Genomic DNA, 230,686 nt, shown 5'->3' on the forward strand with positions numbered 1-230,686 from the left:
CGGCGATTAAGCCCAAAATAATCCAAGAAATAATACCCATGAAAACTCCTTAATGCCTTCTTGATCAATTGAGTAATGGAAACTTGTTTAAGGATAGAACAGTAAAGCGAAAGTAGTTGAATATCTCTACTGTTATGTGTGAATGATTCGAGATCTTCTCAAAACTTGAACTTTTGCGTCGAGAGGGGTATAAATCGCCCCCTAAATTCCCTTGGTGAGACCTGAAGTATGAGCACTCCATTTTGGCAAAGTAAATCGTTAGAGCAGATGACAGAAGAGGAATGGGAATCTCTCTGTGATGGTTGTGGTAAATGTTGCCTGCATAAGCTAATGGACGAAGATACCGATGAAATCTATTACACCAATGTGGCCTGTAGCTGGCTAAATAGCAAAACGTGTTCTTGTAAGGATTACCCAAATCGTTTTACTTCGGGTGAAGAGTGCACCAAGCTGACGCGCGAAGACATCGACGATTTTACTTGGCTGCCGCATACGTGCGCTTACCGCCTGTTGGCTGAAAAGCAGCCTTTACCAGAATGGCATCCGTTGATTACGGGCTCGAAATCTGCGATGCACGCGGCGGGCGAAAGTGTCCGCAATAAAGTGGTATACGAGATTGATGTGGTGGATTGGGAAGACCATATTCTGAATCACCCCAATCGCCCGTAGTTAAATTTACACAAGCCTTTCATCTAATAATGAAAGGCTTGTTTGTTATTGGGTTTCTCAACTTTGACGCCCAACTAACGAAATGCTGCTCAGTTTATTATTTAGTGTTGTAAACTTAGGTATATAATTTCAAGGCTTTACACTTCTATTCTTGGTCGTTTTGATCAGAACTGTTCCCTAAGAGGTAAACATGACGTTTCATTTCCCCCAGAAAATACGCCTGACATCTTGGGTGGCATTATTCACGCTCATCCTCGGTATGATGGCGCCGATGGTCATCAATGCGAAAGATATTCAGGATACGCCAGAGCCCTCTGCTGCCGAAACTTCTATTGATAACTTGAATCGAGAAATTGTGGATTTATCCCAAGGTCTCTCGCAAGCGAGTGGTGATGAGCGCGACGCGCTTCAACTACAGCTGTTCCAAAAAAATGAAGAGTTAAGAAGTCAGTTAGCATCAGCGATTGAACGTGAAACTATCCCTCACGACAAATTGATCTCCTTGGTTAAAAAGCAGGAAAAATACTCTGAGGACGCCACGAACTATCTGTCGGAAAAAATAAAGAAAGTCGTTGAAGATTTAAATAAAGCCAAGGATGAAGAGAAACTTGCTCTTGTTAATGATTACCGAGAGTTACAGCATTACCTCGATGTCAGCTTCGATTCAAGTTGGCAAAACCTTGCTTGGCTGAAAGAGTTAGGGGCTCAAAATGAGCGCGCAGAAGCGGAACTAAAGGATAAAGTTGATAAACGTATGCGTTTGCTGTCTGCCTCAATTGAGTACTTGAGCCAGCAAAGTGAAATCATCGGCTCTCAACTTTCGTCAAGCCCTGAATCGGAAAAAGCGTCACTGCAGCTAAGTCAGCTTATTACTAAACAAAGACTGAATATTGCGACGGAAAGCCTACGCAATTTAATTTCGATTGGCGATAAAGTCGGTTTAGAAACGTCCGAATACAAACGCCAAATTTTCGAAGTGACAGGGAATATCACCCATGACTTGCTGAATACCAAAGTAGTGTGGTCAATACTGAGCCATTGGTCCAACTCTGCGCTAGACTGGTTTGCCGAAAATGCGCCGCAGCACATTTTCCAGTTGTTTGTATTTGCGCTGATTTTATTGATCGCTCGTGGGCTCGCGAAGTTAACGCGCAAAGTGGTCAGCAAGGCGGTTTCATCGAAAAACTTAAAGCTCTCACACTTGATGCAGGACTTCTTTATCTCAATGTCCGGCAAATTCGTGTGGGTGATTGGTATCATGGTGGGCCTATCTCAGCTTGGATTGAACCTAGCACCGATCCTAACTGGTTTTGGTATTGCTGGTGTGATTATCGGCTTCGCTTTGCAAGACACCTTGTCCAACTTCGCGGCGGGTATGATGTTGCTTATTTACCGCCCATTTGATGTTGGTGACTTTGTGTATGCTGGTGGCGTGGATGGTAAGGTAAGCCATATGAGTTTGGTGAACACCACAATCCGTACGTTTGATAACCAAATTATTATTGTACCTAACAGTAAAATTTGGGGAGATGTCATTAAGAACGTCACACACGAGCGCATTCGCCGTGTGGATATGGTGTTTGGCATTGGCTATGCGGATGACTTGCTGAAAGCCGAGTCAGTGCTGTCTGATATCATTACTTCTCACCCTGCAGTACTTCGTACACCAGAGCCGATGATCAAAGTGCATACGTTAAACACATCATCTGTAGACTTTATTGTTCGTCCTTGGGTAAAAACTGATGATTATTGGGACGTGTATTGGGATGTGACAAAAGAAGTGAAACTGCGCTTTGACCGAGAAGGCATTTCGATTCCTTTCCCACAACAAGATGTGCATTTGCACATGGTAGAGAAGCAAGACGCGTAATCACAGCCACAACAGTACGAAAAGGCACTCTAGTAAAGAGTGCCTTTTTATTTGCATTAAGCGGTGTTTTTACAGTTCGTTAAAGAACGCCAATTTCGGTTCGCATTCTAACAAGTTGTCGATTTGGCTAATCAAAAGAGAAAAGTGTTCTGTTTTACCATGAAGATCGAACGCTTGTTGGTCTTTAAATTGCTCTTGAAAAACGAAGTGGCACGCATTGTCTTTATCTTGGAATAACTGATAACGAACACAACCTTCCTCATTGCGAGTGGGTTCAAGTGCTCGGGTGAGCACTGCTTTCAGTTCCTGTTCTTTTCCCGGTTGTGCGTGAAAGGTAGCAGTCACGTGAATCATGATGTTTACTCTTTTTGTTATAGGTAACGCCCTTGGCGTTGTAAGAACTCAATTTTGTAACCATCAGGATCAGTCACAAAAAAGAACGTTGCCAAATGCTTTTGTTGGTGATCAAAGGCTTTGATGTCACCCGCTTCAATACCGAGAGATTTAATGCGTTTGTGAGTTTGTTCGATATCCTCTACGCTGACAGCAAGGTGACCGTAGCCTGAGCCGTGAGTGTAAGGCTCAGTTTGATCGTGATTGTGTGTCAACTCTAATTCAAAGCCAGTTTCTTCGTTGGCTAGATAGGTCAGAGAAAAACCATCAAAGATGTATTGGTCTTTGATTTCTAGCTCTAGTACGTCGCGGTAAAATTGTAGAGAACGGTCCAGATCGCTGACTCGGATCATGGTGTGAATCATTTTTGTCATGGGTACTCCTTGATAGTCCGCATAGGTTAGCGAGTTCAAAAGGAGTCTGGGTAGTACTCTAGTACGACAAATTAGAACATGCTCAATGGCTTACAACTCTGTTGCATAGCCTATGAGGGTTATTGGTAGGTTGGTCAGTGGTTGGTTGTTATTAAGTGTTTAGTTGTGTCAGTGCTTGACGAATCGTCTCTTTAGGCTGGCGAGCGTAAGTGAGACAGGCGCAGCGGAGTAGGGAGGCAAAGTTGTTTACTTCACCATTGTATTCGAGCGCTTCTTGATAGACCGTACTAATAAACTTAGGAACAGTCATGTTTTGAGCGTTAGCAATTTCCTCAAGAATCGACCAAAAGCTCGCTTCAAGTTTTACACTTGTTGCGTGACCATCAATACGGATAGAGCGGGTGATGAACTGATAGTTGTCTTGGGGCTGCTTAGCAAATATTTCGCACATTTTCTTCATTCATATAATCAAAGACCTATAATTATTGAGGTTTATTGTTTAAAACGTCAACTATTTTCATGTATAAAAAAACGCTCCCTTACGAGAGCGTTTGAACATCACGAGTCGTGAAGTAAGTGCAAGCCGATTATTTGATTTGTTGCTTTAAGTACTCACCTAACTGAGAGTGGTGCATGATTTTTGATACCGGAAGGATAGTTTCTGCAGGTCCCCAAGCAAATACGTTGACTGGGGTATGCGTATGAGTACCCGTTCCCCATACTGTGTTTTGCTTTGTTGCATGTTCACGCGCTAGCAAGTTGCCACGGTCGTTGTAAGGAAAGAACGCATCAAAGTCATTGATTGTAGGAACGTTCTCTTCGCTTAAGTATTTGTGTCCAGCGAGTCGGTATGGATTTGGTTTACTTGCTAATACGCGTTCTGCTTGCTCAGGCGTAATCGAAAAATCGCTATTTGCGTTCACGATTTCCGCAAACTTCTCTGGTGTTTGAGCTTTCTTATCAAGCGCTTGGAATTCGCTGATCATGCCGTAGTAACTTTTCTTTTGGTTGTATAAACCATCAAGGATCTCGAACTGACCAAAGTTGAAGTTTGGCGCGTAATCTTGATTTTTGAATGCTTCGCCGTCGCGTTTTTGCGGTTTAGGCAAGTTTGCTGATGAGTAACTAAAGCCGAAAGAACCGGTCTCGTGGTCAGCGGTAACAATGATCAGTGTGTCATCACGGCCTTTTGCCCACTCATAAACCGAGTCTACCGCTTCGTCGAATTTGATCATTTCATGCAGCATCGTACCCGCATCGTTACTGTGGCCAGCCCAGTCAATTTGACCGCCTTCAACCATTAAGAAAAAGCCGTCTTTGTCTTTTGAAAGGATGTCGATCGCTTTGGTGGTCATTTCTTTCAGTGATGGCTGCGTACGTTTTGGATCGTTTTTGCTTTGACTGTAGGCAATACCATCGTTCATGCCCGAGTAAGCAAAAAGTCCAAGTAATTTGTCACCTTTAGCTTGTGTGAGCATATCGCGGCTGAAAGCCAGGTTGTAACCTTGGTCTTGCGCCTCAGTAAGCAAGTTGCGCTCATCTTTACGTTTCGACTTTAGGTAGACATTACCTTCAGTGAGCTTTTCAAGTTGCTCGTATGTCTCTCCCTTGTCGTTTGTCGACTTTGGAATCCAATGACGAAGTCCGCCAGACATCATCACGTCAACGCCAGTTTCTAGCATGTCCGCCGCAATACTGTTTTCTAGAGAACGGTGTGGTTGATGAGCGGCAAATGCGGCTGGCGTTGCATGAGTCATACGTGTATCAGAGACGAGACCCGTAGCCTTACCTTTGCTTTTGGCTTTTTCCAAAATGGTTTCAACGTGGTTGCCTTGGCTATCAATGCCAATGACTTCAGAAGCGGTAGGTATTCCTGTTGCTAGCATCGTTGCGGAGCACGCAGAGTCGACGACAATCGCGTCTTCTGGATTGGTCAGCGATGATCCAATCACACCTTCTTGAGCGAGTTTATACAAAGCGGTAGTTTCGTCTTTGTAAATCGAGTTAGGTGCGTGTTTGGCGTAGGTCTCTAGTAGACCAACTTGTTGAGGCCCCATGCCATCGCCGATCATCAAAATAACGTTTTTGATTTCGGCCGAGAGTGCATTAAAAGAGAGGGTTGATGCTGCGACTGCGGTAACGATTGGAGATACTAAGCGCTTCATTATATTTTCCTTGTTTATTGAAAGCGCTGGCATTAAAACAATGATTTATGACGATTTTGTGTCGGTAATAAAAGTTTAACTAAATTGTCGTCTTTGCTTGGGTTTGTAGAAAAAGTGAATCAACCTCTAACGTTTGTGAATTTAGAAAGAAGAAAGCCCACAAACGTGGGCTTGGATTACGCTTAGGAGTTGAAAGCATGGACTAAAGTTATCCATTCAGTGCCTTCACAAGAAACCTAGTTTAGGGAGCAATAAACGAGTATGCGTTTTAAGGTCATAAGAGCGGTCGAATTGAGGAGTATATAACCTACGTTTACGACATATCGTTCTTTGACGTATCAAATTATGGGCTGCAGTTAGTGATTTATTCAAATAGGATTTATTGTCGTAACGATTATTAGACCAACGCTAATATGATGCCACCGACAGTGAGGGCTGCAGAAAGGTATTGACCCGCAGAGTATGAGCCGTCTTCTTCTTCCTCGATTTTGTCAGGGTGAACCATGCCAAGTGCGCCATGTGTAAAGGACTCCACTTTTTCACCAACAGATTTATCTTCTGCTTCTACTTTCTTACTGTCGTGCTCGATTTGCTGCAGAGCGGCAAGGAGCGCTTTGCCCTCCGTAGACAGTGTCACCTTATTGTGTTCGACTTTTAGCGGTGAAGCGTTGCCTTCCTCTTGTGCAATACTTGTTTGCTTAGAGGCGACAGATTGTTTGGCATAGCTATTAACAGAAGTGCTTCCTACTGGATTCATCGAATACTCCTTGGAACATCGACACTCGGTCACTGAGTGCGGGTAAAAAGCAGTTATATTACTATCGGCGGCAAAGTCTATTTCTGAAGCTATTGGGATAAAAACAGGTCTGCTTTTGCCGCTTCTGGTTTATATTCGTGATCATTAGCAAAAAATAGACCAGCAGGAAGCAGACCGTTGTCATTCTATGAACTCGGAGCAGTGTGATGCTACGCGCAACTAAAAGGCAGTAACTTAAATTGAAGACCAGCTACTTACATTGAAGGTCGCTATTGCGCTTAGTGAGGTGTTGATATGCCGCCATGCGGTGAGCATCTTGTACATACCGTACTGGTGGTGCAAGAACCTCTAACTGATAATCAGTATTATCAGCAAGCACATTATCTGTTGGGCTAATTACAACCACTTTTAAGCTCGGATTGCGGCTTAAGATGGATGCAGCCGTACCTAATCCTTGCTCGGTATGAAACTTGCCCGCGACATGAACAACCTGAGCTCCTGGTGTGGCGGTTAGGTAGTTAACGATAGACTCTGCCATGGTTTCATCCCAAGTTACTTGAGCTGCAAACTGTTTCTCGGTTTGTTCTGGTTTCCCATGATGCATGGATGCCATAAACTTCTCTTTGTATGGACTACTGGCCGTGTTGATGGATTCTGCAATAAACGTTCGCTGCTCATCATCGAGCTTGTTAACGTAGTCTATCCCCTGACGACCAATACATCGGACAATGCCCTTTGGTGCATTCGCAGCAATCACCGGGAGATTTTTCTGCTTAGCAAACTCAACGAGAGGGCGATAGTCGCTCTCATAATTGGGCCAAGCATTGGCTTGTTTCATCAAGTACTGTTCACCGATTTCCCCACGCAGGTAAGCGTCAACAACAGGTTGTTTGTCGCGGGTAAATTGTTCCATTGATAACGCGAGTGGGCGGTCATAGGATGAAAGTTGTTTGAGCATATCGGTTTGAAAGCGATGAACGCCGGCATGTGTGTGCCATTCACCAATAAGAATGACATCTGCTTGTTGCAACTCTTTTGGTAGTTCGCTTAGAGCGATGTGCTCGCCAGAAGGGGTGTAAAGTTGGTAGTCGTAAAAAGTAGTGACTTCCGCAGAGGTAGGGTGAGAGTTGGTTGATGGAACAGAAGAACAACCAGTAAGTAAGCCAGCAAAGAGCAAGCTTAAAATAGAAAAGCGCATTGAAAAGCCTCCAAAAATGTCCGGATGATATTAATGGAGGCTGAGCAATGAATCAATATAAATGATAACTATTTGCGTTTGTTGTCTGCCACTATTATTACTGAGTGGACTTTTTGCGATATACGCGTAGCATAAAATCAGCCTCACATTGATAGAGTGTAGCGGACTTCAACTCTTCACGAAGTGCATCGGTTGCTTTCCATGCGAATGGCGTCATTTGCAATAAATCGAATGCGGCCCCGTCCTTCAAATTCATAACATCGTTAAGATGTTGTTGATGCTCTAATTCATATCCTTCAATATGTTCTGGCTCTTCACTGTGAAGACGAACATCTTGATAAATGCGTTCACGTAGTTGGTATAAGTGACGGCTTGCAGGTGTCACCGTGATGACTACACCGTTCTCTTTTACAACGCGCTGAAGCTCTTCTGCCTTGCAAGGGGCATAAATGCGCAAAATAGCATCTAAGGATTCATTCGCGAAAGGAAGCCGATGGCTAGAAGCGACGCTAAAGTGACACTGTGTGTAGCGCTTCGCCGCATAACGAATCGCAACTTTTGAAATGTCCAATCCATATATCGTCGCATCGTCCGTTTGCGTTTGTATCGTTTTCTGCACTTGATCCGTGTAGTAACCCTCGCCGCAACCAATATCTAATAATTGATGATCGGTTCCCTCTGTGTATTTCGCACACAGCTGCGCAACCTCTTGGCGCATTGGGTTGTAGTAATTCCCCTCAAGGAATCGACGACGAGCTTGCATCATCTCTTTATTGTCACCAGGATCTTTAGAACGTTTGTGGTGCGCTGGCATCAAGTTAACGTAGCCTTCTTTTGCTAAGTCAAACTGATGATTGTTTTCGCACTTAAACGTTTTTTCATTTAACGCTAGAGCTTGGTGGCATAAAGGGCATTGATAGTTCATGACGATCTCGAACAGAAAGTAGGGCGGCAAATTCTATCAAAAAGCGTGGTCTCAAGTGAAACAAAAAGAGCCGATGGAATCGGCTCATATTCAGTATTAGTGGAAGAAGTCGACTTGCTCTTTCAAGTTCCGAGCTTGTTGTTGCAGTTCAATGGCACTTTGCGAGGTTTTCGCGCTGGTGTCGCGGCTTTCTCGGTTTAGCTCACTGATAGAATGGGCATTTGCAGCAATTTCTTGGGATACTTGCGCTTGCTCTTCTGAGGTCGCAGCAATGGCGTCGGCTTGAGACGCTATCGACTGGACTTGTACTGCGATAGCTTCTAATGCTGTACCCGCGTCTTGTGCTTTGTCTAAGACCTGATTGGCACTGCGTTGGCTGTCAGTCATCATATTAACTGCATTATGAGTAGAGCCTTTTAGCTTCTCAATAATTTCAACAACATCCTGAACTGAGCTTTGTGTACGGTGCGCAAGTGTACGCACTTCATCTGCTACAACTGCGAAGCCACGACCTTGCTCACCTGCTCGTGCGGCTTCAATGGCTGCATTCAACGCAAGTAGGTTGGTTTGCTCTGCAATCTCATCAATCATCTTCGTGACGGTTTGAATACTCTCACTATCGCGATTGACTTGCTCGATAGCCGCTGCTGATTGATCCAATTGATCGTTAAGTTGAGCAACGTCGATACATACGCCTTCAACAATCGCGAGACCAGACTGGCTATCGGTATTTGCTGAGCGTACGTTTTCCGCAATGCTTTCGACTTGTTGTGCGACAGATTGAGCGGAAGAGGCCATTTCTTCAATCGCTGTCACAACTTGCTCGACTTCTTCTTGTTGGCGGTCAGCTTGGGTCAAATTGCTATGGGCATCGTTGGCAACGCTGGTGGAGTTGCTCTCCACTAAGTCGCTTGTTGAACGGATCTTGCCAACAAGTTCATTGAGCTGACCTGCCATACTGGCAACACCCGAACTCAAGTTCGTAATTTCATTCTTTGATGCTTTACGAGACGCTGGGATGCTCAAGCTGACTTCGCCGCCAGCTAAGCGAGTCATGTATGAGTTTAGAGTCGTGAGAGGCTGTAGGCTACGGTTCAAGAAAAGCGTCAATACAACAAAAGTAATGATCGCCGCAACCGAAGAAATGATAGCAATGAGTGTGAGAAGCGTGTCGCTACCTTTTGTTACTTCTTTGATAAACGTACCACCTAGTAGTTTCCAGTTCCAGCCTGGTACTTCGGTAAACACTAAGTACTTTTCGCCGACTGTTGAGCCGAATTGGTAAGGGTAGAGAATTAATCCGCTCTTTTGTTCAAAAATTTTATGGAAAGGCTTATTACCCTCGTAGTCACGAACTTCTGTGATTGAAGGGTCGGTTGCACTTTTGGTCGGATGGAGTAGGTACTTACCAAGATTGTTGTCGTCGTTGTCGACAATGATGGTATAGCCAGTATCGCCCCATTTAATCTCTTCTAGCGCATCGAATAGCGTTTGTGTTGCTTGATCTACGGGTAAACCAATAAACGATAACCCTGCAACTTTTCCTGTTGCATCTTTAATTGGAGAGTAATAGGTAATGTAGCGTTCGCCGTACAACTTTATTTGAGCGTAATATGGCTGACCAGCTTTTAGTTGCTGATAACCTGGGTGGTCGAGACCTAGTGTGGTTCCCACTGCTCGTTGACCTTGAGGATCTTTTAGTGAGGTAGATACTCGAATAAAGTCATCTCCCAAAGGCGCGAATAAAGTCGCGATAGCACCGGTATCACGTGTGAAGCTATCGACCAGCTTTGTGTCGTTAATTAAGCTTTCACTGTATTGAGTGATGTTTGGTATTTCATGCCCCATGAAATCAACGGTATAGTTTTCGACATAAACACCGGCAAGGTAACCATTACGAAAAGTGGACTCGAGCACTTTAGCGGTATGCAGATAAGCATCGAATTGGCCAGCAATGGTTTTAGCCATCGACTCTACTTTAGATTGGTGCTCTTTAAGGGTGCTTTCCAATAGAACATCGGAAGCGTTACGGTAAACAAGCGCAGCAATACTGCTGAAAGCAATGAATAGACACAAAGTGATAACCAGCTTTAACTGGAATCCGACACTTTGATTTCGGTATCTCTCTAACATAGATCAGTTCCTGATATTTTTATTATTTATGAGTTTTGTATCGGCATGCTATCGGTTTATATGATCGAATTTTTTGATATTTGTTAATGAAATAGTCAAAAGTGACTGATAACCAATAAGTTAGTTGAGAGAGGACCATCTAGGTGGGGCTTTTATTACAAAAAAGGTCGGGTATTCCCGACCTTTGATCTGGTTATAACTACTGCACTGAAATTACAGTGACAAGTTCATGAGTCTCACCTGGCTGGAGCGTTTTACCTTGCTCGATACTTGGAGCGTGAACAGTAGATTCAACACACAGCATGGTTTGGTAACCATCGTCAGCCATATCAGCCATACCTTGTGCACCTTCTGCCCAAGGGTTCCAAAGTACCGCGGAGTTATGACCATGGTTTTCCACGCTTAATGTACGATTCAGTTCCGGATCTTTTACCAAAATTTTCGCTTCTGGTTGCGTGTAAACGCGATCAATGGTGTCTGTGAGTTGCAGAACATCACCACCTTGGCATACCGAATCAGCTTTCAAGCTATCAATGTACTCGGCACCCATGCCTGTCGTTTGTGCTTGCTTAATGTCTCCAACGTTTAGGTAAGTATGTAACGCGCCAGAGAAGGTCCAAGCTTCGTCATCGATGTTCATGACTTTGAGTGTCACTTTTAGCTCATCGCCAACTTCAACCACCAAACGAACGTCAAACATATGTGGCCAAATATCGTGGATTTCTTCTGTCGGGAACAGAGCAAGTTCAACAATCACGCCGTTATCGTTCTCGCGATGTTCAACCAGCTCCCATTCAGCAGTACGTGCGAAACCATGAGCCGGTGCTGCAATACGGCCAAACCATGGCCAGCAAACGGGAATGCCGCCTCGCAGGGCTTTTTTCCCGTCGAAAATCGCCTTCTCGCTCATCCAAATCAAATCTTCATGACCAGCAGGAGTGAACGAAACAACGTGACCACCATGTAAGGAGATGCCTGCTGTCGCTTTCTCATGAATAACACGTACTACTTTGACCTGATCAATTTCAACGACAGTAACGTTATCAGATAACACGGTTAGAGCTGGGAGAGTTTTTAAATCCATGTGCTGTTTCCTATCATTGGGGAAAGTAGGGTTTCGACATCCGTCGCAAATACAATGCAACAGCGCCGAGGTATTCTCTCAAATTCCAGATACAAAAAAGGCGACTCTAGAGCCGCCTTTTCTTTAACGAAGTTATTCGCTAATTGCTAACTATCTAATTACTTAGAGATGTGAGCGATTAGGTCTAGAACTTTGTTTGAGTAACCGATTTCGTTGTCGTACCAAGATACAACTTTAACGAAGTTATCAGTTAGAGCGATACCAGCTTTAGCATCGAATACAGAAGTTTGAACTTCACCGATGAAGTCTTGAGATACTACTGCATCTTCAGTGTAACCTAGAACACCTTTTAGCTCGCCTTCAGAAGCTTCTTTCATTGCTGCACAGATAGCTTCGTAAGATGCGCCTTCTTTTAGGTTAACTGTTAGGTCAACTACAGAAACGTTAGCTGTTGGTACGCGGAAAGCCATACCAGTTAGTTTGCCGTTTAGTTCTGGAAGAACAACGCCTACAGCTTTAGCAGCACCAGTTGAAGATGGGATGATGTTTTGAGAAGCACCACGACCACCGCGCCAGTCTTTAGCAGAAGGACCGTCTACAGTTTTTTGAGTTGCTGTAGTAGCGTGAACTGTAGTCATAAGACCAGATTCGATACCGAACTTGTCGTTAAGAACTTTAGCGATAGGTGCTAGACAGTTAGTAGTACAAGAAGCGTTAGAAACGATGTCTTGACCAGCGTAAGTAGCGTGGTTAACGCCCATTACGAACATTGGAGTAGCGTCTTTTGAAGGACCAGTTAGAACAACTTTCTTCGCGCCAGCTTCGATGTGCTTACGTGCAGTCTCGTCTGTTAGGAAAAGACCAGTTGCTTCTGCAACAACGTCAACACCGATTTCGTCCCACTTAAGGTCCGCTGGGTTGCGCTCTGCAGTAACACGTACAGTTTTACCGTTAACGATTAGGTTACCGCCTTCAACTTCAACAGTACCGTTGAAACGGCCGTGAGTTGAGTCGTACTTAAGCATGTATGCCATGTAATCTACGTCGATAAGGTCGTTGATACCTACAACTTCGATGTCAGCACGCTCTTGCGCTGCACGGAATACGAAACGACCGATACGGCCAAAACCGTTAATACCTACTTTGATAGTCATTATAGTTGCTCCACAACTTAATTTCTGATTAAAGATAACTGGTAGTAAAATTACAGAATCCAGTAAACATCTGCAAGTGATAATCGGACTTAACTTGTTTAAAGTCAAAAAAAAGCGACGCTTTTTTTAACAATTCTTCGCAAATGTTCGTTTTTTAAACTTTTAACTGATTCTTCTGTAGTCCAGTTGGCGTAATATAACTGGTGAGATAAGTGCTCTTATCAAATTAATTACGCATGGTGTCCTGGTGAGAAAGTATGTGCTACAACTGTTAAGAGAAGCAAGTTTTTTGCTAAAAAAGTCAATACCAAAAACAGTAAAGAAGGAGCAGAAAGTCGTGGAACAAAACGGGAAAAAAGTGGCGAAGTCAGATGAGCAGTGGCGTGAGCAACTTTCTGAAGAAGAGTTTCGTGTCTGCCGAGAGCAAGGTACAGAACCGCCTTTCAGCGGTAAACTACTGCATAATAAAGAGACGGGTGTTTATGCTTGTACCTGTTGCAATGCCCCTCTCTTTGTCTCTGATAACAAGTATGACTCTGGCTGTGGTTGGCCAAGTTTTGATGCGCCCATCAATGATCAAGCGGTGCGCTATTTAGAAGATCTGAGTCACGGAATGGTACGTACAGAGATTCGTTGTGCCACATGTGATAGCCATCTAGGGCACGTTTTTGAAGATGGCCCACAGACCACGGGTGAGCGTTTTTGTGTTAATTCAGTGTCGTTAATTTTCAACAAATCAGAACAATAACGACAAAATTGTGCTCGATAGTGTTTTATCCTTTCAACACGATTTGTTGTAAGTAGAAAACAGAGTGTAGTTTGACCCAACGAAAAACTCCCGCCAATTGCGGGAGTTTTTTCGTTTATATCTCTTTGGGTATCATTGCTGGAGAGTAGTTCCCTCTCTCTATGGCTTTTGCCACCGATTCAGCTAATTCATCTAGCTGCTGATATTGCTCTGCATGACTAAAATTAAACATACGCTTGAGCTGCTTTTCATCAGCAAGCGGAACGTCGAATCTTTTCGCAACCATTGCCCACAGATACGCGCGCTTTTTTTCTCCAAGCCCTTGATGAATGCTTGCCATTGATTTGAGAATGATCGGATTAAGGTTGTCTTCATCCGATAAAGACAACGCTTTATTCAGCAGTATCAACGTTTTCTTGGCATCTCGATTAGTATAGAAAGTAGCTAATGCATATTGCATCTCAGCAGTATTTAACTTGGGTGAGCCTTCCATTTGTAAAAATGCGCGACGAGCTTGGATGTCACCCGTTTGAGACCACAAAAAATACAAAGTAGCGGGGTCTTCTGAGCCTTTTAACTCGTTTACGATGCGTTCTAGCTCATCAATACTGTGTACCAAAGCGTTAAAACGCTGTCTCTTGAGAGCACTTTGATCAATAGGTGTGATCTGAGAGGCGAGTTCTAAGCATTTCCTATATTCAGCGACCAGACCGTATTCGATAATTTGACTGGCTTCTGATGGATGTTTCAGTTGCTCAAACCGATGCCATACTAAGTTTGTTCTGGGAACTCGACATTGCCCGTCATCCATATTGAGCTGTTTGCAGCGCAGCTCTGGTGTTTTTTGGCACAACTCTTCGGTTGTCACGTTACCTTCGAAACAGCCCGTTAGTGCGAGACTTGTGAGGCTGAGAAGTAACCAGTGTGTTCTTTTCATGGTTTTGCTTGTGATCCGTTACACCAATTCATTTTCGTATTCTTGACTCAGTTTCTTAACCCGTTATGTTCTGTAAATAGAATGTAATAAGAAGGTACATTATGGACGCAGAACAACTATTACAAGCGATGACTCCAGAAGTTTATGATCGCTTAGTCTATGCAGTAGAAACGGGAAGATGGCCTGAGGGTACAACACTTTCTAAAGAGCAGCGAGATTCGTGTATGCAAGCTGTGATGTTGTATCAATCAAAACATAATACTGATGCGCAGCACATGACGGTTGCAGCTGGCGGTGAAATCAGCTTTAAATCGAAGCAAGAACTTAAAAAACAATTTAGCGGAGAAGAGAGCGACATTGTTCGTGTCAATCCGAACATTGATTAAGTGTAACCTTTGATTTTACAGAGTGTCGTTTACCACTTTGACTTTAAAAGAAAAAAGCCCAATAGAGATTGGGCTTTTTAGATCGTAGTAAGCTTGAATTTACAGGCTCATCTCACCACGCAGTACTTGCTGCATTCTCTCTTTCACTTCTTCGTAAGAAAGGTTTTGGCTTAGAAGGTAATGCAGTTTTGCTAGTGCCGCTTCTGGCGTCATGTCAAAGCCGCTGATAACTCCAGAGTCTGCCAGTGCACAACCCGTGGCGTAGCCGCCCATATTCACTTTGCCTGCCAAACATTGAGTTAGGTTCACGACAATAACGCCGCGCTCAGAGGCTTCTTTTAGGTGGCCCAGTAGCTCAGGGTTTTGAGGCGCGTTGCCGACACCAAAAGTCAGAAGAATCATCGCATTTACAGGCTGACGAAGCGTATTACGAATAACTTCATGTGATATACCAGGATACATGGTGATCACACCGATTGGTTGTGGCGTGATGTTGTGAACCTTAAACTCACCTTCTGGTTGTGCACCAACGGTTACGCTGTTGCTTACTTGAATATTGATCCCAGCTTCCAGTAGTGGAGGAAGATTTGGTGAAGTAAAGGCATTAAAACCGTCCGCATGAGATTTTGTGCTGCGGTTACCACGCATCAACTGATTATTGAAGAACAAAGTAACTTCGTTGATCGGGTAGTTTGCGGCAATATGCAGAGCATTCAATAGGTTTGCTTGACCGTCAGAACGCAGCTCCGCAAGAGGGATTTGTGAACCCGTAACAATCACTGGCTTGCCAAGGTTTTCAAGCATGAAAGACAATGCAGATGCTGTGTATGCCATGGTGTCAGTACCATGTAGGATGACGAAACCATCGTATTTGTCATAGTTGTCACGAATATCATCCGCAATCTGCTGCCAGTCGGCAGGCGTCATATCTGATGAGTCAATCAGAGGATCGTATTCGTGGATAGTGTAATCCGGCATTTCAGGACGGTGAAACTCTGGCATGCTTGCTAGTTGCTTTTCCATAAAGCCAGCAACAGGCACATAGCCGTGATCCGATTTTTGCATTCCGATGGTGCCACCGGTGTAAGCGATGTAGATGTGTTTTCTAGTCATCGTTTTTTTCTTTCATGTAGGGGAACAGAGGCGGGGATTATATACCTAAATAACCTTGAGATGCGAGGCTATGCGCACAGCATCAGAAAGTCATCTGAGGAGATGTTGAGCGTAATAAAAAGGGCACCTCAAGTAGAGGTACCCTTTGTAATATTAATGAAAAAGCTACTGCACTTGGCAGTTCAAACAAAATGCGTATTGACCTTTAGGATCGTTAAAGCTTTGTAGCAAGCTTGCGTCTTGTTCAAACTGTTGAGCTACGGGTTGAAGACTTTTTGGTAGCAAGCTGGTTGCATCAATACCTAGAGAGACTTTCACCTGTTTCATGAACTCTTGTAAAAATAGTTCAGTGGGAGAAAGCGGTTCTTCTACCCAGTAAATGCCGTAATCGGTCACATTCGCCAGTTTCGCCGCTAGTTCTACGGCATCATCAAAGTCACCCATTTGGTCAACAAGACCAAAGGATAGGGCGTCTTGTCCTGTCCAAACTCGACCTTGAGCGACGTTGTCGACTTCCTCTAGAGACATATCGCGATTCTCGCCAACCAAAGAAATAAAGCGCTTATAACCGTGCTCGATACCTAATTGGAATACTTGAGACGCGCCGTCAGAAAGGCCAGTGGTAATACCGTCACCAGAGAACGGCGATGTGCCAACGCCATCAGTATTAATGCCTAACTTGCTAAAGCCTTTTTCAAACGTGGTGATGACACTAAAAATACCAATGGAACCCGTCAGTGTTGTTGGCTGAGCAACGATCTTGTCTGCGCTCATTGAAATCCAATAACCACCAGAAGCGGCTAAACTCGACATGGATACAACAACTGGCTTGCCTGCTTGTTTCAGTGCTTCTACTTCGTTGCGAATCACTTCAGAGGCAAAGGCACTACCCCCAGGGCTATCTACTCGCAACACGACCGCTTTCACCTTTTCATCATTGCGTGCTTGACGCAACAAGCTTGCGACGGTGTCACCTCCGACAGTACCACGAGGTTGTTGACCATCCATAATCGCGCCACTGGCTAGAACAACGGCGATATCGTGCTGAGGTAGTGTGTAATCAGGGCGAATCGTTGCAAGGTAGTCGTAGTAACCAATCGCGTTGTAGCTGTCTTTGCCGTCACTACCAAACTGTTTGGCAAATAGAGTGCGAATGTCTTGGCGTGTCGCGAGTTCATCGACCAAGCTCATTTTAACCGCGAGCTGAGCAAGATCACCATCCACTGACTTCATTTCGTCAATCAGCTCATCCATGGTTGGGTTAAGCACTTTCGCATCAATATTTCTGTTTGTGGTTACGTCATCAACAAAAGCACTCCACAACTGAGTAACCCAGCGTGTTGCAGACTCTTTCGCGGCATCGGACATGTCATCACGAATAAAAGGTTCGATAGCGGATTTATAAGTACCTACGCGAAAAACATGAGTAGAAACATCAAGCTTTTCCAATAACGTTTTGTAGTACATTGAATAGGCACTGTAACCTTTAATCAATACGCCGCCATCAGGTGCCAGGTAAACTTTATCAGCGTAACTTGCCAAGTAATATTGGCTTTGGTTGTAGAAATCACCTACAGCGTAAACTGGTTTACCTGACGCTTTAAATTCGTTCAACGCTTTCGCGATGTAACGTAATTTCGTGAGATTTGTTTCTGGCATGTCTCGCAGTGCTAGCACTAATCCAGACACTTTAGGATCGTCTTTCGCGTAGCGAATAGTATCAACGATATCGAAAAGGACGTTTTCTTTCGGTAACTCATTGCCCAAAAGGGAACCAGCAAAAGAGTCCATTGGATTTACATAGCGTCTTTGTTCGACAATCGGACCTGAAAGATTCATCACCAATGCCGACTCTTTTTCGACGACGGGTTGACCGTCTCCGGTATAAGTAAAAGCAAAGTAGAAAACGGCAATCATCAGCAAGAAGATCAGGTTTGCCAGTGCGAGTCTGATAAAGGTGATGCTCTTCCATATCCCTTTAAATATCAAACCAATAAATTTGAAGAGTTTTTTCATCTTGTCTCCATAACGAGATAGTTACGCCGAGTCTAACAAAGTATGGGTTCTTATCTCTAAGATCTCAAAAGATAACATTTTTTTAGCTTATCACGACCACTCAACAATTGGCATATTTTCACGCGAGATTGATCGGTGTTACAAAAATGTAAACGCTTGTTTGATTTTTTGGTTGAGCGGGCTTAGTCTGGTCAGACCATGATAATAACAATGGATGTTAAGTGATGTCTGCCATGTACCCAAACCTATTAAAGCCACTGGATCTCGGTTTTACACAATTACGAAACCGAGTCCTGATGGGATCAATGCACACGGGCTTAGAAGAGCACAAAGAAGGATTACAGAAGCTCGCGGCTTTCTATGAAGAACGCGTGAAAGGCGGTGTTGGACTGATTGTAACCGGAGGTTTTTCTCCGAACTTACGCGGTCGTTTGCACCCATTGAGTGCTGAGTTCAGCAAGCCAAAGCATGCCAAGGCCCACAAAGTTGTGACAGAAGCGGTGCACAAGCACGGTGGCAAAATTGCCCTACAAATTCTTCATGCTGGGCGTTATGCCATGCATCCATTCTCGCAAAGTGCGTCTGGCATTAAAGCGCCAATTGCAAAGTTTGCTCCGAGTGAAATGAGCGACCGCCAGATTAAGAAAACCATTGATGCCTTTGCGAACAGCGCTGAGTTAGCCCAGCTTGCTGGTTATGATGGCGTCGAGTTAATGGGCTCGGAAGGTTACCTGATAAACCAATTCTTATGTAAGCGCACGAACATGCGTTACGACGAATGGGGTGGCAGTTACAAAAAACGTATGCGTTTTCCGCTAGAAATTGTCAAAGCGGTTCGTAAGGCGGTGGGCGACAAGTTCATCATCATTTTCCGTCTCTCTATGCTGGATCTTGTCGAGCAGGGCAGCACATTTGAAGACGTTATCGAATTGGCGAAAGCGCTTGAAGAGGCTGGCGTCACGATTATTAACACTGGCATTGGTTGGCACGAGGCTCGAATTCCGACCATTGCGACTCAAGTACCACGCGGTGCGTTTACGTGGGTTACGGAAAAAGTTAAACCTCACGTTTCGGTTCCTATCATCACTTGTAACCGAATAAATACGCCAGACGAAGCAGAACGTATTCTATCTTCTGGGCATGCCGATATGGTTTCGATGGCGCGCCCATTCTTGGCTGATCCTTACTTTGTTGCTAAAGCCGAACAGGAAAAAGCGCAGCTTATCAATACGTGTATTGGTTGTAATCAGGCGTGTCTAGATAACGTGTTTAAAGGTAAGCGCGCCAGTTGCTTAGTGAATCCACTTGCGTGCTATGAAACCGAAATTGTTGTTGAACCAGCCTTTAAGAAGAAAAACATTGCCGTTGTCGGAGCAGGTCCGGCGGGCTTGGCTTGTGCGACTACACTGGCTGAACGTGGCCATAAGGTTGATTTGTTCGAAAAGAACGACCGCATCGGCGGTCAGTTCCGTCTTGCTATGCAGATCCCTGGTAAGGAAGAGTTTCGAGAGACGATACGATATTTCGCTAATCGTATTGATGAAACAGGCGTGAATCTGCACTTATCGACGGAAGCGAACTATGACCTACTAACAGAATACGATGAGATCGTGATGGCGTCGGGTGTCGAGCCACGTAAAGTCAATATTGATGGAATTGAGAACCCAGAAAAAGTCGTCGACTATCAAACTCTCATTCGAGACAAAACGCCAGTCGGTGAGAAAGTGGCTATCGTTGGTGCAGGTGGTATTGGCGTAGATGTCGCGACCATGCTCACAGAGCCAGTTGGACAAACGTTGGATGACTGGTTGCATGAATGGGGAATCGACAAAGAGATGTCTCAACCGGGTGGTTTATACCCTTACCCTGATGCGGTCAGCGATAAAGAAGTCTGGGTGCTTCAGCGTCGTAAAGGTCGCGTAGGTAAAGGTCCGGGTAAAACGACAGGTTGGATCCATAAACGTACCCTTGAAAAAAGGGGCGTACATTTAGTCGGTGGCGTGTCTTACGATAAAATTGATGATCAAGGTTTGCACATTCATGTAGATGGAAAAGAACAATTATTGAACGCGGACAAAGTAGTCATTTGTGCGGGGCAAGAGTCTGTTCGTCCATTTGAAGATAAATGGTCTGAACTCGGAGAGAAGATTCATATCATTGGCGGAGCTGACCATGCGGGTGAACTTGATGCTGTGCGTGCGATTCGTCAAGGTGTTAAATTGGCGGTAAAACTCTAGCTTTTTAATGTGTGTTTACCATGAAAGCTGCGCTTTGAGCGCAGCTTTTTTTGTATAGAACTAGTCACTGATATCTGGCAGTTGTTTGGCCATTACTACGCCAGCAAGAGTAATAAAAGAGAACACTAACACCACTGCTGAAAGGCTCAAAAAGTTCGACATAACACCAAGAGAACTCATTAGAAGCAGCATTATTCCAACCACCGTGTTACTCACGGCTACATAGCTTGTCCGCTTGTCACCTTCTGCGATATCAACTAAGTAGGTTTTTCGTCCGACTCGTATTCCGTCGTGGGCAATACACACACAAAAGTAGAGCAGAGGAATCACGAATAGGAAGCTTTGGCTAGCGGTGACCCACGTATCGTAAACAAATAAAACAACGCCAAGTAGCGCGCTCATCGTTGCGCCGATGACCATCACACTGCGGCTAGATCGATCGGACATTCTTCCCCAGAAAGGACCTGACACAAAGGAGGCTAAGCCACTCGCAAACATAAAGAGAGCTAGCACCCAGAGCTGTCCACCGAGAGATTGCTGTGCCAGCACAACGTAGTACGGTGCACTCAGCGCAGAACATAAAAATAGTGTCCGCGTGATAACGAATCGACGAAAGGTCACGTCTGTCTTAAGTAACGCGAGTTGTTTAAATGCTTCGAGGACGCCATTTCGACCACCGTCTACCTCACCGGCATACTCATTAATTCGCGCATAGACTAATGCCGCGATGAGCCATATGACGCCCGCTAAGCCTAAACTCAGACCGTAAAAGCGCTCTGTCGGCTCTACGTCCCATAACCAGGCTAGTGCCAGAAGGCTAGCGAAAAGCAGCGTAACCAGGCCAGCAGCGCTTGAAGACCAGCCGTTGACTTGACCTCGTTGGTTTTTAGGGATGGTTTTGCCCAATACATCTTTTGATGCGACGGAATTTAAACCGCGTGAGAGGCTGAAGATCACAAGGCATGCAATCACACCATAACCCGCAGCTGCTCCTGTTAGAGTTAATGCGACCAATCCGATTGCAAATATGGAAAGAGCCTGCAAGATGCTGCCAATTACCCAGACCCATTTTCTTACTGGAATGCGCCGGATGTAGTGCGCGATGCTAAGTTGTGGGATAAGGGAACCTGATTCACGAATAGGAACGAGCCAACCAATTAAGTAAACCGGTGCCCCGAGACTTTGTAGTATCCACGGCAACGTGACTTTGGGGTTGATTAACGCATCGCCGACCTTCGTTAAAAACTGAGCAAGAATGATTTTAAGAAAGTTGCCGGGAACTTGATGACAAGCTGATTCAGGAATCGCCTTACAGGCACGGGCATCTTCGTCATTAACGATCTTTTCGTAAATGCTGTTTTGTTTATCCTTGTTCATCAACCTGCCTATGTTCAACTTATTCATTTCGCGAATAAATTAACATTAAATCCAGCTTGATGTTAAGTGAAGCACGTTATCAAGCCCACAGAAAACCGGTTGTTATTCGCAGGAGCAGATTGTGCTAAAGTAGCGTAAACAAAATAACAACGATATTCGATAAGGACTCTTTCATGGACGCTCTCGATCTTTTGCTCAATCGCCGATCTATCGCGAAGTTATCTGCGCCTGCACCAGAAGGTAAAGCTCTTGAGAACATCATTCGTGCAGGCCTTCGTGCGCCTGACCATGCGGGATTAACCCCTTGGCGTTTCGTTATCGCACAGGGCGATGGTTTGAAAAAACTGTCAGATATCTTGGTAAAAGCGGCAGAAGCTGAAAATAGTGATGAAGCGGTGGTCGAAAAGGTAAAGAATGCACCATTTCGCGCACCAATGGTGATCACGGTGATTGCTAAAGTAACGGAACATGAGAAAGTGCCAGCACTAGAGCAACACTTATCTGCGGGATGCGCTGTACAAGCGATGCAAATGGCAGCCGTAGCACAAGGCTTTCAAGGTTTTTGGCGCTCAGGTAAGTGGATGTTCCATCCAGAAGTTCATCAAGCGTTTGGTTTAGAAGGCGACGATGAGATTGTTGGTTTCTTGTACCTAGGTACGCCTGGTTGTACACCGATGAAAGTTCCTGAGCGTGACCTCTCTCAGTTTGTTGAATTTCTATAACTGAAAACTTAAACAAACTTGACTGTTTATTTATACAGTTTTTCTTGATTTATTAGGGCTACATTCGTTAATGTGGCCCTAATTATATTTATTTCCAAAACGTTATGTCTCGTCTGTTTATTGCTGAAAAACCAAGCTTAGGCCGTGCGATTGCCGCTGCACTGCCAAACCCTCAAAAGAAAGATCAAGGATTCATCCGCTGTGGGAACGGGGATATCGTTACTTGGTGTATCGGCCATTTGCTCGAACAAGTCGAACCTGACGCTTATGATGAGCGTTATAAAAAGTGGAATATGGCAGATTTACCAATTGTTCCGCAGCAATGGCAGCTCAGACCGAGGAAAAGCGCAAGTAAGCAATTAACAGTGATTCGTAAATTGCTCAAAGAAGCTAACGAAGTCATTCATGCAGGAGACCCAGACCGAGAGGGTCAGCTGTTAGTTGATGAAGTTCTCGACTATTGCAAGTTATCTAAAACCAAGAAGGAATCCACACAGCGTTTGCTGATTTCCGACTTGAACTTACCTGCGGTTAAACGCGCACTTAGTTCTATGCGCAGTAATCGCGAGTTTATCCCACTTTCAGTTTCTGCATTGGCCCGCTCTCGGGCTGATTGGTTGTATGGCATGAACATGTCTCGTGCTTATACCTTGCTTGGTCAAAAGGCAGGGTATCAAGGTGTTCTCTCAGTAGGGCGAGTGCAAACGCCAGTTCTTGGCTTAGTGGTGCGTCGTGATGAGGAAATCGAAAACTTTGTCCCGAAGGACTATTTTACCCTACATGCTCTTATCCCATATCAAGATGCCAATGGTACTTTTGATATTCGTGCTCGTTGGAAGCCAAGTGAGGCATGCAAGCCTTGGCAGGATGAAGAAGGGCGAGTTTTAAACCGTAAGTTAGTGGAAAACGTTGCAAACCGTATTGCAAATCAACCCGCTAAAGTGACGGAGTCGGAACAAAAGCAAACCAAGCAATCAGCACCATTACCTTATTCATTATCTGCTTTACAGATCGATGCAGCGAAGCGCTATGGTATGAGTGCGCAACAAGTACTAGATACTTGTCAGGCATTGTATGAAAAGCACAAGCTGATCACTTATCCACGTTCAGATTGTCGCTATTTACCGATGGAACACTACTCACAAGCAGAGATGGTGACAACAGCTATTGCGAATAACGCAAAAGAGCTGCAAGGTGCCGTTCAGGGAGCAGACTTAACATTAAAGTCCAAAGCTTGGAATGATAAAAAAGTGGATGCGCACCATGCGATTATCCCTACACCAAAACAAGCTAATGTGAATGCGCTTTCGGGTAATGAGATGAAAGTGTATCAATTGATTGCGCGCCAGTATCTCATGCAGTTTTATCCGGCGGCGGTTTACGCTGAAGCGAAATTGGTTTTCGATATCGCTGGTGGTATGTTTATCGCGAAAGGTCGCCAGTTAGTTTCGCCGGGTTGGAAAGCGCTAATGGGCAAAACTGACAAGGAAGATGAAGGTATTGATGCCGTTCCACCGTTACCAGAAGGCACCGTGTTAACTTGTCGTGAAGGGGAAATAAAAGACCGAAAAACCGAGCCACCAAAGCACTTTACCGAAGCATCGCTGTTGCAAGCGATGACCGGGATCGCCCGTTACGTTGCGGATAAAGAACTGAAAAAAATCCTTCGTGATACTGATGGGCTAGGTACGGAAGCGACTCGCGCTGGTATTTTGGACACGCTGTTCAAACGCCAACTGCTCACGCGTCAAGGTAAATCAATTCTCAGCTCTCCTGCGGGAAGAGGTCTCATTCATGCCTTGCCACAGGATTCAACGTACCCAGATATGACGGCTCATTGGGAGCACCAGTTACAAGGTATGGCAGAGAGAAATCAGGCATATCAGCCGTTTATGCAAGCACTAGAGCAACGCATTGATGGCTTGATGGCACAAGTAAAAGCAGGGCCGATCCCTGATTCATTGCGTCATCTACCCAAAGTGGAACGTCCTGCGTTTAAACGTAAAAAGCGTAGTTATTCAAAGAGTGGTGGCGCAACTAAATCCCGTGCAACCAAAGGTAAGCGGGCATAGGGCAAGCGCGGCGTAATTAAACACCGCGCATGCTTGAAAATAGATTACTCGAATAGGTCACCGTGGTTTTGGATCGCGCCTCTTACTTCACCTTGAGTTAACACGCGTTTGTCCAGAACCTCTTTCACCTGGTTGCCCAAGTCAACTAATGTATCTCGATTCGCTTGAGTTTGGCGTTTACCAGCACTTCTCAAGCAGTAGTTTAGCTCATGCTCTTCGCTAAAATTAACCAAATCCCTATCTGCTGCCATCGTGCCTTCTCCTTAATTGTTCTACTTTTTCATAAGTCTGGATTGGATATAGATAAATTCAAGTTAGATTGCGCGAATTATGCTGGTAGATCGCCGATGAACATTATGTTTGCCAACCAAGTCACGATTATGAAGCCTAGCTTAGGTGTTATTTGGTTTATTGATGGTTGTTTCTTAACGCCGCTACCAAGGTAGCTCAGTACCATCGTAGTTAATAAATCGACCTGAAAGTTGCGGTGTACTCAGCTCTATCACGTTCGCTAAGCCCTGCGCGGAGGTTTGCGTATCGATCAATGCATTTGGCCCGCCCATTGCCGTTTTTACCCAACCAGGATGAAGCGCTAAAACGGTAAATCCTTCAGGTGTTAAATCATTACTCAAGCTTTTAACAACCGAGTTTAGCGCCGCTTTCGATGAACGATAAATATAACCGCCACCGGACGTATTTTCGGTCATGCTCCCCACTTTTGATGAGATACAAGCAATCTTTTTTATCTTGCCTTGTTGTAAGCGAGGGTAACAGTGCTCAACCAGTTTTAACGGTGCAATGGTGTTCACTTCGAGGACTTTACGCCATTCTTCTACGTCAGTATTTCCAAAGCCGTATCCCTTGGAGCCGTAATATCCCGCATTGTTAATGAGTAAGTCGATGGCGGGGAGCTTATCTGCAAGCAGAGCGACTTGTTCGTAGTGAGTAACATCCAGTTCGTGCAAAACTAGATTGCTGTAATGTGAGGCTAGAGTTTGTAGTTCAGAACTGTTCTCTAAGGAACGACTGGTAGCATGTACTTGGTGGCCTTGCTTCAGGTACAGCTCAGTTAAGCTAAGGCCAATGCCGCGATTTGCTCCGGTAATAAAGACGGTTTGACTCATACAAACACCTATATTTTTTGATTTCAGTTGAAAGTCATTGTGTTAGCTAAGCGCAATAAAATCAACCAACCACCACGCACCAACAACGAGAGATGAAAATAGGGACAGAGCACAAAGAGAGCCAAACAGTGCACCGAGAATAGCAAAGAAAGTAGAATCCATATGTATATTAAATTTAATTGATATTGAAAATCATTATCAATTAAATTGCTTTTTATTCAACCCTTGAAGTTGATACTATTTCGCTACGATTGTTATTAAGAATTTCTCATGCTGCCATTTATCTACCACCCGATTTATTCTCAACTTGAGTTGCCAGAGGGGCATCGTTACCCAATTATGAAATACCAGTACCTCTATGAATCGGTATTGGTGCATATGGAGAAAGATAACTGGAAAGAACACGTGCAGTTTTTCCAGCCAGAAGCATTAACTGTTGAGGAAGTAAAACGTGTTCATGACCAGGAATACGTCGACTTGCTAGTGAATGGAAACATGCCAGCTGCGAAAATGCGCAGAATAGGTTTTCCTTGGAGTGAGTCTCTCATTACCAGAACGCTAACTTCAGCAGCGGGCACGGCTTTGACCGCAAATAAAGCACTTGAGTATGGTGTTGCCATTCATTTGAGTGGCGGGTATCACCACGCACACAAAGAGTTTGGCAGTGGTTTTTGTTTATTTAATGACTTAGTGATCGCGGCCAGGCAAGCGCTCGAAGTCGAGCATGTCGATAAAGTATTGATCATTGATAGTGATGTTCATCATGGGGATGGAACAGCAACTTTGTGTCACGATGAGCCAGATATCATCACGCTTTCTTTTCACTGTGACAAAAACTTCCCGGCTAGAAAGCCTCAGTCTGATCTAGATGTGCCTTTGGTACGAGGGACCGGTGATGAGGATTTTTTAATGGCGTTTAAGGAAGTGGTTGAAATGGCACTTAATCTTCATCGTCCTGATTTGGTTATCTACGATGCTGGTGTCGATATACATCAAGACGATGAGCTTGGATATTTTGATGTGTCGACGCAAGGGATTTTAGAGCGTGATAGATTTTTAATGCAAACAATGAAATCGCGAGGTATCCCTGTCGCAGCTGTCGTCGGAGGTGGATATCGAACGAATCATGCAGACCTCGTCCCAATCCATTTGCAGCTCATTAATGCCGCTAAAGAAGTTTTTGTTGGTAAGTAAATACAACTAGACGTGAGTATCAACCTGATTCAGAACGGGACACTGAAACGAAAAGGGCGCTAATTTTCTAGTGGGTTCTTTCTGAATGTGGCGATTGCTTGGCTTGTATTCAAGGAGGGATTTGTACAAATCTTTTCAAATCTGGATATACGAAAAAGCCCGCTAATTTCTTAGCGGGCTTTTTCTAAATGTGGCGGAGAGATAGGGATTTGAACCCTAGATACGCTATTAACGTATGCCGGTTTTCAAGACCGGTGCTTTCAACCACTCAGCCATCTCTCCGTTGTTGAGGCGCATAATATAAGGCTTTGAAAATGTTGTAAACCCCTAGTTGAACTGATTGGATGTTTACTGCGCAAATTTGTGGTTTGTGTTGTTTAAATAAACAAAAACTCCCCAAAAAGGGGAGTTTGAATAGTATATGGATTGCTAGGTATTAATCGTTTTTAGAATAAAAACGCTGTAACTCAGTTAAACCTTGCATCAAAACTGGCAACTTCGGTGCATCATCTCGAAGTCGTTTGTAATTTTTGTCATACAACTTGTAGTTGCCAAACTTATCGATCACTGTGGTTTGTGAGCTAGTAATTAAGGCAAGCTCACGAGTGTCACCCGCTAGGATCCAACGGCGACGACTTTCGTCAAATAGGTTACGACCACTACTGTAATCATATGGGTTGGAAGATACACCGAGCATATCCTGCAACAACGTGACCGAAAGGTCCAAGTGGCTTGTGCTGTGATTAAATTCACCAGCCAACATTCCTGGCCATTGGATTACCATAGGAACTTGTAACTGATAACGGCTGTAGTTGCTGTTTGCACCCCAGCTATTCGTGTTTGTTTCATTAAACTCACTACCGTGATTAGAAGTGATAATCACGATGGTGTTTGTTAATAGTCCATTTTTTTCAAGCTCAGCAATAATGCTAGCGACGGTTTTATCCGCTGATTTCACCGCATATTCATAAGCTTTTTTGAAGCGATCACTTGCGGACATTTCTTCGTCATTATTTGAAGGGATCGATTCAAAATTATCAACGGTGGTGACTTCGATGTAGCTAAACCATGGTTGACTCGCTTTCTCTGTTAACCATGTATTCCAGTTCGCGATAGATTGCTTATCGGTATGAGCTTGTGTGCCATCGAGGTCTTCCGCTAGTTTTAAGTCGCGGAAAATAATCTCTGAGTAGAGATCATCTTCAAACCCGCTGCCACTGAATAAACCAAAGTTGTAGCCCTGATCTTTCAGTACATCGAGTAACACTGGCGAAGCACCTTGCGCCTTGATGCTTGAGGCGTAACTGGTTGGTAAGCCGTAGAACAAACCAAAAGCCCCGTAAGTATCATTACTTGAACTGTAATGATTACGGAAGTTCTGATTGTTTTCGGCAAACTCATAGAGGTTAGGCATCTCTTCTGGATTCAGCGCGTCTGCACGCAGGTTATTTACGCTGATCATCAACACGTTGAGCTTATTGACTCGACGGTTAAACTCTAGCTTTTCTAGAGGGTAATTGACTAACTCTACGTTGCCTTCATTTTCCGCTAAGCGTTTTAGGTATTCCTCACGGTCAAGTAGACCATGTTTTTCCATAAAACTCTTTGCCGTCATCGGGTAAGACAATGGGAAGTTTGAACGCTGACTGGTAATTGGATTGTAGAAGTATGCATCAGCCCAAATATAAACCAAATGGCTGGTCATAAAGCTGAGGAAAAATACAGCTGCTAGAGGACGTCCTACGTGCTTATGAGATAGTTTGCGCTGTTTTCGCCATACCCATTCGGATAGAGCGAGCTGAATAAGGAAGATCAGCGGCATTACAACAAATAGATGTTGTAGATCAGTGCTGAGTGCACTTTTATCTTCGCTGAATAGTAACTCCCAAACGACAGGAGTTAAGTGCAAATTGATAGACTGATACGCTTGGGTATCAATCAATAATATGGTTTGCCCAACGGTCGCGAAAATCACTGCCACCAAACGGAACAATTTCCGCGATGGCAGGATAAACGTTAACGGGAATAGAACGAGCAAGTAAAGCGCGAAAACTAGAAAGCCAAAGTGACCAACCCAAGAAACCGCCAGATAAAACTGACCAAGTAACGTCTCGGGCCAAGGAGACTGAACAATGTAGCGTGTGCCTATCAACATCGATGCGACGATATTGAAGAATGCAAACCAGTGACCCCAACCAACCAGTCGAGATACACGTTCGCCGTATGAGTTTCCGCTGTCTACCATGTATGTGTTCTATTGTCCGTTATTAGTGTGTTTTTGGTGTTTCTAAAGAAGACATCAGCGCCTGAGCAAATTTTTCAGCAATCGCTTTGCGTTGTGAAGCAGCAACACGTTGATTTAAGACATTGGTTGCGATATTTCCGGCAATCATTAGCGTCAACTCAGGAGAAGCAGCGTGTTTTTCAAGAACTGTTGCTACTTCAGCAAGAATTTTCTCTACTTGCTCGTCAGTATATTTAGATGTAATCGGCATAAAGACTCTAATAATGATAGTAAAAGCGGCTTATGATAACCTACAATGCCCATCAACTAAAACCTTGTAGCAAGATAAAATCACTATGAGCCTTCATCTTTCAAACGTTATTCTGCATCAACTGTGCAAAAACGATCAGGACGAGCTAGTTGTAAACTTTCGTCCAGCATCATTAGAGAACGATGCATCTACTGAAAACTTAGTCGCTGAGCTTCACCGAGTATTCCATTCTAAAGCTGGTAAAGGTTTTGGCTCTTTCCAGTCAGACAGCGAATTTCAATTTTGGCTTCAAGAAATGCGCAAAGGAGAGCGAGATTTTTACGACTTCTCACAAATTAGTGCAAATCGCTTGAAAGAAGAGTTGATTAAGTACCCATTTGCGGATGAAGGTATTTTGGTTTTCGCTGAGTATCAGAGTTTAGCAACGGACTACTTGTTCATCGGTATCTTACCAATGAACCAAAGTTTAAAAGTGACCGAAGGTTTGGACATCAGTGCGACGGATTACCTAGATATCACCAAAATGGATATTGCGGCACGCATTGACTTGTCGAGCTACGACACTGACAAGGAATCTAATCGTTACTTGCAATACATCAAGGGACGCGTCGGCCGTAAAGTGGCGGATTTCTTCCTAGATTTCCTGCAAGCGGACATCGGCTTAGATACTAAACAACAAAACTTAGTGTTAATGCAGGCGGTGGATGATTTTTGTGCTGATTCGAAGCTAGAAAAGCAAGAAGTTAACGAGTATAAAAAGCAAGTTTACGACTACTGCAATGAGCAAATTAAATCCGGTGATGAGGTTCAAATCTCAGAGCTTTCTGGAGAGCTTCCTCCAAGCCAAGATGGCACAAGCTTTATGGATTTCACCAAAGAGCAAGGGTACGAGCTTGAAGAATCTTTCCCTGGTGACCGTGCGACGGTTCGCAAGCTGACTAAATTTGTTGGTGCTGGCGGTGGCTTGAATATTAGCTTTGATAGCCTATTGCTTGGCGAGCGTATTTTTTATGACCCAGAGACGGATACCTTAACGATTAAAGGTACGCCACCAAATCTAAAAGATCAGTTGAGTCGCAACTAAAACCATATCGTCAAATTAAGAGAGCCAATGGCTCTCTTTTTTTATGTGAATAAGAAACATCCATAGTATATGCTTGTAATTAATGGAGATATGCGAGGGGCGAGTGTTGCTGAAGCTAAAAGAAGGAATGAGGCGGTTTGTTTGGTTCTGGTTCGTTTTATGGTGTGTTTTAGCGCTAGGGATTTGGTTGCAAGCCAAACAAACGATTCAAACCATTTCAACAGTGAATGAGCTAGGAAGCAAAGTCGAAGAAGTCAGACACTTTTTTAACTTCGATCTGCCTTATCGTGTTAAGCACGTCGACCAAGTTTCACTAAAACTTCAGTTAGCCTATGCAGTTCGCTTACAGCTTGAAAGTGAGTTTTCTGAAGGAAAAATCACACCAGATATTACTCAATTGCTTTATGCGACCGATCGCTTTTTAGAAAGTGCTCGAGCCTTTGTAGGAAGTGACAGTGAGCTTGTATCATTGGCTGAACAGTTGCGAAGAAGCCGCGCCCGAGCTGAAAACTCTGAGCAAATTCAATCAATGTACTATCGCTTAGGCGCACTTGTTTTGGAGTCTATTTTTAGTGACTCAGCAACGAATAGCGATACTTATCGTGATTTAGACCGACTTTTTATCGAGTCGGACACGCTTTCTCCTCAAGAGCGAAGTGCTTTTCAGCGTCAACTTGCCCAGACTTCAAGCGCGCTATCTGCCAAGGCGCAAGGCAGCTATCTAGTTAATCAACTGCTTAATCCTGATTTCCCGAACCAGTTAACTTCGATAAATGACCAGTTGGAACAAAAGTTGATGACCTTTGTTACTTGGTTGTCAGTAATCAGTGGTTTATTTCTTTCTCTTATTTCATGGGGGCTTTTCTCCCAAAGAACCGTTCAGCCGCTAATACCATCAAGAGCAGAGGATAAAGAGTCTGAGCAAGTTGGTGGGTCTTATGTTGTTTTTTCTGCTCAGTCCCAAAGCTCTCAAAATAGCCAAGTTAACGAACAGAGTCATAATGAGCCGAACTCATCACAAGTGGAAGTCGTGGAACGTGAGCCGTATATAGATATTAATAAGATGCTGGACTCGCTATCGGGAGATGAAAGCGCGGTGCGAATGTTACTTGAAGTCTTTATTCAGGATCACTCTAGCGATGGTTCAAAAATGCATCGGCTATTAGAAGAAGATAAAGAGCAAGCGCAAAGAGCGGCTCATAGTCTTAAAGGGGTCTCGGGAAGTTTAGGGGCAATGCCATTGCACTGCATTTCGGGTGATATTGAGCTGTTGATTAAACAAGGGCAAAAAGTGCCGGAAGAGAAACTGACACGTTTAGATGATGTCCTAAAGCAAACCATACTTTTCGCTAACCACGTTCTCAATAGTGAAAAGATACAAGAAGCGCTAACAGATTGATATTGCTCTGACTTACAATCATCAGAGTTGGGGTATTAAAGGCCCGAACTATATGGCTTAGTTCGCTTTATTCCTGTTCCATACAATTTGTTAAAGGTACTTTCATGTCCGTTCGTCGATTGTCTTCAATGATGTTGATAGGGTTGGTTATGATGCTTTCAGGGTGCTCCCTGTTAGAAGTGAAAATCGAGAGTCAAACCGTCCCTCTTACCAAACAAGAGCTTAATATGCGTCTCCTGACTCGTGAGTATGCGCAACAGTTTTTTGCTCAGGTAGAGCAAGCAGCTGATGCATTGCACGATCAATATGAGCCGCATGATAAAGTCCATCAATCTTATATTTTGCTTTGGAAGATAAATGCTGAAGAAGGTCTTCAAGCCGCAGCATACCAAGTCTCGCCAATGGCAGCACTGATTGATACTTGGACTTTTACGCTACAGATGGATCAATTCTTTACGACTGGCCCTGGTAATGAACTATTTGCGACAGATGAGGCAAAGTTAGTTTCTGCTCACTTAGCGAAAGAGGTGGATAAACTGGCTCAATCTCTGTTGAAACAAGAAGCGTACATCAAGACACAAGCGTTTGTTGCAGAGTTCGTTAAGCAACATCCATTCGCGGACTTAAGTATGATCAGGACGCCAGCTTACCGTGGGTGGTTAGATGCGAATCAAATTAGCGAGGAAGAGGCAGTGACTACGCTAGGTACAATGCCAGAAGCATTAGGGGATGTCTCGGATCGTCTAAGCCTTGTATCAGAACAGACCCCCAAAATTATGACTTGGAAGGCGCAGTTATTAGCATTAAATAGCTCTGCCAGCATCGAAAAAGTTAATGCTGCGCTAAATAGCCTACAAGTTACGGCTGATTCGATGAAGGACTTTATTGATAACAATCCAGAGTACATGCGCTATTTGGCAGAGCAAATGGCGATAGAGTTACAACCTTTGGTTGACGATATTGACCAAAAAACGCAAGCGCGTTTATCTCAATTGGGTGAGGAGCGCCAAGCTTTAGAGCTGATGGTAGCCAGAGAGCGCCAAGAAATCGCGCAGATCATTACCCATGAGCGTGAGAAGTTTGCTCAAGATATGGACCGAGTCTCGCAGGAAGTGGTCAGTTTAGCGATGACCAAGCTGATTGAGCTCGTTAAAAGTACCATTATCTACTTCATCTTGTTCATTGCCGTTATATTCTTTGCACCACTTGGCTTGGGCTATTGGTTTGGTAAGCGTGCAGCAGTGAAAACGCAAGCCAAACAAAGTTAACGTTTGGTTGAGATATAAAAAAGAGCGCTCATGCGCTCTTTTTCTTTGTCTCTCACTAGGAAGAGAGATTCTTCCTATCTATGCGAACTTAAGCGGTTTGCTGCTTCAGTTCGCCTTCTGCTTGTTCAATTGCTTCCGCTGTTGGTTCGCATTTATCAACAAACCAACCCATGTAGGAGCTGATGATAGTCACAATGATACATACAAAGCTTAGCCACATGAACGGTGCATAAGATAGTGTCGCAACACCCAGAATACTTGCCATGTAGATACCGTTGTCACTCCAAGGGACCATACCTGAGGTTAATGTGCCGCCGAACTCTGCGTTACGAGACAAGTTCTTACGTTTGTAGCCTAGGCGATCGTAGTTCTTCGCACAGATTTTTGGTGTCAGGATAAGTGAAACGTACATCGCTGAACCAAATACGTTCCCCATAAAGGCTGTACCGATTGTACTTGTTGCCAGTGAACCTGAACTTTGAACGCGTTTTTCAAACAGCTTAGCGATAGTTTCTAACACACCCACTTTATCTAGTAGACCGCCAAAACCAAGGCCGAATACGATGACAGCAACCGAGCCAAGCATTGAAGACATGCCGCCACGGTTAAGAATTGAGTCAATGAAATCTACGCCTGAAGAAATCGCAAACGGAGCCCAAGCGGTGTTGAACGCGGTTAGGAAGTCCACATCTTGAATCATTACTGCCCAAATAATACCGAGCAGAGAACCAAAACTGATCACTGGGAATGAAGGCATACGCATTGCTAGAAGTGACAATACGATGATCACAGGAACAAATGAGTAAGGGGTGATGTAGAATTGCTGCTCCATCGCTTTAATTACAGAGTCTACCTGGCTCATGTCAACTTGACCTGCGTAGTGGAAACCAAATGCAGTAAACATAATGCCTGTAATAATGTAGCTAATGAGTGCGATCGGCAGCATGCCTTTAATATGTTCCATTACTTCAACGTTAGACATAGATGAAGCAAGGATGACGGAGTCCGATAGAGGCGACATTTTGTCACCAAAGTAACAACCTGAAAGCACCGCACCAGCTGTAATTGGTGCAGGAACGCCAAGGCCTTGGCCAATACCCATCATCGCAATACCAGCAGTACCAGCAGCGCCCCAAGAGGTGCCAGTCGCTAGCGCAGTCAATGAACAGATGATCATGGTTGCGAGCAAAAAGATAGAAGGGTGAATTGCTTTAAGGCCATAGTAAATAATGGTTGGAACAATACCACCAGAGATCCACGTACCAACAAGCGCGCCAACGGCAAGAAGAATTAAGACGGCTCCAAGTCCATTGGAAATGCCATTTAGTGCAGCTTTTTCCAGATCTTTGTACTGATGACCAAGCTTAATGCCTAATATCATGATAATGAACCAACCGATGTACAGCGCTAGCTGGATCGGTAGGTCTAGCTTGGCAGTGAACGAAAATGCCAGCAGTAGAAATAAACCGAGCGAGATAAATACCTGTATCAAGCTTGGTAGGCGTGGTGTAACTTGCTTCATATGTGCCTCTGTCAATCTTGGAGCAATAGAGGAAGGCGCTCCTTGTTGTAATCGCGCATAACATACATTAACAAAAATTATATTTCGAATATTTGGTGTTTTATCTTGATGTTCGTCGGCAAAAACGTTTGCTTGTGAAATTAACTGTTAGTTTGTTTTAACTTTTTTGGTTTTAAATGTTGTGTAATGTGAAATTATTGTGCCTCATGTGTTATTTTATCACTGAGTGGTAAGACCAATTTGGAGTAACAGGGCTTTCCCTACTTGAAAAATGGCCGAAATCGCAAACCAAACACTAAAAAATCTCGTTTAACACGAATTTTCATAGGAAAAGGTTAAAAAATAGGCTTATTTACAAAATAGGGGTTGAGATTTTGATGCGAAAAATTAACTATGGGGTAGGTTTTTTAATACATGGAGAGTTAATACGATGAGAGTTGGTTTAGTTGGTTGGCGCGGTATGGTTGGTTCAGTCCTTATGCAGCGTATGGTTGAAGAGAAAGACTTCGACCTAATCGAACCAGTATTCTACAGTACTTCTCAAGTTGGTATTCCTGCTCCTAACTTAGGAAAAGACGCAGGCTTACTGCAAGACGCGTATGATATTGAAAGCTTAAAACAGCTTGATGCGGTAATTACATGTCAAGGTGGTAGCTACACAGAAAAAGTTTACCCAGCACTTCGACAAGCCGGTTGGAAAGGCTACTGGATTGACGCAGCATCTACGTTGCGTATGGCGGAAGATTCCATCATCACGCTTGATCCTGTGAACTTAAAGCAAATCCAACAAGGCATCCACGGTGGCACGAACACATTTGTTGGTGGTAACTGTACGGTTAGTTTAATGCTAATGGGTCTAGGTGGCTTATTCGAGAAAGGCCTTGTTGAGTGGACAAGCGCAATGACGTACCAAGCCGCTTCTGGTGCTGGCGCGCAAAACATGCGTGAACTGATCTCGCAAATGGGCGTTATCAATGACTCTGTAAGTTCCGAACTTGCAAACCCATCAAGCTCTATCCTAGATATTGATAAAAAAGTTGCAGACACAATGCGCAGCGGTTCTTTCCCTACCGATAAATTCGGTGTACCACTAGCTGGCTCGCTTATTCCGTGGATCGATGTGAAACGTGATAACGGTCAGAGTAAAGAAGAGTGGAAAGCGGGCGCAGAGGCAAACAAAATTTTGGGCTCACAAAGCTCGCCTGTACCAATTGATGGTACTTGTGTCCGTATTGGTGCGATGCGTTGTCACTCTCAAGCACTCACTATCAAGCTTAAGCAAAATGTCCCAATGGACGAAATCGAAGAAATCATCGCCACTCATAACGACTGGGTTAAAGTGATTCCTAACGATCGTGACATTACTGCGCAAGAACTTACACCTGCAAAAGTAACAGGCACTATGTCCGTACCAGTAGGTCGTCTACGTAAGATGGCAATGGGTGATGACTTCCTAAATGCTTTCACTGTTGGTGACCAACTACTTTGGGGCGCAGCAGAACCATTGCGTCGTACGTTACGCATTATTCTTTCTGAGAAAGCATAATCACATCAACCTTTGTTTGGTGACAAAATAAAAGAGCTCCCTAGGGAGCTCTTTTTTATGCTTCGTCTTCTCCACGAACAACGCGTTTGTCAGGATCGGCCAGTTCACTACCACAGTGTTTACAGTAAGTCGCATCAGAGTCGTGCCCGGCGTGAGAACAGTTCGGACACTTCACTAATACTTTGTGCGATTGCATTTCTTGGTGAAGCTCTGCTGTGAAAATACCAGTAGGGACCGCCAAAATTGAATAACCCAACAACATGGTGAGTGAGGCAAGCCCTTTTCCGAGATCTGTTTGAGGTACCAAGTCGCCATATCCAACCGTTGTGATGGTCACAATAGCCCAATAAATACTTTTCGGAATGCTAGTAAATCCGTTGTCAGGCCCCTCAATGACAAAAATCAGTGACCCAAAGATCGTGACCATAATGGCGACAGAGCTAAAGAAGATAAAAATCTTTCTGCGCGCCATCAGTAGAGAACGTAAGAGGATGTTGGACTCTTGAAGATAGCGGACCAACTTGAGTATGCGGAATATTCGCATGACTCGCAGTGCTCTTATTACGCCCATAAAGGAGGCAGAAGGGAAAAACAGTGCTAAGTAAGTAGGTAAAATCGCGAGTAAATCAACGATGCCATAAAAGCTTTTCGCATAGGCGGCTGGTTTTGGAGAGCAATAAAACCGGAGAAAATACTCAATAGTGAATAAACCGGTAAAAGTGTACTCCAAGTATTTTAGCTCTTTTGCCCATTCGGCGCGCACGGATGGTATTGAGTCTAAGACCAGTACGATTAGAGAACTGATAATCGCGATAATGAGTGCAATATCGAAGGTTCGACCAGCTTTGGTATGAGTACCAAAAATGGTGACATAAAGAGTATGTTTGAGAGAGTCAGTCGTCATGACAAAGCGATCCATTGTTGAATCGCTCTATCATACAATTTTATAGAAACTCAGGCTAATCCTGGAAATAAGTTACGTAAACCATTGGCGATAAACTCAATACCCAATGCGCCTAATATCAAACCCATGATACGGGTAATGACGTTGATACCAGTTTGGCCCAAAAATCGCACGATCAGTGGGGCAGAGCGGAACAACAGCCACGAGCATAGACAGAACAAGCCAATTGTAATGCTGATGCCTACCGTATCAAACATGCTTGGGTAGCGTGCACCGTAAACAATAGTCGAACTGATTGCGCCTGGTCCTGCCATCAGCGGCATCGCAAGAGGAACAACACCGATCTGCTCGCGACTCACGTATTCTGATTTTTCCTGTTTGTTTTGTTTATCTTCCCCCAGTTTACCGCTCATCATCGAGAACGCGATGCTAAGCAGCAGTAGCCCACCTGCAACACGAAACGAATCCAGAGAAATGCTGAACATATCTAATAGTAACTGGCCAGCAAAGAGCGAGATGATCAGAATGATAGCAACAGCCACGTTCGCTGTGGTTGCCGTATTGCGCTTTTCGTCTGGTGTCATATGTCCGGTTAGTGACACAAACACAGGCATGATACCAACAGGGTTTACTGCGGCGACCAAACCAAGAAAAAACTGCAAGAAGATAGCAAGTTCAAAAGTTTGCATGTTGCGTACTCATTAAAGTTCACATTAGTGAAAAGGCGAAGGGGTAATTTGGGCGTAATGTAAGGCAAAAGTTGGGTTGGAAGAAATGAAAAAAACTAACGCATTTCCTACTGTTTTAGTGAGAAAAACTAATTCTTTAATAAACTGTATCTAATCTGGAAAAGAATTGTTGCGTATAAAGTTGCTGTCAAAGCGTGCTGTTTTACATAAACGTTAACATTCGCACACTTTTGATAAAAACTAAGGTGGTTTGTAGAGAGATGTATTCGGTTCGATATACTCTCAGTAGCACAAGGAATTGGGCCTACATGTAATTTTGTTGGCTAAAAATGAAACTTTTTTACAGGTTGTTGTAGTTTCTTTTATTTATTTGTCTATTTGCTTCTTTTTTGTTCAATAAAAATTGAAGGTTAATTTATTTGTTTATCAGTGAGTTATATCGTTTTAGTGTGATGGGGCACCACTTTGGTGGTATTTAGGTCGTGAGAACTGATCCAAGTCAATTTTTTTTACACTCTGAAATATTATACTCAGTCCTGAAAGCAATTTACTAAGACGTTTGTTTTCTAAGTGACTGATAAACAGTAAAAACGATAAGTAATAGCCTTAGTAAAAAGTTTTTAATATTTGTTAATTTTAGGAGATTCCCTATGCCTGTAACTAATATGGCTGAACTAGATGCAATGGTCGCTCGCGTTAAGAAAGCGCAAGAAGAGTTCGCTACTTACTCTCAAGAGCAAGTAGACAAAATCTTCCGTGCAGCGTCTCTTGCAGCTAACCAAGCTCGTATCCCTCTAGCGCAACAAGCGGTAGAAGAATCTGGTATGGGTATTGTTGAAGATAAAGTAATCAAGAACCACTTCGCTTCTGAGTTTATCTACAACAAATACAAAGACGAACAAACGTGTGGCATCCTAGAAGAGGATGACAACCTAGGTACTATGACTATCGCTGAGCCTGTAGGTATCATCTGCGGTATCGTACCAACAACTAACCCAACATCTACAGCGATCTTCAAATCTCTAATCTCTCTGAAGACTCGTAACGGTATCATCTTCTCACCACACCCACGTGCGAAAAACTCGACTAACGACGCAGCTAAACTGGTTCTAGATGCAGCGGTAGCAGCGGGTGCACCAAAAGACATCATCGGTTGGATCGACCAACCTTCTGTTGAGCTTTCTAACGCTCTTATGAAACACGATGACATTGCTCTTATCCTTGCAACTGGTGGCCCAGGCATGGTTAAAGCAGCTTACTCTTCTGGTAAACCAGCAATCGGTGTAGGTGCAGGTAACGTTCCTGTTGTTATCGACGAAACTGCTGACATCAAACGTGCAGTGGCTTCTATCCTGATGTCTAAGACTTTCGACAACGGCGTAGTATGTGCTTCTGAGCAGGCTGCAATTGTAGTTGACGAAGTTTACGACGAAGTGAAAGAGCGTTTTGCTTCTCACAAAGCTTACGTACTAAGCAAAGCAGAAGCGGAAAAAGTTCGTAAAGTACTGCTTATCGATGGCGCGCTAAACGCGAAAATCGTAGGCCAACCAGCAGCAGCAATCGCTGAAATGGCAGGCGTTAAAGTTCCAGCAGACACGAAAGTTCTTGTTGGTGAAGGTCTGGGTAAAGTTTCTTACGATGACGCATTCGCTCACGAGAAACTATCTCCAACTCTAGGTCTATTCCGTGCTGACAACTTCGAAGACGCGGTTGCTCAAGCGGTAACTATGGTTGAGATTGGTGGTATCGGCCACACATCTGGTCTTTACACTAACCAAGATACTAACGCTGACCGTATCCGTTACTTCGGTGACAAGATGAAGACAGCTCGTATCCTAATCAACATCCCGACAACTCACGGTGGTATCGGTGACTTGTACAACTTCAACGTTGCGCCTTCTCTAACTCTAGGTTGTGGTTCATGGGGTGGTAACTCTATCTCTGAGAACGTAGGTCCTAAACACCTAATCAACAAGAAAACTGTAGCGAAGCGAGCTGAAAACATGTTGTGGCATAAACTACCTAAGTCAATCTACTTCCGTCGTGGTAGCCTTCCAATCGCGCTTGGCGACCTAGAAGGTAAGAAACGTGCATTCTTAGTCACTGACCGTTTCCTATTCAACAACGGTTACGCAGATGACGTAGTAAGCCTACTTAAAGCTCAAGGCATGGAAGTTCAAACATTCTTCGATGTTGAAGCTGACCCAACGCTTTCTGTAGTAGAGAAAGGTGCGGCTCAAATGGCTAGCTACCAACCAGACGTTATCCTAGCGCTAGGTGGTGGTTCACCAATGGATGCTGCGAAGATCATGTGGGTAATGTACGAGCACCCAGAAACTCACTTCGAAGAACTAGCAATGCGCTTTATGGACATCCGTAAACGTATTTACAAGTTCCCTAAAATGGGTCAAAAAGCTGAGCTTGTATGTATCACTACAACTTCAGGTACTGGTTCAGAAGTTACACCATTTGCGGTTGTTACTGACGACAAAACTGGCGCTAAATACCCACTAGCTGACTACGAAATCACGCCAAACATGGCTATCGTTGATGCTAACCTAGTGATGAACATGCCTAAGTCTCTAACAGCATTTGGTGGTTACGATGCAGTAACTCACGCTCTAGAAGCTTACGTATCTGTTCTTGCGAACGAATACTCAGATGGTCAGGCTCTACAAGCACTTAAGATGCTAAAAGAATACCTACCTTCAAGCTACGCGAACGGCGCTAACGACCCAATCGCTCGTGAGAAAGTACACAACGCAGCAACTATCGCTGGTGTGGCATTTGCTAACGCATTCCTAGGTGTTTGTCACTCAATGGCGCACAAACTAGGTGCTGAGTTCCACATTCCACATGGCCTAGCAAACGCATTACTTATCTCTAACGTTGTACGTTACAACGCGAACGATAACCCAACTAAACAAACAGCGTTCTCTCAATACGACCGCCCACAAGCACGTCGTCGTTACGCTGAAGTTGCTGACCACTTAGGTCTAAGCCAAGCTGGTGACCGTACTGCTCAGAAAATTGAACGTCTACTAGCATGGTTGGATGAGCTAAAAGTGAACCTAGACATCCCAATGTCTATCCAAGCGGCAGGCGTAGCTGAAGCAGACTTTATCGCGAAACTTGATGAGCTAGCAGTTGAAGCGTTCGATGACCAATGTACTGGTGCGAACCCTCGCTACCCACTAATTAGCGAACTTAAAGATGTGTTAATGGCTTCTTACTACGGTAAAGCATTCGTTGAAGGTGAAACTTTCGAAGGTACAACAGTTATCAAGAAGAAAGCAGACCAAGAAGCAGCGAAAGCGGCGCCTAAAGCAAAGAAAGAAAAAGCTGACGCGTAATTAAGAGTCGTGTGAGTAAGGTTTTCGCTAGCACGAAACCTTAACCGGGAAAAAGTAAAAGCCCCAGTCATTTGACTGGGGCTTTTTTGTTGAGAAAGTCGAGTAATAGCGATCCGTTTACGCAACAAACACGTTGTCCATTCATACTTCTGTAGCAACCACTCTGCCACTAAAATACTCATTTGATACGATATATGCGGTATTGCGAACCAATTCATCTTGGATCTCGGCCCAGTGTCTTTCGTTAAGTTCTTCTCTTGTATGGTTTACCGAAGGAATGACGCCACCCACCCGAATATTAAATGGAGTGAGCTCTTTTGCCCAACTGTGAGTAAAACCTGACACCAAAGCAGCCATGCTTTCTACTCCCGTTAAATCTTCATGGCTGTCATGGGAAATGACGTTAACAATTACCCCTTTCTTATTTCTAGCGCGAAATCGTTCGGCTCCCACTTGGCCATAGGTGTAGAGGAAACGCGCTGCAGAAGACAAGTGATCAATGTAAGTACTCATAGGTTCGGGAGCCATCAAGCCTGGCATGGGAGAGCTCGTCCAGCAATTGACTATCACGTCTGGTGTCGCACGCAGCTGCGATTCTATTTGATCAAACAGTAAGTTAATGGACGTTGTGTTATCACTGCACACATTCATCGCATAGACTTTATCTGTGAAGGCACTAATCTGCTCATAGCTCGCTTTTAGAGCGTTAGAGTTTTGGTCACAAAGAATCAACGTCGCTCCAAGGTGAGCAAAGTGACTAGCACAAGTCCTTCCTATAACAGAACCTGCAGACGTGACGAGAATAATTGATTCTTTAATATCCATAACACCTTCACTGTATCCATGTGTGAAAAACAATACACCAGTGGTTTGTGCTATCAGCATGGTTGAAATTCGTTGAGCTCAGTGTGAAAGGCTTCAAACTAACGCTTTCGAGTAAGGGCTATTGTGCGGTAATTTGTAAGGCGTCACATTTCTGACGTGTTGATACTGCAAGCTGTTGGATGAAAAGCTGATCTCTATGCTTGAGCTTGGATCTGATACTGACGTTGAGCCGTCACTAGCTGATTGTAGAGGCCCGCATCAGGGATAAGGCTCTTGTTGCGCTCACCTAAAGTGCGGCGCTCGTGGCCTGACAAATTATGATAAACGTCTTCAGGAAGATCGAACGTATCTTCTGGCAAGTAGGTTAGGGCGTCTGGTTTTAGGTAGTGGCTTAACTTTGCAGATGGCAGACCCGCATTATGGAATTGTTTCGCTTGTAATGCGGCGAGCTCGTAGCTGCTGCTATCGGAGCGCAAAGCTTGAGGCTGAGAGAGCCCAAACTGTTGACGAAGAATCTCGTCGCTTGTGGCCGTTTCTTTAATTTCTTCAACCGGTACGACATCTCGAACATCGTTGGAGAACATAGACAAAATCAGCGAAAAATCGGCACGACGACCTTCGTGAACAGCATGGTTGATACCGTTGCCGAACTGAATTTCGTTGATAATTGCTGCTTTGTCTAACGTATGAATTTGCATGATGTTCCTCTTGAGATGCTTTTATAACGGCGCATCAAAGAAGAACTTTAGGAAAAAGAAGAGATTAAATGGGTATTTTTAAGCGAGAAAAGAAAAAGCTCGCTGATTCAGCGAGCTTTTAAAATAAGACTAAATTGAACTAGGGGGAAGTCAATTACTTCGCTAAGTTCTCAGCTACGAAGTCCCAGTTTACAAGAGCCCAGAAGCCGTTCATGTAATCAGGACGTACGTTGCGGTAATCGATGTAGTACGCGTGTTCCCATAGGTCAACAGTTAGAAGTGGAGTAGTACCTTCTTCTGTTAGTGGCGTTGCTGCGTTAGAAGTGTTAACGATTTCTAGAGAACCGTCAGCTTTCTTAACTAGCCAAGTCCATGAAGAACCGAAGTTGTTGATTGCTGCGTCAGTGAACTTCGCTTTGAATTCTTCGAAAGAACCGAATGCTGCGTTGATTGCGTCTGCAACTGCGCCAGTTGGTTCGCCGCCCGCGTTTGGAGCAAGACAGTGCCAGTAGAACGTGTGGTTCCAGATTTGCGCTGCGTTGTTGAATACGCCACCAGTAGAAGTCTTGATGATCTCTTCTAGAGTTTTGCCTTCGAACTCAGTACCAGGGATAAGACCGTTAAGCTTAACAACGTAAGTGTTGTGGTGCTTACCGTGGTGGTAGTCTAGAGTCTCTGCTGAGATGTGTGGTTCTAGTGCGTCTTTCGCGTAAGGAAGAGCTGGTAGTTCAAATGCCATTACTCGATTCTCCATTGATATGAAAGGTTAACCTTTCGATTGCTTCCAGTGTTTTTTTATAGCTATGTAGCCTTTATACGGCTGACTTGCTAGATATTTTAGCAAGTTTTTACTTTATTAAAACCCCGATATGAAAATATTTTGAGATGCTAAGTGTTGTTCATGCTCCTCCACTTACCAACGAAGTGGTAGTAAGCGGTCAAACTTTTTGCTTTTAAATCATCTCAGTATAAACCGTATCAATTATATGGTTTTTATTCTGTCGTTATTGAGTAGAATGTGGCAAATAAACAAGTTCACATCCATGAATGAGGAAGCGATGGAAACTATCGACAAAATCAAACAGCAGATCTCTGAAAACTCAATCCTGCTGTACATGAAAGGCTCACCGAAACTGCCAAGCTGTGGTTTCTCTTCTCAAGCATCACAAGCGCTAATGGCATGTGGCGAGAAGTTCGCTTACGTAGACATTCTACAAAACCCAGACATCCGTGCTGAGCTACCAAAATACGCACAATGGCCAACGTTCCCACAACTATGGGTTGAAGGTGAGCTAATTGGTGGTTGTGACATCATTCTGGAAATGTTCCAGAAGGGTGAACTTCAGCCTCTAATCAAAGAAGCTGCAGCACGCGCTGAAGGTCAAGCTGAGTAATTCGTAAATACTCACATTTAGCGATAGAATACGAAGGAGCCGTACTGGCTCCTTTTTCTTTTTAGGTTAGTGGAATGAACATAAAGCTTTATTATGTCCGATAATGTCTCTAACCCTCGTGAAGCCTTGTAAACCCTTGTCCTAATTAGTGTATTCAAAATGTCTTGTCCGAATTTTAACGTAGAATAACGCTTAATTACGATGTGTGTCGCCATTTTGTCGCCACTTATGGCGGCTAGATATCTAGTGCTGTTAGAGGATTAAACCTCACCGCATCACTCAAGTGATTTGGGGAAAAGTGCGCATAAATCATCGTGTGATCGATGTGCTGATGGCCGAGGATTTCCTTCAATACAAGAATGTTGCCGCCATTCGTCATAAAGTGGCTTGCGAAGGTATGGCGTAGAACATGAGTGGCTTGGCCTTCTGGTAAATGGGGAAGGGCGATCGTTAGCCACTTATACACCACGTTGTAACTACAGGTGAACAGGCGATCATTGGTCGGCTTATATATCTGATGATACAACTCTTCAGAAATAGGTACCGTCCGGTTGCGTTTGCCTTTGGTATTGCTGTAAGTGATCCGGCACTTCGTTAAGTTAGAACCTTTTAAAAATATTGCTTCCCGCACGCGTGCACCTGTTGCCAAACAAACCTTATACACCTTAATCAGCTCGTCACCAATTGGGCTTCTCCTTGCCACTTCGAACAAGTGGTGAATTTCTTGCTCGGTTAGGAAGGCCAGTTCGGATTGAGGCTTTTTGATTGCCTCGATACCATCAGCCGGATTCGGCAATTTCCATTCGCCTAGTTTAATCAGCTTGTTGAACATTGCTTTGAGCAAACCGAAATCCACATTGTTAGAAGCGATAGACAAGTCTCTGTGCTGTTTACCTCGCCCTTTGTTCGAGCGACTAGCTCTGTACAATGCGAGTTGCTGCGCATTGAGATGTGAAGCAACAGGGTTGTTTAAATCTGAAACCATGCTTTCTAAACGAAGGCGAGTATGGTCACCGGATTTTAGATTCTTGCCATGCAACTTAAACCACAATGCAACCAGCTCGGATAAACGGCGATGATCAGGTTTAACACCTAGCCAGGGTTTATCGTCTACTTCTCGCATGGTGAATCGTTCGAAAGCAGCTGCTTCACCTTTAGTAGCGAACCTCTTACGAATCCGTTTACCTACTCGTCCCTTTGGATAGCATTCACATAGCCAAGGTTTCTTTGAACCGTCTTTTAAATTGCGGATTGACATAGTAAGATGGAATTGTGCTGTATATAAAAACAGTATAATTCGTGCTCATACGTTAAACAATGTTTTCTGTTGCATACATTAAACAATGTCATTGAGCCGAAAGAATTACAAACTCCAGTGACACTGTGTTATCGCATGAGGTAATATAGTCGGTCGTTTATTGATACCATTAACATTTAGGGCGTTAAGTTGTCTGCTAATCAACCAATAATTTTTTCTTTTTTCTCTGGTAGTGGTTTCTTAGATTTAGGCTTTGAAAAGTCTGGATTTGATGTTCGCTTTGTTAATGAGTTTCACCGTTCTTTTCTGGATGCTTATAAGTACTCTCGTGAACAAATGGAGCTACCAGCTCCTAAATACGGCTACCATCTTGGAAGTATTGAAGACTTTGTGACGGGTAATCACAAGAATGAGTTGTCGAAGCATGTTGAGCATGCCAAAAAAGAAGCAATGGTCGGATTTATTGGAGGCCCTCCATGTCCTGACTTTTCAGTCGCTGGTAAACAGAAAGGTGCAGATGGTGACAATGGTAAATTAACTAAAGTCTTCGTCGAAACTATTATTGAAAACCTGCCGGACTTCTTCTTATTTGAAAATGTGAAAGGTCTTTGGAAAACGGTTAAGCACCGAGCATTTTATGAAGAAATGAAAGTCCTATTGGAAGATGCTGGCTACGTTCTAACAGAGCGATTGACCAACTGTATTGAGTTTGGAGTACCGCAAGACCGCGATAGAATTTTGATGTTTGGTGTCTTGCGCAAACATGTAGGTGATTTATCAAAGGAACAGTTAGAGAAAGATTTTAACTGGAAACAAGAAATAAAGTTTGATAGAGAAACTGTGCTTAATAAAGCATTGTGGCCGACTACAAGTGAATTTAAAGAGTCAGCCAGCTCACGCCGTAAACTGCCAAAATCGTTAGAAAAATATAAAGAACTTACTGTGCAACATTGGTTTGAAAAAAATGACGTGTACAAGCACCCCAATGCTAAGCATCATTTTAAGCCGTATTCTCAACGATTCCGAACGGTAGAAGAGGGTGATGATGGTAAGAAATCGTTTAAGCGTTTGCACCGTTTTAGATTTTCGCCAACAGCTGCATACGGTAACAATGAAGTGCACTTACATCCATACCGTTCGCGTAGGTTGAGTGCGGCGGAAGCATTAGCGATTCAATCGTTACCAAAAGAGTTTCAACTTCCGTCAACGATGACTCTATCAGATATGTTCAAAACCATTGGCAACGGCGTTCCGTATTTAGCTGCGGAAGGGTTAGCTAAAACCATTCGAACCTACCTCAAAACACTTTAAAGGAAAGGAGCTTAACGGCTCCTTTTTTATACGTTTCACAACGTCTATTTACGTTACTCTACATTTGCTGTCAACCCATGCTAATATAGCCTACATAATCAATACTTTGATAGTTGGCGAGTTTGTATGAAGTTTGAAGACGTTTTAGATTATCTGGAACAGATGATTGGTTTGAATCTGCAACCAATAAATGAATCGAATGAAACATTAGTTATCCTTGAAGTCGATCGTGATAATAGTCGTTACACTGTCGACAAAACTACGAGTACACGAAAGCGTACTCGTCCTTTCTCTGAATTAAAAAAAATTCTAAGTGTATTAAATCAAAAAAGTTATGCTAGCGTGGAGCAAGCACTAAATGGAGCTGGTTCTAGTCGTCATCAACCTGAAACAATTTTTGCCAACTTTCCATGTGTTGAGCACTTTAAATACGATAAAAGAAAGCATCTCTATTTAAGGGATTCTAATACTCATAGTATTGGAACTTTAAAAGAATTATCAAACCCTGAAGCGAGAGAGTTAAAAAGAAGAATTGATAGGTATAGAGATTTTGATATATCTCAATTCTACTTTTTACATAATAAACAGATTAGCCTATTAGAGGACAAATTATCTAACATCTTCACTAAATATCCTGGTGAGGGTGATGTGGAAACCATTTCCGATGTGTTAAAGGAATTACAAAATCTTGAGGTTAAGTTATCTGAATCAATTGTGACATTAGACTTGTCAAATATCTCAGAAAATAAATTTTCCGATAACCAAAATGGCGATGATAATGAGCGCAGTGGTAATGACTACCAGCAAAGTGATAATTCTGATGATGGAGATGATAATTCTGATGATGAAGATAGTAGTATTGATGATTACTCAATTATTACTCATTTTGAAATGTCCAGGATCAATCAAGTTAGCCCAACAGTCTCTCTATTGTTTGACCGTGTGAAGTATAATGAAATCGATTTACAACCTGAGTTCCAGAGGGGAGATAGGGTCTGGCCTGTTCCAGATAAATCGCGATTAATTGAATCGGTACTTTTGGGACTACCAATTCCTGTACTTTATTTTGCTGAAAAAGAAAATACTGATCCAGATGTAGATGCGGATTATATATGGGTCGTTATAGATGGTTTACAGCGTACAACGGCACTGATTGGTTACATGAGAGGGGACTACGAATTAAAAGGATTAAAGCGTCTAAAAGATTATAACGACCTGACGTTTAATGAATTGCCTAGAAAAGAACAACGAAAAATTCGAGAGTATCAATTATTTGGGCACTTAATTCCAATGTCTAATGATAGTGACGCAATGATAAGAGAAATATTCCATAGGATAAATACGTATGGGAAGACATTGAGTCCACAAGAGATTAGGTCAGCACTTTACCAAGGTCCTACGAATCGATTTTTGAAATATGTTGCGGATTCAGATGAATTCCTCAGTGCAATTCCAGCGAGTATTAGTTCTAATAGGATGCTTGATCTTGAGTATGTATTGAGGGCTGTGGCGTTTCTTATTTTTGGATACGAAAATTATACTTATAATACAAATGATGACTTTTTAAGTCATGCAATGAAAGTTTTAAATAAGTATAAATATCCTATGAATTCAAGAATTGAAAATGCAGATCCTATTTATTCTGATTTGATGGTTAGATTAACTTCATCTCTAGAATCGTTAACGTTAATTTTTGGCGATGATGCGTATAAAAAAGAACCAGGCGGTAGAGTTAATAAGGTTTTATTCGAAACACTAGTTTCTCTTTTTGCAATGATGACAGATGAAGAAAGAGAAAAAATGGTTAATTTAGATAACGCTAACTATTTTAAGAAACGATTATTTGAAGCAATAGAGAATAACGAAAGAATCTCTCGATGGGAATCAACCAGTGATAACTGGGATAATCGAGGGTTTGAATATGCAATAACCAATTCCACAAGTAAAAGAATTACTGTGTTGTATAGGTTTAGAAGTATCGTTGAAATGATAAATGAAGTTCCTGGTATGCAATTTAATCCAGAACCTATGTTAGAAAATTTTAATAAAAAACAAATTGGTAAATAATATGTTCGAACATATCAACTTAACGAATTTTAAATGCTATAAAAATACACCATTCGATATGAAAGATTTGGTTGTTTTTTGTGGGAATAACTCAGTCGGAAAAAGTACTGTTATACAGTCAATATTATTGCTGATACAAAATGAATTTTCTGGCTCGTTGAGACTTGACGGTGATTTTATAAAGCTAGGTAGTTATAAAGAAGTGCATAATATGGATGCAAATACAGACTCTTTACTACTTGAGGCTGTTATAGATGGTCACAGGTTATCTTGGGGCTATGAGCGAGATCCACTATCAGAGGATGAGAAAGATTCAAACCTACTACCGTTTTCTGAATCTATGGACTTAGGCTTGGCTGGTTCAATTGCAAATGAAGTTAGAGAAAAATATAAGAACAACTTTAACTTTTTATGCGCTGAACGTTGGGGGCCTCGCGATAACTACCCATATTCAAACCAACGTCGTTCAAGAAGCTGGCTGGGTATTCATGGTGAATACACAGCTCAAGTCTTAACTAACTTGTTGGAGTCATCAAAATCTTTGGGCGAAGGTGACCCGAGAATACATGATAAAATCACATCGAGATTAGTTATTGATAACTTTACAAAATGGATGGGAGAGATATCTCCAGACACTTTTGTTAAATCCGATTCAATAACACATGCTAATATATCAACGAATCAATTTGTATTTGATGGTCATACCTATAGAGCAACAAATGTAGGATTTGGTTTGAGTTATGCTCTGCCTGTAGTTCTTTCTTTAGTTATGGCTAGATCTGGCGGTCTAGTGATTATAGAAAACCCAGAAGCACACCTCCATCCTAAAGGACAGAGTTATTTAGGACGACTGATACAGAAAACGGCCGAAGCTGGTGTTCAGGTTATTATCGAAACTCACAGTGACCATTTACTTAATGGTATTCGAGTTGCGGCACGTTTAAGCGAAAACTATATAGCTGGGTCGTCTAGAGTTTTCTTTGTTTCTCCAGGAGAAGATCAAAGCAACGTAGAGCCGATTGATATTGGCGACAAAGGTGAACTTTCTAATTGGCCAAGCGGCTTTTTTGATCAACAAGCTGAAGATATTCGAACTTTAATGAAAGGTGTGGATCGCTAATGAAAGGTTCGAAGTCTTACGCAAGTGCATATTCATTTAAACATGTTGATGTTGTCAATACGCCAGATTTTGACAGTCTCGCTGCGTATGTCTCCTATATCGAGAAAGCTATCGATTCGTTTGCTGTTTCAAGTAACCATACGTTACTGTTCTCAACAGACTATTCTGATTTCAAAGTTAATGGTTCAGATTTAGAGACTCGATTACTTGAAATAACAGGGGATCCATCAGCTGCAATTCATTTCCTTGGTGAATTTGAAAAAGCAATAGGTATAAATAAGGCGTATCTTGACACAACGCAAATTGTAAATGCTATTCAAGCGAACCCACAAGAAGCTTTACCTTTTGAGTATGCCTACAAAATTGGGTTTATTTGGCCTGGGATTTCTGATGAAAAGCAAATCTCTTCTTATACTGATTTGTGCAACCAAAACTCATTTAATTTTAAAAATGGCGTAACGACCAGGAAAGGTTTTACAGATAAAGCTAAGATCGTGTATGAACACATTCAATTTCACCCTCAGTTTGAAGATAAACTTCAAACCATTAAGCGTGGAACGTTTATGGATTATCTTAGTGAGTTTAGCCACTGTTTAAATACGTTGAACCAAGCCTCTTTTGAAATATCTAAAGAAGAAAATCAGAACCTGGCTGACTTGCAAGTTATTTCTGATAAATCAGCAGAACCTGAGTTAAAAGGGCGTATGTTAGCATGTACAAGACAAGGTGCTAATAAGCCATATTTTGACTTCGAGAATCTAAATCGTGGAGAAGTTAAGGTAGATAGTTATGGTAAAGAAAAGGTTGTATATCCTCTAGAGAATATCAACTCTGAATACCACTTAAAACTAAACTTCAATGATAAAGGTATTAAAATTCAGTCTGATGATGATTACAATCGAGCTTATTTCGCAATGAAATATTGTGACGTGACTGACAAAAAATACATAAAACTTGCTTATATAGGTGAGCACTGGCCACCTAAGAAAGGTGGAAAGAAGAGAAAATAAAAAGCGGCTACTAGCCGCTTTCTTTTTCAAGAGCTATCTCTTTAAGCTTTTCAGTTAAAGCTCTTTGCTCAGAACTATAATGCAATTCCCGATGGCAGTTAGGACAGACAGCAACACAGTTCACTGGTGTATCAGGACCATCATCGATGAGCCTAATCAAATGATGGACTTCTAGATATGGCTTACCTGAAGCTGTTATAAATGGTGCGGGCTTGTTGCAGCATTCACATATTCCGTTAGCTCTAAGTAGCACCCAGGCTTTTACTGCTGGATCTCTGATGAAATTTGAACTTGAGGAATTCGTTGTAGAAGGTCTCTGGTTCCCTTCAGGCTTAACCATTGCTTTCTTACTGAGTTCTTCATTAACGCTTGCTTCAAAGTAAGTTAAGTCTTCGAAAGGGCGATTTTCACTTTCAGCAATGTAAGACTCGATTAGTTTCGCGTGCTTAGGGGAAATATTTCGTTTAGGTTTTAGACCAGTAACCCAGTTACGATTTAAAAGCTCATACACGTAAGAGATGTTTTGCATCCTGAATTCAAAAGACTTAGGACTTCTATTAAACTTCTCAGCAAGTGATCTGTAGATATGTGCTTTTACAAATTTTTCGCCTTTAAATTCCATCTTATGCATTTTTACATATTCATTTACGGCACCTTTTAGCTCTTCATCGCTCCAGTATTCTTGGTCTTCTTTCATGCCTTCTCCATCACCAACGCAACTCTACCTACAACCCTTACTTCATCTTCCTCTACTGTCAGAGTTGAACCATTAAAGCTGATCGCCAGCTTCTTACCTGGTAGGCGTTGAATTTCGTTCAAGGAGAATAGACCATCCATATCTACTAGATATGTGCCACTTACTGCTTGATGAACTTCTTTATCGATAATGAATGTTGAGCCATCTTGCTCGATACCCATCGCATTTAGTAAGCCAAGCTTATCTAAGTATGCTTTGTCGAAAGGTAGAGTCTCGTTACCTTGCAGTTTACCGTTCACTAAATTGAATACATCGATATCGAATAAGACTCTTGATTCGTTTTTCTTAGTTACGTGATCTTGAGAGTTTTGCTCTGGAAACGGTTCACCTTCATCTAAAAGTAACCACTTTAAAGAAACTCCTTCACTCAAATGAATGCGTACTGCTAATTCAAATGGCGTCATGTTTCGAGTGTGCCAAGTCGAAATTGTGCCTTTATTTACACCTAGAACGTCAGTTAGCTGGTTATAACGCTCTAGGCCCATTACTTTGACGACTTTTGATGTAAAGTCGCGACCACCAATGTATTCATATGGTTCTATTTTTTTCTTGACAGTCATTCAAATGATCACCTAATATTCAAATCAATGACTAGCGAGCTGCAACTCACTAGACCGTTACACAACATTCAATAACCTACAAGGATAGCATTATGCTTTCATATCAAGTAGTCCTAAATACACCTTTCATGACGTACGACCAATATTCCCAGTTCTCTGGTATGCCTAAGCGTACCATCATGGATTGGGTGGCAGATGGTCGCTTACCTATTAAAACTAAAGCAAAAGGTAAAGAAACACCGCTTATCAACATGGTGGCGTTACTTGAAATTGCTACACGAGAAGCAATGGAAAACTTGGGGTAGGTGATCATGCGCTTATCTTCCTTAATTCCAACCAAAGAGCATTGCCCTTGGTGGCTACACATCCTTGGTTGGGGTTTTGTTTTCGTACCGTATTTCTTCAATTGAGTATTCGCTATGAACGAAATTGACTCAATGTGCGAATTCCGTGGCTCTAAACAAAAGGCATTTAACGAAGCGTGTTGTGCATTTGCGAACTCGGAGAACATGACCAAGTTAGCAAAAGCCGTAGGAATGAATGCCACCATGCTGCGCAATAAGCTCAACCCTGAGCAGCCGCACGTTCTAACCAACGTAGAACTTGTGCTGATAACCAAAGCGAGTGGTAACTACACCATTCTTAATAGCCTTTTGCTTGGCCTTGGTGTGGTGATGGCGCATATCCCAAGTGATGCGAGTGAAGAAACCTTTATCAAGCGGGCGCTCGAAAACGCGGTGCACTCTGGCGACCTATCTCGCATGGCGCTGGAACACGGCGGAAGCAGCCGCATTAGCCGTTCACACAAGCAAACCATCATCGACAAGGCGCATTGCAGTATCAGCAATCTGGTCGCGCTTATCTCTGATCTTGAAAGTCGCACAACGGGCATCACGCCATTACTAAGTATGAGCGTGGATTTCATCGCCAGTGGTGCACCGATTCCTGGACTGAGTTAACTCCAGAGAATAGTAAGGATATTTCCAAATGATAACGATTGAACTAAACACCCTAGAAGAAGCTTTACACATACAGAACCTTGCTGCGCTGAACATCAGCAAGTACCAGCAGAACCAAGTCGAAGGGCAAGAGTGCCAGCAAAACTCAAATATTCGTCTTTGGCAAGATATTAGGCGACAAGCGGGTTTAGAAATGAAAGCCATCTCCGAGAGAGGAGAGCGTGCCTAATGCAATACGTAGCTATTCGACTTTTTGGTGATGGCGCGATGAAGCGCCACAAACACACTCAAGAGCCAGAAACAACGGTGCTTGGAGATTTCGATTCGTTAGACGATGCCGTTAATCAAGCCTGTGAACAGCTGAACTGTAATCCTGTCCGCCGTGGTGTATTAAGCGAAGGGGAAGGATTAGGTGGGTTTATCGTCGTAGATGCACAGGAGTTTACCGAGATATGAGCATTCAAACTATTACTGAACCCTGTCATTTACCTTGTCCGGATCTGCCGCATTACTCTTTGACAAAGGAAGACAAAGAACGTGGCCTTGTTTGGTTAGAGAAGGTACGAGCTGAGCTTGAAGCAAAACGAGCAACAACAGAAACAGAGCGTGAGCGACGCAAAAGAGTTTGGCTCACGAAACAAAAGCAAAAGTCTTTGCGTTTACCTAATCGTGTGGTGGCACGTTCTTAACTTTCATGAAGAAGAACAACATTAACCTAAACAATCCACTAAATCGACTCCCAAGCAATCTGCATCGGGAGTTGATTTCTTATCTGGATAATCAAAAAGGTACTTCCCAACTTTCTTTCGTGAATGGCGTATGGGTTCATGATGGTGAACTTACACCGCGAGAAAGAGTATTTGAGTTTGCGTCTATGACTGCTAACAAGCTCAAGCTACCTTTCGATATCCGCAACTATATTGATAAAGCGGCCTCGAGCCGATTAAAAAAGTATGGCTTTAAGCGTGCAATTGAGTTTATTGAAAAGCGCAGTAGCGCTGTTGCATCTGCGTTTTCCGTGTTACCTGAAGCTTGGTGGAAAGTTGATAATGAAATCAAAAGAGCGAAATTGGCTGTTGAAATGGCCGGGCGCTGCGGAAATCGAGTCAGGCTCGCGTCAGAGCATGGGCTCTCACCAATTGAGACAATCTCATTTATCAATGAATTTACAGGCGCTTCTCTGTGGCTACCTCATTTCGCACATGTTGAGGATACCAACCAAGCATATTCAATGATTGTTAGGCTAATGGATGAAGCGTTTTGGCGCAGGGCTATTGGCCGTATTGTTGTTGCGGTATTTGAGAATGCTCGTCGTGCTGCTGGTATGGTTTCGCCACATAGCTCACCTTATGCTTCTAACTCTGCTTGTGAATGGTTAACTATTCGCCAAGACCGTCAACGAGAGTGGATTGAGTTGATGGCGATAGAGTCCGAAAGCGGGGATGTCGTTGACCTAAAAACAGTCATTGATTCGTCTCAAAGCAATCCTGCAAATCGTAGACATGAGCTAATGACGCGCATTGCTGGTTGCCAGGAATATGCAGAGAGCAATGATCATGTCGCAATCTTTGTCACCATGACCTCACCGAGCCGATTTCACAGGCTCAAACAACACGGTAAATACTGGATAGAAAACCCCAAGTTTGACGGAGCTAACCCTAAAGACGCACATGCTTGGCTAAGCCATGGCTGGAATTTGTTTAGAGCCTGGGCCGATTACCGTGAGTTAGTGTATTACGGTATGAGAGTAGTCGAGCCTCACCAAGACGGCACACCTCACTGGCATGGCGTATTTTTCATGCCGTTAGAGCACGTAAAGGCGTTCATCGCAGGGCTTGAAGCGTATCAGTTTAGAGAGCCCAAAGACCTATATTTTGAAGATGGCACACCAAGAACCAAAGCGATGAAAGCGCGCTTTGATGCAAAGTTGATCGATAAATCTGCCGGAGGTGCCGTTGCTTATCTTGCTAAGTATATTTCGAAAAACGTTGATGGTTTTGCCCTTGAAGGCGAAGTCGACCGAGACAATAAAAGAGCCAAGCTTCAAGAAACCGTAAAGAACGTCACCGCTTGGTCACGTACATTCTGCTTTCGTCAGTTCCAATTCCAGAAAACTCCGCCAGTGACCATTTGGCGAGAGCTTCGTCGTATCGATGAAGAGCAAGAATACTGCTTGTTTGAAAAGGCCAGAAGAGCGGCCGACTGTGGTTTCTTTTCTGCTTACATGGATTATATGGGCGGGCATCGGCTTAGATCGTCTGAGCGTCCAATCCGCTTAGTTACAAAAGAACGCGAAAACAAATACGGAGAAATTGTTACTGTCACTGGTGGGGTGGAAGGTTCAGGTTTACTTGTTTATACGCGAGAAACGGAATGGAAACTCATTAAGAAAGACTCCGACTTGTCGGAGGCTTCTGAAGGGAGCGGGAGCGACCGCCCTTGGTCCAGTGGCAATAACTGTAGAATTCCACCTAAAAGCCAAAAAATACTCGATAAGTACTTCCTAGAAATGGAGTTAGACAGGTCTGATCCTGCTTGGGAAAGCTTCATGAAAGAAGAAGGGATACCAACTTAGATAAAAGGTTCGGACGATGAGCTTCTCTATATCAACTTTCGATACAGTGACATCGGCTGCAAAGAATTGGTAGAAAACTGTATATATATACAGTATATTGGCAGTGTCGTTGTTAAGGGTATTGATATGTCTAATAAAAACCAGTTATTCCAGAAAGCACTGGAGCTCATCATCGATGGAGTAGCGTTAAGCACTGAAACTGAAAGCCGTGCGCAGGTCGGTGCGTATTTGATGGGATTAGTGGTCGCAGACAATCAAGGTAAACTCGATAACGACAAAGTAGAAGCCATTCAGATGATCATCCAAATGGCTGATGAAGTGGATAGTCCAGAGTTCAAGTTATAGCATTGAAAGTTGCTGCTTCAGCTCTTTTCTCTGATCTGGTGCTAGAGCTTTAACCAAGTTAAATGCCATCTGTGAAGTTGTCTTAGCAGAAGGGCTTAGCGTGTGGCTGTAAGACAAGTTCATCACAAATGTGTGCCCACACTCTGCATCACTACAAGCACAATATAAGTCGGCATAACCCGAAGATATACGGTTAGATTTTTGGATGCGGCTTTTCTCGCCGCATTCTGGACACAACACTCTCATATAAAACACCTGGCTTATTGACTGACTTAATAATCATACGTCAAAAGGCTGTGTTTTTATACAGTTTTGGGGGCGGGTTTAGGCCGTATCTCCATGTATTAAATTGAAGTTAAGGCGCAAGTGCTTAGGTACCTCGGGGTCTGAATTCACCTCATCCATAATCAGCTCACACACAGGGATGATCTCATCCTTGGCATACTCACTACCTATCTTCGTTGGGTCGCCTAAACTGGTCGTGCCCTGCGGAATAATGCCAGCCTTACCAACAGGGAAACGGTGGCCGACAAGAATGTCCTGCGCGGTAATATTCTTAATGCGTTCGAATTCATCTTTAGTCGCGATATCACCGACCGGAATCAATTGAATTCCTTTCTCTTTGCCGTTCGGAATATTCACAAACATACTTCGGAAGTTACCCACGCCTTTAGAACTGGCGATCTTCTGCTTCAACATTTCTTCATCTTCTTCACTAAGGTTTGGGTCGGTGGCGTAGAAGATAAAGCCCATGTGTGCGCCGTTCTTATAGTAGCGACGGCGGAACAAAGTCGCATCTTTATTCAGCAAGCTGCTCTGAATGCTGCCAAGGTAATCCGCTAAACCGTAGATTTGCTGCTGCGGGTCATATTGGGGCAAGAAAATAACATCTTCCTTTTTATATTCGCGTTGCTGGTTGTCGCGCTCCAGAATGACGAAATTACCGTTTTTGCGTCTGCGAAGGTACATGCCAGGTAATGGATGCAAACGAACCACACGTTTGAAACCATCGCGGATTTTAAGAAAGGCAGCATCGCCAAAGGTGAAGTAATCACGGCAAAAGGCTTGGATGTGTCGGCGGCGGGTCGCACCTCCATTTAGGAAGCGTCCGGCTACGTAGTTTGCCCGAGCAATCAATAATGAACCATGATAGGCGTTGGCCCGAGCGATATCGGCTAAGCCACTGCGTGAAATAGGAGGCTCCCAATAGTCGTCACCATCGTTGTAAAACAAATCTGAATAGGTGGTCATCCAACTGTTTGAGTCGATGGACTCTGGTGAGGAGTCGATGTGATAGACCGACTCTGGCGCGTGTTCTTTTTGTTTGACTAAAGTGTTCATTTGCTCGGTCATGCTGCAGTGGCCCAGGTTGATTTAGTTGGTGTTAAGTGATCTAACGGCTCGTTGATGATGGCGTGAGAGATTGCCCAGAATGCATCGGCGTGTCCGGTCGTTTCACTGCGTTCTGCTTTAAAGGTCATGGCGTTACCGCTGGCCGTTGGCACGCGCTTTATCGCCATAAACGCCATGGCAATGTCTTTGTGCTGCGCATCGAACTGCAGGCGTTTGGCTTCTACGACGTCAATCATCTTCATTACTAAGCGGTTCTTATTTTCGTTGCTGTAGTGGATGGCGTGAGCTTCACGTGGATATTTCTTCGAAATTAAGTCCCAAACACCGCCGCCAATACCCGTGGTGTCGACGCCGATGTACGTTACTTTGTAGCGCTGAAAGACTTTGTCTATTTCCGCAACGTGATATTGGAAGTTCAGGCCTTTCCAATAGTGCTTTTCTAATACACGGAAACGTTCACCCGCTACGACAGGCGGAGCGATAACCACCAAACAGGCATTGTCTCGGGTGCGGCTTGGGTCATAACCCAACCAAACTTCTCGAGTGGCAAAAGGGAGTTTGCTATTTGGTTTGAAGTCTTGCCAGTGAGCGGCATCCACCATTCCTTTTTCAAGGTCAGAGAATTTAAAGACAGACAATGAACCATCGACAAATACGCACATGAATAGGTTTTTGAAGTCATCATCGCTGTATTCTTCGCGTAGTTCGTCAATGTCGAATAGGTCACAACCACCATTCGCGGCATCTTCAATGGTGACTACATAACGCCACTGTTTGTCTGGGCAAAGTCGGCCATCGTCTCGGAATTCATCAAAAGTCGGGAATTCGATATGGGCGCGTGAGTCTTTGCCTCTGCGCCACTGGTCACCAGTCCAGAACGGGTAAGCCTGGTGCATTTTAGAAGATGGTGTTGAGAAGTAAGTTTTTCGCCACTTCTTATGTGTTGCCATTGCCGAAGCCAGTTTGTTCAGCTCGTCGAACTTAGGTATCCAGAAGTATTCATCAACATAAACGTGGCCGTGATAACTCTGCGCGGTTTTGCTGTTCGTGGACAAAAAGCGCAGTTCGGCACCATTGGAAAGAATAATAGGGTTGCCGGTTAACTCGATGTCTAAGAACTCTTTACCAATCGCAATGATGTAGCTGCGGAAAACTTCAGCCTGTGCGCGTGATGCAGAGAGAAAAATTTGGTTGTCACCAGTCAGAATCGCATCTTCTAAGGCTTCACCACTGAAATAGTAAGTAGCACCAATTTGGCGAGACTTGAGAATATTACGAATACGCTGTTTGATGTTGTTACGCATCGTGTGCTGGTATTCGAACAGGGATTCGTGCCAGCCTTTAAAGTCATCTTCTGTTAGGTGCTCAATGCTGTTCTTCTTGCGGCTCCTTTTACGGTTGCCGTTACTGCTGCTTTGCTTTGATGAGTCACCATCACTCTTTGGTGAGCTGCCTTGCGAAAGGTGTCGCTCTGCTTTGGCTTTTGCATCAGCGTGAGCTTTTAACAGCTTAACGTGGTGATCGATTAGCTTGTCCATTTCCTTGAGCTGCTGATCGGTTTTCTCATCCTTATCTATCAGCACCGCTAAACGGCGGTTAATCATCTGCTCTACAGACAATTCATCCAACAACAACGCCCAGCCGAATTTCTCCGCCCAGGTATAAAGGATGCGCTCACTATTGAGGTTCAGTTGCGCTGCAATTTCTTTCGGAGGAACACCGCGTAAATAGAGCTTTTTCGCGGCTTCTCTTATTTCATCTGAATATGCCATAGCTGCATCATACGCGCCGAAAACTTACAGATGACCTAGATAAGTTCCTGAAAATTCTAGTTTTGGCAAAATCCGAATTGGTAGGAATTGAAGTGGCTGAAAGCCGTTATTCAAAGGCGTATTGTTTGCTCACACCGATATGTGAATGACAAGTTTGAGTACCAAAATGCCAAAGATTAGTGACTGGAAAATCATTGCTACTGAGGGGCCAACCGTAGACGGGCGCAAAATTACCCGTGATTGGATTGAGCAAATGGCGGCAAGCTATGACCCAAAAGAGTACACCGCGCTAATCTGGCCAGAGCACCGTCGATTTTATGGTTACGGTGATAACTGGGGCAAAGTTATTGAGCTCAAAGCGGAGGAAGAAAGCGGCAAAATGCGTCTGTTCGCGAAGTTAGAGCCGAACGACTTCATGCTCGAAGCCAACCGAAAAAAGCAAAAGCTATTCACATCCATCGAACCAAATCCTGATTACAAGGGCGAAGGACGTTGCTATTTAATGGGCCTAGCTGCGACTGACTCCCCAGCCTCCACGGGTACTTCGCTCCTTCAATTTTCTCGTCAATCTGGCGAAACCACCGAGATGAAAGCAAGCCATTTAGAAGAGGTGGACTTCTCCGATTGCTTTACACGCAAAGACCGATTTTTTGCGGCATTCAATGAATTTTTCTCTTCTGGCGATGAAGTGCCAGAAACTCCATCACAAGTAGAGGACACCGACGTGACCGAAGCGCAACTTAAAGCAGCACTGCAAGAGCAGTTTTCTACATTCAAAGGCGAGTTCAAGCAAGAACTGAAAGAAGAGTTCAACTTGCAAGACGAAACAGAAACGCCAGAGCCAGAAGAGAAGGGAACAAGCGTTGATCTGTTCTCTGCCACTCTGGACGAAAAACTAAAACCGTTAATCGAGAAAGTGAATAGTCTCGAAAACCAATTCGCTGAACTTTCAAAAGAAGTTCCGGGTCAAGAACCAGATGGTTCTGGTGCTGACGATAAATTCTCAGCTAAGGAGATGTTTTAATGCTGAACGCAATTTCAACTCAATACCTGCAAGAGTTCTCTTCAACAATGTTGACAAGTGCAGGCGCGTCAGCAGGTCAAACCATGTTTAACCTTACGCCGCCAATGGAAACTAAGCTGCGTCAGGCAATTATGCAGTCAGATGCCTTCTTGGGCATGATCGCGATGCTGCCTGTACAGCAAATCAAAGGTCAGGTTGTTGATGTTGGTAACGATGGTCTATCAACAGGCCGCGGCAACAATGAGCGCTTTAGCGTAGAAGTAGGCCAAAGTGGTAACACCTACGAGTTGGTTAAAACTGATTCTGGTGCGCACATTCTTTGGGAAACCATGACGCAATGGGCGAACTCAGGCTCTAAAAATGAGTGGTTGAAGATGATGCAAAATGCCATCTCGCGCCGTTTTGCTCTCGATATTCTACGTGTTGGTTTCAACGGAACATCGGCTGCAACGGTAACAGACCCAGCCGCAAATCCACTTGGTCAGGATGTCAACAAAGGTTGGCTGACTATCGCGAAAGAGAAGAAAGCGAGCCAAGTCCTTGCTTCTGCCCAACTCGACTCATCAGGTGCAACCGCGGATTCTTACAAAAACCTAGATTCGTTGGTTCAAGACCTGATCAATACCACGATTGCGCCAGAGCATCGTCAAGACCCTGATCTTGTGGTTCTCGTCGGTTCAAACCTGGTCGCAGCAGAGCAGCACCGTTTACTGGAAGCGGCAAACACGCCTACCGAGCACAAAGCTGCTCAACAACTGGCAAAAACCATTGCAGGTAAGAAAGCCTATCAAGCGCCGTTCTTCCCAGCCGATCAGGTTTGGGTAACCAGTACCAAAAACCTGCAAGTACTCACGCAGGAAGGCACGCAGTGGCGCAAGCAAAAGAACGATGAAGACACGCTTCGCTTCAAGCAAAACCACATCCGTATGGAAGGTTATGCAATCGGCAACCTGAACAAGTTCGCTGCTATCGAGTCTGTCACCGTTGTTGAGCCTTTAGCTTAAGGAGTAATGCATGGTTAGCCCATTAGCAAAACAGCGCCGAAAGCTCATTGAACAGCAAACTAACCAGTTTGTACCGGAAGTCATTTCCGGTGCAGATACCGACAGCCTGCACATCAAGCTGATTGAGTTTGAAGAAGACCGCAAGTATTTGCGCTCATTTAACGCCATCGCTGATCGAATTAAGCACAAGCGTGAAGTGCTGGTACCGAAATACAAGCCGTATGTTCAGGCTTATTTAGAAAGTGGCGAAGCGTTCGAAAACCCAATTTTTACCAACATGGTGGTTTGGCTATTCGACATTAAAGAGCTGGATGCCGCGATTGAGTGGTGCATGAAAGCCATTGAGCTAGATTTGCCTACGCCAGAAAACTTCCGCCGTGACTGGCCGACGTTCTGTGCTGACGAAGTGTTGGCATGGGCGGAGAAAGAATCTGAACGTGGTCATTCCATTGAGCCTTACTTCTCCCAGGTGTTCGATAAGGTCGAGAAAGAGTGGCGCTTGCACGAGAAGGTTCACGCTAAGTGGTACAAGTTCGCGGGTTTATACCTGATCCGAAATGAAGAAGGCCAGCCGCAAGCCACAGCTGTTGGCAACGTAGAAACATTAGAAAAAGCATTGGCTCTGCTTCAACACGCGCACGATAAGAACAGCAAAGTGGGGGTGGGTACCCAAATCAAGAAGATTGAAGCCCGTATTCGCGCCATTAACGAAGGCAAGAATCTGTAAAGACTCCTACGCCACCGCGCCTCGGCTGGTGAGGTAAGAGAAGCTAACCGGCTAACTCGATACCGTCGACCCAGTGGCTAGAGGCGCCCTAATTTAACTAATCAAGGGACCGTTATGAGCTTTGGCGGAAATGTTAACAGTGCAGTCGATATCGCCATACCCGGTGAAGGATGGCCGGATTTATCTACGGCTGAATTTCGCAGTTTACGCCGTGTTCCCCATACGTTTGATAACGACTCTTTGAACTACGCGGTGGCCATCGCCGCGCTGAATATTCAAGAACGATTAGAAAGCCTGATCGTAGATGGCGAAAAACCAGTGCTGAGCAGCCCGAAAATCATGCTCTACAAGCGTGCGGTTTATGGTCGGGCTCACGCCGAACTGATGAAAGAGTTTGCGACTCAAGACCGCCGCAAAGAAGGTGAAAGCGTGGCAACGGATGAACCGGAACAAGAGGCACGTTTTCTCGCCCAGAGTAACAAAGATGTGCGTGCGCTCCTTGGCCGCAGTGCGAATGGGATTGACTCGATATGAGCGAAACCACTTACAACAAAACCAAGCTGGAACACCTGACGGATTATATCGTCAGTCACCTGAATTCCAATGTGCTCGATAACAAAATTGATGCCTGGCAGGAAAACGGCTCCATTGTGCCAAACGGTGAAGATCGAGGGAACGGCGGTTATATCGCCTGTCACTGGAAGTACAACGCAGTGATCAGTATTGAAGAGTTTCCACACCGACTTCTGGACCCTCGCTGCTTACTTGCTCTGGTTGCCTGTTGGCTCAGCGATTACGACACCACGCGTAATGAAGATGAGTTAGGCGACCCAGACCTTTCGGTTGATGTGATCAGCAGTGAGGTAGCCGACGTTTTTATTGAATTGGAAATGATGGAGCCGATTGAGCTGATCCCTGACCCAGCGGGAATGATTACTTGGCGAGGGGAAACCTACCGAGTGCAGGCCGTTGAAATCTACACCGCAGAAGAAGCGGAGTTGGTGAATGAAGCCGCAAATTAAGGTCAATGAGCGCGATGTGCTCAACATGCAGGAAAAGCTGGCCATGCTGGCTCTGCCACCTAAAAAGCGAGTCTGGATACTGAAAACCCTTGGCCGCTGGGAAACGACCAATACCAGAAAGCGCATTCGCTCCCAAAAAGACGTTAACGGACGCGCTCTGCAACCAAAGAAAGGAAAGAGGAAAGGCAAGGTTTTAAAGCGGATGGCAAAGGGCTTAACTCCTTATGTGAGAAACGCCAACCAGCTTGATTTGACTTGGAGTAACAAGTTAACCGCAAAAATCGCAGCAAGGCACCACCTTGGTCAAAAGCAAAAAATGACCAAGCGCCAAATGCAAAAGCGATGGGGCAAACCGGATTACTCAGCACCTTGTACCAAGGGGCAAGCGAGAAAGCTAAGAGAACTGGGTTACACGGTACCGAGAAAAAGCGGCAAAGGACGAAAGAAAGCCAGCTTACGTGAGTTGATGGTAACCATCACCCACGGACAAGCAGGACAGCTCATTCGAGAACTCTCTAATCAGCCAAATATCACCAGTTGGGATATTCCATTAGCAGAGCGTCAGATTCTCGGTAGTAAAGAACGTGAAGTGAACCGCCAGCTCATCAAGATATTTGAGCAGGCAAAACAGAGGAAATAACCAATGGCAACCGGAAAGGTAGAGGTTAACAATCTCAATTTGGCACAAGGCGGTATCCCTGAGATAGAACGTCACGTGCTTTTCATCGGGCGTACTGACAAGGCCGAACTGCAAGGCAAAGTGACCCGTATTAATAACATGACCAACCTTGACGAAGTTGTTGCCGATGATGCGCTTGGCCTGAACGTGAAAGCCGCCCAGCTTAACGGCAAACAAAACTGGACGGGTGCGATTGTTGGCTTAGATGCAGACGATACCTGGCAAGACGCTGTTGATCTGGCGAACCGGACTGACTCATTCGAAGGCATTGCTATTTGTGACCCAGTCACGGTCAACACTCAGTTTGATGATATGCAGTCGAAAGCAACCGAGCTGACTAGCAAACTTGGTCGTTGGGTGTTCTTCCTCGCCGCTTGTGCGGGCATTGACTCAACCCCAGATACAGGCCAAACGTGGGCAGAGTACGAAACCGCCATGCTCGACCTGGTGAAAGATGTTTCTGCAAACCTCGTGACGCCCGTTCCTCAGCTTAACGGCAATAACGTAGGTGTACTCGCTGGTCGTTTATGTGATCGAAACGTCACGGTAGCAGACAGCCCGATGCGTGTCGCAACAGGTTCAGTCTTGAGTTTGGGAGACATGCCAACGGACAGCGCAGGGAAAGCATTAGAGATGAGTACCATCGCAACGCTAGCTGATGCACGTTACTCATTGCCGCAATGGTATGCCGATTTAGAAGGGGTGTACTGGTCGGATGCGACCACATTGGAAGCCAAAGGCGGCGATTATCAGTACCTCGAATACGTTCGCCCGGTGCACAAGCTTAATCGTCGTGTGCGTATCAAAGCGATCCGCCGTATTGCAGACCGCATTCTTAACTCAACGCCTGCAAGCATTGAGCTGAACCGCACTTATTTTCGCAAAGATATGCGTGATATGTCGAAAACGACAGAAGTCGGCGGTATTACCTTCCCTGGTGAAATCATGCCGCCAGAAGATGGGGACGTCACCATTCAGTGGGTAACCAAAACCAAAGTGTCTATCGGTTTGATGGCTCGCCCTCATAACTGCCCGAAACACATCGTGGTCAACATCGCGCTTGATCTTACTAACCCTACAGATTTGGAGGCGTAATCCATGAGAATTTCTGGCAAGAACATGCATTTCTCCTTAGGTGACTACAAGCTCAAAGCACAAAAAGTCACGTTATCGATTACCGATAATTCCGCCATCAATAAAACCTCGGGTGTGCCAGATGGTTACGTCGACGGCGATGTTGAGGCTAGTGGTGAAATGGAGCTGACCACGCAGCAATTTAACCTGCTAGGCAAAGCTGCGAAACAAGCCGGCTCTTGGCGAGGAATGCCTGATTTTGACGCGCTGTTCTACGGCAAGATTGATAAAGATGAGCTCAAAATTGAAGCCTTCGGATGTCGTATCAAAATCTCTGACCTACTTGATGCCGATTCGAATGGCGGTAGTGCATTAGTTCACAAGTTGCCGTTCGAGGTGACAAGCCCAGACTTTGTCAGCATCAACGGTGTGCCGTACCTACGTCCGGATGAAACCGAAGATTTGGTTCAATAACAAGGAGGTATGATGGCAGATGTTATCGACCATGCCTGCGGTATTGAAACCCAATTCACAGAAGTGGCGCTTGCCAACCAACTGGCAAGGGCTAAGCGAATTGAAAAACGGGAAAGCGCACATGAATGCGGCGAATGTGGCGACCCAATCCCAGAAAAACGCCGGCAAAAAGTACCAGGTTGCATCTACTGCACCCAGTGTCAAAGCGAATTGGAGCGAATGAACCGATGAATTTAGCAAAGCTCTTTGTTGAGAAAATCATGAAGCCAGCCCTTGACCACTTAGACATGGCATCCGGTGGTAAAGGCACAATGAACACTCAAGCGGCCATTAATCTGATCCTGATGATTATTGCCCATGAGTCTGGAAAGTTTACTTACTCAAAACAAGTGCGTGGTCCTGCATTGGGCTTTACCCAAATGGAGCCAGCCACCTTCAACTGGCTTGTTGAGTGGTTAGGTAAGAGTCGCCCTCACTTGTTGGATGCATTGTCGATGTTTTGCCCCGTTGAGCACTTAGACCCTCGTTACATGGTGATTTCACCCGAGTTCGCAGTGGCAACCGCACGACTCAATTTAATTCGGTTTCCGGAAGCCTTGCCTGAAGCCGATGACCTAGAAGGCTTGGCTCGGTACGCGAAGAAGTACTGGAACACGAGCGCAGGGAAAGCAACCGCAGAAGATTACCTGCAAGCATATCAATCGCTAATCGGAGAAGCAGCATGAGTTTCATAACTGGAATCGTTGGCAAAACATTGTTGGAAGTACTGAAAGGTCTGTTCTTTCAAATCAGTTGGTCAATCATCCTTGAACGCTTCGCCACACGTCTTGTGGTATGGGGCTTGGAAACCTTGAAAGGCCTTAGCACAAACGATGTTCTGCAAGAAACCGTGGACGACATCATCAATGCATTACAAGGCAAACGCTTAAAAGAAGTGCCACAGAAGGAATAGCGATGGATTCATCATGGATATCGGCGATTGTGGCAACGATAGCGCTGCTTATTGCCATCATCAATGTGGTTTTCGGCAGAACGGATAAAGGGCAGAACACCGCCCGAGATCATGATCGTCGTATCCATGCCAATGAGCTAGCCACTGAGCGACTGCGTGGTGATGTCGCTGAGAAGTACGCCACCAAGCACGAACTACGGGAAGCCGTAGATGATTTGAAAGATTCAATTAACGGACGGTTCGACCGTTTGGAAACCAAGCTAGATAAAGAGAGAGATGTAGCATGAGCAAGCAAATTGTACTAACGGTCGGTGATGCAGATATCACGTTCGTCCCAACAGAAGCGGATTACAACGACTACATGAACGCGTTGGCACAGGGGGAAATCGTGAACTCTGCGCATAACTTTCTGATGAACACCGTTATAGAAGAAAGCAAAGAAGTATTCCGTGAGCTGACGAACGATAACCCAGGTGCGGCAATTCAGGTTGTGGGTGAAGTTCTCAAGGAATACACGCCGAAGCTACAGATCAAAGTAAAAAAATAGATGCCCTTGTTCGGGCTATGGACTCCAACGAGCTCGAACAAATGCTCACCTGGCGACGTAAGTGGTTGCCGGGTGAGACAGACAGCGAAGAGAACCTTGCAAGGGCAATTTGGTTAGAGCGTCAGTATTGGGAAAACATGCAAGCTGCCACCGCCAACGGGGTTGCCAGGGCGTTTAGCTGATAAGGAACATGATGTTACCAGAAGCACTCAGATTTCAAGTTGGATTGATTGACCAGATTTCTAAACCTCTGGGCAATATTCAACGCAATTTGAATGATGTCACCAATACCTACCGTCAGGGTACTCATACCATGATGGCTGGCGCGGCAGGCATGGTGGGTGCTGGCTTTGCATTGCAACAAGCCTTGATGCCAGCAATTGAGATGGACAGGGCATTAGGTGAAGTGAAATCACTTGGTGTTGCCGATGACCAACTAAAAACCCTTACCCAAACCGCAATGAAGTTTTCGGTTGAATATGGTAAGTCGGCCACTGAATTTGTGGCGGCTTCGTATGATATCAAATCTGCTATGGGAGATATGACAGGTGATGAACTGGCGGGTGTCACAAGAAGCTCGGCTATTTTAGCCGCTGCGACTAAAGCAGATACAGCCACCATTACCAACTATATGGGCACCATGTATTCGGTTTTTAAAGACCAAGCCGATCGGATTGGTAAAGACAACTGGGCTGAACAAGTTGCAGGTATGACCGCAAAATCTGTCGAGAGGTTCAAAACCACGGGTCAAGGCATGTCGGATGCGTTTAAAGGTGTTGGCGCATTAGGTAAAACTCACGGCGTAGCCATTCAAGAGCAAATGGCCGTGCTTGGCCTACTACAAGGCTCTATGACTGGTAGTGAAGCGGGGACTCGTTACAAAGCTTTTATGAACGGTGTTGTCAAAGCACAAGACAAGCTTGGTATGTCGTTTACCGACAGTAACGGAAAAATGCTGCCCATGTTCGACATTATGTCGAAACTACGCAACCAATTCGGTGATTTAGATTCACTGGAAATTGATCAGATTAAGCAAGCTTTCGGCTCGGATGAAGCCGTGCTGCTTATCACTGACTTGATAGGCAAAACGAATGAGCTGCAATCCAGCGTCAAAGACCTAAATGATGCCAGTAACTTAAATACGGCAATTAACATGGCCGGAGCGATGACCGACCAATGGGAACGACTCGAACAAGGCGTGTTTGCAGTTCGCACTGCTTTTGGTGCCGCGTTGTTGCCTTCTCTCTTGCCTGTGATTTCAAGCTTGGCTGATGGTGCGATAGAAATCATCGAATGGACAGAGATGTTCCCGAACCTGACCAAGTACATTGGTTTTGCTGCCATGGCGATTTTAGGTGCAGCAGCAGCAGGTGGTGCTTTTACCTTAATGATGGGTGTCGGTAAACAAGTCATGGCGACTTATATGCTCACCATGAAGATGTTTACAGGGGTGAACTTTTTACTAACTAAAGGAATGGCAGCGCTTCGCGTTGCAATGCTAGCGGTAAACATCGCAATGATGGCGAACCCAATAGGATTCATTGCTGGTGCTGTCGTTGCCGCAATCGCCGCAGTGGGTGCGCTGATCTTCTACTGGGATGACCTGAAAGCCTCACTTGGTGACACAACCTGGTTCCAAGTACTAGAAGGGGCAATCACTTTAATCACACTTCCATTCAGAGCCATGTTTGAGTTCATCAAGGCAGGTTGGCAATGGGTCATGAGTGGCTTTACCGACACTAGTGGATTTGCCTTTATCGGTGATATGGCCAACTCAATTAAGGACGTTTTTTCCGGAGTGTTCAATTGGATTTCTCAGAGCCTAGCGGGAATTTGGGACTCAGTGAAAGGACTCATTGATTGGATACCAGGTTTGGGCGGTGATGATGAAGCGACTCAAGTGAAATCGAAGTCCGTTCAAAGCGCTACGCCTCGTGCACAAATTCAACCTGGAGGCGCAGCCAAGAATATTGCCAGTTATCAAACCAGTTCGACGAACTACGGTGGTGTGGCGATTTATCCAACCTACATGAACAGCCCGCAAGACATGGCGAGTGAAATAGAAATGGCGGCAGGTTAATGGCGGATTACAAATACCAGGACATTTTGATTGAGAACGGGGATGTGGTGCTCGATGCAGGCCGCAACCCAATCTTGATTCAAGACCGTGCGGTGATCGCCCAAGACATCAAACACGCCATCATCGAGAGCAATTTAGCAGTGGATTTAATTGCTGAGCGAAGCCCATCAAAGAAAGCCGATATCCGCACCAGGCTGGAACTGCTTGTTGAAGAAGACGTTCGATTAGTACCAGGTACCGTGCGTTTGGATGAACCTACCGGGGGCACGATTTACGTATTTGCCGACACCATGGACTTTGGCGAGTTGCAATTAGAGATAGTGAATAACGGAGAGCGTTAATGACTGATATTCCAAAACCAGACTATTCCGAACTGGTGAAGCAATCGGGTATCCCAACCGATGAAGCAGGGTGGAAGAAAGTACTCAAAGAGGAAATGGACAAAGAAGGTTCCATCATCTCAAACGACTCTCCGTTCTCTCCATTTTGGCGCCTTATTGAAGCCACGGTCGTGAAAGTCACGATGTGGCTTATCAATACTTTATTGGTTGGCTATGTCTTGCCGAATATGTTTGTTGCGACCGCCGTTGATCAATGGCTCGACCTGTTGGCGTGGCAATGCAAACTCACCCGCAAAGGGGCAACCAAAGCCAAAGGGATGATCGCTTTTCAACGTTCTGCGGCTAAAGGACCTGCGTTGGTTATTCCCAAAGATACATGGGTACAGACCGAACCGATTAATGGCACGATTTACCGAGTAAAGGTGCTTGCGGATACCACGATGCCAGAAAACGAAACCATGGTGATGGCAGAAGTCGAGGCAGAGAACGAGGGCGCGGCTTACAACCTAGGTGAAGGGTATTACCACATTTTACCAACAGCCATTCCGGGTATTGGCGCAGTGACGAACCCTGACGAATGGTTGAATGAAGCAGGGGCAGACAAAGAGAGTAATGACGAACTCCGTCTACGTATACGTAACCAATGGAGCGCAGTAGCAAGATGGCACATTGATGCGGCCTACCGCTCGCTGCTCACCAGTCGCGCAGGTATCAACGACGACAATGTTTATTTTGAGCATAACGCCCCGCGTGGACCAGGTACCGCAAACGCGTTCATTCTTTTAGATACGGGGGAACCATCGGCAGAAATGTTAGCGGATTTGAATGAGTACATCCGTGTCGAAGGTCAGCACGGACATGGTGATGATCTGCAAGTCCTCGCCATGCCAGAAACGACTCACGATATTGTCTGCCGGGTTTGGCCACTTAGTTCATTAACGATGGAAGACCGAGACGCGTTAAAAATTAAAGTGGAGCAGTTTATTAGTGCGGCTTTCCGTGAGAACACCGATTACTCGCCAACAGTTACTAGTCCGGTTCTTCGATTCAGTTTCTCAAGATTAGGGCAAGAGCTGCATGAGCAGTTTTCAGAGATTGAATCGCTCGAATTCGATAACGCCGACATCATCAATAACTTGACGGTACCGCGCATTAATTCTCTGGGGGTGACCGTTGAAAATTCCTGAGATTAATCTGCGTTACTGGATGGGGCGTGGCGAACTGGCTAAGTTCGCACGAGCCATGCGTAACTACTGGGAACATGTGAGAGCGGCATTCGAAATGCCACTGCAGCAGCATGATCCGTTAACCGCGCCAATGGCACTGGTCAATATTCTTGCCTGGCAACGTGAAGTCGAACGCTTAGGCCAAGAGCCGGAAGCTCTGTTTCGTATTCGTGTGGCTCATGCATACGGATTTGCTCGCGATGCGGGTTCGATTGCTGGCTGGGAAGAGATGTTCACGAAGTTGGGCTATCCGCATATCACTCAAGATGAACGACTAGACAATGTCGACTGGGATGTCATTAGCTTAAAAATCAAAGATGGCGATCTAACCAACGTTCCAAAGCTGATAGATACAGTGATCAGACAGTACGGAAGAACATGTCGAAGATATCAATATACAACCTATTCAGATGCACACGTGGGTGTGAATAGTTTAAGCGCTAACGCGAGTTACTCAACATCGAAAGTGTCTGCGAATTTACATGTCAACATGATGCCTCAAGCACTCAGTATCAGCAGCGAATATTACCTAGCCAATGTGAGAGGGTGAAAACCTATGGTCAATAGTACACAAAAGTCAATTTTAACAAATGCTGGTAAAGCTCTATTGGCGAGGCTGAACGCAGATGAGCAAGCGCTAGTCATCGATAAAATGGTGTTTGCCAACATACCAAACCGCCAAGAGTTTCCGCAGCCGGAGGATGGTTTACCTTCAGAATATATTGTTTATCAAGAGCCTATTGAACAGCGCGGGCGTCTTTCTGAGCATGCCGTTATTTACAGCTCTACGTTACGCAGCAGTGTTGGCCCTTTTGAGTTTAACTGGACAGGCGCATACTGCTCGGAGCACGAAACACTTGTCACGATTGATCATCATACTCTTACTCCTAAGACGGTTGATGAGGCCGGAGTAGCGGGAAATACGCTAGTTCGTTCTTTAGTTTTAGAATACAAAGACGCGGCAGCCATTACCAATATTACGGTTGAGCCTGAGAGTTGGCAGTACAATGCTAGCAAACGGCTTGTAAAGATGGACCTTGATGTGGCCCAAAGTTTAATGGATCAAAACGGCACGAGTTGGTTTATTGAAGAAGGTTTTTTGGTCACGAATGTTGATACTGGCAAGTTTAAGGTTGGCAGCGGTGTTGGTTATGTCAATGGGTTTCGCGTAAGCCTTGATTACGATAGAAGCCTTACGACGAGCCTTACTGCTGCTAATGTCTATATAGATTGTGTTCGTGATGGCCGTGCTACCGGTGAGCAATTCACCGAGTATAGTTTTGTCATTACGGAAGGCCTGTTGCAAGACTATGTCGATGACCAAAAACGTCAACACTATGTGTGTAAGCTCGCGGAAATTAAAAGCTCTACTCATACGGTTGATTTACGTCCAAAATCTAAATTGGAAGTGGGTACAGGTGAGTTTTATGCCATTGACGGAGTGCATGTTGAAAAAGCTCAAGGCGTATCCTTTGATTTGTCGGTCGACAACAGAGATACGATTTATTCCCTCAAGCAAAGACTGTATGTACCACTAGGTGTGAAGATTCGCTGTAACTTTTTGCCTGATGATGATGTAAGGCAGATCTATGGTGAAGGAGAAATTCTGACCCGAGATATATGGGGGAATGAGCATAAGTTTGATTTGTACAGAGCCACCCATGGCCCTCGTTTTACGCCAAGCAATCGGCTTAATATGGGCATGCGCCTTGGAACAAATATTACGGTTGGCGTAATAGGAGATTCTATCACTGATGGTGCAGATGCATCTGGTTGGAGTGCGAATCCAATTGATGGTAGCGGCAACTTGCGCTCATCAAATTACGACCACAACAAAAATGGTGGAGTGGGTTCATGGTTTCGAATTTTCATCGATAACTTAAATACGATTAGTGCCCAAAATGCAGTGCTTGGGTTTAACGCATCGTCATCGGGTAAAAAACTGATGGATGGTTGGTCTTATCGAAACTTTGACTATGGCTTTTTCCAGAATCACGCCTATCAGAACCGCGCGCCAGACGTACTTTTTGTAGCAATGGGTGTGAATGACAACGGCATGATTGCTGATAACGATGACTTTGATACGTACTGGGAACAGTTCGATAAGTTAATCCGTAAAGCGTGGGGCTACGGCACAACCGTTGGCTTTGTGAGTGTCACCAACACCATAAAATCATGGAGCTACTTGGAAGGCGCTATCAAAAGAAGTCTTGACCAGCAATATCGCACCGTCGAAGTTTTCGATTTAGCGAAGTACTTAGAAAAGTTTAGAACGAGTGGTTTTGAAACTTCATTCGACCTTTGGTACGACGTCAGTAATGTCTACGACATAACCCATCCTAATGATGTAGGTCATCGATTCCTTGGTGGTGCCATGACTAAAGAAGTTCTCGGTAGCCAAATTGCCAGTGTCCAGGACGGTGTGAACATTATCCCTCAAACCAACAACGATACGCTGGTTCGAGGATATCCTTCGGGTAATGACTATGATCCCGTCCTGGAGAATGTCAGCGGTGGTTATCTAGATGAATTCAAAGGTCTGTCGTATGTAGCTCCCAATGAAAATGTGTCTTGTTGGTATTTTCTATGGTGTGAAGACGATGATCTGTCGTTAGTGTGTATGGAGCCAAAAGCGAACACCTACAATGGGAGTGGTAGGGCTCACTCTTTGAAAGTGATGCTAAATGATTTTCAAAGTGATGAAACCACTTATACCGTGGCGTCCACAGGGTTAAATAGTATTTCAAGCTACATGACAACTAAAATATCGAAGCTTGGTTACGGGCTAAACCTTGTCCGAGTGATTTATGACGGACAACCTTCGAAAGTTTACCTTCCAATTATGATGATACGCAAAAATGAGTCTTTGGCCGTGATACCAACTGTTCGTCGTCGTTTCTCTAGTACATTGAAACCGATTTCTTTATTTGGTAGTCAGCGTGATTTTTTAAATCGTCGGTTCCAACCTACAGATGCTAGAGATGAGCTGCCAGATGCTGTTGATGGAAAAACATATCCAGTAGCAGGATATGTGAAAGTTCAAACTCCGAATAAGTGTGGTGTTGCGGTGTTTGCAAAAGAGCAAACAAACGAGGGCCTAAAAGTCATTCGAAAAGACTCAGCAACGATTTCTCTTAAACGTCTTAACGATACATTAATAGAAGATATTGCGCTGAATGTGAGTAATGACTGGGCAGTTCAGTGGACAGCACAACCAAACAAACAAGGTCAAATAACCGTTGTTGGCACGGATGGAACAAGTATTACGCGAACGATTGATGACTTGTCTGGAGGGGCATGCTTGTTCGTAAACGAATCCACGACACAAGAGACTTGCATTGTATTTGGCGGCGCACTGCAAATTGACTAAGGTGTAGATGTTTATGTTATCTCTTAACGGCATCCCAATCTCACTTAAGAATCTGCGTATTAGTGTACGCCAACAGCTAGCCGGACAAGATATGTCCGGCCAGTCCTCGTCGACTGACCAAGCCGAAACGGGTAACAAAGGCAAAGTGTTGTCCGTAAGTGGCGTGATCCCATTTAGTAAGAGTGAAATCCTAAGCAACCTTTTCACTATGGCAGGCGGACAAGATAGCAATGCTCGCCAGATTTATCGCATCAGCAATAACACGGCCGCTGCGCTAAAGATTCGCCAGGTGAAGTTCCAAGGTACTATTCGAGCCGATGAACAAGAGAGCAACCGGCAATGGAACGTCGCTTTCGAGTTGGTCGAGCATCTGTCCGTTCCTGAGCGTGTTGAACAGCGACAGGAAGATAAGCCAGCAACTCAACAGCAGGTGCAAGGGGTAACCACTCCGGTTGAGGTGGGGCAAAGTGAAGACGTTCCGCCAGATACCAGCGTCGAGCTCACTGGCATCATGAAGTTTCTCAAATCACTAGACGAAATATTGTCTTAGGGAGGAGTGATGGAACCAAATCATAAGTTCGTTTGCCGAGCCTATCTTGGCAGTCAGAAGGTTAAAGCGAAAAAACACCGTATTCTCTTTGATGTGAACACGCCAGGTCGCTGCTCAATTTCCGTAGAAGGTGCCCCGAAGGTTAATACCATTATTGCGGTTGATATCGGGTGGGGTGACAGCATATCGCGGGTATTTCTTGGTTATATCGAACGGGTTCAAGCATCAGAAAAAGGGTGGTCAGAACTGTTTTGTCGTGAGTTGGCGGCATTATTGTTTAAGCCGCTTGATATCACGCTTCGTCATCCGACCTTGATGCAATTACTGAGCGATGTCACCAACAAAACTGGACTGCAGTTTGTCGTGCCGGAAGCGGCTTACAGTAAAACTTCCATCCCTTGCTTTTACAGTGATGGCAATGGTTACCGTGTAATAGACGAGCTGTCTCAAGCGTTCGGTATAGAAGACCTGTTTTGGCAACAGCAAGGTAATGGCCAAATCTATGTGGGCTCTTGGAAAGACTCTTACTGGGCAGATAAGCCGGTGACTATTCCTGATAGCTTAATGACGGGACACGCTACAGCGAAGTCCGTGAGAATACCTGCGAGCCCTAAGTTAAGACCGGGGGCAGTCGTCAATGGCTTGCGTTTGGTGGGTGTTGATTTCCAAGGAACAGAGGTGAAGCTGACATGGACGTAAATGCAATAAAGCGGATCATCTTCCGACTGTTTCCAGAACTGACCGGACGCTGGCACTTGCCACGATGGGGTAAGGTGGTTGCGTTACCTGAGCTGCCGGAAGAGGGCGACATGTCTGATCGCTTTTATCCGCATTACGCAGTGGACGTTCAGCTGCTCGATGAAAAGGGCGTGGAGTTCAAAGACAAATCACCACTTCAGGCGGTACCACTACCAATACCAGGGGGGGGTGAATATGCCGGAAGACTTGAGCCACCGGCAATCGGCAGCATTGTAGAAATAGGCTTTATGTTCGGCCAACCGGATAAGCCTTTTATTCGTTGTGTGTTGCCATTGGGATTCAAGTTGCCAGCGATTAAGCAAGGCGAAAGCCGTTACCAACAACGCCAAGGTGTTTACCAGTTGGTCGACGAAGAAGGTAACTTTGAAAGCAAGACCGACAAAGACAACATCACCGAATGTTTAAACCAACGCATCAAAGTGTTGGAAGACAAAATAGAAGAAATCACAAACAACAAAACCACGACTGCCAAGAAAATCATAGAAGTCGCTGACCTCATCACCATGAATGGCGGTAAAGGGATTGTGCAAGGTGATTGTATCTGCGCGTTCACAGGCAAGCCTCACTCTGATTTGTCATCGACAGTTAAGGCAGGTAAATAAACATGGCAATGAGTAAAGCTTCACTTAAACAGAAGTTGGAAACCGAACTACAAGCACAAGGGTTCGTTCTTGCAGGCGAATTTGCCATGGTAGGGAAGATGGCAGAAGCGATCGCCAACGCTGTCTATGATGAAATAACACAAAACGCCAAGGCAAACATATCTAGTGGTAGCTCAGCAGGTGAACATCCAATTGTTTAGCTACCCAATAAAAAGGAGCTTTGTTAGTTACACCAATTCGACTCAACTGTAAATATCACCTGATAACATGTAAATTTTATCAGGTGATATAAGAAACTAGCTAATAACGGTCTGTATAGAATAAATAACTACATTTATTTTAAGTAAATATCAATCTTAGGTTTGATTATATTTTTAACGATATAATTAGAGCCTTCTAACGTTAAATGCCCATAGTCCCAGACAATAGGTGTATTCGCATTATCAACTTTAGCTAGACATTCTGTGCCGTCACATAGTTCATCAAGTAAAGAAATATAAAATATTTCTGATTTTGAATATCTTTCTCTAAGATTAATGTCAATATCTAGTAGCTCAGTTACAAATGAATAATCTTCGAATTTTTTTTCTTTCGCGTCCATGTGCCGCATAGCGATCGCTTTTGGTAATGATGGCTCCCATTGGGGAACTGGACCAATTAAAACAAACCTAGACTTAACTCCAAGAGCTCGGGACTCTTTTACAATTTTTAAGTAGTCATTGAGGTCATGTTCATTTTTTTGAGCTAAGAAAACAAAGTCAGGATTGAAGCTAATGACTGTTTCAAACGCTTTCTCATTAGAGCGATCACAAGCCTTTTTAAATTCACCTGTAGTTTTATTATCTTTTTCTATTAAAGGTCTACATCCAGAGCTTGCAACTTGAAGAATATCCATCTCAGGGAAGTTATTTCTCAAACCATAAGATAAAGCTTGAGCATGAGAGTCACCCCATAAAAGAGCAGAGTATTTACTATCATTATTTAATTTAAAGCAAGAGTCATCGATTCCATTACTTTTTTCGACATAATTAAAGGAATCAAAAAAATCACACTCTTGTCTGTATTCTTTAAGGAAACTATCTGTTACATAGTTTTCATGATGGTACATATTTAAGTACTTTGATTCTGGAGATTTTGTTAATTCTCTGACTGGGGAGTTAATACCATTTTCAATATATACAAACAAACTTATTGGTACTAATGCAACAACCATGTAAAGCGGTTTTACTTGGTAAAAAAGAAACCAAGAAGAGTAGTTTTTAAATGATATTCTTTCTATATACTTAGAACTCATGCCACCAAGAAATATTGATAACAATATTCCTGCTATTGTTGCTTCATCTAAGCCATATGAATATATAAATACAACTATTGGCCAATGCCAAAGGTATATAGAGTAAGACCACTTACCTAATGGCTGAAAGATGAAATTGTTAGTAATGAAGCTATTTTGACGATTGGAAATGATTATAAAGTAAGCTCCAAGGACAGGAAGGATAGCAAAGTGGCCAGGCCAAGGAATGCTGCTAGTTACGAAAAAATATGATCCAAGAATTAATGATAAACCCAGAAATTCTAAAACTCTTTTCTTTTTTTCTGAGAGGTTCCAAGGATATGCATAAGCAACGCCTCCCATCATCATCTCCCATGCTCTAGTAGGTAGCAGATAGTAAGAAGGGTTTGGCCACTTGTTAGTTGCAATTACACTTAAAATGAAGCCTAAGGTGGTACCAAACACGAGAAGGAGCTTTAAACTACGTAAAGGTAAGAACTTCTTGAGAGCTAGGATTACTACTGGGTAAAGAATATAAAATTGCCACTCGACAGAAAGTGACCATGTGTGAAGTAACCATTTCTCATGAGAAGCTGCATCAAAATAACCAGACTCACGCCAATAAACAATGTTAGATAAAAAACTAATGCTACTAGCAACGTGTTTACCTAATACTTTATAGTCTGAGGGTGTTAAATAGAGCCATCCAAAAACTAATAAAATAATACATAGTACAGCGAGAGCTGGAATGATACGGTTCGCACGTGCGACGTAGAACTGAAAAAGACTGAAGTTATCTTTTTCCAATCCTCGAAAAATTATCCCTGTCATCAAAAAACCTGAGATAACAAAGAAAACATCAACACCAGCAAAACCACCAGGAACCCACGATGGATTAAAGTGAAAGAGTACAACCGCTATTACAGCAATTGCTCTTAACCCATTTATGTCATACCTAAAGTTCATTACGACTACTCAGAATAAAATAAGACATTATAATTCAAATACAATAAGTTACAAATAAATAATGAGTGGCATTATACAGGTTAACTTTGTCAATCCCATTGCTTGAACATTTTTTTCTTCACATTTACAAAAAATAGTCAATATGAAAGGGCCTAAATATACGGTTAGTTAAATAATCTCTCTTCTACGGAATCCGCACTCCTCCTCCCCACCTGCGACGTTTTCGATCTGGTTTTTTCGCAATTCTTAAATGTCGAAATTCAGCTGTCTACGTAACACGGTAGATATCAAGCGAAGCCTTAGCTATAGCGGGGTTCGAGAATACCCCCAGACCTCTAAGAATCGCTTCTAGAGCCATTTTAGAAATTTCAAAAGTTGAAAAGAATTTCAGGAAATTGCAATTTTAATGATCTGGAAAGATCAGGTAGTGATTGGTAAGTGTTTGAAAATCATGGGGTGAGTGTGTTTTTCGTCATAAATGAAGACGATCAAAAGAAGAAAGAGACGATCAATTGTGAAGCTTACGAAGCCTTATATAGATTGGCTTGAAGGCGAATTACCAAGATAAATAAGTTTTTCAATTTATGAGACTGTATAATTACTCTGAGATTTTGAAATGACTTTGAAGTTAACGGTAAGAAATCTCTGTTTTCGTGGGAAGTGCATGAGAAGAGCTAAAGCCTGCTTCTTTGCCGGACGGCTTGTTAACTTCGAAGCCTAAACCAAGCAATTAGATTTAAATGTGTCGCCACTTCATCGCCACTTAATGTTTTTGTTTGATTTAACTAAATGATTTTAAAGGTTTAATTATTAAAGTGGATATAAAGCTTTACTACGTGCATGACCCAATGTGCAGTTGGTGTTGGGGTTACAAACCGACGCTTGATAAATTGAAACAGCAACTGCCAGGCGTTATTCAGTTTGAGTATGTGGTGGGTGGTCTTGCGCCAGATACTAGTTTGCCGATGCCACCAGAGATGCAACAAAAACTCGAAGGTATTTGGAAGCAGATTGAGCGTCAGTTGGGCACCAAGTTTAACTACGATTTCTGGAAGCTTTGTACGCCAGTAAGAAGCACTTACCAATCTTGTCGCGCAGTTATCGCAGCGGACTTTCAAGATTCTTATGAGCAGATGCTAGAAGCGATTCAACATGCGTATTACTTACGTGCGATGCCTCCTCATGAAGAAGCGACTCACTTGCAGCTAGCTAAAGAAATTGGTTTGAATGTTCAGCAGTTCAAGAACGATATGGACGGCTCTTTCTTAGAAGGTGTGTTCCAAGATCAACTGAGTCTTGCAAAGAGCCTAGGCGTGGATTCTTACCCTAGCTTGGTTCTTCAAATTAACGACGCTTATTTCCCGATTGCCGTGGATTATCTGTCAACAGAGCCTACCTTGAAACTGATACGTGAGCGTATTATTGACAATATGCCAGCGCAATAATCGCGATTTCAAATAACAAAAAGCCGCTCAATGAGCGGCTTTTTCGTAACTAAGTATATCCATCAAACAACGGTACTAAAGCACCATTGCAGCAATCCAACCAAAGATGATCAGTGGAATGTTGTAGTGGATAAAGGTTGGAACAACCGTTTCCCAAATGTGCTCATGCTGACCGTCGGCATTTAGACCAGATGTAGGGCCTAATGTCGAGTCGGACGCTGGAGAACCAGCATCACCCAAAGCGGCAGCAGTACCAACTAGCGCGATTGTTGCCATTGGCGAAAAACCAAATGCCAACGCGAGTGGAACGTAGATTGTCGCCAAGATTGGAATGGTTGAAAACGATGAACCGATACCCATTGTTACCAACAGACCAACAATTAGCATTAATAGCGCAGCAAGCGGCTTATTATCACCAATGCTGGTAGAGAGAGACTGTACTAATGTCTCAACGCCACCTGTTTGCTTCATTACCGCAGCAAAACCTGCGGCAGCGATCATGATGAAACCAATCATAGCCATCATATGCACGCCTTTTGTGAAGACATCGTGTGTTTCTTTCCAAGCAATCACACCGCCAAAAGTAAACACCATAAAGCCAGCTAGAGCACCAATAATCATTGAGCCAGTGTAAAGCTGAACACCCAATGCGGCGACAATACCAAGAGCGGCCACCAAGATGTGCTTTTTATTGATAGCATGATCTGTCTCGTGAACGACAGTCAACTCCGTTTCTTCGTAGATGCGCGGTTTACGGTAGCTAACAAAGATCGCCAGCAATAGACCAAACAACATACCAGCACCTGGCAGTAACATTGCCGTTGGAACTTGGCTTGCAACCACGTTTTCCAAACCGTTGTCATGTAGGTTCTTTAATAGAATGTTGTTTAAGAAAATACCGCCGAAACCAACAGGTAAGATCATGTAAGGTGTGATCAAACCAAAAGTAAGAACACACGCGACCAAACGCCGATCGAGCTTAAGTTTCGCAAATACGCCCAAAAGAGGTGGAATCAAAATTGGAATAAAGGCGATATGGACCGGAATTACGTTCTGAGATGACATAGTGACAAGAACGAGCGCGACTAACACCGCGTACTTTAACCCGGTAGTTGACGCCGAGTTTTCTTTACCGTTTAAGCGCTTGATAACACTTTTTGCCAGTAGGTCCGTGATGCCAGATTTAGAGATGGCAACGGCGAAAGTACCTAACATTGCGTAGCTTAGAGCGATAGTCGCACCGCCACCTAAACCACTTTCGAACGCGGCAACTGTGTCTCCAAGGCTCATGCCTGCGACAAGGCCACCAACGATGGCACTAAACGTGAGGGCAACCACCACGTTTACGCGCATCAATGCTAACACGAGCATGACGCACACTGATATAACGACAGGATTCATACTTTTCCTAATATGTTGTGTTTACTTATTATTCTTCGTCAACAAGCGGCCAACCGCCGAGGGCCTTCCATTTGTTGACAATGCCGCAGAATAATTCTGCTGTTTTTTGTGTATCGTAAAGCGCTGAGTGTGCTTCACGATTATCGAATTCCATCCCGGCCGTTTTGCATGCTTTCGCGAGAACCGTTTGACCATAAGCAAGGCCACTCAATGTTGCCGTGTCAAAAGTAGCAAAGGGATGAAAAGGGACTCTTTTTAGTTTACAGCGCTCATTGGCTGCATTTACAAAACCTAAGTCGAATGCTGCGTTATGGGCAACCATAATTGCGCGCGAGCAATCTGCGGCTTTTTGTTCTTTGCGAATAAGTTTATAAATCTCTTTTAACGCTTCTTGCTCAGAAACTGCACCACGAAGAGGGCTATATGGGTCACGAATACCATTGAATTCTAGCGCTTCTTTTTCTAAGTTAGCGCCCTCAAATGGCTCAACATGAAAATGAATGGTGGAGGCTGGATGCAACACGCCATCTTCGTCCATTTTTAACGTAACGGCGCAAATTTCTAAAAGTGCATCAGTTTGAGCATTGAAACCTGCGGTCTCAACGTCTACTACCACAGGGAAATAACCACGAAAGCGTTTTTTCAAGGTCAGAGCTTCATTTTCTATTGTCATGTCGGCTTATTTTTGTGTGACGAAGGCTGCATTATTGCAGATTATACCGACGAGAAAAACCGCAATTTAGGAGAAAAACGGAATTCTATTTTGCATCTCATCAATACGCTCGATCGCATTTCGGGTGATTGAGTTACCATGATTAACGTTAATCGTAATATCACGATATTTCGCACGTTGGCGAGGTTTTTGCATGCCAGGTGAAGTGGTTTTATTGATTCAAATTGACGGCAACAGACTGCCGTTTAAGAGACAGTACTTAGATGAAGAAATGGCTGATTACTAGTGGCGTTGTATTTTCGTTGTTTAGCACAAGCAGTTTTGCTGTGATGGGCAAACGTTATGTTGCCACTCCACAGCAATCTCAATGGGAAATGGTGGTCAACACACCGTTAGAATGCCAACTTGTTCACCCTATTCCAAGTTTTGGAGATGCGGTATTTTCATCTCGTGCGAATAAAAAAATCAATTTAGACTTTGAGTTAAAAATGCGTCGTCCGATGGGAGAAACACGTAACGTCAGTCTCATCTCTATGCCGCCACCTTGGCGACCAGGTGAACACGCCGATCGAATTACAAACCTAAAGTTTTTTAAACAGTTTGATGGTTATGTCGGAGGGCAAACAGCATGGGGCATTTTGTCTGAGCTGGAAAAAGGGCGTTATCCGACCTTTAGTTATCAGGATTGGCAGAGCCGAGATCAGAGAATTGAAGTCGCATTGTCATCCGTGCTGTTTCAAAATAAGTACAACGCGTTTAGCGACTGTATTTCCAATTTATTGAAATACAGTTTTGAAGACATTGCCTTTACGATTTTGCACTACGAAAGACAAGGCGATCAGTTAACCAAGGCTTCCAAAAAGCGTTTATCACAAATTGCAGATTATATCCGACATAATCAAGATATCGATCTCGTGCTGGTGGCGACGTACACCGATTCAACCGATGGCAAAAGTGCGAGTCAAAGTTTATCTGAGCGACGTGCAGAGTCACTTCGTGATTATTTTCAGTCTCTAGGGCTACCGGAAGATCGAATTCAAGTGCAAGGGTACGGCAAGCGTCGTCCTATTGCAGATAATGGCTCGCCAATAGGAAAAGACAAAAACCGCCGAGTCGTAATATCACTCGGGCGAACCCAAGTGTAACGAATATAAAAACGCCGAAGCTGAAAGCTTCGGCGTTTTTAATTTACTGACGTTGTTAATAATATTTTAATGGTATTTGCCAAGTACCTTTAGGTGGTTCCGGCTGTATAATTTGAATGTTAGTTTAAGCGGAATTTGGCAATGACTTCGCAATTGGTTGCGGTATCTATTTTTTCAACCTGTTTGGCAATAGCCGGATTAGGATGACGTTTCATGAAGTCTATTAATGCTTTAGTGCAACATCCTATTGAGTCGATAAAGCTTGCACATTCTTTATTTGGGCATTGTGGGATGAGTGTTAAGACTTTCTCTGAAGCCAGCTGAAGGTATTTGAGTTCATAGTCAGTGTCTCCGGCCCAACGCCAGAACTGAGCTAAGTTATGACAAGAAATCACAGAAATTAATAATCGCTCGTCTGCTTCAATTTCCACACATTCGCTAATATCTTCACTCAGGCTTAGGGCTTGCTGGTAATGAAGAATGCTGCGAACAGGGTCATCTAGTTGAAGTGCCGTATCGGCTAGAAGTGTGTGTTTTTCCCATTCACTGATCATTATCGTAATCCCGCATATCGAAGTTGCGGACAAATCTAAACGATAATTATTATCAAGTAAAGTGTTTTGTTTATAAAAGGACAGGCAGATCGCAGACCTGCCTGTAATCGATGTTCAACTTGCAGTACAAGTGATTATTAGAAGTACCGCTTAGCCTTCAAGACCTGCTGAAGCTTGCTTGTTTTGGATAAGCTCAATCATATAACCATCTGGGTCTTTTACGAATGCAATGTGTGTGCTTCCGCCTTTTACTGGACCTGGTTCACGCGTCACATTACCGCCCGCCGCTTTGATAGCGTCGCAAGTTGTGTAGATATCATCAACACCAATGGCGATATGACCAAAAGCAGTACCTAGGTCATATTCAGTTTTACCCCAGTTGTAAGTTAGCTCGATCACAGCACCTTGGGATTCGTCACCGTAGCCAAGAAACGCCAGTGTGTATTCGTACTCTTTATTCTCGTTCGTACGAAGCAACTGCATGCCCATAACTTCAGTGTAAAACTTGATGGATTTGTCTAGATCACCTACGCGAAGCATAGTGTGGAGAATTCGACCATTTGACATTTTTTGCTCCTAGCTTTGATTTTCAAATAGCGTTAGCTATCTGGATATACTTTCTCTTTATATTCGCACAAATCTTCAATAATGCAGCTACCGCAGCGAGGCTTTCTCGCCAAGCACGTGTAGCGGCCATGAAGAATGAGCCAGTGGTGCACATCGAGTTTGAACTCTTTTGGCACAACTTTTAATAGCTTTTGCTCGACATCATCAACCGTTTTGCCCATTGCAAACTTAGTACGATTCGACACGCGATAAATGTGCGTATCGACGGCAATGGTTGGCCAACCAAAAGCGGTGTTGAGCACGACGTTTGCGGTCTTGCGACCTACGCCTGGTAGCGCTTCTAACGCTGCACGATCTTCAGGAACTTCACCATTGTGTTTTTCCAACAAGATCTTACAAGTCTTGATAGTGTTTTCTGCTTTTGAGTTAAATAAACCGATGGTCTTTATGTATTCTTTTAAGCCATCAACTCCCAAATCGAGAATACTTTTCGGTGTATTAGCGACAGGGAAAAGCTTGTCGGTGGCTTTATTGACACTTACATCGGTTGCTTGCGCTGATAGTAATACCGCGATTAGCAGTTCAAAAGGGGAGCTCCAGTTAAGCTCAGTTTGAGGATTCGGATTGTTTTCTCGTAATCGCTCAAGAATTTCGATTCTTTTTATTTTGTTCATTGCTGACTTCCAATACCGTCTTTGCGGTTTATGAAAAAGGCTCCTATGACAGAGCCTTATTTTGTTATGCGTTGGTGACGCGAGCACGTTCTATGGTTGGTTTTTCTTCTTTTGGTTGACGTGCCTGGACTGAATTATCGATGACATTTTTAAGCGCTATCAACAGACCAACACCGATAAATGCACCGGGTGGAAGAAGCGCTAGCAGAAAGCTGTTGTCAAATTGGAAAACTTGAATGCGGAGAGCGGATGCCCAGTCTCCTAATAGCAGATCTGCCCCGTCGAATAGTGTGCCATTACCAATTAACTCACGCATGGCACCTAGCACGACCAAAACGCTTGTCATACCAAGCCCCATCCATAAACCGTCTAATGCTGCAGGCGCAACATCATTTTTTGAAGCATATGCTTCAGCTCGACCAATAATGATGCAGTTGGTTACAATCAGAGGAATAAAGATACCAAGAGACAGGTATAAACCATACGCATAGGCATTCATCAATAACTGAACACAGGTAACGAGAGAGGCAATGATCATCACGAACACAGGAATGCGGATCTCTTTTGGTACGTAATTACGAATAAGAGAAACCGTGACGTTGGAGCCGACCAGCACTAATAAGGTTGCAATACCAAGACCTAAGGCATTGGTTATCGTGGAAGAAACCGCTAACAGTGGACATAAGCCCAGCAGTTGTACGAGAGCAGGGTTATTGCTCCACATACCGTTTTTCATCAGCAAGTTATTTTCACTCATTACTGCTCTCCTTCACAGCCTAACGGCTGGCTAAGAATGTCTTCACGAGACTGGTTTACGTAGTTAACGGTATTTCGCACCACTTTTACGACGGCTCTAGGTGTGATCGTTGCACCAGTAAATTGATCGAAATCACCACCATCTTTACGAACTTTCCATGAGTTCCAGTTACTTTCCGTGACTTGTTTGCCCGTAAAGCTCAGGATCCAGTCGGTGACACGAAGATCAATTTTATCGCCCAGGCCAGGGGTTTCTTGATGGCTTAAGACGCGTGTCCCCAAAATATTGCCCTGATTGTCAATCCCAGTAATAACTTTTATCTCACCATTGTAGCCATCTGGCGCGATGGATTCTATTGCGATTGCTGTCGGTTCACCATTCTTCGTGGCGAGGTAGGCTGGCATCGCACGTAATGTCCCCAGTTCTGGTGACGTGACCATAGTGCAGGCTTGCGTGAGTGCGTTGTCATGCATGTTTTCTGGAATGACTTGATTCAAAACAGAAAGCAATTGTTGTTGTTCTTGTATCTTGATTTGGTCTTTTGTTAGGTACTGAGTAAAGGCGACTAATCCGGTTGTTGCACAGGCAAAGATCGCAAGTGTCAGACCATTTTTTCTAATAGCGGTTAACATGTTTACCTCAGTGACCGTAAGTTCTAGGTTTGGTGTAGTAATCGATCAGTGGTACACACATATTTGCAAGTAACACTGCGAATGCAACACCATCAGGGAAGCCGCCCCAACTGCGAATGATAAAGACCAAAGCACCAATAAGCGCGCCAAAGATCAAACGTCCTTTAACGGTTGTCGACGCCGACACGGGATCGGTTGCAATAAAGAATGCGCCAAGCATGGTTGCACCTGATAGCAAGTGGAAGATTGGCGACGCAGTTTCCCCTGGGGTCAGTAAGCTGAACACGAGGCTAAATAGCGTCAGGCTCACTAGGAAACCTGCTGGGATATACCACTGGATGATGCGTTTTTTGATCATCACTAAACCACCAAGTAAGTAGGCAAGATTTACCCATTGCCAACCAATGCCAGCTAAGCCATCGAATATTGGCTGCGACAGTACTTCGCTTGGGGTTGCACCTGTATGAATACCTGTTTTAAATGCATCAAGTGGAGTCGCCATTGTCACGCCGTCAACCCCCGTTCGAACTTGCTGAAGCGATAAGCCGTCGTAATCATAGCCCGTAAAAATTAAAGAGAGTGTATCTGCAAAATTTACGTGATCAGGTATGAGTGACGTCGGGGCACTCCAACTCGTCATTTGCACTGGGAATGAGATCAATAAGACCACATAAGCGACCATGGCAGGATTGAATAAGTTTTGACCAAGGCCACCATATAGGTGTTTAGCGATTACGATCGCGAAAATAAGTCCGATCACCATAATCCACCACGGAGACCATGGTGGGATAGCAACGGCTAATAACCAAGCGGTAACGATCGCACTGTTATCACGTAGTGCTCGCATCGGCGAACGTTTACGGAAGACCATAACTAAGGCTTCAAGTGATACAGCGACTGCGATGGCAAAAATCAGCTGAATAAGCGTTCCCCACCCAAAGAAGTAGGTCTGAGCCGCTAAACCTGGGAGAGCACAAAGTGCCACCCATTTCATTAAGTCAGGTGTACTACGACGGCTGTGGGTATGCGGTGAACTGGCAATAAAAAACGACACTACTCGTTCTCCTCAGTATTATTTTTATTAGCTTCTTGCTGCGCTTTGCGAGCTTTCGCGCGCGCAATAGCCGCAGCGACAGCTACTTTTTTCGGATCTTCAGTTTGTTCAGCAGGCGTTTCAGCTTCTACCGTTTCTGCTGGTTCTTGTTGCTTAGCTTTACGCGCTTTGGCGCGCGCAATAGCCGCAGCGACAGCCGCTTTTTTCGGATCTTCAGTTTGTTCAGCAGGCGTTTCAGCTTCTTCCGTTTCAGTTGAATCTGCTTGTTTCGCTTTACGCGCCTTAGCGCGTGCAATGGCAGCGGCCACGGCGGCTTTTTTCGGATCTTCAGCTTGCTCAGCAGGCGCTTCAGCTTCTACCGTCTCAGCTGAGTCTGCTTGTTTCGCTTTACGAGCCTTAGCGCGTGCAATGGCAGCAGCCACGGCGGCTTTTTTCGGATCTTCGGTTTGCTCGGCAGGTGCTTCAGCTTTTTCCGCTTCAGTTGAGTCTGCTTGTTTCGCTTTGCGCGCTTTGGCTCGAGCAATTGCAGCGGCAACTGCGGCTTTCTTCGGATCGTCGGTTGGCTCAGTAGACGTTTCAGCTTCTTCAGTTTCAGTTGAGTCTGCTTGTTTCGCTTTACGAGCCTTAGCGCGTGCAATGGCAGCAGCAACGGCGGCTTTTTTCGGATCGTCGGTTGTCTCAGTAGGCGTTTCAGCTTCTTCGGTTTCAGTTGAGTCTGCTTGTTTCGCTTTACGCGCTTTGGCACGCGCAATAGCAGCAGCAACCGCGGCTTTCTTCGGCTCTTCAGCTTGCTCAGCAGGTGCTTGAGCTTCTAACGTTTCGGTTGATTCTTCTTGTTGAGCTTTTTTCGCTTTAGCTCGGGCGATGGCTGCTGCAACTGCCGATTTCTTATCATCAGCGTTGTTGTCTGGCGTTTCGCCTTGCTCTTTTTGTGCTTTACGTTCGCGGGCTAGACGTTTGCGTTCTTCGCGCAGTTTTGCCATTTCTGAGTTATCAGGTTCACTAGAGCCTGCTTTAGCGGCTGCGGCCTGTTTTGCCTTCGCTTTGGCAATGGCTGCTGCGACGGCAGGTTTCACGGCTGGCTCTGCTTTTTCTGTTGTTTCTGTCTTCTGAGCTTTCACTCGTGCGATCGCTGCTGCAATCGCATCATCACCACCAGAAGATTTCATGTCTTTACGGCGCTGATCGGCTGCTTTCTTAAAGCGATTTTCACGTTCTGCTTTTTCGCGCTCCATGCGCGCTTTCTTCTCTTCAAAACGCAGCTTCGCTCGTTCAGCAGCTTCCGCTTCTTGTGTTCTGGTGCGAATTTCCGCTTTTGCTTGGCGGTAGTACTGTACGAGAGGAATTTCACTTGGACACACAAACGCACAAGCACCGCACTCGATACAATCCTTTAAGTTTAGTTCTTCGAGTTTGTCATACTCTTCAGCTTTTGCATGCCATTGCAGTTGCTGAGGTAGCAGTGAAGCAGGGCAAGCTTCAGCACATTGGCTACAGCGAATACATTCCATCTCATGTTGGTGTGGAGAGATCTCACGACGAGTCGGGGCAAGGATACAGTTTGCTGTCTTGGTAATCGGCACTTGAGAGTGGGGAAGGGTGAAGCCCATCATTGGTCCACCCATGATTAAACGTTGTAACTTCTTATCGGCTTTATAGCCAAACTCATCCAATAACGCCTGTACTGGTGTACCTAATAATGCCCAAACATTGCGTGGTTGTTTGAATGTTTTACCGGTGAGAGTCACCACGCGTTTTATCATCGGTTCACCATCGATGATTGCGCGTTTGATTGAGTAAAGAGAACCGACATTTTGAACCAAAATACCAATATCGGCTGGAATTGCGCCGCTTGGTACTTCTTTATTGGTCAAAATTTTGATCAGCTGTTTTTCACCACCAGAAGGGTATTTAGTCGGGATAACGCGAATGACGATATCTTTGTTTAGAGCCGCAGCTTCTAACGCTTTGATTGCCTCTGGTTTGTTATCTTCAATACCAATAATCGTGAGCTTTGGTGTCAGGATATGTTCGACAATCTCGATACCTTGGATGAGCTCCTCGGCATGCTCTTGCATGAGCTTGTCATCAGATGTGATGTATGGCTCACACTCAGCCGCGTTGACGATAAGAATCTCTGTGCGAGCAAAGCCAGATTGGATTTTTTTTGCGGTAGGGAAACCTGCGCCACCCATACCTGAAATGCCTGCGAGACGAATAATATCGATCAGTGCGTCAGGTGTTTCTTGTTTGTAATCCGCGACGGGTTTTCTCTCGCACCATGTATCGTTACCATCAGGTGTAATGACTGCACAGAGTTCACTCAGACCTGAAGGGTGAGCAACGGTTCTCGGCTCAATGGCGGTGATCGTACCCGATGTAGGAGCATGCACTGGAACGGTAAAACCAGTTTCGGATTGCGTTAATGGCTGACCTTTTAATACGTGGTCACCTTCGGCAACCAATAAGTTACCAGCCTTACCAATGTGCTGTTTTAGCGGTAATACAATTTCTGATGGGATAGCCGCGTGAACGAGCTCAGTTTTGTTGGACTGCTTTTTGTTTTCTGCCGGATGCACACCACCAGGGAAATCCCAAAGCGAGCCTGTACGAATTTGTTCAATCAAAGACAACATGCGAAACCTTACTTAATTGAATCTTTCACGTTCGCTGCATCGTCGGCAGCATCCGTAATGTTGAGTACTGGAATGGAGTTAAGTTGCCACTTCCAGCTTTCCGTGGTGGTTGCCACAGGAATCATTTCAATACAATCAGTTGGACATGGTGCAACACATAAGTCACACCCCGTACATTCGTCTTTAATTACGGTATGAACCGCTTTTGTACCGCCTACAATTGCATCCACTGGACACGCTTGAATACACTTAGTACAGCCAATGCACATATCTTCATGGATAAACGCAACGGTTGGAATTTTGCTGTCGAGATCGTGCGCAGATTCTTCTGGCTCAACACCCATTAAGTCGGCGAGCTTTTCGATAGTTGCCTGACCGCCTGGCGGACATTTGTTGATGTGGTCGCCATTTGCAATCGCTTCAGCATAAGGGCGGCAACCAGGGTAGCCACATTGACCGCATTGAGTTTGAGGTAAGATTGCGTCGATTTGATCCACAATTGGGTCTGCCTCGACTTTGAAGCGAATAGAAGCAAAACCAAGTATCGCGCCGAAAATCGCAGCAAGAACCGCTAACGCGATGATCGCAATTAAAATCGTACTCATTGTTTACTTCACCAAACCTGTAAAGCCCATAAAGGCTAGTGACATTAAACCCGCTGTAATCATTGCAATCGATGCACCTTTAAAAGGCACTGGTACGTCGGCGGCAGCTATGCGCTCACGCATGGATGCAAAAAGTATCAACACCAATGAGAAACCAACAGCGGCGCCGAAGCCGTAGATAATCGATTCGATAAAGTTATGGTTCTCATTAATATTAAGAAGCGCGACGCCTAATACCGCGCAGTTTGTAGTGATCAGCGGTAAGAAAATACCAAGCAAGCGATAAAGTGTTGGACTTGTTTTGTGCACAACCATTTCGGTGAACTGCACCACAACGGCTATCACCAAAATAAAACTCATGGTTCGAAGGTACTCAATACCCAGTGGACGAAGAATGTAGCTTTCCACTAAATACGCACACACAGACGCGAGCGTTAGCACAAAAGTTGTCGCTAAGCCCATACCTATTGCTGTTTCCAGTTTTTTGGACACACCCATGAAAGGACATAGGCCCAAAAACTTCACCAGTACAAAGTTGTTCACCAGCACAGTGCCGACCAACAACAAAACATATTCGGTCATAGTTATTACGTTCTTAAAATCCGATCTTGATATTATCGTGTTTTGTGACACCAATAACAACCAGTGAACGATGTGGTTTTACATACACGATGGAAAAATAGTCGTCTATGTGAGGTATTTTGATGAATCAATAAGAAATTGAACAGCTTGCTGAATGGATTTTACAAAGACGCTGGTGCTGTCTTTCCTCAAAGAATCTTTTGCTCAGAAGGTGGGAATTACACTTAGCGAGTAATTTTAAGTCGTCACTTGAGATATTGATGGTGAAAGAAATTTTTGATTTCAAAACGAAAAAAGCCGTGTCTTGCGACACGACTTTTCTGGAATTTGGCTCCTCCTGCTGGGCTCGAACCAGCGACCTGCGGATTAACAGTCCGTCGCTCTACCAACTGAGCTAAGGAGGAATTGCTTTGCTTGAAAGCGGAACGAATCTTACCGAGCAGCCAAACTACTGTCAACAGTAAAAAAATACATTTTTAGCAAAAAATATTGGGGGAAGGGCTTTACTTTTCTGTACTGCTTGTCAGTAAAGGGGTGAGGTTAGTTATCCACTAATTTTGTGGATAACTATGTTGATGAGATCTGAGTAAAGATCTTTTATATGCAACCTGGTTTTATTTAGTGAATTTTTAATCAGAGCTATACAGAGAATATGCAATTAAAACATAGATTTATTGATGTTAAGCAAAATGTATTCAAGGTGGATAAAAATCTAGCTTTTGGGGATAAAGAGTGTTTAGGTCAATTTTTGGGGAAAAGTTGTGGAAACTGCAATGTGAAGAATGGGTGTGGCTCTTCAGCTAGGGCGAAGTACTATATCAGAGTAGGTTTTGTATGGCTATAGCATTCTAGACAAACAAGAAAATTTATTAACAATGGTGGGTAAATTTTCAATAGACGTAGATTTCATTGGCTAAGGTGTATATATATACAGCTATATATACAGCTATATATACAGCCAAAGCGCAGTAAAGTTGAGGAAGGGTATGAGTAAAGTCTATGAATTGGTCTCCGATTATCAGCCATCGGGTGACCAGCCGGGAGCGATCAAGCAGCTGCTTGAGGGGCTCGATGCTGGACTGGCACATCAAACACTATTGGGGGTAACGGGATCGGGTAAAACGTTCACACTAGCGAATGTTATCGCTCAAGCCCAGCGACCTGCAATATTACTTGCTCCAAACAAAACGCTCGCAGCGCAATTATATGGCGAGATGAAATCATTCTTTCCCAATAATGCGGTGGAGTACTTTGTTTCCTACTACGATTACTACCAGCCTGAAGCTTATGTCCCGACGACGGATACTTTCATTGAAAAAGACGCATCGGTTAACGCTCACATAGAGCAAATGCGCCTTTCAGCAACGAAAGCACTATTGGAACGTAAAGACGCGATTATCGTTGCGTCTGTTTCTGCTATCTATGGTTTGGGGGACCCAGAATCTTACTTGCAAATGATGTTGCATTTACGTCGTGGTGACGTGATTGATCAACGGGACATGCTACGACGTTTGGCAGAGCTACAATATTCAAGAAATGACGTGTCATTTGAGCGAGGACAGTTTCGGGTTCGTGGCGAAGTGATTGATATCTTTCCAGCGGAATCTGACCAAGACGCAGTTCGTGTCGAAATGTTTGATGATGAAATTGACTGCATCAGTGTTTTTGATCCATTGACTGGTGTGGTGAAACAGCGAGATTTACCACGCTACACCATTTATCCTAAGACGCACTACGTGACACCAAGAGATCGCATTCTTGAAGCGATCGAAAATATTAAGGTTGAATTAGAAGTACGCAAAAAGCAGCTTCTAGACAACAACAAGCTACTGGAAGAACAGCGTATTAGCCAGCGGACTCAATTCGATATCGAGATGATGAATGAGTTAGGTTTTTGCTCAGGTATCGAAAACTATTCTCGCTATCTCAGCGGACGCTCGGAAGGCGAGCCGCCACCGACATTGTTTGATTACTTGCCTCATGACGGTTTGTTGATCATCGATGAATCCCACGTGACGGTGCCGCAGATTGGTGCCATGTATAAAGGTGACCGCTCTCGTAAAGAAACGCTGGTGGAGTTTGGTTTTCGCTTACCTTCTGCGTTAGATAATCGTCCGCTCAAGTTTGAAGAGTTTGAAGCGTTAGCACCGCAGACGATTTTTGTCTCTGCGACGCCAGGAAATTATGAACTAGAAAAATCTTCAGGCGATGTGGCGGATCAAGTTGTTCGTCCAACAGGCTTGCTTGACCCAGAATTGGAAGTTCGCCCAGTAGCGACCCAAGTAGACGACTTGTTGTCTGAAATTCGTCTCCGTTCTGCTAAAGATGAGCGAGTTCTAGTGACAACATTGACCAAACGAATGGCCGAAGATCTCACCGAGTACTTGCACGAACATGATGTTAGGGTACGTTACTTACACTCAGATATTGATACCGTAGAACGTGTGGAGATCATCCGTGATCTTCGTCTTGGCGAGTTTGACGTGCTGGTGGGAATTAACTTGCTACGAGAAGGCTTGGACATGCCTGAAGTTTCGCTGGTTGCAATATTGGATGCAGATAAAGAGGGCTTCTTGCGCTCCGAGCGTTCACTGATTCAGACCATTGGTCGTGCTGCGCGAAACCTTGAAGGTAAGGCGATCTTGTATGCTGACCGAATCACCAACTCCATGAAAAAGGCGATGGATGAAACCAACCGCCGCCGCGAGAAGCAGAAAGCGTACAACGAAGAAATGGGCATTTCGCCGCAAGCGCTCAAACGAAATATCAAAGATATTATGGAATTGGGCGATATTACCAAGTCTAAACGTCAGCGTAATACTAAACAGGTACCTTTGTCGAAAGTGGCGGAGCCTTCGCAAACATACGAGGTCATGTCTCCTCAACAGTTGGAAAAAGAAATCAGTCGACTTGAGGCGGCAATGTATCAGCACGCGCAAGATTTAGAGTTTGAATTGGCGGCGCAAAAGCGTGACGAGATTGAAAAACTAAGAGCGCAGTTCATCGCAAATAGTTAAAAATAAGCTTAATGATCTAGCTTAGCCAAGAGTTTTAGATTGCTTGCAAAAAAAAGAAGCCAATAGGCAGTCGGGTCTATTGGCTTGTTTTGTGAACATCTCGTTCACTAACAACGTCAGTTGGCTAGGTGACCCGAGGGGTCACTAAACTATCAGCATGGTTTATGCCATTTTTTAAATAATTGATATTATTTTTGAATCCTTTCTCTTACCCATAATTTAGCTAATGTTATTTGCAAAATGCAAAGCGTAATGCGATTATTGTTTAAAACACAACAAAATATTAGCTAGGTTATGCAACAAAAATCTGAAGGTCCTAAATCTCGTTACCTTTTAATGGTTGAGGATACCGCATCTGTTGCGGCACTGTACCGCTCATACCTGACACCGCTTGGTATAGATATCAATATTGTCGGTACAGGTAGGGATGCCATTGAAAGTCTCAACCATAGAATTCCAGATCTTATTCTGCTCGATCTTCGTCTGCCAGATATGACGGGGATGGACGTTTTACACGCTGTAAAAAAGAGTCATCCAGACGTACCTATTATTTTTATGACCGCTCACGGTTCTATCGATACCGCGGTAGAAGCAATGCGTCATGGCTCTCAAGACTTTTTGATCAAACCGTGTGAAGCTGACCGCTTACGTGTCACGGTTAACAATGCGATTCGTAAAGCGACTAAGTTAAAAAACGAGGCTGATAACCCGGGAAATCAAAGTTATCAAGGCTTTATTGGCAGTAGTCAAACAATGCAACAGGTTTACCGCACGATTGATTCAGCAGCGAGCAGTAAAGCGAGTATCTTCATCACTGGTGAAAGTGGTACGGGGAAAGAGGTATGCGCCGAGGCAATCCATGCGGCAAGCAAGCGTGGTGACAAGCCTTTTATTGCGATTAACTGTGCTGCAATTCCAAAAGATTTGATTGAGAGTGAGCTGTTTGGTCACGTGAAAGGCGCTTTTACCGGCGCAGCAAATGATCGTCAGGGTGCAGCGGAATTAGCGGATGGTGGCACACTTTTCCTTGATGAATTGTGTGAGATGGACTTAGATTTGCAAACCAAATTGCTGCGATTTATTCAAACCGGCACGTTCCAAAAAGTGGGCTCATCAAAAATGAAGAGCGTGGATGTTCGCTTTGTTTGTGCAACTAACCGTGACCCATGGAAAGAGGTACAAGAAGGTCGATTCCGTGAAGATTTGTACTATCGTTTGTATGTCATTCCTTTGCATTTGCCACCTTTACGTGAACGAGGTGAAGATGTCATTGAAATTGCATACTCACTGTTAGGCTATATGTCGCACGAAGAAGGAAAAAGCTTCGTGCGTTTTGCGCCTGATGTAATCGACCGATTTAATAGCTATGAGTGGCCTGGCAACGTTCGTCAGTTACAAAACGTGCTGCGCAATATCGTTGTTCTAAACAACGGTAAAGAAATCACGTTGGATATGTTACCGCCACCGCTGAATCAACCGCTTGACCGTCCGTCTTCTGTGGCGAAATTCATTGAGCCGAAAGTGATGACTGCGTCTGAGATTATGCCGTTGTGGATGACAGAAAAAATGGCGATAGAGCAAGCGATTGAAGCGTGTGATGGCAATATCCCCCGAGCGGCGGGATACCTAGATGTCAGTCCATCGACGATTTACCGCAAGTTACAGGCTTGGAATGGCAAGGAAGAGCGGCAAAAAGTATGAGTGTGAATGTATTAAATCAGCAAAAAATCGATGAACTGTCGATGGAGATTGGCAGTGATAATGTTCCTGTTTTACTCGATATTTTCTTAGGGGAGATGGATACCTACATCGAGAATTTATCTCAGTTTCAAGGGACAGAGCGATTGCGTTACCTAAAAGAAATCAGTCACGCGTTAAAAAGCAGTGCAGCGAGCTTTGGAGCAGACCGTCTTTGTCAATTGGCGATGTCGATAGATAAAAAAGCCAAAGCTGGTGAGTTAGCTGAAGAGTCAGACGAGTTAAAAACGATGTTCGATCTTTTGCACGAAACACGCGACGCTTATCGTGATTGGCAGCAATAATGCATTGTTCTGATGAGGCTCTTACACAAAACCCTTCACGTAAGTGAAGGGTTTTTTCATTGCTGACAGCGAGTAAACTTGAAGCTATCCCCTAGCGTTAGAGGGCGTTTTTTTTAAATTGAAAGCCTTAGCTGGCTTTCAATAGCGAGCTTGAGTTTATCTCGGTCGTGACGCCAATCTCGGTTCGACGAAGCTAACGATTCCGTCACTACATTCCACTGGCTCAAGACTTCTTGCTCGGTTTCCTCTGCTAGAACCACGTCTATCTTCCTACCTTGGCAGGCACGCTCACACCATTCTAATTTTTGTGCCATGGTCATTCGTCCGGCTGGGCCGTACTCCGGGCTCAAGTTGGCAACGAAAATGACTTTTGCTTTCTCATTGGCGGCAATGGCTTTGCCGAGCTCAGGCAACAGCAAAGGAGGCATGATGCTGGTTAAAAAGCTGCCAGGACCAAGAATAATAGCGTCTGCTTCTGCCAGTGCAGTCACTGCTTCTTTAGTTGCAGGAACTTCTGGTGATAGATCGAGACGGCGTAAATCGGTGTCCATCTCGTCTACATTCGTTTCTCCCGTGACCCACTTCCCATCCACGGATAACGCGGAAAGATCGGAAGGGTGTTCAGACATAGGAAGAATGTTAACGTCGACTTTTAACATGTTTCGAATCAGATTGATGGCATCTAACGGTCTGACCGATAAGTTATCGAGCGCCGTAAGCATCAAGTTACCGAGGTTATGACCATCAAGCTCGCCAGTACCTTTGAAGCGATATTCAAACATCATTGAACTGATCGACGGCTCTGTGATCAGCTGATTAATGCAGTTCCGTGTGTCGCCCCAGGCGATTCCACCTTGGCAGTGACGAATTCTTCCTGTTGAGCCACCATTGTCTGTTGTGGCGACAATGCCAGTTGCATTGCCGCCAAAATCCCGTAGTGCGGCCAACATTCGACCTAAGCCATGACCACCGCCAACAGCGACCACTTTTTTATCCGTGTAGATATTCATTACGTTCTTCTAATAATCTTGTAAAAAACGGCTACAATTTATCTTAAGGAGTGCTTGAAAGGTACTCACTTAGCGGTAAATTGTGTCTCTAGAGAGTTTTTTATCACTCAAGTCTGGATTCCAGTACAAATATTAAGTATTTTACACCGCAAAGCTATCAGAGGTTTCATATCTCTGGTTGCCATAACTCCGAGCTCACTATTGCTAAGTCCGAGGATAAGCGTTTTGAGCCAGTGGCGTACTGTCACAAGGGCATGATTGGAAATGGCCATGCCTCCCGTGTTTGGAAAGGTGTTCCGTGGCGCAACAATTCGAAGACAAATTTCATCGTAAGTTCTATTACTTGCGTCTGTCTGTGACCGACGTATGTAATTTCAAATGTACCTATTGCCTTCCTGATGGCTATAAGCCTTCGGGCAATAAAAACTCGTCTTTTTTATCTCTTCCTGAAATCAAACGGGTCGTAAAAGCGTTTGCTGATTGTGGCACGTCAAAAGTGCGCATTACTGGCGGTGAACCAAGTTTACGCAAAGATTTTACCGACATTATCCACTCAGTGGCGACGACGCCCGGTATCCAAAAAGTTGCAACGACGACCAATGGTTACCGCATGGCGAAGCAAGTCGCAGACTGGCGTGAAGCGGGCTTAACTCACATCAACGTTAGCGTGGACAGCCTTGATCCGCGTATGTTCCATCAAATCACGGGTGAAAATAAGTTCACTGAGGTGATGAATGGTATCGAGCGTGCGTTTGAAGTTGGTTATGAGCAAGTCAAAGTTAATGTGGTTTTGATGAAAGATCTTAACCATCAAGAACTGCCAGCGTTTCTCAACTGGATAAAAGATCGTCCAATCCAACTGCGCTTCATCGAATTGATGCAAACGGGTGAGATGGATGATTTATTCAATAAGCATCATGTGTCCGGCGTAGCAATTCGTAATCAGTTGATTGCAAACGGTTGGCTGCTTAAAGTGCGCTCTCATAATGACGGCCCCGCGCAAGTGTTTGTTCATCCAGATTACAAGGGTGAAATTGGCCTGATCATGCCTTATGAAAAAGACTTTTGTGAGAGCTGCAACCGACTACGCGTCTCTGCGATGGGTAAGCTGCATCTGTGTTTGTTTGGAGACCACGGTGTAGAACTGCGTGATCTATTGGAACGTGATGAGCAAGAAAGCGAGCTTATTGAACGCATCCAAGCGCAGTTACAAACTAAGTCGGTGAGCCACTTCTTGCACGATGGTAATACGGGTATGACGCCACATCTGGCTTCTATCGGCGGCTAAATCAACTCAAATTTTGTAGGGAAAGCTTATTTATAGGCTAGCTTTCCCTCGCTTTTCTAGAATCGATACCAAACGTATCAAAGTTAAAAGAGAATAGGTGAACACATGGGTCACGCTGAAAGCAAATTTCAACCTGCAAATATTGCCGTTCTAACGGTATCTGACACTCGTACCGAAGAAAACGATACCTCTGGTCGCTACCTTGTTGAACACGCTCAAGAAGCGGGTCACAATGTTGTCGATAAGCAAATTGTTATTGATGACATGTACAAAATTCGCGCAATTGTTTCTCAGTGGATTGCGGACGACAATGTTCAAGCGATCATGATTACTGGTGGTACAGGGTTCACGTCACGTGACAGCACACCAGAAGCGCTGAAGCCTCTGTTTGATAAAGAAGTAGAAGGTTTTGGTGAGTTATTCCGCATGGTGTCTTACGAAGAAATTGGTACGTCAACCATCCAATCGCGTGCAATTGCAGGCTTTGCTAATCATACAGTTATCTTCGCAATGCCTGGTTCAACAGGCGCGTGCCGCACTGGCTGGACGAAGATCATCAAGCAGCAGTTAGATGCAAGCCATCGCCCTTGTAACTTCATGCCGCACCTATCTGTATAACCTTTCCTAAAAGCGAAGGAAAAACAATGACTCAATTTACCCATATCAACGCGTCTGGCGAAGCTAACATGGTCGACGTGTCTGCAAAAGCTGAAACGGTTCGTGAAGCACGTGCAGAAGCATTTGTTCACATGGCCCCAGAAACCTTGCAACTGATTGTTTCCGGGCAGCATCATAAAGGTGATGTGTTCGCGACGGCTCGAATTGCTGGTATCCAAGCTGCAAAGAAAACGTGGGATTTGATTCCACTTTGTCATCCTCTGTTGCTTTCTAAAGTCGAAGTTCAGTTGGAGGCTATTGAGTCAGAAAACAAAGTTCGTATTGAATCTGTTTGTAAGCTTGCAGGTAAAACGGGCGTAGAAATGGAAGCGCTCACGGCGGCTTCTGTTGCTGCACTGACGATTTACGATATGTGTAAAGCGGTGCAAAAAGACATGGTTATCGGTCAAGTTCGTCTCCTAGAAAAGACGGGTGGAAAATCTGGACACTTCAAGGCGGAATCATGATTAAAGTACTTTTTTTTGCTCAAACTCGTGAGCTGATTGGTATCGACAGTGTCGAATTAGATGATCAATTTGAAACGGTTGAAGCGATTCGCGCACATCTCGTGGAAGAGGGCGCTGATAAAAATGGTAAGTGGGATTTGGCTTTAGAGCCAGGAAAGCTACTTGCTGCTGTTAATCAATCTATTGTCCCACTTGATACCGAAGTAAAATCGGGGGATGAAGTTGCATTTTTCCCACCGGTAACCGGAGGTTAAGATGGACCCACGCGTCTCTGTACAAGTTGAAGACTTTTCCGTTGATCACGAATATCAACGTTTATCCGAAGGTACGGCTGCTGGTGCTGTCGTAACATTCATTGGTAAAGTTCGAGATATGAACCTTGGCGATAATGTTGTTGGTTTGCACTTGGAACACTACCCAGGCATGACTGAGAAGAGCTTGAGCGACATTTGCGATCAAGCTGAATCACGTTGGCCATTATTGGGCGTACGCGTGATTCATCGCGTTGGTGACATGGATAGTGGTGATCAAATCGTCTTTGTTGGTGTTTCAAGTGCACACCGCGGAGCAGCATTTGATGCTTGCGAGTTCATTATGGACTACTTGAAAACCAAAGCACCATTTTGGAAGAAAGAACGCACGACGAATGAAGATCGTTGGATTGAGTCGCGCGATACTGATCACCAAGCTGCACGGCGTTGGGAAAAATAGAACCCACGCCTCATTCTAGTGAAAAAAGCTAAGTGTCAATGGCACTTAGCTTTTTTTGTACTTATCTTCATAATTCTGCTCATTTGACTTCAACACAACCCGTATTCGCTCTGGTGATATTCTTCACAATAAAAGTTTTTAGCCCAATATATAAACAATTATTTGTTAGACTTCATTTGTCATAAATGTTAAATAATATGTAAATATCTAGCATAAGATGCTATCAAATGGTTTAAATGTAGATTAATCGAAAGTTTTGTCTGTGGAATGTCGCTTCTGGTCTCCATTTGGCTGGTGAATGCTTTTTGATTAGAGTTTACTGCTAGATATGTGTGGTTTAGTCAGGATTATTGGTTTTTTTGCTACATTTTTATGGCAAATTACTTCAATGATTGCTAATGTGTGCCGCAGTCTTTGTAAGGTTTTAGGCTTTTGTGCTCAGAAAATGCACTAAAAAAATCTAAAACTCTGACCGTTCCAGGCCCTTACAAAGAAGTCATGGATGCTAACGAAAAAATTTGGAGTTTTACGCATGTATAAGAATAAAATCACGCGCGCTTTATTTATTGGTGCTGGTCTTTCTCTCGCTTTAGCTGGTTGTGGCGAAAAGCCTGCAGAGAAACAAGCTGCTGAGCCTGCTCCGGCTACAGCCCCTGAAGCTAAATCTGATTCTAAAGAGCCAAAACTTGCTGCTGTTCAAGAATTGGTGCGTGGTAACGGTACAGAAGTTGCGACAATAGACCCTCATAAATCTCAAGGTGTTCCAGAATCCCACGTGATTCGCGATCTTCTTGAAGGCCTAGTAAACCAAGATGCGGACGGTAACACTATCCCTGGTGTTGCAGAATCTTGGGAAACTGAAGACAACAAAACATACACTTTCCACCTACGTGAAGACGCAAAATGGTCTAACGGTGATCCTGTTACTGCAGGTGATTTTGTATACAGCTTCCAACGCGCAGTCGACCCAGCAACCGCTTCTCCATACGCTTGGTACATGGAATACACCAAGATGAAGAACGCAAAAGACATTGTTGCGGGTAAAAAAGACAAGAGTGAGTTGGGTGTTAAAGCGGTTGACGACCACACGTTAGTGGTTGAGCTAGACACTGCTGTACCATACTTTGTGATGATGATGGGCCACACAACAGTGAAGCCTGTTCACCAAGCAACCGTTGAAAAGTTCGGCGATCAATGGACGAAGCCTGAGAACTTTGTAGGTAACGGTGCTTATGTTGTTGACAACTGGGTTGTAAACGAGCGTTTAGTTCTAAAACGTAACGAACAATACTGGGACAACGAAAACACGACGCTTGATCAAGTTACTTTCCTACCAATCGAAAACCAAGTAGCGGAAATGAACCGCTTCCTAGCAGGTGAAATCGACTTCACGAATGAACTGCCTACAGAGCACTTCAAGCGTTTGAAGCAAGAGCATCCAGAAGACGTGTCTGTATCGGGTAACTTGTGTACTTACTACTACATCTTCAACACGAAGAAAAAGCCGTTTGATGATGTTCGCGTACGTAAAGCGATTTCTTATGCGATTGACCGTAATATCGTGACTGATGCGATCCTAGCACAGGGTCAAAAGCCAGCTTATTTCCTAACGCCTGAAATCACGGCGGGTTTCAACCCAGAAATCCCTGCATACGGCAAAATGACGCAAGAAGAGCGTAACGCTGAAGCGGCGCGTCTATTGGAAGAAGCGGGTTACGGCGCAGACAACCCTCTTGAATTTAACCTTCTATACAACACGTCAGAGAACCACAAGAAACTTGCGGTTGCACTGGGTTCAATGTGGAAGAAGACGCTTGGTCTAGACGTTACGCTAGAAAACCAAGAGTGGAAAACTTACCTATCTACCAAAGATTCTGGCAACTTTGAGGTTGCTCGTGCAGGTTGGTGTGGCGACTACAACGAAGCTTCATCTTTCCTAACGCTGATGATGAGTAATAACACTACTGGTGGTATTCACTACGACAGCAAAGAGTACGATGCAATCATGAACAAAGCATTTGCTTCAACTTCTGACGAAGAGCGTCAAGCGCTTTACCTAGAAGCAGAGAAGTTGATGGCAAAAGATATGCCAATCGCACCTATCTACCAGTACGTGAAATCACGTCTACTATCACCGAAAGTTGGTGGCTTCCCAGTCAATAACGCGGAAGACAAGATTTACTCTAAAGATCTCTACATCACAGAGTAATTCGTAACTCGATAGAACTATAAAAATGAGGCTCTACATGTGAGAAATTGCATGTAGCGCCTATCTTTAGTCCAAAAGAATTGGACGACTTCTTTAATTTAACTGTCACAGACTGAAAGAGTGAGTTTATGCTTAAATTCATCGCAAAAAGGATATTTGAGGCGATCCCAACAATGTTGGTTTTGATCACCGTATCTTTCTTTCTTATGCGCTTTGCACCGGGAAACCCTTTCTCGACAGAGCGTCCATTGCCACCCGAAGTAATGGCAAATATCGAAGCTAAATATGGCTTGGATAAACCTGTATTTGAACAATACACCACGTATTTGACCAATGTTATCCAAGGGGATTTCGGGCCGTCATTTAAATACCTTGATTACTCGGTTAACGAGCTGATCGCGGTTGCCTTACCTGTTTCGGCTAAAGTAGGCTTTATCGCCTTTATCTTTACCCTGATTATGGGGGTTACCGTCGGCACCATTGCTGCGCTCAAGCAGAATACTTGGATTGATTACACCATCATGTCGACAGCGATGCTCGGCGTGGTAATGCCTTCTTTTGTATTGGCACCTGCTCTTATCTATCTGTTCTCGCTTCACTGGAATATCTTCCCTGCGGGCGGTTGGCAAGATGGTAGCTGGCAGTATTTAGTGCTTCCTGTCATTGGTATGTCACTACTCTATGTTGCAACCTTCGCTCGTATTACGCGTGGTTCGATGATCGAGACACTGAACAGTAACTTTATTCGTACGGCTCGTGCTAAAGGTCTAAGCTACCGTTACATCATCATCAAGCACGCTCTTAAGCCGGCACTTCTCCCTGTTGTTTCTTACATGGGTCCTGCTTTCGTAGGTATCATCACTGGTTCTGTTGTTATCGAAACCATTTTTGGTCTACCAGGTATTGGTAAGCTATTCGTTAACGCTGCGTTTAACCGTGACTACTCGCTAGTAATGGGTGTAACCATCCTGATTGGTTTCCTATTCATTTTATTCAACGCGATTGTAGATATTCTACTTGCAATGATTGACCCGAAAATTCGCTACTAACAGGGACGTTTGGTTATGTTAACGAAAAAAGAAAACCTAGAAGCGATTGAGAAGTTCTCCGAAAACTTGGAGATTGAAGGTCGCAGTCTTTGGCAAGATGCTCGTATCCGTTTTATGCGCAACAAAGCGGCAATGGTGAGCTTATTCCTTCTTGTTCTAATGACGTTGGCGGTGATTATTCTGCCAATGATCGCACCGCACACCTTTGATGATACTGACTGGTACGCGATGCACGTTGCACCGAATGCTGACCATTGGTTTGGTACTGACAGCCTAGGCCGTGATTTATACGTGCGTACGCTAATTGGGGGGCGTATTTCGTTGATGGTGGGGGTTATGGGTGCATTTGTAGCCGTACTGATTGGTACGCTCTATGGCGCAGCATCTGGTTTTATCGGCGGTAAAGTTGACCGCGTAATGATGCGTATTCTAGAAATTTTATACGCGGTACCGTTTATGTTCCTGGTAATCGTACTGGTAACATTCTTCGGTCGTAACATCATGCTGATCTTTGTCGCGATTGGTGCTATCGCATGGCTAGATATGGCGCGTATCGTACGTGGTCAGACACTCAGCTTACGTAGCAAAGAGTTCATCGAAGCTGCACACGTGTGTGGTGTTAGCAACTGGAAAATTATCACTCGTCATATCGTGCCGAACGTACTGGGTATCGTAGCGGTTTACTCTACGCTACTTATCCCGAGCATGATCCTGACGGAGTCATTCCTATCATTCCTTGGTCTTGGTGTTCAGGAACCGATGACAAGTTGGGGCGCGCTTCTACAAGAAGGTGCACAGACAATGGAAGTGGCAATCTGGCAGCTGGCATTCCCAGCCGTGTTCATGGTTGTGACGCTATTCTGCTTCAACTACGTTGGTGACGGCCTGCGCGATGCGCTGGATCCAAAAGACAGATAATTAAAAGATAAGATTAAGGAAGCAATGATGAGCTTATTAGATGTCAAAGATCTGCGCGTCGAATTCACCACGCAAGATGGTATCGTAACCGCAGTAAACGATTTGAACTTCTCTCTCAACCAAGGCGAAACCTTAGGCATCGTTGGAGAGTCGGGATCAGGTAAATCTCAAACCGTATTCGCAATCATGGGCCTGTTGGCTAAAAACGGTATTATCTCTGGTAGCGCAAAGTTTGAAGGCAAAGAAATCTTAAACTTACCAGAAAAAGAACTGAACAAAGTTCGCGCTGAACAGATCGCAATGATCTTCCAAGACCCAATGACATCGCTGAACCCTTACATGAAGGTAAGTGACCAGTTGATGGAAGTGCTTATGCTGCATAAAGGCATGGGCAAAGCGGAAGCATTTGAAGAATCAGTACGCATGCTGGAAGCGGTGAAAATCCCTGAAGCGCGTAAGCGTATCACGATGTACCCGCATGAGTTTTCAGGCGGTATGCGTCAACGTGTAATGATCGCGATGGCGTTGTTATGTCGTCCTAAACTGCTTATTGCCGATGAGCCAACAACAGCACTTGATGTGACGGTTCAAGCACAGATCATGGACCTGCTTAATGAGCTTAAAGACGAGTTCAACACGGCGATCATCATGATCACGCACGACCTTGGTGTTGTTGCAGGTTCGTGTGACAAAGTGCTGGTGATGTATGCAGGTCGTACGATGGAGTACGGCAACGTAAACGAAATCTTCTATAATCCAAGCCACCCTTATGCAGAGGGTCTGTTGAAAGCGATCCCTCGCCTTGATACGGAAGGTGAAATTCTGCCAACCATTCCTGGTAATCCACCAAACTTGCTTCGTCTACCACCGGGCTGCCCTTATCAAGAGCGTTGTCACCGAGTGATGGATCGTTGTAAGCGTGAAGCGCCAATTCTGACTCCATTTGGTGATGGCCGTCAGCGCGCATGTTTTTCTGAATGGGAGGCTTGGAACAAATGAACGCAGTAGATAAAAAGCTAATTCTGGACATTTCAGAGCTGAAAGTTCACTTCAGCATTGCGTCAAAATCGGCATGGCCGTGGTCAAAGCCTTCAAGCCTAAAAGCGGTTGATGGGGTGAACGTTCGACTATACGAAGGGGAAACACTTGGTGTAGTAGGCGAGTCAGGTTGTGGTAAATCGACGTTTGCGCGCGCCATCATCGGTCTTGTTGAAGCGACGGATGGCGAAGTAGTTTGGTTGGGTCAAGATCTAACTAAGATGAAAGACGTCCAACGTCGTGAAACGCGTAAAGAAATCCAAATGATTTTCCAAGATCCTTTGGCTTCTCTTAACCCACGTATGACGGTTGGCGACATTATTGCTGAGCCTCTTGAAACGTTCTACCCAGAACTGTCTAAGCAGGAAGTGAAAGACCGCGTTAAAGAGATGATGGCGAAAGTGGGTCTACTACCAAATGTGATCAACCGTTATCCGCACGAGTTCTCGGGTGGTCAGTGCCAGCGTATCGGTATTGCGCGTGCGCTTATCCTTAAGCCTAAGATGATCATCTGTGATGAACCCGTATCGGCGCTTGATGTATCTATTCAAGCTCAGGTTGTTAACCTGCTTAAAGAGATTCAAAAAGAACTAGGCCTTTCTCTGGTATTCATTGCGCATGACTTGTCAGTGGTTAAACATATCTCAGATCGTGTTTTGGTCATGTACTTGGGTAATGCTGTCGAGCTCGGTGAGGCGGAGGCGCTGTTTGCTGATCCTAAGCACCCATATACACGCGCATTGATGTCAGCGGTTCCGATTCCGGACCCGAACATTGAACGCAGTAAGAAAATCCAAATGCTGGAAGGCGACCTTCCTTCGCCGATCAGCCCACCATCGGGTTGTGTGTTCCGCACTCGTTGCCCACAAGCAACCGAAGAGTGTGCGAAGACGAAGCCAACGATTCAAGGTAACGACGTTCACGCGGTATCTTGTTTGCACGTTAGTGTATAAATTCAGCCTGTGACGGGCTTAAGCGCGACACCTTTATCGGGTCGCGCTTTTTTTATGCATCTGATTTATACATTCGAATTTCTTGAACATGATGTCCTAAGTTCAGTGATTTTCTGTTTGATAGGAAACGCTAATATAGACATAAACAGAATGAGAGGAGCGCAATCATGGGTAAGTTGGTCGAAGGTGTTTGGCATGACGTCTGGTATGACACAAAATCAAATGGTGGCAAATTTGTGCGTGAAGATGCCGGATTCCGTAACTGGGTTAAAAACGAACCTGATGCGGAGTTTAAACCAGAGTCTGGTCGATACCATTTGTATGTCTCTCTTGCTTGTCCTTGGGCACACCGAACGCTCATTTTCCGCAAGCTGAAAGGCTTAGAACCACATATTGATGTCACGGTTGTTTGCCCTGATATGTTAAGCCAAGGCTGGCAAATGGGGCTTCCTGAGCCACTATTTGGTCACACTCGTATGCACCAAATCTACACGCAGGCCAAACCAGATTACACAGGCCGTGTAACTGTGCCTGTGCTTTGGGATAAAAAGACCAATACGATCGTGTCGAATGAGTCGTCAGAAATTATTCGTATGTTTAACTCGGAGTTCAATGAGTTAACAGGAAACCACGATGACTATTATCCAGAACAGCTAAAGCATGTTATTGACGAATGGAACGATTTTGTTTATCCAAACGTCAACAATGGAGTGTATCGCTGTGGTTTTGCGACCACGCAAGAGGCATATGAAGAAGCATTCGATTCTTTATTCGCTGCGCTAGATAAAATCGATTCGCACCTAGCGACGCATCGTTATTTAGCGGGGAATACTATTACCGAGGCTGATTGGCGTTTGTTTACGACTCTGATCCGTTTCGATGCCGTGTATGTGGGCCACTTCAAATGTAACAAGCAGCGCATCGCAGACTACGAAAATATTCAAGGATACTTAAAAGAGCTGTATCAAGTCGAAGGCGTCGAAGAAACCACGGATTTCTACCATATTAAACGTCACTACTATTTCAGCCACACCGGGATTAACCCGACGCAAGTCGTACCCAAAGGGCCTGATTTAGACTTAAACTCTCCTCATGGAAGAGAAATAATTAGCTAGTTTGCTGCCTCCATCAGAAATGAAAAAGTACTTAACGGTAAGCAATGTCGTTAAGTACTTTTATGCCAACTAAATACTAGGAGTAGGAGAGTGACTTTTAAGTGTGCGCTCGTCTTACTTAGCGCGTACGACGTCCATCACTAGTTTTCCGTCGACTTTTACAGGGCCATCTTCTTTGGCTCCGAGTGTATATTCAAATACGCCAGTCTTCATTCCCCCTTTTTCTCCGTGGACCATTAGCATCAGCATGTCGCCAGACTCAACCGGTTCCATCAAAATTGCATTCACGTTCTCATTCTGTCCCATCTTTAGTGGGGCATAGCCGATAACAGGGCCAGGCTTCATTGATTCGTCTGTTCGGTGGACGACCATCCATCCGTTGTCGTCAGCATGAGCCATTTTTGCGGTTACCGTTCCTCCGGACATATCTTGATCAACGCCTTTAATGCTTGGGGCTGAAAAGCTGAATGAAGAAAAACTGAACAGAATTGCAGCTAAACCAAGCTTTAGCAGTGAGTTGTTGATGGAGTTGTTCATATGTATTCCTTACTTATGTGTGAGTTTGCGTAATTGCAGTCCATCTTCGTTACGTAGTTCTAGTAAGAAAGTTCAGTTGAAATGTAAATAATGCTGATAAATTGAACAGGGAGGATCGCTTCGTTCTATTACGTTTTGGTGGTAGGTAAAAGAATAATGAAATTATAAGACGCAATGGTAAGCCAGGTGCCGGGGCCATTTTCTGATTATCCTCTCATCGTCACAGCTTCTTACCCATATTCAAATAAACTAATGATATAACAACCGCTTTTTAACGGGGGTGATGCATGGATATCAATGAGTTTGTCAGTGGCGAGCATCTAATTTGGAATCTGCTTATTGCTCTATTACTAGGGGCAATTGTTGGCACCCAACGTGGCTGGGTGATGCGCAATAGCGTAGAAGGCAGTCGTGTAGCAGGCATTCGTACTTTTTCTTTAGTCGGTTTACTCGGTGGTTTAGTTGGCATTCTCGCCAGCATCTATACACCTTTACTCATTGGTTTTGCGCTTATCGCTTTAGTCATCCTCACTTGCATCGCTTTTGTTATACAGCAGAAAAAGAGCGGAGATGTGAGCATCACTGGCGTGGTTAGTATCATGGTGGTGTTTGTTCTGGGTAACCTTGCCGTGTCGGGTGAGGCTGTTTTAGCTGCAGCAGCGGCCGTCATAACCGCTGTGGTGCTCGATAACAAAAGAGAGCTACATCAAGCACTACAAAAACTGCAAGAGTATGAGTTAGACGCAGCACTGCGTTTATTACTTATCTCGATAGTCATGTTACCACTGTTACCAAATCAATCTTACGGCCCTTGGAATGCACTTAACCCGTATGAGATTTGGTGGATGGTTGTGTTGATCGCTAGTATCTCTTTTGTCGGTTATTTTGCGATAAAGATCGGCGGGGCGAAGCGAGGTATTTTGTTTACGTCTGTATTTGCGGGGCTTAGCTCTTCGACAGCATTAACATTGCAGTTTTCCCATCTTTCTCGTGAGCAAGCGAGCATCAGCCCGTTACTCGCTAGTGGTATTCTTTTGAGCTGCGGAACCATGTTCCCTCGTTTACTTATCGTACTGTCTGTTATCAATCCACAATTAGTGAAACTGCTTTGGCCAATTGTGATGGCGATGATGGTTGCGCTGTACATTCCGGCATGGTGGATTTGGCGCAGAAGTGAAGTTGAGCAGATTGAGCAATCAAATAAGCAAACGAACCCTCTTGCTTTGCAGTCGGCACTGTTCTTTGGCCTCGTGTTGGCGGTGATTATGCTGCTTGCTCATGCTTTGTCTGACTGGTTCGGCAACGCGGGTGTGTTGATCCTTTCTGCTTTATCAGGGATTACTGACGTTGATGCGATCTCGTTAACCCTCGGGCGTCAAAGTACGCAAACATTGAGCGTGACCACTGCTGCGTTAGGCATTTTGATTGCCGCTTCGGTTAATACCATTGTGAAAATGGGGATGGTCATCGCGATAGGGGATAAGAAGCTTTGGCGCCGAATCGCACCAGTGATGACAGGTTGTGTTGTGGTTGGGGCTGGGGTATTTATGGCGCTGTATTCGTAAGAGCGTATTAGTACTATTGCTCATAGCCTCTTTGCTGTGTGGCCAACAATAGAAAAAGCCCTCGACGAATCGAGGGCTTTGGATAGTTGTCCAACTAGATGTCAGAAGCGATTATTTAGCTTCTTGGTCTGCTTGGATTGCTGTTAGAGCGATTGTGTACACGATATCGTCTACTAGCGCGCCACGAGACAAGTCGTTTACAGGCTTGCGCATACCTTGCAGCATTGGACCGATAGAAACTAGGTCAGCTGAACGTTGTACCGCTTTGTAAGTTGTGTTACCCGTGTTTAGGTCTGGGAATACGAATACTGTCGCTTTACCTGCTACTGGAGAGTTAGGCGCTTTAGACGCTGCCACGTTTTCCATGATAGCTGCGTCGTACTGTAGAGGACCGTCGATCACTAGATCAGGACGCTTCTCTTTCGCGATGCGAGTTGCTTCACGTACTTTATCAACGTCTGCACCCTTACCAGATTCACCAGTAGAGTAAGAGATCATAGCAACGCGAGGGTCGATACCGAATGCTGCTGCAGAGTCAGCAGATTGGATAGCGATTTCAGCAAGCTGTTCAGCGGTTGGATCTGGGTTGATCGCACAGTCACCGTAAACCAGTACTTGATCAGGCAGAAGCATGAAGAATACTGAAGATACGATAGACGCATTTGGTGCAGTCTTGATGATTTGGAACGGAGGAACGATAGTGTTCGCCGTAGTATGAACAGCACCAGAAACTAGGCCGTCAACTTCGTCGTTCTCAAGCATCATTGTGCCTAGGAATACTGAATCTTGTAGCTTCTCACGAGCCACAACTTCAGTCATGCCTTTCGCACCGCGCAGCTCAACTAGACGAGCAACGTAGTTTTCACGAACAGCATCGGCATCGATGATGGTTACGCCAGTACCTAGCTCAACGCCTTGTTGAGCTGCTACGCGACGGATTTCATCTGGGTTACCTAGAAGCACACAGTCTGCAATACCGCGTTCAGCACAGATTGCTGCCGCTTTAACAGTACGAGGTTCGTCACCTTCTGGAAGAACGATACGCTTGCCTGCTTTACGAGCAAGTTCAGTTAGCTGGTAACGGAACGCTGGTGGGCTTAGACGACGAGACTTCTGAGTACCTTCAGTCATTGACTCGATCCAGTTACCGTCGATGTGACCAGCAACGTGCTCGTTGATGAACTCGATACGCTCTTTATCGTCTGCAGGTACTTCGATGCTGAAGCTCTGTAGGTTTAGAGATGTCTGCCAAGTGTTACCTTGTGCTTTGAAGATAGGCAGACCAGTGTCGAACGCTGGCTTACATAGACCTTCGATTTCGCGAGGGATGTCGTAACCGCCAGTTAGCAGTACAGCACCAATATCCACACCGTTCATTGCAGCAAGAGAAGCAGCAACGATAACATCAGGACGGTCTGCAGACGTAACAAGTAGAGAGCCCGGTTTGAAGTGCTCAATCATGTTTGGCAGAGAACGTGCACAGAAAGTGATGCTCTTGATGCGACGAGTGTTGATGTCACCTTCGTTGATGATATCTGCTTTCAGGTGTTTAGCCATGTCGATTGCACGAGTCGCAATCAGATCAATGCTCCATGGCACACAACCTAGTACACGAATTGGAGAAGTGTTGAAAATTTCCATCACTTTCAATTCGTTTTGTTTCGCGCTGTCTGCATCGTCAAAGATTTCAGATAGGTCAGGGCGAGTACGGCCAGCTTCGTCAACAGGAGCGTTTAGCTTGTTGATGATAACGCCAGAGATGTTTTTGTTCTTAGTGCCGCCGAAGTTAGAACATGCTACTTCGATACGCTCTTTCAGTTGCGCAGGGTTATCAGTACCTGGAGTCGCAACTAGCACGATTTCTGCACCAAGTGTTGCCGCGATTTCCGCGTTTACTTGGTTTGCAAATGGGTGCTTACGAGTAGGTACAAGACCTTCGATTAGCGTAACGTCTGCGTCTTTGTTGATTTGGTTGTAACGTTCAACAACGGTTTCTAGCAGCTCGTCCATGTTGTCGTTACCGATTAGGCTTTCAGCAACAGACATCGCCATTGGTTCACCGATCTTCATATCGCTGTTGTGGCCAACGATAGTTGAAGTCAGATCTGGCTGATCACCACCTGAACGTGGCTGACAGATTGGCTTGTAGAAAGAAACTTTAACGCCTTTACGCTCCATAGCGCGAAGAACACCCATGCTAACGCTTGTTAGGCCAACGCCTGCGCTAGTAGGGATAAGCATAATAGTACGAGACATTCGTAGAGTACCTTTAGCTATTTGGGGGATAAAAGCTCAACTCTTATTCCATGAAGCTCGAAGAATAGGAGTTGAGCCCCTAAGAAATTCGTTTGAATGAAAATCTGGCTAGCCGAGTGGCTAGCCAGTAATTCAATTAAAGACCTGTCAGGCGTGCAGTGTCTTCAGCGATGACTAGCTCTTCGTTAGTAGAGATAACCATTGCAGGGATACGGCTGTTTTCAGTCGTGATAACGCCTTCGCCGCCGAAGCGAGCTTTAAGGTTAGCTTCGCTATCTACTTCGATACCGAAGATGCCAAGACGATTTAGAACCATTTCACGGATAGGGCCAGAGTTCTCGCCGATACCGCCAGTGAAAGTGATTGCGTCTAGACGACCGTCCATTGAAGCAGTGTAGCCAGCTACGTACTTAGCTAGACGGTGGCAGAACACGTCCATTGCGCGTGTTGCTTCTTCTTTCTCACCGTAGTTGTCTTCAACGAAACGACAGTCAGAAGTCACTTCAGTTAGACCTTGAAGACCAGACTCTTTAGTTAGCATCGTGTTGATTTGATCAACAGAGTAACCTAGAGCGTCGTGTAGGTGGAAGATGATCGCAGGGTCGATGTCGCCACAGCGAGTACCCATTACTAGACCTTCAAGTGGAGTAAGACCCATAGAAGTGTCTACAGATTGACCGTTCTTGATTGCACATACAGACGCGCCGTTACCTAGGTGACAGTTGATGATGTTTACTTCTTCAACTGGTTTGTTTAGTAGGCCAGCAACTTCACGAGTGATGAACAAGTGAGAAGTACCGTGCATACCGTAACGACGGATACCGTGTTCTTTGTATAGGTTGTATGGAAGAGCGTATAGGTAAGACTCTTCAGGCATAGTTTGGTGGAACGCAGTGTCAAATACAGCAACGTTTTTCAGCTCTGGGAAGTTTTTCTTAGCCGCTTCGATACCGATGATGTGAGCAGGGTTATGAAGAGGTGCAAATGTTGCAGCGTCTTGAATACCTTTTAGAACTTCATCAGTGATTAGTGCAGATTGAGTGAACTGCTCGCCGCCGTGAACGATACGGTGACCGATTGCGCCTAGGTTAGCTTTAAGCTCTGGCTTAGAAGCAAGAATAGTTTCTACCATAAACGCTAGTGCTTCTTCGTGAGCTGCACCATTGCCTAGTTGAGCTTCGTGCTTGCCATCAAGTTTCCACTTGATGCGAGCTTCAGGAAGGTGAAGACACTCAGCAAGACCTGATAAGTGCTCGTCGCCGTTCTCGGCATCAACAACGGCAAATTTAAGAGAAGAACTACCGCAGTTTAAAACTAAAACTAGCTTAGACATGTATGACTACCTGTTATTCGTCTGATAAAAAATCAGTTAAAGAATGAAAAATTAATCACAAGAATAGCCGATACCCAGAAGGCTGCGTACTAATCCTGGTCAAAAATTGTTCTAATTCCATATAAAGAAATAGTGATGAACCCATCCATCACTATGATGCGATCCGTGCAGATAGATATCTCGGAGTTGCTTAAATTGTAAATAACAGCAACAATGAGATTGAGGGTCTGCAAAGGATAGCGATAATAAGCAATGATAACAAAAAAAATTTGAAAGAATATTAACTTTCATCAATTTTTTGTACCTTCAGTTGAAATGTTCAACTATTTTTTAGTGAGAGAGCGGTATGAGTAATAAAGTCGGATTGATCCATAGCCTGAAAGATGGCCAGAATTACATGGAGATCTGGCCGGTTCGTAAAGAGCTAAGCGCCATATTTCCGGAACAGCGTATCATTAAGGCGACTCGCTTTGGCATTAAAGTCATGCCAGCCGTCGCTGCGATCAGCGTACTCACTCAAATGGCATTCAACAATTACCACGCGTTACCTCAGTCTATTGTTGTCGCCTTGTTTGCGATTAGCTTGCCACTCCAAGGGATTTGGTGGCTTGGTGCTCGATCCAACACGAAACTGCCGCCTTCTCTGGCATCTTGGTATCGGGAGCTGCATCAAAAAATTGTGGAAACAGGTTTTGCACTAGAGCCTGTTAAAGCTCGCCCTCGTTATAAAGAGCTTGCGATAATACTGAACCGAGCGTTTCGCCAGCTCGATAAGTCGTCACTAGAGCGTTGGTTCTAATTTAAATTGTTTGAAATGGAGTGTGCACTAGCCGCTCCATTTTTGATCCTGCCTCTATTACCTACTTTGACGGTCGTTGATGAAGCGAGCGAAGCTTTGTTTACCAAAGATTCTTTCCGGATGAAGAAGTCCCCCGATCACAAATGTTGCTTTAGTGTTAAATCTTTCTTTTCTTTACTAAGACTTAGTAGTAATAATAAAAACAAGATGCGCAAGAAGTGCACAGTTATACGAACACAACATTACCCCCTTCAAACATTTGAATTCACGAGTCGATATTCATGTTGAATGCTCGCGAAACAAGGACGAAGTCACATCAAGGAGTTATGATGAAAACGAAACGTTTATTAGCCACTGCCGTTCTATCTGCTACTGCTATTTTCTCTTCTGCCAATGTACTGGCCGCCACTGCAACCGTTGCAGTTTCACAAATTGTCGAACACCCGGCGTTAGACGCGACGCGCCAAGGATTGCTTGATGGTTTGAAAGCGAAAGGCTACGAAGAAGGCAAAAATCTAGAATTTGATTATAAGACCGCACAGGGTAATCCAGCGATTGCGGTGCAAATTGCCCGTCAGTACGTCGGTGAAAATCCTGATGTGTTAGTTGGCATCGCGACACCTTCGGCACAAGCTTTGGTGTCGGCTACTCGCTCTATTCCTGTTGTCTTTACTGCGGTAACAGATCCGGTTGGTGCGAAATTGGTTAAGTCGATGGAACAACCAGGCAAAAACGTAACTGGCCTGTCTGATCTTTCACCCGTTGCTCAGCATGTCGATCTCATCCAAGAAATTCTTCCTCAGGTGAAAAGCATCGGGGTTGTATTTAATCCCGGTGAAGCTAATGCCGTGACTTTAGTTGAATTACTAAAAGAAAGCGCAAAAGCAAAAGGCATACAAGTGGTTGAAGCGACCGCACTAAAAAGTGCTGATGTTCAGTCTGCGACTCAAGCGATTGCAGCGAAATCAGACATTCTTTACGCCCCAACAGACAATACAGTTGCAAGTGCGATTGAAGGGATGATTGTGGCAGCGAATCAAGCGAAGAAACCTGTATTTGGTGGCGCGACGTCGTATGTCGAAAAGGGTGCAATTGCAGGCTTAGGTTTTGACTACTACCAGGTTGGTGTACAAACCGCGGATTACGTGGCGGCGATTCTTGATGGTCAAGAACCAGGCAAGCTGGATGTAAAAGTCGCGACGGGCTCTGACCTTGTAATTAATGAAAGCGCAGCATCTAAGCTCGGTATCAAGCTGCCAAGTTCTGTGGTTGAACGTGCGACAAGCATGCAATAAGTAACGCTTTTTGGGGTTAAGCCTGTCACGTTGGTTGGTAGAGGCTTGCCCCAAAATTGATACTCGCCGGATTTCTCGTGTAGAGCATTCTGCTAGAGAAGAAGGGGAGTATACGTTAGAAGTCTTAAGTTCAGGTTGGTATTAGCCAGCCTGAGCATGCAGAAAGGAGCAGTTATGTCTGCATTTGCTTTTTTTGGCGCACTCGAAATTGGCTTGATTTATGGCCTAGTCGCTCTGGGTGTGTATCTTACGTTCCGTGTTCTCGATTTTCCCGATTTGAGTGTGGATGGCAGCTTTCCAATGGGAGCTGCGGTGGCTGCAACGGCGATTGTCGCAGGTATTAATCCTTGGCTTGCGACAATAATGGCGATGATAGCTGGTAGTATGACGGGGTGGGTAACCGCTTTTCTGGCTGTTCGGTGTGGTATTTTGCACCTGTTAGCTTCCATTCTTACCATGATCGCGGCATTTTCAATCAATATTCGTATTATGGGCAAACCTAATATGGCGTTGCTTGGAGAGGATACGATTCTCACGCCGTTTGAAGCCTTGGGCGATCCGATGTTCATTCGTCCTCTGGTTGTTGGGGTCTTAGTTCTTTTGTCCGCTTTCTTTGTCATTCGCCTGCTGAACAGCGACTTTGGTCTTGGTTTACGGGCCACGGGCGTTAATGCGCGTATGGTTTCTGCGCAAGGGGCGAGCACTGGTTTTTATACCTACTTTGGGTTGGCTTTATCTAACGGTTTTGTCGGATTCGCAGGCGCGTTGTTTGCACAAACGAACAGCTTTGCAGATGTGACCTCTGGCGTGGGCACCATTGTGGTTGGTTTGGCTGCTGTGATTTTGGGCCAGACCCTTATTCCCGGGCGAAAAATTTGGGTTGCGGTATTTGCTGTCATCATCGGTTCGGTGCTTTATCGTCTTGCAGTGGCTTTCGCTTTGAGCTCTGGCATGTTTGGTTTACAAGCTTCAGACCTCAACCTGGTTACCGCAGTATTGGTGGCTGTGGCGCTTATTGCTCCAAAGCTAAAACAGAGCATGAGAGCGAAACAACGCGTTACTGATGCTAAACAAGCGGCATCAAAAAATGGTTCTGGGGAGGCGTTATGATTGAACTTAATAACATTCAAGTCACGTTCAACCCTGGGACGATTTTGGAAAATCGTGCACTGAAAGGTGTCTCTTTAGAGGTTCCAGAACATCAATTTCTTACCGTGATTGGTTCTAATGGCGCAGGAAAATCGACGTTGCTTGGTGCGGTGACAGGTGAGACACCGATGATAGGTGGTCAGGTGATCATTGATGGCAAAGACGTCACCAAGCAGACGGTTGCCCAGCGTGCGACGCAATGCGCACGAGTGTTTCAAGATCCATTGGCCGGAACTTGTGGAGAGCTAACGATAGAAGAGAACATGGCTTTAGCGTACATGCGTGGTAAAAAACGCAGCTGGGGGTTGGCGCTCTCTACTAAACGTCGCAAGCTGTTCCAAGAGCGAATTAGCATCCTAGGGCTTGGTTTAGAAGACCGCTTGGGCGATAGCATTGGGTTGCTGTCTGGTGGGCAACGACAAGCCGTTAGCCTTGTGATGGCGACGTTATCGGAGAGTAAGTTGTTACTGCTTGATGAACACACGGCTGCGCTTGATCCCCGTATGGCGGCGTTTGTTATCGACTTAACTAAGCGTATTGTCGATGAGTTCGATTTAACCGTGATGATGGTGACGCATTCGATGAAAGACGCATTAGCATGTGGCGATAGGACCGTAATGCTTCACCAAGGTGAAATTGTGCTAGATGTGGCTGGAGAGCAGCGCGCTAACATGCAAGTACCAGACTTGTTGGATATGTTCTCCAAAGTGCGTGGTGAAGAGCTTGCAGATGACAGTCTCTTGTTGAACTAAGCAGTATCCTACTAGTTACTACGCCTACTAAGTGTGATCCTCCTTGGGAAAATTGGCTGATATGTCAACTCGCAAGGAGGATTTCTTGTCTCTCATTCTTCAATAACATAGTGGCATATCCGATGACGAGGAGTGCCCATAATGAACCTGCCATTTATTTTTCATAGTCAAACTATTGATGGTTTAGCTTTTAATCAAGAGCAAGTCACAGTCAGACTGAAAACCGAGACATTGGATTTTGATTCCGTATATGTGCGTCTTGAGCCGGACAATGAAGAATATCTGGTCGACATGGCTCAAATTGGAACAGCTGGGGAATTGTTACTATGGGAAGCATCGTTCCGACCAAATCGAGATCGAGATGTCACACATTATGTGTTTAAGCTTCTCAAAGACGGACAACAATACTGGCTCGATGCACGAGGCGTACAAAAGCGTATTCCACCCAAAGAGTTCCACTTTAAGTTGAATGTAAACCATCAACCACCAAGCTGGGTCCAAGAGCAAGTGTTCTATCAAATCTTTCCTGACCGTTTTTCTGCTAGTAAAAGTGAATCTGACATTCGTAAAGCTTATGTTCAGCATGATTCAGAAGCGATCATTAAATCGTGGGGAGACGCGGTAGGCTCTCACCAAAATACCGGGGCAAGAGAGTTTTTTGGCGGCGATCTCAAAGGTGTGGAGCAGAGGTTGGATTACCTTGAGCAGCTCGGCGTAACAGCGCTCTACTTCAATCCGATTTTTTCTTCACCAAGTAACCACAAATACGACACTACGGATTACTTCACTGTTGATCCTATGTTTGGCACCAATGCTCAGTTTGCGGAACTGTGTGAGAAGATTCGTGGTAAGAATATGAAGATTGTCTTAGACGCGGTGTTTAACCACACGTCAGTGCATCATCCTTGGTTTGATATCCAACAAAAAGGAGAGGGGGCGTATGGTCATCCGCATTCAAAGTTCCGCGATTACTACTTTTTCGAAGGCGAAACCAATCATTATATCGGTTGGAAAGGCATTGGTAACTTACCGGTTCTGAACTTCGAAAATGAACAAGTGCGCGACTATATCTACCAAAGTGAAGAGTCTGTCATCAAGTATTGGCTGAAGCCACCGTACTTGGTTGATGGCTGGCGGTTTGATGTCATTCATATGCTTGGCGAAGGAGAGGGAGCAAAAAACAATGCTCGTTATGTTGAAGCGTTTCGTCATGCGACGAAGTCAGTCAATCCGAATGCCTATGTGCTAGGTGAGCACTTTTTTGAAGCAACGCAGTGGTTGCAAGGTGATCAAGAGGATGGGGCGATGAACTACTACGGTTTTGCTCATCCAGTTCGAGCTTTTATCGCGCAGCAAGATATTATGTATGAACCAATCAACATTGATGGTTTGGAGTTTAAAGCATGGTTGGACGAAGCCAGAGCAAAAATTCCATTTTCGAATCAGCTATCGCAGCTAAATCAACTCGATAGTCATGATACTGCTCGTTTTATCACACTGGTTGATGGTGATAAGCGTAAAATGAACATCGCACTTGCTCTGCTCATGACATACGTCGGTACACCTTGTATTTACTATGGGAGTGAAGTCGGACTAGAGGGAGGGCTGGACCCAGATAATCGTCGCAGTTTCCCTTGGAATGAAATCGAAAACTCAGCATGGCTGTCGATTTACAAGCAATGGATTTCGATACGTAAACAGTACAAGTCTTTACAGTCTGGTAGTATTCAATGGCTGCATTGCGATACCAATGTGCTGGCTTATGCGCGCGTACTTGGAAGTGAAGCGATCGTTGTTGTGATGAATCTAAGTGGCGATGAGTGTTCAATTGACTTGCCTCTGTGGCAACTTGGTTTGGAGGCTACCCATCTTTCGTCACTTCTGGATGGACGCGAACTTATTGATTATAAGGGTCATCTTTCTGTCAATATACCTGCACAGAGCTTCAAATTGTGGCAACTGAAGTGACACTACATTCTATATTGATTAAACTTCTTTAATATATAAACAGTCTCCTACAATGCGTACACATTTGTTGGTTATCTGATTATCTGGCGATGCGCACTACGCATTGCCAGTTGATAAGACAGCGTAATCCCATTGTTTGATAAGAGACGATCTACCTTTCACATACATGGTACTCAATGGTTAACCAAAGGCGATTTAGTCTCTCATTTGTCATCTTTTTTCCCCTCGCATTATTTGTAGTGGTTTTGCTTGTTACGACAAAAAACTACTACGATGCGGTCAATCGCTATATTGATTCTGAGTATGCACGTATTGATCGTGCCATGTCCCGTGGTATTAAAGTCCTCACCGCCTTAGATTATAGTTTTACTAACTATACGAATTACGCTAACCCATTGTCTGAAGAGCACAACTCTTTAGTCAAAAAGGGGCTTTGTTATATTTGGCCGATAGACGTCTTGTTGCTAGAGAGTGTCTACAGTGAGGGGTTACCTGCGGTTGATCTTGATTACATGATTGTGGGCGATGAAAGCTTATGTCAGCAAGGTTCAACGATTAACCAATTAGCTGAACAAAAGGCGGGTTTTGCGCCGTCATTGTCTTTTCTGCACGATATTGAATCCCATATCGTTGGTATTCATTACATCGATAAGCGTGGTTACGTCATTTCGTCTCCTGACACGTACGCGAAAAACTTCACTAGAGAACTTTGGTCAACGCTAAAAGCGCGCCCATTTTGGCAAAAAACCGCACAAGATAAAGTGAACATCACCTTGGCCGGACCTGGGCCGATGTTGGATTCGATGGAAGGCCAAATCATTAGTATGACGGTGCCTGTTTACGAAAAAGGGAGGCATCAAGGTGTGCTGTCCATTGATTTTGATGTCAATGCGTTGATGGCTTCGTCGCTAGGTCTTGTTGGTAAGTTTCATTTGGTTTCCAATTTACAATCCATTCCTTCAAACAGTACACGTATCAAACCAGTCGAGTTAGAGCGATTGAGTGCGAATCACAGCATGTATTACGAGTACAACCTTTGGGATGAAGCTAAGAACCTAGCGGTGTTCGAAAAATACAGCCTTATTGTTGCGATCTCTATTTACGTTTTGAGCACAGTCGTATTGTTCTATGTGAATATGCATAGTGAACGACGTTATTTTAAAGATCTCGCCGCCAGAGATCCGATGACGAGCTTGTTGAACCGTCGAGGAATGCAAACCGTGTGGCGCAATAAGATGACGAAAAAACAGGTTGCACTAGCAGTGTTCGATATTGATAACTTCAAGAAGATCAATGATACCTATGGTCATGATGTCGGCGATTCTGCGATTCAGCTAGTTGCAAAATGTATACGTGAAAATATTCGCCACACAGATGTCGCCTCAAGATTTGGTGGCGAAGAGTTCGTGTTGGCGATTTACGACGAAGACTCGGAAGGCATTAAGCTAATTCTAGAGCGGGTAAAAAAAGCCATAGACGAACGCTCGAGACGCGTGACTAAAGAAGGTTTTACGATCTCTGGCGGTGTGGTGTTCAGTAAAGAGAACCGAGTGGAAAGCTTTGATGAGTTATTTAAAGCGGCAGATGAAAAGTTATATCAAGCCAAGAGTACAGGCAAAAATAAGATTTGCTACGAAGATCTAAGCGCTTAAAGGGCGAGCAGTTCGCCCTTTGCAATGCTCAGGTTTTATGCAACCTGAGAATTTAATTCATCACGATAACGTTGAATATGCTCAACAATCGGCGCGGCTTTGTTAAACGTTCGGATTTCTCTGAATAGATCTTTTGCTTCAGGATAGGCCTGACGTAAGTAAGAGAACCATTGTTTTACGCGGTTTGGATAGTACAAACCTTTGTCGCCTTTCATCTCAAACTTGGAGTAGTAGATCAGTAGCTCAACCACCTCGGGCCATGACATTGGCTGGTGGTTGTGTTTTACCACGTTGCCCAAGTTAGGGATATTGAAAGCGCCGCGGCACACCATCAAAGAGTCAACGCCAGTCGTTTCAATGCAACGTTGACCATCTTCATAATTCCAAATTTCGCCATTCGCAATAAGCGGAATATCAAAACGTTCGCGAATTTGGTTGATGTAATCCCATTTTATCTCAGACGCTTTGTAACCACCCTGCTTAGTCCGAGCGTGAACGGTGAGTTCATTTGCACCAGCAGATTGAATGGCATCAACAATTTCAAAGCAATCTTCAGGGTTTTCCCAGCCAAGACGAATTTTTGCAGTTACGGGGATTGCCTCTGGAACGGCTTCTCGACAAGCTTTTACCACACGGTGAATTAGCTCAGGATGCTGAAGTAGAGCAGCACCGCCCTTACTTTTATTGACCATTTTGGCTGGGCAACCAAAATTTATGTCGATGCCTCTGGCGCCTAGGCTCGCCGCTTTAATTGCGTTCTCAGCCATCCAGTTTGGTTCTTGTCCTAATAATTGCACATGTACTGGCACACCTGATGCGGTTTGAGAACCTTGCAACAGCTCCGGGCATAAACGGTGAAATACATGATCGGGCAATAACTGGTCGATGACTCGAACAAATTCCGTAACACATAGGTCATAGTCGTTTATCTCGGTCAGGATTTGGCGCATCAAATGGTCTAAAACGCCTTCCATTGGGCCTAGTACAACTCGCATAGTTTGCCTAATACAGTTTGGTGATAAAAAGGAGGGCGATTGTAGCGATGTAAGCTAAGTTTGTCATTAAAAGACTCAAAGCACTCAATACAGTCAAACTCGCAACTCCCGGTTACGTGCTTTTATGCTCTGAGGTATAATGCCGCCAAATTTATGGGAAACCAGATGTCATGCAATACACATTGATTGAGAAAGGCGAAATTCACATCGATGAATCTTGCCTATTTATCGAAGGCGCAGTGCTCGCTGCGAATCTGACGACAAAGCCACTCGCTCCTGAAAAGTGGTTAGAGCCGCTATTAGGTGAAGGATTCAAAGCGATTCAACCGGCAGTAGAAGAGCAAATTCACAAGCAGCACAACCGAATTCAACGAAACGAATATTCAGTGTTAGAGCTAACAGGCAAAGAGCCTGAGCAACTTGCTGATTTTTCCGAAGGCTTTATGTCTGTTTGGCCAATGATTGAAGAACAATGGCAAGACGTTGAGCTCAATGATGGATTGCAGCGTATGCTACAAGCATTACTGACCACTTTGATGCTGGCTATCGATGAGTCGGCAACGCAGCAACAGATGCGCGACGCCGGTATTGAAACGCCTCCAGCTCTTGCAGATTTGGTCGACCAGCTTGATTTGATGGTCGGTGAAGTGGCGTTAGGTGCGGATGAGTTGATGGTAGGCAATAAGGCTCAAAGCCTAAACCCATTCAAAGGTATCGGGCGCAATGATCCTTGTCCTTGTGAGAGCGGCAAAAAGTTCAAGCAGTGTTGTGGTCAATCACGTGGTTGAGTTAACGTGGTTAAGTTAAATAGCCGCGATGTTTACTCAGTAAAAAGCCGACCATCTGGTCGGCTTTTTTCGTTATCATTTCTCTGAAGGATTAACGAATCGGATTAGTGCGTCTTGCTGGGAAGAATTGTGCGATCACAATGAATGCTAAAGCAATTAAATTGCCCGCGAAAATAACTACTAACCATTGTGGCATTGATAAATCGAGGAATTGCCAAACAATCTTCGAGCAATCGCCGTATGCCTCGAACATCCAAGGAACCCACTGATTAAGCGGAGCCCAACTAGGGAATGTTACGAATAAATCACAAGTCGCGAATGGTGATGGGTTAAACTGATAATCAACGTGCTGCTGAGCAAGCAACAGTCCTTTGTAAGAGCTTAATCCCCAGCCAATCAAACCTAGCCAACGGAAAACTGGGTTATTTGGTGCCATAAGACCAACGATTGCAGCGACACCCACTCCCATCATCGCGACTCGTTCGTAGATACACATTACACATGGTGCAAGCATCATGACGTGCTGAAAATAGAGGGCACATGCTTCAAAGAAAACGACGAATAGCAGAAGCAGCAGCCACGATAAGCGTCCCTTCGAAAACTGGTTAAGTGAATTTAAAATAGTCACGTTTTTGTTCCTGTCTGAAATAGAAAAAGCTCTGAATACTCAGAGCTTTTTAACGTGGATAAGTTTCCTAATCAACTCAAATTTTAGTGACCGCCGGAGACTACGGGAGTCAGATCACCACTATGAGGTAAAATCCAGCCTGCATCGTAGAAAGAAGCCGTTGCTGGCTCTAGGAAGAACATAATGCCCATTAGCCCGACAATCGCAAGAACGATAGTGTAAGGCAGCGCCATGATAACCATTCGACCGTAAGACAGACGAATTAATGGAGCGAGAGCCGAGGTGAGTAGGAATAGGAATGCCGCTTGACCGTTTGGCGTAGCAACAGATGGTAGGTTAGTACCAGTGTTGATAGCAACTGCCAGTAAGTCGAACTGCTCGCGAGTAATGAGACCTTCAATGAGTGCTGTTTTTACTTCATTGATGTAAACCGTACCGACGAATACGTTATCCGACACCATTGATAGTAAGCCATTCGCGACATAGAACAGAGCTAACTGAGTGCCTTTATCTTCAACGGCAAGCACCGCGTCGATAACTGGTTTAAACAACTCTTGGTCGATGATTACCGCAACGATAGAGAAAAATACCGCAAGTAGTGCAGTGAAAGGCAGAGCCTCTTCAAACGCTTTACCCATGGAATGCTCTTCAATGACGCCAGTGAAAGCCGTCGCTAAGATGATCACTGAAAGACCAATTAAGCCTACCGCCGCCAAGTGCAAGGCTAATGCCACGATCAACCAAACGGCAATAAGCCCTTGAACCCATAGCTTTGCAACGTCTTGATTGGTACGCGTTTTGCGTTCTTCATTGTCAAAGTCAACGAGGATTTGACGAACGTTGTTAGGAAGTTTTGCACCGTAGCCAAACACTTTAAGCTTTTCGACTAGAGCACAAGTGATGAGACCGCAGAAAAATACGGGTAGCGTCACTGGAGACATACGGATTAGGAATTCACCAAATAACCAACCCGCTTGGTCTGCAATAATTAAGTTCTGAGGTTCACCCACCATAGTGGTTACGCCACCTAACGCAGTACCTACACCAGCGTGCATCAACAATGAGCGTAAAAAGGCGCGGTAGTTTTCTAAGTCATCACGCGTTAGCTCAGTGATCGTGTCATCTTGTGTGTGGTCATGGTCACCAATCGGGTTACCTGAAGCCACTTTGTGGTAGATAGAGTAGAAACCGATCGCAACACTGATAACAACGGCGATAACCGTCAAAGCATCCAAAAACGCAGATAAAAATGCAGCGGCAAAGCAAAACGCAAGTGATAGAAGGGTTTTGGAGCGAATACCAAGTAAAATTTTGGTAAAAATGAACAGCAATAAATGCTTCATGAAGTAGATGCCCGCAACCATAAATACCAGAAGCAGTAATACTTCAATATTTGCCACCAACTCGTGCTTAACTTGCGCAGGGCTAGTCATGCCGATAGCGATGGCTTCAATAGCAAGTAAACCACCAGGTTGTAATGGGTAGCATTTTAATGCCATTGCAAGCGTGAAAATAAATTCAGCAACCAGCAACCACCCAGCAACAAATGGGTTTATTAGGAAGAATACAATCGGGTTAATTATTAAGAAGGCTATAATGGCAACTTTGTACCAATCAGGCGCTTTACCAAGAAAGTTCTTGATAAAAGCGTTTCCGAGCGATATCGGCATGATAATTCTCTTTATAACAAAATTATGAATAGACACTACAATAGTGCTTAAGTATCTGTTTGTTAGACTTATTAACTAGTCTTTTAAAACAATAACTTAGTAAAACAACAATCCTTTGTTTATTGCAGTCTTGCCAAGTTACTTCCCCTGAACTCAAGCACCGCTCACTTTCGACCGCAAACTCTACACTCAGGCATTTATTAGTCAATAACAAAACGTGATGCTACCGACTAAAATGACTTTTTAAATGTAATAACGCGATCAAAACGGCGTTACTATATCATGAAAGGCTCAAAAAAATCCTCTTGGATTTTAAATGACGGTCAGTGACGAGAAAAGGCAAATTAAGAAAGAATATTAACTGTGATATACAAAGTAATTTTTCATATTTTGAATATAAAATTGTGACGCAGTTGTCTTTATTTCTCCGCAATTTGTGAGCTGTTTAATTAAACGAAAATTCAGATTTTACCGCTTTCACTCGCACGTCAGACCGTCCTAGATTGACATAACATATAGAGTATTAACTCTATATTGTGGAATCGTTTCAATTATTGATCGTAAATTTTCTCAAACCGTTAAGTAGTGGTATGATGAGTAGTATCGACCCTCAGAAATCAATATTGGATAAAAAGTAGAATGGTCATAAAGGCGAAAAGCCCTGCGGGATTCGCAGAAAAATATATTATCGAGAGCATTTGGAACGGCCGTTTTCCTCCTGGCTCTATTTTACCTGCTGAACGCGAGCTGTCTGAGCTAATTGGTGTTACTCGAACGACTTTACGAGAGGTTCTTCAACGACTAGCCCGTGATGGTTGGTTAACAATCCAACACGGTAAACCAACGAAGGTAAACCAATTTATGGAGACCTCTGGTCTGCATATTTTGGATACGTTGATGACGTTGGACGTAGATAACGCAACAAACATTGTAGAAGATTTGCTTGCAGCACGTACCAACATCAGCCCTATCTTTATGCGTTATGCATTTAAAGCAAATAAAGAGAACTCTGAGCGCACGATCAAGAATGTAATTGAATCTTGTGAAGCTTTAATGAATGCTGCTTCTTGGGACGATTTCATCGCTTCTTCACCTTATGCTGAGAAAGTCTTACAGAACGTGAAAGAAGACAACGAGAAAGATGAAGCGAAGCGTCAAGAAATCTTGATTGCTAAAACGTTCAACTTTTACGACTACATGTTGTTCCAACGCCTAGCATTCCATTCAGGGAATCAGATTTACGGTTTGATTTTTAATGGCTTGAAGAAGCTCTATGATCGCGTTGGTAGCTATTACTTCTCAAACCCAGCTTCTCGTGAGCTAGCGCTGAAGTTTTACCATCAGTTGCTAGAAACTTGTGAAAGTGGTCAGCGTGAACAACTGCCAGTTGTGATTCGTCACTATGGTATGGAAAGTGCGCTAATCTGGAACGAGATGAAAAAGCAATTACCAACGAACTTCACAGAAGATGACAGCTAAGCGCTAAGAAGTTAGATGAATGAAAAACCGCAGAACCTAAGGTCTGCGGTTTTTTTGTTTTTACCTATAGATACCAGTTACGTTCCTGTTGTGACAATTGGCACGGCACTGTATAGAGCTTATCTTGCTACAGAGAGTTTGGGCAACGGTAGATACAATGCTTCAACGATGTCTGAAAGGACGTGGTCGTAAGTATTGAAGATGGTCAACGATAAGTCTGATGTGACTCCATAAAGCTCTACTTCTGTTAAATCGATATGACTTCCTGTCACATAGCTATTTAATGTTTGTATTGAGCGTGTGGAAGCAGGAGAAACGATACTAAGCGGAGCGATAACTGCTAATTGATTTAGCTTACGTGTCATAACCGATGCGTAATTTTTGAAACGCTCATTCCCCCCTTGCTCTCCCAAGTCTTGAATGCTAATTCTCAATTGAGTCAGGGTTTCTAAGCTATCCATGATGTTTTGCCAGTTCATGTGGTACTCATTATGTAGATCATCTCGTTGTTCTACCGCTAACCAAGCAATCGTGACTTCATCCATCAAGAACAAGCAATGACGAATTAACTTACCATGCTCCATCTGGTTCCTTGCAACACTGTGATCGTTCCATTGTTCAAGCAGTGTTCCTACTTTGATCTGCAGCACGCGATACATGGGTTTATTTTCAAAGCGTGAGGTTTCGACCAAAAGATGCAGTTTGTTGCTGAGGTCGTTATGAAGGACTTCTAATTCTTGTTCGTTATTTTGTTGAAATTGAAGTGAGTAGTGCGTCGCGGCTCGATGGCGTCTCAGCAGATGAACAACATCTCGCAATAATGTTAACAGCTGATATTTACGCGCGTGTTGCTGCTCTCGTTTAGAAGATAAGTGATATATTCCGGCTAAAATAGCGATAGATAATAATGTGGAAATCAAAACAAACATAACCAACTCCTTGTTAGTGTTTGGACCTAGCAAGGAAGGTTTGCAGTTTTGATGCCAAACAAAAATTAAATTAAAACAACTGGTTATGTTGAATGTTCTTTTGGGGCGGTCGTTATTGGTGCATGGATTCACCAAAGTTGTGAATATGATCAAAAATCCCTTCCAAATTGGCAGGGATTTTATAGTGTTATATTTGGAATGCGACTTACATTACGCGCATGCCAGGTTGAGCGCCTTCGTGCGGCTCAAGAATCCATAAGTCGCTACCACCAGGGCCCGCTGCTAGGATCATGCCTTCTGACATACCAAACTTCATCTTACGAGGTTTTAGGTTTGCTACCATTACCGTTAGTTTGCCTTCTAGCTCTTCAGGTTTGTACGCTGACTTGATGCCAGAGAACACTTGACGAGTTTCACCACCGATGTCCAGTTGGAACTTAAGCAGTTTGTTTGCTTTTGGCACTTCTTCACAAGAGATGATACGAGCGATACGCATATCTACTGCTGCAAAAGCGTCGAACTCAATCTCTTCAGCGATTGGCTCTTTGTCTAGCTCAGTTTGGCTAGCCTTGTTCTTTTCCGCTTCTGCTTTCTCTTTCGCCGCCATTTCTGCCGCCGCATCTTCTTTAGATGCTTCGATCATCGCTTCAACATTCTTCGGATCGATACGGTTGAAGAGTGCTTTGAACTTAGTGATCTCGTGGCCTGTGAGTGGCGCAGCGATGTTTTCCCAAGTCAGCTCTTGGTTTAGGAATGCTTCAGTACGTGCAGCTAGCGCAGGCATTACTGGTTTCAGGTAAGTCATCAGTACACGGAACAGGTTGATACCGACAGAACAGATGTCTTGTAGCTCCTGATCTTTGCCTTCTTCTTTTGCTACAACCCACGGTGCTTTTTCATCAACGTATTGGTTAGCTTTGTCTGCCAGTGCAGTGATTTCACGGATTGCACGACCAAATTCACGTGTTTCGTAAAGCTCAGCAATACGGTCAGCCGCAGCAAAAAATTCGTTGTAAAGCTCAGGCTCTGCAAAGTTGTCAGACAGTTTGCCTTCAAAACGTTTTGCGATGAAGCCTGCGTTACGCGATGCTAGGTTAACGATCTTGTTAACAACGTCAGCGTTTACACGCTGAGTGAAGTCCTCAAGGTTAAGATCTAGATCGTCGATACGGCTGTTTAGCTTCGCCGCGTAGTAGTAACGTAGACACTCAGGGTCTAGGTGCTCTAGGTAAGTGCTTGCTTTTACGAAAGTACCTTTAGACTTCGACATTTTCGCACCGTTTACCGTTACGTAGCCGTGTACGAATACGTTGTTTGGTTTACGGAAGCCAGAACCTTCTAGCATTGCTGGCCAGAATAGGCTGTGGAAGTAAACGATGTCTTTACCGATGAAGTGGTACAGTTCTGCTGAGCTGTCTTTCTTCCAGTATTCGTCGAAATCTAGGTCGTCGCGCTTGTCACATAGGTTTTTGAAAGAGCCCATGTAGCCGATAGGTGCGTCTAGCCATACGTAGAAGAATTTGTTCTTCTCTCCTGGGATTTCGAAGCCAAAGTATGGCGCATCACGTGAGATATCCCATTGCTGCAAACCAGATTCGAACCATTCTTGCATTTTGTTCGCTGTTTCAGCTTGTAGCGAGCCAGAGCGAGTCCACTCTTTTAGCATGCTTTCAAACTGAGGTAGGTCGAAGAAGAAGTGCTCAGAATCTTTCATTACTGGCGTCGCACCAGAAACCGCAGATTTAGGATTGATCAGTTCTGTTGGGCTGTAAGTCTCACCACAGTTGTCACAGTTGTCACCGTACTGGTCTTCTGACTTACATTTTGGACACGTACCTTTTACGAAACGGTCCGGTAGGAACATCTCTTTTTCTGGGTCGAACAACTGAGAAATTGTGCGGCTAGAAATGAAACCGTTTTTCTTCAGCTCAAGATAAATGTGTGACGCTAGCTCACGGTTCTCATCTGAGTGTGTGCTGTGATAGTTATCAAAGCTGATATCAAAGCCAGCAAAGTCTTTCTGGTGCTCTTCGCTAACTGCGGCAATCATTTCTTCAGGAGTAATACCCATCTGTTGCGCTTTAAGCATGATTGGCGTGCCATGAGCATCGTCAGCACAGATGAAGTTTACAGTGTTGCCGCGTAGGCGTTGGTAACGAACCCAAATGTCCGCTTGGATATGCTCAAGCATATGACCAAGGTGGATCGAACCGTTAGCGTACGGAAGGGCACAAGTTACCAGCATTTTCCTTGACGGAAAGTTTCTTGGATCGTTTGCCATACTTAATATTCGCTTTTCTTGATAGGTATAAATAAATTTTGATGGATAATACTACCCCATGAACTCACTAACTCCAAGGTGTCAAACTGCGGAATGCCTTAGTTTTTTTGGGGTTCTGGTTGAGGCAGGACGGTGTTAGCATGACATCTAAAAGGAGGACTTATGCATCAGTTCACTTCAAAACAAGATTTTTGTCACTGGTTTAACCAATTCCAGCATCCACAGTTGGTGGAAAATTGGGCAGATATTCATGGCGCAATTTCGATTACGGCACAAGGTTCTGTTGAGATAACGTTGCCATTCGCAAGTAATGAGCTCCAAACCGTATTGCATGACTGGATCAAACAGCAGCAAGCCTCGGTTAAAGTGGCTGAATTCCCATTTAATATTCGCCTTGGAGTTAAAGCATTAGAAACTCAAGTGGCTAACTCGGTTAAAGGTGTTAAGAACATCATTGCCGTTAGTTCTGCGAAAGGTGGGGTCGGTAAATCAACGACTGCGGTTAACTTAGCGTTGGCGATTGCTCAATCTGGGGCGAAAGTGGGATTGTTGGATGCGGATATCTACGGACCTTCCGTCCCTATGATGTTAGGGCAAGAAGATGCAAAACCAGAAGTTCGTGATGGTAAGTGGATGGAGCCCATTTTCGCTCACGGCATCTATACTCACTCTATCGGCTATTTAGTGGACAAATCAGAAGCGGCAATATGGCGCGGTCCAATGGCTTCAAAAGCGTTGTCGCAGTTATTAACGGAAACAGACTGGCCCGATTTAGATTATTTGGTGATTGATATGCCGCCAGGCACGGGTGATATACAGTTGACGTTGTCACAACAGATTCCGGTGACAGGTAGTGTGTTAGTCACGACACCGCAAGACTTGGCGCTTGCCGATGCAAGAAAGGGAGCGGCAATGTTTAACAAAGTCCATGTCCCGGTTATCGGTGTTGTGGAAAACATGAGTTATCACATTTGTAGTCAATGTGGCGCGAAAGAGCATATTTTTGGCATGGGTGGTGCAGAAAAAATGTCGCAAGAGTTTGGCTTAGCACTGCTAGGACAAATTCCGCTTCATATCTCTATGCGAGAAGATATTGACGCTGGCGTGCCAACAGTAGCAAGGCGCCCAGAAAGTGAGCATGCAGGGTATTACAAGCAGCTTGCCGATCGCGTATGTAGCACGATGTTTTGGCAAGGCAAAGCAAAACCAGATGCGATTAGCTTTACAATGGTGAACTAAGTTTACTATGCCTATTGGTTGATAATTGCACATTTTAACGTTTGCTCGGAGGTTAATCCTCTGAGCAGGCAGAAACTTATGACTAAACCCTAATTCCAGCTAGTAACTATGGGGTGAACTCCCTATAATCAGGCAGTTTATCTTTTTATGTGACTAGAAATCATCATCGGGTGCAAACTAATGTCTGATAATAATCAATGCGTCATCGTAGGTATTGCTGGCGCTTCTGCTTCTGGAAAAAGTCTGATCGCGAGCACTATTTATAATGAGCTTCGCGCGAAAGTAGGCGATCATCAAATCGGTGTCATCACGGAAGATTGCTACTACAACGACCAAAGCCACCTAAGCATGGAAGAGCGAGTAAAGACGAACTACGATCACCCGAGTGCGTTGGACCACGACCTACTGTGTGAGCACCTTGAAAAATTGGTACGTGGTGAAGCAGTAGAAGTACCTGAGTACAGCTACACTGAACACACAAGAACAAGTAACACGACCACAATGACGCCTAAAAAGGTGATCATTCTAGAAGGTATCCTTCTTCTTACTGACCCTCGTCTTCGTGATTTGATGCACGCTACAGTATTTATGGATACACCGTTAGATATTTGCTTGCTTCGTCGTGTTAAGCGTGACGTGGAAGAACGAGGCCGAACTATGGAATCTGTTCTCAAGCAGTATCAACAAACAGTACGTCCGATGTTCATGCAGTTTATCGAACCTTCTAAGCAATATGCGGACATTATTGTTCCTCGCGGTGGTAAAAACCGTATCGCAATCGATGTATTAAAAGCTCACATTGCAAGACTTTTGAAAGCTTAAGCCTTTAGACGGCTATATTGCTTTATTTTTAAGAGAAGAAGTGGCACCTTAAGTGCCACTTCTTTTTTTGTTTTTAAATTAGTCAGTTGCAGGTTAAAACCAGACATTTTTCACGCTTTTGTGGAACTGTCAGCGGTAAATGGAGTCTGCGCTTATAATTGTAAAAACACTCGAGCAAGGAAAAACAAATGAAGAAACTGCTCTTAATTCTAGCAATACCGATTGTGGTCATTTTGGTCGCAATTTTAGCGTTAACCATCTTCGTCAATCCTAACCAGTTTAAGCCCCTTATTGTTGAGCAAGCGCAAAAGCAAACCGGTTTAGAACTAGTGATTGAAGGAGATATCAGTTGGCAATTTTTCCCATCGATCGGCTTTGAGTTGGGACATACAGAATTGCGAAACCCACAAGGCTTTAGTAAACCCAATTTATTCAAAGTTGATACCGTTGGTGTAGATATCTCTGTCATGCCACTTTTTAGTCAACAGCTTGAAATTGGAAACGTCACGCTTGATGGGGCTGAGTTCTATATCGAAACCAAGAAAGATGGCAGCAAGAATATTGATGCATTGACGAAAGCCCAAACACAACAAGCAGAGCAAGCGAGCGATACTGCGCCTACGCAAAATGGTGAAACGCAGCCTTCTGGCTCTGATTGGAGCATTAATCTTGCTGGTGTTACGGTTTCTAATGGCTCATTAGAAATGCAGGATAAGCAAGCCGGTAGTTACACCAAACTTTATGATATCTCATTAAACCTTTCCGAATTCGCTTTTGACAACTGGACAACGGCTGATTTTGGCGTGAAGGGCGAAATGAATGACCAAAAGTTCACCGCGAAAGGTCAGGCCGACTTTAAGCTAGAAAAAGGTTTGGCAAACTACGCGCTAAAGAACATCAACTTCGATGCGACATACACTGACCCTGCCAATAAGATTGAATCGGCAACGATCGGTTTAGATACATTTGAATTCGATAAAGTAAATAACCTGACTTATGCCTTGAAGGGCGACGCTGGTGGTATGAAGTTAGATATGCAGGGTGCTGGTCAACTTGGTGTAGACAAGGCTATCAGCAAAGTGCAGTTGGATAAGTTAACTCTTAAATCGACTTTTGAGGGTGATGCATTACCTCAGTCACCTATGAAAGTCGACATGGTGTCTGATCTGTCTTTCGACCTGACGAAAAACCACCTGAGTTTTGTCCTAGAGAAGTTAACAGCGAATGCTATCGCCTTAGATGGTAAGGCTGGTGTGACACTCGGTGATATTCCTAAAGTACGCTTTGCTCTCCATAGCCCAAATATCGATCTTGATGAGTTCTTAGGGTTAGATAAGCAAGCTGCCGAAGGTAATAAGCCTGCTTCTGATGGCGAGAGTGCACCAGCCGGACCTGAGGTTGAGCCTGATTTGTCTGCGTTGAAAACGTTAGATGTAAAGGGTGATATTACCATCGACAAATTCAAAGCGGCAAACGCGAAGATGGAAGCGGTAAAAGCAAGCTTCACTGTAAATCGTGGCGTATTTGAGCTTACTTCATTTAGTTCGAAGCTGTACCAAGGCACAATCTCAGCGACAGCGAAGTTAGATGCACGCCAATCACCAGCGACTTACAGTGTGAAAAAGTCAATCAAAGGCGTGAAAGTTCAACCGCTACTTATTGATGTCGCTGATAACGACAAGCTTGAAGGGACAGGTAACATTGATGTGAATGTTACCGGTAAGAGTCTCACGCCTACCGGTATCAAGAAGAATCTTTCTGGTACGGTTGTTATCAATTTTGCTGACGGTGCGGTAAATGGCATCAACGTTGCTCAATTGATTCGTGAAAACTACGCGAAATTTAAAGGGCAAAAAGTCGAAGGCACCAATGAAGTTAAGAAAACAGATTTTAGTGCGATGACGGCGACATTGAAGCTCAATAAAGGTGTCGTATCAACGGATAATATGCAAGCTCAGTCTCCATTGCTCCGTGTTCGTGGTAAAGGCACCGCAAACTACATCAATGAAACTGTTAACTTTACTATCAGCACATCAGTCGTAGGTAGCCTAGAAGGCCAAGGCGGCAAAGATATAGATGAGTTGAAAGACATTACTATTCCGATCAATGTGTCTGGTAAGTGGGCGGATCCTAAATTCAAGCTCGTATTTGATGATGTTCTGAAGCAGAAAGCTCAGAAAGAAATTGACCGTGGTGTAGAGAAGCTAACGGACAAGATCAAAGACGAAAAAACCAAAGAAGCAGTCGATGGTTTGATAAAGAATCTATTCAATTAGATTCGAGCCAAAGCAAAAAGGGTTGGCATTAGCCAACCCTTTTTTAATTCTGCTGGTGAGCTTTACCAGTCGACACCTTTCAGCGCTTTGACGCCTGACTCAAATGCATGCTTTACATTCTTTACTTCAGAAACGGTATCAGCCATTTCAATCAGAGTGCGATGAGCGCCACGACCAGTAATGACAACCGACTGCATTTTAGGGCGGTTGTTCAGCGCTTCAACGACCTCGTCTAAATCAATGTAGCCGTAGCTCACCATGTACGTCAGCTCGTCAAAAAGAACCACATCGATAGATTCATCTTTGAGCATGCGCTTACATTCTTGCCATATGCCTTGCGCTGCTTCGGTATCAGCGGCTTTGTTTTGAGTTTCCCATGTAAAGCCGGTCGCCATTACTTGGAATTCAACGCCGAGTTTCTCAAGTAGGTTGCGCTCACCATTGTCCCAAGTACCTTTAATAAACTGCGCGACAGCACAATTCAAACCATGACCCACTGCGCGTGCTATCGTACCGAATCCTGATGTCGATTTACCTTTACCATTTCCGGTAATGATCAGTAGCAGACCTTTTTCCTCTTGAGCAGCAGCAATTTTTGCGTCTACCTGTTCTTTGACTTTTTGTTGGCGAGCCTTATGGCGTGCTTCTTTATTTTCTTCGATAGACATAATACTTCCTCAATTCCTTTTTGTGCTTTGCCCAAGCTGATTTGGGTTCATTGATTTATCTCGCTATGATAGACCAACATATCGTGAAGAAAAACCACCGATAATTCAGGGAATAAAATGAAGAAAATACTTGTTGTTTGTATGGGAAACATTTGTCGGTCACCAACCGGAGAAGCAGTGTTAAGAGCGAAAGCTCAAAAGCTAGGCGTTGAAGTAGAGGTTGATTCGGCAGGTACAATTGGCTACCACGCAGGAAACCCACCGGATTCAAGAGCGATGGCAGCAGGAAAGCTGCGAGGTTATTCTTTTAAAGGAATGCAAGCGCGCCAAGTCACCATTGATGACTTTGACAAGTTTGACCTTATATTAGCCGCGGATAAAGCAAATTTGGCCGATTTATTGGATATTTGTCCGTTGAAGTATCGACACAAAGTATCGTTATTTTTAAGTCATTCTGGGTCAGGTTACGACGAAGTCCCTGATCCATATTATGGTGGAGAAGATGGCTTTGAACTGGTGCTTGATTTAATCGAAGAGGCATCAGACGCGATTTTGAAGAAGCTATAATCGCCGGGCTTGAAGACAATAGAAAAAGGGATGAGCTGAGCTCATCCCTTTTTATTCGTGTTAACCCGCTAGTATGTCGGTTGCGACTTTGTAGCTTGGGTCTTCCTTCACGTTAATTTCAACCAAGCTGCCAGCTTTGTCCAAAAGTTTACGACAATCTGGGCTTAGGTGACGAAGGTGCAGCGTTTTACCTTGAGCATTGTAACGCTCTGCTAGTGTTTCAATCGCTTCAATTGCAGAGTGATCAGTCACGCGAGAGTCTGCAAAATCGACAATCACATCTTTTGGATCTTCAGGCGCGTTAAACAACTCCAAGAAGTTAGCCGCAGAACCAAAGAAAATAGGACCGTGAATCTTGTACTCTTTTGAACCTTCCTCGTTTAAGCATGTGTCGGCATAAATGTGCTTAGCGTGCTGCCATGCAAACATTAATGCAGAAACGATAACACCAACCGCTACGGCAACGGCAAGGTCAGTAAGAACAGTAACAACGGTCACAAGAACAATAACGAAGAAGTCTTGCTTCGGTACGCGACGCGCTAGTTTAAATGTTGCCCATTCGAATGTACCAATGACAACCATGAACATCACACCAACCAGAGCAGCGAGTGGGATCATTTCAATTAGCGAAGAAGCGAATAAGATAAACATCAATAGAGCGATAGCAGCAACGATACCAGATAGACGACCGCGACCACCTGAGTTTACGTTGATCATCGACTGACCAATCATTGCACAACCACCCATAGCACCAAACACAGAACAAGTCATGTTTGCCATACCTTGACCGATACATTCGCGGTTAGATTGACCACGAGTGTTCGTCATCTCATCTAAAACTGTCAGCGTTAGCAGAGATTCAATTAGACCAATGGCCGCTAGAATGATCGCGTATGGAAGAATGATTTGTAGAGTTTCTAGCGTAAATGGCACCGCCGGAATAGAGAAGGTCGGCAGTGAACCTGCGAGAGTTGCCGCTTCATCACCAGACATTGTACGCAAGAAGTCAACAACAGTGCGAGTTTCCAGATCCAAACCAACCACTAAAGCGGTCACCGTTACGATTGCAACAAGTGAAGAGGGTACAGCTGTTGTGATTTTTGGTAGAAAGTGAATGATTGCCATAGTTAGCGCAACCAAACCAAGCATTAGCAGCATTTGGTCTTGTGGTAGCCAAGTAAGCATGCCGTTGATATCCGGCGCTTTAAACTGACCCAACTGAGCTAGGAAGATAACAATAGCCAGACCGTTTACAAAACCTATCATCACAGGGTGAGGCACGATACGGATGAACTTACCCAACTTAAACATACCAGCGGCGATTTGAAGGATACCAGCGAGCATGATGGCTGCGAATAGATACTGGACACCGTGAGTCGCGACAAGCGAAACCATTACGACTGCCATGGCACCTGTTGCACCAGAGATCATGCCGGGACGACCACCGAAAATGGAAGTAATAAGACCAACGATGAATGCAGCGTAAAGACCGACCATCGGATCTACGCCTGCGACGAACGCAAATGCGACAGCTTCAGGAACCAATGCTAGCGCAACGGTTAAGCCTGATAGCACATCATTTTTTACGGAGTGCTTAGAAAATTGGGGAAATTCGAACATGTTTGTTTTTAAGTTCTCTTTGCAATGAGTTAAACCCGACACATATTAGTATTTGCACAAGCCACTGAGTGGTTGATTTCTAATCAAACATTGCAGTGTAAACCGTAGTATTAAAAGAGCAGCATCAGAATGGTGTCGAAAACTTGAGTCGGCGCATGCTACCGAAAAGTGTGATTAAGTTCAAGAATGATACGAATAATGGCGTACAAATGTGATCACGAATTGGTATTTATATGAACAATTTATTGGGCAAATATGAAGATAAAAAAGGCTACCAGATGGTAGCCTTTAATTTATTTATGCCGTTAAGCAGTTGAACGTAATGATTTAGCCTAGTTAAAGTTAGGCTTTGTCATCTCTGCCGATGCGCGGTTTTTAGCCACTTGGCTACCCGCACCTTTAGCTTGGTAACGTTCGGTTTTGAACGGTGCTGCTGCAACAGTGATTTCGCGTAGCTCTTGAGGGCCAGGTGCTTTCGTCATCGGTGCGCTAGCGTTTAGCTTAGCCGCAACTTTAATGGCTTCGACTTTAGGCTCTGGTTTAGCTACTGGCGATTCGGCTGCAACCTCTTTTGCCGCTTCAACCACTGACTTTTCAGCAGGTACTGTTTCTACAACATCTTCGGTCGAATCAGCTTGTTCAGTTGTAGGTGCTTCAACGATTGGCTCTACAGAGGCTGTTTCTACTACTGCCGATTCAGTTTTTTCTGCGATTACTGCTTCCACAACAGGTGCTTCTACTACTGGAGATTCAACTTTCGCTTCAACTGTTTCTTGAACCTTTGATTCAACAACTGGCGCTTCTGTTACAACAGGTTGCTCGCGGCGAATAATCACTTTACCCATAGCCATTTCTGGGCAAGCAAAACCACCTTGCATTGTAGGTACTGCTGCTTCTTCCTTAACTTGCTCTTCTTTCTTAGGTGCAGGTTTTGGAATGTAGCGTGGCATTACTTTACCCATAGCCATCTCAGGAGAAGCTACACCACCTTTACGCAGGCGGAACGGGTTAGGACGGCGATCGCGACCACGGCGACGGCGCTGGCCGCTTGCACGCAGGTGACGTGGCGAACGACGGTTACGACGTTGCTTAGACTCTGCTTGCTTGTTGTCTTGTTGTGCTTCTACCGCTGCTTCTGTTGGCTTCTCAACTTTGGTTTCAACCGTTTCTTGAGTCTTAACCGCCGTTTCTTCTGCTTTCTTCTCAACCGCTTCTTGGTCTTTAACGCGTACAGACTTGTTCAGTTTGCGACGTTGGCGACGCTCCTTCACTTTTTCTGCTTTCGCGTTTTGTTGCTTTGGTTTGCTCTCTTCTGGTTTTGTTTCAGTTCGAGCTTCTGCCGCTAGCTGCAGGCCTTTTTCCGCTACTTTTGCATTTGCTTTTTGCTCTTGAGCTTTATCTGCTTGTTGAGTTTTAGGCTTACGCTTTTGGTTGCGGTTTTGCTGTTTATTGGTTTGTTGTTGAGCTTCGTTTTGCTCATTCGCTTGCTCATCACGAGGCTTACGACGACGTCGGTTATCACGGTTATCACGATTGTCGCGGTTCTCACGATTATCGCGTTGGTTGTTATTGCGACGACGATCATTGCGATCACGTTTGTTGTGTCGATTATCGCGATTTGGCTTTTTCTCTTCCTGAGGTTTCGGTTCTTCTTTTACTTCTTCAGAACCGCCGAATAGGAAACTACCAAGTGCTTTAAACAAACGGCTGAACAGTCCAGGTTTTTCTTCTTGTTCAACTTTCTGTTCTTTCTTCTTCGCCTCAGGGGCAGGTTTAGCTGCTGGTGCAGGTGCCGTTTGAGAAGGAGCCGCAAAGCCTTTAAGAACAGGTTCTTCGATTCGTTTAGGTTTTACGTCAACTTCCGCTGGCTCTTTACCTTCCGCTTCTTTCATTGCTTCCAGTTTTTTAGGAAGTAGGTAAGAAATCAGATCGAACTCTTCACCTTCACGAACACGGATAACTTCGAAGTGCGGCGTTTCCATGTCAGAGTTTGGAACAACCGTAATCTTCACTTCTTGAATGCGTTCGATATGGTTAACTGAACGACGTTTTTCGTTCAACAAGTAAGAAGCGATTGGCACAGGTACAACTGCGAGAACTTGCGCTGTATTGTCTTTCAGTGCTTCCTCTTCGATTAAACGAAGTACAGAAAGTGCTAGAGATTCGTTGTCGCGAACGACTCCAGTACCGCTACAGCGAGGACAGATGTGGTGGCTTGCTTCTGCTAGAGAAGGGCTTAAACGTTGACGTGACATCTCCAACAAACCAAAGCGAGAAATACGACCGATTTGTACACGAGCGCGATCAAGACGAACGGCTTCACGTAGACGGTTTTCTACTTCTCGTTGGTGGCGAACAGGTGTCATATCGATAAAGTCGATAACCACTAAGCCACCCAAGTCACGTAGACGTAACTGGCGAGCAATTTCGTCGGCTGCTTCTAGGTTCGTGTTTAGAGCTGTTTCTTCAATATCGCCGCCCTTGGTTGCACGAGCAGAGTTGATATCGATAGACGTTAGTGCTTCGGTTGGGTCAATAACAATAGAACCACCAGATGGCAGACGCACTTCACGTTGGAAAGCTGATTCAATTTGGCTTTCGATTTGGTAGTGGCTGAATAGTGGAACTTCGCCTTCATATTTCTTAACGCGGTTAAGGAAATCAGGGCGCACCAATTGAATGTGCTCTTTTGCACGTTCGTAGATGGTGTTGCTGTCAATTAAGATTTCGCCAATATCACGACGCAAATAGTCACGGATTGCACGAACGATAACGTTACTTTCTTGGTGGATTAAGAATGGAGCAGGGTTAGAGTCCGCTGCACCTTTGATTGCACCCCAGTGGTTAAGTAGTACATTCAAATCCCACTCAAGTTCTTCAGCACTCTTGCCAACGCCAGCAGTACGTACGATTAGGCCCATGCCCTGAGGCAGTTCCAAAGTACTTAATGCGGCTTTTAGTTGAGTACGCTCGTCACCTTCGATTCGACGAGAAATACCGCCAGCACGAGGGTTGTTAGGCATAAGAACAAGGTAACTACCAGCAAGAGAAATGAAAGTAGTAAGAGCTGCGCCCTTGCTTCCACGTTCTTCTTTTTCCACTTGAACGATAACTTCTTGGCCTTCCGTTAGCACTTCTTTGATGCTTGGACGACCTTGGTAGGTGTAACCTTCAGGGAAATATTCGCGGGCAATTTCTTTGAGAGGGAGGAAACCGTGACGCTCGGCGCCGTAATCAACAAATGCGGCTTCTAAGCTTGGTTCGATACGTGTGATACGTCCTTTGTAGATATTCGCTTTTTTAGATTCATGACCTGGACTCTCGATATCAAGATCGAAAAGTCGCTGGCCATCAACCAGAGCGACACGCAACTCTTCTTTTTGAGTTGCGTTAATTAACATTCTTTTCATTGAAAATTCTCGTTGTCTTTTCTTTTATATCTTTCTTGTCGACTTGCCACTGTTTTTCGCTCTTTCACGGTGCCTGATCCCATGGCTTGTATTTTGCAGCCTCCCGGCTGGAAGGGGATGCTCTCGGGCACTTCAGTCATCACAAGCCTCTTGCGGTTTCTGTTGGAAACGTAGACTTGTGACCCGCTATTTGGGCGGTAGGTACTCAACGTGAATATGCGAGGAGTAGGGTGGCAAGAGTGTTGAATTCGATGTGTCTCACGCCAATGCTGCACTCGACCTTCAACGATCTACTCACATTGCTTGAGGATAAATGATTGGTAATGAATAAAATGTAACCAAACCTTCCTTAGCAGCTGTGAACTATAGCAGTGCGCGTGGCTATCAGCAATCTGCTTTCACGCAAACGATAGAAAATTTGCCGCTAAACTCAAAATTTCTAATTTATAACTGGCTGTTTCATAAGCAATTGAGATGTGTAAACTGATCAAGACAGAAAACAAATCGAGAACTCGATCGAGAGTTTTAATAATTTAAACAAAAGCTTGGCGAAATTTAGACCAGTTCGTACTACCAAGTGTTTCTTTTACGACAAGAATAATGTGAAGTCGCGCGAAATTGAGTTTACAATACCGCCCATGAGCGAAATAAGAACAAAAGTCCAGTTCGTCGACATTGACGAAGATATGGCGGGTCAGCGCATTGATAATTTTTTGCGCAACCAATTAAAAGACATCCCTAAAAGCATGATTTACCGAATCGTGCGTAAGGGCGAAGTACGTGTAAATAAAAAGCGTATAAAAGCAGAGTACAAGTTAAAAGCAGGCGATCTCGTTCGTATTCCACCGGTGACAGTCGAGAAAAAAGATGACGATGTTGCGCCAAGTACGAAACTAAACAAAGTCGCAGAGTTGGAAGATATGATCATCTTCGAAGATGATCATATGTTGATTCTAAACAAACCATCTGGTACCGCTGTGCATGGTGGCAGTGGCTTAAAGTTTGGCGCGATTGAAGCGCTTAGAGCTCTGCGTCCTCAAGCTCGCTTTCTTGAACTTGTGCATCGTATTGACCGTGATACTTCAGGTATCTTGCTGGTTGCTAAGAAGCGTTCTGCACTTCGTCACTTGCAAGCCCAGTTTCGTGAAAAGACAGTGAAGAAGTTTTACTTAGCTCTTGTCATGGGACAATGGAAAAGCAGTTGTAAGGTGGTGAACGCGCCACTGCTTAAAAACGAAGTGAACAGTATTGTTCGTGTTAACCCTAACGGTAAGCCGTCTGAAACGCGTTTTAAGATTTTGGAAAAGTTTGAACAAGCAACATTGATTCAAGCGAGTCCGATTACTGGTCGAACTCACCAAATCCGAGTTCATACACAATACACGGGCCACCCAATCGCTTGGGATGATCGCTACGGTGACCGCCGCTTTGATGCTTACACAGGTCAAGTTGGTTTAGATCGTTTGTTCCTACACGCGGCAAACATCAAGTTTCAGCACCCATCAAATGATGAGTGGATGGAAATCAACGCACCGATGGAACCGAAGCTAGAAAAAGTGTTGGCGGGTTTAAGAAACGCGTAACCATGTTTTCCTCGTGGACATAAAAAGGGAGCCTGTGGCTCCCTTTTATAGTCTTTGGATTAAAGGACATCGAGTCCCTGAACATGCAACATATCAATCAAATCAATCAGTGGTAGCCCGACAAGTGTATTCGGATCTTTCCCCACTAATTTGTTAAACAAACAAATTCCCATTCCTTCGCTTTTAAAGCTGCCTGCGCAGTAAAAAGGTTCTTCCCTGTCGACGTAGCGCTCGATTTGTTCAAGCGTCAAATCTCTAAAGTGTACTTCGAAAGAATCAAAGCCGACTTCTGTATGGTTTGTGACGGTGTTATGTACCGCAAGACCAGTATAGAAAGTGATGACTTTTCCACTTTGAGACAAAAGTTGATTTATTGCGTTGTCTCTATTTAAAGGTTTGCCAACGATTTCACCATTAATGACACAAACCTGGTCACTGCCGATAACTAAACTTGCTTTATCCGTCTGGCAAGATGTTGCTTTCTCTTGGGCCAATCTTTGCACCAGTTCAAGAGGCGTTTCCTGGTCAAACGGTGTTTCATCGCAATCAGGTGATAAACAAATGAACGGTAGTGAAAGCTTTTCAAGCAGTTGTTTACGAAAAGGGGAGGTTGAAGCTAAAACTAGTTGGTAATTTTTCATTTTGAATTACAATTCGTGGGAGCATTTCCGATAGGATAATCGATCAAAAATGATTCTGGCTAATGCTCTGTATGTTAAGCGTAAAAAAGTACAACTTTTTTGCCTTTTTCTTTGACTAATTTTGATTTGGAAGATAATATTCGCGCCCTATGCAAAAGGTAAAAATACCGCGAACGGTTGACCCAGCGAAAGCTGCACAGAAACGATTAGATTACGATGGAATCATCCAAGCTAGTCTTTTCAAGCGCTTAGCGGAAACAACTGAAGGCGTAAAACGCGACGCAGAAGTCTCATTGTCATTTGGGATGGATGAACAGCGACTCGTTGTTATCTCTGGTAAAGCTAACATCGAAGTCGATTTAGAGTGTCAGCGTTGTAATGAGGTATTCGCACATGAGTGCGAAGTTGAATTCCTTTCTACTCCTTACTACGGTGAGAAAACGGAACAGGAAGCACCAGAAATTTATGATTTGGTAGATCTAAATGAATATGGTGAATTAGACCTTATACAACTGGTTGAAGACGAGTTCATCTTAGCATTACCTCAAATTGCGATGCACGATGAAGCGGATTGTAGCGTTGATTCAAATAACATGGTTTTTGGTGAGATTCCTGAAGAAATTGAGGAAGAAAAACCGAATCCATTCGACGTTTTGAAAAGTCTGAAAAAGTAATAGGTGTGGTAACCGATTCTTCTTCAGGTTTTTAACCCAATAGTATAGGAGTAGGGTCAATGGCCGTACAGAAAAACCGTAAAACTCGTTCTAAGCGCGGTATGCGTCGTTCACACGATGCGCTAACTACAGCTGCTCTATCTGTAGACGCGACTTCTGGTGAAACTCACCTACGCCACAACGTAACTGCTGAAGGTTACTACCGTGGTCAAAAGGTTATCAACAAGTAAGGTTGAACCTTTGCAAAGTATTACCGTTGCACTTGATGCAATGGGCGGGGATTTCGGTCCACGCGTAACAGTGCCTGCCGCCGTGCAGGCACTGTCTCATTTCCCAGAGCTAAAAGTGATTCTTATAGGTGATCAATCTCTGATCACGTCTCAATTATCTCAACTCGGTACCTCGACCAGTTCCCGCTTGACTATTCTTCATAGTGAGAAAGTTATCTCGAACTCAGAAAAACCTTCATTGGCACTACGTAATAGCCAAAATAGTTCCATGCGTATGGCTATCGATTTGGTTTCTGAGCAGAAGGCGGATGCTTGTGTTAGTGGTGGCAACACCGGTGCATTAATGGCACTATCGCGTTTCATTCTTAAGCTACTTCCTGGTATTGAACGTCCTGCTTTAGTTTCAGCTTTACCGACGATTACTGGAAAGCGTACTTGGATGCTAGATCTAGGTGCGAATGTATCGTGCGATGCTGATAGTTTGTTCCAATTTGCTGTAATGGGCAGTGCATTAGCAGAAGAACACTTAGGTTGTCCTCCTCGCGTTGCTGTACTCAATATTGGCGCAGAAGAGATTAAAGGTAACGATTTAGTCAAACGTTGCGCAGAAATGCTTTCTCAGACCGACGCGATTAACTTTGTTGGTTATATTGAAGGTAATCAAATTTTGCATGATGTTGCAGACGTCATTGTATGTGATGGGTTTGTCGGCAACGTATGCTTAAAAGCCAGTGAGGGAACAGCTCAACTTTTTATCGAAAAAATTAAAACCAGTATGATGGCGTCAACGATAAAGGGTTGGATTGCTAGAAAGTTGTTTTCTCGGCTATTTAATGAACTAAAAACACTGAACCCCGACCAGTATAACGGCGCAAGTTTGCTAGGATTGCGCGGCATTGTCATAAAAAGCCATGGAAGTGCGGATGTATCTGCGATTGTCAATGCACTTGGCGAGGCAGTACACGAGGTCAAACGACAAGTACCAAGCCGTATTAGCGATCGTTTGGAAGCGGTTTTACTCGAGAGGCATTATTAGTCTTCATGTATAGCAAAATTTTAGGTACTGGCAGCTACCTGCCATCTCAGGTGCGTACAAACGCAGATCTAGAGAAAATGGTAGATACAAGTGATGAGTGGATCGTTGCTCGCACGGGTATTAAAGAGCGTCGAATTGCTGCAGAAAATGAGACTGTAGCGGACATGGCATTCTACGCAGCTGAAAACGCTATCGATATGGCGGGTATTGATAAAAACGATATCGACCTGATTATCGTAGCCACAACGAGCAGTAGCCATACTTTCCCTTCATCTGCGTGTCAGGTGCAGGCAAAGCTTGGCATTAAAGGTTGTCCAGCTTTTGACTTAGCCGCTGCTTGTTCTGGTTTTGTGTACGCATTATCCGTTGCAGACCAACATATTAAATCGGGTATGTGTAAAAACGTACTTGTTATTGGTTCAGATGCTTTGTCTAAAACGTGTGATCCGACAGACCGTTCAACCATTATCCTATTTGGTGATGGTGCTGGAGCCGTTGTCGTAGGCGCTAGCCAAGAGCCTGGTATTATTTCTACCCACATATACTCAGATGGTCAATTCGGTGAGCTACTAAGCCTACCTGTACCTGAGCGTGGTCAAGATGCCGACAAATGGCTTCATATGGCAGGTAACGAAGTATTCAAAGTCGCTGTCACTCAGTTATCGAAACTAGTAAAAGATACGCTTGAAGCCAACAACATGCATAAGTCTGAACTAGACTGGCTAGTACCGCATCAAGCGAACTATCGAATTATTTCGGCAACAGCGAAAAAGCTTTCAATGTCTTTAGACCAAGTCGTAGTGACATTAGACCGACACGGGAACACTTCTGCGGCGACAGTACCGTCTGCGCTGGATGAAGCTGTGCGCGATGGTCGCATTAAACGTGGGCAGACTTTATTGCTAGAGGCGTTTGGTGGCGGTTTCACTTGGGGCTCTGCTCTGGTGAAGTTCTAAGTTTCACGAGAATTCAAAATTTAAGGTGCACTTGTTGCATCTTATTTCTTTTTACTTTGCTTAAAGGAAAACAACATGAGCAAGTTTGCTATCGTATTTCCAGGTCAAGGTTCTCAAGCTGTAGGTATGCTTGCAGAACTAGGCGAACAATATGACGTAGTAAAACAAACATTTGCAGAAGCATCTGACGCACTAGGTTACGATCTATGGGCGCTTGTTCAAAATGGACCTGCAGAAGATTTAAACGAGACTTTCCGCACTCAACCAGCTTTGCTAGCTTCATCTGTTGCAATCTGGCGTGTATGGCAGGAGCTCGGTTTAGAGCAACCAGCAAACCTAGCCGGTCACAGCCTAGGTGAGTACTCAGCACTTGTATGTGCGGGTGTGATTGACTTTAAAGAAGCAATCAAGCTGGTTGAATTACGCGGTAAGCTAATGCAAGAGGCGGTACCAGCAGGTACTGGCGCTATGTACGCGATTATCGGTTTGGCTGATGATGCGATTGCAAAAGCGTGTGAAGACGCAGCGCAAGGTGAAGTGGTCTCTCCAGTAAACTTTAACTCGCCTGGTCAGGTAGTTATCGCGGGTAGCAAAGACGCAGTAGAGCGTGCGGGAGCGCTATGTAAAGAAGCTGGTGCGAAACGTGCGCTTCCTCTTCCTGTTTCAGTTCCATCACACTGTGCGCTTATGAAGCCAGCAGCGGAAAAACTTGCAGTAGCTCTTGAGTCTATCGAATTTAACTCACCACAGCTTCCAGTTATCAACAACGTTGATGTGGTCGCTGAGACAGATCCTGCAAAAATCAAAGATGCGCTTGTTCGTCAGCTACATAGCCCAGTTCGCTGGACTGAAACAGTCGAGCTTATGCACGAGCAAGGGGTAGAACAGCTTCTTGAGCTTGGTCCTGGTAAGGTTTTAACAGGTCTAACAAAACGTATCGTGAAAACGCTAACTGCAGCAGCAGTGAATGATGTTGCGTCGCTAGACGCGGCGAAGTAATCCATCAAGCGATAAAACTTGCGATAAGAAAAGGAAACACAACATGATGAATCTAGAAGGTAAGATCGCGCTAGTTACCGGCGCAAGCCGTGGTATTGGCCGCGCGATCGCGGAACTTCTTGTAGAGCGCGGTGCGACGGTTATCGGTACGGCTACTTCTGAAAGTGGCGCTGCAGCTATCAGCGAGTATCTTGGTGATAACGGTAAAGGCCTAGCTCTTAACGTGACCGATGTCGAGTCTATCGAAGCGACACTAAAAACGATCAACGAAGAATTTGGTGTGATCGATATTCTGGTGAATAACGCTGGTATTACTCGTGACAACCTATTGATGCGTATGAAAGATGATGAGTGGAACGACATCATCGATACCAACCTAACGCCTATCTACCGCATGTCTAAAGCGGTTTTACGCGGCATGATGAAAAAACGTGCGGGTCGTATCATCAACGTAGGCTCTGTTGTTGGTACCATGGGTAACGCAGGTCAAACTAACTACGCAGCAGCGAAAGCGGGCGTGATTGGTTTTACTAAATCAATGGCTCGTGAAGTTGCGTCTCGTGGTGTAACAGTGAACACTGTTGCCCCTGGTTTCATCGAAACTGACATGACAAAGGCACTAAATGATGAGCAACGTGCGGCAACGTTGTCGAACGTGCCAGCTGGTCGTTTAGGTGACCCACGTGAAATTGCATCAGCAGTAGTTTTCCTTGCTTCTCCTGAAGCAGCGTACATTACTGGTGAAACTTTGCATGTAAATGGTGGCATGTACATGGTTTAATGAGACAGTTTGTGCAAAATAAGCTATTTTACATTGTGAAAAATAGCCTATAGTTGCAGTTAACTGTCATGAACTTGTCATGCTTATGCGCAAGATTTGTGCATGATTTAAGTCAAAAATGTATTGAAATTCGGTTAAATTCGCTAATTTTGTGGTTTGACCAGCAAGGACCCCCTTGCAACTTTCAATAGTTCGAATAAACTACGGAATCATCGCATTAGGCGAAATCTGTAAAGGAAAAGAAAAATGAGCAACATCGAAGAACGCGTAAAGAAAATCATTGTTGAACAGCTAGGTGTAGACGAAGCAGAAGTTAAAAACGAAGCTTCTTTCGTTGACGATCTAGGTGCTGATTCTCTAGACACTGTAGAACTAGTTATGGCTCTAGAAGAGGAATTCGACACTGAGATTCCTGACGAAGAAGCTGAGAAGATCACTACTGTTCAAGCTGCAATCGACTACGTAAACAGCGCTCAGTAATTAGCTCTCCCAGGCGGTCTCCTAGACCGCCTGTGTTCTTTCTAACTTCTTCTATCCTCTCATAGAAATATTCAATTCCCGGAGAATTATATCGTGTCCAAGCGTCGTGTAGTTGTCACTGGCATGGGTATGTTGTCACCGGTAGGCAACACAGTAGAATCATCTTGGAAAGCCCTGCTAGAAGGTCAAAGTGGTATCGTGAATATCGAGCACTTTGATGCTACGAACTTCTCAACTCGTTTTGCAGGTCTTGTTAAAGATTTCGATTGCACAGAGTACATGTCTAAAAAAGATGCTCGTAAGATGGATCTTTTCATCCAGTACGGCATTGCAGCGGGTATTCAAGCTCTTGATAACTCTGGCTTACAAATTACCGAAGAAAATGCGGCTCGAGTTGGTGTTGCTATCGGCTCAGGCATTGGCGGTCTAGATCTGATTGAAACAGGTCACACTGCATTAGTAGAAAAAGGCCCTCGCAAAGTTAGCCCATTTTTTGTTCCTTCGACCATCGTAAATATGGTTGCAGGTAACCTATCTATCATGCGTGGTCTTCGTGGTCCAAATATCGCGATTTCTACAGCATGTACTACTGGCCTACATAACATCGGTCATGCTGCACGAATGATTGCGTACGGCGATGCAGATGCGATGGTTGCTGGTGGCGCAGAAAAAGCGTCTACGCCTCTTGGCATGGCTGGCTTCGGTGCAGCTAAAGCGCTATCTACTCGTAATGACGAACCTCAAAAAGCGTCTCGTCCATGGGATAAAGGCCGTGATGGCTTTGTTCTAGGTGATGGTGCTGGCATGATGGTGCTTGAAGAGTACGAACACGCGAAAGCACGTGGCGCGAAGATTTACGCAGAACTGGTTGGTTTTGGTATGTCTGGCGATGCTTACCACATGACTTCTCCAAGCGAAGATGGCTCGGGTGGTGCACTTGCGATGGAAGCGGCAATGCGTGACGCCAACATCACAGGCACCCAAGTAGGTTATGTGAATGCTCACGGTACATCTACTCCTGCTGGTGACGTTGCAGAAATCAAGGGCGTGAAACGTGCTCTTGGTGAAGAAGGTGCGAAGCAAGTACTTGTATCATCAACTAAGTCTATGACTGGTCACCTATTAGGTGCAGCAGGCTCTGTTGAAGCAATTATCACGGTTATGTCTTTGGTTGACCAAATCGTTCCACCAACGATTAACCTTGATGATCCAGAAGAAGGTCTAGACATCGACCTTGTGCCACACACTGCGCGCAAAGTTGAAGGTATGGAATACGCTATCTGTAACTCGTTTGGCTTTGGTGGTACAAACGGTTCTTTGATCTTCAAAAAGTTCGCTGAGTAACACTATCTAACCTTATTTAGATAAGCGAAACTTGTATTCTAACGGCTCGATGCTTAGCATTGAGCCGTTTTGTTTTATTTGTTGTCTGCTAATTTGAAGGTACGAGAATGTTTTGGGTAAATGGAGTTCCACAAACGCATGTAGAACTGGGTGATCGCTCATTCCAATACGGCGATGGAGGTTTTACCACCATCCTGACCCAAAACGGAGAGTTGGTTTACTGGCAAGAACACATTGAGCGTATGAAGTCCTGCCTTGACGTATTGAAGATCTCTTCCCCTGACTGGCAAGTTGTGCGTGATTGGGCAAGCAAAGCGGCTTTATCTGACGCACAAGCTGGGGTGAAAATTCACGTTAGCCGTGGTATTGGTGGGCGAGGGTATAGTCCTAATGGGATTGAAGGCCCTATCGTGACTATCTCCAATTTTGCGTTCCCTTCTCATTACTCTTCTTGGCAAGAAAAAGGCGTGGATTTGGGCGTTTGTGAGACTCGTCTCGGGATTCAACCTTTACTTGCTGGACACAAGCACAACAACCGTTTAGAGCAGATTCTCGCCAAGGCTGAAATCGACGATACCGAGTTTGCAGATGCAATAACGTTAAATGTGCAAAACCATGTCATTGAAACTACAATGGCCAACCTTTTTTGGGTTAAAGGTAATAAAGTATTTACACCGGATCTCACCTTATCTGGCGTTGCGGGCGTAATGCGTCGTAAGGTGCTTGAGTTACTAAAAGTAAGTCATATTGAAGTCATCGAGGGGCGTTTTATACTTCCAGATTTGCTGAGCGCAGACGAAGCTTTCATGTGTAACTCAATATTAGGTGTCGCACCAATTCGCAGCATAGTGGCATCTAACTCTAAGACTATATTTCCGATAGGAAAATTGACTCAACGACTGCAAGGGAATTTAACTACGTGATTAAAAAACTGTTGGCTTTTGTTGTGCTGATCGCAGTGATAGGCGCAGCAGCTGTTTTTTATATAATTTCACAGGCTAAACAATACGTTGAAAGGCCTATTCTATTGGAACAACCTCAGCTGTTTACTGTAGAAAGTGGTACAAGCTTTCATCATGTCATGCGCGCCTTAGTTGAAGATGAGGTAATTGAAACATCGGAGTACATCCGTTTAATACCTCACTTATATCCAGAACTGTTGCAAGTGCGAGCGGGTACTTATCAACTAGAGCCTGGTATGTCGCTTTCGCAAGCATTGGAGCACCTGAATACCGGAAAAGAATACCAGTTTGCGATCACTTTTGTTGAAGGCAGCAGCTTTTCTGAGTGGGTAGAGCAATTGAAAAGTGCTCCTTATTTAGAGCATGACTTAACCGATCTCTCAGAAAAAGACATGGCAGCAAAGTTGGGTATTGAGCGAGAAAAGCTGGAAGGACTGTTTTTAGCAGAAACCTACCATTACACGGCGGGTGCAAGTGAAAGCCAGTTATTAAAACGAGCGCATCGAAAACTCAATAAAATACTGGATGCTAGCTGGGAAGCTCGTCAAGAAAAGCTGCCATTGCAAGACAAATATGAAGCCTTGATTCTGGCGTCTATCATCGAGAAAGAGACGGCCATTGACTCTGAGCGTGAGCGCGTCGCTTCTGTGTTTATCAACCGATTGAACAAACGCATGCGTTTACAAACGGATCCGACGGTTATTTATGGTATGGGTGATGCTTACGACGGAAATATTCGTAAGAAAGATTTGCGCACGCCGACACCATATAACACCTATACCATCAATGGCTTACCTCCAACCCCAATCGCGATGGCAGGTGAAGCCTCTATTGAAGCGGCTTTGAATCCAGAAAGCAGCAACTATTTATATTTCGTAGCAAGTGGAAAGGGCGGACACGTATTTTCGAAATCCCTTGCAGAGCACAATCGTGCTGTTCGAGCCTATTTAAGAGAACTAAGAAAGAACAAATGATGAAAGCAAACTTTATTGTCGTTGAAGGCCTAGAAGGCGCGGGTAAAAGCACTGCGATTAAAACCGTTTTAGATACGCTAAAAGCGGCAGGTATTGAAAATATCGTAAATACTCGTGAGCCAGGAGGCACGCCGCTAGCAGAAAAGATGCGCGCTCTGGTGAAAGAAGAGCATGAAGGCGAAGAACTTAAAGACATGACGGAGTTGCTTCTTCTATATGCTGCACGTGTCCAGTTGGTTGAGAACGTGATCAAACCAGCTTTGGCGAACGGTCAGTGGGTGGTGGGTGACCGCCACGATATGTCGTCGCAGGCTTATCAAGGTGGTGGTCGTCAAATTGACGCGTCGCTAATGAAAAACCTTCGAGACACAACGCTTGGTGATTTTAAACCTGCTTTCACTCTCTATATGGATATCGACCCTCGCGTTGGGCTTGAGCGTGCGCGTGGACGTGGTGATCTCGATCGTATCGAGAAGATGGATATCAGCTTCTTTGAACGTACACGAGAGCGTTATTTGGAAATTGCTCATGCTGATCCTTCTATCATTATCATTAACGCTGAGCAGGCGATCGAAGACGTGTCGCGTGATATTCGGGACGCTCTTAACGAGTGGTTAGCTCGTCAATAATAAGTGAAACTTAAATTTAGGTGACTCATGTTAAATGATTATCCATGGTTGCAGCCAGTATGGGATAACCTCAAAGTAGGGCTAGAGTCGGACAGAATACCAGGTGCGCTTTTATTGCAAAGCGAGCAAGGCTTAGGCATCGAAAAACTTATCGAGTTTTTTAGCCAAGCACTTCTTTGCCAAAATTACGCCAGTGAAGCGTGCGGTTTTTGTCATAGCTGTCAATTAAATCAATCACAAAACCATCCAGATTTACACTGGATCAAACCAGAAAAAGAAGGAAAAGCGATAACGGTGGACCAAGTTCGAGCTTGCAACCGTCTTGCTCAGGAATCATCACAGCTTAATGGTTATCGCCTATTTGTTATAGAGCCAGCGGACTCTATGAATGAATCGGCATCGAATGCATTGTTAAAAACGCTAGAAGAGCCCGGGGCAAAGTGCTTGTTTTTGCTCGTTACCCACAATCAGGAGCGCCTGCTTCCAACGATTCGTAGCCGTTGCCAACACTGGGTTGTTGCGCCGCCGTCAACGGAACAAGCGATGCAATGGATGCGCGAACAAGGGGCGCAGCAAGTTCCTGCTTACGCCCTAAAACTGAATATGGGCTCTCCGATAAAAACATTGGATGCGTTAAATAATGGCGATCTCGATGCTTACTTGGCTTTTGAGCGCACTTTTATTAAGGCGATGTCTTCTTCTACCTCAGACATTTCTGAGTGTGCTTCTTTAATGGCTAAACACTCGGAACAATCACTAGACTGGGCGTGGTATTTACTGACAGATGCTCAGAAAGCGCAGTTTGGTGTATCAGAAGCACAAATGCTTCCTGGCGCTATAAAGTTTCAGCCGAACAACTACAACGGTTTGTACTCATCAGCGAAGGCGCTGATGGACCTCAAAGCTCAGGTGCAAGCCTTTCCTGGTCTAAACCTTGAGCTACTATCAATGAACTGGTTAATTGAATCACGAGAGGCATTATGTTCGTAGATTCTCATTGTCATTTAGACAAATTGAATTACGACGATCTCCACATTAATGTGGAAGACGTTATTAACAAAGCTAAACAAGCAAAGGTAACCGAGCTGCTTTCTGTGGGAGTCACGCTGGATTCTTTCCCTAAAATGATGGAAATGATTGAGCCTTATGAGAATGTTTATGCTTCGTGCGGTGTACACCCACTTGATGTTGAAAGCGACTTTTCGATGGACGTGCTACGTCACCACGCATCGAATGAAAAAGTCGTTGCCATTGGTGAAACAGGCTTGGATTATCATTACAAGCCAGAAACGGCAGCGTTACAGAAAGAGCGTTTTGAGCAACACGTTGATCTTGCGGTGGAGCTTAACAAACCTTTAATTATCCATACCAGAAACGCACGTGCGGATACTCTAGATATTTTGCGTAAGGGTGGGGCGGAGAAATGTGGTGGTGTTATCCACTGTTTTACAGAAGATCTTCCATTTGCTGAAGCTGCACTTGAGCTGGGGTTTTATATTTCTATCTCGGGGATTGTCACTTTCCGTCAAGCAACAGAGTTGAAAGAAGTCGTGAAGACTCTACCTTTAGAGAAGCTTCTCATTGAGACAGATTCTCCTTACTTGGCTCCAGTCCCTCACCGAGGTAAAGAGAATCAACCTGCTTATATTGTCGAGGTGGCTTCTTATATTGCGCAACTCAAATCGTGCTCTCTTTCTGAAGTGGCACAAAAAACCACCGAAAATTTCCGAAATCTTTTTTTGCGATGAAAAATCAATAAGAGCATAAAAAAGGAGCGCATGCTCCTTTTTTGTTGATAAAAACAACAGATATACTCATGAGTTTAATGTTTACTAAAAATGTTGATTTAATAACATTCAAAAATCACAAATGTAATTTTGTTACTAAAAATAACATTGGAGCGTATTTTATTTACGCCTTAAAATTAATTATATAAATAATAAACTCTTTATAAAACAGCAATATAACTTCAATGCAAACCTTTTCATCAACTGTTTTTGGGTGTGATCCAAGACTTGTTTTGAAACTAAATTTCGTAACTGTGTGGAAAGTTTGAGGGTCATCAATATATATTTAGAGCCGGAAAATATAATGCAGTTGTGGTTACATTTTCATTGGGTGCTAACCTTTAGGCTACGGGGGTGTGCCGTTAGTGCCCAAATAATACTTATAAATTTATCAGGAGCATAAACATGTTTAAGAACCTTTTTGCTAACCTGCAAAAAGTTGGTAAGGCGCTGATGCTTCCAGTATCAGTTTTACCAGTTGCAGGTATTTTATTAGGTGTGGGTGCTGCCCATCTAAGCTTTATTCCAGAGATCGTTTCTAATCTTATGGAACAAGCTGGTGGTTCAGTATTCGGCCAAATGGCACTTCTATTTGCAGTAGGTGTAGCTCTAGGCTTCACTAATAACGACGGTGTTGCTGGTCTTGCGGCAATCGTCGGTTACGGCATCATGACGGCAACGCTAGGTGTAATGGCGGGTGTTATGGGTGTTGAGAAAATCGATACAGGTGTACTAGGTGGTATCCTTGTCGGTGGTGTGGCTGCTTGGGCATTCAACCGTTTCTTCAAAATTCAACTTCCAGAGTATCTTGGCTTCTTCGCTGGTAAGCGTGCAGTGCCTATCATCACTGGTTTTGCAGCGATCATCCTTGGTGTTATCCTTTCTGTAATTTGGCCACCAATTGGCGGTGCAATCTCTGCATTCTCTGATTGGGCTGCGCACCAAAACCCACAACTAGCATTCGGTATCTACGGTGTTGTAGAGCGTTCTCTAATCCCATTCGGCCTACACCACGTATGGAACGTACCGTTCTTCTTCGAAGCAGGTTCTTGTGTTAACGCTGCTGGTGAAGCTCAAAACGGCGTACTAACTTGTTACCTAGTTGCTGATGAAGCATCTCGTGCTGCTGGTAATGGTTTCGGTCAGCTAGCGGGTGGTTACATGTTCAAGATGTTTGGTCTACCAGCTGCAGCAATCGCAATTGCTCACTGTGCTAAACCAGAAAACCGCGCGAAAGTAATGGGTATCATGGCGTCAGCTGCACTGACTTCATTCCTAACTGGTATTACTGAGCCTATCGAATTCTCATTCCTATTCGTTGCTCCACTACTATACGGTATCCACGCTCTACTAGCTGGTTCTGCATACATTGTTTCTAACACTCTAGGCTTTGTACACGGTACTTCTTTCTCTCACGGTCTGATCGACTTCCTAGTTCTATCTGGTAACGCTCAGAAGATGGGGCTAATGATTGCTGTTGGTCTAGTATACGCAGTGATTTACTACGTAGTGTTCCGTGGCGTAATCACAGCACTTGACCTAAAAACTCCTGGTCGTGAAGATGAAACAGAAAGTGCGGTAGCAACTTCTGGCTCTGACATGGGTGGTGAACTGGTTGCAGCGTTCGGTGGTAAAGCTAACATTACTGGTCTAGACGCATGTATCACTCGCCTACGTGTCGCGGTTGCAGATACAGCAGCTGTTGACCAAGACAAACTGAAACAACTTGGCGCTGCTGGTGTTGTAGTTGTTGCAGGTGGTGTACAGGCTATCTTCGGTACTAAGTCTGACAACCTAAAAACTGAAATGGATGAGTGGATCCGTAACCACGGCTAATCACTGTCATTCATAACAATGAATAAAAGGAGGCTTCGGCCTCCTTTTTTAGTTCCTCTTTCATTGCTAAAAGTGCTTTCTGAGTGTGATCCTAAACTCATCTTTACTTTTGCCAGTCTTTTCATACATCGCGCTTACTCATCGTTGACATATTGAAGCACCACTATGTTTGAATAGCGCATGATGTTTTTTAATAATTGATAACGTGTATGAAGAGCAAATTAATTTTATTAGCAGGACTAGTTTCTAGTACCGCAATGGCGGCAAATGAGCCAACGAACTTGTCTGTTGGTATGGCTGTCGATCAACAGTTGAGTGTTGTTGTTGAGTTAGATAATAAGTATCGCGGCATTATCGGTAACGATGGTATGGCGTTTGATTACATCGCTAAACGTGGAACATTCGATCAAAACATGCCAGTGACCTGGTATGTTGGCGTTGGTGGTTGGTATGAGTGGGATGATGAGTTTGGCGTGCGTGTACCTCTCGGTGTGAACTGGGATTTATCACGCGGCTGGGAGCTTTATGGTCAAATACACCCAGAGCTAGATCTTTACAAAGGTGCTGACTTACAACTTGGTGGTGCCGTTGGCATCAAATACAGTTTCTAGAATAAAAGAAACATAAAAAAACGCCGGTAAATACCGGCGTTTTTTGTTTGGAATGTAATACTGCTATTGTCTATCCATGGCTCGCTTGATACAAACGGCCGCGCCGCCCCAAGTGATACCTAAACCAATAACCATCATAATAATTGCGCTGATTGTCATTTCGCTGTCTCCTTGCGATTCACTGCGTTAATCACTAGACCAAAGATAAATAGTGCGGCGATAAGTGCCCAGCCTACAGTTAGATCATAACCACCGTAGCCTTCAGTAAATAAAGCATAAAGCTTAGTCGCTAAGATAATGGCGAGCATAATCGGTGTTACGAAGCGTAAACAGATCTCAAACCATTGACCAATAGAGAAATCAGAGCGCTCATTTACGTAATTACGCACTTCAGGCACGCGTTTCAATAGCCACGCCATCAATACAATCTCAACCAAGCCGCCAACCATGATGCCAACGTTGTTTGCAAAGTGGTCTACTAGATCGAGTAGCAGCAGACCGCCATTGGTAGCAAACGCCATAGAGACAACGAAGCCAATACCAATCACAACATTTGCAGCTTTTTTACGGCTCCACTTCAGCTTGTCGATAATGGCTGAAGTTACGGCTTCCATAATTGAAATATGCGAACTTAGACCAGCAACCACCAGTGCAAAGAAGAACAGGGGACCAAGAATATATGGGGCAGGTAGTAGGTTAATTGCCGCAGGTAAAGTAACAAAAGCCAAGCCAACGCCTGCAGATACCACCTCTGTTAACGGCTTACCTTGCTCTTGAGCCATGTAACCCAATACTGAGAAGATCATGATGCCGGCTAGGATCGAGAAGCCACAGTTGATCAACACGGTCATAAACGCGTTATTCGTGATGTCTGACTTTTCTGGCAGATAGCTAGAGTAAGCCAGCATGATCGCGAAGCCGATGCTTAGGGTAAAGAAGATCTGACCGTACGCAGCTGCCCATACTTTCACATCCCAAATTTTGCTGAAATCGGGTTCAAACATGTAGTTAACGCCATCCAAAGCTCCTGGCAAGAAAACCATACGTCCGATTAAAAAAATCACCATCAAGAATAGTATTGGCATCATGATTTTAGATGCACGCTCAATCCCTGATTTCACACCTTTGGCAATGGCGGTGTAAGTAATGGCCCAAGCAATCACCATAGATAAGGCAATCTTCCATTGAATACTGCCTAAGTCTGTTGGTGAGTTGTCACCTAGCTTTAGGTATTCACTAAAGAAAAATGCGTTGGTATCGGTTCCCCAACCTTGAGTGAACGACAACCCAAAGTAAGAAATTGACCAACCGATAACTGCAACATAGTAAACGGCGATAACTGCTGCAACACCAACTTGGAACCAGCCAAGCCATTCAAATTTAGAATGAATTTTCGCTAGCGTTTTTGGTGCTGAGCCTCGGTACTTTTGTCCCATACTGAACTCAAGGATCATAAATGGAATACCAGCCGTGATCATGGCGAAAATGTAAGGAATAAAAAATGCGCCGCCACCGTTTTCATAGGCCATGTATGGAAAACGCCAAATGTTTCCCAAACCGATAGCAGACCCGACTGCTGCTAAGATGAATCCCGCTCGGGATCCCCATTGTTCTCGCTTCATATTTGACTCCTATACGACTCCCTGAGGAATGAAGCTCTCTCCGTAACACAGTAATATTTGCGCAAACTGTTGGAAGAAAGGACCGCTGTTATCCATCAGCTTTTCTATCCTTAATTCTAGCTTATTATAATTTTCTAGAGCTATATTCTGGTTACTGTGAGAGAAAGTAGATTATTAATCTTAAAGCTTTGATGTGTGTTTGATAAAACTGAAATATTTATCTGTTTTCACTAATCAGACTAACTTCTAATAATACTTAGCGCAATAGAATCTAAATGTTAACTCAGATACGTTGTCTGGTTTTAATCTTGTTAAATTTGAGTTTGATTATGGTTTTGTGTGGGGGATTGGTTGGTTGTATGGAATAAATGACTAGAATCCAATAATCGACTTGGTGTTTAAAACTATTTTGATGAACTAGGGCGTACGGCTATCTTTTGCGCACCCCGCTAGAGAATGCTTCGTTACTTTTCTAAGCGATGATGTCTAAATGATATTCTCTATCTGCTTTGTGTAGGACTCGCCCAGCACTCTTTGTGGCGAGCCCTACGAAGTGAAGTGTACAAAAAATTAGAAACGGAAACTAAAACCAATATTTGATTGGAATTGGTTCATCCAATCGGTATCGAACTTAATGATGCAGTTTGAGCCGTCATTAGGTAGGGTGCAGGCTCCAGAGGTATCGTTATCAACGATCGTTCCTAACCATCTCAATTGGGCTGTCAACGCAAAGTTCTTTGAAAACTCATATTCCAGCCCTGCAAAAGCGCTAGCCGAAAATCCGTATTTTTTGTCTACCCAATCAACATCGGCGTAAGAGGCTCCCAAGCCAACACCAATATAGGTTTGCCAGTTTTCTGCAACAGGGTTGTACATGCTGCTTTGAAATTGCAGGTAATGGATGTCTGCCGAATTTGATAACTTTTCAAGTTCTGTTGATTGGTTGGAGTAAAATAATCCAATTCTTCCTTTCTCAAAAGGCGTCTCGATTGAAAGTGCGTAGTTCACTGCGGGATCGAGGTCGTATGTATTGCCACCTTCGTCTTCTACTTGACCGCCACCTGTATAGCCTATGAATGGAGTAACGATAATATTGGCTTGTGCACTTACCGCGGTGCTGAGCAGTATGCTTCCTACCAGCCAGCTGAGTTTTTGGTTCATGTCCTATCTCCTTATTATGACTAAGCTAATTGTGATGGGTTAGTCAAAATTGCGCGACTAAATTAAGCAAATCTTGAACATATTTCACACTGGTGTTATTAATTTGTTACATATTAAGGAGGTGTTTATGGAACACGATCTAAAATCCGCATTAATCATCGTGGTGACTGTTTTTGCAGTACTTTTGTCGTTTGGCATCATTGCGATTACAACGGCTTAAGATAACTACTTTTACCAAACGTTTTAACAAAATGGCGTGAGCCTATGATACGTAACAGCGGTATAATCACAGAAAGCCACACTGAGCTTGATGTCAAAGTTTATGAGCATTTCAGGCATGGGAAAACTGCTTTAGTCACGCAAGGTGGAGGGCAGAGAGGGATTTTTACCGCTGGCGTATTAGACGCATTTTTACTTTCCAACTTTGATCCTTTCGATGAATTCTACGGTACCTCTGCTGGGGCACTCAATTTATGCTCTTACTTATGTCGTCAACACGGTATGGGCAAAGCTTTTATTACCGAGCTGACAACGTCTCCTGAATTTTTTAATCTGTTTCGTTATATTCGAAAGCAGCAGTACTTGGGTTTAGAGTGGGCGTTAGAGCGGATTCAAGAGTTCCCTTACAAGCTTGATCTTGATTTAGGCCGCAGTGCACTAGGAGGACGAGGTGCGTTTGCAGCGGTAACAAATGTAGAGACGCTGTCGGATCAATATTTACCAATCTTGGGTGACACGTGGTTTAACACCATGTTAGCAACATGCGCGATTCCTAAGTTGTACCACGGACCTGTCGACGTTAATGGCAATAAGTTTGTTGATGGTGGTGTGTCGGCTTCTATCCCTGTTCAAGAAGCGTGGCGTCAGAATGCTCGCAACATTATTGTCATCCGAACAGAACCGTTCTCGGAGATTGAAGCAAGAGCGCAAAGTGAAGTAGGGGATGTGCCTGTCGAGTGGTATCGAGAGTCTATCAATTCGGTGCAGCAATCATGGCAGCAAAAAGTGAATCGATGGAAGTTGGATTGGGCTTCGTTCTTCCAACAAAAAATTAATGCCGCCCATCAGTCGAAGCTTGCCGGAAAAATGCTATTGAATGGAGGCCGTTGGTTGTTCGGTGCTGATAATTTGTATCGTTTAAGCCATTTAATCGGTGAGAATTTTGACTCAGGTTTAGCCGACATGCTGATGATTCATTATCAAACATTTGAGCTCACTCAGGCCTTTATATCTGCTCCACCTGACGATACTTTCATTTTACAAATCGCGCCTAAAGAGGGGCTTCGTTCTTCTTCTTTGTTAAGTGACCAAGAATCACTAGAGCATGATTATCAACTCGGACTTCAGGCGGGGTTTAATCTGGTTCAACTCTATGACCAACTGAATATTGAAATTGATGGCAGAGAGAGCGCATAACCTTTTGTATTAACGACATAAGCTAAATACAAAGTGAAGTGTAAATAAATGAGGCTCCGTTTTCGGAGCCTCATTCGTGTGCGTACCTAATCTCTGTGGTTAATAGGGTTAGGTATAAAGGTTATGCTTGCAGAATTCGCATGCAGTTGGTTGAACCAACGACATCCATTACATCGCCTTGAGTGATCATGACTAAATCACCCTTGTGCAAGAACCCTTGTTCTTTAAGGCTGGCAATCGCAGCTTGAGCTGTCGGTAAACCTGCATCACTTTTTGACTCGAAATATACCGGTGTCACGCCTCGGTATAGTGCAGCTCGATTGAGCGTGGATTCATTACGTGATAAGGCAAATATTGGTAAGCCAGAGCTTAAGCGAGACATCATCAACGCTGTTCTGCCAGATTCTGTTAACGAGATCATCGCTTTAATTCCTTCCATGTGATTCGCAGAGTACATGGTTGCCATTGCGATGGTTTCTTCAGCGGTTTCGAAGGTGCGATCTAAGCGATAAGTGGATAGGCTTGCCTCAGACATCTTTTCTGCGCCCACACATACCTCGGCCATGGATTTGACCGTTTCTACAGGGTATTTACCTGCTGCGGTCTCTCCAGACAGCATCACAGCGTCAGTGCCGTCTAGAACCGCATTGGCCACGTCCATCACTTCAGCACGCGTCGGCATCGGGCTAGTAATCATGGACTCCATCATTTGTGTCGCAGTAATTACGATGCGGTTTAAACTGCGTGCGCGGCGAATCAGTTTTTTCTGGACGCCAATAAGTTCAGGATCGCCGATTTCTACACCCAGATCGCCACGCGCAACCATCACCACATCGGATGCGAGAATAATATCGTCAATAGACTCATTAGTCGCGACGGTTTCTGCTCGTTCGACTTTAGCCACCAACATGGCTTCAAGGCCTGCATCTCTGGCTAGGCGTCGAGCGTAATGCATGTCTTCGCCGTTACGGGGGAACGAAATAGCAAGGTAGTCCACTTGAATTTCTGCGGCGGTAAGAATGTCGGCTTTATCTTTCTCTGTGAGCGCATCGGCTGACAATCCGCCGCCTTTTTTGTTGATCCCTTTATTATTAGATAGTGGACCACCAACAATCACACGGGTATGAACTTTATTGCCTTCGACGCTGGTGACTTGCAGTTGAACGCGTCCATCATCGAGTAACAGAATGTCGTTTGGTGAAACATCTTGCGGCAGTTCTTTATAATCTAGCCCTACGGACTCTTGGTTGCCTTCACTTTTTGGTAAATCACTGTCTAATGTGAATTTATCGCCCACATTTAACATGACTTGGCCATCTTTAAAGGTCGATACGCGGATTTTAGGGCCTTGCAAGTCGCCGAGGATAGCAACTTGACGCCCAAGCTTTGCCGCAATGGTACGGACTTTTTTGGCGCGTTGAATGTGGTCTTCACTGGTTCCATGTGAGAAATTCATACGGACAACGTTTGCACCGGCTTTGATGATCTCCTCAAGTACATTGTCCTTATCCGTTGAAGGACCAAGCGTGGTTACAATTTTTGTTCGTCTTAGTTTGGAAGTCATAGATTCTCCGATGAATGTATGTGTAAAGGTAACTTGAACTCTATCCTTACTTTCCTCAATCGCTCTCAAGGTCTGCCTCGTTGCTGAGCCCACACCTTAAAGCTGCTTGAGTATAAGTATATGCACAGAATGTTTACATTAAGAGTAATCCCGGTAAAACAGACAGATATTCCATAGGCTTCAGCTCCTATTGATGAGAATGCGCTGTTGTAACAGGAGTTGCTTCATAATTTAGTGAATAAAAATAAGTTATTTTTCAAACAATTTAACAGGAGTAGATTCTTCGTTATTTGATTGAATACACAAACAAACAGGTTTATACGTGATGCTTGTCACGGGGATTTATTAATTCACTTCACAATTAGTTCGCAAAGTAAAAAAATTGTCTCGTTATAGAATTTCGGAGTGCAAGATGTACATGGCTCAACCGGGCCATATTGATCATATCAAACAGGTCAATGCTGGTCGTGTATATAAACTAATTGACCTAAAAGGTCCTATTTCTCGAATTGATTTGTCCAAGCAGAGTGAGCTTGCTCCTGCCAGTATCACCAAAATCACTCGAGAATTAATTGAAGCGCACTTGATTCATGAAACCACAGTACAAGAAGCGACGAGTCGTGGTCGACCTGCCGTCGGTTTGCAGGTCAACAACGAAGGGTGGCAATTTCTGTCAATGCGTTTGGGGCGAGGTTATTTAACTATTGCTCTGCATGAGCTAGGTGGCGATGTGTTGATCGATACTAAAATCGAGATACACGAACGTGACCAAGACGATGTGCTTGAGCGTCTGCTCTACGAAATTGATGAATTCTTCCAAACTTACGCGGATCAACTTGACCGTGTTACCAGTATTGCAATTACGCTGCCTGGCCTTGTGAATTCAGAGCAAGGTGTCGTGCTGCAAATGCCTCATTACAACGTCGAAAATCTTGCTCTTGGACCAGAGATATACAAAGCAACAGGCTTGCCAGTTTTCATTGCCAATGACACGCGAGCTTGGGCATTAGCAGAAAAGCTTTTCGGCCATTCTCAAGACAATGACAACTCTGTTCTTATCTCTATTCACCATGGTTTAGGTGCCGGCATCATTCTGGATGGGCGCGTTTTGCAAGGCCGTCACGGTAACATTGGTGAGCTTGGACATATTCAAATCGACCCAAATGGAAAACGTTGTCATTGTGGCAACATTGGTTGTTTGGAAACCGTTGCCAGTTCTCAAGCGATTCGTGAAGAAGTCGTAAGAAGAATTGCTGATGGCGAAGACTCTATTCTTGCTGAACAAGAAGAAATGAGTATTGAGAGCATTTGTGAAGCGGCAGCGAACGGTGATCCGTTGGCAGTTGATGTGATTGAAAAGCTTGGACGCTACTTAGGTTCCGCAATTGCTATTGTGATCAACTTATTTAACCCTGAGAAGATCTTGATCGGTGGTGTGATTAACCAAGCAAAAGATGTACTTTATCCTGCGGTGCGTCGCTGTATCGAAGAGCAGAGTTTACCGGTTTATCACCAAGATCTTGAGCTGGTGGAATCTCGTTTCTATAAGCAAGCAACAATGCCTGGTGCCGCGTTGATCAAGCAAGCGTTGTACGATGGTCAGTTATTGATGAAGGTTGTGGAAGGCTAATTGCTTCAAACATGATGAAGTGCTTAGGTGTCGAGCCTATACATTTTTAGATGATTTAGGGTGAGGCTTAACAGCTCACCCTTTTTGATCGCCTATTACTAGAAGGTGAATTTGAGTTGTGCTGCATTGCTATATCTGCGCCATTCATGTAATTTCCTAAAAAGCTCAAGTAAATAAACCCAAATGGCTTTCAATGTGTAGAGTGACTTTGTGTCTGATACAAATAGAAGGGAAGTAATGCGCTGAAACCGTTGTACTTTCAAGCCATGCTCGAAAAACAAATATCTTAAGGTTATTTGGGTTTAGAACCTTGATGTGTCTGTATTGATTTCGAGTAAAAATAAGAATTATCCATAATTTAGGTAGTAGTATGTCCGGAGTGTTAAATACGGTTGACCAGCGTACGAACTTGGTTGGTGAAAACCGACTAGAGCTTCTGCTGTTCACTTTAAATAGTCGCCAATTGTTTGCGATTAATGTGTTCAAAGTGAAAGAGGTCATCAAGCTGCCACCGTTAACCAAGCTTCCTGGCTCACACTACAACATTCGTGGGGTCGCTTCTTTACGAGGTGAAGCGGTGCCAGTGATTGATTTGCGTGGCGCAATAGGTTTCCCAGCTTTGCGTGGTGAAGCGGAAGAAGAAAATTTGATCGTGACAGAGTACAACCGTACGGTGCAGGGCTTCTTAGTCGGTCCGGTTAAAAACATTATTAATACGGCATGGACTGAAATTCAGCCGCCTCCTTCCACGTCTGGTCGCTCGAATTACCTCACAGCTATCACGCAAATCAAAGAGGGGGATGCCTCTCAAATTGTCGAAATTATTGACGTTGAAAAAGTTTTAGCAGAGATCGTGCATTACGACGTCACGATTTCAGCGGACATTCTGGATCAAGAACTTGCCCAAGCAATGGTCGGGCGTAATGTTCTGATTGTGGATGATTCATCTACAGCTCGTAATCAAGTTCGCGATACGCTTTCTCAATTGGGTATGAATATCATCGAGTGTCGTGACGGACTAGAAGCGCTAACAGTTTTAAAGCGCTGGTGTGATGAAGGGAAAGACGTAGAAAAAGAGCTGTTGATGATGATTACGGATGCTGAAATGCCTGAAATGGACGGTTATAAACTGACTCATGAAGTGCGCCAAGATCCACGTATGTCTAAGTTGTTTATTACGTTGAACACTTCTCTGAGCGGCAGCTTTAATGAAGCCATGGTACAAAAAGTAGGTTGTGATCGTTTTATCTCTAAATTCCAACCAGATCTGTTGGTTGAAGTTGCTCAAGACCGATTACGCCAGATGCTTTCTAAAAGTGCATGATTAGATATAGTGAAATCAGAGGGGGAGCAGCTCTCCCTCTGATTTTTAACGCCTCGCTTATTAATATCTCTATACTAATGAAAGTCGCGAGATTTACTTTGTAGATTATTCAAATAGTGCGTGCAATCAATCAACTTGCCAGCAATAACGTGCGTGACTTCTCCCTCTCTTTCAAGAATGCCTTTCACCATTAATACTTTAGCGCCTAAATACGCTTGCTTTTGGGCTCGTGCTGTCGCTTGCCAAACGACCACATTAATGTTGCCTGTGTCATCTTCTAACGTAAAAAATGTCACGCCAGCGGCGGTGCCTGGAGATTGTCTTCCCGTTACCACGCCTACCACTGTGACCAATGACCTATGCGGTTTCTCTGCTAGTTGCCTCATGCGGGTAAAATGAGGGAGTTTGCCCGTTTCTTCTAATAATTTAATCGGGTGGCGGCTAAGAGATAGTCCCGTGCTCGCGTAATCCTCAATTAAATTTTCATATTCAGAGGGCTGAGTTTGGTAGCTAACACTGGGTTCTTCGACATTATGAAACAATGGTAGGTCAGATAAGGAATCCATTGCTGCCCAGCGTGCGTTATAACGATTCCCCGATAGGATCTGAAATGCATTGGCTGAAGCCAATAATTCAATGTCACTTTGGCTTCTTAATATCTGCTTTACTTCTTGAATCGAGCGGTAACCATTAAGTGGTTTGCGCTCAATAAGCCTTTGCGCACTTTCTGCGTTAAAGCCTTTCACCAAGCGAAAACCAAGTTGCACGCCGAGCCTGCCATTCGGACGTGAGACGAGATGATGCTGATATTTTGAGTGATTGACGCACACCGGCAATACTTCGACGCCATGTCGGCGGGCATCTTGTACTAATTGCGATGGGCTATAAAACCCCATTGGTTGGCTGTTCAACAGTGCAGTGTAAAATTCTGCTGGGTAATAATATTTTAACCACGCAGAACAATATGCCAGCACGGCGAAAGACGCTGAATGGCTTTCAGGGAAGCCGTACTCACCAAAGCCGCAAATCTGATCGAAAATGCGCTCAGCAAACGCTAATTCATAACCTCTCTCTTGCATACCATTGATCAGTTTTGGCCTGAATTTAGCGAGATCGCCATTCTTTTTCCATGATGCCATTGCTCGACGGAGTTGATCGGCCTCGCCGCCGCTAAACCCAGCTGCTACCATGGCTAACTTGATGACTTGCTCTTGGAAAATTGGGACGCCCTTAGTCCGCTCAAGAACGCTTTTTACTTCTTCCGATGGATAACTGACAGGCTCTTTGTGATCACGCCGTTTTAAAAAAGGATGCACCATATCACCCTGAATAGGGCCTGGACGAACAATCGCAATTTGAATCACTAAATCGTAATAACAAGCGGGCTTTAAGCGAGGGAGCATGCTCATTTGTGCACGAGATTCAATTTGGAATACGCCTATCGTGTCGGCTTTTTGGATCATGCGGTACACGTGTGGATCATCTTGTCGGCGAGTGATCTCAGAAATAGAGAGGGATCGCTGGTGGTGTTTCTCGACCAGTTGAAAGCACTTTCTGATGGCGTTTAACATGCCGAGTGCGAGCACATCGACTTTTAATAGCTTCAAGCTTTCTAAATCGTCTTTGTCCCATTGAATGATAGTGCGATCTTCCATCGAGGCATTTTCAACAGGTACCAACTCATATAAAGGGCCAGATGAAATTACAAAGCCACCCACGTGCTGAGATAAGTGGCGTGGGAAGCCAATTATCTCGTTGACCAATTGGATAAACTGCTGCCCTTTGAGAGATTCTGGTTGTAAGCCAAGTTCAATAATTTGAGCTTGCCAGCCTTGGCTGCGATCTCGGCGATTAACGTTCTTAATGAAAAAATCTAGTTGGGTCTCTTCAATCCCTAGCGCTTTACCGACTTCACGCACGGCACTTTTAAAGCGATAGCTGATCACTGTTGCAGCAAGTGCTGCACGCTCACGGCCATATTTTTTGTAAATATATTGGATAACCTCTTCACGGCGCTCGTGTTCAAAGTCCACATCAATATCCGGCGGTTCCTTACGTTCTTTACTGATAAATCGTTCGAATAAGACTGCGATTTGTCGAGGGTCGACGGCGGTAATTTCCAGGCAATAGCACACCACAGAGTTTGCGGCGGAACCTCGACCTTGGTAAAGAATGCCTTGTTGTTTCGCGAACATTACGATGTCGTGGATGGTAAGGAAGTAGTAGTGGTATTTCAGCTCTTGAATAAGCGCAAGTTCATTCTCGATGGTTTGATTGACTTCTGCTGGCACGCCTTCAGGAAAACGCAGCTTTTTACCACGCTCGACTAACATACGTAAGTAAGAGTCGGGTGTATAACCATCTGGGATCAGCTCGGTAGGATATTCGTATTTTAAATCGGAGAGCTTAAACTCGCATAAATCGGCGATGTAAGTACTTTCTTCCAGCCATTCTGGTTTGTAAATCCGAACCAATTTTTTAAAAGGACGAAGCGCTCGTTCTGTATTCGAAATACGATCAAAACCGAGTTTATCGACGCTACACCCATGCTTTATAGCGGTAAGTACATGCTGTAATGGCAAGCGTTCAACATCATGCATGAGAACGCCTCCGCAGGCAGTTATAGGTAATTGAAATTCATGTGCTAACTGCTCGCAGTGCGCAATGTACTCAGTATCGTTGTTACTCAAATGGCGCTGAATCGCTACCCACAAACGATTAGCGTGGTGTTGATTGAGCCAGCGTCCCCAATAGTGGTCACTCTCTTGATGTGTGGGCAGCCACAATATCAAGCAATGTCGAATCGACATCAAATCCCATTCGAACAGTTGATAGTTGCCTTTTCCACTTCGTCTTCTTGCGTTTGTGATGATACGACACAACTCGGCATAAGCCTTGCGACAAGGGCAAAGCAGTACGATTTGGCATTCATCATTTAACCAAAACATACTTCCAACGATTTGTTTGATATCGAGTTTATGTTGTTCGATGGTCGCATGGGCTTTGACAACGCCCGCGACCGAACATTCATCCGTTATAGCTAGAGCTTGGTAGCGATAGAAAGCAGCTTGGAGTACAAGCTCTTCTGCATGAGAAGCCCCAGTCAAAAAAGAGAAGTTAGACTGACAAAATAGTTCCGCGTAACTCATAATGACCCAACAAAAATTACTGTCGATTTAACAAAAATAGCCATGAAGAAACCAGTGCTTGTGCTGATCGCGAAATATCCATAACCAGCGGCCTTGCTTGGTGTGTGCAATGTAGTAATCACGCATGATCTCATCACCATCCCACCATCCAGAAACGATTCGCTCAGGTCCGTGGACCAAAGAGGCTTGCTCTTGCAATGCAATGGGAGTGGGCAATTGCATTGCGGGGCGTAGTATGGATGGTATGGCGTGCTCCTTTTCATCTGGAGCATCAGCAGGGCGATATTGACTGGCCTTTTCTGGTCTAGGATCACAAGCGATGTTGGGTTTTAACACAGCACTTTTCCCCAATTTAGCTTGCAGTAAAGAGAGCAGTTCTAAAGCATTCATGTTCCCTTTTTGCCCAGCAAAGAGATCGCGTGATGCACTAAGAGGCTCACCTTGACGGACGACTTTTAACGTTAGCCCTGTGACTGGGCCATTGAGCGAGAGTGACTCTAAGCTTAAACTCGCTAACTGCTGCCAACGCTGACATAGGTAATCACCTTGCGCAGAAGTGAGTTGAAGGTGTTGCTCTTGTTTCTCACGCTGGTGGAGTGTTAAACACAGCTCAAAAGCGACCTTATCTCTTAATTTAAGAAAGGTTTCGAGTTGACGAAGTAACTTGGCCAGCGGCTTTTCAATCCACTGAACGTTTTCGAACTCAAACAGCAGTTCTAAATAAACTTGGAAGGATTCGGTCGGGTGATAAAAGTCGACAGGATGCTTAAACTGCCCAGTCAGTCGACCAACGTAGTTCACCAAATCGATATCAAAGCGTCGAGCGATGTCTTGCAACGGCAGTTCAAGTAACCCTTTTAAGGAAGTAACGCCTACGCGGTGCAGCTTTTCAACCATAGAGCTCGATAAATCGGTTAGAGGCAGAGGTAATGGGAATAACATTTGTTCGATAAGAGATTTGTCGTCACTAAGAACATTTGCTCCTGCCAATGCCATTAACTTGGCTGACAGAGGTGAAAAACCACAACCAAATTGAAAGCTTAACTGCAGTTTAGTTAAGTGAGCACTGACTTTATTCCAGTAATTGTCCAACCCTTCATATAGGGTGAGCATCGGTGTGGCACGTAGCAAAATACCTTGGTTTGGCATCAACACAACGTCAGATGTGATCAAATACAACCACTGAGCTACCTCTTGTAATTTATTTAATTCGGTTTGTGGATGATAAGGATGCACTTGTAAATCTCGACACAAGGACGCAGCACTGCCTAAGCCCATACCAGGCTTAATGCCTTGTTGTTCGGCAATCTCGTTGTATTGAAGAATCTGGCAACGTTGGCTTTCGACAATCACCACGGGTTGTTCTTGGTTATCACCAAAGAGTGCGTCTAGCTGCAGGCGAGGGAAGTGCAAGTAAATCCACAGAGCCATATCACTAACCTTGGTTCGCCAGTGGGAAATTGACCACAGTCGAGTGCAGAGTTTCAGATGATGGTTTCACCAGTTGCGGGTAATGGTGTTGGAAGCCGATACTAACACTACCTCTATTCCAGCCTCCTTTCCTTTTTAGTACTTCAACATTAATCCCTTGCTCGTCACCTTTCAGTTTTAAACTGAGTGACACAGGCAAAGACAAGCGGTTGATAGTCTCTGTTTTAAGCATAAATAGAGGACAAGTGCCTTGTTCACTCGCTACCTGTAAGCGTTTCACTTGATGTATTTCAAGCTCTTCTTGCCATAATAAAACATTACTGCATACCCCACTTTTCAGACATTGCTCTGCAGCCCAAAGAGCATCTTTGGGGTGAGCTGGATTAACGACCCACACTTGGTTTATATCCAAACCGATGTAGTGTAAGAACAGAGAATTCACTAACGCGGGAGGTTGAATAAATGCAGTCACACCATTGGTCTGAGTGGCTTTTAAATAAGGAGCGAGCAAACGCAATTCACCAATACTACCAATAGATTCCATCTCCACTACGCCATGAGGTGGAAAGCCTCCGCCGAGCAAATCATCTAATTCAGAAAACCCGGAACTAGTCCGCAACTGCTGAGGATCTGCTTTCGTTAAATTTGCTTGCCAAACAAGGTGTTGGCTTTTTAAGTTCTGAATAATATCGTGCATAATAAATACCTGTATATATGTACAGTATATTTCTGTGGGAGAAAGTCGCAAGATTTTTATGAAGAGAGAAATGAAAAAAGGCAGCGTTTGCTGCCTTTTCAATCAATTATGTGAGGTAACCTGAATGAGTTATTTACGCTTCGGTTGAGCGTCGATGCACTGACCGTTCACATCGGTAACCGCAGGATCCATTAAGTGCAAATATAGCGGCATGATATCCAGTGGCGTTTTGAGAGTATTTGCATCTTCACCCGGATATGCTTTTTCACGCATGCGAGTACGAGTGGCACCAGGGTTAATTGCGTTAACGCGGATCGGTGTATCACTCAGCTCGTCAGCTAAAACTTGCATCATGCCTTCTACGGCAAATTTAGAGATAGCGTATGGCCCCCAGAATGCGCGGCCAGAGTGGCCGACGGTCGAAGAGGTAAAGATAATACGCCCAGCTTCTGATTTACGCATCACAGGCAGTAGTGCTTGAGTCATTAACACTTCTGCTTTCACGTTGATCTGCATGATATCGTCGAAATCTTCCTCTTTGATTTGATCAAATGGACACAGCGAACTTAAGACACCTGCGTTGTGTAATAGGCCATCCAAACGACCAAACTGTCCTTCGATTGTCTCTGCCATATCAATGTAATTTTGCTTAGTTGCGCCCTTAAGATCCAGAGGAATGATAGCGGCTTGTGGATAGCCAGCTGCTTCAATCTCATCATAGATAGATTCAAGGTTTTGCACATTTCTACCCAAGAGAATAACAGTTGCACCGTGCTCGGCATAAGAAAGCGCGGCTTGACGGCCGATGCCATTACCAGCGCCAGTAACAAGAATGACTTTACCTTTTAGAGCATCAGTTGAAACGGAGTAGTTCACGGCGATAAATCCTTATTATTGTAAGAGGGTCCATGATAGTTAATTGACGCTAAAAAACGCCTGTTTCTCAATGGAAAATCTTGGTAATCGTGACAAGATGGTTACAATACACCAATTCATGTGTTATACCAATTCCAGAACTTTCGTTAGGTATGCTATCAATCAGAACAAGTGGTTACAAACCGCGCTGCCTTCTCGCTGATGTTTCTGCGTAACATACTAACGTCATCTGAAATGAGATAAAGGAGCTCTCGTTGGAATTTTTATTAGATTATGGTCTGTTTCTGGCCAAAATTATAACGGTGGTTGCTGCGATAATTGTTCTGCTCATTATTGCAAAATCGGCTGGTGGCAAATCGGGTGCGGCGAAAGGGGAGTTAGAGATTACCAACCTTTCAGAGCAACACAAACAATCTGTTGAACAGTTAGAGCATCATTTGCATGACGATGCTTTCATCAAGGCTCGAGATAAAGCCGTCAAAAAAGAAGAAAAAGAGAAGAACAAATCTCGCGAGAAAGAAATCAAACAAGCGAGCAAAGACGGTTCATTAGATAGCAAGCGTGAACCACACCTATTTGTTCTTGATTTTAACGGTAGCATAGATGCAAAAGAAGTCGCGTCTCTACGTGAAGAGATCACTGCTATTTTGGCTGTCGCACGTGAAGGTGATGAAGTATTACTTCGTTTAGAATCTGGCGGTGGTATGGTTCATGGCTACGGCCTTGCCTCTTCTCAACTGGACCGAATCAAAGCTGCGGGTCTTCCTCTGACTATCTCTGTTGACAAAGTTGCGGCAAGTGGCGGTTACATGATGGCATGTGTAGCAGATAAGATTGTTTCTGCACCATTTGCAATTGTGGGTTCTATTGGCGTTATCGCACAAATTCCTAACTTCAACAAACTGTTGAAGAAACATGACATTGAGTACGAACAACTAACCGCGGGTGAATATAAACGCACGCTAACGATGTTTGGTGAGAATACCGATAAAGCGCGCGATAAGTTTAAGCAAGAGCTTGAAGAAACACATGTCTTGTTTAAAGACTTTATTCGCGAGCGTCGTCCTAGTTTGGACCTAGACAAAGTAGCTACAGGTGAGCACTGGTTCGGTACACAAGCGAAAGAGCTTGGTTTGGTGGATGATATTAGTACATCTGATGATATCGTTGTTGCGGCATGCAAAGATAAAACCGTACTTTCTGTGCATTATGTGCAGAAGAAAAAACTGGCAGACAAGCTAGCAGGTGTCGCGGGCAAAGTTGCTGACAGTGTGATCTTAAAGTTAGCTGAGCGTGGTCAAAAACCGATTGTTTAATCGAACCTAAGATCATGACATTTGAAACGGCGAGGGTGGAAGCTCTCGCCGTTTTTGTTGAACCTTATGTTTATTGATGAATCCAATTGCGCATTAGGTGTAATGCTTTACACGACATTTTTCCTCGCTCCAAAGGGCGATTACCCGTATAATGCGCGCCTCGAAAACCGAGCAAATTGCTGAAAAGAAACTATAGGTGGAGAAGAACATGTCCTCTCAAACTCCGGTTGTAACCGTAGATGGACCTAGTGGTGCAGGTAAAGGCACTTTATGTATGTTGCTGGCGAAAAAGTTGGGTTTCCAACTCTTAGATTCTGGCGCAATTTATCGTGTACTTGCACTCGCTGCGATTCACCACGGTGTCGACACAGAGTCAGAAGACGCACTTGTCCCACTGGCAACACACCTAGACGTTCAATTTATCGCAGAGGGTGACTTAGTTAAGGTCGTTCTAGAAGGCGAAGATGTGTCAGGGGAGCTTCGCAAAGAAGAAACGGGTATGGCAGCATCTAAAGTTGCGGCTCTGCCACGTGTTCGTGAAGCATTATTACGTCGTCAGCGTGCATTTGAGGCCGCTCCGGGCCTAGTGGCTGATGGTCGTGATATGGGCACAATTGTATTCCCAAGTGCACAAGCGAAAATCTTCCTTGATGCGAGCGCAGAAGAGCGTGCAAATCGACGCCTTAAACAGTTGCAAGAGAAAGGCTTAGATGTTAAATTTGCTGACCTTTTAAGCGAGATCCAAGAGCGTGACGACCGAGATCGTAACCGCCCAGTGGCGCCATTACGCCCTGCTGAGGATGCGCTTGTGCTAGATTCTACGTCGATGACTATCGACGAAGTAGTAGAAAAGGCACTACAATATATCGAATCGAAGCTAGCTGAGTAATGATACTCGGCTAGACTAAGAGCGTTGGTCGCAAGGATGATGACTGGCGAATTTAATAACCCCATGCGGTAGGATACCCGTGGAAGTTTAATTTATTGAAGATTAACTAAATGACTGAATCTTTTGCTCAACTCTTTGAAGAGTTTCTAAACGAAACAGAATTCCAACAAGGCAGCATCGTTAAAGGTACTGTAGTAGCTATCGAGAACGGTTTCGTTCTTGTTGACGCTGGTCTTAAGTCTGAATCTGCTATCCCTGCTGAACAGTTCAAGAACGCTGCTGGCGAACTTGAAGTTGAAGTTGGCGCTGAAGTAGACGTAGCTCTAGACGCTGTTGAAGATGGTTTCGGTGAAACTCAACTTTCTCGTGAGAAAGCTAAGCGTCACGAAGCTTGGATCGTACTTGAGAAAGCTTACGAAGAAGCTGAAACTGTTGTTGGTATCATCAACGGTAAAGTTAAAGGCGGTTTCACTGTTGAACTAAACGGTATCCGTGCTTTCCTTCCTGGCTCTCTAGTAGACGTACGCCCAATCCGCGACACTGCTCACCTAGAAAACAAAGAGCTAGAGTTCAAAGTTATCAAACTTGACCAAAAACGTAACAACGTAGTTGTTTCACGTCGTGCTGTTATCGAATCTGAAAACAGTGTTGAGCGTGACGAGCTTCTAGAAACTCTACAAGAAGGTTCTGAAGTTAAAGGTATCGTTAAGAACCTTACTGACTACGGTGCGTTCGTTGACCTAGGTGGCGTTGACGGTCTTCTACATATCACTGATATGGCTTGGAAGCGCGTTAAGCACCCATCTGAAATCGTTAACGTTGGTGACGAGATCCAAGTTAAAGTTCTTAAGTTCGACCGTGAGCGTACTCGCGTATCACTAGGTCTTAAGCAACTAGGCGAAGATCCATGGGTAGCAATCGCTAAGCGTTACCCAGAAGGTCACAAACTAACTGGTCGCGTAACTAACCTAACTGACTACGGCTGCTTCGTTGAAATCGAAGAAGGCGTTGAAGGTCTAGTTCACGTTTCAGAAATGGATTGGACTAACAAGAACATCCACCCTTCTAAAGTTGTTAATGTTGGCGACGAAGTTGAGGTTATGGTTCTTGAAATCGACGAAGAACGTCGTCGTATCTCTCTAGGTCTGAAACAGTGTAAAGCTAACCCATGGCAGTCATTCGCTGAAGCACAAGCTAAAGGCGACAAAGTTACTGGTAAGATCAAGTCTATCACTGACTTCGGTATCTTCATCGGTCTAGAAGGCGGCATCGACGGTCTAGTTCACCTATCTGACATTTCTTGGAATGTTGCTGGCGAAGAAGCTGTACGTGAGTACAAGAAAGGCGACGAGATCTCTGCAGTTGTTCTAGCAGTAGACGCTGAGCGTGAGCGCATCTCTCTAGGCATCAAGCAAATGGAAAACGACCCATTCAATGCTTACGTTGCTGACAACAAGAAAGGTGTTCTAGTTAACGCTACTGTAACTGCTGTTGACGCTAAAGGCGCTACTGTTGAAATCGCAGAAGGCGTTGAAGGTTACATCCGTGCTTCTGAAGTATCTCGCGATCGCGTAGAAGATGCTTCTCTAATCCTAAGCGCTGGTGATGTTGTTGAAGCGAAGTTCACAGGTGTAGACCGTAAGAACCGCGTAATCAACCTATCTATCAAAGCTAAAGACGAAGCTGACGAGCAAGAAGCAATGGCATCTATCAACAAGCAAGATGACAATGCATTCGGTAACGCAATGGCTGACGCTTTCAAAGCTGCTAAAGGCGAATAATATACTCGCTTAAGCAAAAAAGGAGCCGCAAGGCTCCTTTTTTATATTTGAGCATATTTAAGTAGTAATACTAATGACGGTAAACTATCTTAATAAAAGGCATTTCTTCATTGCGCATTTTGCATAAAATTTGTCTAGAATTGTCAGCAAGTGTTTGTTGGAATTAGTATTACTTACTATAATAAGTGATAAAGATACTCAAAGAGGGCAACTATGACTAAGTCTGAACTGATTGAAAGACTCTGCGCTGAGCAAACACACTTATCAGCGAAAGAGGTAGAGGATGCTGTAAAAGATATTTTAGAGCACATGGCCTCTACGCTAGAGAGCGGTGACCGTATCGAGATCCGCGGCTTTGGTAGTTTTTCTCTTCATTACCGCGAGCCTCGCGTAGGTCGTAACCCTAAAACGGGCGATAAAGTGGAATTGGAAGGTAAATACGTTCCACATTTCAAACCTGGTAAAGAGCTTCGTGAGCGTGTAAATATTGGCTAACGCACTCTTATTAGTTTGAAAAAAGCGGCATACGTTTGTGTATGCCGCTTTTTTGTAATGTATCCAAGCAGTTTACGAAGCGAGCTGTTGATTCTGGCTGTTTTCTTTGCAGCTTTCTACACCCAAGTAACTTTAACTTCTAGGCGTGTCTACAAACTAAGCATCTTGAGGTTACTTGGGTATAGATTATTGCTAATATACGTAGTCTGAAGAAGTATTTTCCTGCATAATCTTACCGACTTACTCCTAGAAGGGTGATGTAAATGAAAATTATAAAAATCGTTGCTGTTTTAGCTCTCTTTTTAATTGCATTGGCGTTAGGTTCCCAAAACCAAGAGCTCGTGACTTTTAACTATCTTCTAGCCAAAGGAGAGTTCCACTTATCTACACTATTAGGTGTGGTATTTGTGGTTGGCTTTGCTTTAGCGTGGGTTATCTTTGGTAGTATCCAGCTGAAAACTCAGCTACAAGTTCGTCGTTTAAAGAAAAAACTGAAAAAGTACGAACCTACAGATGCAAACAAACCTGCTGATAAGCCAGCCATCGAAAAACAGGCATAAGGATAAGGCTTAACTTTAATGCTTGAACTACTCTTCTTGTTGTTGCCTATAGCTGCTGCGTATGGCTGGTATATGGGGCATCGCAGCGCTCAGCAAGACAAGCAGAAGCAATCTCATCAAATCTCTCGTCAGTATATGACGGGTCTTAATCTGCTGCTCTCTGACCAATCAGATAAGGCTGTCGATCACTTTATTGAATTGCTCCAAGTTGATAACGAGACCATCGATACTCACCTTGCGTTGGGTAACCTATTCCGGTCTCGTGGCGAAGTCGACCGTGCAATCCGAATTCACCAAAATCTCATTTCTCGCTCTGGCTTAACTCTGGATCAAAAGAATCTTGCACTTCAACAGTTGGCGAAAGATTACATGGTCTCTGGTTTTCTCGATCGTGCAGAGAAAATCTTCGAACAGTTAGTCGAAGAGCCAGACTACAAAGAAGCAGCACTTCAGCAATTGGTAACCATTTACCAACAAACACGTGAATGGGAAAAAGCAATTTATTACGCCAATCAATTGGCTAAGTTGGGTAATAAACGCTCCAGAATGCGTGCGAATATTGCTCATTTTTGGTGTGAAATTGCCATGCTCGACCAAGCCGATGGTAATACTAATAAGGCAATACAGCACTTTAAAAAAGCCCTAGCAGAAGACCCAAAGTGTGTTCGAGCGAGTATTGCTTTGGGACGAATTTATCTAGAGTCTGAAGATTATAAACACACGATAAAATACCTGACGGGTGTGCTTGAGCAAGACAAAGACTTTATCAGCGATGTCTTACCAACCATTGCAGAGTGCTACCATCATTTGGGCCAGGAAGATGAACTTGTAGAGTTTCTGCGAGCTTGTATTGATAAGAAAGCAGGCGTATCAGCCGAGTTAATGTTGGCTCAGTTGGTTGCTCACCACGAGAACGTCGGGGCTGCACAAGAGCTGCTGACAAAACAGCTGCTGAAAAACCCAACCATGAAGGGCTTTTATCGATTAATTGACTACCATATTGCAGAAGCAGAAGACGGTCGCGCGAAGGACAGTCTATCGACGCTACAAGCGATGGTGGGTGAACAGTTAAAAGTGAAACCACACTACCGATGCCGGAAGTGTGGGTTTTCTACTCATTCCCTTTATTGGCACTGCCCATCCTGTAAAGGGTGGGGGACGATCAAGCCAATCCGCGGATTGGATGGTGAATAATTTTAATGCAGCTGGCAGAATTTCTGTCCGCTGCATTTTTTTAACTTTTTATTTAATAAGAACCAAAATAGTTAGGAGATGAAATGATCGACCAAAAAGTTATTGTCGCACTGGATTATGATAACCAAGCAGACGCACTTGCGTTTGTAGATAGAATTGATCCTGCGTCATGTCGCCTAAAAGTTGGCAAGGAAATGTTTACGCTATTTGGTCCTGATTTCGTACGTGAACTCCACAAACGTGGTTTCTCAGTCTTCCTGGATTTGAAATTTCACGATATTCCAAATACGTGTTCTAAGGCGGTCCGTGCAGCCGCGGAATTAGGGGTTTGGATGGTGAATGTGCATGCGAGCGGTGGTGAGCGCATGATGACGGCATCACGTGAAATTCTTGAGCCATACGGTAAAGATCGCCCACTTCTGATTGGTGTAACGGTACTAACCAGTATGGAACAAAGTGATTTAGCGGGTATTGGTTTGAACATTGCGCCTCAGGATCAAGTTATTCGTCTGGCGACATTGACCAAAAACGCTGGTTTAGATGGTGTCGTATGTTCAGCTCAAGAGTCTTCATTGCTTAAGAGCGAACTGGGTCAAGACTTTAAGTTAGTTACACCAGGAATCCGACCTGCTGGCTCTGAGCAAGGTGACCAGCGCCGTATCATGACACCAGTAGAGGCTATTCAGTCAGGCTCTGACTATCTTGTTATTGGGCGTCCAATTACTCAAGCTGTGGATCCTGCTGCAGTGTTGAAATCGATCAATGATAGCTTGTCTAGTATGTAAGCACAGTCTTGTATTGTATAAAGAAAGGTGAGGCTGTGATGCCTCACCTTTTTTGTATCTAATAAAAATACCAACCGTAGTAAGTAACTGCTCATTTTAACCAGTTATATCTGCTCGCTTACTTGCTTGCTTTAATTGGTGTAGGGGGGAGCTTATTCGGATAAAGGTTCTACGGTTTATTATGAGAAAAGTAGGGCTTGGTACTGTATCGATCACACTTTTGTAACATAACTCACTGTGATGCATAGAAAATGCGACCATGTATTATTGATGACTTGCGTTACAAAAGCCTAAAGAATACTATGGCGAGGATGCATTCACTGCGTTGTAAGGTCTAGGATGACCTAGTGAAACTCTTTGAAATTAATATAGAAGCTGGCAGGAAGTCACTTCATATTACGCTCCTATTATTTCCTATCTGCGTATTTTCTATTTGCAGCTTTCACACTCCGTCTTCCTTGCTACGACCTTAATCGCAAACACAACAAGGAAGAAACATGACTAAAAAACTGCCATTTTCAGTACTTGCAACACTGACCGCTGCCAGTTTTCAACTGAGTGCGGCAGAGCTACCTGCTGATATAGAATGGATTTCAAATAACAATGAACCTCTGTTCGCCTCTGAAGAAGCGGTACGAGGTGGTACTTATCGTACTTACATTCAGAGCTTTCCTCAGACATTACGAAGTGTTGGTCCAGATGCGAACTCCGGCTTGCGCCAATATTTAATGGATGGTTCACCAAAGCTTGCTCAGCGTCATCCAAATACTGGTAAATGGATCCCCCAACTTGCTAAGTCATGGGCATTTGGAGAGGACAACAAAACCGTATTCTTTAAGCTTGATGAAACGGCCGAGTGGTCAGATGGTGAAAAAATTACGGCAGATGATTACGTCTTTATGATGAAGTACTACACGTCAAAAGACATTATCGACCCGTGGTACAACGACTTCTTCACGAACAGCGTTGTTGGTGTTGAAAAAATTGACGACTACACGATCAAAGTCAATCTTGCTGTAGCTCAAAGTCATGACTCGCTCATGGTTATGATTAACATGCCGAGTAATGGTTTTCAGCCTCGTCCGGAACACTTCTTTGAAGGAGAAAAGGACGCAAATAACGATGGCATGCCTGATAACTTCGTCAGAAAGTTCAACTTTAAATCTGAGCCAACTGCGGCGCCTTACTACATTGATAAAGTGAAGAAAGGTAAGAGCGTGACATTCAAACATGTCGGTGAAGATTGGTGGGGGTATAACAACCGCTACTATAAAAACCGTTACAACGTAGAAAAAGTCCGCATTAAGGTGATTCGCGATCCTGATATTGCCATGAAGCACTTTGAAAAAGGTAACTTAGATTACTTTGAGATGGTGCTACCAAGCTTTTGGCATGATAAAACCGATAGTGATGTGTACAAAAAAGGCTATATCCAAAAGTACTGGGGCTTTAACGAAGCACCACAAGGCGCTGGTGGCCTTTGGATGAACACCGCGATGCCGATGTTGGATAACCTAGAAGTGCGTAAAGGCGTTATGGCAGCCACTGACTATGACGGCATGATTGAAAATATCATGCGTGGAGATTATTCACGTAAACCACATGGACTCGGCTTTGGTCATGGCGAATACGATGATCCTAACAATACACCGCCAAAGTTTGATGCTGATGCGGCGGTTAAACACTTCGAAAAAGCGGGCTTTGACAAAGTGGGCGCAGATGGTATTCGTGTCAACGATAAGGGCCAACGCTTGAGCTTTGCTATCACCTACGGATACAACTCTTGGACTCCACGTATTGCATACCTGAAAGAGCAAGCGAAACTCGCTGGTCTAGAGTTCACGTTAAACTTGGTGGATGGCTCATCTGCGTTTAAATACATTCTTGAGAAAAAGCATCAGTTAGCGTTCTTGAATATGGGTTCTGGTGAGATTCCTGCGTATTGGGAATACCTGCACTCTGATAATGCTAATCGACCACAAACGAATGCTCACACCAACTACAGCAGCCCTGAGTTGGACAAGTTGATTGAAGCTTATGACTCTGAGTTTGATCAGGAGAAGCGTTACGATTTATCGCATCAAATCCAAAACTATGTCAGCAAAGCGAATATCATCGTTCCTGGATACATGGTGCCTTATTCTCGAGTTGCACATTGGCGCTGGGTTAAAATTCCTAAAGATGGCATGACAAAAGCGACAGAATGGGTGCTTCATCCAATGGATATTGGTAATTTCTGGATCGATAGCAAAGTAAAAGAAGAGACTGAGGAAGCGATGGACGAGGGTAAAACCTTCCCAGAGACAACGGTCATTGATGATCGCTACAAGTTGTAACTCCACAACTTAGCAGCGATACAAATGAAAGCCCCGGTAATTAAGTTACAGGGGCTTTTTTATTTTTACTTAACTAAGTAAGACGCTTCTAAAAGGTAGGTTTTCACATCACCAAGCAAAGAGAAGGCCTTGTCGATGGTTTTAAATCGCTCATCAAGTGAGTCACTAGATATAAGTTGGCTGAACGTTTTTACCGAGAAAGCTTCGTTTGCTTTGAAGAACTGATGCACATTTTCAAGCTGAACTTTATGAATATGCTCCACCTTATTTAGGGCGGTGGTTAAATCGGAAATGTTAATCGACATTGCTACTCAAGAACCTTATCAACAAGACCTCTACATGAGGTCATAGGATGGGGCTTTATATTTTGCCGTAGAGTAGCACCAAAGAACGGATTGCAGTCTGACTAAGATCAATTTGTCTCGCTTGATTATCTACATCTATTTCGATCGGAAAACTTCTCGCAGCACAAAAAAGGGAAGCAACTTGCTTCCCTGTAATTAACATCGATCTTAGATTTTTTTGGCAATGTCCGAAGTCAGTTCTTCCAACCCGACGGATAGTGCGTCGACAAGTGCTCCATAGCCTTCGTCCTGTAGAGGCTGAGAGATTTGTATTGGTGCACTCTTTTCTACCTTACCTTCAGCATTAATGAGTAACCATTCCCCCTCAATTTCGATATTGCCTTTGTAGCTACCATTAAATTTATTTAACGTAAGCTGTAGTTTGGCTTCACCATTTTGATCCAACAGGTTGTTCATTTCAGTCGGCCAGTAATGAGTCTGTTTGTGGCGTAGTTCTGTGACGACTCTCTGAGTGATTTGCTCGGAAATACTATGCGCCCATTGATTGTTTCTTGCCTGGATAACTTGAGTCTCAGAGGTTCGGTAAACGATACCACTGTCGTTTAAATAACTTGCCAGTTTTACTGGACGAACAACTAAAGTAGGGCGCTGTGAGATATCAGAAGAGCTCAGCGTCACTGGTTCCGCCTTAGGTAGAAGGTACAAAGCCCCTTTAGTTTCTGGAGCGCTACTGCAACCCGTTAGACCGACAAATAGCGCGATAGACAAAAAGAATACTCGTTTCATTAGTTTTGGCCTTTAACTGGGATTGGGTCACTGATTTCATCTTCTCCAAACACGAGAGAGTTTGGCTTTTCGTTTAGCTGTTTAAGTACGGGTTTAAACTCTGTCATCACGCTTTCTAGTTCTTTGAGCGTGGCTTCCATTTCATTGTACATGGTTGAGTTTGGTCCATAACCATCGAGTGTTTTTTGCAGCTGCTGCAAGCTTTGGCGAATATCTGTTGGGATCTCTTGCGTCTCTTTTTGATTTAAAAGTTTATCAATACTGTCCGCGACACGTTCTGCTGACGCCAACGTCTTTTCCGACGTTTTTAACGTTGAATTGAGAGAGTTAAGCGTTTCTTCCATTGGTAAGCTATTAATCTTATTTAGGAAGTCATTGACTTGGCGCTGGACTTGGGCAAAACCACCACGCATGGTTGGGAAAACATCTAAACCTTCAAATTCACTTGGAACGTACTGATCATCATTAGGGTAAAAGTCTGCATCAATATAAAGCGCACCAGTTAACAAGTTACCAGTCTTTAAGGTGCCACGGAGACCGCGAGCAAACTCTTCCTTCAACTTTTCTTTGAACATTGATAAAGATTGGGATTCTAAATCTCCGTACACTCGACCGAGCTCAACGCGCACCAAAACTGGAATTTTTTTCGCAGAGAAGTTTTCTTCTGGTGTTGGTAAACGCATCGGTACTCTCGTCACGGTACCGATACGAAGACCGCGGTACTCAACAGGCGCATTCGCTTTTAAGCCACGTACTGATTCATCAAATAACATGACGAACTCAATGTAGTCATCGTACATGCCTTCTCTCAGCTGCTTAATATCATCGTACAAGCGGAAGTTAACCATGTCTTCTGTGAGTAGTTCGCCGGACTCAAGACCTGGAACGGTATCGAAGGTAACTCCACCCGTTAGCATGCTCTCTAGCGAGCCAAACTTAACTTCAAACCCTTCGGCATTGAGCTGTAAATCAACACCAGAATTTAGCCAAAACTTAGTACGAGTGCGCACTAAGCTGTCATAAGGTTTGAAAATAAAGAGTTGATACAGCGCCTTGCGAGTATCAACATCAAAGCTGGTTTTCTCTACACGACCAACGGTAAAGCCTTTATAAATAACCGGGTCCCCAACACCTAGTTTGCCAGCTTCGCGGTGTGTTAACACAAGACGTAAACCTTCTGCATCAGGAGAAGCGACTGGTGGTACATCTAATACCGTAAAGTGCTCCTTTTCTACTTTAGATTTACCCGGCTGAAGTTGGATATAAGCGCCAGAGAGCAAGGTCTCTAAACCTGAAACACCATCACGGCCAATACGAGGCTTCACCACCCAGAACATGGTGTCATCTCGCAGCATGCGCTTCGCGTCTTTATTCATCTGAGCCTTAGCGATGATGTGATCGTAGTTTTCACTGAGAGTGACTTCGGTAATCAGACCGACTTTAACATTCAGTGCTCGGATTTCGGTTTTACCAACCTCAATCCCATCTGCGGTTGGCAGTTGGAGAGTAATTTGTGGGCCTGTACTGTTGATGTATTGGAACAGCATCCACGCTCCCATGGCTAGCGCAAGGATCGGGACAATCCAGATCGCAGAAATCTGCTTTTGCGGTTTTATTTGAGCGGTTACGTTGTTCTCATCACTCATATTTGGCTTTCTCGTTTAAGTTGTCAGAAATCGGCTCCTGCACTTCGTTTTGTGGCAACTGCCACAACAAACGTGAGTCAAATATCATTGCAGAAAGCATGGTGAAAATGACCACTGCTGCGAAAGAGAGCGCAGCAGGGCCTGGATAAATCGCCATTAAGTTTTGCAACTGAACCAGTGCAACTAAGATGGCAACGACAAAGATATCGATCATAGACCAACGACCAATAAACTCAGTTAAGCGGTATATCTTTAAGCGTGAAATACTTTCTTTGGGAGGAAGATATCGCGCTTTTTGCGCATTGTAATACAGCCACGCGAGTGCCAGCATTTTCGCCATTGGAATGAATACGCTAGCAAAGAAAATTACCATCGCAATAGGGTAAGAACCTAAATGCCAAAGCAGTATTACCCCTTCCATGATAGTCGAGCCTTCTGAATGTCCAAGGCTTACGGTATACATCATTGGATAAAGGTTCGCGGGAATATAGAAAATGACTGACGCAAACAAAAGCGCCCAAGCTTTTTGTAAATTATCTGCTGGGTTGTATTTATGAATAGGGCTTTTACAACGAATGCAGTATTGGTGCTTTTTCGCTTCAATTGGGTTGAGTTGATGACACGTATGGCAACCAATATGGTTGTGGTTATGGTGCGTATCGCCCTCATTTACATCGGGCAGCACGATGGCTGGAATGAAGTGTCCCCAGAGCCAGCTTTTGTCAACCATAGAAATACATTTGACTACCAGTACGGTATAAACGCAGAACGCCCAGAATGAAGTCCCCATTCCAATGTCTGCCAGAGAAGCGATTTTAATTAAGCTGACTAATACGCCAATCAAGAATACATCGACCATCAGCCAGGGTTCGACTCGAAACAGAAGGCGACATAAAACTTTCGCCATTCGTTGTTGTTTTTTGGATGGCGTATGTTTACGCGCTTTTAATGCTTCGAGATGAAGAAAGAGAATGAGACCGACATAGATAGCAGGCAATACGACGACCGTTGCGAGAAGCAACACACCTAAAAGTACATTTTGAAATTCAGCCAGCATTTTGGCTGCATGCAATAAGGTGATTTCTTGCGATAGCCCTTGCACACTGAACGACATAAAAGGGAAAGAAATGCTTAACACCAACATGATCAAACATGCCGATGAAATGGCGATCACGCTTTGATAGGGTTTAGCATTCACTTTTGTCAGAGAATGCGCGCATCGAGGACATTGAGCTTTTTGCCCTTGATCGATATCGGGAATACGAACAACAAGGCCGCATTCTTCGCATGAAATTAACTGACGGGAATTAGGTTGAATACTCATCGGGTAGGTTTTGGATTCATTTGTCCTAAGAATACTCTTTTTTCATTAGACACGCTTGTTTTGATTCAGGAGTTTACGAGTTTCTTACTTTTGGCATCATAGTATATGGAAGCTCTAAGATATAAACAAAGTCGCGTTTGGCGCATTATTTTACTGCGAAGATTGGTATGTTGGAAGCCGAAAACTACTTAACGTTGCTGGTTTGGAGGGGGGGGCAGTGATTGCTTCAGGAGAGTAAAACAACCCTGCCCAGAGAGCCTGGGCAGGGAGGTGGGAGCAATGGTATTTAAGATGAACGGTTGTCTTTTACTCGACGGTACCGCTCTTGAAAGCATTCGAGCCGACTTGCTTACCACTAAGTGTTTTTCCGTAATAGCCTTGATGTTGGTGATACCTCTCTGCGTTTGCGCTCACGTTGCCTTTAAATCGAGGATCTTGTGGACGCTCGTGGCTATTCACGTATGCCGCGACATCCCACGCTTCTTGTTTGCTTAACTGGACACTTTTCCCAAGCGGCATGTTTTCGTAAATAAAATAGGCCGCGGTGTTAATCCGGTGCATACCTGCACCCCAGTTATACGCATATTCGCCCCAAAGTGGTGGAATGTATGAATGGCCGTCGGTGCCTTTTATGCCTGAACCGTCGGCGCGATGGCAAGTTTCGCAGTTCTTTTCGTAGACTAATGCCCCTCGCTCTGTTGATGGTTCTTGCTTCGGTGCGGCGATTTTTGGGTAGCCACGTCCAGAGAGATTACCTCGTTCTTCAATTGGTAATGCTTGCGCGATGGCTTCGGGCAGCGGGAAGTCTTTTGCTTTTCCACCAACTTGCAACGCTTTTGCGTCTAGCTCCGGAATTGGTTCATCCGTCATACCATGTTTGTCGAGCAAGCCGCCCATCGCCAACCAGTAGGCGTAAGCACTAAGGGCAACAATTTCTGGCGAATCGTAAGCGGGCGCTTTACCGTTCATGGAGTATTCGAAGCAACCTTGAATACGGTCTGCGTAGCTGTTTACGCGATCGTTTTTCTTACGATATGCCGGGTAGGCCATGTAAGCCGCCCACAGCGGTGCTGCATTGGCTTTTCGTCCTGCTTCCATATGGCAATTCACACAGTTTTGTTCGTTGCCAACGTATTTTCCGCGCATTTGCTGTGAGTTAACAAAGAGCGAGTAACCACGTTTTACTTGCTCACCAAATGCGGTGTTTGGAATTGTGCTGAGATCACGCGGTTTTAAGTATTCACCGTGATTTTCTTTTTCTATCGCAGGTAGCTCTTTCTGGCGGTCCGGTAACGGATCGTTAGCTAGTACGAGCGTAGAAATGAAAGGCAATGCGAACAAAGAATATAAACGTTTCATGTCTGCTCCTAGTAACGTAATGAGGCAAAGTAGTAGGAAAGGTTTTCAATCTCTTCGTCAGTGAGATTTTTCGCGATAGTACCCATCATATTGAGCGGGTCACCACTGCGAGTGCCGTTTTTCCATGCCATCAATTGCGTTTTTAAGTAATCAGCATGTTGGCTTGCGAGGCGAGGAAATTTGTCGACGCCCATTCCGCTGGCTCCATGACAAGTCGCGCAAGCTGGAATGTTTCTATCCCAATCGCCTTGAAAGATCAGTTTACGATACGGGTTACGAATGTCGGCTTGGTCGCCGCGTTGCTCTGGGTTAGTGAACTCGTAGCTTGGAAGGTTAGCAAAGTAATCCATGACTTCTTTACGAACGGCAGGATCGCTAAGCTCTTTCGCCATGCCTTGCATGACTACGTTTTGGCGTTCACCACTAAGGAATAGTTCGATTTGAGTGTTGAGATAATTCGCGTTTAAACCAGCGATCATCGGAGCGATATTTGGCTGTCCCATACCATCTTGGCCGTGACAACCACTACACACGCTGGCTTTTTCCGGAATAGACGAGGCGCTTGCGCCCATAGTGGTGGCTAGCAAATAGGCTGTCACCACTGGAAGAATCTTTGACATGCTGACTCACTTTAATTCTTATTAATATGTCCAAGTGCTACTTGGTAGTCACTGGGACGATATTGTCGGCCTTGTCAATAAGGAAAGGTATTGTGGATTTCCACATATTTAGAGGATGTGAAGAGCTGCTAAATGGCAGCTCTTCAGGTTTGGTTGTCTACTAAGCTTTGCGGATTTTGGCTGGTAATGATTGACGAGCCGCGGCTCCTACCACCCAGTCTAACAACACGCCTTTCCCTTCTCGGGTTGGGTCAATTAATCCGATGTCGTTAATGTTGACACCATCTTGGCTGCGAGTTTTTACGGGTTGCTGTTTATCGCCGATCCAGTGCGAGCGTTGTCCTAGCTCGGTATGACCAAACCCATGTTCAAATCCTAGTGTGCCAGGGCGAATCCCGCTGACTATCATCGCAAGTGCTTTGGTGCTTGCAGATGGAGTCTCGATAACAAACTCATCACCCGTTTTAATGTCTGCGCGTTCGGCATCGATTGGATGGATGTACACTGGGTTTACGCCTTTTATCGAGTTCAACCTTGGCGATAGGTTGGATACCGCACTGTGAATGTTGGATTTAAAGTTAGTCAGGCTGAAAGGCCATTCTGAGCTTGGGAACTGGTCTTCCATTGGTGTGCCGTCGGCCATTTTTTGTGGATGCCATGTTGGGCAACCGGTGTAGAAATCACCGGTCATGGTGTTTCTTGCGCTGCCGACACGTTCATTCCATATCGCAACTGGTCGTGTCCATTTGTGCTTCATTTGCTCACCTTGATACGCTTCGGTTGCATTTTCAAAGCGTCCACCGCGAGCAAAAATAAACGCCACACGTTTCATCTCATCCGCTGTCAGCGTCTTCTGCATGGCTGGCATTAAACGCTCTAGGCCGGACCACGCAATGTCTTCTGCCGAAACTTCAGGCACGCCGCCTTTCACATACGCCAAGTTTGCCGCGGAACGTAAGTAGAAATCTTCAGCGCTGTGGAGAGCGTGCCAATTCCCTTGCGCATCTTGAATCGCGTTGTCACCAAAGCCGCCTAGTTGCATTTTCTTGGCGACATCAATCAAAAAGTTTTCTAAGCAAATCGAACGACCATCGGCGGTTTTCTCTGTTCGCGCTTCCACAATCGGCCAGCGAGCGGTGACGGTTTTCACCGGAACGTCGTGCCAAGGCGTTGCCATACCCCAGCTTTCGTAAGTAACGGTGTCTGGCACAATGTAATCCGACAATGCGGTGGTTTCGTTAATGAACGCATCAACAGATACAATCAAACCGAGTTGTTTTGGATCTTTAAGCTTATCTTCCAGCAGCGTTTTCAAACCGGGTACACCATACATTGGGTTCGCCATGTGGTTGATCCACGCTTTAACGCGGTATGGATAACCATCAATAGCCGCAGATAGGTGCTCTGTCAGCAGTGGCGCGGCAAACGGATACCAAGGGGCGCGAGTTGGGTAAGGGGATTCACCTGCCTCAACGCGACGTTTGTATTCGCTGGTTTTGTGGTATGGGAATTTACTGCGCGACAGAAAGACGCCTTTCGGGCCGACTTTGCCAGCAAATTTGGTGAAGTCGTAACGAGGACCCGCAGCGGAAGTTGGGTAGCCACCCGCTTTGGCCATAGCGCCGCCTTTCATATTTATGTTACCAATCAACGCATTGAGCATCATGATGGTAAACGAGTTATAGAACCCATTGGTGTGCATGTTGCCACCGTGGGTATCGACCACCGCTTTTGTTCCGTGACTGGTGAAGCGCTTTGCTAGTTCAACAATTTGTTCGACAGGGATTTCACATTGTTGGCTGTAGAACTCAAGACTGTATTGGAACGCCTCTTCTTTGAGTCTTTGTAGGGAAGATTTTACGCGCACTTTGCCTGATGCAAGCGAAACCGTTTTATCGACAAACAGTGCCGCTTCTCCTGTCTGGGTATGCACACCAAATTCGCCGCTTTGATCATCCACGATGACGTACGGGTCGGAATCAGACAACGCTTCGCCCTCGAATGGCAGATTCAGATCCGACGCGCGTAAAAACGTGCCGTTTCTCGGGTGCTGCTCATCGCTTATCACGAGATGCGTAGCATTACACCAGTGCGCGGTGCCTGCTCGCTTCATCGCGTTTGCCCCCGGCTGCGCTAAGAAGGTTTTGTTGTAGCGTTGGTTTTCGATAATCCATTGGATCATGCCAAGCACGAGGGCAGAATCGGTGCCCGGTTTGATTGGTACCCAGCGGTTGTTGTCACCTGCCGCCAAGCTCGATGAACCCGCAGGCAAACTTGGTGTGATGATGGTGTATTCCAAGCTACCTTCTGTTCGCGCATTGGCGAGTTGGCGCGCCTGACGTTTAAAAGGGTTGCCAGCTTGAGCTGGCGACATACCGATGAAGATGATGTATTCCGCATTATCGAAGTCTGGTTTTAAATGGGCAAATTTATCCAAATCATTCATAAATGCACCGTTGCCAGCACGAAATGCGTAGCCGCAGTACGAACCGTGATGCCCAAAGTTACGCGTACCAAAGCTGTTGAACGCGAAGCGTTTGAAGATGTCGTCTCGGCCTTCGTTACCAGCATTGGTCATTAACAGTTGATTGGCTTTCGGGCCATATTCTGGGTTTTCAGGATCTACGGGCGTTGTTAAATCGCGAATGTCGCGTAAGCCATCAACATGGCCTTCACCAAATAAATCACCACCTTCCACGACTTCTTCTATCAGTTGCTCGTAGCTGATCGGAATCCATTTTCCTTCGCCGCGTTTGCCAACTCGTTTCAGCGGCTGAGTAATGCGGTACGGGCTGTTGCGAATTTCTAGCATCCCGTTTCCTCTCGCACAGGCGGTGGAACGGCCGTCAAGGCCCGCTTCTCCTGTCAAACTTAAATAAGCATCTTTGACTGGCGTTTCGAAAGGAATGTGTTGTTGATGAGAGAGTGGGTGATATGGGTTGCCAGTGATGCGCAAGATCTCGTCGTTGTGGTTATCAATGCGCACACGCAATCCGCACAGTGACCAACAGCCAAAGCACATGGATGGAGCGACGCGCTGATTTGGATTCGGGATCAGGTTACCTTTGTTGTTGACCGTGTATTCTGGTTCAAGCGAGTTACCGTGGTGAATATCACGCGTTTTTTCTCCTGCAGTGCCTTCGAGCGCACCCTCGACCATGTGTTTGGTGGTGGTGGCGTAACCTGCAGCGAATGCGCCAAGCCCACCCACTGCAATGCCTGATTTCAAAAACTGACGGCGTTTGTTATCCATGATGAAATCCTCTTTGATTAGCGTTCAATTAAGGTGAGTGATGTTGGTGTCACTTCGGAGTTTTGCTTTGGCTGGATTAACTCTGATCCGAGCAATGCCAGTGTAAGCCATAATCCGAGCATCCCGATAATGCCTATCCAGCCATTTCCATCCATAGTGAGTTGGTATGGATACAGCCCTGCATCGAACTTGGCGATGGTTTGTACTTCCATGATGGTAAACCAGCGAATCAGCCACGCACTTGCCAACGTGATCAACGACAGACAAAACGTGCCCATGACACGATACATACGAGACGTTGTTGACGATTTGGCGTTTCTCATCGTCATAAGCGCGAAGATGATGCTGCCTAAAATAACCAAAGTGAGCAGAGCTATATTTTGTATCCATTGCTCGCTGGAATAGAGTGAAAATGCGGAATTGTTGGATGCCCAAATGGGTAGGAGAATCAGCGTCAGAACGCCGCTCGTTACCACCGATTTTTTCAGTAAATTAGTATCGCCAGATGTCAGCGTCTTTGACTGACTAGGCAGCAAGAGCCAAATCAGCAGAGCGAAGCCGACTGCGCCCATAAAAGCAGTAACAAACCAAAGAATCGGTGACGCTGGTTGGTGCCATAACGAGCGTGATTTTACGACCGCAATTTCAGCGCCTGTGTAGACTGCAATGGTTATGCCTGATAGCACAGTGATGGCAGATACCATAAGCATGGCTCTACGAGAGAGCACCCATTCACCCAGTGACAGCTTTGAAATTAGAGGCAGTACTTTCCCTGGCTGATTACGTAAGTTGAACAGATCCTGGCGGAGATACAGCCATGCAGTCACTACCGCTAAACCTGAGAAAACAGGCAAGAAAAGCGATCCTAAAGACATCCATGACCACGGCGTGATGTGCGCGTAAAAATGCCATGCGCGTCCCGGTTGGTGTAAATCACCAGTTAACGCTAATGGCCCCACGATGGCGCCGATGGCCAGCGTCAGCACAAGCGCAGCGCGCAGTCTGTGGCTGGTGTGTTTTTCAAATAATAGGGCGATTAGGAATAAAATAGCAGCCGCATAAGCCGAACCGATGTAGAAGAAATATTGTACCGCCCACGGGAGCCAAGCCATCGCTTGAGGTTGGACTAACACTTCGCTGATGTTCATGCGTGCTCTCCTTGTGGGTCGTAAATAGCTGGCTGCCCGTCGATATGGCTGGTAAAGCGTTCATCCATGCCGATGTAAAACACGTGTGGCTTGGTCTCTTCATTGGGTTTTAGCACTTTGATGTCGTCTTGGTGCTTCGCAATTAAGCGGCGGACTTCACTTGATGGATCATTCAAATCACCAATTATACGTGCACCGCCAACACAGGTTTCCACGCAGGCAGGCAATAGACCTTGTTCTAGACGGTGAGCACAGAAGGTACATTTATCTGCGGTGAGGGTGTCCTCATTGATAAAACGCGCATCGTAAGGGCAGGCTTGTACGCAATACGCGCAGGCGACGCAGCGACTGTTATCCACCATGACGATGCCATCTTCGCGCTGAAAGGTCGCTTGAACCGGACACACAGCCACGCAGGGTGGGTTTTCGCAGTGGTTACAAAGGCGAGGCAGCATAAAGGCTTTCGCTTCTCGCGTGGCTTTCGAACCGTCATCCAGCGTGACTTCGTACTGCTTTACTGTGGTTCGGAACTGACCGATAGGCGCTTGGTTTTCAATGCTGCAACCCACAGTGCAAGCCTGGCAGCCGACGCACTTTCGTAAATCCACCACCATGGCATAACGTTTCCCCACTTGTCCTTTTCGATCGGCGGACTGGTTATTGCGAATAATGTTTCCCGCGGTTGCCGTGCCAATGCCCGCGACTGGAATTAACGCGGCTCCAGCTGTGACCGCGCTGAGAAAGCGACGTTTGGTGGAATCCATAACTCACCTGCTTTTTTGTTGTATTTGAATTGACTGATTCCATTGTGAGAAATGCACCGCGAGGCTTATATTGTGGATTTCCACATACCCAGATCAAACTTGATCTAAAACAAATGTGGTTTAGGGAAGGTAGCTGTTATTCTTGCTTCATTATTTTCGAAGGAACGATTCGACTCATCATGAAAAAAGCACTGTGGCTTCAGCTTTGGATTCTTTGCTTGGTTGCCTTGGCATCTTTGGCTCAGGGTGCTGTTTCTGAACAAGCAGATCTGCAAGAGCAAAAGGCAGTGCAGCCAGAGGCCAAGCAGAAAGTCGAAGTGGGCGTGTTAGCGATACGTGGTCATCTTTATGCTGAGCAGAGATGGCAACCGACCATTGATTGGCTCAATCAGCAAATTTCTGATGTGCATTTTGTTCTTCATCCCCTTAACTTGGATGAAATGGGCCAAGCGGTGAAGTTTCAGACGATGGACTTCATCTTAACTAACCCTGGTCAGGCAGTGCGATTGGGTAGGCAATACGCGCTATCGTGGATGGCAACGCTAACCAGTCGAGCGCCGCAAAATTCGAACTACGGCATTGGTTCGGCGCTGGTGGTTCGAGCCAATTCAAGCTATCAAATATTGCAAGATGTCTCAGGGCTTCCTGTTGCGGCTGTATCAGAAAAAGCCTTTGGTGGTTACTTAACGTTGCGCTATCAAATCGTGGAAATGGGTCTTAATCCGAACGATTTCTTTGCTGATGTCCGTTACCTCGGCTTTCCTATTGATGCCAACCTGTATCAATTGCGTGATGGCAATGTGGAAGCCGCTGTCGTCCCTGCTTGTTTATTGGAACAGATGCAAAATGAAGGTCTGTTACAGCAAGGTTATTTTCGAGTCCTAAATCAACAGCTAAATGAACATTCTTCGTGCGCTGTTTCTACGCCGTTATATCCAAACTGGTCCTTTGCCAAAACAGAGCGTGGCTCAGCTCAGCTCGCCAAACAGATTGCGCAAGTCTTGCTTGCTATGCCGCCAGATCACCCTGCGATTATTGCGGCAGGCGCGTCAGGTTGGACGTCACCCGTCAGCTTGCTGAGCATCGACAAACTCTATCAGGCTCTAGACCTCCATCCGTTGCAACAACCTTGGTGGAGTGAGGCACTGCGCTGGCTGCGTAGTCATCAGGAATGGGCGTGGGCGCTGTTCATTTTTGTGATTGTATTGAACGCTTACCACTTTTGGCTTGAGTATCGATTTAGCAAGAGCAAGCAAGCGTTGGAGCAGACATCGTTACGTTTAAAAGAGAAAAGTGAACAGTTAGAGCATTCACAAAGAGTTGCGATTGTCGGTGAAATCGGCACCAGTCTTGCCCATGAGCTCAATCAGCCATTGGCGGCCATTCGCAATTACAGTGAAGGCGGTTTACTTCGCTTGGCCAAAAAACGCCCTCATGAAGATATTGTCCCTGTGTTTGAGAAAATACAGGGGCAAGTTGAACGAGCCGATGCAATTATTCAGCGCTTAAGAACGTTGATTCGTAAGCGCAGTGTCGACAAAGCGCCGTGCGATCTTCAAGTTCTTATTGATGACACGATTGAGTTGCTCCATTTTCGAATGCAGAAGCAAAATATTTCGATTGTGACCAGTATAGAAGGGAACGTCTGTCCGGTACTTGTCGACGCTGTGGGCGTTCAACAGGTTTTAGTTAATGTGATCAGTAACGCGATTGATGCGTGTACTTTGTTCCAAGAGAAATATCACTCGTCAGGTTATCAAGGTAAAATTGCCCTGCATAGTGACTACCAAGTCAATCAACTTTCCATTCGAGTATTGGACAACGGCACAGGGTTGCAGCAAGAGAATCCAACTCAAGCGTTTGTGAGTAGCAAAGAAGAGGGGCTCGGGCTGGGGTTAGCCATTTGTCGTGATGTAATGGAAATGCATGGTGGCGAGTTTCTCATCAGCTCGACAGCGCCACATGGCTGTTTGGTTGAGCTCGTGTTTCCATATCAAAACTAATCTGAACTAGGCATAGGAGCATTCAATGAGCAGCGGTGAAAAGCAGCTACCTGTTTTTGTAGTCGACGATGATGAATCGGTGCGTGACTCGCTCGCTTTTATGTTGGAAGAACATGACTTCAACGTCACCACTTTTGCTGATGGGCAGTCTTTCCTCGATGAGGTGGACGTTCAGCAAGCGGGGTGTATCATTCTTGATAGTCGAATGCCAAATCTTCGTGGTCAGCAAGTCCATCAAATTTTAAATCAAGCCAACAGTCCCTTGGCTGTTATTTACCTGACGGGGCATGGTGATGTCCCGATGGCGGTCGATGCATTGCAAGCTGGCGCGGTCAATTTTTTCCAAAAGCCAGTCAAAGGAGATGAGTTGGCACAAGCCATTTTGCAGGGGCAAGTGCAGTCGGCTGCAAACCTTGATATGGCGGCGGCAAAATCGGCGTATGAATCGCTCACTCCCCGAGAAAAAGACATTTTACGTTTGATCATTGAAGGCAAGCGCAACATTCGTATTGCTGACGAACTTTGCATTGCAATGCGCACGGTTGAAGTACACCGCGCTAACCTATTGAAAAAGTTCTCAGCGAAAACCGTCGCAGAGTTGGCATATATTTATGGCAAGCTAGATTAGAGCTTAGTGAGTGAAGCTTCTTAATGTTATTTGTGGATACAACTTGAGCTTTATGACGACTCGCGTATTATCTTCTTCGTTCCTACTTTATCTGAATTCTTATGAGTTTATTGACTAAACGACATCACACACCACATAAACGGGTGAAATGGCTACTAGCGATTATTGGCTGGGTGGTTGTCGTGTGTCTGATGCAAAATTCAGGTTTTGCATCGTCATGCTCTATGAAGTACGAGACGGTATCGCCTGCTGTTTCACTTACTGATGAGGGGTCGAGCGTCAAGTCGATTGATGCTAAAGAAACCAGCAAATGCGAATTGTCTGAAAAGTTAATTCAATTTTCTCAACATCAACTCGATGCATTTATTGTTGTTCTGTTTGTCGGTCTTTTGGCGTCGGCTATTTGGATGTGCTGCGCTTATATTCGCGCACAACATTGGACGGAGCCGATAGGTCGTAAGTATCGAGTCCATCTGACTTTCTGTGTATTCCAAGAATAAAAACGTGCTTTCTGACCAATAACGTCAGCGATTTAGCACATTTGTTTTTATTATTAGGAATTACTATGAATCAAATTACCAAACTGACTCAGTTCGCGTCTATGTTCTTTATGACGCTGGCTTTGAGTTTGTTCTCTCTGAATATTTCAGCACAAACTACCGATACCGGTTGGATGACCAATCCACAACATCCTCCAGTGCAAACGCGCTTTGTACTAACGGGTCAACAAGATCCGCAAGCCAAAACACTTACAGGTTATTTGGATGTCAAGTTAACCGGAGACTGGAAAACTTACTGGCGATCGCCGGGCGAGGGTGGTGTCGCGCCATCTATAGATTGGCAAAACTCGCAAAACCTGAGCAAGGTTGATTGGCAATGGCCATATCCGCAAAAGTTCGAGTTATTGGGCATTGAGACTCTCGGTTACAAAGGCGACACTTTGTTCCCAATGATGCTGCATATCGACGATATGTCGAAACCCGTCACGATTGATGCAGTGCTCACGCTTTCTTCCTGTACGACGATTTGTGTGCTGACGGACTACCAAATCCAATTGACGTTCTTACCTTCTGAGCTGAAAGTGGACGAAGACGTGATGTTCAGTTACGCCCAAGCGGTGAGTAATGTTCCTCAATCTTCGCCTTTTGTTGAGGTCACGCAAACAAATTGGGATGCGACTCAATCCAAATTACAAATCAAACTAAAGAACACGCAAGGTTGGCAAAATCCTCAAGTGTTGGTGGATGGTGTTGGTGATGCGATTCGTGACTACAGCTTCAAGTTGGATGGACTTCAGCAAGAAGGTGATATCGTCACAGCAAATTACTCGGTTGATACTTGGCTGGGTGAGGTAGAGCTTAATGAACAATCGTTATATGTTTCTATCAAAGATGATAACTTGCTGGTCGAAGAGGTAACACAAGCACAAGCAGGAGCGGTTACATCGTCACTGCCAACTACCTCTTTAGCGAGTATTTTCTTATTTGCACTGTTAGGCGGTTTGATTTTGAACATCATGCCGTGTGTGCTGCCTGTATTGGGGATGAAGCTCAGCAGTATTGTGGCTGTGCATGGTGTAGAGCGCCGTCAAATTCGTACCCAGTTTATCGCTTCTTCTCTGGGGATTCTCACTTCGTTCTGGCTGATAGCTGGATTCATTTTGGTGTTGAAGCTTACGGGTAACGCGATCGGTTGGGGCGTGCAGTTCCAAAGCCCTTGGTTCCTAGGATTGATGGTACTAGTCACTGCTTTGTTCGGCGCCAATATGTTGGGGTTATTTGAAATCCGTCTGTCATCGGGTACTAATACATGGCTCGCATCGAAAGGTGATAACTCTCTAGTGGGTCACTACGTTCAAGGTATGTTCGCCACTTTGCTTGCGACACCTTGTTCCGCACCGTTTTTAGGCACTGCCGTTGCTTTTGCCTTGGGCGCGGACGTATTAACGTTATTTGCAACCTTTACAGCATTAGCATTGGGTATGGCACTGCCTTGGATCTTAGTCGCTGTGTTTCCAAGTATCGCGCTAAAACTACCAAAGCCCGGTCCATGGATGAATGGCGTTAAGATCGTGTTTGGCATAATGATGTTGGCAACCAGCGTTTGGCTACTTTCATTAATGGCAAATCATGTACCGATGTTATGGATTGCACTCATCGCTGTGGTTGCTTTTGTCGTCATGATGGCAAGAATTAAGCGTGTGTATGGTGAGAAAGCACTTGCTGTATCAGGGACCGCATCGTTAGTGTTAATAGCTGGCGGCTTACTACTTGGCAGTGTCACTGCTGACCAATGGGCAACGCCACTTCCGGATGATCTAGCTTGGCAAAAGCTTTCTAATTCAGCGATTGAAGAGCACGTCAATAATGGGCGAGTGGTGTTTGTGGATGTGACTGCGGATTGGTGTGTCACGTGTAAAGCGAACAAGATCGGCGTGATCTGGCAAGATCCTGTCTACTCATTGCTGCAAAGCCCTAATGTGGCGACGTTAAAAGGGGATTGGACGCATCCGGACGGCTCGGTAACGGACTTTTTACGAGCTAATGGGCGTTACGGTGTGCCGTTTAACATCGTCTATGGCCCGGCGGCGCCACAAGGTATCCCGTTACCTGTGATTCTGACTGATGATGTTGTTTTAAGCGCGGTGAAACAAGCGAGTGGGGGATCCATTCAATGAGTTCGACAAAGCAGCGTAGAACAGTCCGGTATTGGCTCGTTCAAATCGTACAGATGGTGCTCATTGTCACCGTTATTTCTATCGCGATGGATTGGTATCGCACCAAAGATATTCCCAAACAGGAGGCACCACCATTGAGCTCCGTATTGAGCGATGGTGAATACTTCGATGCAATCGCGCAAAGTCATGAACAACCTGTCGTTGTTTATTTTTGGGCGACTTGGTGTCCCGCTTGTAAATTTGTAAGCCCAAGCGTGAGCTGGCTGAGTGATGACTATGCCGTAGTTGGCGTTTCTGGCTCATCGGGACCGAATGAGCGCGTGACGCAGTTTATGCAGGCAAAAGAATATCGTTTTGAAAACATAAACGATCCTTCAAGCGATATTATGCGTGAATGGAAAATTAGCGTGACTCCAACCATTTATATTTTAAGAAATGGTGAAGTGACCTCTATTACGACAGGCATCACAACGCCGATAGGAATATTGGCGAGAATTTGGTTAGCTCAATAACTAAATAAAAATCCGATATTCAAATACTGAATATCGGATTTTTTTATTTTCTCGCTCCAACGGGAATCATAATGTGTGCGTATGGGGTGCCTTTCCACATTACGTATGGGCCACCATAACTTGGGTCGGTTGGTAGAGAGTCGAGCAACGCTTGGTCTGGGGTAATAATCATCAAGTGTGGTCCTTCCACAATCCATTGATTATCGTCCGTCATCCCTTCTGCAAATGGGTCGGTGTTACTGGCACCGCCATCACCCGCTAACATGTAAGAAATACCTAATGCTTTGGCTTGGAAAGGTTTTTTGTTCATCCAAGCGTCTGCCCATTCCATCCAAGGACCATCCATACACATTGGCGCTGTGCCTTCCAATTGAGGAGGCGTTGGGAAGCAAGTGTATTGGTTAGAACCTTCTTGCAGAACATTATTGTTCCAGTCCATCACTGTTACTTTATCGCGAATAGTCGGTGGTGCAGCACTCAGTGCATCTTCTAAAAGTGCTTTTGAATCATCGGCTGCGAATGCGCCAAAAGCGCAGCTGACCGAAACAACAGCAGTTAAATAAGGAGTTAGTTTCATAAATTAAACCTCAAGTTAATACAACATGAGAATTTGAGCACTTTAATTATAGGTTGATATTAAAAATAAGAATCATTATTTAAATGGAAAATAATAAGCGATAGGTTTGTTATGTTAATTTAAATATTGTTTTTATATACAGCGAATAGAATGATGAAAATAAGATTAGCTGAATAATCGAAGCAGATTATCAGGACATATTTTTTCTTTATGCACTCAAAAAATTCCATCGGAATCACGGGCTAGTACTTTTCAAAATTTCATCTATTTCTAGTGGTTATCGCTGAATAACCAGTCGGTTACGTTTCATAGAAAAATAGCTATTTAATAAGCGCCTATGTGTATATTGCGTGTTACATTCGAGCATCGTTCTGGTTATCAAGGACGAAATGATGGATGTTTCAATACCACGATCCGGATGGACAAGATTTGCCCCGAAATACTTATAGTAGATCGGTGGAGCATACGGCATATACCGAAAGTGAAGTTGAACAACTCTGTCAGCAGGCGGGGTTGCAAGTGGTTTCCTTAGAAAATGTGATTGGTTACGTATCTGGTGTTGGTTATGTGTGTCGATACTTGATGCTAGAGCTGAAAAAGTCACACAGCTAAAATAAGTAACAAACAAGGACTGTTTTTGAAAACACAAGATTTAACCGAGTTCGGTTCGGGCATTGAATACGATGCCCAATACGAGCAGCATTACCATCACGACATTATTTTCATCACAAGGTTAATCGAAGAAACCAATGCTCGAAGTGTACTGGATGTCTGTTGTGGTTCCGGCATTGTCACGATTCCAGTCTCTGAGCAACTCAACGAAGCCATTGGCATTGATATTTCTGAAGGGATGCTCAAACACGCAAAGGACAAAGCCAAAAGCAGGAGTAACTTGCGTTTTCTTCATCTCGACGCACCCCAGTTTTCGTTAGGTAAGAAGTTTGACCTAGCCATAATGACAGGGAATGCATTTCAGGCCTTTTTAAGTGACGACATGCTGGCAGGCGCACTAAGCTCAATATCAAAGCACCTCGAAAAAGGTGGGCGATTTGTCTTCGATACGCGGTTACCAACGCCAGAGAATCTAGAATTGGATCATGAGATGGCGCTGTGGCAAACCTATGTTTCTCCAACCTATGGTGAAGTGAATTATTTCGGTATGAAGGCCGAGTATGACTTACAAACGTCCATCATGTATTTGAAGAAAGAGCGTCATTTTGAAGGTGGAACGATTGAGCATTCCAGCATTGATTTAAAATATCTTCCGCTGGAAGACATAGAGGTTTTCCTTGAACAAGCGGGATTCAGAGTTATAGAGAAGTACCAGTCTTGGTCAGCGCAAGCATTTGAGGCGAATGCCAACTCGCTTGTCTGTGTGGCTGAGAAAATATAAACCAATGTTGAGGGATACAATGCAAGGGTTTCGAATTACTACGTTGTTGGATGACATGGATTTAGGCGCTATCTACGAGTTCATTTCAAACAGTTATTGGGGAAAGGGCATTCCAAGAGAACGCCTTGAGAAGTCATTGCGCCATTCGCTCTGTTTTGCGGTTTTGGATGATGAAAATCAACTCGTCGCTTTTGCTCGGTTAATTACCGATCGCACCACGTTTGCATATCTTGCCGATGTGTTTGTTGTGGAGGCACACCGTGGTAAAGGCATCAGTAAGTGGTTGCTCTCAGAAATTGTTGCTCATCCAGAACTACAAGGCTTACGCCGTATGATGCTTGCAACCCGCGATGCTCATGGGTTGTACGAGCAGTTTGGGTTCACTCCTATTGCTCCAGTAGAAAACTTCATGCAAATCTGGAAACCGAATGTTTATCAGAGCTAAATCATGATGAGAGTTGAATCTCAACAAGTGGCAATCAGATACCTCAAAACAACAGACGCTGCTCCTCTGTTTGAAAACTATTTAGGCGATGAACAAGCATGCCACTTCCTCAATCGCCAAGCCCACCAAAATGCTAACCAAACCCTTGAAGCTATCGAAAGATGGCGCGCTCAATATGATCAAAAGTCCCCCAATCTATTAGTCTTCGCTATTGAAGAACTCACTTCTCAAACTCCTATAGGCTGTCTGGTGCTGATACCTGAGCAAGACAGCAGTGAAATCCATTTTGGTATTTCTGCTCGCTATCAGGGAAAAGGCTATGCAACCCAAGCCTGCAAACTTGGCGTTGTTTACCTGCAAAGCTTGGGTATAACGCGCATTCGCACTGCCCCGCATATTGGCAACCACGCGAGTATTCGTGTGTTGGAGAAATGTGGCTTTATCAGCCAAGGCATTTTAACAGCGCATGCGGTTTTTCCTGCTTTAGGACGTGAGGCGCAAGACTGTATGGATATGCGATTGGAGGATACAGAACTGCGCCATTTTGCACACTGTTCAGAATGAAATGGGTGGCGGTTGAAACGAGCGGTTACAGAGCTTGTTAGTCGCCATCGTAGACTGCGTCTTTGCTGAGTGATTCGTCGAGATTTTTTAATCTTTGATTGTCAGAGGCGACTGACAAAACCATACCAACTGTGACAACCAAACCGCTATTAAAGCAGGATATTATTCCTTCAACTTTGTGTTTTAGGAGTAGTCATTAGACTACCCAATAATTGTTGGAATAAATAATGACGAAACGTTGGCTTGTCTCCGCTGTGAGCATCGCGCTGCTCGGCGGTGGTACGTATTTCTATCTCCAATCTGCTGCTCAACCAGAATTGCTGCCTACATTGATTGTGGAAAAAGGCACGATTGAAAAACAAGCGGTGGCTGTTGGTAAAATTGTCCCTGCACACTCCGTATCTATCAAGTCACAAATCGACGGTATCGTCGGTGAAATTTACGCGAAAGTTGGTGAAAAGGTGAAGCAAGGCCAGCCGCTGATCAAAGTGCGTCCAAACCCAACTCCCCAAGCATTAACGGATGCATCGGCAGAACTCATGCGTAGCGAAGCCGAGCTGGAATCCGCCAAACAAAAACTGTCCAACTTAGAAAGCTTGGTCAAGCAGGACATTATTCCAAGTAATTACGACGAATACGTAAGTGCGCGCTCGGCAGTCAAATCTGCGCAAGCGGACGTATTGCAAAAGCGCCAGAATCTCGAACTCATCCGCAGTGGTGAGGCGTCTATCGGTGATGCACGTTTAACGTCGACGATCTACGCGCCAATTGATGGCACGGTACTCAACCAGAAAGTTGAGGTCGGAGAGCCGATCATCTCGACTCAATCAAGCCAAGCAGCGACTGAAATGATGTCATTGGCCGACATGAACAGTCTGATTTTTAAAGGTAGCGTCAGTGAGCATGATGCTGCGCAGTTGTCTCCGGGAATGCCCGTTATGTTGACGGTGGCGCCTTATCCTGATGTGGCGATTTCTGGTGTGCTAACCAAAGTGGCGATTCAATCTGAGAACCTCAACTCACCAGAGGGCAATGCTTCGGCAAAAAGTTTTGATAACGGTTTTGAGGTTGAAGTGGGAGAACTCAAGATCCCACAAGATGTGTTGCTTCGTTCTGGTTTTTCATCGACGGCTCAAATCATTCTAAAGAAGTCTGAAAACGTGCTCACTCTACCGGAGCGCGCTCTGCAATTTGATGGTGACGCACCGAATGTTCTGATCCCCGACAGCTCAGAACAAGAGTTTCATAAACAACCTGTGAAACTCGGTCTGTCAGATGGCATCAATGTCGAAGTGCTTGACGGCGTGGAGCTTGATGAAGAGGTTATCGACAACAGCATGATGGGAGCGGCACATGGTTAAGCTGCAACGATCAAAAATCGCCTTTGCATTGTTGGCTGCCACGCTCAGTTTGCCGACCTACGCAATTTCTATTGAACAAGCTTGGCAACAAGCAAAGCAGAACGATCCTAATTACGAAAAAGCGAAAATCGGCGTCCTGCTTGGCGAGGTTGGCGTACAGAGTAGCCGCAGTGCGTTATTGCCGGGTTTAAGTGCCAGTGCGTCAGCGGATTGGAATGAGTCCTCAAGCCATTCGAACAGTTACGGCGCTACCTTATCTCAAACTATTTGGGATAGCAGTTTGTGGTCGGAACTGGATCAAGCGAATGCCAATTATCTCAAAGCACAGTTAGAGCTATCTCAATCACATAACGAGCTTGCGCAGAAGTTGCTCACCGCTTACCTAGATGTGGCAAGCGCACAGGGCGACCTCAAATTGGCGCAGTCCAAGCTGGAGGAGGGGAAAGAACTTCTCAACATCATCGAGAAACGCTATCGAGCAGGCAAAGTGAAGTCGGTTGATGTTGAAGAGATGCGAGCGAATCAAGTCTCTGAGCAAGCAAGTATCCTCAATGCAAAAGCCGATCTCGAAGTGAAAAAAGCAGAGCTTGCGGCGTTAATCAATCAAATGCCGGAGAGTGTCGACCAAATTCGAACGGATTCTTTAATTCAGCCGCCGATGCTGGTGGACTCTCAGGAGCAATGGCTAAAGCTGGCGAAAGACAGCAGTCCAGAGCTGTTGGTGGCGGCGCAGATGGTGAAAGCGAGCGAGTTCGCCAAAGATTCAGCTAAAGGTGGATACTACCCAACCGTCAAAGGCAGTGTGGGCTACAGCGATGGTGACAATCGTTCAAGCGGCGAGTTTAACGCAGGGATTAGTTTGAGTTTGCCGATTGACCTCAATGGTGCAGTGCGAGCGAAAGTGGACGAAGCATCGTTGAATATTTTAAATGCCAAGCAAGATATGCGTAGAGTGGAAATTGATATTCAGAAACGAGTTATTCAGCAGTTTACGCAGGTCGATATCAACTGGAATCAAGTTTTGATAGCGAACGAGCTGGTTGAGTCGCGCGCCAGAGTGTTGCAAAGCAAAGAGAAACTTTACGACGCTGGCCTGCTTGAAGTGTCGGAAGTTATCAGTGCACACAACAGCTTGTTTGAGGCGAAAAACAGTCTGCAAACCAACTTGTACAGCTACTGGCGTAAGAGAATCGGCTTACTGCAAACCGCAGGGAAACTCGATGACGATACCATGGCGTTGATCTCTCGAGCTTTTCATTCATGAGCAGTCTATTGCAACAAACTTGGCAAACGTTGATGGCGCATCGCATGAAGAGCGTGCTAGCCATTATCGCGATTGCTTGGGGCGTGATCTCTGTGGTGGTGTTAATCGCACTTGGCGAAGGCTTTTATCGCCATCAGACCCAGTCGTTTTCATTTATGATCAACAATGTGCAAGTAGTGTTTCCGTCGAGTACCAGTAAACCGTGGCAAGGGTTACCTTCAAGACGACAAATTGATATTCCACAAGAAAAAGTCGACATGATCAAACAGTCGGGCTTCGTGCAACAGGCGTCGAGCGTTTACGCCAAATGGGATGCGAATATCACCAATCTCAAAGGACAGAACTTATCGAGTACGGTCAGAGGTATTGATACGTCTTACTTTCCTTTAATGCAACGCAAACTGCAATCCGGTTCGAGAAACCTGTCACCAAGTGATATGGACAACCACACTCGCGTGGCGGTGTTAGGCGATCAAATTGCGCAAATGGGCGGAATCCAAATCGGGGATAGGCTCAAAGTCAACGGCATTCCGTTTTTGGTGATTGGTGTCACCGTCGGTGAGGACGCTGGCATTTCATTCGGCGATAGCCGCACGGTTTTCATTCCTCAAACAACGTACCGCGATTTGTGGGATGCGAAACCTTGGATGGTATTGATGAAGCCGAGAGATGGGATTGATGCACCGTCGTTTCGACAAAATATCGTGAACTTTTTCGCCAAGCAGCTTCATTTTGACCCAAGTGATAAAGATGCGGTCGAATTACCTGATTTTAGTGAAGGTGCGGCGGTCATCAGTGGAATTTTGCGTGGCATTCAGATTTTTCTCGGAGCGAGCGGCGCGATGACCATGGCGGTCGGTGCGCTTGGCGTTGCCAACATCATGTTTTTATCTGTCACGGAGCGCACGCGTGAAATCGGTGTGCGTTTGGCGATCGGGGCAACTCAAAAATCCATACTCAGTCAGTTTATTCTTGAAGGGCTTATTTTGGTAGCCGTGGGCACGGCATTAGGTCTGATGTTTTCGTATGCCGTGGTATCTGTCTTAAGCAGCATGGCATTACCGGAATGGATTGGTTTACCTGTGATCACGCCAGATTCCATTGCTTGGTCTTTACTTGTGACGCTTATCTTGGCATTGATGGCATCATATTTCCCAGCAAGGCGAGCATCGCGTCTCACGCCAGTCATTGCTTTGAGTGCGAGGGCCTAGTCATGTTGTTACCGATGAGACAAATTTTCCAAGAAATGGCCGCAGAAAAGCTGAGATTGGGTTTGACCATTCTGGCTGTAGCGTGGGCGACCCTCTGTATCGCTGCTATGTTGGCGGTAGGTGAGGGTATTCGTCAGGGCGTATTGAAAACCGCACAAAATGGTAACGGCAACTTGATCTATTTGACCGGAGGGATGGCCACCGTCGACCATGGTGCTTTTCACCAAGGTAAATTTCTGACATTAAAAATGGACGATTCAGAGATCGTTCGAGCGTTACCCGATGTCAAAAGCGTTGCGCCAACTGCGAAGTGGAAAGAGCGCATCACCGTTGGTGACAGAAGCTCATGGCAAGAGCCGTTAGCAGTCACGAGCGAGTTTCAATCCATGACCAATTTGGTGCCGATGGCGGGGGGACGATGGTTAAATCCACTCGATCAAAAAGAGACGCGCAAAGTCGTTGTACTGGGTTATGAACTGGCAGCCGACTTATTCAACCCGAATGAGGACTTTAGTTGGTTTGCGACAGTCACATTGCAAGTCAACCCTGTGGGGCAAAAGGTAAAAATCGGCAATGAGGAGTTCACCGTTGTGGGCGTCTTGGAGAAAAACAGCGCCCAAATAGAACAGGGGGATCTTATCAACTATTCCAGCTTTGTGCCGTTAGCGACGTGGAAGCGATTTCATGTCAACGGTGAAATTGGTGGCATCAATGTGCAGCCACAAGCGGATGTAGACCGAGAAGTCTTAGCAAAGACGATAAGGCAAGTGATTGCCCGTAAACACGGGGCAAGTGTCAGCGATGAGCAGATCGTCCAAGTTGATGATATGTTCCTTAAGCAAAAGAGTATGCAGCAGTTTCTGATAGGTTTGCAGAGTTTTCTTGGCATTATCGGCTTCGTCACGTTAGCTGTTGCTGGCGTCGGCATTGCCAATGTGATGTATGCCACCGTAAAGCGATCTACGCGTGATATCGGTGTGCGCATGGCAGTCGGTGCAACCCCAACGGCTATTTGCATGCACTATTTAGTGCAGTCTTTATTGACAATGATGATGGGGGGCGCGCTTGGGTTAGCCGTGACGTACGCGCTGGTGTCTGCCATCAGTTCCATTCCTTTAGAGGGCAATGCCTTTTATGAACAATTGGGTAAACCTGTCCCTGAGTTGTCGTGGGTCGTTGTCGCGATTGTCATCCTCACCTTAGTGATCATTGGTGTGGCATCTGCATGGTTACCTGCAAACCGAGCCGCAAAAGTCAGCCCGTTGGAGGCGCTACAAAGTGAATAACAATAATAACTCTGGAGAGAACATGTCGAACAAGCCGCTTGTTGAGCTGACCAACATCTGTAAATACTACTCAAGCGGGGAGGCGGAAGTTCGCGCGCTAGACGGCGTTGACTTAACCATTAATCAAGGCGAGTTTCTTTCGATTCTTGGCCCGTCCGGTTCGGGTAAGTCAACGTTGATGAACATGCTCGGCTGTTTAGATAAGCCCACCGATGGTGAGTACCAACTTGGCGGCCAAAACGTCGCAAGTTTAAGTGCGAATGACCTGGCTGGCATTCGTAACCAAAAGATCGGATTTGTCTTCCAAAGCTTTAACTTATTGGAATACGCGACGGCGCTCGATAACGTGGCACTGCCGTTGGTTTACTCTGGCATCAAAGCCAAAGAACGTCGCCAGCGCGCAGCTAAATTGCTAGAGCAAGTCGGGCTAGGGGATCGTTTAGATCATAAACCAAACCAGCTTTCTGGTGGTCAAAAGCAAAGAGTTGCGATTGCAAGAGCCTTGGTCAACGATCCGCAAATCATCTTAGCGGATGAACCAACGGGTGCATTGGATTCAAAATCCGGCGCGGAGATTGAAGCCTTGTTCAACCAACTCCATGCCGAAGGTAGAACGTTGATCATCGTGACGCACGATAACGCCCTCGCAGAACGCACCAAGCGCATCATCACTATCAAAGATGGCAAGGTGATTTCGGATAGGGTGCCGGTAGGGAAGGAGAACGCAATTTCTCACTGCTAAGCTAAATAAGATCGATGATTTGAATTTGGGCAGCTATGGATGCTGACACCATAACTGCCTAAGTTCGATTGGTATGAGAGCTAACGGGCGAATGATACCGGTTAATTTTTTGTTGGGCGTTTATTTTGAAAGCACGTCGGAAGAAGCCAATAGAGGCACTCGAATAGATACCGCACTTAAAGCAATGTTATGAATCATTTGATCGGTAGTCGTACAACAATCTTCAATGATGGAAACGTTGTATTTTTCCGCTGCTTTTGAAATTGCCGTATGTGTCACGCAATTTTGCGTCATCATTCCACAGATCAACAATTCATCTACGCCGTTCCTTTCTAGCGCTTGTTCGAGGTCCGTTTGATAAAAACTGTCAGCGTGCTGTTTTTGAATGATCTCGGCGTCAGGACATATTGAGATGACGTCGGGATGAATCTCCACACCAACACTGCCTTCCTCAAAGAAAGGAGCTTTCCCTTTAGGGGCCGAAGATACATGTTGAACAAGGAATATCGGGATATCTTGTGCTTTGGCTTTCGCCATCAACTGCTTAATGTTGTCCAAAGTGGTATCGGTATTCCACAAAGGAAATCGGCCATTCGGGAAATAGTCGTTTTGTATATCGATTACAAGTAATGCGCTGTTGCTCATGTTCAATTCCTGCTGATTTTGGTTCACGTCTTGCCAAATTATGAGTAACTTGCTGCATTATTTTTAGAGTCTAAAATGACATAAAAGAAGTCAAAAACGACAAATTAAAGATGATCAAAATAACGATTGGAATCTGCAAGTATCCCTCAGTATTGAAGTCGGCAGTTTATGGCTTTGAAGAGATGTTTTTACTGGCCAACAGAATATGTAAGGAACAGAACATTGAGGTTGTGTTTGAGCCGATTTTAATTCCGCATACAGACCTAACAGAAGAACGACTAACGGTTGTTTTCCTGCCACCTGCGTCACTTGATAATTACTATTTAGTTCCTGATGAAGCGTTGATTAAATGGCTTAAAGCGCACTACTCACAAGGGGCGGTGTTATCTTCTGCATGTGCAGGAGTATTCATTCTTGCCGCAACCAATTTGATCGATTCGAGAGAGGTCACAACCCATTGGGCATTGGCGGAAACATTCTCCCAAGCCTTTCCTAGCATTGCGCTGGATAGCAATAAGATATTGATCAATCACGGTGACATAGTAACGGCGGGTGGGATGATGTCATGGTTAGACCTTGGCTTTGAGCTGATCGCGAAATACGCTTCGCCGGGTGTTGTGCGTCAGCTTGGAAAAACGCTGGTTATTGATACCGCTCAGCGAGCGCAGAGCTACTACCAACAGTTTCATCCATCGTTTTCTCACGGTGATTATGCGATTGTTTCCATTCAACAAATCATGCATCAGCGCTATGCAGAGCCTTTGTCCATAAAGCAGTTAGCAAAGCAAGCCAACCTTACAGAACGCACGATGCAACGACGATTTTTGAAAGCGACAGGATACAACCCTAATCAATACTTGCAGCGTCTTAGAATTCAGAGCGCATGTGATTTGTTAGAAAGCACACAGCATTCCTTTGATTCTATAAGCCATCAAGTTGGTTACGAGGATACGAGCGCATGTAGGAAGGTTTTCATAAACGTCATTGGTTTAACTCCGCGAGAGTTTAGAAAACGATTTGCTTGAGTCTTGTTTGAATATGTAGAGCAACTCGGTGAAGTTGCGAGTTTCAAGTGAAACCGCAAAGAATGGAAGTATGCGTAGGTCCATTTCTCTAGTCATGAATTTCTTTCATGTTCAATGTGAAGCAATACCAATATTACTCAACTCGTGAAGCAAGTATAAAAAAAGGACTGCTCTGGTGTTAGGCACTGCGACCGTCATTTTTAGAACGAACTGTTCGTCGTAAGTGCTGTTGAACCTAACGATTGGGAAAACCAAAAAACAAAAATGTCCCCATGCACAGAGTTAGGAAAAGTCTGCTTTATCTAAGGAAATAGGATACCAACTCACGATGAATAACGATTTCACATTTGCTATCAAAAGCATTCGCTTTGATGAGAATTACCAACCATCAGACAACACGCGAATCACTACCAACTTTGCTAATCTGGCTCGCGGAAACTACCGCCGAGAGAATCTGCGCAATGCACTCCGAATGATCGACAATCGTTTTAATGCGTTGGCATATTGGGATAACGCGCAAGGTGACCGCTACTCAGTAGAGCTTGAAATCATCTCTGTTGATATGGGTATCCAAGGCAGTGGAGAAGCCTTCCCAACGATTGAAGTGCTCAAAACTAACATTGTTGACCACAACACTAACGAGCGCATCGAAGGCATTGTGGGTAACAACTTCTCTTCATACGTGCGTGATTACGACTTTAGCGTTTTGCTGTTGGACCACAACAAAAACCAGCCACAGTTCAGCATCCCAGCGAACTTTGGTGATTTGCATGGCAAACTGTTCAAAGCTTTCGTTAATTCTGAGTCTTACAAACAGCATTTCAAAAAGCTGCCTGTGATTTGTTTGAGCGTATCGGACAACAAAGTATACCGACGCACCGAAAATCAACATCCTGTTTTGGGCTTTGAATATCAGCCGAACGAATCTTCGTTGACGGAGCAGTACTTCAAAAAGATGGGCTTACAGGTGCGCTACTTTATGCCACCAAACAGTGTCGCACCATTGGCATTCTATTTCTTCGGTGACTTGCTGAACGACTACTCAAACCTAGAGCTTATCAGCACGATAAGCACGATGGAGACATTCCAGAAGATTTACCGACCTGAGATTTACAATGCCAACGCGGTTGCCGGTAATTGCTACCAGCCAAACCTAAAAAACCTAGACCACTCGCTAACTCAAATCGTTTACGACCGAGAAGAGCGCAGCCAACTGGCGATTGAACAAGGGAAATTTGCCGAGGAGCATTTCATCAAACCTTATCAATCTGTGCTTGAACAATGGTCTGCAAACTACGCGTAATCGACAACGAGAATCTAGAAAGGAATGACGATGAAAACACTATTACCGACTTCAACGGCTGGCAGCTTACCGAAACCTTCTTGGCTGGCAGAACCAGAAAAACTTTGGTCACCGTGGAAACTGCAAGGTGAAGAACTGATTGATGGCAAACGCGATGCGCTACGTGTCGCTTTGCAAGAACAAGAACTGGCAGGCGTTGATATCGTCAGTGATGGCGAGCAAACTCGCCAACATTTTGTGACGACCTTTATTGAGCATTTAAGCGGTGTAGATTTTGAAAACCGTAAAACGGTGACCATCCGCAACCGTTATGAAGCAAGTGTTCCGACTGTGATTGGCCCAGTAAGCCGCACAAAGCCCGTGTTTGTTGAAGATGCCAAGTTCTTGCGTCAGCAAACTAAGCAACCTATCAAGTGGGCGCTACCAGGCCCTATGACGATGATCGACACGCTTTATGATGATCATTACGGTAGCCGTGAAAAGCTGGCTTGGGAATTTGCGAAGATCCTCAATCAAGAAGCGAAAGAGCTTGAAGCGGCAGGTGTCGACATCATTCAGTTTGATGAGCCTGCGTTCAATGTGTTTTTCGATGGTGTGAACGAGTGGGGCATTGCATGTTTAGAGCGTGCGATTGAAGGGCTGAAATGTGAAACGGCGGTGCATATCTGCTATGGCTACGGCATCAAAGCGAACACGGATTGGAAGCAAACGCTAGGCACTGAATGGCGACAATACGAAGAAGTATTCCCTAAATTGCAGCAGTCGAATATCGATATTATCTCGCTCGAATGTCATAACTCACGAGTGCCTATTGAGTTACTTGAGTTGATTCGCGGTAAGAAAGTGATGGTTGGTGCGATTGACGTTGCAACCAACGAAATTGAAACGCCAGAAGAAGTGGCGAATACACTGCGAGAGGCATTGAAATACGTTGATGCCGACAAGCTTTACCCATGTACCAACTGTGGTATGGCGCCTTTGTCTCGTGAAGTATCAACCGCTAAGCTTAATGCGCTAAGTGCGGGCGCGGAGATCATTCGTAAAGAGTTGGTGGGTTGATATTAAGACTTGGGCTCGACACCATAAACTAAAGTTAGGGTCATTCCAGCGAGTTTAAGTGATACTAGGAACCTGCTAATAGCTCGCTAGGAAATGGCGATAACTTTCGCACTTCAAAGCACGTGGTTAGTAGATCCTGAATCACGCTCGTTCCTCGCTGTTCAGGATGACGGTTGTTGAGATATACGTTACTCATGTACACAACTATTTGGTTTGTATCCAAAGTTGGGTCATTCCAGCGAGTCTAAACGAGACTAGGAATCTACTAACAACTCACTGGAAAATGGCGATAACCTTAGAACTTCACAGCACTCGGTGGGTAGCTCCTGAATCACCTCGTCCCTCGTTGTTCAGGATGACGGATGTTGGGAGATACGTTACTCACATACCCAATTATTTGGTTTGTATCCAAGATTGGGTCATTCCAGCGAGTCTAAACGAGACTAGGAATCTGATTACAACTCACTGGAAAATGGCGATAACCTTAGAACTTCACAGCACTCGGTGGTTAGATCCTGAATCACCTCGTCCCTCGTTGTTCAGTATGACGGTTGTTAAGAGATACGTTACTCACGTACCCAACTATTTGGCTTGTATTCAAAGTTGGGTCATTCCAGCGAGTTTAAGTGAGACTAGGAATCGGGTTACAGCTCGCTAGGAAATGACGATAACTTTCGCACTTCAAAGCACTCGGTGGGTAGATCCTGAATCACCTCGTCCCTCGTTGTTCAGGATGACCGTTCTAAATAAAAATGCCGCTCGCATTAAAGTGAGCAGCATAGTTTGTTTCCCTTTTCCAGCCTCTGCCAAGGCTTAATTCAACTCCACGTTCCTCATCTCAGGATGCTTTAGCAACATCACACGAATCCAGTGATGCACCACCCACATCACCATCGCGGTGAGCAAAACCGCGACGAAAATCGAGCTAAAACGGTACAAGATCGAAAAGAACGCGTCTTTTTGTTCTGGCACTAATGAGGTCGTCAGCGGAACCGATAGGGCAGACATGGCAGAAAACGCGATAGCCGCTTTAATTTGCCCCTTGGTGAGCCACAAGCAGAATGGCCCCATAGCAATGGTAAAGGCGAGCCAAAAGAGTAGCCCATGCCCATACCAACTGCCCAATATGAGCTGAACAGCTATCCCCGCGATGCAGCCTAGTGCGGTGCCGATGATACGAATTTTTGCCATGGCGAGCGAGCCCGCTAAAGTCATTGGGGTTAGGATGATCAAAATGGAAGCTTGTGCGGATAACGAGTCATATAAGTCCGCTATTTGGAATACGATAAATGCCGCCATCGCCACGACCCAACCCATGGCAACTTGGCTGATGTAGTCGATATCGCTTTTCACTGGGGTCGACATCTCAATGTGCTCGGCGGGGGACTTCGGCTCAGGGAACAACCAGTACGCGAATGCGCAAACAAAAATATTGCTGAACGCCATCACCCACATGTTGACGTTGAACTCTTCAATATCCATGAAGTTATAGCTGGCAAAATTCAACACAATTGAACCCACCAACAGCCCCATGTAACCAAACAAATAGGTTTTCTGGTTCATCATTGCAATGCACTTGAACAGCATCATGATTCCGACGGCAACGATCATTAATGTTGGATGAAACTGCAAGTATTCCAGCAAAAATGTGGCTTGTATGGTTGTCCACACCGCAGAGAAAAACACGATCAATAAAGCCGAAATATTAAAGTTGTCCATTCTGCCCAATATAAACAGCGGCATCATGATGGCAAAAAATCCGTAAGACCAACCGAAGATCATGCTTAGCGCGAGCCCTAAAGAGCAGCCGAACCAAATTCGTAAGGTTTTCATTGTCGCCGCCTAGTAAATGAAGTGGAACCAGCTTGCGAGGTGAATCTGTGCTTGCGCCATCAACTGCCAGAAAATGCTGTTGTCTGGGTACAAAACAATGGTAGCGCGAGAGCCGACAAACAGTGCTGGTGGTAACTCTTCGCTGCTGGTTAGGTTCACTCGTGTACGCTGCGCATCACGTACCCAGCGGTTGTTCACTTCCACTTTGGTTAGTGCGCCATTAGGCGTTTGTTGTGCGGCTGCTACACCGTAATCGCGGCTAGCTAAATCAAAGTCGTACACCGAACCTGGGTTGGCATCAAATGTGACCAAGGCGTGGAAAGTCTTGTCTACGTTCGCGACGGATTTTTCACGAAAATCAGCGGCTACCCAGAGTGAACCTGTTGGTACAAATGTCAGCAATGGCATGTTGGTGTTTGCCATCGTGCCAACTTCTAGTTGCAGGTTGGTCACGACACCATTACTGGGAGCGAGTACCGCGGTATTTGCCAAATCAAGTTGCGCCTTTTCGATGCCGTTTTTGGCAATTCGAACGGCAGTGCTTTGACCTTTTTGATCGCCTAATTGCGCCTCAATGACTTTTAAGTTTTGTCTTTCAGCTTTAAGCGCTGCACGTGATACCTGATTTTGGGCAAAGGCATTATCGAGTGTCGATTGAGAGATGACTTTCTGCTTCGATAGTGTCAGTAAGCGGGTGTACTCGCGGTGCGCATTATCAAATGTCGCTTGGGCTCGGGCAATATTGGCAAGAGCGGCTTCGCGTTGAGAATACAGCGTTGCTTCTTTTTCATAAGCGGATTGCAGAGACAGCTTCGCCTGTTCAAGCGCAATCTTGTATTTACGATCATCAATCGTAAACAACACGTCGCCTTTTTGAACGGACTGATTATTTTCGATGAGAACGTCGGTCACTTTGCCATATACCTCGGGCGCGACTTGGACAACGTATCCTTGCACTCGTCCTTCGGTCGTTAAGGGGGCGTGGCGGTCAGCAATGATAATGTACAAAAATAGTACGATGAACAGGACAATCAAAGTTCGCATCCAGTGTTTGAATTTTTGGTCAGCCGTCATTACAAGTTCCGTTAAACATATTGGATAGCGGATTATAGAGAAGTCACTCACAATTCAGTAGAATGATAATACGAACATAAATGACCTAAAAATAGGACAATGAACATTAGTTTTGATGATATTTACCTATTCACTCAGACGGTGGTTCACGGCGGTATAAGTGCAGCGGCAGAGGCGAATCAACTACAACGCTCAAAAGTGAGTCGTCGGCTGCAAGAATTAGAGAAATCGCTCGGGGTACAGCTTTTGATTCGCACAACACGCAGCATTGAGTTGACGGAGCACGGGAAACGCTTGTTTGAGTTGGTGGGGCAGCCTATTGACCATATTCAGCAAGGTTTAAATGCCATGCACGAATATCAACAAGAGTTGACGGGCAAGGTGCGTTTAGCCATTCCTTCTGCATTGATGAGTTCTGCCGCGTTTAACGCGATCATTAGCGAGTACACAACGCGGTATCCGGAGATTTCGGTCGAGATTGAAAACCATCAAGAGAGTGTCGATCTCAAGCGTCAATCGTTTGATTTACAGCTTCTTCCGAGCGTGGTCAAAGTCACCGATGACAGCTATGTGCAGTTCAGTCTTTTGCCTTATCGTAGTCACTTTGTTGCGTCAAAAGCCTATCTAGAATCGCATCCGCCAGTAAAAACGGTGGAAGATCTTAAGCAGCATCGCCTTTTAACTAATCGTTACAATGCCGATTTGCTCGATTCAGATCTGCATGTGGCGTTGCGTTCGGATGACCTCAACTTACTGCGCTCGATGGCGATAGCAGGAAACGGCATCGCGTTTATTCCTCAAATTCATTCTAAGCCTGCATTGCGAGATGGTTTGTTGGTCGAGGTGCTGCCTCAATTCGCGCATCCGAAGCAGCATCTTACTCTGATTTATCCCTCGGCCTTATTTCTGCCCAATAAAGTCAAAGCCTTGATTGAACTGATTCGAGAGAAATTTAAATAGTCAGTTCAAACCACACTTAAATAAGGGCAAATGTGTGAGCGAAGGTCATCTTTCTAGGTTTTATTGCTCTAACATGAAAGGGTTCTGATACATTAATTGTTGTTCAACTTGTTGAGTATGGTTTGTGGTCGCACAAGATAGGAGATGGAAATGTTATCGAAAGGAAACACGGGCCTGATTGTGGTGGATGTTCAGGGCAAACTCGCTACATTAATGCATGAAAGCGACGCACTGATTGAAAATATCACGAAACTGGTAAAGGGTGCCAAAGCACTAGATTTGCCTATTCTGTGGCTAGAACAGAATCCAGAAAGGTTGGGCCCAACCGCTGAGCCGATTCGTGAAGTGCTTGAAAGCACGCATTTACCTATTACCAAGTACACGTTTGATGGTTGCAAAGAGGCGACGTTTAAGGTCGCGGTGGAGAACGCGAAAGTTGATACCTGGTTGGTTTGCGGTATTGAATCCCATATTTGTGTCTATCAAACCGCGGTTTCTCTGCGTTTGTCCGGTTATCGCGTTGAATTAGTCACGGATTGTGTATCTTCCCGAACCGCTGCCAATAAAGCGCTCGCTCTTGCGAAGTTAACCGCTAACGGTGTGGTGCTCACTGGGCTAGAAATGTGTTTGTATGAAATGGTCGAAGATTGCCGAGCACCTGAATTCAAAGAAATTCTGGCGCTCATCAGATAGTGGAATCACTGGAATCAACAACAACTTTATTTGAACACGCTATTCAAATTCTCGTTGATATCTTGGCAACATCGACTCGTTGCCAAGTAACCCGCCTTGGTGAATATAAATCACCGTTTTATCTGTGTTCTCTTCCAACCAAGGCGTGAGGCATTGCCACATATACGGGTCGTATAACAGGTCAAATTCGAGGTCGGTTTGTTCAAAGAGTGCTTTCCATGTGATGTAATCTTCTTCGTACAAGCGACCAAAATGGTGTTTGTTGCGCACGGTTAAAATGGTTGGGTGGCTGTTTTCACCGAGCTGGTTGAACTGCTCAGTTAAGTAATCTACATCGCCTACGCAAGGGCAAGTTAGCACTTCTATGCCGTGTGGGCTTAAATGTTTATGAAGATATAAAGCCGTCGTGCCGGTGCCTGATGGCAGGGCGACGGTAAACTGCTCTTTACCTCTCAATCGCGTCCAATCAAGAATTTCTCGTGCTAACTGTTTGATGCCAGCTTCAGCGAGGTGGGAACGTCCACCCTCTGGAATAAGCAATGTCGACTCATCTAATCTTCGTACCTGGTGGATGTATTCACTAGGGTGGAGTTCGCTACCGATGTCTTGCATGGCGGTGATTTTCATACCCAAATCGAGAGCGCCGCGATAGTTTCCGATGGGGGAGCTTTTTAGCCAAGATGGAATGTGATGAACATAAAACTCAAATGCCCAACCTTTAATCTGGGCGAGAGCCGCTAGCGAGTACATGGCATTGGATTGAGCGGAGCCAAAGCTTATTAACGTGGTGATGTCGGGATTTTGCTCTTCCATTAACGTCATAAACTTACGTGCTTTGTTCCCAGAAAAGTGGGAGTGGAGCATGTCGTCACGTTTAAGGAAAAATTTGCGCCCATTTAAGCTATGTTGGGTGATAGGACTTTCTGAGAGTTTCATGTCGATGCTGACGGAATAAACCGTGTCACCTTTGCCATTTAAAAAGGTGGCACAGTGTACCCGTTATTGAATGAAGATCAAAAGTATCGAGATCTTGTGTTCTACATTTCTTCGTCTTGCGACTCGCCATCAGTTACCTCGGTTGAAAGATCGATAGTAGCCACGCAGCCGTCATTTGGATGTTTATCAATAGTGAATTGCCAGCCATAACGTCGGCATAAGTCGTCCACAATCATGAGTCCCAAACCATGGCCTTCGGCATCTGGCACGGAAGAGAAGCCTTCGCCTTCATCTCTCACCGACAGTGTGGTATCGGTCATGGTGATATGAATCGTTCCCGCTGACGTGGCTGCAATGCCGTTGCGAATTAAGTTACTCAACGTAATGTTAAGAACTGCAGTGGTCGCTTTGGTTTGCGGATGCCCCAATATTTGTACATTAAATTCCAGCGATTTTTCATCGGCTTGCGCTTGGCTAAGAGCAACGATGTTGTGAAGCTCTTGCTCTGATATGGTTCGAACGGGGCTGTCGTCTGTGTTGCGTTCATATCGCACCAAACCCAACAAAGCATCAACCATGGTCGACATCTGCAAAGTGGCATCTTGAATACGGCCAATCTGACGTTCTTGAAACGATGTACTTGGACTTCTGGCTAGCAAGCTGCTTGAGCCTTTCATCACTGTGAGCGGTGTTCTCAGTTCATGGCTGGCATATCGTGCAAAAGCTTGTTCACGTTTAATCACTTGATTGATTTGATGTCGATATTCATTAAGCTGATTTGCGAGCGTTTGGAATTCATTTGCAGAGCCTTCAGGGACAACAAATTTTTGTGTAGTGTCACCTTGATGGCGGTCCAGTTGTGTTTTTAGGGCACTGACAGGTTCAATGAGACGCAGAGAAAGTCTCGATAATAGGCTGCCAAAAATCAAAAGTAACCCGATGACAACCGCCAGCACCATAACGAGAACAAACATGAACTCGTTAGATGTAATTTCTATCTCATCAATCAGAGAGATCAGAATAATAGGATGTTCCTCTCCATCTTGCGTGTAGGTGCTCATGTAAATCATGCGAGTGTCTGGTTCGTCAGCAACTTCAGCGAGAAAGTACTTTTTATCTTGGATGAAGGGTTGATAGAGCTCAGGGACGAGATTGATGTCGTTGTATGCCGTTGTCAGTAAATCTAGTTTGATGATTCCGCTATCAGGATGGTTTCGAAAGTGCTCAATCGCCTCTTTTTTATCGATCATAATACGTCGTTCACCGACGCGATCTTCCGACCATAATAGCGCTCCGCTAACCAATGCGAAGCATAGCAAGCCAATCACAACCGACACTAGAAGGAAGAAGAGTTCAAGGCGTCCGGTTAAGCTTTGTGTATTGTTAAATAAGCGGCGAATCATGCCCCGGGCTCCAATCGGAAGCCGACTTTTGGAATAGTTTTCAAAACGTGCTCTTTGAATGGTTTGTCGAGCTGCCCACGCAATTGATAAATATGGCTACGCAACACATCGTTATTTGGCTCATCTTCTTGCCATAATCGGAAAGCAATCTCCTCACGTGTGACCACTTCTGGCGCGTTTTTCACCAGCATTTCTAGAATCGTGTACGTGGTTGGATTCAACGCCAACAGCTTATCTTGACGGTAGGCTTGATGTGTTTTTTGATCGATAGACACTTCGCCATACTGGAGTTTGGTTGATGCAACCGTACCGCGGTAGCGTTTAATCAATGCAGTCATGCGTGCTTCAAGAATATCGAGATCAAACGGTTTGGTGAGGTAGTCGTCGGCGCCGTGTTGGAAGCCTTTGAGCATGTCGTCTCGGCTATCAAGTGCTGTCAGCATCAACACCGGAGTGTTATTACCTGCATCGCGTAGCTTGTTGCACAGTGTTAGGCCATCCATGCGCGGCAGCATGAGGTCGAGCAAAATGATGTCAAACGCATTATCCATCGCCAGTTTTAAGCCTAGCTCACCGTTGTCGGCATAATCCAGCTGCATGCCAGCACACTCAAAATAATCAAACAACATTCCCGCTATTTCACGATTATCTTCTACCAAAAGTACACGCTTCATTTATTCTTATCCAATCTCGATAAATTCGAATGTTGATCTTAACGAACATTATTCACTATAGGTGTGAAAAAGTTGTCGACGATGATTTTCTCACCTTTGTGTCGGTTTTCAATGTCTAGCTTGAATACCGTCTTATTATCCAAGTAAATCTACGATCTTTTGTTCATATCTATCAATTTCTCTTGATGTATAAATGGGGTAGATTATTTGATTCTGTTAACTCTATATAAAACATGAAGATACTAAATTATTTATGTGACCTTGAGCACATTGTTAGTAATTACTGATTTTTACTGACTCACTCATAGAAAAAGTTCTTACTTCTCTTAAGTCCCTTTTTTAATTATGGTTATTGCTTTTAAATACAAACGCTTAGATTCTCCTTTTTGAGACAATTCAATTAAATCAATGGCTTCATGTATAAGCGAAAATCTGCATTATTTTATTTTTATTAATAAAACTACATTTTCTGTTCTTGCTCTGTTCATAAATGAAAGCCTTCCATTAACTTTACTTGTTTAAAATCCATGATCCTTCCAATGCTTAATGCCAGATAAAAATCAATTTGTGAGGCGATCATGTTTAACAGTATACGCACTCGAATTGCTGTCAGTGCGGGTGGGGCAATGGCCTTCACTCTATTGATTGCAATGGGTATGACAACCAATGCGTTCACGCAAGTGAATGAACAAATCACTACAAAAGTAAAATCTCAACTGACCGAAGCCACCACGACCGACCTGAGCAATACGGCGATTCAGCAAGGGCTGAATATTTCCAACCAGTTAGAGCCAGTGTTGGCGAACCTAAAGCAAGCGCGTTCAATTATCGAATTAAGCGCAGAGACGGCCGCGACGCCAGACATTATTGTTAAACAGTTTATTGCGTCGCTAGAAGCTCAGAACAAAGCTGTGTTTGCTGGTTACATGGTGTGGGAAAAGCCATCGTGGGTTGAGCCAACGATTCAAGACAAAAGCCTTGGCTTTAATAGCGAAGGCTACTTAGCGCCATTCTTTTCGCCAAATTCGCACAACAGTTTTGATGTTGTGTCGATGGATAGCTTTAGTAATACTGAATTAAACAACAACGGTGAGCGTAAAGACGATTGGCACTTGATGCCTTACGAAACGGGCAAAACGTTCGTGATGGAACCATACATGTATCCGGTTCGCGGCAAACAAGAACTGATCACGACCATCAGCCAACCAATCAAGTTACGTGGCGACATCATTGGCTCTCTCGGTTTTGATTTGTCATTGAACGAGTTACAAAGCCAAAGTGAAGATTACGCGAGCGACTTGTTTGATGGACAAGGCCGTATTCTGATTTCTTCGTGGAAAGGCATCACACTGGCGAACAGCAGCCAAGCGGATCAAGTGGGTAAGAAAGTCTCTCATGAATTGGCGTCTCAATGGGCTCGTATTCAATCCATTGCGAAACAAAAAGGCGCAGGCCTTGTGACGTTTGGCGGGGATGAGTATGCGATTACTGCAATTGAAACCAGCGATGCGCCTTGGATCGTTATGGTGTCGGTTCCCAGTAGCTTCCTTAAAAAGAACGTGGATGACTACGAGCGATGGAGTGAAGAACAAAGTGCAGAAGCTCTTGAAAAGGGAGTGTGGGCAGGGATTATTGCGGCTCTGATTGGTATTGTTGCGATGACAATGATCGCGACCTCGTTGGGCAAAGTGTTAACTAACTTAGTGGAGCGTTTTAAAGACGCAGCACAAGGCGAGGGCGACCTAACTTACCGCATTGAGGTGAAAGGTAAGGACGAAACCGCCCAACTGGCGCACTGGTTTAATACCTTCCTCGCTCGCATTCAGGAAATGCTTTTAACCGTAATGGCGACGGCAGACCAAGTTGATAAAAACGCAAGTGAAGGCCAAGCTCGTGCGGCGGCTTCGAGAGATCAACTGAACGTTCAAGTGAACGAAGTCAACTCGCTAGCAACGGCGATTAATGAGATGAGCGCAACCGCACAAGAAGTGGCAAATTCTGCGGTACAAGCGGCGGCAGCGGCAAGCCAAGTTCAAAGCAATAGTGCGAATGGCATGTCGCGTATGGACAATGCTGCAAGCGCGGTGGATAACCTCGCTTCGCAAGTGAATGATGCACAGCACCAGACGCAGAATTTGGTGGCTTCAAGCACGGCGATTCAGGGGATTCTGAGTGAGATTGGTGGCATTGCCGATCAAACCAACTTGCTGGCTCTGAACGCTGCGATTGAAGCTGCGCGTGCTGGTGAAGCGGGTCGTGGTTTTGCTGTGGTAGCCGATGAAGTCCGCAACCTTGCAACGCGCACACAAGGCTCGACAGAAGAAATTCGTGCAATGTTGGCTCGTTTGGAGCAAGAAACGCAATCAATCGTTGTGTTGATGGAGCAAAGCCAGAAGCAAGCGGTGGATACCAAAGAAGAAACACAAGCAGCGCAATTGGCGTTGGCCGAAATCAACCAAGCTATTGAAGTGATTAATGATATGAACAATCAAATCGCTTCAGCGGCAGAAGAGCAAAGTTCGGTGTCAGAAGAGATCAACCGTAATGTGGTTGTGATTAATGATACGGCGATGGAAGTGATGGATACTATGTCATCTTCGGTAGCGATCAGCAATGAACTGACGGAAAAAGCCAGTGATCTTCACGGTGAGTTGAGTAAGTTCAAGTTGTCTTAATCAAGCGAGTGAGTTCAAGCCAGCTCACTCGGTTCATTTCCGGCAAAACGATTGGCGAGAAATATCGAACAAAACAAAAGGGCTCCAGAGTTACCTCTGGAGCCTTTTTTAATGCTTGCTGCAAACTATGAAGCGGGACTTGCTGGCTGTTCACCAGCCGCTTTTAAGCGCTCGATTTCCGATTCGGTTTGCCACTTGCCGTTGTAAAGGTATTCACGCTCAGGAAGCGGGGCTTTTGAAGCCCTTAAATCAAATACCTCATCGGTTTGATATTCTCTACTACAAACAGGAATATTAAAGAGCCTTGATTCTGGCTTTGCTTCGAACAGCTTTTTATGGTCATCGACCTCTGTACAATTTAGTGTGTAGACCTTTGACAGTTGCGCGACCATGGATTCTAAATCCGCTTCAGTTTTAAAGAAAACATAACAATCTGCTCTATCTTGTGAGCGAAAGATAGTCTTATGAGCAGTATCTCGATATCTGCATATGTCATGCTTAAAATAGAACTGGATCACTTTCCTTTTCTTGTTGTAGTCCGCAAAAAGCCAATCTTCTCGTTCGCCCACTTTGACTTCTGTTCGTTCATCAGGCTGGCGTTTTAACATACCGAATGAGAATAAAATAAGGGCACCTGCTCCCGCTAACGCCATTGGGCCAATTACCGCTACCATAACCACACACACCACTGCACCTACCCAGCCAACAGCTTGCGAGGCGGTATTTACCCATTTAGGCATATTGCGACGCTTTTTCATCACAAAGCCTTTATCAGAAAAAATATAGTCATAGCGATAATCGAGGCCGATCGTAAGGTAAAAGATTCCAGCCATCATCACTGACAAGATAAGACCAAAAAAGGTTACGACAAGCGTATCACTTGAGTGTGTCAAAAATACTATTACAAATAAGAAGCTCATAAATGGCAAAGCCGTTAACTTGAAATGGTAGCGAAATGGCTCTTCTACATCATACTTATGCCATGTTGTTAAATTGTCCCCTGTGAGAATCTCTTGCTCTTGCGCTTCTTGATAAACCGCCAATTCTTCTGGGGTGATATAAAACGGTGAATATGCCAAGGGTTACTCCTGAAAACCTAATGTGCCAACAGCGGGGGTGAGTGTTTTTTTAATGATGTCTTGTTTGGTATTGTCTGAAATCACGCCATAAGTTGCACTCTGTTTTATGCCGTTTTGGAACCAATACTCACGCTTAGCAGGGGCATCATCTTCCACATCGTAAGCGACTTGCATGGCAAGGTAATGGTCTGCTTCTTTAATTGGTAATGTTACCTTGTACACCAGTAATTCTTTGCTCGCTTGGTCTTGAGTTTGTAGAGTGACTAAATCTGCGTTTTGATGCCACGAGCCTGACGTCAAATCATCTTCTGTTGCCTTGCTGTTAGTGCTCAACGTAATACCATTCGTTGCAGCACGCGTTGGCAGTTGAATATGCACTTCCAAACCGATTAACTCACGATGTGTGTAACCTGGGTAAGCTTGTACTTTTTCAATAGGCTGATGGTATACCGTAGGTTGCTGAATAATCGACTGTAAGTCAAACAGAGCTTGCTGCACCAATGCTGAATTGTGTTTTTCTCTTTCAGGCAAGCTCGCAGATTGGCTCCACTGAGTGCGAGCAGGATGGTATCCCCATGGCAGTTTATCTAACCATTTTTGGAAATCATCTTGTTTCAATTTGTTTAACTTATGATTGATGGCTAGGAATACAACTGTAATAATAACTAAGCCTGCCGTTATAGGTCCGCCAAAGGATAAGTTTAATGCAAATTGTCCAGTTAACCCTCCGTATGCTTGGAACATACCGACAGCCGACATTGCGGTTAATACTAGGGTATTTGCTACATGTAGGTATTTTTCTTGACCATAAACTTCATCAGCCTTCTGCCAAGAACGGTAAGCCTCAATACCTGAAGCTAACGCACCTAAAGCCCCTGTGATCGCGAGCCATTTATTAAATACTTTTAAGTCATCAAGAACCAGGTTTTCAAAGCCTTTTGTATTTCGACCTACTAACTTTTTAAGAGTTTTAAGCGAGTGCTCTCTGAGTTCGTCACTCCCCTTAACCTTATCCCATAATTTACCCGTACGAATACCCGTCCAAGCTCCGGCCGTGTAAAACAGCTTTTGTTGAATATCCAAGAAATCATCTTGGGTCATTAGCCCAGTTTCTTGAATGCTGTTCATTGCATCAGCAAGTGCGAGACAGTTGAAAATCAGAGCTAAGAAGCCTAGACCACCCACATCTTCAAACAGTTTATTAAGGTTGTTTAATCTGTTATCCCATATATCTTTACGCATTTGAATTGTTGCCTCAAGTACGTCATCTGGAAACTCGATGTATTGTGGGTATTCTAATGTTGCCACTGCTAGACTTTTTTGGAGGTGACGTTGTTGTTTTAAGGCTTGTTTATATTGTTGTTTTGATACTTTTTTATCGCCTTTATTAAAAGCAGCTATAATGGCCTTGTTTTGGTTTGAGGCAACCACTCTTTTATCATGGTTAGACTTCCAATCACCAAAACCTTGCGCATAGTTTTTATTGATTTTGACAGCAGTATTGGTAGCTAAACGTTCAGCGAACACTGCTCGCCAATAAAAGCTATTTCGAGTTAAAGGCTTTGAGAAAACGGGCATGATTAGAAGTGAAGCTTGAGAAGTAAAGCTAACTCCTAATTTTAGTGCACTCTTCATTATTGCGCTGTTTGCGGCTTTGAAGATTATATCTAGTTCCTTAAATCCTTTCGCGATGTCTTTTAAAAACTCGGTTTCTGCAGTATTTGGGTTAGAAATAAAGTCCATTACTTTTGCATACATACCGACACGGTTACTTGCTGCCGAAACGTAGTCCATAAACTGTTTGTCTGAGCTTTCAGTATCTGGAACATTTTTGGCGACGTTTTCTTCAACTAACTGATGTGAAACTTGCTCAGGAATTAACTTCTCCACTTGTTTAAAGAGACTACGACTAAATCCGGAAGTGTAGAGAGCAAGTAAACTGGTTGGTTTCTCCCATTGGCTTTCTGCCCACTGTCGGTCCTCTTCTTGTATCACCAAAGTAAATGACTCAACGGCTTGCTTGTGCAGTTGATACAAGCTGTACTGTGTGTCTTCGCTGTATAGGTCGAAGGTTCTTTCAAGATGATGCGGCGTTAAGGACTCCATTACTGCGATAAAGTCGCGTTTGACCGAAACCACTTGGGCTAGCATGGTTTCTTTTTGTTCTGACAGCTCTTGCATTTCGCTCAGCATTTGCTTCCAGTTGAGCTGCTTGCGCCAGCGTTCAGTCGCTATCCATTGTTCGTATTTACCAAATCGGCTCGCAGAAATTCGATATTTGTCCTGTATCGTTTTGGCAATGCCAGTTTGGGTATGTTGGTGTGACTCAATCGCTCCAGCGGAAAATTTAGCAGGATAGCCGGACTGAACTGAGCTTTTGTTTTGCTCTGCCAAATCAAGTTGGTTAGAGGAATCATAATACTCAGCCATGTCGGTATAAAACGACAGCTCTTCGCCGTTACGCTTAACGCTAGCTGGCATGTCTATCTCGTCACTTGCACCAAACATACACAGTTGCATGGCGGTCTGCATCAAACTCCACTGGTTTGAAAACTGGTCAGTAAAAAGGCGGTAAGGGCTTGCGGCACCAACAAAATGTAGTGACATATCTTGAATGTCTGCGGCGTAATCTTTTATCGCGACGAAGTAACCTGATTCTTCTTCTGGAATCGCAGAGGTTAAATCACTTTCGACTGCAACAGGTTTAAAGACAGAACCATCTTCATCTGCTTTGGTGGCGATGCCAGAATCCGCAAAGCGACCATCATCGACGGCAGAAGATTCAATATCAGCAACTTGGGTTAATTTATCTATTGGGGCAATGTTATGCTGATTCTCGTTTTCAGACAGAACAATGGTTTGCATGCGATCGATATGATTACTCGGATTGTTAAGTACTCGCATGAACGTGTGCCATGTCCACCGGTGCTCAGAGAAACAAATCGATAGTACGCTTCCGTTGACGTAAGTAAGGAAGGGCTTTGCATCTTGTGGTGTCCCACGCTGTTCTGATTTTGGGCTTTCTGACTCTCCCAACTTATAGAGCGTGAATTGCGTTCCTTTGATTTCGTATTCGTCTAAGCTTTTGTTAATTGAATCATAGATATACAGCCAACCGTCGCGTAGTTGACGCAGGGTGTAGCCAACGGTATTGAGTTTGGCTGGGCCTTGGCCTTTCCATTCTTCTGGCAAACCAAAAGGTTGTGTTTCTTCCGTTTCTAGCTGATCGATGGCGTAGCGAACAGGGATGAAGTGTGCCGGTAAAGCCTCTGTTGGTTCTTTCTCGTTTTTTAAATTGAGAGGTTCTGGTTCTGACGGCGGTGGCGGATCGATTTTTTTTGTTTCTCCCTCCCAAAACATACTGCGCTCTGGGGGTGAGCCAGCAAGATCATCGGATTCCGTGGTTGGAACGATATTCAGCGATTTCAACGTACCATCGCTTTCAAATGCCTGAACGGCTTCTTCGTGGGTATAGCTGTTGTCGTGCCAGAACATCGAAGTTTTTGGAGGAAGTGGATTACTCATCGTTAGCCCATGTTTAAGAGTTTTACTCTATTACGCAAATATCGCACCAAAATAAAGTAATTAAAAATCAATGAGTTAGTTTTGTATTATTTTTCTTCAATCAAATAATTGTTTGTTTTTCCAATAAGTTGGTTGGTGTTTACCATTTTTTGTATTGATTGAATCAAAGTTTGAGTTGTGAGTGATACCTCAATGAACCGACAAAACAAAAGGGCTCCAGAGTTACCTCTGGAGCCCTTTCTAGTATTTAAGTGCTGAAAAATTAACGACGCTTTGGTTTACGTTGACCAGCTGGTTTGCCTTGTCCTTGTGGGCGACCTTGACCTTGCGGCTTGCTACCTGCTGGGCGGTTTGCACCGTTGCCGCTAGGACGTTGGCCGTTGCTTGCAGGGCGTTGACCACCTTTTGCTTTGTCAGAGCCGTTACGGTTACCAGATGGTTTACCATCTTTTGAACCGCCTTCAGAGCGTTTGTTCAAGTGGCCACCGAAACCTGGTTGGTTCTTGGTGTGTTTCGTGGCAAAGCGGTTTGCACCGTGACGACCAGATTTACGACGTTGTGCAGGTGTTTGTGCTTCAATGTCTTCCGCAGGAACGAGACAGCCTTGTTTGTCACCAATCAAATGTTTTTTACCCATACTGATTAGGGCTTCACGGATCATTGGCCAGTTTGCTGGATCGTGGTAACGCAACAGCGCTTTATGTAGGCGACGTTGACGTTCACCTTTTGCTACAGGTACATCTTCGCGTTTTTTATACTTCACTCGTTTCAGAGGGTTTGTCTCTGAGTAGTACATCGACGTTGCGTTACACATTGGCGAAGGGTAGAAGTTTTGTACTTGGTCACACTCGAAGTTGTTTTTCTTCAGCCACAGAGCAAGGTTCAGCATGTCTTCGTCTTCTGTGCCTGGGTGCGCAGAGATAAAGTAAGGGATTAAGTACTGCTTCTTACCCGCTTCTGCGCTGTACTTCTCGAACATCTCTTTAAAGCGATCGTACGTGCCCATACCCGGTTTCATCATCAGATCAAGGGGACCTTTCTCTGTATGTTCCGGTGCAATCTTCAAGTAACCACCTACGTGGTGAGTCACGAGCTCTTTTACGTATTCTGGTGATTCAATCGCAAGGTCGTAACGTACGCCAGATGCAACCATCACTTTCTTCACGCCTTCAACTTTACGCGCTTCGCGGTATAAATCGATCGTGTGTTTGTGGTCCGTGTTTAGCTTGTTACAGATGCCCGGGAATACACAAGAAGGACGGCGACAGTTCGCTTCCGCTTTTGGGTCTTTACAACCTAGGCGGTACATGTTTGCAGTCGGGCCTCCAAGATCGGAAATTGTGCCGGTAAAGCCCGGAACTTTGTCGCGAATTTCTTCAATCTCGTTAATGATTGACTCTTTCGAGCGGTTTTGAATGATTCGGCCTTCGTGCTCGGTAATTGAACAGAAAGAGCAGCCACCAAAACAACCACGCATGATGTTCACAGACGTTTTGATCATGTCATACGCTGGAATTTTTGCTTTGCCGTACATAGGATGAGGAACACGCGCGTAAGGCAGGCCAAACACAAAGTCCATCTCTTCGGTCGTCAATGGGATTGGGGCTTGGTTTACCCAAAGTTCACGATCACCATGGCTTTGAAGTAACGCTCGACCAGAGTACGGGTTTGTTTCTAAATGCAATACACGACTTGCGTGGGCATAAAGAATGCGATCGTTTCTTAGTTTTTCGAACGAAGGTAAGCGAACCGCAGTTGTTGCAGCATCGTGGCGTGATGGGCGAATCGTGATTGGTTGTGCAACTGGCTCATCTTTTTTAGTTTCACACTGAGTTTCTACTTCGTATGGGTTCTTTGGTACGAACGCTTCTTTACGAGGTTTTTCAATGCGAGAAGAATCGATAACCGTGTAGCCTTCTGGCGCGGCTGGCAAGTTCACGGCAGTACCACGAATATTGGTCATGGTGCTGATGTCTTCACCATTTGCGATGCGATGCGCCACTTCTACAAGTGCGCGTTCTGCGTTACCGAAAAGTAGGATGTCTGCTTTTGCATCAAACAGTACCGAACGGCGAACTTTGTCTGACCAGTAATCGTAGTGCGCAACACGGCGTAGGCTGGCTTCGATACCACCTAAAACAATAGGCACTTCTTTATAGGCTTCACGACAACGCTGAGAGTAAACCAAAGTCGCGCGGTCTGGGCGTTTGCCACCTTCGTTATTGGGGGTGTACGCGTCATCGTGACGAAGTTTTTTATCCGCGGTGTAACGGTTGATCATGGAGTCCATGTTACCCGCAGTGATCCCGAAGAACAGATTTGGCTTACCTAGCTGCATGAACGCATCTTTATTTTGCCATTCTGGTTGAGCAATGATACCGACACGGAAACCTTGTGCTTCTAGCAGACGGCCAATGATAGCCATACCAAAGCTTGGGTGATCCACGTAAGCGTCACCGGTTACGATGATAATGTCACAGCTATCCCATCCTAGGGCGTCCATTTCTTTGCGACTGGTCGGCAAGAAAGGTGCCGTACCAAAACACTCTGCCCAGTATTTTTTGTACTCATGAATAGGAGTGATGTTATTGGTCATATTTTGCTCTCTGTTCCAGGGAGCGCGAATTATAGCGATTTGAGGATCAGGTATCTATACCAAACTCATCTATTCAAGCTTAGTTCATCGAGTTTTATTTGGTTTGCAAAAATATCAAGGCTATATCGGCGATTTTATGTCTAATATCACCTTGAAAGCCTCATGGTTATAGGTCGAGTCGTGAAAAATGTCGCAATGTTAATACAACCAATAAGCAATGGTGTGCTTATTAAAAACAACGCCTATAATCAAATTAATGCATAGGAAAATGCAAAAAGCCGAACAAGCTCTGAAAAAGTTCTAAGTCGATTGGCTTACGTTGCCAGAATCTATTTTACAAGAGGATCAGCAGGTCCCAAATGGAATAAGGCACGTTGACTACGAACCCTGAGCATGAGGCTAATTAAAAAGGGGGCTAGGGAATGAGTGACTCAACAACAATAGCACATGAAAAAGTGCAACCGACATCCAATCCGACTCCAGTGATTGAATGGTCTTACAAGATTGATACTCGCGAGTTCGAATGCGACCAGCAAGGAATGGCAAATGCTTTTGGGTTAAATACGCCTGTCACCTGTTTAGATGATTTGTTTGAGCATATGCTGATGGGGCAACAGGAAACACTAAGGCAACGAATTTTAGAAGTGGAGCTCCTAGGTGGGCAAGGTCGTTTTTCTTGTTGCATGATGCTTAATGAAGCTCGCCTAATACATGTCACAATTAGCTTTGAAAAGCTCAATGAGCGTATTGTTCAAGGCTCTATCATCCCGCAATTGACGATCACTGGCTGCGAAGAGTTAGCGAAAATTCTCGAAACGATTTTTGATTTACCGAATGTAGGGGTTTTAGTCGCGGACGAAGACACCCGAATCTTGGGTTGTAACCGCGCCTTTGAATTGCAAATGGGTTATCAAAACCGTGATTTGGTTGGACTTAAAACCTATATCTTTAGCACATCTCACCATAGTCAGGCGTTTTACGACCAACTTTGGCAACATATTGATGATGAAGGATACTGGAGCGGTAATTTATTGAGTAGAACTGCAAATGGTAGTAATCAGGCACATCATCTTTGTATCTATCGGCTAACATTTCATTCTGGACGGATTCTTTATCTCGGCTTCTCTACTGACATTTCGGCTTCCTTGTTGTGGATGAAAAATCGCTGTGAACAACAACATGATTGGTCAGCTTTTTTGCCTTCTAGAGAAGAGTTCGAACTGCAATTAGCTAATTTGGCGAACGAAAGTGGGAGTAAAGAACTCAATATCGTCATGACTCTCAGACCAAATTTTTCTGAAAAATGCTTACTTGAACAGCAACTAGGCTTCGCCGATTTTATTATGCGAAGCCGCTACACCAGTATCGCGGGTCAACTTTCTAGGGATGTGTTTGTTGTCTGTTTACAAACTCCTCACTGTCAATGGCTAAGTCCTTTACGTTTGATTCAAATTGCGATGAAAGGGTTCTTCACTGAGCTTAGGAATGAAATGGGAACAAAAATGCATACCACTATCGTCGAGGGACAAACGGGTGTGTCAATCCTCGGCTATGATACAAACAGGCCAAAGCAAGCGTTAGCGCATGCAGCCCAGGCGATGTTGTCCTCACTTTCTGGAGAAGGTGGCTATTTTAATTTTTATAATAGTGAACTTCATTCTGAGTTAGTCAAACGCCAGCATTTAGAGGCGTTTTTGGAAGCGCAAATCGACAGTGGGCTGGTGGATGTTCATTTTCAACCAATCATTGACAGCCGAACTGGTAAAGTCGTTAAGTTCGAGGCCTTAGCCCGCTTTTATCATGAAAGTGATGCCTATAGCACTCAAGAGATGATTACTGTTATTGAAGATTTAGAGTTGATTGCGGCTCTGGATGATGAGGTTTGTCAAGCCGCGCTCAAACACTTTCCGCGCTTGCAAGACATATATGGCGAGGAAATAGGGTTAACCATCAATCGCTCACTGAATACTAAATTGGATTCGCTCCAGGTTCTTCAGCGTTCGCATGACCTAATTAAAGCCAGTGGTGTTGATCCTAAACGAGTCACGATTGAGCTGACGGAAACAGCGTATTTTGAGCAAGACGAAGAGCATACGCAAGCGCTAGAGCAAGTGCGCAAAGAGGGCATTAAAATTGCGATTGATGACTTCGGTACAGGGTATTCTTCTTTTTCTTACCTAGAGAAAGGGCAGTTTGATTTACTGAAAATCGACCGAAAATTCGTTAAGAACATTCAGCATGGCAATACCAGTTATAATATTGTCAAAATGGTCACTGATCTTGCTCAGCAAATGAATGTAAAAGTGGTTGCCGAGGGCGTGGAGTCAGAACAGGAGCTTCAAACATTGGCTGAAATAGGTGTGGATTACATGCAAGGCTTTTTGTTCTCTCGTGCTCGGCCTGTCGATTTGATGGAGAAAGCGGAAAGTTACGAACATTTGTTTTCGGATGTTACTGTTAAACCAAAACAAGATGATGTATTGCAATCACTGAGCCATGAAGAGGTCAGGCACCTTGAGCCCGGGGAACCATTATCGTTGGCGGTGGAATATATGAATTTAAGTCCAAGTTCGCCGTTGGTTGTCATTAACGAAAAGCGCTGTGTTGGCTTAGTTACCAAAGAGCAAGTTAACTTACACCTAACGCCTTCCATGGGGACAGAATTAGAGACTGAGCGAGAAAATTGGATTTGGAAACGCCCGGTGAACCAGATAATGAGCACGGAGTTTGTGCTCGTCAATGCGCACTTATCTGTCGCTGCTATTCGAGAGCTAATCAAAACAGGCATTCGCTTCCCGTGGGTTTTATGTGATGAAAAAGAAGAATACAGAGGCGTGTTAACTCAAGAAGATGCGTTGAAGTATCTCGCTTCTTGTTGAATAAAAAGTCTCGCTGTTCTAGTACATTTGGGGATAGACTTTCGGTGGTTTGACGATAGGTGATTTGCTATTATCGCCACCCCAAAATGACTTTTGAGCGTGCATTTAACATGATTCAACAATTGCTGGTTACTTTTCCTCCGATGCTATTTGGCGCGCAAGCGCTACTGACTTTACTTCTCATCAAGGGCGATATTTGTCCGGGTCAGAGAGGCCGTCTTCATAAAATGTTGCCAGCAGTGGCGTTATTGTGGCTTGCGGTTGCTTCTCTTCGCATTGAAGCATTTATGATCGTGTTCGCTATTTTCTATTTCTACTCTCAGGTTCAAACCAAGAAAACGCGTGAAAAAGGCCCTCTTTGGGCGATGCATTTAGCGAATGGTTTGGCTTTTGCGTATGTAAGTATTCAAGCATTTGAACAGCCAAGCTGGCCTGCGTCTATTGCGATGGCAACAATGATATTTTTCCTTGGGGCGTCATTTTCTCAATTGCTTCTGACTATCGCTCGTAGCAGATTACAGGCATTTCACCGCATTTTGCCAGTTATGGGCATTGTGTCTGGAATGCTGCTGGTGATCGCAACGCTATTTGCTTCTTACCAGTTAAATGAAGCGACATTGAGCGCCGCAACACAACCAATTTTATTGTCTTTAGCCATGCTAATTTCTTCAATCATTGTTTGGTGTTGGCATATCTTCACACATAAAAAACCGGAAAAGGTTCAACTGAGCGTCGCCCTGTTGCTCGCGCTTGCGTCAATGACGAGCCTACAAGGTTTATTCTCTCTGGCGGCTTAATCGCGAGTCGAGAAACAGAGCAATACTGCTTGTACTCAAGTCCTTTCTAGGTTGCTTGAGTATAAGGCACTCACGTTTTGGATCGCGCTCACTTTAAATTCACGTGATTACGTCTACGCTTGTTTATATACCTTGTCGAAGAGGAGAGTCGCGATGGATTTAAGCAATGTAGGTAATTTGGACAGCATTATTTTGCTAGGTATCGTCAACGAAAAGCTACGTTTAGAGTGCGACAGTTTTGACGAGTTAGTATCGGTGTATGAAATGGATGTAGAGTCCGTTGTAGGCAAGCTTGATATGCTTGGTTATCAGTACGATCCATTGACCAACCAATTTAAAGCATATCAACGCTAAACCTTTCTTTATCCATATCCCTAAGCCATCTTGATTCCGTCAAGGTGGCTTTTACATTGTAGCCTTGCGGTTGCGAAAAAGGCTTGTAAGTAACGTTTAT

General features: G+C 44.7%; 211 protein-coding genes, 2 tRNA genes, 1 pseudogene and 1 riboswitch (2 of these 215 only partly in view). Of the genes and pseudogenes, 128 read left to right on the plus strand and 86 right to left on the minus strand.

Annotated elements, in window-relative coordinates; translation table 11 throughout:
• Nucleotides 1-40, minus strand: partial view of a GlsB/YeaQ/YmgE family stress response membrane protein gene (locus FKN16_RS13245; protein ID WP_140167622.1) — the 5' end (the start) only. The gene continues 209 nt to the left of window position 1, outside the view; 40 of the gene's 249 nt are visible here — the first part of the coding sequence; its start codon is at nucleotides 38-40; its stop codon lies beyond the left edge, outside the window.
• 188 nt (nucleotides 41-228) lie between these two features.
• Here FKN16_RS13245 and FKN16_RS13250 point away from each other — a divergent pair, with 188 nt between their 5' ends.
• Entirely contained in the window at nucleotides 229-669 is a 441-nt protein-coding gene (locus FKN16_RS13250) for a YcgN family cysteine cluster protein (protein WP_005384948.1), read from the plus strand.
• 190 nt (nucleotides 670-859) lie between these two features.
• A complete protein-coding gene (locus FKN16_RS13255; RefSeq protein WP_114323314.1) occupies nucleotides 860-2,539 on the plus strand; it encodes a mechanosensitive ion channel family protein in 1,680 nt (559 codons plus the stop codon).
• A 69-nt stretch (nucleotides 2,540-2,608) separates the two neighbouring features.
• On the opposite strand, the gene FKN16_RS13260 is transcribed toward FKN16_RS13255, so the two are convergent.
• From FKN16_RS13260 to gap, 10 genes are all read right to left on the minus strand, one after another.
• Complete coding sequence (locus tag FKN16_RS13260) at nucleotides 2,609-2,893, minus strand: putative quinol monooxygenase (RefSeq protein ID WP_170902891.1); 285 nt, start codon at nucleotides 2,891-2,893, stop codon at nucleotides 2,609-2,611.
• A gap of 17 nt (nucleotides 2,894-2,910) precedes the next feature.
• Nucleotides 2,911-3,306 (minus strand): VOC family protein, encoded by a 396-nt coding sequence (locus FKN16_RS13265; protein ID WP_005397245.1) that lies wholly within the window; start codon nucleotides 3,304-3,306, stop codon nucleotides 2,911-2,913.
• Nucleotides 3,307-3,457: 151 nt separating this feature from the next.
• A complete protein-coding gene (locus FKN16_RS13270; RefSeq protein ID WP_053808795.1) occupies nucleotides 3,458-3,757 on the minus strand; it encodes a ribbon-helix-helix domain-containing protein in 300 nt (99 codons plus the stop codon).
• A gap of 136 nt (nucleotides 3,758-3,893) precedes the next feature.
• Complete coding sequence (locus FKN16_RS13275) at nucleotides 3,894-5,471, minus strand: alkaline phosphatase (RefSeq protein WP_170902892.1); 1,578 nt, start codon at nucleotides 5,469-5,471, stop codon at nucleotides 3,894-3,896.
• A 397-nt stretch (nucleotides 5,472-5,868) separates the two neighbouring features.
• On the minus strand, nucleotides 5,869-6,228 hold the full coding sequence (locus FKN16_RS13280) for a hypothetical protein (protein WP_170902893.1): 360 nt from the start codon (nucleotides 6,226-6,228) through the stop codon (nucleotides 5,869-5,871).
• A gap of 250 nt (nucleotides 6,229-6,478) precedes the next feature.
• A complete protein-coding gene (locus tag FKN16_RS13285) occupies nucleotides 6,479-7,426 on the minus strand; it encodes a ChaN family lipoprotein (RefSeq protein WP_164666409.1) in 948 nt (315 codons plus the stop codon).
• A 97-nt stretch (nucleotides 7,427-7,523) separates the two neighbouring features.
• Nucleotides 7,524-8,351 carry a 23S rRNA (guanine(745)-N(1))-methyltransferase gene (rlmA, locus tag FKN16_RS13290; protein ID WP_164666410.1) on the minus strand — a complete coding sequence of 276 codons (828 nt, stop codon included), beginning with the start codon at nucleotides 8,349-8,351 and terminating at the stop codon, nucleotides 7,524-7,526.
• 96 nt (nucleotides 8,352-8,447) lie between these two features.
• The gene (locus tag FKN16_RS13295; RefSeq protein ID WP_170902894.1) at nucleotides 8,448-10,484 is read right to left on the minus strand and encodes a methyl-accepting chemotaxis protein; all 2,037 of its coding nucleotides are present in this window, start codon (nucleotides 10,482-10,484) and stop codon (nucleotides 8,448-8,450) included.
• A 199-nt stretch (nucleotides 10,485-10,683) separates the two neighbouring features.
• Complete coding sequence (locus FKN16_RS13300) at nucleotides 10,684-11,568, minus strand: D-hexose-6-phosphate mutarotase (RefSeq protein WP_170902895.1); 885 nt, start codon at nucleotides 11,566-11,568, stop codon at nucleotides 10,684-10,686.
• 158 nt (nucleotides 11,569-11,726) lie between these two features.
• Nucleotides 11,727-12,722 (minus strand): type I glyceraldehyde-3-phosphate dehydrogenase, encoded by a 996-nt coding sequence (gene gap, locus FKN16_RS13305; RefSeq protein WP_012841556.1) that lies wholly within the window; start codon nucleotides 12,720-12,722, stop codon nucleotides 11,727-11,729.
• Nucleotides 12,723-13,059: 337 nt separating this feature from the next.
• On the opposite strand from gap, the gene msrB reads away from it, so the two are divergent.
• Entirely contained in the window at nucleotides 13,060-13,470 is a 411-nt protein-coding gene (gene msrB / locus FKN16_RS13310) for a peptide-methionine (R)-S-oxide reductase MsrB (protein ID WP_005396508.1), read from the plus strand.
• Nucleotides 13,471-13,585: 115 nt separating this feature from the next.
• Here the strand turns inward: msrB and FKN16_RS13315 are convergent, their stop codons facing one another.
• Nucleotides 13,586-14,407, minus strand: a complete 822-nt coding sequence (locus FKN16_RS13315) for a DUF2989 domain-containing protein (protein ID WP_170902896.1) — start codon at nucleotides 14,405-14,407, stop codon at nucleotides 13,586-13,588.
• Between the two features lie 101 nt (nucleotides 14,408-14,508).
• Between FKN16_RS13315 and FKN16_RS13320 the strand changes: the two genes are divergently transcribed.
• Entirely contained in the window at nucleotides 14,509-14,793 is a 285-nt protein-coding gene (locus FKN16_RS13320; RefSeq protein WP_005380700.1) for a DUF1315 family protein, read from the plus strand.
• A 99-nt stretch (nucleotides 14,794-14,892) separates the two neighbouring features.
• Here FKN16_RS13320 and ansA read toward each other — a convergent pair whose 3' ends face one another.
• Nucleotides 14,893-15,906: an asparaginase gene (gene ansA / locus FKN16_RS13325; protein ID WP_046874512.1), complete on the minus strand. Its 1,014-nt coding sequence runs from the start codon at nucleotides 15,904-15,906 to the stop codon at nucleotides 14,893-14,895.
• Nucleotides 15,907-16,071: 165 nt separating this feature from the next.
• Nucleotides 16,072-17,922 carry a signal peptide peptidase SppA gene (gene sppA / locus FKN16_RS13330; RefSeq protein WP_170902897.1) on the minus strand — a complete coding sequence of 617 codons (1,851 nt, stop codon included), beginning with the start codon at nucleotides 17,920-17,922 and terminating at the stop codon, nucleotides 16,072-16,074.
• A gap of 224 nt (nucleotides 17,923-18,146) precedes the next feature.
• On the opposite strand from sppA, the gene FKN16_RS13335 reads away from it, so the two are divergent.
• Nucleotides 18,147-20,159 (plus strand): NADPH-dependent 2,4-dienoyl-CoA reductase, encoded by a 2,013-nt coding sequence (locus FKN16_RS13335; RefSeq protein WP_168187874.1) that lies wholly within the window; start codon nucleotides 18,147-18,149, stop codon nucleotides 20,157-20,159.
• A gap of 60 nt (nucleotides 20,160-20,219) precedes the next feature.
• Here FKN16_RS13335 and FKN16_RS13340 read toward each other — a convergent pair whose 3' ends face one another.
• Nucleotides 20,220-21,536, minus strand: a complete 1,317-nt coding sequence (locus tag FKN16_RS13340; RefSeq protein WP_104972011.1) for an MFS transporter — start codon at nucleotides 21,534-21,536, stop codon at nucleotides 20,220-20,222.
• Between the two features lie 173 nt (nucleotides 21,537-21,709).
• Between FKN16_RS13340 and FKN16_RS13345 the strand changes: the two genes are divergently transcribed.
• Together FKN16_RS13345 and FKN16_RS13350 are read left to right on the plus strand one after the other, a co-directional pair.
• Entirely contained in the window at nucleotides 21,710-22,258 is a 549-nt protein-coding gene (locus FKN16_RS13345; RefSeq protein WP_005380711.1) for an NAD(P)H nitroreductase, read from the plus strand.
• Nucleotides 22,259-22,362: 104 nt separating this feature from the next.
• Nucleotides 22,363-24,330: a DNA topoisomerase III gene (locus tag FKN16_RS13350; protein ID WP_170902898.1), complete on the plus strand. Its 1,968-nt coding sequence runs from the start codon at nucleotides 22,363-22,365 to the stop codon at nucleotides 24,328-24,330.
• Nucleotides 24,331-24,374: 44 nt separating this feature from the next.
• On the opposite strand, the gene FKN16_RS13355 is transcribed toward FKN16_RS13350, so the two are convergent.
• Together FKN16_RS13355 and FKN16_RS13360 are read right to left on the minus strand one after the other, a co-directional pair.
• Nucleotides 24,375-24,581, minus strand: a complete 207-nt coding sequence (locus FKN16_RS13355) for a hypothetical protein (protein ID WP_005380717.1) — start codon at nucleotides 24,579-24,581, stop codon at nucleotides 24,375-24,377.
• Between the two features lie 183 nt (nucleotides 24,582-24,764).
• Nucleotides 24,765-25,454: an SDR family oxidoreductase gene (locus FKN16_RS13360; protein ID WP_170902899.1), complete on the minus strand. Its 690-nt coding sequence runs from the start codon at nucleotides 25,452-25,454 to the stop codon at nucleotides 24,765-24,767.
• Nucleotides 25,455-25,724: 270 nt separating this feature from the next.
• On the opposite strand from FKN16_RS13360, the gene FKN16_RS13365 reads away from it, so the two are divergent.
• On the plus strand, nucleotides 25,725-26,648 hold the full coding sequence (locus FKN16_RS13365) for a histone deacetylase (protein WP_046874518.1): 924 nt from the start codon (nucleotides 25,725-25,727) through the stop codon (nucleotides 26,646-26,648).
• Nucleotides 26,649-26,839: 191 nt separating this feature from the next.
• On the opposite strand, the gene FKN16_RS13370 is transcribed toward FKN16_RS13365, so the two are convergent.
• The 3 genes from FKN16_RS13370 to FKN16_RS13380 form a co-directional block, all read right to left on the minus strand.
• Nucleotides 26,840-26,930 (minus strand) — tRNA-Ser (locus tag FKN16_RS13370).
• A gap of 154 nt (nucleotides 26,931-27,084) precedes the next feature.
• Nucleotides 27,085-28,893 (minus strand): DUF3413 domain-containing protein, encoded by a 1,809-nt coding sequence (locus FKN16_RS13375; protein WP_170902900.1) that lies wholly within the window; start codon nucleotides 28,891-28,893, stop codon nucleotides 27,085-27,087.
• Between the two features lie 22 nt (nucleotides 28,894-28,915).
• A complete protein-coding gene (locus tag FKN16_RS13380) occupies nucleotides 28,916-29,143 on the minus strand; it encodes a YejL family protein (RefSeq protein WP_005380722.1) in 228 nt (75 codons plus the stop codon).
• An 85-nt stretch (nucleotides 29,144-29,228) separates the two neighbouring features.
• On the opposite strand from FKN16_RS13380, the gene yejK reads away from it, so the two are divergent.
• The 3 genes from yejK to FKN16_RS13395 all read left to right on the plus strand — a co-directional run bounded on the left by yejK (nucleotide 29,229) and on the right by FKN16_RS13395 (nucleotide 32,894).
• Complete coding sequence (gene yejK, locus FKN16_RS13385) at nucleotides 29,229-30,227, plus strand: nucleoid-associated protein YejK (protein WP_005396521.1); 999 nt, start codon at nucleotides 29,229-29,231, stop codon at nucleotides 30,225-30,227.
• An 82-nt stretch (nucleotides 30,228-30,309) separates the two neighbouring features.
• Nucleotides 30,310-31,626, plus strand: a complete 1,317-nt coding sequence (locus tag FKN16_RS13390) for an Hpt domain-containing protein (protein ID WP_170902901.1) — start codon at nucleotides 30,310-30,312, stop codon at nucleotides 31,624-31,626.
• 104 nt (nucleotides 31,627-31,730) lie between these two features.
• Nucleotides 31,731-32,894: a chemotaxis protein gene (locus FKN16_RS13395; protein ID WP_170902902.1), complete on the plus strand. Its 1,164-nt coding sequence runs from the start codon at nucleotides 31,731-31,733 to the stop codon at nucleotides 32,892-32,894.
• 88 nt (nucleotides 32,895-32,982) lie between these two features.
• Here the strand turns inward: FKN16_RS13395 and nhaC are convergent, their stop codons facing one another.
• Nucleotides 32,983-34,416, minus strand: coding sequence for a Na+/H+ antiporter NhaC (gene nhaC / locus FKN16_RS13400; protein ID WP_170902903.1), 1,434 nt, complete (start codon nucleotides 34,414-34,416; stop codon nucleotides 32,983-32,985).
• A gap of 430 nt (nucleotides 34,417-34,846) precedes the next feature.
• On the opposite strand from nhaC, the gene asd reads away from it, so the two are divergent.
• A complete protein-coding gene (gene asd, locus FKN16_RS13405; RefSeq protein WP_005396526.1) occupies nucleotides 34,847-35,962 on the plus strand; it encodes an aspartate-semialdehyde dehydrogenase in 1,116 nt (371 codons plus the stop codon).
• A 55-nt stretch (nucleotides 35,963-36,017) separates the two neighbouring features.
• Here asd and FKN16_RS13410 read toward each other — a convergent pair whose 3' ends face one another.
• Both FKN16_RS13410 and FKN16_RS13415 read right to left on the minus strand, forming a co-directional pair.
• Nucleotides 36,018-36,881, minus strand: coding sequence for an ion transporter (locus FKN16_RS13410; RefSeq protein WP_170902904.1), 864 nt, complete (start codon nucleotides 36,879-36,881; stop codon nucleotides 36,018-36,020).
• A 35-nt stretch (nucleotides 36,882-36,916) separates the two neighbouring features.
• Nucleotides 36,917-37,555, minus strand: coding sequence for a YchE family NAAT transporter (locus tag FKN16_RS13415; protein WP_005396528.1), 639 nt, complete (start codon nucleotides 37,553-37,555; stop codon nucleotides 36,917-36,919).
• 650 nt (nucleotides 37,556-38,205) lie between these two features.
• Between FKN16_RS13415 and adhE the strand changes: the two genes are divergently transcribed.
• The gene (gene adhE / locus FKN16_RS13420; protein ID WP_046874521.1) at nucleotides 38,206-40,908 is read left to right on the plus strand and encodes a bifunctional acetaldehyde-CoA/alcohol dehydrogenase; all 2,703 of its coding nucleotides are present in this window, start codon (nucleotides 38,206-38,208) and stop codon (nucleotides 40,906-40,908) included.
• Between the two features lie 141 nt (nucleotides 40,909-41,049).
• On the opposite strand, the gene FKN16_RS13425 is transcribed toward adhE, so the two are convergent.
• The 3 genes from FKN16_RS13425 to sodB form a co-directional block, all read right to left on the minus strand.
• A complete protein-coding gene (locus FKN16_RS13425; protein ID WP_170902905.1) occupies nucleotides 41,050-41,793 on the minus strand; it encodes an SDR family oxidoreductase in 744 nt (247 codons plus the stop codon).
• Nucleotides 41,794-41,927: 134 nt separating this feature from the next.
• Complete coding sequence (locus FKN16_RS13430) at nucleotides 41,928-42,431, minus strand: VC2046/SO_2500 family protein (protein ID WP_005494471.1); 504 nt, start codon at nucleotides 42,429-42,431, stop codon at nucleotides 41,928-41,930.
• A 154-nt stretch (nucleotides 42,432-42,585) separates the two neighbouring features.
• Nucleotides 42,586-43,170, minus strand: coding sequence for a superoxide dismutase [Fe] (gene sodB, locus FKN16_RS13435; RefSeq protein ID WP_005485383.1), 585 nt, complete (start codon nucleotides 43,168-43,170; stop codon nucleotides 42,586-42,588).
• A 319-nt stretch (nucleotides 43,171-43,489) separates the two neighbouring features.
• On the opposite strand from sodB, the gene FKN16_RS13440 reads away from it, so the two are divergent.
• Nucleotides 43,490-43,825: a Grx4 family monothiol glutaredoxin gene (locus tag FKN16_RS13440; protein ID WP_005494473.1), complete on the plus strand. Its 336-nt coding sequence runs from the start codon at nucleotides 43,490-43,492 to the stop codon at nucleotides 43,823-43,825.
• Between the two features lie 235 nt (nucleotides 43,826-44,060).
• Here the strand turns inward: FKN16_RS13440 and FKN16_RS13445 are convergent, their stop codons facing one another.
• Nucleotides 44,061-45,083, minus strand: a complete 1,023-nt coding sequence (locus FKN16_RS13445) for a tyrosine-type recombinase/integrase (protein ID WP_064368678.1) — start codon at nucleotides 45,081-45,083, stop codon at nucleotides 44,061-44,063.
• 189 nt (nucleotides 45,084-45,272) lie between these two features.
• Between FKN16_RS13445 and FKN16_RS13450 the strand changes: the two genes are divergently transcribed.
• From FKN16_RS13450 to FKN16_RS13465, 4 genes are all read left to right on the plus strand, one after another.
• Nucleotides 45,273-46,394, plus strand: a complete 1,122-nt coding sequence (locus FKN16_RS13450) for a DNA cytosine methyltransferase (RefSeq protein ID WP_081048905.1) — start codon at nucleotides 45,273-45,275, stop codon at nucleotides 46,392-46,394.
• A gap of 126 nt (nucleotides 46,395-46,520) precedes the next feature.
• Nucleotides 46,521-48,461: a DUF262 domain-containing protein gene (locus FKN16_RS13455; RefSeq protein ID WP_170902906.1), complete on the plus strand. Its 1,941-nt coding sequence runs from the start codon at nucleotides 46,521-46,523 to the stop codon at nucleotides 48,459-48,461.
• A gap of 1 nt (nucleotide 48,462) precedes the next feature.
• Complete coding sequence (locus FKN16_RS13460) at nucleotides 48,463-49,581, plus strand: DUF3696 domain-containing protein (RefSeq protein ID WP_108676740.1); 1,119 nt, start codon at nucleotides 48,463-48,465, stop codon at nucleotides 49,579-49,581.
• A complete protein-coding gene (locus tag FKN16_RS13465) occupies nucleotides 49,581-50,591 on the plus strand; it encodes a hypothetical protein (protein WP_064368675.1) in 1,011 nt (336 codons plus the stop codon). The genes FKN16_RS13460 and FKN16_RS13465 overlap by 1 nt, the downstream gene beginning before the upstream one ends.
• 10 nt (nucleotides 50,592-50,601) lie before the next feature.
• Here FKN16_RS13465 and FKN16_RS13470 read toward each other — a convergent pair whose 3' ends face one another.
• On the minus strand, nucleotides 50,602-51,288 hold the full coding sequence (locus FKN16_RS13470; protein WP_064368674.1) for an HNH endonuclease: 687 nt from the start codon (nucleotides 51,286-51,288) through the stop codon (nucleotides 50,602-50,604).
• On the minus strand, nucleotides 51,285-51,908 hold the full coding sequence (locus FKN16_RS13475; RefSeq protein ID WP_064368673.1) for a helix-turn-helix domain-containing protein: 624 nt from the start codon (nucleotides 51,906-51,908) through the stop codon (nucleotides 51,285-51,287). The genes FKN16_RS13470 and FKN16_RS13475 overlap by 4 nt, the downstream gene beginning before the upstream one ends.
• Nucleotides 51,909-52,000: 92 nt before the next feature.
• Here FKN16_RS13475 and FKN16_RS13480 point away from each other — a divergent pair, with 92 nt between their 5' ends.
• The 7 genes from FKN16_RS13480 (at nucleotide 52,001) to FKN16_RS13510 (ending at nucleotide 55,787) form a co-directional block, all read left to right on the plus strand.
• Nucleotides 52,001-52,213, plus strand: coding sequence for a hypothetical protein (locus tag FKN16_RS13480; RefSeq protein WP_045607456.1), 213 nt, complete (start codon nucleotides 52,001-52,003; stop codon nucleotides 52,211-52,213).
• A 114-nt stretch (nucleotides 52,214-52,327) separates the two neighbouring features.
• Nucleotides 52,328-52,867, plus strand: a complete 540-nt coding sequence (locus tag FKN16_RS13485; protein ID WP_064368672.1) for a phage regulatory CII family protein — start codon at nucleotides 52,328-52,330, stop codon at nucleotides 52,865-52,867.
• A gap of 28 nt (nucleotides 52,868-52,895) precedes the next feature.
• Nucleotides 52,896-53,096 carry a hypothetical protein gene (locus FKN16_RS13490; protein ID WP_170902907.1) on the plus strand — a complete coding sequence of 67 codons (201 nt, stop codon included), beginning with the start codon at nucleotides 52,896-52,898 and terminating at the stop codon, nucleotides 53,094-53,096.
• The gene (locus tag FKN16_RS13495; RefSeq protein ID WP_170902908.1) at nucleotides 53,096-53,323 is read left to right on the plus strand and encodes a hypothetical protein; all 228 of its coding nucleotides are present in this window, start codon (nucleotides 53,096-53,098) and stop codon (nucleotides 53,321-53,323) included. Before FKN16_RS13490 ends, FKN16_RS13495 begins: the two co-directional genes overlap by 1 nt.
• Nucleotides 53,320-53,556: a hypothetical protein gene (locus FKN16_RS13500; protein WP_031821628.1), complete on the plus strand. Its 237-nt coding sequence runs from the start codon at nucleotides 53,320-53,322 to the stop codon at nucleotides 53,554-53,556. The genes FKN16_RS13495 and FKN16_RS13500 overlap by 4 nt, the downstream gene beginning before the upstream one ends.
• A 5-nt stretch (nucleotides 53,557-53,561) precedes the next feature.
• Entirely contained in the window at nucleotides 53,562-55,442 is a 1,881-nt protein-coding gene (locus FKN16_RS13505; protein WP_170902909.1) for a replication endonuclease, read from the plus strand.
• 126 nt (nucleotides 55,443-55,568) lie between these two features.
• Nucleotides 55,569-55,787, plus strand: a complete 219-nt coding sequence (locus FKN16_RS13510; RefSeq protein WP_170902910.1) for a hypothetical protein — start codon at nucleotides 55,569-55,571, stop codon at nucleotides 55,785-55,787.
• Here FKN16_RS13510 and FKN16_RS13515 read toward each other — a convergent pair.
• The 3 genes from FKN16_RS13515 to FKN16_RS13525 form a co-directional block, all read right to left on the minus strand.
• Nucleotides 55,782-56,033: an ogr/Delta-like zinc finger family protein gene (locus FKN16_RS13515; RefSeq protein ID WP_045607465.1), complete on the minus strand. Its 252-nt coding sequence runs from the start codon at nucleotides 56,031-56,033 to the stop codon at nucleotides 55,782-55,784. The genes FKN16_RS13510 and FKN16_RS13515 overlap by 6 nt on opposite strands.
• A gap of 78 nt (nucleotides 56,034-56,111) precedes the next feature.
• Nucleotides 56,112-57,140 (minus strand): phage portal protein, encoded by a 1,029-nt coding sequence (locus FKN16_RS13520; protein ID WP_170902911.1) that lies wholly within the window; start codon nucleotides 57,138-57,140, stop codon nucleotides 56,112-56,114.
• A complete protein-coding gene (locus FKN16_RS13525) occupies nucleotides 57,137-58,912 on the minus strand; it encodes a terminase family protein (RefSeq protein WP_170902912.1) in 1,776 nt (591 codons plus the stop codon). The genes FKN16_RS13520 and FKN16_RS13525 overlap by 4 nt, the downstream gene beginning before the upstream one ends.
• A gap of 166 nt (nucleotides 58,913-59,078) precedes the next feature.
• On the opposite strand from FKN16_RS13525, the gene FKN16_RS13530 reads away from it, so the two are divergent.
• From FKN16_RS13530 to FKN16_RS13640, 23 genes are all read left to right on the plus strand, one after another.
• Entirely contained in the window at nucleotides 59,079-59,936 is an 858-nt protein-coding gene (locus FKN16_RS13530) for a GPO family capsid scaffolding protein (protein ID WP_170902913.1), read from the plus strand.
• Nucleotides 59,936-60,940: a phage major capsid protein, P2 family gene (locus tag FKN16_RS13535; protein WP_170902914.1), complete on the plus strand. Its 1,005-nt coding sequence runs from the start codon at nucleotides 59,936-59,938 to the stop codon at nucleotides 60,938-60,940. The genes FKN16_RS13530 and FKN16_RS13535 overlap by 1 nt, the downstream gene beginning before the upstream one ends.
• A gap of 10 nt (nucleotides 60,941-60,950) precedes the next feature.
• Nucleotides 60,951-61,667, plus strand: coding sequence for a phage terminase small subunit (gene gpM, locus FKN16_RS13540; RefSeq protein ID WP_170902915.1), 717 nt, complete (start codon nucleotides 60,951-60,953; stop codon nucleotides 61,665-61,667).
• Between the two features lie 114 nt (nucleotides 61,668-61,781).
• Nucleotides 61,782-62,201, plus strand: coding sequence for a head completion/stabilization protein (locus FKN16_RS13545; protein ID WP_065870467.1), 420 nt, complete (start codon nucleotides 61,782-61,784; stop codon nucleotides 62,199-62,201).
• The gene (locus FKN16_RS13550) at nucleotides 62,198-62,689 is read left to right on the plus strand and encodes a phage tail protein (protein WP_170902916.1); all 492 of its coding nucleotides are present in this window, start codon (nucleotides 62,198-62,200) and stop codon (nucleotides 62,687-62,689) included. Before FKN16_RS13545 ends, FKN16_RS13550 begins: the two co-directional genes overlap by 4 nt.
• The gene (locus FKN16_RS13555) at nucleotides 62,673-63,329 is read left to right on the plus strand and encodes a virion morphogenesis protein (RefSeq protein ID WP_140133644.1); all 657 of its coding nucleotides are present in this window, start codon (nucleotides 62,673-62,675) and stop codon (nucleotides 63,327-63,329) included. The genes FKN16_RS13550 and FKN16_RS13555 overlap by 17 nt, the downstream gene beginning before the upstream one ends.
• 3 nt (nucleotides 63,330-63,332) lie before the next feature.
• The gene (locus FKN16_RS13560; RefSeq protein WP_170902917.1) at nucleotides 63,333-64,463 is read left to right on the plus strand and encodes a DUF2586 domain-containing protein; all 1,131 of its coding nucleotides are present in this window, start codon (nucleotides 63,333-63,335) and stop codon (nucleotides 64,461-64,463) included.
• Between the two features lie 3 nt (nucleotides 64,464-64,466).
• Nucleotides 64,467-64,916, plus strand: a complete 450-nt coding sequence (locus FKN16_RS13565; RefSeq protein WP_065870471.1) for a phage protein — start codon at nucleotides 64,467-64,469, stop codon at nucleotides 64,914-64,916.
• Nucleotides 64,917-64,928: 12 nt separating this feature from the next.
• Nucleotides 64,929-65,147, plus strand: coding sequence for a TraR/DksA C4-type zinc finger protein (locus tag FKN16_RS13570; protein WP_170902918.1), 219 nt, complete (start codon nucleotides 64,929-64,931; stop codon nucleotides 65,145-65,147).
• Nucleotides 65,144-65,641: a hypothetical protein gene (locus FKN16_RS13575; RefSeq protein WP_170902919.1), complete on the plus strand. Its 498-nt coding sequence runs from the start codon at nucleotides 65,144-65,146 to the stop codon at nucleotides 65,639-65,641. Before FKN16_RS13570 ends, FKN16_RS13575 begins: the two co-directional genes overlap by 4 nt.
• Complete coding sequence (locus FKN16_RS13580) at nucleotides 65,638-65,868, plus strand: hypothetical protein (RefSeq protein ID WP_025517568.1); 231 nt, start codon at nucleotides 65,638-65,640, stop codon at nucleotides 65,866-65,868. Before FKN16_RS13575 ends, FKN16_RS13580 begins: the two co-directional genes overlap by 4 nt.
• A 2-nt stretch (nucleotides 65,869-65,870) precedes the next feature.
• On the plus strand, nucleotides 65,871-66,155 hold the full coding sequence (locus FKN16_RS13585) for a hypothetical protein (RefSeq protein WP_025517570.1): 285 nt from the start codon (nucleotides 65,871-65,873) through the stop codon (nucleotides 66,153-66,155).
• Nucleotides 66,152-66,415, plus strand: coding sequence for a putative phage tail assembly chaperone (locus FKN16_RS13590; protein WP_140133647.1), 264 nt, complete (start codon nucleotides 66,152-66,154; stop codon nucleotides 66,413-66,415). Before FKN16_RS13585 ends, FKN16_RS13590 begins: the two co-directional genes overlap by 4 nt.
• A gap of 17 nt (nucleotides 66,416-66,432) precedes the next feature.
• Nucleotides 66,433-66,597 (plus strand): hypothetical protein, encoded by a 165-nt coding sequence (locus FKN16_RS13595; RefSeq protein WP_165956957.1) that lies wholly within the window; start codon nucleotides 66,433-66,435, stop codon nucleotides 66,595-66,597.
• 11 nt (nucleotides 66,598-66,608) lie between these two features.
• Complete coding sequence (locus FKN16_RS13600) at nucleotides 66,609-68,495, plus strand: phage tail tape measure protein (protein ID WP_140133658.1); 1,887 nt, start codon at nucleotides 66,609-66,611, stop codon at nucleotides 68,493-68,495.
• On the plus strand, nucleotides 68,495-68,836 hold the full coding sequence (locus tag FKN16_RS13605) for a DUF2590 family protein (protein ID WP_170902920.1): 342 nt from the start codon (nucleotides 68,495-68,497) through the stop codon (nucleotides 68,834-68,836). The genes FKN16_RS13600 and FKN16_RS13605 overlap by 1 nt, the downstream gene beginning before the upstream one ends.
• Complete coding sequence (locus tag FKN16_RS13610) at nucleotides 68,836-70,023, plus strand: baseplate J/gp47 family protein (protein ID WP_170902921.1); 1,188 nt, start codon at nucleotides 68,836-68,838, stop codon at nucleotides 70,021-70,023. The genes FKN16_RS13605 and FKN16_RS13610 overlap by 1 nt, the downstream gene beginning before the upstream one ends.
• Nucleotides 70,010-70,612, plus strand: a complete 603-nt coding sequence (locus FKN16_RS13615) for a phage tail protein (RefSeq protein WP_140308047.1) — start codon at nucleotides 70,010-70,012, stop codon at nucleotides 70,610-70,612. The genes FKN16_RS13610 and FKN16_RS13615 overlap by 14 nt, the downstream gene beginning before the upstream one ends.
• 6 nt (nucleotides 70,613-70,618) lie before the next feature.
• Nucleotides 70,619-73,432 carry a phage tail protein gene (locus FKN16_RS13620; RefSeq protein WP_170902922.1) on the plus strand — a complete coding sequence of 938 codons (2,814 nt, stop codon included), beginning with the start codon at nucleotides 70,619-70,621 and terminating at the stop codon, nucleotides 73,430-73,432.
• 13 nt (nucleotides 73,433-73,445) lie between these two features.
• Nucleotides 73,446-73,982, plus strand: coding sequence for an adenine glycosylase (locus tag FKN16_RS13625; RefSeq protein WP_145473641.1), 537 nt, complete (start codon nucleotides 73,446-73,448; stop codon nucleotides 73,980-73,982).
• Nucleotides 73,983-73,991: 9 nt separating this feature from the next.
• A complete protein-coding gene (locus FKN16_RS13630) occupies nucleotides 73,992-74,681 on the plus strand; it encodes a hypothetical protein (RefSeq protein ID WP_145473642.1) in 690 nt (229 codons plus the stop codon).
• A complete protein-coding gene (locus tag FKN16_RS13635) occupies nucleotides 74,672-75,343 on the plus strand; it encodes a hypothetical protein (RefSeq protein ID WP_170902923.1) in 672 nt (223 codons plus the stop codon). The genes FKN16_RS13630 and FKN16_RS13635 overlap by 10 nt, the downstream gene beginning before the upstream one ends.
• Before the next feature lie 2 nt (nucleotides 75,344-75,345).
• A complete protein-coding gene (locus tag FKN16_RS13640) occupies nucleotides 75,346-75,543 on the plus strand; it encodes a hypothetical protein (RefSeq protein ID WP_145473643.1) in 198 nt (65 codons plus the stop codon).
• 134 nt (nucleotides 75,544-75,677) lie between these two features.
• Here the strand turns inward: FKN16_RS13640 and FKN16_RS13645 are convergent, their stop codons facing one another.
• A complete protein-coding gene (locus FKN16_RS13645; RefSeq protein WP_170902924.1) occupies nucleotides 75,678-77,582 on the minus strand; it encodes an acyltransferase family protein in 1,905 nt (634 codons plus the stop codon).
• An 815-nt stretch (nucleotides 77,583-78,397) separates the two neighbouring features.
• On the opposite strand from FKN16_RS13645, the gene FKN16_RS13650 reads away from it, so the two are divergent.
• On the plus strand, nucleotides 78,398-79,027 hold the full coding sequence (locus FKN16_RS13650) for a DsbA family protein (protein WP_170902925.1): 630 nt from the start codon (nucleotides 78,398-78,400) through the stop codon (nucleotides 79,025-79,027).
• Nucleotides 79,028-79,102: 75 nt separating this feature from the next.
• On the opposite strand, the gene FKN16_RS13655 is transcribed toward FKN16_RS13650, so the two are convergent.
• Together FKN16_RS13655 and rnt are read right to left on the minus strand one after the other, a co-directional pair.
• Nucleotides 79,103-80,428, minus strand: a complete 1,326-nt coding sequence (locus FKN16_RS13655; RefSeq protein WP_005396535.1) for a Na+/H+ antiporter family protein — start codon at nucleotides 80,426-80,428, stop codon at nucleotides 79,103-79,105.
• Between the two features lie 28 nt (nucleotides 80,429-80,456).
• Nucleotides 80,457-81,101, minus strand: coding sequence for a ribonuclease T (gene rnt, locus FKN16_RS13660; protein ID WP_012841569.1), 645 nt, complete (start codon nucleotides 81,099-81,101; stop codon nucleotides 80,457-80,459).
• Between the two features lie 263 nt (nucleotides 81,102-81,364).
• Between rnt and FKN16_RS13665 the strand changes: the two genes are divergently transcribed.
• Nucleotides 81,365-82,246: an OmpA family protein gene (locus tag FKN16_RS13665; protein ID WP_012841571.1), complete on the plus strand. Its 882-nt coding sequence runs from the start codon at nucleotides 81,365-81,367 to the stop codon at nucleotides 82,244-82,246.
• Between the two features lie 119 nt (nucleotides 82,247-82,365).
• Here the strand turns inward: FKN16_RS13665 and FKN16_RS13670 are convergent, their stop codons facing one another.
• The 10 genes from FKN16_RS13670 to FKN16_RS13715 form a co-directional block, all read right to left on the minus strand.
• Nucleotides 82,366-82,800, minus strand: a complete 435-nt coding sequence (locus tag FKN16_RS13670) for a DUF2753 domain-containing protein (protein WP_005384886.1) — start codon at nucleotides 82,798-82,800, stop codon at nucleotides 82,366-82,368.
• Nucleotides 82,801-82,950: 150 nt separating this feature from the next.
• On the minus strand, nucleotides 82,951-83,367 hold the full coding sequence (gloA, locus tag FKN16_RS13675; protein WP_005380739.1) for a lactoylglutathione lyase: 417 nt from the start codon (nucleotides 83,365-83,367) through the stop codon (nucleotides 82,951-82,953).
• Between the two features lie 32 nt (nucleotides 83,368-83,399).
• Nucleotides 83,400-84,041, minus strand: a complete 642-nt coding sequence (nth, locus tag FKN16_RS13680; protein ID WP_005396542.1) for an endonuclease III — start codon at nucleotides 84,039-84,041, stop codon at nucleotides 83,400-83,402.
• Between the two features lie 64 nt (nucleotides 84,042-84,105).
• Nucleotides 84,106-84,798 (minus strand): electron transport complex subunit E, encoded by a 693-nt coding sequence (locus FKN16_RS13685; protein ID WP_170902926.1) that lies wholly within the window; start codon nucleotides 84,796-84,798, stop codon nucleotides 84,106-84,108.
• Nucleotides 84,798-85,430, minus strand: coding sequence for an electron transport complex subunit RsxG (gene rsxG / locus FKN16_RS13690; protein ID WP_006743364.1), 633 nt, complete (start codon nucleotides 85,428-85,430; stop codon nucleotides 84,798-84,800). The genes FKN16_RS13685 and rsxG overlap by 1 nt, the downstream gene beginning before the upstream one ends.
• Nucleotides 85,431-85,437: 7 nt before the next feature.
• On the minus strand, nucleotides 85,438-86,484 hold the full coding sequence (gene rsxD, locus FKN16_RS13695) for an electron transport complex subunit RsxD (protein WP_005396545.1): 1,047 nt from the start codon (nucleotides 86,482-86,484) through the stop codon (nucleotides 85,438-85,440).
• Complete coding sequence (rsxC, locus tag FKN16_RS13700) at nucleotides 86,484-89,120, minus strand: electron transport complex subunit RsxC (protein ID WP_170902927.1); 2,637 nt, start codon at nucleotides 89,118-89,120, stop codon at nucleotides 86,484-86,486. Before rsxC ends, rsxD begins: the two co-directional genes overlap by 1 nt.
• A gap of 8 nt (nucleotides 89,121-89,128) precedes the next feature.
• The gene (gene rsxB / locus FKN16_RS13705) at nucleotides 89,129-89,725 is read right to left on the minus strand and encodes an electron transport complex subunit RsxB (RefSeq protein ID WP_005396655.1); all 597 of its coding nucleotides are present in this window, start codon (nucleotides 89,723-89,725) and stop codon (nucleotides 89,129-89,131) included.
• Between the two features lie 3 nt (nucleotides 89,726-89,728).
• Complete coding sequence (gene rsxA / locus FKN16_RS13710; RefSeq protein ID WP_005380762.1) at nucleotides 89,729-90,307, minus strand: electron transport complex subunit RsxA; 579 nt, start codon at nucleotides 90,305-90,307, stop codon at nucleotides 89,729-89,731.
• Between the two features lie 328 nt (nucleotides 90,308-90,635).
• A tRNA-Asn gene (locus tag FKN16_RS13715) sits at nucleotides 90,636-90,711 on the minus strand.
• A 582-nt stretch (nucleotides 90,712-91,293) separates the two neighbouring features.
• Here FKN16_RS13715 and uvrB point away from each other — a divergent pair.
• From uvrB to luxU, 3 genes are all read left to right on the plus strand, one after another.
• Nucleotides 91,294-93,324 carry an excinuclease ABC subunit UvrB gene (gene uvrB / locus FKN16_RS13720; RefSeq protein WP_170902928.1) on the plus strand — a complete coding sequence of 677 codons (2,031 nt, stop codon included), beginning with the start codon at nucleotides 91,294-91,296 and terminating at the stop codon, nucleotides 93,322-93,324.
• Between the two features lie 294 nt (nucleotides 93,325-93,618).
• Nucleotides 93,619-95,025, plus strand: coding sequence for a quorum-sensing sigma-54 dependent transcriptional regulator LuxO (luxO, locus tag FKN16_RS13725; RefSeq protein ID WP_005396653.1), 1,407 nt, complete (start codon nucleotides 93,619-93,621; stop codon nucleotides 95,023-95,025).
• Nucleotides 95,022-95,366, plus strand: coding sequence for a quorum-sensing phosphorelay protein LuxU (gene luxU / locus FKN16_RS13730; protein WP_012841577.1), 345 nt, complete (start codon nucleotides 95,022-95,024; stop codon nucleotides 95,364-95,366). The genes luxO and luxU overlap by 4 nt, the downstream gene beginning before the upstream one ends.
• Before the next feature lie 113 nt (nucleotides 95,367-95,479).
• Here luxU and FKN16_RS13735 read toward each other — a convergent pair whose 3' ends face one another.
• Entirely contained in the window at nucleotides 95,480-96,376 is an 897-nt protein-coding gene (locus FKN16_RS13735; RefSeq protein WP_006742807.1) for a YvcK family protein, read from the minus strand.
• Between the two features lie 175 nt (nucleotides 96,377-96,551).
• Nucleotides 96,552-96,686: riboswitch (molybdenum cofactor riboswitch) on the plus strand.
• On the opposite strand from FKN16_RS13735, the gene moaA reads away from it, so the two are divergent.
• The 11 genes from moaA to FKN16_RS13790 all read left to right on the plus strand — a co-directional run bounded on the left by moaA (nucleotide 96,675) and on the right by FKN16_RS13790 (nucleotide 106,781).
• Nucleotides 96,675-97,664 carry a GTP 3',8-cyclase MoaA gene (gene moaA / locus FKN16_RS13740; protein WP_005396649.1) on the plus strand — a complete coding sequence of 330 codons (990 nt, stop codon included), beginning with the start codon at nucleotides 96,675-96,677 and terminating at the stop codon, nucleotides 97,662-97,664. Its footprint overlaps the riboswitch before it by 12 nt.
• 105 nt (nucleotides 97,665-97,769) lie before the next feature.
• On the plus strand, nucleotides 97,770-98,282 hold the full coding sequence (moaB, locus tag FKN16_RS13745) for a molybdenum cofactor biosynthesis protein B (protein ID WP_005396648.1): 513 nt from the start codon (nucleotides 97,770-97,772) through the stop codon (nucleotides 98,280-98,282).
• Between the two features lie 26 nt (nucleotides 98,283-98,308).
• Nucleotides 98,309-98,788: a cyclic pyranopterin monophosphate synthase MoaC gene (gene moaC, locus FKN16_RS13750; protein ID WP_005396647.1), complete on the plus strand. Its 480-nt coding sequence runs from the start codon at nucleotides 98,309-98,311 to the stop codon at nucleotides 98,786-98,788.
• Nucleotides 98,785-99,042, plus strand: a complete 258-nt coding sequence (gene moaD, locus FKN16_RS13755) for a molybdopterin synthase sulfur carrier subunit (protein WP_053808842.1) — start codon at nucleotides 98,785-98,787, stop codon at nucleotides 99,040-99,042. Before moaC ends, moaD begins: the two co-directional genes overlap by 4 nt.
• A 1-nt stretch (nucleotide 99,043) precedes the next feature.
• The gene (gene moaE, locus FKN16_RS13760; RefSeq protein WP_005396645.1) at nucleotides 99,044-99,499 is read left to right on the plus strand and encodes a molybdopterin synthase catalytic subunit MoaE; all 456 of its coding nucleotides are present in this window, start codon (nucleotides 99,044-99,046) and stop codon (nucleotides 99,497-99,499) included.
• 532 nt (nucleotides 99,500-100,031) lie between these two features.
• A complete protein-coding gene (locus FKN16_RS13765; protein WP_170902929.1) occupies nucleotides 100,032-101,708 on the plus strand; it encodes an ABC transporter substrate-binding protein in 1,677 nt (558 codons plus the stop codon).
• Nucleotides 101,709-101,836: 128 nt separating this feature from the next.
• Nucleotides 101,837-102,757 (plus strand): oligopeptide ABC transporter permease OppB, encoded by a 921-nt coding sequence (gene oppB / locus FKN16_RS13770; protein ID WP_006742810.1) that lies wholly within the window; start codon nucleotides 101,837-101,839, stop codon nucleotides 102,755-102,757.
• Between the two features lie 15 nt (nucleotides 102,758-102,772).
• On the plus strand, nucleotides 102,773-103,675 hold the full coding sequence (gene oppC, locus FKN16_RS13775; protein ID WP_005396642.1) for an oligopeptide ABC transporter permease OppC: 903 nt from the start codon (nucleotides 102,773-102,775) through the stop codon (nucleotides 103,673-103,675).
• A gap of 27 nt (nucleotides 103,676-103,702) precedes the next feature.
• On the plus strand, nucleotides 103,703-104,674 hold the full coding sequence (locus FKN16_RS13780; RefSeq protein WP_005396641.1) for an ABC transporter ATP-binding protein: 972 nt from the start codon (nucleotides 103,703-103,705) through the stop codon (nucleotides 104,672-104,674).
• Complete coding sequence (oppF, locus tag FKN16_RS13785) at nucleotides 104,653-105,666, plus strand: murein tripeptide/oligopeptide ABC transporter ATP binding protein OppF (RefSeq protein ID WP_006742812.1); 1,014 nt, start codon at nucleotides 104,653-104,655, stop codon at nucleotides 105,664-105,666. The genes FKN16_RS13780 and oppF overlap by 22 nt, the downstream gene beginning before the upstream one ends.
• 167 nt (nucleotides 105,667-105,833) lie before the next feature.
• Nucleotides 105,834-106,781 (plus strand): glutathione S-transferase family protein, encoded by a 948-nt coding sequence (locus FKN16_RS13790; RefSeq protein ID WP_170902930.1) that lies wholly within the window; start codon nucleotides 105,834-105,836, stop codon nucleotides 106,779-106,781.
• A gap of 114 nt (nucleotides 106,782-106,895) precedes the next feature.
• On the opposite strand, the gene FKN16_RS13795 is transcribed toward FKN16_RS13790, so the two are convergent.
• The gene (locus FKN16_RS13795) at nucleotides 106,896-107,318 is read right to left on the minus strand and encodes a hypothetical protein (RefSeq protein ID WP_012841581.1); all 423 of its coding nucleotides are present in this window, start codon (nucleotides 107,316-107,318) and stop codon (nucleotides 106,896-106,898) included.
• Nucleotides 107,319-107,605: 287 nt separating this feature from the next.
• Here FKN16_RS13795 and FKN16_RS13800 point away from each other — a divergent pair, with 287 nt between their 5' ends.
• On the plus strand, nucleotides 107,606-108,883 hold the full coding sequence (locus FKN16_RS13800; protein WP_104969646.1) for a DUF4010 domain-containing protein: 1,278 nt from the start codon (nucleotides 107,606-107,608) through the stop codon (nucleotides 108,881-108,883).
• Nucleotides 108,884-108,994: 111 nt separating this feature from the next.
• On the opposite strand, the gene pta is transcribed toward FKN16_RS13800, so the two are convergent.
• Nucleotides 108,995-111,139: a phosphate acetyltransferase gene (gene pta / locus FKN16_RS13805; protein WP_005396636.1), complete on the minus strand. Its 2,145-nt coding sequence runs from the start codon at nucleotides 111,137-111,139 to the stop codon at nucleotides 108,995-108,997.
• 136 nt (nucleotides 111,140-111,275) lie between these two features.
• A complete protein-coding gene (locus FKN16_RS13810) occupies nucleotides 111,276-112,472 on the minus strand; it encodes an acetate kinase (protein WP_005396635.1) in 1,197 nt (398 codons plus the stop codon).
• Between the two features lie 346 nt (nucleotides 112,473-112,818).
• Between FKN16_RS13810 and yfbV the strand changes: the two genes are divergently transcribed.
• The 6 genes from yfbV (at nucleotide 112,819) to FKN16_RS13840 (ending at nucleotide 120,087) form a co-directional block, all read left to right on the plus strand.
• Nucleotides 112,819-113,271 carry a terminus macrodomain insulation protein YfbV gene (gene yfbV / locus FKN16_RS13815; protein ID WP_005380809.1) on the plus strand — a complete coding sequence of 151 codons (453 nt, stop codon included), beginning with the start codon at nucleotides 112,819-112,821 and terminating at the stop codon, nucleotides 113,269-113,271.
• A gap of 329 nt (nucleotides 113,272-113,600) precedes the next feature.
• The gene (locus FKN16_RS13820) at nucleotides 113,601-114,566 is read left to right on the plus strand and encodes an ABC transporter substrate-binding protein (protein ID WP_012841583.1); all 966 of its coding nucleotides are present in this window, start codon (nucleotides 113,601-113,603) and stop codon (nucleotides 114,564-114,566) included.
• A 174-nt stretch (nucleotides 114,567-114,740) separates the two neighbouring features.
• The gene (locus FKN16_RS13825; RefSeq protein ID WP_054574798.1) at nucleotides 114,741-115,676 is read left to right on the plus strand and encodes an ABC transporter permease; all 936 of its coding nucleotides are present in this window, start codon (nucleotides 114,741-114,743) and stop codon (nucleotides 115,674-115,676) included.
• Nucleotides 115,673-116,467: an ABC transporter ATP-binding protein gene (locus FKN16_RS13830; protein WP_114323289.1), complete on the plus strand. Its 795-nt coding sequence runs from the start codon at nucleotides 115,673-115,675 to the stop codon at nucleotides 116,465-116,467. The genes FKN16_RS13825 and FKN16_RS13830 overlap by 4 nt, the downstream gene beginning before the upstream one ends.
• 141 nt (nucleotides 116,468-116,608) lie before the next feature.
• The gene (malZ, locus tag FKN16_RS13835) at nucleotides 116,609-118,435 is read left to right on the plus strand and encodes a maltodextrin glucosidase (protein WP_104971966.1); all 1,827 of its coding nucleotides are present in this window, start codon (nucleotides 116,609-116,611) and stop codon (nucleotides 118,433-118,435) included.
• Nucleotides 118,436-118,611: 176 nt separating this feature from the next.
• Nucleotides 118,612-120,087, plus strand: a complete 1,476-nt coding sequence (locus tag FKN16_RS13840) for a GGDEF domain-containing protein (RefSeq protein WP_170902931.1) — start codon at nucleotides 118,612-118,614, stop codon at nucleotides 120,085-120,087.
• Nucleotides 120,088-120,122: 35 nt separating this feature from the next.
• Here the strand turns inward: FKN16_RS13840 and dusC are convergent, their stop codons facing one another.
• Nucleotides 120,123-121,082 (minus strand): tRNA dihydrouridine(16) synthase DusC, encoded by a 960-nt coding sequence (dusC, locus tag FKN16_RS13845; RefSeq protein WP_104971964.1) that lies wholly within the window; start codon nucleotides 121,080-121,082, stop codon nucleotides 120,123-120,125.
• A 170-nt stretch (nucleotides 121,083-121,252) separates the two neighbouring features.
• On the opposite strand from dusC, the gene FKN16_RS13850 reads away from it, so the two are divergent.
• Nucleotides 121,253-121,870 (plus strand): SEC-C metal-binding domain-containing protein, encoded by a 618-nt coding sequence (locus FKN16_RS13850; RefSeq protein ID WP_006742821.1) that lies wholly within the window; start codon nucleotides 121,253-121,255, stop codon nucleotides 121,868-121,870.
• A 91-nt stretch (nucleotides 121,871-121,961) separates the two neighbouring features.
• On the opposite strand, the gene dsbB is transcribed toward FKN16_RS13850, so the two are convergent.
• Both dsbB and nhaB read right to left on the minus strand, forming a co-directional pair.
• Nucleotides 121,962-122,498, minus strand: coding sequence for a disulfide bond formation protein DsbB (gene dsbB / locus FKN16_RS13855; RefSeq protein ID WP_170902932.1), 537 nt, complete (start codon nucleotides 122,496-122,498; stop codon nucleotides 121,962-121,964).
• An 83-nt stretch (nucleotides 122,499-122,581) separates the two neighbouring features.
• The gene (gene nhaB / locus FKN16_RS13860; RefSeq protein ID WP_005396952.1) at nucleotides 122,582-124,168 is read right to left on the minus strand and encodes a Na(+)/H(+) antiporter NhaB; all 1,587 of its coding nucleotides are present in this window, start codon (nucleotides 124,166-124,168) and stop codon (nucleotides 122,582-122,584) included.
• A gap of 639 nt (nucleotides 124,169-124,807) precedes the next feature.
• On the opposite strand from nhaB, the gene fadR reads away from it, so the two are divergent.
• A complete protein-coding gene (gene fadR, locus FKN16_RS13865; RefSeq protein WP_005396954.1) occupies nucleotides 124,808-125,647 on the plus strand; it encodes a fatty acid metabolism transcriptional regulator FadR in 840 nt (279 codons plus the stop codon).
• Between the two features lie 119 nt (nucleotides 125,648-125,766).
• Here fadR and FKN16_RS13870 read toward each other — a convergent pair whose 3' ends face one another.
• Nucleotides 125,767-126,576, minus strand: coding sequence for a hypothetical protein (locus FKN16_RS13870; RefSeq protein WP_170902933.1), 810 nt, complete (start codon nucleotides 126,574-126,576; stop codon nucleotides 125,767-125,769).
• Between the two features lie 205 nt (nucleotides 126,577-126,781).
• The gene (metG, locus tag FKN16_RS13875) at nucleotides 126,782-128,857 is read right to left on the minus strand and encodes a methionine--tRNA ligase (protein WP_104971961.1); all 2,076 of its coding nucleotides are present in this window, start codon (nucleotides 128,855-128,857) and stop codon (nucleotides 126,782-126,784) included.
• A 162-nt stretch (nucleotides 128,858-129,019) separates the two neighbouring features.
• Between metG and apbC the strand changes: the two genes are divergently transcribed.
• The 3 genes from apbC to FKN16_RS13890 all read left to right on the plus strand — a co-directional run bounded on the left by apbC (nucleotide 129,020) and on the right by FKN16_RS13890 (nucleotide 133,194).
• Nucleotides 129,020-130,096, plus strand: a complete 1,077-nt coding sequence (apbC, locus tag FKN16_RS13880; RefSeq protein WP_170902934.1) for an iron-sulfur cluster carrier protein ApbC — start codon at nucleotides 129,020-129,022, stop codon at nucleotides 130,094-130,096.
• Between the two features lie 180 nt (nucleotides 130,097-130,276).
• Nucleotides 130,277-130,918 (plus strand): uridine kinase, encoded by a 642-nt coding sequence (gene udk / locus FKN16_RS13885; RefSeq protein WP_005396962.1) that lies wholly within the window; start codon nucleotides 130,277-130,279, stop codon nucleotides 130,916-130,918.
• Between the two features lie 188 nt (nucleotides 130,919-131,106).
• The gene (locus FKN16_RS13890) at nucleotides 131,107-133,194 is read left to right on the plus strand and encodes an AsmA family protein (RefSeq protein WP_170902935.1); all 2,088 of its coding nucleotides are present in this window, start codon (nucleotides 131,107-131,109) and stop codon (nucleotides 133,192-133,194) included.
• A gap of 62 nt (nucleotides 133,195-133,256) precedes the next feature.
• On the opposite strand, the gene cobO is transcribed toward FKN16_RS13890, so the two are convergent.
• On the minus strand, nucleotides 133,257-133,862 hold the full coding sequence (gene cobO, locus FKN16_RS13895; RefSeq protein WP_170902936.1) for a cob(I)yrinic acid a,c-diamide adenosyltransferase: 606 nt from the start codon (nucleotides 133,860-133,862) through the stop codon (nucleotides 133,257-133,259).
• Between the two features lie 117 nt (nucleotides 133,863-133,979).
• Here cobO and FKN16_RS13900 point away from each other — a divergent pair, with 117 nt between their 5' ends.
• Nucleotides 133,980-134,429, plus strand: a complete 450-nt coding sequence (locus FKN16_RS13900; protein ID WP_145473674.1) for a low molecular weight protein-tyrosine-phosphatase — start codon at nucleotides 133,980-133,982, stop codon at nucleotides 134,427-134,429.
• Nucleotides 134,430-134,489: 60 nt separating this feature from the next.
• Here FKN16_RS13900 and FKN16_RS13905 read toward each other — a convergent pair whose 3' ends face one another.
• The gene (locus FKN16_RS13905; RefSeq protein WP_005380840.1) at nucleotides 134,490-136,049 is read right to left on the minus strand and encodes a SulP family inorganic anion transporter; all 1,560 of its coding nucleotides are present in this window, start codon (nucleotides 136,047-136,049) and stop codon (nucleotides 134,490-134,492) included.
• Nucleotides 136,050-136,381: 332 nt separating this feature from the next.
• Nucleotides 136,382-139,459, minus strand: a complete 3,078-nt coding sequence (rne, locus tag FKN16_RS13910; RefSeq protein ID WP_170902937.1) for a ribonuclease E — start codon at nucleotides 139,457-139,459, stop codon at nucleotides 136,382-136,384.
• A gap of 638 nt (nucleotides 139,460-140,097) precedes the next feature.
• Here rne and rluC point away from each other — a divergent pair.
• Nucleotides 140,098-141,042, plus strand: coding sequence for a 23S rRNA pseudouridine(955/2504/2580) synthase RluC (rluC, locus tag FKN16_RS13915; RefSeq protein ID WP_005396975.1), 945 nt, complete (start codon nucleotides 140,098-140,100; stop codon nucleotides 141,040-141,042).
• A 59-nt stretch (nucleotides 141,043-141,101) separates the two neighbouring features.
• On the opposite strand, the gene FKN16_RS13920 is transcribed toward rluC, so the two are convergent.
• On the minus strand, nucleotides 141,102-141,683 hold the full coding sequence (locus tag FKN16_RS13920; RefSeq protein ID WP_005396976.1) for a nucleoside triphosphate pyrophosphatase: 582 nt from the start codon (nucleotides 141,681-141,683) through the stop codon (nucleotides 141,102-141,104).
• Between the two features lie 149 nt (nucleotides 141,684-141,832).
• Between FKN16_RS13920 and yceD the strand changes: the two genes are divergently transcribed.
• The 15 genes from yceD to FKN16_RS13995 all read left to right on the plus strand — a co-directional run bounded on the left by yceD (nucleotide 141,833) and on the right by FKN16_RS13995 (nucleotide 154,982).
• On the plus strand, nucleotides 141,833-142,357 hold the full coding sequence (gene yceD, locus FKN16_RS13925; RefSeq protein WP_005396977.1) for a 23S rRNA accumulation protein YceD: 525 nt from the start codon (nucleotides 141,833-141,835) through the stop codon (nucleotides 142,355-142,357).
• Nucleotides 142,358-142,416: 59 nt separating this feature from the next.
• Nucleotides 142,417-142,587: a 50S ribosomal protein L32 gene (rpmF, locus tag FKN16_RS13930; RefSeq protein ID WP_005396978.1), complete on the plus strand. Its 171-nt coding sequence runs from the start codon at nucleotides 142,417-142,419 to the stop codon at nucleotides 142,585-142,587.
• 10 nt (nucleotides 142,588-142,597) lie between these two features.
• The gene (gene plsX, locus FKN16_RS13935) at nucleotides 142,598-143,623 is read left to right on the plus strand and encodes a phosphate acyltransferase PlsX (RefSeq protein ID WP_012841590.1); all 1,026 of its coding nucleotides are present in this window, start codon (nucleotides 142,598-142,600) and stop codon (nucleotides 143,621-143,623) included.
• 5 nt (nucleotides 143,624-143,628) lie between these two features.
• A complete protein-coding gene (locus FKN16_RS13940) occupies nucleotides 143,629-144,579 on the plus strand; it encodes a beta-ketoacyl-ACP synthase III (RefSeq protein WP_005396980.1) in 951 nt (316 codons plus the stop codon).
• A gap of 75 nt (nucleotides 144,580-144,654) precedes the next feature.
• Nucleotides 144,655-145,578: an ACP S-malonyltransferase gene (gene fabD, locus FKN16_RS13945; RefSeq protein WP_012841591.1), complete on the plus strand. Its 924-nt coding sequence runs from the start codon at nucleotides 144,655-144,657 to the stop codon at nucleotides 145,576-145,578.
• A gap of 46 nt (nucleotides 145,579-145,624) precedes the next feature.
• A complete protein-coding gene (fabG, locus tag FKN16_RS13950; protein ID WP_031780596.1) occupies nucleotides 145,625-146,359 on the plus strand; it encodes a 3-oxoacyl-ACP reductase FabG in 735 nt (244 codons plus the stop codon).
• A gap of 246 nt (nucleotides 146,360-146,605) precedes the next feature.
• Nucleotides 146,606-146,839, plus strand: coding sequence for an acyl carrier protein (acpP, locus tag FKN16_RS13955; RefSeq protein ID WP_004406112.1), 234 nt, complete (start codon nucleotides 146,606-146,608; stop codon nucleotides 146,837-146,839).
• A 93-nt stretch (nucleotides 146,840-146,932) separates the two neighbouring features.
• Complete coding sequence (fabF, locus tag FKN16_RS13960; protein ID WP_005396984.1) at nucleotides 146,933-148,183, plus strand: beta-ketoacyl-ACP synthase II; 1,251 nt, start codon at nucleotides 146,933-146,935, stop codon at nucleotides 148,181-148,183.
• Between the two features lie 107 nt (nucleotides 148,184-148,290).
• Nucleotides 148,291-149,106 (plus strand): aminodeoxychorismate lyase, encoded by an 816-nt coding sequence (gene pabC, locus FKN16_RS13965; protein WP_170902938.1) that lies wholly within the window; start codon nucleotides 148,291-148,293, stop codon nucleotides 149,104-149,106.
• Nucleotides 149,103-150,119, plus strand: a complete 1,017-nt coding sequence (gene mltG / locus FKN16_RS13970) for an endolytic transglycosylase MltG (RefSeq protein WP_170902939.1) — start codon at nucleotides 149,103-149,105, stop codon at nucleotides 150,117-150,119. Before pabC ends, mltG begins: the two co-directional genes overlap by 4 nt.
• Nucleotides 150,116-150,748, plus strand: a complete 633-nt coding sequence (tmk, locus tag FKN16_RS13975; protein WP_104974991.1) for a dTMP kinase — start codon at nucleotides 150,116-150,118, stop codon at nucleotides 150,746-150,748. Before mltG ends, tmk begins: the two co-directional genes overlap by 4 nt.
• A 27-nt stretch (nucleotides 150,749-150,775) precedes the next feature.
• Nucleotides 150,776-151,738, plus strand: coding sequence for a DNA polymerase III subunit delta' (locus FKN16_RS13980; RefSeq protein WP_170902940.1), 963 nt, complete (start codon nucleotides 150,776-150,778; stop codon nucleotides 151,736-151,738).
• A complete protein-coding gene (locus tag FKN16_RS13985) occupies nucleotides 151,729-152,496 on the plus strand; it encodes a YchF/TatD family DNA exonuclease (RefSeq protein ID WP_170902941.1) in 768 nt (255 codons plus the stop codon). Before FKN16_RS13980 ends, FKN16_RS13985 begins: the two co-directional genes overlap by 10 nt.
• Before the next feature lie 444 nt (nucleotides 152,497-152,940).
• A complete protein-coding gene (gene ptsG / locus FKN16_RS13990; protein WP_139060568.1) occupies nucleotides 152,941-154,371 on the plus strand; it encodes a PTS glucose transporter subunit IIBC in 1,431 nt (476 codons plus the stop codon).
• A gap of 209 nt (nucleotides 154,372-154,580) precedes the next feature.
• Nucleotides 154,581-154,982, plus strand: a complete 402-nt coding sequence (locus FKN16_RS13995; RefSeq protein ID WP_170902942.1) for a hypothetical protein — start codon at nucleotides 154,581-154,583, stop codon at nucleotides 154,980-154,982.
• Nucleotides 154,983-155,045: 63 nt separating this feature from the next.
• Here the strand turns inward: FKN16_RS13995 and FKN16_RS14000 are convergent, their stop codons facing one another.
• The 3 genes from FKN16_RS14000 to FKN16_RS14010 form a co-directional block, all read right to left on the minus strand.
• Complete coding sequence (locus FKN16_RS14000) at nucleotides 155,046-155,141, minus strand: MetS family NSS transporter small subunit (protein ID WP_170902943.1); 96 nt, start codon at nucleotides 155,139-155,141, stop codon at nucleotides 155,046-155,048.
• Complete coding sequence (locus tag FKN16_RS14005) at nucleotides 155,138-156,604, minus strand: sodium-dependent transporter (protein WP_139060569.1); 1,467 nt, start codon at nucleotides 156,602-156,604, stop codon at nucleotides 155,138-155,140. Before FKN16_RS14005 ends, FKN16_RS14000 begins: the two co-directional genes overlap by 4 nt.
• A 570-nt stretch (nucleotides 156,605-157,174) precedes the next feature.
• Nucleotides 157,175-157,765, minus strand: coding sequence for an outer membrane beta-barrel protein (locus FKN16_RS14010; protein WP_170902944.1), 591 nt, complete (start codon nucleotides 157,763-157,765; stop codon nucleotides 157,175-157,177).
• A gap of 127 nt (nucleotides 157,766-157,892) precedes the next feature.
• On the opposite strand from FKN16_RS14010, the gene FKN16_RS14015 reads away from it, so the two are divergent.
• Together FKN16_RS14015 and FKN16_RS14020 are read left to right on the plus strand one after the other, a co-directional pair.
• A complete protein-coding gene (locus FKN16_RS14015; RefSeq protein WP_005372970.1) occupies nucleotides 157,893-157,985 on the plus strand; it encodes a YnhF family membrane protein in 93 nt (30 codons plus the stop codon).
• A gap of 44 nt (nucleotides 157,986-158,029) precedes the next feature.
• Nucleotides 158,030-159,181 carry a patatin-like phospholipase family protein gene (locus FKN16_RS14020; RefSeq protein ID WP_170902945.1) on the plus strand — a complete coding sequence of 384 codons (1,152 nt, stop codon included), beginning with the start codon at nucleotides 158,030-158,032 and terminating at the stop codon, nucleotides 159,179-159,181.
• 121 nt (nucleotides 159,182-159,302) lie between these two features.
• On the opposite strand, the gene pyk is transcribed toward FKN16_RS14020, so the two are convergent.
• Nucleotides 159,303-160,745, minus strand: a complete 1,443-nt coding sequence (pyk, locus tag FKN16_RS14025) for a pyruvate kinase (RefSeq protein WP_170902946.1) — start codon at nucleotides 160,743-160,745, stop codon at nucleotides 159,303-159,305.
• 412 nt (nucleotides 160,746-161,157) lie between these two features.
• On the opposite strand from pyk, the gene FKN16_RS14030 reads away from it, so the two are divergent.
• The gene (locus tag FKN16_RS14030; protein ID WP_005398213.1) at nucleotides 161,158-162,375 is read left to right on the plus strand and encodes an ROK family protein; all 1,218 of its coding nucleotides are present in this window, start codon (nucleotides 161,158-161,160) and stop codon (nucleotides 162,373-162,375) included.
• Nucleotides 162,376-162,745: 370 nt separating this feature from the next.
• Nucleotides 162,746-163,699 (plus strand): chemotaxis protein CheV, encoded by a 954-nt coding sequence (locus FKN16_RS14035; protein WP_005398212.1) that lies wholly within the window; start codon nucleotides 162,746-162,748, stop codon nucleotides 163,697-163,699.
• A 74-nt stretch (nucleotides 163,700-163,773) separates the two neighbouring features.
• Here FKN16_RS14035 and FKN16_RS14040 read toward each other — a convergent pair whose 3' ends face one another.
• The 4 genes from FKN16_RS14040 to FKN16_RS14055 all read right to left on the minus strand — a co-directional run bounded on the left by FKN16_RS14040 (nucleotide 163,774) and on the right by FKN16_RS14055 (nucleotide 169,852).
• Nucleotides 163,774-166,848, minus strand: a complete 3,075-nt coding sequence (locus tag FKN16_RS14040) for an error-prone DNA polymerase (protein ID WP_170902947.1) — start codon at nucleotides 166,846-166,848, stop codon at nucleotides 163,774-163,776.
• Nucleotides 166,849-166,875: 27 nt separating this feature from the next.
• A complete protein-coding gene (locus FKN16_RS14045) occupies nucleotides 166,876-168,279 on the minus strand; it encodes a DNA polymerase Y family protein (protein WP_170902948.1) in 1,404 nt (467 codons plus the stop codon).
• A gap of 4 nt (nucleotides 168,280-168,283) precedes the next feature.
• Nucleotides 168,284-168,976: a translesion DNA synthesis-associated protein ImuA gene (gene imuA, locus FKN16_RS14050; RefSeq protein WP_170902949.1), complete on the minus strand. Its 693-nt coding sequence runs from the start codon at nucleotides 168,974-168,976 to the stop codon at nucleotides 168,284-168,286.
• Nucleotides 168,977-169,105: 129 nt separating this feature from the next.
• Nucleotides 169,106-169,852: a YciK family oxidoreductase gene (locus tag FKN16_RS14055; protein WP_170902950.1), complete on the minus strand. Its 747-nt coding sequence runs from the start codon at nucleotides 169,850-169,852 to the stop codon at nucleotides 169,106-169,108.
• 254 nt (nucleotides 169,853-170,106) lie between these two features.
• Between FKN16_RS14055 and sohB the strand changes: the two genes are divergently transcribed.
• The 8 genes from sohB to FKN16_RS14095 all read left to right on the plus strand — a co-directional run bounded on the left by sohB (nucleotide 170,107) and on the right by FKN16_RS14095 (nucleotide 179,208).
• Complete coding sequence (gene sohB, locus FKN16_RS14060) at nucleotides 170,107-171,168, plus strand: protease SohB (protein WP_005385819.1); 1,062 nt, start codon at nucleotides 170,107-170,109, stop codon at nucleotides 171,166-171,168.
• Between the two features lie 208 nt (nucleotides 171,169-171,376).
• Nucleotides 171,377-172,057 carry a (d)CMP kinase gene (gene cmk / locus FKN16_RS14065; protein ID WP_005397113.1) on the plus strand — a complete coding sequence of 227 codons (681 nt, stop codon included), beginning with the start codon at nucleotides 171,377-171,379 and terminating at the stop codon, nucleotides 172,055-172,057.
• Nucleotides 172,058-172,167: 110 nt separating this feature from the next.
• Nucleotides 172,168-173,838 (plus strand): 30S ribosomal protein S1, encoded by a 1,671-nt coding sequence (rpsA, locus tag FKN16_RS14070; protein WP_005385817.1) that lies wholly within the window; start codon nucleotides 172,168-172,170, stop codon nucleotides 173,836-173,838.
• 213 nt (nucleotides 173,839-174,051) lie between these two features.
• Complete coding sequence (gene ihfB, locus FKN16_RS14075; RefSeq protein WP_005385816.1) at nucleotides 174,052-174,333, plus strand: integration host factor subunit beta; 282 nt, start codon at nucleotides 174,052-174,054, stop codon at nucleotides 174,331-174,333.
• A gap of 263 nt (nucleotides 174,334-174,596) precedes the next feature.
• Complete coding sequence (locus FKN16_RS14080; RefSeq protein WP_005397112.1) at nucleotides 174,597-174,893, plus strand: lipopolysaccharide assembly protein LapA domain-containing protein; 297 nt, start codon at nucleotides 174,597-174,599, stop codon at nucleotides 174,891-174,893.
• A gap of 18 nt (nucleotides 174,894-174,911) precedes the next feature.
• The gene (gene lapB, locus FKN16_RS14085; protein WP_005376665.1) at nucleotides 174,912-176,087 is read left to right on the plus strand and encodes a lipopolysaccharide assembly protein LapB; all 1,176 of its coding nucleotides are present in this window, start codon (nucleotides 174,912-174,914) and stop codon (nucleotides 176,085-176,087) included.
• 83 nt (nucleotides 176,088-176,170) lie between these two features.
• Nucleotides 176,171-176,872, plus strand: coding sequence for an orotidine-5'-phosphate decarboxylase (gene pyrF / locus FKN16_RS14090; protein ID WP_005397105.1), 702 nt, complete (start codon nucleotides 176,171-176,173; stop codon nucleotides 176,870-176,872).
• Nucleotides 176,873-177,369: 497 nt separating this feature from the next.
• Nucleotides 177,370-179,208 carry an extracellular solute-binding protein gene (locus tag FKN16_RS14095; protein ID WP_005397104.1) on the plus strand — a complete coding sequence of 613 codons (1,839 nt, stop codon included), beginning with the start codon at nucleotides 177,370-177,372 and terminating at the stop codon, nucleotides 179,206-179,208.
• 65 nt (nucleotides 179,209-179,273) lie between these two features.
• Here the strand turns inward: FKN16_RS14095 and FKN16_RS14100 are convergent, their stop codons facing one another.
• The 9 genes from FKN16_RS14100 to dsrO form a co-directional block, all read right to left on the minus strand.
• On the minus strand, nucleotides 179,274-179,513 hold the full coding sequence (locus FKN16_RS14100; RefSeq protein ID WP_005397103.1) for a hypothetical protein: 240 nt from the start codon (nucleotides 179,511-179,513) through the stop codon (nucleotides 179,274-179,276).
• 207 nt (nucleotides 179,514-179,720) lie between these two features.
• Nucleotides 179,721-180,299: an ABC-type transport auxiliary lipoprotein family protein gene (locus FKN16_RS14105; RefSeq protein WP_150919125.1), complete on the minus strand. Its 579-nt coding sequence runs from the start codon at nucleotides 180,297-180,299 to the stop codon at nucleotides 179,721-179,723.
• Entirely contained in the window at nucleotides 180,299-181,945 is a 1,647-nt protein-coding gene (gene pqiB, locus FKN16_RS14110; protein ID WP_145473695.1) for an intermembrane transport protein PqiB, read from the minus strand. Before pqiB ends, FKN16_RS14105 begins: the two co-directional genes overlap by 1 nt.
• Complete coding sequence (locus tag FKN16_RS14115) at nucleotides 181,938-183,269, minus strand: paraquat-inducible protein A (RefSeq protein ID WP_046874435.1); 1,332 nt, start codon at nucleotides 183,267-183,269, stop codon at nucleotides 181,938-181,940. Before FKN16_RS14115 ends, pqiB begins: the two co-directional genes overlap by 8 nt.
• A 306-nt stretch (nucleotides 183,270-183,575) precedes the next feature.
• Nucleotides 183,576-184,628, minus strand: a complete 1,053-nt coding sequence (locus tag FKN16_RS14120; RefSeq protein ID WP_170902951.1) for a c-type cytochrome — start codon at nucleotides 184,626-184,628, stop codon at nucleotides 183,576-183,578.
• A gap of 8 nt (nucleotides 184,629-184,636) precedes the next feature.
• A complete protein-coding gene (locus tag FKN16_RS14125) occupies nucleotides 184,637-185,248 on the minus strand; it encodes a c-type cytochrome (protein WP_012841600.1) in 612 nt (203 codons plus the stop codon).
• 160 nt (nucleotides 185,249-185,408) lie between these two features.
• On the minus strand, nucleotides 185,409-188,501 hold the full coding sequence (locus FKN16_RS14130) for a tetrathionate reductase subunit A (RefSeq protein WP_170902952.1): 3,093 nt from the start codon (nucleotides 188,499-188,501) through the stop codon (nucleotides 185,409-185,411).
• A 17-nt stretch (nucleotides 188,502-188,518) separates the two neighbouring features.
• Nucleotides 188,519-189,649, minus strand: a complete 1,131-nt coding sequence (gene nrfD / locus FKN16_RS14135) for an NrfD/PsrC family molybdoenzyme membrane anchor subunit (protein WP_170902953.1) — start codon at nucleotides 189,647-189,649, stop codon at nucleotides 188,519-188,521.
• Complete coding sequence (gene dsrO, locus FKN16_RS14140; protein ID WP_170902954.1) at nucleotides 189,646-190,413, minus strand: sulfate reduction electron transfer complex DsrMKJOP subunit DsrO; 768 nt, start codon at nucleotides 190,411-190,413, stop codon at nucleotides 189,646-189,648. Before dsrO ends, nrfD begins: the two co-directional genes overlap by 4 nt.
• Nucleotides 190,414-190,592: 179 nt before the next feature.
• Here dsrO and FKN16_RS14145 point away from each other — a divergent pair, with 179 nt between their 5' ends.
• The 5 genes from FKN16_RS14145 (at nucleotide 190,593) to FKN16_RS14165 (ending at nucleotide 196,233) form a co-directional block, all read left to right on the plus strand.
• Nucleotides 190,593-192,416 carry a sensor histidine kinase gene (locus FKN16_RS14145; RefSeq protein ID WP_170902955.1) on the plus strand — a complete coding sequence of 608 codons (1,824 nt, stop codon included), beginning with the start codon at nucleotides 190,593-190,595 and terminating at the stop codon, nucleotides 192,414-192,416.
• Nucleotides 192,417-192,441: 25 nt separating this feature from the next.
• Nucleotides 192,442-193,044 carry a response regulator gene (locus FKN16_RS14150; protein WP_170902956.1) on the plus strand — a complete coding sequence of 201 codons (603 nt, stop codon included), beginning with the start codon at nucleotides 192,442-192,444 and terminating at the stop codon, nucleotides 193,042-193,044.
• Nucleotides 193,045-193,145: 101 nt separating this feature from the next.
• Entirely contained in the window at nucleotides 193,146-193,544 is a 399-nt protein-coding gene (locus FKN16_RS14155; protein ID WP_053808871.1) for a hypothetical protein, read from the plus strand.
• Between the two features lie 65 nt (nucleotides 193,545-193,609).
• Nucleotides 193,610-195,721 carry a protein-disulfide reductase DsbD domain-containing protein gene (locus tag FKN16_RS14160; RefSeq protein ID WP_170902957.1) on the plus strand — a complete coding sequence of 704 codons (2,112 nt, stop codon included), beginning with the start codon at nucleotides 193,610-193,612 and terminating at the stop codon, nucleotides 195,719-195,721.
• Nucleotides 195,718-196,233, plus strand: a complete 516-nt coding sequence (locus tag FKN16_RS14165; RefSeq protein WP_170902958.1) for a protein disulfide oxidoreductase — start codon at nucleotides 195,718-195,720, stop codon at nucleotides 196,231-196,233. The genes FKN16_RS14160 and FKN16_RS14165 overlap by 4 nt, the downstream gene beginning before the upstream one ends.
• Before the next feature lie 43 nt (nucleotides 196,234-196,276).
• On the opposite strand, the gene FKN16_RS14170 is transcribed toward FKN16_RS14165, so the two are convergent.
• Nucleotides 196,277-196,810, minus strand: a complete 534-nt coding sequence (locus FKN16_RS14170; RefSeq protein ID WP_170902959.1) for a hypothetical protein — start codon at nucleotides 196,808-196,810, stop codon at nucleotides 196,277-196,279.
• A 399-nt stretch (nucleotides 196,811-197,209) separates the two neighbouring features.
• Here FKN16_RS14170 and FKN16_RS14175 point away from each other — a divergent pair.
• The 9 genes and pseudogenes from FKN16_RS14175 to FKN16_RS14215 form a co-directional block, all read left to right on the plus strand.
• Nucleotides 197,210-197,422, plus strand: a pseudogene (locus FKN16_RS14175) (class I SAM-dependent methyltransferase); the annotation flags it as partial.
• Nucleotides 197,423-197,447: 25 nt separating this feature from the next.
• Nucleotides 197,448-198,203 carry a class I SAM-dependent methyltransferase gene (locus tag FKN16_RS14180; RefSeq protein ID WP_170902960.1) on the plus strand — a complete coding sequence of 252 codons (756 nt, stop codon included), beginning with the start codon at nucleotides 197,448-197,450 and terminating at the stop codon, nucleotides 198,201-198,203.
• 19 nt (nucleotides 198,204-198,222) lie between these two features.
• The gene (locus tag FKN16_RS14185; protein WP_167394170.1) at nucleotides 198,223-198,648 is read left to right on the plus strand and encodes a GNAT family N-acetyltransferase; all 426 of its coding nucleotides are present in this window, start codon (nucleotides 198,223-198,225) and stop codon (nucleotides 198,646-198,648) included.
• A gap of 3 nt (nucleotides 198,649-198,651) precedes the next feature.
• Nucleotides 198,652-199,212, plus strand: coding sequence for a GNAT family protein (locus tag FKN16_RS14190; protein ID WP_170902961.1), 561 nt, complete (start codon nucleotides 198,652-198,654; stop codon nucleotides 199,210-199,212).
• A 227-nt stretch (nucleotides 199,213-199,439) separates the two neighbouring features.
• The gene (locus FKN16_RS14195) at nucleotides 199,440-200,573 is read left to right on the plus strand and encodes an efflux RND transporter periplasmic adaptor subunit (RefSeq protein WP_170902962.1); all 1,134 of its coding nucleotides are present in this window, start codon (nucleotides 199,440-199,442) and stop codon (nucleotides 200,571-200,573) included.
• Nucleotides 200,566-201,837 carry a TolC family protein gene (locus FKN16_RS14200; protein WP_170902963.1) on the plus strand — a complete coding sequence of 424 codons (1,272 nt, stop codon included), beginning with the start codon at nucleotides 200,566-200,568 and terminating at the stop codon, nucleotides 201,835-201,837. Before FKN16_RS14195 ends, FKN16_RS14200 begins: the two co-directional genes overlap by 8 nt.
• Complete coding sequence (locus FKN16_RS14205) at nucleotides 201,834-203,048, plus strand: ABC transporter permease (RefSeq protein WP_170902964.1); 1,215 nt, start codon at nucleotides 201,834-201,836, stop codon at nucleotides 203,046-203,048. Before FKN16_RS14200 ends, FKN16_RS14205 begins: the two co-directional genes overlap by 4 nt.
• Nucleotides 203,049-203,050: 2 nt before the next feature.
• The gene (locus FKN16_RS14210) at nucleotides 203,051-204,334 is read left to right on the plus strand and encodes an ABC transporter permease (protein WP_170902965.1); all 1,284 of its coding nucleotides are present in this window, start codon (nucleotides 203,051-203,053) and stop codon (nucleotides 204,332-204,334) included.
• A 22-nt stretch (nucleotides 204,335-204,356) separates the two neighbouring features.
• Nucleotides 204,357-205,076, plus strand: coding sequence for an ABC transporter ATP-binding protein (locus tag FKN16_RS14215; protein ID WP_170902966.1), 720 nt, complete (start codon nucleotides 204,357-204,359; stop codon nucleotides 205,074-205,076).
• Nucleotides 205,077-205,196: 120 nt separating this feature from the next.
• Here the strand turns inward: FKN16_RS14215 and FKN16_RS14220 are convergent, their stop codons facing one another.
• Nucleotides 205,197-205,721, minus strand: coding sequence for a cysteine hydrolase family protein (locus FKN16_RS14220; RefSeq protein WP_020840996.1), 525 nt, complete (start codon nucleotides 205,719-205,721; stop codon nucleotides 205,197-205,199).
• A 110-nt stretch (nucleotides 205,722-205,831) separates the two neighbouring features.
• Here FKN16_RS14220 and FKN16_RS14225 point away from each other — a divergent pair, with 110 nt between their 5' ends.
• The 3 genes from FKN16_RS14225 to FKN16_RS14235 all read left to right on the plus strand — a co-directional run bounded on the left by FKN16_RS14225 (nucleotide 205,832) and on the right by FKN16_RS14235 (nucleotide 209,108).
• Nucleotides 205,832-206,746, plus strand: coding sequence for a helix-turn-helix domain-containing protein (locus FKN16_RS14225; protein WP_170902967.1), 915 nt, complete (start codon nucleotides 205,832-205,834; stop codon nucleotides 206,744-206,746).
• A gap of 328 nt (nucleotides 206,747-207,074) precedes the next feature.
• Nucleotides 207,075-208,049 (plus strand): DUF1852 domain-containing protein, encoded by a 975-nt coding sequence (locus tag FKN16_RS14230; protein ID WP_104971928.1) that lies wholly within the window; start codon nucleotides 207,075-207,077, stop codon nucleotides 208,047-208,049.
• 30 nt (nucleotides 208,050-208,079) lie between these two features.
• Nucleotides 208,080-209,108: a methionine synthase gene (locus FKN16_RS14235; protein WP_170902968.1), complete on the plus strand. Its 1,029-nt coding sequence runs from the start codon at nucleotides 208,080-208,082 to the stop codon at nucleotides 209,106-209,108.
• 813 nt (nucleotides 209,109-209,921) lie between these two features.
• On the opposite strand, the gene FKN16_RS14240 is transcribed toward FKN16_RS14235, so the two are convergent.
• Together FKN16_RS14240 and FKN16_RS14245 are read right to left on the minus strand one after the other, a co-directional pair.
• Nucleotides 209,922-210,941 carry a DUF2955 domain-containing protein gene (locus tag FKN16_RS14240; protein WP_170902969.1) on the minus strand — a complete coding sequence of 340 codons (1,020 nt, stop codon included), beginning with the start codon at nucleotides 210,939-210,941 and terminating at the stop codon, nucleotides 209,922-209,924.
• Nucleotides 210,942-210,950: 9 nt separating this feature from the next.
• Nucleotides 210,951-212,015: an HlyD family secretion protein gene (locus FKN16_RS14245; RefSeq protein WP_170902970.1), complete on the minus strand. Its 1,065-nt coding sequence runs from the start codon at nucleotides 212,013-212,015 to the stop codon at nucleotides 210,951-210,953.
• Between the two features lie 99 nt (nucleotides 212,016-212,114).
• Here FKN16_RS14245 and FKN16_RS14250 point away from each other — a divergent pair, with 99 nt between their 5' ends.
• Together FKN16_RS14250 and FKN16_RS14255 are read left to right on the plus strand one after the other, a co-directional pair.
• Entirely contained in the window at nucleotides 212,115-212,975 is an 861-nt protein-coding gene (locus FKN16_RS14250; RefSeq protein ID WP_065646066.1) for a LysR family transcriptional regulator, read from the plus strand.
• A 150-nt stretch (nucleotides 212,976-213,125) separates the two neighbouring features.
• The gene (locus FKN16_RS14255) at nucleotides 213,126-213,668 is read left to right on the plus strand and encodes an isochorismatase family protein (RefSeq protein ID WP_170902971.1); all 543 of its coding nucleotides are present in this window, start codon (nucleotides 213,126-213,128) and stop codon (nucleotides 213,666-213,668) included.
• A gap of 39 nt (nucleotides 213,669-213,707) precedes the next feature.
• Here the strand turns inward: FKN16_RS14255 and FKN16_RS14260 are convergent, their stop codons facing one another.
• From FKN16_RS14260 to FKN16_RS14270, 3 genes are all read right to left on the minus strand, one after another.
• A complete protein-coding gene (locus tag FKN16_RS14260) occupies nucleotides 213,708-214,604 on the minus strand; it encodes a 1-aminocyclopropane-1-carboxylate deaminase/D-cysteine desulfhydrase (protein WP_170902972.1) in 897 nt (298 codons plus the stop codon).
• Between the two features lie 101 nt (nucleotides 214,605-214,705).
• Complete coding sequence (locus tag FKN16_RS14265) at nucleotides 214,706-216,007, minus strand: HAMP domain-containing sensor histidine kinase (protein WP_170902973.1); 1,302 nt, start codon at nucleotides 216,005-216,007, stop codon at nucleotides 214,706-214,708.
• Nucleotides 216,004-216,681, minus strand: a complete 678-nt coding sequence (locus FKN16_RS14270; protein WP_048625732.1) for a response regulator transcription factor — start codon at nucleotides 216,679-216,681, stop codon at nucleotides 216,004-216,006. The genes FKN16_RS14265 and FKN16_RS14270 overlap by 4 nt, the downstream gene beginning before the upstream one ends.
• Before the next feature lie 578 nt (nucleotides 216,682-217,259).
• Between FKN16_RS14270 and FKN16_RS14275 the strand changes: the two genes are divergently transcribed.
• On the plus strand, nucleotides 217,260-219,356 hold the full coding sequence (locus FKN16_RS14275) for a methyl-accepting chemotaxis protein (RefSeq protein ID WP_170902974.1): 2,097 nt from the start codon (nucleotides 217,260-217,262) through the stop codon (nucleotides 219,354-219,356).
• Between the two features lie 125 nt (nucleotides 219,357-219,481).
• Here the strand turns inward: FKN16_RS14275 and FKN16_RS14280 are convergent, their stop codons facing one another.
• From FKN16_RS14280 to FKN16_RS14290, 3 genes are all read right to left on the minus strand, one after another.
• A complete protein-coding gene (locus tag FKN16_RS14280; protein WP_170902975.1) occupies nucleotides 219,482-220,435 on the minus strand; it encodes a hypothetical protein in 954 nt (317 codons plus the stop codon).
• A 3-nt stretch (nucleotides 220,436-220,438) separates the two neighbouring features.
• Nucleotides 220,439-223,960, minus strand: a complete 3,522-nt coding sequence (locus FKN16_RS14285) for a T6SS effector BTH_I2691 family protein (RefSeq protein WP_170902976.1) — start codon at nucleotides 223,958-223,960, stop codon at nucleotides 220,439-220,441.
• Nucleotides 223,961-224,222: 262 nt separating this feature from the next.
• A complete protein-coding gene (locus FKN16_RS14290) occupies nucleotides 224,223-226,556 on the minus strand; it encodes a YgiQ family radical SAM protein (RefSeq protein WP_048625729.1) in 2,334 nt (777 codons plus the stop codon).
• 422 nt (nucleotides 226,557-226,978) lie between these two features.
• On the opposite strand from FKN16_RS14290, the gene FKN16_RS14295 reads away from it, so the two are divergent.
• From FKN16_RS14295 to FKN16_RS14305, 3 genes are all read left to right on the plus strand, one after another.
• On the plus strand, nucleotides 226,979-229,435 hold the full coding sequence (locus tag FKN16_RS14295; RefSeq protein ID WP_170902977.1) for an EAL domain-containing protein: 2,457 nt from the start codon (nucleotides 226,979-226,981) through the stop codon (nucleotides 229,433-229,435).
• An 86-nt stretch (nucleotides 229,436-229,521) separates the two neighbouring features.
• Entirely contained in the window at nucleotides 229,522-230,232 is a 711-nt protein-coding gene (locus FKN16_RS14300; protein ID WP_170902978.1) for a hypothetical protein, read from the plus strand.
• 153 nt (nucleotides 230,233-230,385) lie between these two features.
• The gene (locus FKN16_RS14305; protein WP_005392843.1) at nucleotides 230,386-230,586 is read left to right on the plus strand and encodes a DUF4250 domain-containing protein; all 201 of its coding nucleotides are present in this window, start codon (nucleotides 230,386-230,388) and stop codon (nucleotides 230,584-230,586) included.
• 20 nt (nucleotides 230,587-230,606) lie between these two features.
• On the opposite strand, the gene metR is transcribed toward FKN16_RS14305, so the two are convergent.
• On the minus strand, nucleotides 230,607-230,686 hold the final stretch of the coding sequence (gene metR / locus FKN16_RS14310) for an HTH-type transcriptional regulator MetR (RefSeq protein WP_170902979.1). 832 nt of this gene lie beyond the right edge of the window; only the last 80 of its 912 coding nucleotides appear in the window; its start codon lies beyond the right edge, outside the window; the stop codon is at nucleotides 230,607-230,609.

The organism is Vibrio sp. 11-4(1), from assembly GCF_013048625.1.
Lineage (GTDB): Bacteria > Pseudomonadota > Gammaproteobacteria > Enterobacterales > Vibrionaceae > Vibrio > Vibrio diabolicus.

What these genes read in the sequence shown, in the direction of transcription:
- FKN16_RS13250 (WP_005384948.1), top strand. Translation starts at nt 229, where the DNA reads ATGAGCACTCCATTTTGGCAAAGTAAATCGTTAGAGCAGATGACAGAA.
- FKN16_RS13255 (WP_114323314.1), top strand. Translation starts at nt 860, where the DNA reads ATGACGTTTCATTTCCCCCAGAAAATACGCCTGACATCTTGGGTGGCA.
- FKN16_RS13260 (WP_170902891.1), bottom strand. Translation starts at nt 2,893, where the DNA reads ATGATTCACGTGACTGCTACCTTTCACGCACAACCGGGAAAAGAACAG.
- FKN16_RS13265 (WP_005397245.1), bottom strand. Translation starts at nt 3,306, where the DNA reads ATGACAAAAATGATTCACACCATGATCCGAGTCAGCGATCTGGACCGT.
- FKN16_RS13270 (WP_053808795.1), bottom strand. Translation starts at nt 3,757, where the DNA reads ATGTGCGAAATATTTGCTAAGCAGCCCCAAGACAACTATCAGTTCATC.
- FKN16_RS13275 (WP_170902892.1), bottom strand. Translation starts at nt 5,471, where the DNA reads ATGAAGCGCTTAGTATCTCCAATCGTTACCGCAGTCGCAGCATCAACC.
- FKN16_RS13280 (WP_170902893.1), bottom strand. Translation starts at nt 6,228, where the DNA reads ATGAATCCAGTAGGAAGCACTTCTGTTAATAGCTATGCCAAACAATCT.
- FKN16_RS13285 (WP_164666409.1), bottom strand. Translation starts at nt 7,426, where the DNA reads ATGCGCTTTTCTATTTTAAGCTTGCTCTTTGCTGGCTTACTTACTGGT.
- rlmA (WP_164666410.1), bottom strand. Translation starts at nt 8,351, where the DNA reads ATGAACTATCAATGCCCTTTATGCCACCAAGCTCTAGCGTTAAATGAA.
- FKN16_RS13295 (WP_170902894.1), bottom strand. Translation starts at nt 10,484, where the DNA reads ATGTTAGAGAGATACCGAAATCAAAGTGTCGGATTCCAGTTAAAGCTG.
- FKN16_RS13300 (WP_170902895.1), bottom strand. Translation starts at nt 11,568, where the DNA reads ATGGATTTAAAAACTCTCCCAGCTCTAACCGTGTTATCTGATAACGTT.
- gap (WP_012841556.1), bottom strand. Translation starts at nt 12,722, where the DNA reads ATGACTATCAAAGTAGGTATTAACGGTTTTGGCCGTATCGGTCGTTTC.
- FKN16_RS13315 (WP_170902896.1), bottom strand. Translation starts at nt 14,407, where the DNA reads ATGAAAAGAACACACTGGTTACTTCTCAGCCTCACAAGTCTCGCACTA.
- FKN16_RS13320 (WP_005380700.1), top strand. Translation starts at nt 14,509, where the DNA reads ATGGACGCAGAACAACTATTACAAGCGATGACTCCAGAAGTTTATGAT.
- ansA (WP_046874512.1), bottom strand. Translation starts at nt 15,906, where the DNA reads ATGACTAGAAAACACATCTACATCGCTTACACCGGTGGCACCATCGGA.
- sppA (WP_170902897.1), bottom strand. Translation starts at nt 17,922, where the DNA reads ATGAAAAAACTCTTCAAATTTATTGGTTTGATATTTAAAGGGATATGG.
- FKN16_RS13335 (WP_168187874.1), top strand. Translation starts at nt 18,147, where the DNA reads ATGTCTGCCATGTACCCAAACCTATTAAAGCCACTGGATCTCGGTTTT.
- FKN16_RS13340 (WP_104972011.1), bottom strand. Translation starts at nt 21,536, where the DNA reads ATGAACAAGGATAAACAAAACAGCATTTACGAAAAGATCGTTAATGAC.
- FKN16_RS13345 (WP_005380711.1), top strand. Translation starts at nt 21,710, where the DNA reads ATGGACGCTCTCGATCTTTTGCTCAATCGCCGATCTATCGCGAAGTTA.
- FKN16_RS13350 (WP_170902898.1), top strand. Translation starts at nt 22,363, where the DNA reads ATGTCTCGTCTGTTTATTGCTGAAAAACCAAGCTTAGGCCGTGCGATT.
- FKN16_RS13355 (WP_005380717.1), bottom strand. Translation starts at nt 24,581, where the DNA reads ATGGCAGCAGATAGGGATTTGGTTAATTTTAGCGAAGAGCATGAGCTA.
- FKN16_RS13360 (WP_170902899.1), bottom strand. Translation starts at nt 25,454, where the DNA reads ATGAGTCAAACCGTCTTTATTACCGGAGCAAATCGCGGCATTGGCCTT.
- FKN16_RS13365 (WP_046874518.1), top strand. Translation starts at nt 25,725, where the DNA reads ATGCTGCCATTTATCTACCACCCGATTTATTCTCAACTTGAGTTGCCA.
- FKN16_RS13375 (WP_170902900.1), bottom strand. Translation starts at nt 28,893, where the DNA reads ATGGTAGACAGCGGAAACTCATACGGCGAACGTGTATCTCGACTGGTT.
- FKN16_RS13380 (WP_005380722.1), bottom strand. Translation starts at nt 29,143, where the DNA reads ATGCCGATTACATCTAAATATACTGACGAGCAAGTAGAGAAAATTCTT.
- yejK (WP_005396521.1), top strand. Translation starts at nt 29,229, where the DNA reads ATGAGCCTTCATCTTTCAAACGTTATTCTGCATCAACTGTGCAAAAAC.
- FKN16_RS13390 (WP_170902901.1), top strand. Translation starts at nt 30,310, where the DNA reads ATGGAGATATGCGAGGGGCGAGTGTTGCTGAAGCTAAAAGAAGGAATG.
- FKN16_RS13395 (WP_170902902.1), top strand. Translation starts at nt 31,731, where the DNA reads ATGTCCGTTCGTCGATTGTCTTCAATGATGTTGATAGGGTTGGTTATG.
- nhaC (WP_170902903.1), bottom strand. Translation starts at nt 34,416, where the DNA reads ATGAAGCAAGTTACACCACGCCTACCAAGCTTGATACAGGTATTTATC.
- asd (WP_005396526.1), top strand. Translation starts at nt 34,847, where the DNA reads ATGAGAGTTGGTTTAGTTGGTTGGCGCGGTATGGTTGGTTCAGTCCTT.
- FKN16_RS13410 (WP_170902904.1), bottom strand. Translation starts at nt 36,881, where the DNA reads ATGGATCGCTTTGTCATGACGACTGACTCTCTCAAACATACTCTTTAT.
- FKN16_RS13415 (WP_005396528.1), bottom strand. Translation starts at nt 37,555, where the DNA reads ATGCAAACTTTTGAACTTGCTATCTTCTTGCAGTTTTTTCTTGGTTTG.
- adhE (WP_046874521.1), top strand. Translation starts at nt 38,206, where the DNA reads ATGCCTGTAACTAATATGGCTGAACTAGATGCAATGGTCGCTCGCGTT.
- FKN16_RS13425 (WP_170902905.1), bottom strand. Translation starts at nt 41,793, where the DNA reads ATGCTGATAGCACAAACCACTGGTGTATTGTTTTTCACACATGGATAC.
- FKN16_RS13430 (WP_005494471.1), bottom strand. Translation starts at nt 42,431, where the DNA reads ATGCAAATTCATACGTTAGACAAAGCAGCAATTATCAACGAAATTCAG.
- sodB (WP_005485383.1), bottom strand. Translation starts at nt 43,170, where the DNA reads ATGGCATTTGAACTACCAGCTCTTCCTTACGCGAAAGACGCACTAGAA.
- FKN16_RS13440 (WP_005494473.1), top strand. Translation starts at nt 43,490, where the DNA reads ATGGAAACTATCGACAAAATCAAACAGCAGATCTCTGAAAACTCAATC.
- FKN16_RS13445 (WP_064368678.1), bottom strand. Translation starts at nt 45,083, where the DNA reads ATGTCAATCCGCAATTTAAAAGACGGTTCAAAGAAACCTTGGCTATGT.
- FKN16_RS13455 (WP_170902906.1), top strand. Translation starts at nt 46,521, where the DNA reads ATGAAGTTTGAAGACGTTTTAGATTATCTGGAACAGATGATTGGTTTG.
- FKN16_RS13460 (WP_108676740.1), top strand. Translation starts at nt 48,463, where the DNA reads ATGTTCGAACATATCAACTTAACGAATTTTAAATGCTATAAAAATACA.
- FKN16_RS13465 (WP_064368675.1), top strand. Translation starts at nt 49,581, where the DNA reads ATGAAAGGTTCGAAGTCTTACGCAAGTGCATATTCATTTAAACATGTT.
- FKN16_RS13470 (WP_064368674.1), bottom strand. Translation starts at nt 51,288, where the DNA reads ATGAAAGAAGACCAAGAATACTGGAGCGATGAAGAGCTAAAAGGTGCC.
- FKN16_RS13475 (WP_064368673.1), bottom strand. Translation starts at nt 51,908, where the DNA reads ATGACTGTCAAGAAAAAAATAGAACCATATGAATACATTGGTGGTCGC.
- FKN16_RS13480 (WP_045607456.1), top strand. Translation starts at nt 52,001, where the DNA reads ATGCTTTCATATCAAGTAGTCCTAAATACACCTTTCATGACGTACGAC.
- FKN16_RS13485 (WP_064368672.1), top strand. Translation starts at nt 52,328, where the DNA reads ATGAACGAAATTGACTCAATGTGCGAATTCCGTGGCTCTAAACAAAAG.
- FKN16_RS13490 (WP_170902907.1), top strand. Translation starts at nt 52,896, where the DNA reads ATGATAACGATTGAACTAAACACCCTAGAAGAAGCTTTACACATACAG.
- FKN16_RS13495 (WP_170902908.1), top strand. Translation starts at nt 53,096, where the DNA reads ATGCAATACGTAGCTATTCGACTTTTTGGTGATGGCGCGATGAAGCGC.
- FKN16_RS13500 (WP_031821628.1), top strand. Translation starts at nt 53,320, where the DNA reads ATGAGCATTCAAACTATTACTGAACCCTGTCATTTACCTTGTCCGGAT.
- FKN16_RS13505 (WP_170902909.1), top strand. Translation starts at nt 53,562, where the DNA reads ATGAAGAAGAACAACATTAACCTAAACAATCCACTAAATCGACTCCCA.
- FKN16_RS13510 (WP_170902910.1), top strand. Translation starts at nt 55,569, where the DNA reads ATGTCTAATAAAAACCAGTTATTCCAGAAAGCACTGGAGCTCATCATC.
- FKN16_RS13515 (WP_045607465.1), bottom strand. Translation starts at nt 56,033, where the DNA reads ATGAGAGTGTTGTGTCCAGAATGCGGCGAGAAAAGCCGCATCCAAAAA.
- FKN16_RS13520 (WP_170902911.1), bottom strand. Translation starts at nt 57,140, where the DNA reads ATGACCGAGCAAATGAACACTTTAGTCAAACAAAAAGAACACGCGCCA.
- FKN16_RS13525 (WP_170902912.1), bottom strand. Translation starts at nt 58,912, where the DNA reads ATGGCATATTCAGATGAAATAAGAGAAGCCGCGAAAAAGCTCTATTTA.
- FKN16_RS13530 (WP_170902913.1), top strand. Translation starts at nt 59,079, where the DNA reads ATGCCAAAGATTAGTGACTGGAAAATCATTGCTACTGAGGGGCCAACC.
- FKN16_RS13535 (WP_170902914.1), top strand. Translation starts at nt 59,936, where the DNA reads ATGCTGAACGCAATTTCAACTCAATACCTGCAAGAGTTCTCTTCAACA.
- gpM (WP_170902915.1), top strand. Translation starts at nt 60,951, where the DNA reads ATGGTTAGCCCATTAGCAAAACAGCGCCGAAAGCTCATTGAACAGCAA.
- FKN16_RS13545 (WP_065870467.1), top strand. Translation starts at nt 61,782, where the DNA reads ATGAGCTTTGGCGGAAATGTTAACAGTGCAGTCGATATCGCCATACCC.
- FKN16_RS13550 (WP_170902916.1), top strand. Translation starts at nt 62,198, where the DNA reads ATGAGCGAAACCACTTACAACAAAACCAAGCTGGAACACCTGACGGAT.
- FKN16_RS13555 (WP_140133644.1), top strand. Translation starts at nt 62,673, where the DNA reads ATGAAGCCGCAAATTAAGGTCAATGAGCGCGATGTGCTCAACATGCAG.
- FKN16_RS13560 (WP_170902917.1), top strand. Translation starts at nt 63,333, where the DNA reads ATGGCAACCGGAAAGGTAGAGGTTAACAATCTCAATTTGGCACAAGGC.
- FKN16_RS13565 (WP_065870471.1), top strand. Translation starts at nt 64,467, where the DNA reads ATGAGAATTTCTGGCAAGAACATGCATTTCTCCTTAGGTGACTACAAG.
- FKN16_RS13570 (WP_170902918.1), top strand. Translation starts at nt 64,929, where the DNA reads ATGGCAGATGTTATCGACCATGCCTGCGGTATTGAAACCCAATTCACA.
- FKN16_RS13575 (WP_170902919.1), top strand. Translation starts at nt 65,144, where the DNA reads ATGAATTTAGCAAAGCTCTTTGTTGAGAAAATCATGAAGCCAGCCCTT.
- FKN16_RS13580 (WP_025517568.1), top strand. Translation starts at nt 65,638, where the DNA reads ATGAGTTTCATAACTGGAATCGTTGGCAAAACATTGTTGGAAGTACTG.
- FKN16_RS13585 (WP_025517570.1), top strand. Translation starts at nt 65,871, where the DNA reads ATGGATTCATCATGGATATCGGCGATTGTGGCAACGATAGCGCTGCTT.
- FKN16_RS13590 (WP_140133647.1), top strand. Translation starts at nt 66,152, where the DNA reads ATGAGCAAGCAAATTGTACTAACGGTCGGTGATGCAGATATCACGTTC.
- FKN16_RS13595 (WP_165956957.1), top strand. Translation starts at nt 66,433, where the DNA reads ATGGACTCCAACGAGCTCGAACAAATGCTCACCTGGCGACGTAAGTGG.
- FKN16_RS13600 (WP_140133658.1), top strand. Translation starts at nt 66,609, where the DNA reads ATGTTACCAGAAGCACTCAGATTTCAAGTTGGATTGATTGACCAGATT.
- FKN16_RS13605 (WP_170902920.1), top strand. Translation starts at nt 68,495, where the DNA reads ATGGCGGATTACAAATACCAGGACATTTTGATTGAGAACGGGGATGTG.
- FKN16_RS13610 (WP_170902921.1), top strand. Translation starts at nt 68,836, where the DNA reads ATGACTGATATTCCAAAACCAGACTATTCCGAACTGGTGAAGCAATCG.
- FKN16_RS13620 (WP_170902922.1), top strand. Translation starts at nt 70,619, where the DNA reads ATGGTCAATAGTACACAAAAGTCAATTTTAACAAATGCTGGTAAAGCT.
- FKN16_RS13625 (WP_145473641.1), top strand. Translation starts at nt 73,446, where the DNA reads ATGTTATCTCTTAACGGCATCCCAATCTCACTTAAGAATCTGCGTATT.
- FKN16_RS13630 (WP_145473642.1), top strand. Translation starts at nt 73,992, where the DNA reads ATGGAACCAAATCATAAGTTCGTTTGCCGAGCCTATCTTGGCAGTCAG.
- FKN16_RS13635 (WP_170902923.1), top strand. Translation starts at nt 74,672, where the DNA reads ATGGACGTAAATGCAATAAAGCGGATCATCTTCCGACTGTTTCCAGAA.
- FKN16_RS13640 (WP_145473643.1), top strand. Translation starts at nt 75,346, where the DNA reads ATGGCAATGAGTAAAGCTTCACTTAAACAGAAGTTGGAAACCGAACTA.
- FKN16_RS13645 (WP_170902924.1), bottom strand. Translation starts at nt 77,582, where the DNA reads ATGAACTTTAGGTATGACATAAATGGGTTAAGAGCAATTGCTGTAATA.
- FKN16_RS13655 (WP_005396535.1), bottom strand. Translation starts at nt 80,428, where the DNA reads ATGAATCCTGTCGTTATATCAGTGTGCGTCATGCTCGTGTTAGCATTG.
- rnt (WP_012841569.1), bottom strand. Translation starts at nt 81,101, where the DNA reads ATGACAATAGAAAATGAAGCTCTGACCTTGAAAAAACGCTTTCGTGGT.
- FKN16_RS13665 (WP_012841571.1), top strand. Translation starts at nt 81,365, where the DNA reads ATGAAGAAATGGCTGATTACTAGTGGCGTTGTATTTTCGTTGTTTAGC.
- FKN16_RS13670 (WP_005384886.1), bottom strand. Translation starts at nt 82,800, where the DNA reads ATGATCAGTGAATGGGAAAAACACACACTTCTAGCCGATACGGCACTT.
- gloA (WP_005380739.1), bottom strand. Translation starts at nt 83,367, where the DNA reads ATGTCAAATGGTCGAATTCTCCACACTATGCTTCGCGTAGGTGATCTA.
- nth (WP_005396542.1), bottom strand. Translation starts at nt 84,041, where the DNA reads ATGAACAAAATAAAAAGAATCGAAATTCTTGAGCGATTACGAGAAAAC.
- FKN16_RS13685 (WP_170902926.1), bottom strand. Translation starts at nt 84,798, where the DNA reads ATGAGTGAAAATAACTTGCTGATGAAAAACGGTATGTGGAGCAATAAC.
- rsxG (WP_006743364.1), bottom strand. Translation starts at nt 85,430, where the DNA reads ATGTTAACCGCTATTAGAAAAAATGGTCTGACACTTGCGATCTTTGCC.
- rsxC (WP_170902927.1), bottom strand. Translation starts at nt 89,120, where the DNA reads ATGTTGTCTTTGATTGAACAAATTCGTACAGGCTCGCTTTGGGATTTC.
- rsxB (WP_005396655.1), bottom strand. Translation starts at nt 89,725, where the DNA reads ATGAGTACGATTTTAATTGCGATCATCGCGTTAGCGGTTCTTGCTGCG.
- rsxA (WP_005380762.1), bottom strand. Translation starts at nt 90,307, where the DNA reads ATGACCGAATATGTTTTGTTGTTGGTCGGCACTGTGCTGGTGAACAAC.
- uvrB (WP_170902928.1), top strand. Translation starts at nt 91,294, where the DNA reads ATGAGTAAAGTCTATGAATTGGTCTCCGATTATCAGCCATCGGGTGAC.
- luxO (WP_005396653.1), top strand. Translation starts at nt 93,619, where the DNA reads ATGCAACAAAAATCTGAAGGTCCTAAATCTCGTTACCTTTTAATGGTT.
- luxU (WP_012841577.1), top strand. Translation starts at nt 95,022, where the DNA reads ATGAGTGTGAATGTATTAAATCAGCAAAAAATCGATGAACTGTCGATG.
- FKN16_RS13735 (WP_006742807.1), bottom strand. Translation starts at nt 96,376, where the DNA reads ATGAATATCTACACGGATAAAAAAGTGGTCGCTGTTGGCGGTGGTCAT.
- moaB (WP_005396648.1), top strand. Translation starts at nt 97,770, where the DNA reads ATGGGTCACGCTGAAAGCAAATTTCAACCTGCAAATATTGCCGTTCTA.
- moaC (WP_005396647.1), top strand. Translation starts at nt 98,309, where the DNA reads ATGACTCAATTTACCCATATCAACGCGTCTGGCGAAGCTAACATGGTC.
- moaD (WP_053808842.1), top strand. Translation starts at nt 98,785, where the DNA reads ATGATTAAAGTACTTTTTTTTGCTCAAACTCGTGAGCTGATTGGTATC.
- moaE (WP_005396645.1), top strand. Translation starts at nt 99,044, where the DNA reads ATGGACCCACGCGTCTCTGTACAAGTTGAAGACTTTTCCGTTGATCAC.
- FKN16_RS13765 (WP_170902929.1), top strand. Translation starts at nt 100,032, where the DNA reads ATGTATAAGAATAAAATCACGCGCGCTTTATTTATTGGTGCTGGTCTT.
- oppB (WP_006742810.1), top strand. Translation starts at nt 101,837, where the DNA reads ATGCTTAAATTCATCGCAAAAAGGATATTTGAGGCGATCCCAACAATG.
- oppC (WP_005396642.1), top strand. Translation starts at nt 102,773, where the DNA reads ATGTTAACGAAAAAAGAAAACCTAGAAGCGATTGAGAAGTTCTCCGAA.
- FKN16_RS13780 (WP_005396641.1), top strand. Translation starts at nt 103,703, where the DNA reads ATGAGCTTATTAGATGTCAAAGATCTGCGCGTCGAATTCACCACGCAA.
- oppF (WP_006742812.1), top strand. Translation starts at nt 104,653, where the DNA reads ATGGGAGGCTTGGAACAAATGAACGCAGTAGATAAAAAGCTAATTCTG.
- FKN16_RS13790 (WP_170902930.1), top strand. Translation starts at nt 105,834, where the DNA reads ATGGGTAAGTTGGTCGAAGGTGTTTGGCATGACGTCTGGTATGACACA.
- FKN16_RS13795 (WP_012841581.1), bottom strand. Translation starts at nt 107,318, where the DNA reads ATGAACAACTCCATCAACAACTCACTGCTAAAGCTTGGTTTAGCTGCA.
- FKN16_RS13800 (WP_104969646.1), top strand. Translation starts at nt 107,606, where the DNA reads ATGGATATCAATGAGTTTGTCAGTGGCGAGCATCTAATTTGGAATCTG.
- pta (WP_005396636.1), bottom strand. Translation starts at nt 111,139, where the DNA reads ATGTCTCGTACTATTATGCTTATCCCTACTAGCGCAGGCGTTGGCCTA.
- FKN16_RS13810 (WP_005396635.1), bottom strand. Translation starts at nt 112,472, where the DNA reads ATGTCTAAGCTAGTTTTAGTTTTAAACTGCGGTAGTTCTTCTCTTAAA.
- yfbV (WP_005380809.1), top strand. Translation starts at nt 112,819, where the DNA reads ATGAGTAATAAAGTCGGATTGATCCATAGCCTGAAAGATGGCCAGAAT.
- FKN16_RS13820 (WP_012841583.1), top strand. Translation starts at nt 113,601, where the DNA reads ATGAAAACGAAACGTTTATTAGCCACTGCCGTTCTATCTGCTACTGCT.
- FKN16_RS13825 (WP_054574798.1), top strand. Translation starts at nt 114,741, where the DNA reads ATGTCTGCATTTGCTTTTTTTGGCGCACTCGAAATTGGCTTGATTTAT.
- FKN16_RS13830 (WP_114323289.1), top strand. Translation starts at nt 115,673, where the DNA reads ATGATTGAACTTAATAACATTCAAGTCACGTTCAACCCTGGGACGATT.
- malZ (WP_104971966.1), top strand. Translation starts at nt 116,609, where the DNA reads ATGAACCTGCCATTTATTTTTCATAGTCAAACTATTGATGGTTTAGCT.
- FKN16_RS13840 (WP_170902931.1), top strand. Translation starts at nt 118,612, where the DNA reads ATGGTTAACCAAAGGCGATTTAGTCTCTCATTTGTCATCTTTTTTCCC.
- dusC (WP_104971964.1), bottom strand. Translation starts at nt 121,082, where the DNA reads ATGCGAGTTGTACTAGGCCCAATGGAAGGCGTTTTAGACCATTTGATG.
- FKN16_RS13850 (WP_006742821.1), top strand. Translation starts at nt 121,253, where the DNA reads ATGCAATACACATTGATTGAGAAAGGCGAAATTCACATCGATGAATCT.
- nhaB (WP_005396952.1), bottom strand. Translation starts at nt 124,168, where the DNA reads ATGCCGATATCGCTCGGAAACGCTTTTATCAAGAACTTTCTTGGTAAA.
- fadR (WP_005396954.1), top strand. Translation starts at nt 124,808, where the DNA reads ATGGTCATAAAGGCGAAAAGCCCTGCGGGATTCGCAGAAAAATATATT.
- FKN16_RS13870 (WP_170902933.1), bottom strand. Translation starts at nt 126,576, where the DNA reads ATGTTTGTTTTGATTTCCACATTATTATCTATCGCTATTTTAGCCGGA.
- metG (WP_104971961.1), bottom strand. Translation starts at nt 128,857, where the DNA reads ATGGCAAACGATCCAAGAAACTTTCCGTCAAGGAAAATGCTGGTAACT.
- apbC (WP_170902934.1), top strand. Translation starts at nt 129,020, where the DNA reads ATGCATCAGTTCACTTCAAAACAAGATTTTTGTCACTGGTTTAACCAA.
- udk (WP_005396962.1), top strand. Translation starts at nt 130,277, where the DNA reads ATGTCTGATAATAATCAATGCGTCATCGTAGGTATTGCTGGCGCTTCT.
- FKN16_RS13890 (WP_170902935.1), top strand. Translation starts at nt 131,107, where the DNA reads ATGAAGAAACTGCTCTTAATTCTAGCAATACCGATTGTGGTCATTTTG.
- cobO (WP_170902936.1), bottom strand. Translation starts at nt 133,862, where the DNA reads ATGTCTATCGAAGAAAATAAAGAAGCACGCCATAAGGCTCGCCAACAA.
- FKN16_RS13900 (WP_145473674.1), top strand. Translation starts at nt 133,980, where the DNA reads ATGAAGAAAATACTTGTTGTTTGTATGGGAAACATTTGTCGGTCACCA.
- FKN16_RS13905 (WP_005380840.1), bottom strand. Translation starts at nt 136,049, where the DNA reads ATGTTCGAATTTCCCCAATTTTCTAAGCACTCCGTAAAAAATGATGTG.
- rne (WP_170902937.1), bottom strand. Translation starts at nt 139,459, where the DNA reads ATGAAAAGAATGTTAATTAACGCAACTCAAAAAGAAGAGTTGCGTGTC.
- rluC (WP_005396975.1), top strand. Translation starts at nt 140,098, where the DNA reads ATGAGCGAAATAAGAACAAAAGTCCAGTTCGTCGACATTGACGAAGAT.
- FKN16_RS13920 (WP_005396976.1), bottom strand. Translation starts at nt 141,683, where the DNA reads ATGAAAAATTACCAACTAGTTTTAGCTTCAACCTCCCCTTTTCGTAAA.
- yceD (WP_005396977.1), top strand. Translation starts at nt 141,833, where the DNA reads ATGCAAAAGGTAAAAATACCGCGAACGGTTGACCCAGCGAAAGCTGCA.
- rpmF (WP_005396978.1), top strand. Translation starts at nt 142,417, where the DNA reads ATGGCCGTACAGAAAAACCGTAAAACTCGTTCTAAGCGCGGTATGCGT.
- FKN16_RS13940 (WP_005396980.1), top strand. Translation starts at nt 143,629, where the DNA reads ATGTATAGCAAAATTTTAGGTACTGGCAGCTACCTGCCATCTCAGGTG.
- fabD (WP_012841591.1), top strand. Translation starts at nt 144,655, where the DNA reads ATGAGCAAGTTTGCTATCGTATTTCCAGGTCAAGGTTCTCAAGCTGTA.
- fabG (WP_031780596.1), top strand. Translation starts at nt 145,625, where the DNA reads ATGAATCTAGAAGGTAAGATCGCGCTAGTTACCGGCGCAAGCCGTGGT.
- acpP (WP_004406112.1), top strand. Translation starts at nt 146,606, where the DNA reads ATGAGCAACATCGAAGAACGCGTAAAGAAAATCATTGTTGAACAGCTA.
- pabC (WP_170902938.1), top strand. Translation starts at nt 148,291, where the DNA reads ATGTTTTGGGTAAATGGAGTTCCACAAACGCATGTAGAACTGGGTGAT.
- tmk (WP_104974991.1), top strand. Translation starts at nt 150,116, where the DNA reads ATGATGAAAGCAAACTTTATTGTCGTTGAAGGCCTAGAAGGCGCGGGT.
- FKN16_RS13980 (WP_170902940.1), top strand. Translation starts at nt 150,776, where the DNA reads ATGTTAAATGATTATCCATGGTTGCAGCCAGTATGGGATAACCTCAAA.
- FKN16_RS13985 (WP_170902941.1), top strand. Translation starts at nt 151,729, where the DNA reads ATGTTCGTAGATTCTCATTGTCATTTAGACAAATTGAATTACGACGAT.
- ptsG (WP_139060568.1), top strand. Translation starts at nt 152,941, where the DNA reads ATGTTTAAGAACCTTTTTGCTAACCTGCAAAAAGTTGGTAAGGCGCTG.
- FKN16_RS13995 (WP_170902942.1), top strand. Translation starts at nt 154,581, where the DNA reads ATGAAGAGCAAATTAATTTTATTAGCAGGACTAGTTTCTAGTACCGCA.
- FKN16_RS14000 (WP_170902943.1), bottom strand. Translation starts at nt 155,141, where the DNA reads ATGACAATCAGCGCAATTATTATGATGGTTATTGGTTTAGGTATCACT.
- FKN16_RS14005 (WP_139060569.1), bottom strand. Translation starts at nt 156,604, where the DNA reads ATGAAGCGAGAACAATGGGGATCCCGAGCGGGATTCATCTTAGCAGCA.
- FKN16_RS14010 (WP_170902944.1), bottom strand. Translation starts at nt 157,765, where the DNA reads ATGAACCAAAAACTCAGCTGGCTGGTAGGAAGCATACTGCTCAGCACC.
- FKN16_RS14015 (WP_005372970.1), top strand. Translation starts at nt 157,893, where the DNA reads ATGGAACACGATCTAAAATCCGCATTAATCATCGTGGTGACTGTTTTT.
- FKN16_RS14020 (WP_170902945.1), top strand. Translation starts at nt 158,030, where the DNA reads ATGATACGTAACAGCGGTATAATCACAGAAAGCCACACTGAGCTTGAT.
- pyk (WP_170902946.1), bottom strand. Translation starts at nt 160,745, where the DNA reads ATGACTTCCAAACTAAGACGAACAAAAATTGTAACCACGCTTGGTCCT.
- FKN16_RS14030 (WP_005398213.1), top strand. Translation starts at nt 161,158, where the DNA reads ATGTACATGGCTCAACCGGGCCATATTGATCATATCAAACAGGTCAAT.
- FKN16_RS14035 (WP_005398212.1), top strand. Translation starts at nt 162,746, where the DNA reads ATGTCCGGAGTGTTAAATACGGTTGACCAGCGTACGAACTTGGTTGGT.
- FKN16_RS14040 (WP_170902947.1), bottom strand. Translation starts at nt 166,848, where the DNA reads ATGAGTTACGCGGAACTATTTTGTCAGTCTAACTTCTCTTTTTTGACT.
- FKN16_RS14045 (WP_170902948.1), bottom strand. Translation starts at nt 168,279, where the DNA reads ATGGCTCTGTGGATTTACTTGCACTTCCCTCGCCTGCAGCTAGACGCA.
- imuA (WP_170902949.1), bottom strand. Translation starts at nt 168,976, where the DNA reads ATGCACGATATTATTCAGAACTTAAAAAGCCAACACCTTGTTTGGCAA.
- cmk (WP_005397113.1), top strand. Translation starts at nt 171,377, where the DNA reads ATGTCCTCTCAAACTCCGGTTGTAACCGTAGATGGACCTAGTGGTGCA.
- rpsA (WP_005385817.1), top strand. Translation starts at nt 172,168, where the DNA reads ATGACTGAATCTTTTGCTCAACTCTTTGAAGAGTTTCTAAACGAAACA.
- ihfB (WP_005385816.1), top strand. Translation starts at nt 174,052, where the DNA reads ATGACTAAGTCTGAACTGATTGAAAGACTCTGCGCTGAGCAAACACAC.
- FKN16_RS14080 (WP_005397112.1), top strand. Translation starts at nt 174,597, where the DNA reads ATGAAAATTATAAAAATCGTTGCTGTTTTAGCTCTCTTTTTAATTGCA.
- lapB (WP_005376665.1), top strand. Translation starts at nt 174,912, where the DNA reads ATGCTTGAACTACTCTTCTTGTTGTTGCCTATAGCTGCTGCGTATGGC.
- pyrF (WP_005397105.1), top strand. Translation starts at nt 176,171, where the DNA reads ATGATCGACCAAAAAGTTATTGTCGCACTGGATTATGATAACCAAGCA.
- FKN16_RS14095 (WP_005397104.1), top strand. Translation starts at nt 177,370, where the DNA reads ATGACTAAAAAACTGCCATTTTCAGTACTTGCAACACTGACCGCTGCC.
- FKN16_RS14100 (WP_005397103.1), bottom strand. Translation starts at nt 179,513, where the DNA reads ATGTCGATTAACATTTCCGATTTAACCACCGCCCTAAATAAGGTGGAG.
- FKN16_RS14105 (WP_150919125.1), bottom strand. Translation starts at nt 180,299, where the DNA reads ATGAAACGAGTATTCTTTTTGTCTATCGCGCTATTTGTCGGTCTAACG.
- pqiB (WP_145473695.1), bottom strand. Translation starts at nt 181,945, where the DNA reads ATGAGTGATGAGAACAACGTAACCGCTCAAATAAAACCGCAAAAGCAG.
- FKN16_RS14115 (WP_046874435.1), bottom strand. Translation starts at nt 183,269, where the DNA reads ATGAGTATTCAACCTAATTCCCGTCAGTTAATTTCATGCGAAGAATGC.
- FKN16_RS14120 (WP_170902951.1), bottom strand. Translation starts at nt 184,628, where the DNA reads ATGAAACGTTTATATTCTTTGTTCGCATTGCCTTTCATTTCTACGCTC.
- FKN16_RS14125 (WP_012841600.1), bottom strand. Translation starts at nt 185,248, where the DNA reads ATGTCAAAGATTCTTCCAGTGGTGACAGCCTATTTGCTAGCCACCACT.
- FKN16_RS14130 (WP_170902952.1), bottom strand. Translation starts at nt 188,501, where the DNA reads ATGGATAACAAACGCCGTCAGTTTTTGAAATCAGGCATTGCAGTGGGT.
- nrfD (WP_170902953.1), bottom strand. Translation starts at nt 189,649, where the DNA reads ATGAACATCAGCGAAGTGTTAGTCCAACCTCAAGCGATGGCTTGGCTC.
- dsrO (WP_170902954.1), bottom strand. Translation starts at nt 190,413, where the DNA reads ATGGATTCCACCAAACGTCGCTTTCTCAGCGCGGTCACAGCTGGAGCC.
- FKN16_RS14145 (WP_170902955.1), top strand. Translation starts at nt 190,593, where the DNA reads ATGAAAAAAGCACTGTGGCTTCAGCTTTGGATTCTTTGCTTGGTTGCC.
- FKN16_RS14150 (WP_170902956.1), top strand. Translation starts at nt 192,442, where the DNA reads ATGAGCAGCGGTGAAAAGCAGCTACCTGTTTTTGTAGTCGACGATGAT.
- FKN16_RS14155 (WP_053808871.1), top strand. Translation starts at nt 193,146, where the DNA reads ATGAGTTTATTGACTAAACGACATCACACACCACATAAACGGGTGAAA.
- FKN16_RS14160 (WP_170902957.1), top strand. Translation starts at nt 193,610, where the DNA reads ATGAATCAAATTACCAAACTGACTCAGTTCGCGTCTATGTTCTTTATG.
- FKN16_RS14165 (WP_170902958.1), top strand. Translation starts at nt 195,718, where the DNA reads ATGAGTTCGACAAAGCAGCGTAGAACAGTCCGGTATTGGCTCGTTCAA.
- FKN16_RS14170 (WP_170902959.1), bottom strand. Translation starts at nt 196,810, where the DNA reads ATGAAACTAACTCCTTATTTAACTGCTGTTGTTTCGGTCAGCTGCGCT.
- FKN16_RS14185 (WP_167394170.1), top strand. Translation starts at nt 198,223, where the DNA reads ATGCAAGGGTTTCGAATTACTACGTTGTTGGATGACATGGATTTAGGC.
- FKN16_RS14190 (WP_170902961.1), top strand. Translation starts at nt 198,652, where the DNA reads ATGATGAGAGTTGAATCTCAACAAGTGGCAATCAGATACCTCAAAACA.
- FKN16_RS14195 (WP_170902962.1), top strand. Translation starts at nt 199,440, where the DNA reads ATGACGAAACGTTGGCTTGTCTCCGCTGTGAGCATCGCGCTGCTCGGC.
- FKN16_RS14200 (WP_170902963.1), top strand. Translation starts at nt 200,566, where the DNA reads ATGGTTAAGCTGCAACGATCAAAAATCGCCTTTGCATTGTTGGCTGCC.
- FKN16_RS14205 (WP_170902964.1), top strand. Translation starts at nt 201,834, where the DNA reads ATGAGCAGTCTATTGCAACAAACTTGGCAAACGTTGATGGCGCATCGC.
- FKN16_RS14210 (WP_170902965.1), top strand. Translation starts at nt 203,051, where the DNA reads ATGTTGTTACCGATGAGACAAATTTTCCAAGAAATGGCCGCAGAAAAG.
- FKN16_RS14215 (WP_170902966.1), top strand. Translation starts at nt 204,357, where the DNA reads ATGTCGAACAAGCCGCTTGTTGAGCTGACCAACATCTGTAAATACTAC.
- FKN16_RS14220 (WP_020840996.1), bottom strand. Translation starts at nt 205,721, where the DNA reads ATGAGCAACAGCGCATTACTTGTAATCGATATACAAAACGACTATTTC.
- FKN16_RS14225 (WP_170902967.1), top strand. Translation starts at nt 205,832, where the DNA reads ATGATCAAAATAACGATTGGAATCTGCAAGTATCCCTCAGTATTGAAG.
- FKN16_RS14230 (WP_104971928.1), top strand. Translation starts at nt 207,075, where the DNA reads ATGAATAACGATTTCACATTTGCTATCAAAAGCATTCGCTTTGATGAG.
- FKN16_RS14235 (WP_170902968.1), top strand. Translation starts at nt 208,080, where the DNA reads ATGAAAACACTATTACCGACTTCAACGGCTGGCAGCTTACCGAAACCT.
- FKN16_RS14240 (WP_170902969.1), bottom strand. Translation starts at nt 210,941, where the DNA reads ATGAAAACCTTACGAATTTGGTTCGGCTGCTCTTTAGGGCTCGCGCTA.
- FKN16_RS14245 (WP_170902970.1), bottom strand. Translation starts at nt 212,015, where the DNA reads ATGACGGCTGACCAAAAATTCAAACACTGGATGCGAACTTTGATTGTC.
- FKN16_RS14250 (WP_065646066.1), top strand. Translation starts at nt 212,115, where the DNA reads ATGAACATTAGTTTTGATGATATTTACCTATTCACTCAGACGGTGGTT.
- FKN16_RS14255 (WP_170902971.1), top strand. Translation starts at nt 213,126, where the DNA reads ATGTTATCGAAAGGAAACACGGGCCTGATTGTGGTGGATGTTCAGGGC.
- FKN16_RS14260 (WP_170902972.1), bottom strand. Translation starts at nt 214,604, where the DNA reads ATGAAACTCTCAGAAAGTCCTATCACCCAACATAGCTTAAATGGGCGC.
- FKN16_RS14265 (WP_170902973.1), bottom strand. Translation starts at nt 216,007, where the DNA reads ATGATTCGCCGCTTATTTAACAATACACAAAGCTTAACCGGACGCCTT.
- FKN16_RS14270 (WP_048625732.1), bottom strand. Translation starts at nt 216,681, where the DNA reads ATGAAGCGTGTACTTTTGGTAGAAGATAATCGTGAAATAGCGGGAATG.
- FKN16_RS14275 (WP_170902974.1), top strand. Translation starts at nt 217,260, where the DNA reads ATGTTTAACAGTATACGCACTCGAATTGCTGTCAGTGCGGGTGGGGCA.
- FKN16_RS14285 (WP_170902976.1), bottom strand. Translation starts at nt 223,960, where the DNA reads ATGAGTAATCCACTTCCTCCAAAAACTTCGATGTTCTGGCACGACAAC.
- FKN16_RS14290 (WP_048625729.1), bottom strand. Translation starts at nt 226,556, where the DNA reads ATGACCAATAACATCACTCCTATTCATGAGTACAAAAAATACTGGGCA.
- FKN16_RS14295 (WP_170902977.1), top strand. Translation starts at nt 226,979, where the DNA reads ATGAGTGACTCAACAACAATAGCACATGAAAAAGTGCAACCGACATCC.
- FKN16_RS14300 (WP_170902978.1), top strand. Translation starts at nt 229,522, where the DNA reads ATGACTTTTGAGCGTGCATTTAACATGATTCAACAATTGCTGGTTACT.
- FKN16_RS14305 (WP_005392843.1), top strand. Translation starts at nt 230,386, where the DNA reads ATGGATTTAAGCAATGTAGGTAATTTGGACAGCATTATTTTGCTAGGT.